This window comes from Burkholderiaceae bacterium, assembly GCA_024235995.1.
Lineage (GTDB): Bacteria > Pseudomonadota > Gammaproteobacteria > Burkholderiales > Burkholderiaceae_C > Ottowia.
In genome coordinates this window covers 276,826-500,055 of sequence record JACKLI010000001.1, presented here as the reverse complement: position 1 = coordinate 500,055, position 223,230 = coordinate 276,826, and the positions used below count along the sequence as shown (strand labels likewise).

The window sequence follows — 223,230 nt, the reverse complement described above, 5'->3', positions numbered from 1 at the left end:
GAGCAGGCGGCGGTGGTGGTCAACGACATCGGCACCGGTCTCTCGGGCGAGGGCCGTGACGCCACGCCGGGCCAGCAGGTGGTGGATGCCATTTGCGCCGCGGGCGGGCGGGCCATGCTCAGCACCGACAGCGTGGCCGAGGCCGCCGGTGCCGAGCGTATCGTGCAGTCCGCGGTCGATGCCTTCGGGCGCATCGACGCCGTGGTCAACAATGCCGGCATCCTGCGCGACGCCATCTTTCACAAGCTCAGCGTGGCCGACTGGGAGGCCGTGATCCAGGTGCACCTGCACGGCAGTTTCTACATGAGCCGCGCGGCGGCGGGCTTCTTCAAGGAGCAGCAGTCCGGCGCCCTGGTGCACATGACTTCCACTTCCGGCCTCATCGGCAACCTGGGGCAGGCCAACTACTCGGCGGCCAAGCTGGGCATCGTGGCGCTGTCCAAGTCCATCGCGCTGGACATGGCGCGCTTCAACGTGCGCTCCAACTGCATCTCGCCCTTTGCCTGGAGCCGCATGACCAGCTCGGTTCCCACCGATACGCCCGAGAAGGCTGCGCGCGTCGAGCGCAACAAGCAGATGACGCCCGAGAAGATCGCGCCGGTGGCCGTGTACCTGGCCAGCGACGCCGCACAGCACGTCAACGCGCAGGTGTTTGCTGTGCGCAACAACGAGATTTTCCTCATGAGCCAGCCGCGCCCGCTGCGCTCGGTGCACAGCGGCGAGGGCTGGACGCCGCAGTCCGTGGCCGAGCACGCCATGCCCGCGTTGCGCGGCAGTTTTGTCGGCCTGGAGCGCTCCAGCGACGTGTTCAGCTGGGACCCGATATGAACAACGTCCACGCCATGCCAGCGGTCGACTTGAGCTGCCTGATGGCGCCCGGCAGCGTGGCCGTGGTCGGCGCCTCCAGCGACCCGCGCCGCATCGGCGGGCGACCCATCGACTGGATGCGCCGTGGTGGCTTTCGGGGCGCGATCTACCCCGTCAACCCCACGCGCGCCGAGGTGCAGGGTCTGCCGGCGTTTGCTTCCGTCGAGGCACTGCCGCACACGCCGCAGGCCGCCATCGTTGCCGTGCCCGCGCCGCAGGTGCTGGAGACGGTGCAGGCGTTGGGCGCGCGCGGCGTACGCGCGGCGGTGGTGTTCAGTTCCGGTTTCGCCGAGGTGGCGGGCGCGGGCGCCGCGCTGCAGGTGCAGGTGGCGGCTGCGGCGCGGTGCCATGGCATGCGCCTGCTGGGGCCCAATTGCCTGGGTCTGTTCAACGCCGCCATCGGCTGGTATCCCACTTTCACCTCCGCGTTCGAGGGCGGCTGGCCCCTGCCCGGGCGCATCGGCGTGGTCAGTCAGTCGGGCGCCTTCGGCTCTCACCTGATCACGCTGGCGCGCGCGCGCGGCATTGGCACGCCGCAGTGCGTCACCACCGGCAACCAGGCCGACGTGACGGTGGGAGAGATCATCCACTGGTATGCCGACGACCCCGAGGTGGACGTGATTGCCGCCTACGTCGAGGGTGTGACGCGCGCCGAGGTGTTCGTCGATGCCTTGGCCGCCGCGCAGCGGGCGCGCAAGCCCGTCATCCTGCTCAAGGTGGGGCGCAGCGCCGTGGGCCACCATGCGGCGCAGTCGCATACTGCCTCGCTGGCGGGCGACGATGCCGTGACCGACGCCGTGCTGCGCGAGTTCGGCGTGCTGCGCGCGCGCTCGGCTGAGGAACTGCTGGACTTCGCCTACGTCGCCACGCGCAAGATCTATCCGGCCACCAACACACTGGGCGTAGTCACCGTCAGTGGCGGCGTGGGCGTGCTGATCAGCGACATCGCCGAGGACGAGGACCTGGCCATGCCGCCCATGCCCGAGGCTGCCCAGCAGCGCCTGCGCGCATTGCTGCCCTATGCGTCGCCCGTCAACCCGGTGGATTGCACAGCCCAGGCCGTCAACGACGACACCCTGGTGCGCCGCTTCACCGAGATCATGGTGGCAGAAGGCGGCTACACCTCGGTGCTGAGCTTTTATGCCCAGCTGGCCGATGCGCCCGGCGCGGCCGAGCGCCTGCTGGCCGACCTCGCTGCGGTCAGGCGCCAGTATCCCGATCGTCTCTTTGCGCTCTCGGCCACCATGTCCGCCGAGCGCCAGCGCGCCTACGACGATGCTGGCCTGGTGGTGCTGGAAGACGCCGCCCGTGCCACCCGCGCCCTGGCTGCCATGGGTCGGCTGGGCGCCGGCTTTGCGCAGGCGCGTGCGCCTTTCAACCCACCGGGCGCGGTCATCATGCTGCCGCCAGGGCCCCTGTCCGAGGCCCAGGCCAAGGCCGTGCTGGTGCAGCACGGTATCGCCATCGCGCCTGAGCACCTGTGTCCGGATGCGGATGCTGCCGTGCAGGCGGCGCGGGCGCTGGGCTGGCCGGTGGTGCTCAAGATCGTCTCGCCCGACATTGCGCACAAGACCGAGATCGGCGGCGTGCTGCTGGGCGTGCAGGATGAGGGTGCCGTGCGCGCCGGCTTCCGCGAGCTGCTGGCGCGCGCGGCCCACCACGCCCCGGCCGCGCGCATCGATGGTGTGCTGGTGGCGCGCCAGCTTCAGGGTGGCGTCGAATGCATCCTGGGCGTGCAGCGCGACCCGGTGTTTGGCCCCGTGGCGCTGTTTGGCCTGGGCGGCATTTTTGTCGAGGCCATGCGCGACGTGGTCATGCGCCGCTGCCCGTTTGACGAAGCCGAGGCCGAGTGCCTGATCCGCTCGATCCGCGGCGCCGCGGTGCTCACTGGCCTGCGCAATCGGCCGCCCGCCGACATCGCGGCGCTGGCGCGCATGCTTTCATGCCTGTCGGTGTTTGCGCATCAGGCGCAGGCCAGCCTGCAAAGCATTGACCTCAACCCGGTGCTGGCCCTGCCCGAGGGCCAGGGCGCGTTTGCACTGGACGCCCTGGTGCAGACCCGCGCCGCCGAAAGCGAGGAGAGCGAGGCATGACGGCGCGCCACGACTTCCACGGCCGCACGGTGTTTGTCTCGGGCGGCACCAGTGGCATCAACCTGGGCATCGCGGATGCCTACGCCGCCGCCGGCGCGCGCGTAGCCGTGATGAGCCGCAACGCCGAGCGCGTGGCCACGGCGCGGGCGCAATTGGCGCGCCACGGGGGAGCCGTGCTCGGCCTGGTGGGCGACGTGCGCGACGCGGCACGAGTGAAGCAGGTGCTCACCGAGGTGCATGCGCAGTGGGGCGTCATCGACGTGCTGGTGTCCGGCGCGGCGGGCAACTTTCTGGCGCGCGCACTGGATCTGTCGCCCAACGGCTTCAAGGCGGTGGTGGACATCGACTTGGTGGGCACCTTCCACGTGTTGCGCGCAGCGCATCCCTTTTTGCGCCAGCCGGGTGCGTCCATCATCAACATCTCGGCGCCGCAGTCCTACAACCCGGCGCCCATGCAGGTGCACGCCTGCGCCGCCAAGGCTGGCATGGACCAGGTGATGCGCGTGCTGGCCATGGAGTGGGGCGCGCAGGGCATTCGCGTCAATTCCATCGTGCCGGGACCGATCGAGGGCACCACCGGGCTGGCCAAGCTGGCCTCGGACGCAGCACGCGCGCGCATGGCCCAGCGCGTGCCGCTGGGGCGCCTGGGGCGGATGCAGGACATTGCCGTCATGGCCTTGTTTCTGGGCTCGGACGAGGCCAGCTACATCACCGGCGCGCTGTTGCCGGTGGACGGCGGCATCTCGCTGCTGGGTGCACGCAACCACGCGCTGGAGGAGGACACGCCATGACCCCGGAGATCCTGCAAGCGAGCGTGGAGAGCGGCGTACTGGTGCTGCAAATGTGCTGCCCCGAGATGCGCAACGCGCTCAGCGCTGAGATGAAGCAGGCCCTGCACGCCCAGGCGCGCCGATTCGTGGACGACGACAGCCTGCGCTGCCTGCTGCTGACCGGGTGCGAGCAGGTGTTTTGCGCCGGCGGCGACTTGCGCACCATGCAAAGCGACCGCAGCACCGTGGGCGTGCGCCGGCGCATGGCGCTCACGCACGCCAGCATCCGCTTGCTGGCCGAGTGCGAAAAGCCCGTCGTCACCGCGGTCAACGGCGCGGCCGTAGGCGCGGGCCTGTCGCTGGCGTTGATGGGCGACGTGGTGCTGGCCGCCGAGGATGCGTACTTCATGGCTGGCTTTGCCAACGTTGGCGTGCTGCCCGACATGGGCCTGTTGTATCACCTGCCGCGCACCGTGGGCCGCGTGGTGGCCAGCGATCTGCTGCTCACCAACCGCCGCGTCGATGCGCCCGAGGCCCTGGCCCTGGGCTTGGTCAGCCGGGTGCTTCCGCAGGCCGATTTCGCGGCCCAGGCCCTGGCGCTGGCGCAGCGCATTGCCGCCGGCCCGGGCGTGTCCTTCGGTCTGGCGCGCGCCCTGATGGCCGGTTCGTACAAGGACAGCTTTGGCGAGTTCCTGCTCAAGGAAAGCCTGGGGCAGGTCGTGGTGTTCGGCACCGAGGACTTTGCCGAGGGCGTGAACGCCTTTCTTGGCAAGCGCAAGCCGCGTTTTTCCAGTCGATAGATCCTCGTTGATGAGTTCCCATTTCAAAGGAGACAACATGCCCATCGTGAAGAAGATCATCCGTGCCGCCGTCGCCTGCTCCGGCGCGTTGCTTCTGGCCGGCGCTGCGCTGGCTTACCCCGACAAACCGATCAGGCTCATCGTGCCCTACGCGCCCGGTGGCATCACCGACAGCCTGGGTCGTGCCCTGGCCGAGGGCGTGTCGCGCGAGCTCAAGCAACCCATCGTCGTCGAAAACAAGGCCGGTGCCAGCGCCATGATTGGCACCGGCATGGTGGCCAACGCACCGGCCGACGGCTACACGCTGCTGATGGCCTCCAACGGCAACATGACGGTGACGCCGCTGGTGATGAAGAACTTGACCTATGACCCGATCAAGGCGCTCCGTGTCATCGCTATCGTTGGCGAAATTCCCACCGTGGCGGTCACCAACCTGCAGACGCCGGTGACCGATCTGCGCGCATTTGCAGCGTACGCCAAGGCCAACGACGGCAAGCTCAACTACGCCTCGCTGGGGCAAGGCAACGTGCTTTATCTGACTGTTCGCAAACTTGAGAGCGAGTTGGGCATCCGAATGACCGAAGTACCTTACAAAGGCAGTGCTCCATCGCTCACGGCCCTGATGGCCAACGATGTTCAATTCTATGTTGACGTACTCCCGGGCGCCCTGCCATTCATCCAGAGCGGAAAACTCAGAGCGTTGGCTGTTCCTGGTGACAAGCGTATTCCCTGGTTGCCCGATGTCCCGACGCTGCAGGAAGCAGGCTACAACAAATTTCACGCCGCCAGTTGGTTGGGCTGGGCCGTGCCCGCGGCCACGCCAGGGGATGTCGTGGTCAAACTGCAGGAGGCGATCGCGCGCTTTGCGAAGGACGAAAACTTCCGCGCCACCTTCACCAAAGCTGGCATGCTGATGCTGCCGCCAATGACGCCCACCCAGGTGGATGAATACCTCAAGGCCGACCGCGAGCGCTGGGGTTCGCTGATTCGCGAGCACAACATCTCCATCGACCAATAGTCATGCACCGCCACGAGTTGGATTCCGAGCGTGCCTTGCGCACCGAGGTGCGAGGGTTTCTGCGCGAGGCACTGCCTGCGCAGCTGCGCGCCAAGGTGTTAGCCCACGAGTCCCTGGGCAAAGCCGACTACGTGGCTTGGCAAAACATCCTGAACGCCCGCGGCTGGCTGGCACCAGCGTGGCCTGTCGAGCGTGGTGGTACCGGCTGGACACCGCGCCAGATCTACGTGTTTGAAGAGGAATGCTGGATGGCTGGCGCGCCCGAGGTGTTTGCCTTTGGCCCCAAGATGCTGGCGCCGGTGCTGATGCAGCATGGAACCAAAGCGCAGCAGGATGAATGCCTGCCGCGCATTCTCAGCAGCGCCGACTGGTGGTGCCAGGGCTATTCCGAGCCAGGTTCCGGCTCCGACCTGGCCGCGCTGCGAACGCGCGCGCGCATCGAGGGCGAGTACCTGGTGATCGACGGCCAGAAGACCTGGACCACCTACGCGCACTGGGCCAACCGCATGTTCTGCCTGGTGCGCACTGACACGCAGGCCAAGCCACAGGAGGGCATCTCCTTCGTGCTGCTGAACATGGACACGCCCGGCATCACGGTGCGCCCGCTCATCCTGCTGGACGGCGTGCATGAGGTCAACGAGGTGTTCTTCGAGCAGGTGCGGGTGCCGCTGGCTAACGTGGTGGGACGGCTCAACCAGGGCTGGACCTGCGCCAAGGCGCTGCTGGGCCACGAACGCTTCAACGCCGGCAAGATCGGCCGCTCGCTGCGCGAGTTGGCGCTGCTCAAGCGTCTGGCCTCGGAGCCCGACGCGCTGGGCCGCCGCCTGCTGAACGACGTGCGCTTTGCCGAACGCATCGCTGCCGTCGAGGTGGATCTGCTGGCGCTGGAGCAGACGACGCTGCGCCTGATGGCCGCCGCGCAGGCTGGCACCAGCATGGGTGTGGAGCCATCCATCCTGAAGATTCGCGGCACCGAGATCGCGCAGCAGCTTTCCCTGCTGCTGGTCGAGGTGCTGGGGCCAGGCCCCGGCGCGATCGATGGCGCCCTGCCCGCAGCCTTGGTGCGCCAGTACCTCAACTGGCGCAAGCTGTCGATCTACGGCGGTTCCAACGAAGTGCAGCGCAACATCATCGCCAAGTTTGCCCTCGGGCTGTGAACCTCGCCATGTCCACGCACCCTACTTCCTCCGAGCACCAGGCGCTGCACGACAGCGCCACGCGCTTTCTGGCCGGACTGGCCGACTTCGCGCGCCAGCGACAGCGACAGCAGACCGGCGATTGGCGCCTTGACCGCGCGCTGTGGCACCAGTTCGGTCACCTGGGCTGGCTGGGCGTCATGATGCCCGAGGCCTACGGTGGCCTAGGCCTGCCGGCGGGCGACGCGCTGACCATCATGCAGGCCATGGGCGCGCACTTCGTGCCCGAGCCCTACGCCGCCAGTCTGGCCGCGGCCCAGTTGCTGCAGGATCTGGGCAGCACCGCGCAGCAGGCGCGCTGGTTGCCTCGCGTGTGCACCGGGACGGCCCTGCTGCTGCCGGCGCACGCCGAGCCTGGCGCTGGCTACGCGTTGGCCTGCGTGCAAACGCACGCGCAGTCGGTGGGCGATGGCTTTCGCCTGGAAGGGCGTAAGTCGGCCCTGCCCTGGGGGCCGAACGCCGATGGCTGGTTGGTTTCGGCGCGCAGCGCCGGCGCCGTGGGCGATGCCGTAGGCATCAGCCTGTTCGTGCTGGAGCGCGGCACGCCGGGTCTGCGCTGGGAGCAGCCTGCCACCGGCATCGCCGGCGAACCCGTGGCCGACTTGATTCTGGAGGGCGTCCAGGTTCCCGCGGACGCCTTGCTGGGCGAGTTGGGCCGGGCCTGGGCCGCCCTGGAGGCTGCGCACGAACTGCTGCTGGCCGCCGCCTGCGCCGAGGCCGTGGGCACGCTGCAGGCCGTCTTGGACGCCAGCTGCGAATACGCCAGGACACGTCGGCAATTCGGCGTTGCCTTGTCGAGTTTTCAGGTCATCGCGCACCGGCTGGTGGACATGTTCACCCAGGTGCAGCTGGCGCATTCTATGGCCGATCTGGCCGCTGCTACGCTGGCCCAGGCCGGCCCCCAGCGGCACCTGCGCCTGGCCGCCTGCAAGGCGCAGATCAGCGCGGCCTGTCGCTTTGTGGGTGAGCAGGCGGTGCAGATCCACGGCGGCATCGGCATGACGGACGAACTGGCGCTGTCGCACCAGGTGCGGCGCCTGTTGGCCATAGACCGGCGCCTGGGCGACCGCTTTCATCATCTGGGCGTGTTGGCTGCCAGCGTGCAGGGCGGTGCAGGCCTGTACGGCGTGCAGGAGCTGGCTGCATGAGCGCGCCGGGCAGCTCCCAAGCGCGAATCCCGCAGCGCATGGCGCGGAGGATGGTTCGGTGAACGTCATGAGTCCCTTGCACGGCACGCGCATCATCGACATGACCTCGGTGCTCATGGGCCCGTTTGCCTCGCAAACCTTGGCCGATATGGGTGCCGATGTGATCAAGATCGAGGCCCCGGTCGGCGACGTGGTGCGCCAGATCGGGCCGGCGCGCCACGCCGGCATGGGGCCGATCTTTCTCAATACCAACCGCAACAAGCGCAGTGTGGTGCTCGACCTCAAGCACCCCGAGGGCGTAGCGGCCCTGAAACGCCTGCTGGTGGATGCCGACGTGCTGATGTACAACGTGCGTCCCCAGGCGATGGCGCGCTTGGGGCTGGATTACGACAGCGTGCGTGCGATTAACCCGTGCCTGGTGTACGCGGGCCTGTTCGGTTTTGGGCAGGATGGGCCCTACGCCGCGCGCCCGGCCTATGACGACCTGATCCAGGGCGCCGCCACCCTGCCACACCTCATGGCGCGCGCCAGTGGCGACATCCCGCGTTACGTGCCCACGGCCATGGCCGACCGCATCGTCGGCCAGACGGCGGTGGGCGCCATCCTGGCCAGTCTGCTGGCGCGGGGGCGCACGGGCCAGGGTGACCGTGTGGACATTCCGATGTTTGAGACCATGGTGGGCTTTGTGCTGGGGGACCACCTGGGTGGCCTCACTTTTGATCCGCCGCTGGATGAGGGCGGCTACGCGCGGCAGCTCTCGCCCGAGCGGCGCCCCTACCGCACGCAGGATGGCTACATCTGCGCCCTGGTCTACAACGACAAGCAGTGGGCCGGCTTTCTGGCCGGCATCGGTCAGTGCGACTTGCCGCAGCGCGATGCGCGCTTTGCCAGCTTTGCCAGCCGCGCCCAGCATATTGACCACGTCTATGCCTGGCTGGCGCAGGTGTTCGAAGAGCGCCCCACGGCCGAGTGGTTTGCCCTGCTGGAGGCGGCTGACGTGCCCTTCATGCCCATGCACGACCTGCACAGCGTGCTGCACGACCCGCACCTGCAGGCCACCGGTTACTTTGAAGCCGTGCAGCACCCCAGCGAAGGGGCGCTGCGCAGCATGCGCATGGCGCCGCGTTGGTACACCCTACAAACGCCGGCGCCCCGTCCCGCCCCGCGGCTGGGCGAGCACACCCTGGAGGTGCTGCGCGAGGCTGGTTTCAGCGCCGCTGAGGTGGCGCAGTTGCTGGCCACGGGCGCCGCAGTGGGCCAGTCCGGCGTGGAGGACGCGGCATGAAGCCCACGGGCCCCTTGGCCGGCCTGCGCGTGGTCGAATTTGCCGGCATCGGTCCCGGGCCGCTGTGCGGCATGCTGCTGGCTGACCTGGGTGCGCAGGTGATCCGGCTCGACCGCCCGGAGCCCAGCGGCCTGGGTATCGAGCGGCCGCCTCGGTTCGACCTGCTGCTGCGCGGCAAGCGTACGTTCAAGCTCGACCTGAAGACCGAGGAGGGCGTGACCTTCGCGCGCGCACTGGTGCGTTGCGCCGACGCGCTGATTGAGGGCTTTCGTCCCGGCACCATGGAGCGCATGGGCCTGGGACCCGAGGTATGCCTGGGCGACAACCCCCGGCTGGCCTATGGGCGCGTGACGGGGTTTGGCCAGCAGGGGCCGCTGGCCCACGCGGCGGGGCACGACCTGAACTACATCGCCCTCACCGGGGCGCTGGATGCCATCGGCCGGCAAGGCCAGCCACCGACGCCGCCACTGAACCTGCTGGGCGATTACGCCGGTGGCTCGCTGTTCCTGGCCATGGGCCTGCTGGCGGCCATTCTGCAGGCGCGCGCAAGTGAAACGGGCCAGGTGGTCGATGCCGCGATGATCGATGGCGTGGGCGCGCTGATGACGCCATTCTTCGGTCTGCATGCGGCGGGTTTGCACGGCGGCGCGCGCGGCACCAACCTGCTGGATTCGGGCGCGCCCTTTTATGACGTGTACCGTTGCGCTGACGGCGAATACGTGTCCATCGCGGCCATCGAGAAGAAATTTCGCGCTGTGCTGATCGAACGCCTGCGCGCCGCCGGCGCCGATGTGGACGGCCTGCCGGATTTCGACGATCGCGCTCGCTGGCCCGAGTTGCGTGCACGCCTGACCGCCATTTTTGCCACCCGGTCCCGCGCCCACTGGTGCACTGCCCTGGAGGGCACGGACGCCTGCTTCGCCCCTGTGCTGGCGCCGCAGGCCACCCCAGCACACCCGCATCACCAAGCGCGCGGCGGTTTCATTCGGGTGGATGGCATTACCCAGCCTGCCCCCGCGCCGCGGTTCAGCGCCACGCCCAGCGGCATGCCCGCTGCGCCGGGCCAGACGGGCGATGCCCGCGAATGGGCACTGGCCTGGGGCGTGCCGGCAGAGGCGCTGGCTCTCATGGATTGAGAAAGGCAAGTCAATGGCAGGACTGTATTTCGAGGAATTTCACGCCGGGCAGAAATTCGTGCATCCCTGGTCACGCACCGTGACCGAGATGGACAACACGCTGTTCTCGTTGCTCACCATGAATCCGCAGCCGCTGCACTTGGACGCGCATTTTGCGGCGCAAACCGAGTGGGGCCAACGCCTGTTCAACAGCCTGTACACGCTGGGCATCCTGGTGGGCATGACGGTGAACGACACCACACTCGGCACCACCGTGGCCAACCTGGGCATGAGCGACGTGCGTTTTCCTCGGCCGGTGTTTCACGGCGACACGCTGCGCGCGCGCACCCAGGTCGTTTCCGTTCGCGCCAGCGCATCGCACCCAGAGTCGGGCCTCGTCGAGTTCGAACACACGGGGCTGAACCAGCGCGACGAGGTGGTGGCCGTATGCCGCCGCACGGCGCTGATGAGACGGAAGCCCGCCGCATGACCGAATCCCTTGCACGGGCCCCGGCTACCGAGGTGCCACCCTGGTACCAGGCGCTGCGCCGCTGGGTCAATGCCATCGATGGGGTGCTGATCGGCATCGGCTGCATCCTGCTGTTCGCTCTGATGTGCCTGGTGGTGGCCGACGTCGGGCGTCGCTACCTTTTCAACGCGCCCATTGCCTGGTCCTACGAGGTGATCAACCACTACCTCATGCCGGGAGTGTTCTTCTACACTGTCTCGCACACGCTCAAGGCGCACTCCCACGTGGCGGTCGACATCCTGCACAACTACGTCGGCACTCGGGTGCGCTATGGTTTCGAGGCGGCGAGCACCATGCTGGCCGTGCCGGTGTTCGCCCTTGCCACCTGGCTGGCCGCCGGCGTAACGCTGGAACAGTACCGGGCGGGTGCCCAGGCCAGCAGTGGCCTGGGCGTGCCGTCGTGGACCATCAGCATGGTGTTGCCGGTCGGCTTCGGCATGCTGACGCTGCGCTTGGCACTCAATGCGATCGGCTACGTGGCAACCCTGCTGACCGGCCGCCAGATCACGCCCCTGCCGCCGATCTCCGGCACCGAGGAAGGTGCCGAATGAGCGCAGCCCTGATCACCATCCTGCTGTTCGCACTGCTGGCCATCGGCATGCCGGTGGCCTTCGCGCTGGTGTTCACCGGTGCGCTCGGCCTGTACTGGGTCGGCGGCTGGGAGGCCATGTCGGGTGTGCTGTCCACGGCACCGCTGTCCACCGCCGAGTCCTACGAAATGATCTCGGTGCCGCTGTTCATTCTGATGGCGGAATTCGTGATCATGAGCGGCGTGGCCGACAAGCTGTTCGCCGCGGCCGCCACCTGGGTCGGGCGGGTGCCGGGAGGATTGGCCATGGCCACCGCTTTGGCCGGCGCCGGCTTTGGTGCCATCTCCGGCTCCAGCACCGCGTCGGCGGCAACCTTGTCGTCCACGACCTTGCCGGCGATGCTCAAGCAAGGCTACGATCCACGCCTGAGCGGCGGCGTGGTGGCGATCTCCGGCACGCTCGCGATGCTGATTCCACCCTCGATCGCGCTCATCCTGTACGGCATCATCGCCGACGTGAGCATCAGCGCCCTGCTGATTGGCGGCGTGATTCCAGGCCTCCTGGTCACACTGGTGATCATCGGCACGGTGCGGGTACTGGTGTGGATCGACCCCAAGGCGGCGCCGCGCGGGCGCGCCTACACGCTGGGCGAGAAGCTCGCATCGCTGCGCGTGGTCGGACCGATGGTGTTCCTGTTCATGGCCGTCACCGGAGTGATCTACACCGGCATTGCCACCCCCACCGAGGCTTCGGGTCTCGGCGCCTTCGGCGCTTTTCTCATCGTGCTGTGGGAACGCAAGTTCACACGCCCAGCGCTGGCCAAGGCGCTGATGCAGGCAGCCCATGCCAGTTGCATGATCATCATGATCGTCGTCTGCGCCAAGGTGTTCGGCTATTTCTTCACCTTGACGCAGAGCACGCAGATGCTGGTGGCCTGGGTGAGCGGACTGGACGTGTCGCGCTGGGTCGTCCTGGCGCTGATCCTTCTGGGCTATCTCATCCTGGGCTGCCTGATGGACCAGGTGGCAATCCTGATCCTCACCGTTCCCATCATCCTGCCGGTGATCAAGGCACTGGGCTTCGATCCGGTGTGGTTCGGCGTGATCGTCATCGTCATGGCCGAGGTTGGCCTGGTCACCCCGCCAGTGGGCCTGAACGTGTTCGTGGTGGCGCGCTACGCCAAGCGGCCACTGGCCGAGATCTTCGGTGGCGTCTGGCCGCACGTCTTCAGCCACCTGCTGCTGGTGGCTGCGCTGGCGGTGTTCCCGCAGATCATTTTGTGGCTGCCCTCGAAGATGGGCGGATGAGCTTTCAACCCTGAAGGAGACACGACATGACTCGACTGCTTGCAACCGCCCTGGCCGCGGCCGCTCTGTGCGCCGCGGGCGCCGCCACGGCCCAGACCAAGATCAAGATCGCCGATTCGTTTCCGGTCGGCCACTACCTGCCCAAGTACTTCACCACGCCGATGATGGAACGGCTCAAGGCCGATCCGGCGGCCAAGGGCATTGAGTTCGAGTACTACCCGGCGGAGCAGCTCGGCAAGGCCAAGGACCTGCTCTCGCTCACGCAGTCCGGCCTGGTCGATATCGCCTATGTCGGCCCGGGTTTTGTCTCGGACAAGATGCCCCTGTCCGTGGTGCCCGAGCTGCCGCTTCCCTACACCGGCTCGTGTCAGGCGACGATGGCCTACTGGAATCTGGCCAAGCACGGCGGGCTGCTCGACAAGAAGGACTTCGCCCCCAACGGCGTGCGCCTGCTGTTCACCATCGTATTGCCGCCCTACCAGGTCATCACGCGCAAGCCCTTTGCCAGCCTGAGCGACCTGGATGGCATGAAGATCCGTGCGTCCGGTTCGGCCAAGGAACTGCTGCTGAAGAAACTCAAGGCCGTGCCGGTGTTGATGCCCACACCCGAGGTCTACGAGTCGCTCTCGCGCGGCACCATCGACGGCGTTCTGTTCCCATTCAACAGCCTGGCGCCTTACGGACTCGACAAACTGTCCAAGACCGGCACCATCGGCTCCAACTTCGGCTCCTTCGTCGCCAACTGGGTCATCAGCGAGAAACGCTTCCAGTCCTTGCCGCCAGCGGTACAGAAGGATTTGACCACCATGGGAGAAGAGCTGGTCCAGCGCGTCTGCAAGCAGGTCGAGCAGGACGAGGCCGCCGACATCGAGAAGACCCGGGCCGCGGGCGTCGAGTTGACGCCCTTGTCGAAGGCCGACGAACAAGCCTTGCAGCGTGTTGCTGCCGAAGTCGCCACCGAGTGGGCGCAAAACCTCGACCGGCGCGGCAAGGGCGGTACCGAGGTGCTCAACGCCTTCAGGGCCGGCTTGGGGTTGAAATGAGTCGAGCGAGTCGCCTCCAGGACCGGCGCACGTGATGCAAGCCTTGCAGCTGCAGGAACCGGCACCCGAGGCCGAGGCACTGCGCGCGCCGGTGCGCGTATTCCTCGACGAAGCCCTGGTCGACATGCCTGCCGACCGGCGCGCCCGTTCCTGGCTGGGTTTCGACGCTGCGTTCAGCCATGAGCTTGGCCGGCGCGGCTGGATCGGCTTGGCGCTGCCCGCCGAATACGGCGGCGCCGGACAGGATGCGCTGGCGCGCTTTGTCGTGGCCGAGGAGTTGCTCGCGCGCGGCGCGCCGGTGTCGGCGCACTGGATCGCCGAACGCCAAAGCGCGCCCATGATCCTGCGCTACGGATCGGAGGCACAGAAGCGCCTCCACATTCCACGCATCTGCCGTGGCGAATCGTTTTTCGCCATCGGCATGAGCGAACCTCAGGCGGGTTCCGACCTGGCGGCGGTCCGCACACGCGCCACGCACAGCGCCAGCGGCTGGCGGCTGAGCGGTCAGAAGATTTGGACCACCAACGCCCAGCACGCGCACCACATGATCGCGCTGGTGCGCACCTCGGGACAACCGCAGGACCGCCAGCAAGGGCTGTCGCAGCTGCTGTTCGATCTGAGCACCCCCGGCATCACGATCCGGCCGATCGAAGATCTGGCCGGCGACCGGCACTTCTGCGAAGTGTTCTTCGACGATGTGGAACTGCCGGACGATGCACTTATCGGCGAGGAAGGTGCCGGTTGGGGGCAGGTCACAGCCGAGCTGGCCTACGAGCGCAGCGGGCCCGAGCGGATCTACTCGAGCATGGTGCTGCTCGATGCCTGGCTGGCTCACCTGCGCGCCAGCGGGCCGCCAGACGATGCAGCCACCGCTTTGGCAGGCCGCCTGATGGCGCATCTGGCCACGCTGCGTTCGATGTCGCTGGCGGTGACGGCCCGACTCGCCGCAGGGGACAACCCGATGACCGAGGCAGTGCTGGTCAAAGATCTGGGAACCGAGTTCGAGCAGCTCGTGCCGAGCGCCATTGCCGCTGTACTGGCCGCCGGCACGGCGCCGGTGCCGGCCGAGCTGCAGCGCACTCTGGACTACATCACACAGTTTGCCCCCACCTTTTCCCTGCGCGGCGGCACGCGCGAGGTGTTGCGGGGTCTGATCGCGCGGGGGCTGGGGTTGCGATGAATGATCTGGCCGAATCCCTGGATCGTCTGCTGTTCGGGCAATGCCCTCCTCGGCGTGTGCGCGAAATCGAGCGCGGCGCTTCGTCCGCACTGCTGTGGCAGCAGTTGGAGCAATCCGGTTTCCTGGATGCGCTGGTGCCGGCCGAGCGCGGCGGTTCCGGGCTCTGCCTGGCGCAGGCGTTTGAACTGCTGGCACTGCACGGGCGCTATGCCCTGCCGGTGCCGATGGCGTCCACCATGGTGCTGCGTGCGCTGGGTTGCGACGCGTTGCCACGCGAGCTGGGGGCCGTCGTCACCGCCGCGCAGATCGTCGGCGCGCTCGAACGCGTGCTGGAGATGACCGTGGCCTTTGCCAACCAGCGGGAGCAGTTCGGTCGACCGATCGGCAAGTTCCAGGCCGTCCAGCATCAGCTCGCGGTCATGGCCGAGCAGGTGGCCGCCGCCCGCATGGCAGCCCAGATTGGCTGCGCCGCCGACGGCCTGCAGCCCGATCGCCTGCGGGCGGCGGTGGCCAAATCGCGCGCCAGCGAGGCCGCCGCCGTGGTAGCACCGATGGCGCACGCCATCCATGGCGCCATTGGCATCACGGCGGAATTCGACCTGCAACTCTACACCCGCCGCCTGCACCAGTGGCGCGCCGATTTCGGCAGCGAACTGGCCTGGAGCCGCGTGCTGGGCCAGGCTCTGCTGGAGGAAGGCGAGCGCGCGCTGGACTTCATGAGGCAATCACTTCTCCCCGCTTGATCTCGACCCATGAGCAACTTCCTCCTGTACCAGCAAGAAGGCGGCGTCGTTACCTTGACCATGAATTCGCCCGCCACGCGCAACGTGCTCACCGGCAACAGCGCACCGCACGAATTCAGCGAGGCCTGCGCACGCATCAACACCAACACATCGGTGCGCGTCGTCATCCTTACCGGCGCCGGGCCGGCGTTTTCCGCGGGCGGCAACCTGAAAGACATGCAAGCCATGTTCGATCTGACGCCCGCGCAGCTGCGCGAGTGGTACCGCCACGGCGTGCAGCGCCTAGCCCTGGCCGTGTACGGGCTGGAGGTGCCGGTGATCTGCGCCGTCAATGGTCCCGCCATCGGCGCAGGCTGCGATTTGACCACCATGTGCGACATCCGCATCGCTTCCGACCAAGCCACGTTTGCCGAGAGCTTCATCAAGGTCGGCTTGATCCCGGGCGATGGCGGCGCCTGGCTGCTGCCGCGCGTGGTAGGCAAGAGCATGGCTGCCGAACTGACCTTCACCGGCCGCACGCTGGATGCCCACGAGGCACTGCGTATTGGCCTGGTCTCGCGCGTGGTGCCACCAGAGCAGCTGTTGCCGCAGGCGCGGGCGCTGGCCGGGCAAATTGCCGAGCAGCCGGGCGCCGCCCTGCGCATGGCCAAGAAATTGTTGCGCGAAAGTGAGCGGCTGGACTTCGGCCCGTTGCTGGAGCTCTCGGCCGGCCTGCAGGCGCTGGCCCACAAGACGCCACAGCACGTCGAGGCCGTCAATGCTTTTGTTGAAAAACGCAAGCCCGATTTCTCTGGATTTCAAGATTGAGGAAGCAAGCGCCGTGATGATTCGATCCCTTTTCTTTGCGCCCGCCAACCGGCCCGATCTGGTCGTCAAGTTCCCCCGGTTTGGCGCCGACTGTTGCGTCATCGACCTGGAAGACGGAACGCCTCCAGGCGAAAAGATCCGTGCACGGGAGATGCTTGCCAGCACCGTTGCCCAAGTGCGCACAGCCGGTTTGAAAAGCCTGCTCATGGTGCGCGTGAACGTGCCTGATTCGATGCATTACCTGGCCGATCTGGAGGCCGCTTTCATGGCCGACGTCGATGGTGTCGTGATCCCCAAGCTGGAGGCACCCGAGCAAGCCTTTCCAGCGCAGCACTGGATCACGAGACGTGACGCCGAGGCACCGCGCGCGCAACCGCGCAGCATCGTCGGCGGCATCGAATCGGTGCGTGGCGTCTTGAACGCCGCGGCCCTGTGCCAGGGCGTTGAATCGATGGGTTCGGTGTTCTTTGGCGCCGAGGACTTCGCCGCCGACATCGGCGGGCGCCGCACGCCGCGCGGCGACGAGGTCTACACGGCGCGCTCCATGGTGGTCATGGCAGCCAGGGCGGCCGGCCTGATCGCCATCGACCAGGCGGTGATCGACATCCGCAACGACGCGCTCTTCCTGGAGGACGCGGCGCGCGGCCGCGACCTGGGCTACGAGGGCAAGATCTGCGTCACGCCCGGCCAGGTGAAGCTCGCGCACCGCGCCTTCTCACCCATGGCCGAGGAGCGCGACTATGCCCAGCGCCTGGTCGATACCTACGAGTCCGCCATGGCACGTGGTCTGGGCACCATCGACTTCGAGGGCCGCATGATCGACGGGCCGACGCTGAAACGCGCGCAGCAGGTACTGGCTCTGCCGGTAGAGGGCACCTGATGCGCACCGAAGTCCTCGACCATCTCGACCTGGCGCGCTACATCCGCCCGGGCGATGGAGTGATCTTTCAGCAAGGCTGCGGCGAAGCCCTGGACCTGAGCGAAAAATTCGTCGCGCAGCGCGCCGCCTACAGCGGCGCTCACGTGTTTTTCGGCTCGGGCTTTTCGCGCAGCTTCCGGCCCGAGCATGCCGATCACCTGCGCTTTTCCGGCATTGGCGGCATTGGCACGCTGCGCAAGCTGACCAGTTGCGGCGCGCTCGACCCCATCCCTTGCCACATCTCGGCCGTCGAGGGTTTGCTGCGCGAGCGCATCATCCGTGCCGACGTGGTGATGCTGCAGGTGAGCGAGCCCAACGAGCGTGGCGAGTACAGCTTCGGCTTGGTCAACGACTATGTCCGTGCCGCCATGCAGCAGGCGCGCGTGGTCATTGCCGAGGTGAATCGGCAAATCCCCTGGGCGCACTGCGACCGGCCGCTCACCGCAAGCGAGATCACCGTCGCGCTACCCGCCGACCGCGCCCCGTTGGAGCTGCCTTCTGCCCCATTTGGCGAACTGGAGCGGCGCATCGCGCATCACCTGGGCGACCTGATTGACGACCGCGCCACGCTGCAGGTGGGTATCGGCGCCGTACCCGAAGCCATCATGGGCATGCTGCTGGACCGGCGTGAGCTCGGCATCCACTCGGGAATGATCGGCGACTCGGTGGTGGAACTGATGGAGCGCGGCGTTGTCACCAACGCGCACAAGGGCATCGACCCGGGCGTGACCGTGAGCGGCGTGCTGTTCGGCACCCAGCGGCTGTACCACTTCGCGCATCGCAACCCGCAGATTCGCCTGTGTCCGACGAGCTACACGCACCACATCGGCACACTGTCGCGACTGGAGAAATTCGTCTCGATCAACTCGGCGCTGGAAGTGGACTTGACCGGCCAGGTGAATGCCGAGGCCATCGGCAGCGACTATATCGGCGCCGTAGGCGGACAGGTTGACTACGTACGCGCGGCGGCCCAGTCCGAGGGTGGCGTGTCCATCGTCGCCCTGCCCGCCAGCGGCAAGCAGGGCGACTCGAAGATCGTCAGCCGCCTGTCGGGGCCGGTAACCACCGCGCGCAGCGACGTGGACGTGGTGGCCACCGAGCACGGCATCGCCCGCCTGCGCGGACGCAGCCTGCGCGAGCGCATCCGCGCGCTGGTGGCCATCGCGCCGCCCGAGCACCGCGACCGCCTGCTGCGCGAGGCGCGCCAGACCTGGGGAGAAAACGTATGAACCTGACCGAGGAAATCCGCTTCGACGTCGAGGACGGCGGCATTGCCGTCGTCACCATCGACCGCCCCCAGGCCCGCAACGCCATCAACACCGGCGTCATCGAGGGCCTGCGCCTGGCCTGGCAGCGCTTCGCGCACGACGACGCGCTGCGCGTGGCCATCCTCACCGGCAGCGGCGACAAGGCCTTCTGCGCCGGCATGGACCTCAAGCAGGCGGCAGCCACCGGGCTGCGCATACCGCCGCGCGACATGTTCCCGGTGCTGGGCGACACCGTGCGCATCGACAAGCCGGTGATCGCCGCCGTCAACGGCGTGGCCTATGCCGGTGGCTTCCTGTTCGCGCAGATGTGCGACCTGTGCGTGGCCAGCGACAACGCGCTCTTCGGCATTACCGAGGCCAAGGTGGGCCGCGGCATGCCCTGGGCAGCGCCGCTGGCCCGCATGCTGCCGCAGCGCGTGATGATGGAGCTGCTGCTGACGGGCGCGCCCATGTCGGCGCAGCGCGCGCACGCGCTGGGCTACGTCAACGCCATGGTACCGCTGGCCGAGCTGCGCAATGCCGCGCTGGCCATGGCGCGCACCATTGCCGGCAACGCACCGCTCACCGTACGGGCCGCACGCGAGCTGGTGTATCTGTCCAGCGAGATGGGGCGCTCCGCCGCACTGCGCGCAGCGTACCCGCTGTTCGACAGCGTCTATCTGAGCGAGGACGCGCAGGAAGGCCCGCGCGCCTTCGCGGAAAAGCGCGCGCCGCGCTGGCTTGGACGATGAAGAAGCGAGGAGGTGAAAAGATGAACAACCAACTGTGCGAGATGTTCGGCATCGAGATGCCGATCTTTGCTTTTTCGCATTGCCGCGACGTGGTGGTCGAGGTATCCAAGGCCGGCGGCCTGGGTGTCCTGGGCATGGCGCGCGCTCACGCCGACCGTGTGGAGGAGGACCTGCGCTGGATCGACGCGCACATCGGCGGGCGCCCCTACGGGGTGGATATCCTGATGCCCTCCACCTACGAGGATGTGGCGCAGGTGGACATCGACGCCCTGCCGGCCGAGCACGTCGCCTTCGTGCAAAAGCTGCTCGACGACGCCGGCATTCCGCGCCTGCCGCCGGAGCAAGCCGCCCACGCCGCCCGCGAGCTGCTCAGCGGATTGCACATGACGCCGCGCGAGAGCCTGCAGATGCTGGAGATCTGCCTGCGTCACCCGATCAAGCTCATCGTCAACGCCCTGGGCAGCCCGCCCAAGGCGCTGGTCGAGCGCGCGCACGCGCAGGGCATCAAGGTCGGCGCGCTGGCCGGGCGCGTCAAGCACGCTCAGCGCCACCGCGACGTTGGCTGTGATCTGGTGGTTGCCGTCGGCACCGAGGCCGCCGGTCACACCGGCGACATCAGTTCCATGGTGTTGTGGCCGCGCATCGTCGATGCCGTGGCGCCGCTGCCGGTGCTAGGCGGCGGGGGCGTCGGACGCGGCCGCCAGGTGGCGGCGGCACTGGCGCTGGGCTGTGAGGGCGTGTGGTGCGGCTCGATCTGGCTGAAGACCGTGCAAAGCGAGCTCACGCCCGAGATCCGCGCCAAGATCTATCGGGCTGGTGAAGGCGATGCCGTGCTCACGCGCACCGTCACCGGCAAGTCTTGTCGCACGCTACGAAATGCCTTCACCGCGGCCTACGAGCGCCCCGACGCGCCCGAGCCGCTGCCAGCGCCGCTGCAGAATATGCTGTGGTGGGCCTACGGCCGAACGCGCGTTGAGCGCGCGCACGCCGAGCCGTTCCTCACCTACCCGGTCGGCCAACTGGTGGGCGACATGAACGAGCAGACTTCGGTGCGCGAAGTGGTGCAGGACATGCTGCTGGAACTGGCCGAGGCGCGCGAACGGCTCGATGCCATGCTGGGCTGAGAAGCTGTGAACGAACCTCTCATGCCTGCCTTGGCCGCCAAAACCCGCACGCTTTTCATTCGCACCTTCTGAGCCGGCAGTTGACGGACCTCAGTTCCCGCCTTCGAACACGATCACCCCGCGCGCATTGCGTCCGGCCTGCAGGTCGGCGAAGGCCTGCGGCGCCTCGGCGATCGGGTAGGTGCGGGTGATGAGCTCGTCCAGCTTGAGCTTGCCGGCCTGGTACAGCCCCAGGATGCGCGGCGCGTCGACGCGCGGGCGGGCCGAGCCGAAGTAGCTGCCGGCGATGCTCTTTTCCTCGAACGTGAGGCTGGCGGTGCGCAGGGTGGTGGTGTCCTTGGGCCGCGCCACGCCGACCACCACCGCCTGCCCGCCCTTGCGCAGCACGCTGTAGGCGGTGGCGGCCAGCTCGCCCGAGCCCACGCATTCGAAGGCGTAGTCGGCGCCGCCGCCGGTCAGCTTGCGCAGGGTCTTGACGATGGCCTCGTCGCCCTTGGAGTTGACCGTGTGCGTGGCGCCCAGGGTCTTGGCCAGGCCGAGCTTGAAGTCGTCGATGTCGACCGCCACCACCATGCGCGCGCCCGCCACCGCCGCGCCCTGGATGGCCGACAGGCCCACGCCGCCGGTGCCCAGCACCACCACCACCGAGCCCGGCGCCACGCGCGCGGTGTTGGTGACGGCGCAAAAGCCCGTCATCACGCCGCAGCCGACCAGCGCGGCCGAGCGCAGCGGCGCGTCGCCGGCGATCTTGATCAGGCTGCGGGTGTCGAGCGTGGCGTACTCGGCCATCACGCCGCAGCCCGAGAACACGCTCAGCGGCCGGCCCTGGGCGTCGCTGGTGCGCAGCGCGCCGCTGGGCAGGGTGGTCAGGGTGCGGGCGCCCAGCTCGCACAGCGCCGGCCGGCCGATGGTGCAGTAGTGGCACATGCCGCACATGGTGACGAAGGACGACAGCACGTGGTCGCCGACGACGAAGTCGGTCACGCCGGGGCCCACCTCGACCACCACGCCGGCGCCTTCGTGGCCCAGGATCAGCGGCGGGCTGAAGGCGATGGTGCCGTTGGTGGCCGACAGGTCGCTGTGGCACACGCCGCAGGCCGCCAGCTTGATCATCACCTCGCCGGCCTGCGGCGGCGCGACCTCGATCGTCTCGACCACGACCGGCTGGTTCAGTTCGCGGCAAATCACGGCTTGGGCTTTCATGGGTGGGGATCTCCTGGCAAGGCTTGAAGGGTTCGGAAACGGGAGGCTGCGAACGCCGTCCGGTTGCACGGCGTTCGCCAATAGGGAGGCAGTCAGTGGCCGGCGAAATCCACCAGCGTGAACAGCGCCAGGCCGGCCTCGCGCAGACGCTGCGAGCCGCCCAGCTCGGGCAGGTCAACGATGGCGGCGCCTTCGGTCACGGTGGCGCCCAGCTTCTCCAGCAGCTTCTTGCCGGCCATCATGGTGCCGCCGGTGGCGATCAAGTCGTCGATCAGCAGCACGTGCTGGCCGGGGGTCACGGCGTCGGTGTGCAGCTCGACGGTGGCGCTGCCGTATTCCAGCTCGAAGGTTTCCTGCACCGTGGCGTAGGGCAGCTTGCCTTTCTTGCGGATCGGCACGAAGCCCACGCCCAGCTTGTAGGCGATGACCGAGCCGATGATGAAGCCGCGCGCGTCCAGCCCGGCCACCACCTCGGGGCGCAGCTCGGGCGCCATGTAGCGGTGCACGAAGGCGTCGATCAGCACGCGGAACACGCGCGGGTCCTGCAAGAGCGGCGTGATGTCGCGAAACTGCACGCCTGGCGCCGGCCAGTCGGGCACGGTGCGGATGTGCTGGCGCAGGTAGTCGGTGATGGCGAGCGGTGCGGTCATGGGCGGGGTGGGTCTGCGGGCCGGTTGAAGGGCCATTGTGCCGCGCGGAGGGCCCGATGGGGCAGCTCAACGGGCCAATGCCTGCTCCGCGCGCGACAGCGCCTCGGCCTTGCCCGACAGCACCAGGGTCTCGCCGCCTTCCAGCGTGAAGGCCTCGTGCGCGGCCACGGGCGTGCCCAGGCGGCTGCGCAGGCGCACCACGCGCAGCGCAGCGCCGCCTTCGCCCGCCACCTGGCCCAGCACCTCGGCCAGGCGCCGCCCGGCCGCCGTGGGCGGCACCGTCAGCGTGGCCAGGCGCTCGGCCTCCAGCTCGTCCTCGTGGCTGTCGGCGGCGCCATGGAAGAAGCCGCGCAGCAGGCCGTAGCGCTGCTCGCGGTACTGCTGCACGATGTGGATCACGCGCCGCATGGGCACGCCCACCAGCGCCAGCGCGTGGCCGCCCAGCATCAGCGCGCCCTCCTGCGCCTCGGGCACCACCTCGGTGGCGCCGGCGGCGCGCAGGCGCTCCAGGTCGCGGTCGGTCTGGGTGCGCACGATCACCGGCGTGTGCGGCGCCAGGGCGCGGATGGTGGCCAGGGTCTTGAACACGGTTGGGGTGTCCAGATAGGTCAGCACGACGGCGCTGGCGCGCGCCAGGCCGGCGGCCGTCAGGGCCGGCGCCTTGGTGGCGTCGCCATAGGCCACGGCCTGGCCGGCGGCGCGCGCCTGCTGCACGTGGTCGGGGTCCAGGTCCAGCGCCATGGTGGCGATGCCCTCGTGCTCCAGCATGCGGGCCATGGCCTGGCCGCTGCGGCCGAAGCCGAGGATCAGCACGTGGCCGCTGGTGTTGATCGATTCCACCGCGATGTGCGTCATCTGCAGCGACTGCTGCAGCCATTCGCTGGCCACCAGGCGCAGCACGATGCGGTTGCTGGCCATGATGATGAAGGGCGTGGCCAGCATCGACAGCACCATCGCCGCCAGGACGGGCTGGAACAGCTCGGGCGCCACCAGGCCCTCGCGGCGGCTGAGCGTCAGCAGCACGAAGCCGAACTCGCCCGCCTGCGCCAGGTACAGGCCGGTGCGCAGCGCCGTGCCGGCGCTGGCGCCCAGCGCGCGCGCCAGCGCGGCCACCAGCAGCAGCTTGAAGGCCACCGGCACCAGCAGCAGCACCAGCACCAGCGGCCAGCGCAGCAGCACCTGGTGCACGTCCAGCAGCATGCCGATGGTGATGAAGAACAGGCCCAGCAGCACGTCGTGGAAGGGCCGGATCTCGGAGGCCACCTGCACGCGGAACTCGGTCTCCGAGATCAGCACGCCGCAGATGAACGCCCCCAGCGCCAGCGACAGCCCCGCCTGCTGCGTCAGCCAGGCCAGGCCCAGCGTGAGCAGCAGCAGGTTGAGCATGAACAGCTCCGGGCTGCGCCGGCGCGCCACGACGGTCAGCCAGCCGTGCATCAGGTGCTGGCCGCCCCACAGCAGCAGCGCGATCAGGATGGCCGCCTTCAGCGCCGCCAGGCCCAGCTCGGCCAGCAGCTGCTCCGGCGGCGAGCCCAGCGCCGGGATCAGCACCAGCAGGGGCACCACCGCCAGGTCCTGCAGCAGCAGCACGCCCATCACGCGCTGGCCGTGCTCGGACTCCAGCTCCAGCCGGTCGGCCATCATCTTGACCACGATGGCGGTGCTGCTCATGGCCATGGCGCCAGCCAGCACCAGGGCGGTCTGCCAGCTCATGTGCCACAGCGAGGGCAGCAGCCAGGCCAGCGCCATCGAGCCGCTGGTGGCCAGCGCCAGCGTGCACAGCACCTGCGCCAGCCCCAGCCCGAACACGTGGCGGCGCATGGCGCGCAGCTTGGGCAGGTTGAACTCCAGCCCGATGACGAACATCAGGAACACCACGCCGTACTCCGCCAGCTGGCGGATGCCCTCGGCGTCCTGGCCCACGGCCAGGCCCAGCGTGTGCGGCTCCATCAGCACCCCGGCCAGCAGGTAGCCCAGGATGGGCGGCAGCCGCGCCCAGCGGCACGCCGACACGCCCAGCACGGCGGCCAGCAGGTACAGCAGCGTCAGCTCCAGCGAACTCATGCCCCATGGTAGTGCACCGATCGGGGCGCCCGATAGAATTTGGCGCATGAACGTCAACCCCGAGCAGGCCCTTCGGCTGGCGCGCGAGGCGCTGGCCATCGAGGCCGACGCCGTGCGCGCGCTCGCGCAGCGCCTGGGCGACGGCTTCGTGCGGGCGGTGCAGCTGATGCTGGACGTGCGCGGCCGCGTGGTCGTCATGGGCATCGGCAAGAGCGGGCACGTGGGCCGCAAGATCGCCGCCACGCTGGCCTCCACCGGCACCCCGGCCATGTTCGTGCACCCGGCCGAGGCCAGCCACGGCGACCTGGGCATGATCAAGCCGGTGGACGTGGTGCTGGCCATTTCCAACAGCGGCGAGAGCGAGGAGCTCAACGTCGTGGTGCCGCTGGTGCGGCGCCTGGGCGCGCCGCTGGTGGCCATGACGGGGCACGCCGGCTCCACCCTGGCGCGCCACGCCGACGTGGTGCTTGACAGCGGCGTCGAGAAGGAGGCTTGCCCGCTCAACCTGGCGCCCACCGCCAGCACCACCGCGCAGCTCGCCCTGGGCGACGCGCTGGCCGTGGCGCTGCTGGACGCGCGCGGCTTCAAGGCCGAGGACTTCGCCCGCTCGCACCCCGGCGGCGCTTTAGGGCGTCGCCTGCTCACGCGCGTGCTCGACCTCATGCGCGCGGGCGAGGACGTGCCCCGCGTCGGGCCCGAAGCGGCCTTTGGCGATCTGATGCGCGAGATGACGCGCAAGGGCCTGGGCGCCTCGGCCATCGTCGACGCCCATGGCCGCGTGCTGGGCATCTTCACCGACGGCGACCTGCGCCGCCTGGTCGAGACCGGGCGCGACCTGCGCCAGCTGACCGCCGGCCAGGTCATGCACGCCTCGCCGCGCACCATCAACCAAAGCGCGCTGGCCGCCACGGCCGCCGAGCAGATGGAGCGCCACCGCATCACGGTGCTGCTGGTGACCGATGACGCGGACCAACTGGTGGGCGCCCTCAACACCAACGATTTGATGCGGGCGAAAGTGATCTGATGGGCGCCGCGCAAACCTGGCCCCCCGAGCTGCTGCTGCGCGCGCAGGGCATGCGCCTGCTGCTGCTCGACGTCGATGGCGTGCTGACCGACGGCGGCCTGTACTACGGCGAGGGCGGCGAGGTCCTCAAGCGCTTTCACACGCTGGACGGCCATGGCCTGAAGCTGCTGGCGCGCGCGGGCATCCAGGTGGGCGTCATCTCGGGGCGCGACTCGCCGGCGCTGCGCCAGCGCCTGGCGGCCCTGGGCATCCAGCACGCCCGGCTGGGCACCGAGGACAAGCTGCCCGCCGCGCAGGCCCTGTTGCGGCAGCTGGCCGTCGGCTGGCCGCAGACCGCCGTCATGGGCGACGACTGGCCCGACCTGCCCCTGCTGCGCCACGCCGGTTTTGCCTGCGCGCCGGCCAACGCCCACACCGAGGCGCGCGCGCTGGCCGCCCACGTCACCGCGCTGGCCGGCGGCGCGGGCGCGGTGCGCGAGCTGTGCGACCTGCTGCTGGCGGCCGGCGGCCACTATCGGCGCCTGCTCGAGCAGCACCTGGGGCCCATGCCATGAACAGCGCCCGCCTGTGGCGCCACGGCAAGGAGCAGTTCTTTGCCTGGCTGCCGGCGCTGATGATGGCGCTGTTTGCCCTGGGCACCGCCTGGCTGGTGCGCCACACGCCCGACTTCGCCGCCGCCAGCGGCCCGCCGCGCCCGCTGGCGCACGAGCCCGACTACCAGATGCGCTCGTTCGCGGTGCGCAGCTTCGACGCCGCCGGGCGCATGACCTCCGAGCTGCGCGGCGTCGAAGGCCACCACTATCCCGACACCGACACGCTGGAGGTCAGCCAGCCGCGCGTGCGCTCGTTCGATCCGAAGAACCAGCTCACCGTGGGCCGCGCCGATCGCGGCGTGTCCAATGGCGACGGCTCCGAGATCCAGCTCTACGGCCAGGCGCAGGTGGCGCGCGAGGCCAGCGTCGGCCCGGGCGGCCGGGCCACGCCGCGGCTGGAGTTTCGCGGCGAATACCTGCACGCCTGGGTCAAGGCCGAGCGCGTCAGCTCCGACCAGCCGGTCGAGCTGCTGCGCGGCGCCGACCGCTTTACCGGCGAGCGCTTCGACTACGACAACCAAAGCGGCGTGGCCAACCTGGTCGGCCAGGTGCGCGGCGTGATCCAGCCGGCGCGGCGCTGAAGGTCGTCCAGTGAGTGCGGCGCCTGGACTGGTCTTCATCACCGGCGCTTCCAGCGGCATCGGCCAGGCGCTGGCCCGGCGCTATGCGCAGGACGGCTGGCGCCTGGCCCTGGTGGCGCGCCGCGCGGCCGACTTGAGCGCCTGGGCCCAGGCCCAGGGCTGGGCCAGCGAGCGCTGGCGCGTGTACGGGGCCGACGTGGCGCAGGTGGATTCCATCGTCGCGGCCGCCCAGGCCTGCCTGGCGCAGCAGGGCGTGCCCGACGTGGTGATCGCCAACGCCGGCATCAGCATCGGGGTGGATACCGCCGTGCGCGGCGACCTTCAAGTCATGGCGCGCATCTTCGCCACCAACAACCTGGGCCTGGCCGCCAGCTTCCAGCCCTTCATCGAGCCCATGCGCCAGCGTGGCAGCGGCACCCTGGTGGGCATCGCCAGCGTGGCCGGCATCCGCGGCCTGCCGGGCCACGGCGCCTACTGCGCCAGCAAGGCGGCCGTCATCAGCTACTGCGAAAGCCTGCGCGGCGAGCTGCGTGGCAGCGGCGTGCGCGTGGTCACCCTGCTGCCCGGCTACGTCGACACGCCGCTCACGCGCGGCAACCGCTACCCCATGCCCTTTCTGATGGCGCCCGAGGCCTTTGCCCGGCGGGCCCAGCGTGTCATCGCGGCGGGCGCCAGCTACCGCGTCATCCCCTGGCCCATGGGCGTGGCGGCCAGGCTGCTGCGCCTGCTGCCCAACGCGCTGTTCGACCGCTTGCTGGCGGGGCGCCCGCGCAAGGCGCGGCAGGCGGGGCAATGAAAAAGGGCTCCCGAAGGAGCCCTTGGCACGATCTACGGCGCTGCCGGATCAATAGTCGTCGCGACCGCCACCGCCTTCACGGCGGCCACCGCCGCGCGGGCCGCTGCCGTAGGGGCTGCGAAAGCCGCCGTCATGGCCGCCGCCGCCTTCGCGGCGACCGCCGCCGTAGCCGCCTTCACGCGGGGCACCGCCGCCGCCGTAGCCACCTTCGCGGCGACCGCCGCCGTAGCCACCGCCGCCGCCACCACCATAGCCACCGCCGCCGTAGCCGCCACCACCGCTGCGCGGGGGGCGCGGCTCCATCGGGCGCGCTTCGTTCACCACCACGTTGCGGCCGCCCAGGGGCTGGCCGTTCATGCCGTTGATGGCGGCCTGAGCTTCGTCGTCGCTGCCCATCTCGACAAAACCAAAGCCCTTGGAGCGGCCGGTGTCGCGCTCCATCATGACTTTGGCGCTGGTGACGGCACCGAACTGGCCAAAGGCCTGCTCGAGATCCTGGTCACGCACGGAATACGGCAGGTTGCCGACGTAAAGTTTGTTGCCCATCGAACTGGGACTCCTCAAGAACAATAAAAAAGCGATGGAGTCCGCAAAACGCCTTCGACGAAGCTGCTCAAGGCTGAGAGCGAAGGGAAACTGACTGCTTTCACCGCAGGATCAAACAAGGGTTGAATGTTTGAGAATGTGTGCAGGGTGCACACCCGCGCGATTATGCGTCAGAAATCCCGTCGTCAAGCATGAAAAAATCAACCTTTTTATTCAGTCGGGTATTCGGTTGGACGGCCGGCTAGGGGGCAGCGCCCATGGCGCCGGCCTTCTGTCGGGGTGCGGAGCCGTTGCTTGTGCGCAACACCGGCCATGCCAGCGGCGCCGGGCGGGATCATCGCCTCACCCGGTATCCGGGCAAGGTGGGCGGCGCTATACTGGCCTTTCCCAGCGCCGATTTGCTTCCTGCTTGCGGGCGCTTTTACAAATGCAGCTAAAGACGGACAAGCGCAAACCCCGGCTTTCCGCCTCTTTGGCGAGCCGGGTTTTTTTATGTCATTCATCGTCCAGCCGCACAGCCTGCGCTTCGAGGCCCCGCTGCCGCTGCAAAGCGGCGCCTCGATCCGCGGCTACGACCTCAGCTACGAGACCTACGGCCGGCTCAACGCCGCGCGCGACAACGCGGTGCTGATCTGCCACGCGCTCAACGCCTCGCACCACGTGGCCGGCCGCTACGCCGGACAGGACAGGAGCGAAGGCTGGTGGGACAACATGATCGGCCCCGGCAAGCCGGTGGACACCGAGCGCTTCTTCGTCATCGGCATCAACAACCTGGGCTCGTGCTTCGGCTCCACCGGGCCCATGCACGTCAACCCCGACACCGGGCGCGTGTACGGCGCGGACTTTCCGGTCATGACGGTGGAAGACTGGGTCGACGCGCAGGCGCGGCTGCTGGACGAACTGGGCGTGCACCAGCTGGCGGCCGTGATGGGCGGCAGCCTGGGCGGCATGCAGGCGCTCAGCTGGACGCTGCAATACCCCGAGCGCGTGCGCCACGCCGTGGTGGTGGCCAGCGCGCCCAACCTGAGCGCCGAGAACATCGCCTTCAACGAGGTGGCGCGCCGCGCCATCGTGACCGACCCGGACTTTCACGGCGGCCACTTCTACGAGCACGGCGTGCTGCCCCGGCGCGGCCTGCGCATCGCCCGCATGATCGGCCACATCACCTATCTTTCAGACGATGTGATGAACGAGAAGTTTGGACGAGAGCTGCGGCAGGCCGTGCTCGACAACACCAGCGGCTACCGATACAGCACGCAGGACGTGGAGTTCCAGATCGAGAGCTACCTGCGCTACCAGGGCGACAAGTTCAGCGAATACTTCGACGCCAACACCTACCTGCTGATCACGCGCGCGCTGGACTACTTCGACCCCGCGCGCGCCTTTGGCGGCGACCTGACGCGGGCGCTGGCGCGAGCCGCCTGCAAGTTTTTGCTGGTGAGCTTTTCCACCGACTGGCGCTTTGCCCCCGCGCGCTCGCGCGAGATCGTCAAGGCGCTGCTGGAAAACCGCCGCGCCGTCAGCTACGCGGAGATCGACGCGCCCCATGGGCACGATGCCTTTTTGCTCGATGACCCGCGCTACATGGGCGTCGTCCGCTCTTATTTTGAAAGCATTTCGGGAGCACGGGCGTGAGCGACCTGCAACTGCTGAACACCATCGCCCAGCTGGTGCCCCAGGGCAGCCACGTGCTCGACCTGGGCTGCGGCGACGGCGCGCTGCTGCAGCAGCTGACGCGCGACAAGGGCTGCACCGGCTACGGTATCGACATCGACGACGCCAACGTGCTGGCCTGCGTGCGCCGCGGCGTCAACGTGCTGCAGGTCAACCTGCACCAGGGCCTGGCGTCCTTTGCCGACCAGAGCTTCGACGTGGTGCTGCAGATCAACACCCTGCAGCACCTGCGCAACGCCGAGGTCATGCTGCGCGAGACCGTGCGCGTGGGCCGCGTGGGCATCGTCGCCTTTCCCAACTTCGCGCACTGGGCCAACCGCCTGTCGGTGCTGCGCGGGCGCATGCCGGTGACCGCGCGCCTGCCCTACGAGTGGTACGACACGCCCAACATCCGCGTCGGCACCTTCAAGGATTTCGAGGTGCTGGCCGGCAAGAACGGCCTGACGGTGCTGGACGCCTTTGGCCTGGACGAGCAGCGCGTGGTGCGCCGCTGGCCCAACCTGCTGGCCGGCACGGCGGTGTTCAAGCTGCAGCGCTAGGCCAGCGCGCCAGCGAGGGTCTGGCTGGACCGGATTTCAAGATAAATAGGCCTCTAGCCCGCATGCAACAAGCGCAAAAAGCTATCAAAAAATGACCAATCTGCCCACCCTCGAACAACTCGCCGCCGACCTGGCCGCCGGCCGCACCAGCGCGCAGGCCCTGACCGAGGCCGCGCTGGCGCGCGCACAGGACGCCGCCGGCGAAGGCCCGCGCGTGTTCACCCGCCTGAGCGCCGAGCGCGCGCTGGCCATCGCCCGCGCCAGCGACCTGCTGCGCGCCGCCGGCATGGTGCGCTCGCCGCTGGAGGGCATCCCGGTCTCCATCAAGGACCTGTTCGACGTGGCGGGCGAAGTCACCACCGCCGGCTCCAAAGTGTTGCAGGATGCCGCACCTGCCACGTGCAACGCCCCGGTCATCGACCGCCTGATCGCCGCCGGCGCGGTGATCGTCGGGCGCACCAACATGAGCGAGTTCGCTTTCTCGGGCGTGGGCATCAACCCGCACCACGGCACGCCGGCCAACCCGTGGGATCGCGCCACGCGGCGCATTCCGGGCGGCTCCAGCAGCGGCGCGGCGGTGTCGGTGACCGACGGCATGGCAGCGGTGGCCATCGGCAGCGACACCGGCGGCTCGGTGCGCATCCCCTCCGCGCTGTGCGGCCTGACGGGCTTCAAGCCGACGCAGCGGCGCGTGCCCACCGACGGGGCGCTGCCGCTGTCCACCTCGCTCGACTCGGTCGGCCCGCTGGGCGCCAGCGTGCGCTGCTGCGCCATCACCGACGCCATCCTGGCTGGCCAGGCCGTGCCCGCGCCCGCCCGGCGCGAGGTGGCTGGCCTGCGCCTGGCCGTGCCCGAAACCGTGGTGCTCGATGGCCTGGATGCCACGGTGGCCGCCGCCTTCGAGCGCGCGCTGGCCCGCCTGTCCGCCGCCGGCGCGCGCATCACCCGCCTGGCCGTGCCCGAGTTTGCCGAACTGGCGGCCCTGAACGCGCGCGGCACCTTGTCCGCCGCCGAGGCCTGGGCCTGGCACCGCGCGCTGCTGAACGCGCACGAGGCCGACTACGACCCGCGCGTGGCCCTGCGCATCCGCGGCGGCGAGAACATGAATGTGGCCGACTACATCGACCTGCTGGCCGCGCGCCCGCGCTGGATCGCGCAGGTGGAGCGGCGCATCGCCGGCCATGACGCGCTGCTGCTGCCCACCGTGCCCATCGCCGCGCCGCGCATCGCCGATCTGCAGGCCAGCGACGCGGCTTTTTTTGCCACCAACGGTCAGCTGCTGCGCAACTGCGCGCTGATCAACTTCCTGGACGGCTGCGCGCTGTCGCTGCCCTGCCATGCCGAAGGCGAGGCGCCGGTGGGCCTGATGCTGGCGGCCGCCGGCGGGCGCGACCACGAGGTGCTGGCGCTGGGCGAGGCGCTGGAGCGCGTGCTCGTCACCACGCGCTGAGCCCGAAGACCGGCTTCGCTCAGCGCGCGCCCTCCCGCGCCACGTCGGCCAGAAAGTCGCTGTTCGCGCCCGCGCCCTGCATCCAGGCGCCGTAGACCTGGTGGAAGTCGGCGGTGATGCGCTCCAGCGGCAGGTCGTCGAAGGCGCCGCGCTGGTTGACGTATTCCATGTGCCGCTGGCCGCTGGCGTCGAAGGCGTGGTAGATCGAGTCGTGCACGCCGTCGAAGTCCAGCGGCAGCAGGCCGAACTTCTGGCACAGCTCGATGTTGAACGCCGGCGTGGCCTTGCGCCAGGCGCCATCCAGCCACAGCTCGGTGTAGCCGTGCCAGATGAACAGATCGGTCTTCATCGTTTGCCGCATGCGCTCGGTCGACAGGTGGTTGCGCACGTCGGCAAAGCCCAGCCGCGCCGGGATGCCGGCCGCGCGCGCCACCGCCGCCAGCAGCACCGCCTTGGGCACGCACCAGCCGTAGCCGTTGGCCAGCACCGTGCTGGCGCGCATGCCGTGGGGCGAGAGGTCGATGCGGTAGGGGTCGTAGCGAAAGCCGTCGCGCACCGCGTGCACCAGGGCCACGGCGCGCTCGCGCTCGGTGCTGCCCTGCGCATGCTCGCGGGCAAAGGCCTGCACGGCGGGATGCTGGCTGTCGATGGCGGCGGTGGGCGCCAGGTGCGCGGGGGTGGGCTGATCGGGCATGGGGCCGATCGTATCGCGTGAGCGTGCGTTCAGCGCCGCCAGAACGCCGGCGTCAGCAGCACCAGCATGGACAGCAGCTCCAGCCGGCCCAGCACCATGGCCAGCGAGCACAGGGCCAGCTGAAAATCGGTGAACGAGGCGTAGTTGCCGGCCGGCCCGATGCGGCCCATGCCGGGGCCGATGTTGTTCAGGCAGGCGATGATGGCCGAGAAGGCGGTCACCACGTCCAGCCCCGAGGCCAGCATCAGCATCGTCAGGCTCACCATCACGCCGCCGTAGATCAGCATGAAGGCCATCACGGTGGACACCACGTCGTTGGGCACGCGCATGCCGCTGAGGGCCACGGGGTGCACCACGCGCGGGTGGATGATGCGCAGCAGCTCGCGCTGCGCCAGGCGCACCAGCACCAGCATGCGCACCATCTTGATGCCCCCGCCGGTGGAGCCGGCGCACGACACGAAGCAGCCCAGAAACAGCAGCAGCACCGGCACGAAGGTGGGCCACATCACGTAGTCGGTGGTGGAAAACCCCGTGGTGGTGGCCACCGACACCACCTGGAACGCGGCTTGCCGCACCGCGCTGGAGGCGTCGGGGTAAACGCCGTGCAGCAGCAGCATGGCCGACACCACCGCGATCGCGATACCCAGCACCAGGGTGTAGGCGCGCACCTCGGTGTCGCGCGTGACGGGCGTCAGCGAGCGCAGCTGCCACAGCAAAAAGTAGCGCACGAAGCTGATGCCCGCCAGCAGCATGAACAGCACCGCCGTCCACTCCAGCTGTGGCGAGTTCCAGTAGCCGAAGCTCTGGTCGTGCGAGGACAGCCCGCCCAGCCCCACCGTGGTGCACATGTGCATGAAGGCGTCGGCCCAGCTCATGCCGCCCCAGCGGTAGGCCAGCAGGCAGGCGCTGGACAGCACGAAGTACACGCCCCACAGCCCGCGCGCGGTCTCGGCGATGCGCGGGGTCAGGCGCGAATCCTTCATCGGGCCCGGCATCTCAGCCTTGAAGATCTGCAGCCCGCCCAGGCCCAGGAAGGGCAGCACCGCCAGCGCCAGCAGCATGATGCCCAGCCCGCCGATCAGCTGCAGAAAGCAGCGCCACACGTTGACCGAGGTGGCCAGCAGGTCCAGCCCCGCCAGCGAGGTGGCGCCGGTGGCCGTCAGCCCGCTCATGGCCTCGAAGTAGGCCTGCACCGGGCCGATGCCCTGCACCGTCAGCAGCAGCGGCAGCGCGGCATACACCGGCAGCACCAGCCACACCAGGTTGACCAGCAGAAAGCCGTCGCGCACCGTCAGTTCGGCGTCGGTGCGCCGGGTGCGCCACCACAGCCACAGGCCGGTCAAGAAGGTCAGGCCGAAGCAGCCGGCCCAGATGCTCCCGTTGCGCCCGCCCTCGCCCCACCAGTCCCAGGCCATGGGCACCCAGAAGGCGAAGGCAAAGCCCATGATGACCCACGAGAAGACGCGGAAGGCAGGTGCAAAACGGGTTGTCATGGTGCCCCCACGCTTCGCTGCTGCGCATGCTGCGCTGCCCCCCGAGGGGGCGCTCGCCGCCTTGGGGCGGCCCGGCGGCGGCTCGGGTTTGTCGCGCGTGACGGCATTGCTCCCTCCCCCTCTGGGGGAAGGCGGGGGTGGGGGCCGGCGGCGGTGGAGGGGCAGGCGTCGCTCGCCCCCATCCCTGCCTTCCCCCAAAGGGGGAAGGAGTCAGGCGCACAGACCGTCCAGTGGGCGCGCATGTCAGAAGAACGTGGCGCGGACTTCAAACAGCTTCTCCGCCTCGCGCACCAGGCGCTTGTTCGGCAGGAAGATGATCACGTGGTCGCCGGTCTCGATCACCGTGTCGTGGCGCGGCACCAGGGTGTGGGCCTGCTCGCCCTCGCCGCGCACGATGGCGCCCACGCGCGCGCCGGCGGGCAGCTTGAGCTGCTCGATGCGCCGGCCCACCAGGTGCGAGGTCCTGGCGTCGCCGCGCGCAATGCCCTCCAGCGCCTCGGCCATGCCGCGGCGCAGGCTGTGCACCGCCGCCACCGCGCCGCGGCGCACGTGCAGCAGCAGCTCGCCAATGACGGCCTGCGCGGGCGAGATGGCGATGTCGATCGCGCTGCCCTGCAGCATTTCGGCGTAGGCGCGGCGGTTGACCAGCGCGATCACGCGGCGCGCGCCCATGCGCTTGGCCAGCATCGAGGCCAGGATGTTGTCCTCGTCGTCGCTGGTCATGGCGATGAACAGGTCGGTCTCGCCCACGCCCTCGGAGTGCAGCAGTTCCTCGTCGGCGCCGTCGCCCTCCAGCACCAGCATGTCCGGCGGCAGCTCGCCGGCCAGGTAGTCGCAGCGCTTGCGGTCGGCCTCGAAGATCTTGACGCTGCAGCGGCCCACCAGCTCGCGCGCCAGGCGCAGGCCCACGCGCCCGCCGCCGGCCATCATCACGCGGCGCACGCGGCGGTCGGGGTTGCCGATGGCGCCCAGCGCGGCGCGCAGGCTTTCGCGGCCCGTCAGCACGAAGATCTCGTCGCCCGCCTGCACGCGCGTGTCGGCCTCGCACGCCAGCTCGGCGTCGTTGCGGTAGACGGCGACGATGCGCATGGGCAGGTCGGGGTGCTGCTCGCGGAACTCGGCGATGCTGTGGCCGGCCAGGGCGCTGTCGGTGGCCACCCGCACCACCGCCAGGTGCGCCTGCCCTTGCGAAAAGCGCACCACCTGCAGCGCGCCGGGGTAGTCGATCAGCAGCTGGATGTAGCGCGTGACCGACTCCTCGGGGCAGATCACGCGGTCGACCGCAAAGCCTTCCTTGCCCAGCAGCTCGCCGTCGCCAAACTCCGACGAGCGCAGCCGCGCGATGGTGCTGGGAATGCCGAACACGCCGTGCGCCACCTTGCAGGCCACCAGGTTGGTGGCATCGTGGCCGGTGGCGGCGATGAACAGGTCGCAGTCGTCGGCGCCCGCGCCGCGCAGCACCGAGGGCAGCGTGCCGTTGCCGGGCACACCGCGCAGCTCCAGGCGCTCTTCCAGCTTGCGCAGGTGGGCTGGGTCGGTGTCGATCAGGGTGATGTCGTTGGCCTCGGACACCAGGGTCTCGGCCACGCTCTCGCCCACGCGGCCGGCGCCGAGAATCAGGATGCGCATGGGCGTCGCACCGGGTTGGAGTTAACTATCATTGTTGTAGCTGTTGGCGATTGATGGACGCCGGCTGCAAGGCAAAATCATTCTAAAACAAGACGCCATCCACGTAAAACCAGCGCCACGCGCCGGCCACGCGCTCGCGCACGAAACGGCTGCGCTCGTGCAGGCGCTGCGCGGCACCGCCGCCCACGCGCGAGCGGGCGACGAACTCGACCTCGGCATGGGTGCCGTCCACCACGCGGTGCGCGCGCACGTCCAGCCCCAGCCAGTGCACGTCCGGCTCCAGCGCCAGCGCCGCCGGGCGCGTGCTGGCGTGCCAGCTGGCTTGCAGATAGGCGGTGTCGCCGCGCGCGAAGGCGCTGTAGCGCGAGCGCATCAGCGCCTCGGCGTCGGGCGCGGGGGTGGTGCCGAAGTGCTCGATGTAGCTGCCGCAGCAGGCGGCATACGGCGCGCCGGCGGGGCGGCCGCCGCAGGGGCAGGCGGCGTGGCGAGAGGCGCGCGCCATGAGGCGTCAGAGCGCCCGCGTGATGATGATCTTCTGCACGTCGCTGGTGCCCTCGTAGATCTGGCACACGCGCACGTCGCGGTAGATGCGCTCCAGCGGAAAGTCGCTCACGTAGCCGTAGCCGCCCAGGGTCTGGATGGCGGCGCTGCACACGGCCTCGGCCGTTTCGGTGGCCAGCAGCTTGGCCATGGCGGCTTCCTTCAGGCAGGGCCGGCCGGCGTCGCGCAGGCTGGCGGCGTGCCAGATCAATTGACGCGCCGCCTCCAGCCGGGTGGCGCAGTCGGCCAGGCGAAAAGCCACGGCCTGGTGGTGGATGATGGCGGTGCCGAAGCTTTCGCGCTCCTTGGCGTAGGCGATGGCCACCTCCAGCGCGCTGCGCGCCATGCCCACGCTTTGCGCGGCAATGCCGATGCGTCCGCCCTCCAGCGCCGACAGGGCGATCTTGTAGCCCTCGCCCTCCTCGCCGATCAGGTTGGCAGCCGGCACGCGGCAGTCCACCAGGTTGATCTGCGCCGTGTCGCTGCTGTGCTGGCCCAGCTTGTCTTCCAGCCGCGCCACCTGCCAGCCGGGGTTGCCCAGCTGGTGCGTGGGCACGACGAAGGCGCTCATGCCGCGCTTGCCCGCGCCCTTGTCGGTCACCGCGATCACGATGGCCGCGTGGCCGTTGGCGCCGCTGGTGATGAACTGCTTGACGCCGTTGATCACGTACTCATCGCCCTGCTTCACGGCGGTGGTGCGCAGCGCCGAGGCATCGCTGCCCACATGAGGCTCGGTCAGCGCGAAGGCGCCCAGCATCTGGCCGCGCGCGGCCGGGGCCAGCCACTGCTGCTTCTGCGCCTGGTTGCCGTAGCGCATCAGGATGGCGTTGTAGGGGCAGTTGGTCACGCTGATGGGCGTGCTGGTGCCGCCGTCGCCGGCGGCAATTTCTTCCAGCACCAGCGCCAGCGTGAGGTAGTCCAGGCCGGCGCCGCCGTATTCCTCGGGCACGCAGATGCCGTAGGCGCCCAGCTCGGCCAGGCCCTGGTGCGCCTGGGCCGGAAAGGTGTGCTCCTTGTCCCAGCGCGGCGCGTGGGGCCACAGCTCCTGCTGGGCAAAGGCGCGCACGGCGTCGCGGATCATTTCCTGGTCTTGGGTCAGCAGCATGGGGGGCTTTCAAAAAAGCGTTGTACGCGAGAGGATCAAGTGCTGGCGGTGGGCTTTCGTGAGCCACGCTGGCTACCGGACCGCGGTGAGTCCGCCGCCACATAGGCGCCCGATGCAAACAGCTCCGTCTCGATGGCCTTGAGCTGGGCTAGGGAGGCTTCGTCGGCTTGGGCCGCCAGCAGCGCCAGCAGCGCTTCGAGCACGGCTGACGCACCCAGCGTGGATGGAAAAAACGAGGGCGAGCGGGTGCTGAACAGCAGCACCGTATCGGCATGCAAGGCCAGAGGCGAGGCCGTGCTGTCCGTGAGGGCGATCAGGCGTGCCTTGACCTGGCGTGCGTGGCGCGCCACCGCAACGGCTTCGCGCGAATAGGGTGCGAAGCTGATTGCCAGCACCGCATCGCCCGGTGCGATTGCGTGACGTTGCGCTTCCAGCCGGCCGCCCAGGCTGTCCATGAGCCGAACCCCCGCACGCATCAGGCTGTACACGTAGACGAAGGATGCGGCCGGCCCGAAGCAGGATCGATATCCCGCCACGTGTACGGCCTTGGCGCGCTGCAATTGCCGTGCTGCCTGGTCCAGCGCCTGCATGCTTTGTCCGGCGGCAGTCCGAACGTTTTCTTGCTGGGTGTCGAACACCTCATCGGCCAGCGTCCGTTCGGCCTTGCGCTCACGTAGCGCGCTGGCCCGCTGCATGTACGGCTGGTGGATCAGGCCCATCTCGGTTGCCAGCGCCTGCTTGAGCGCGGGCCACCCCGCAAAGCCAAGGTGTTGGGCGAAGCGGACCAAGGCGCTCGGCGCCATGCCAGCACGGGCGGCGACGGTGCGCATCGAGTCGGTCACCACGAAGCCAGGCTCATCCAGCACCAAGCGCCCTACCGAGCGCAGCCCCGCCGGAAGCTCGCTCCATTGCAGGCGCAGTTGGTCTCGCAAAGTCATTCGTCAGACTTTAGCGCAGCCCTGGAGAGGATCTACGGGAAAGCATGGATATATAGAACGAATGTTCTGAAAATAAAATACACAGAACAAATGATCGATTCCCTTGCCATGACTGCATCCACCCACGTCTTTCACCGTTCCTTGCGCCAGACCCCCGCTGTGGCTGTGGGGGGGCAGGGATTGATGCTGCGCGACGCGCAGGGCAGGCAATACCTGGATGCTTCGGGTGGCGCGGCGGTGTCCTGCCTGGGCCACGGCCATCCCGAGGTTCGCGCCGCGATGCACGCGCAAATCGATCAATTGGCCTACGCGCACACCAGCTTTTTCACCACCGAGGTTGCTGAAGTGCTGGCCGATGAATTGGTCGCCCATGCGCCATCGGGCATGAGTCGAGCCTACTTTGTGAGTGGGGGTTCCGAGGCGGTCGAGGCAGCCTTGAAGCTGGCACGCCAGTACTTCCTGGAAATCGGGCAGCCCGAACGAACGCACTTCATCGCTCGCCGCCAGAGCTATCACGGCAACACGCTGGGTGCGCTGGCGGTTGGCGGCAACGAATGGCGGCGCCGGCAGTTCGCGCCACTGCTGATCGACGTGGCACACGTAGCGCCGTGCTACCCCTACCGTGACCAGCGCGAGGATGAAACGCCCGAGCAATATGGCCAGCGCCTGGCACGCGAGCTGGAGCAAGCCATCGAACGCCTGGGTTCGAATCGTGTGATTGCCTTCGTGGCAGAGACGGTGGGTGGCGCCACGGCGGGCGTGCTCGCGCCCGTGCCCGGTTACTTCAAGGCGGTGCGCGAGGTCTGCGACCGCCACGGCGTGCTGCTGATCCTGGACGAGGTGATGTGCGGCATGGGGCGTACTGGCACCCTGCATGCCTGCGAGCAGGAGGAAGTGACGCCCGACCTGATGACCATTGCCAAGGGGCTTGGCGGCGGTTACCAGCCCATCGGCGCGGTGCTGGCGCAGGGCTGCATTGTCGAGGCGATTGCCAAGGGTAGCGGCTTCTTTCAACATGGCCACACCTACCTCGGCCATTCCGTCGCCTGCGCGGCCGCACTCGCAGTGCAGCGGGTTATTCGGCGCGACGGCCTGCTGGCCAAGGTGGAGGCGGAGGGGGCGGCTTTCGGGCAGATGCTGCGCGATGCGCTGGCGGAGCACTGGGCCGTGGGCGACATCCGCGGGCGCGGCTTCTTTTGGGGTATCGAGCTGGTGCGTGATCGTCCAAGCCGGCAGCCCTTCGACCCGTCGATTCGTTTGCACGCCCTCATCAAGAGCGAAGCCATGGCGCGCGGCCTGCTGTGCTACCCCATGGGCGGCACGGTCGATGGCCAGCGGGGCGACCACGTACTGCTGGCGCCGCCCTTCATTGCCACCCGTGCCGAGCTGCACCAGATCACCGAGCGCCTGACTGCGGCCATCGAAGCGGCCACGGCCACCTGTCGGCCGTGAGCGCCACGGCCATTCCTGAAACCCGACAAGGGAGACATTACGTGAAACCCCATCGCCTTCGTACCCGCAGCGCCGCTTGCGCCGTCGTCCTGGTGACCAGCCTGCTCAGCATCCCATCCGCGCGCGCCCAGGATATCGGACCCACCTTGCAGAAAATCAAGGACACCGGGGCCATCACCCTGGGCTACCGGGAGTCGTCCATCGGCTTCTCGTATCTGGACGGCACCAAGCCTGTGGGCTACAGCCTGGACATCTGCTATCAGATCCTGGCCGACATCAAGCAAACGCTCAAGCTGCCCAAGCTGGAGGTCAAATACCAGGCCGTGACCTCGGCCAATCGCATGCCGCTGGTCTCCAACGGCACGGTTGATCTGGAATGCGGCACCACCACCAACCTCATCGAGCGCCAGTCCCAGGTCGCCTTCTCGCCCGACATCTTCCGCTACAACGTCCGCATGGTGGTCAAGGCCAGCTCAGGTATCAAGAGCCTGTCCGACCTGAACGGAAGATCCGTCGCCACCACCACCGGCACCACGTCCATGCGCCTGCTGCGCCAGGCCGATCGGGGCAAGAACCTCAACATCAACGAACTGGCGGGCAAGGACCACTCCGACTCTTTCCTGATGGTCGAGACGGGCAAGGCGGATGCTTTCGTCATGGACGACATCCTGCTGGCGGGCCTGGTGGCCAACAGCAAGCATCCCAAGGACTTTGCCATCGTGGGCGAGCCGCTGCGCACCGAGAATCAGTCCCTGATGTTCCGCAAGGACGACGCGCCCTTCAAAGCCCTGGTTGACCGCGTGGTGGTCAACCTGATGAAATCCGGTGAGATGGAAAAACTCTACAACAAGTGGTTCATGTCGCCCATCCCGCCCAAGGGCATGGTCATCAACTACCCCTTGAATGCCGAGACGCGTGACGCCTTCGAGCACCCCAGTTCCAAGGGCATCTGATGCGCGTCGACGGCCTGGCCCCGCGCATCGCGCTGATTCATGCGTTGGCCCACTCAGTGGCGCCCATCAACCACGCTTTCGCGCGCGACTGGCCGCAAGCAGGGCGCATGAACCTGTTGGACGACAGCCTGTCGGCCGACTTGGCCGCCGGCGGGCACGGGTTGGACGATGCCATGCATCAACGTTTTCAGGTGCTGGCGCGCTACGCGGTCGATAACGGAGCGCAGGCAATCTTGTTTACCTGCTCGGCGTTTGGCCCATGCATCGAGCAAGTGGCGGCGCGGCTGGCGCCGCTGCCGGTACTCAAGCCCAATGAGGCGATGATTGCCGATGCCCTGGCCCTGGGGGCGCGGCGCATTGGCCTGGTGGCCAGCTTTGCGCCCACGCTCGAATCGATGCCGGCGGAGTTTCCTGTCGGTACGCCGCTGGTGACGGCCCTGGCCGACGGTGCGCTGGCGGCGCTGGAGGCTGGTGACGGCATGCAGCACGATGAGCGGGTGGCCGAGCAGGCGCGTTGTTTGGCGCGGCGCGGTTGCGACCTGATTGTCCTGGCGCAGTTCAGTATGGCGCGCGCCCAAGCAGCGTGCGAGGCTGCTACCGATTTGCCGGTGCTCACCACGGTGGATAGCGCGGTGCGTGCGCTGCGCCAGCGGCTGGCGGCTGGCGCGTGGTCGCCACGAACCTGAACGTTGCTTGCTGGAACCTTGGTCTTGCCACGGGCGCGGCACCCAGCTCGCGATTGGCTTGAGTGGTGTCAGTGGCTCAGATGAGTTCGAGCGCCACCGCCGTCGCCTCGCCGCCGCCGATGCACAGCGTGGCCAGGCCTTTCTTCAGCCCGCGCGCCTTCAAGGCGTGGATCAGCGTGACCATGATGCGCGCCCCGCTGCAGCCGATGGGGTGGCCCAGGGCGCAGGCGCCGCCGTTGACGTTGACCTTGTCGTGCGGCACCTTCAAATCGTGCATCAGCGCCATCGGCACCACGGCAAAGGCCTCGTTCACTTCCCACAGGTCGACGTCGCCCACCTGCCAGCCGGCCTTGGCCAGCGCCTTCTCGGTCGCGCCGATGGGCGCGGTGCTGAACCACTCGGGCTCCTGCGCGTGCGTGGCGTGGCTGACGATCTTGGCCAGCGGCTTGCAGCCCAGCTTCTTGGCCGTGCTCTCGCGCATCAGCACCATGGCGGCGGCGCCGTCGTTGATGCTGGAGCTGCTGGCCGCCGTCACCGTGCCGTCCTTCTTGAAGGCGGGCTTGAGCGTGGGGATCTTGTCGAGCTTGACCTTGCCCGGGCCTTCGTCGGTGTCCACCACGCGCTCGCCCTTGCGGTCCTTGACGGTCACGGGGGCGATCTCGGCCTTGAATGCTCCTGATTGAATAGCTGCCTGCGCCCGCTGCACGCTGGCGATGGCGAAGTTGTCCTGCTGTTCGCGGGTGAAGTGGTACTTGGCCGCGCAGTCCTCACCGAAGGTGCCCATGCTGCGGCCGGGCTCGTAGGCGTCTTCCAGGCCGTCGAGCATCATGTGGTCGAAGATGCGGTCGTGCCCCATGCGGTAGCCGCCGCGGCCTTTTTGCAGCAGGTAGGGCGCGCCGGTCATGCTCTCCATGCCGCCGGCCACCAGCACATCATGGCTGCCGGCCACCAGCATGTCGTGCGCGAACATGGCCGCGCGCATGCCCGAGCCGCACATCTTGCTCAGCGTGACGGCGCCCGCGCTCTTGGGCAGCCCGCCCTTGAAGGCGGCCTGCCGCGCCGGCGCCTGGCCCTGGCCGGCCATCAGGCAGTTGCCAAACAGCACTTCGGTGACGAGTTCCGGTTTGATGCCGGCGCGCTCGACGGCAGCCTTGATGGCCACGCCGCCCAGGTCGTGCGCGGCCAAGCCGGTGAAGTCGCCCTGAAAGCTGCCCATGGGCGTGCGGGCGGCGGAAACGATGACGATGGGGTCGAGCATGAGGGTTCTCCTTGAGTCAGTGAAAGGATGATCGCGCAAAGTGCGGTCGAAAGCCGGCGCCGCGCGTCAATCCGCTGGCTCCGTCGGGGGGATCGGCGCCAGCGCATCGGGCCGGTCGGCGGGCGTCTCCACGCTCGCCGCCGCCGGGTCGGGCCACTCGGGCATGCCGCGGATGCCGCCGTTGACGTCGAAGCGCCGGTGCACGCCGTAGGGATAAAAATCGATCAGCTCGCCGCGCTGGATGCGCTCCTTGTTCTGCTGCCAGAACTCGGGCGTCAGCAAATCGGCGTGGTGGCGCATGAAGGCGGCGCGCACGCGCGGGTTGCCCAGCAGGAAGGGGCCGAAGGTCTCGGGGAACACGTCGCCCCTGGCCACCGAATACCAGACCTCGCCGCTCAGCTCGTCCTCCTCGGTGCGCGGCGGCGGCACGCGGCGGAAGTTGCAGTCGGTCAGGTACTCGATCTCGTCGTAGTCGTAGAACACCACCTTGCCGTGGCGCGTGACGCCGAAGTTCTTCCACAGCATGTCGCCCGGAAAGATGTTGGCGGCCACCAGGTCCTTGATGGCGTTGCCGTATTCGATCACGGCGTGCTCCAGCCGGGCGTTGGCCGCCAGGTCCTGCTCGCCGGCGTCGAAGGCCTCCTGCAGATAGAGGTTGAGCGGGATCATGCGCCGCTCGATGTAGGCGTGCGCGATGATCACCTCGGTCTGGCCGTCGCCGTCGCGATCCGATATTTCGAGCTGGCTGGGCGCGTGCTGCTCGATCTCGGCGATCAGCTCGTCGGTGAAGCGCTCGCGCGGAAAGGCCAGCAGCGAGAACTCCATGGTGTCGGCCATGCGGCCCACGCGGTCGTGGTGCTTGACCAGGTGGTACTTGGCGCGCACCTGGGCGGGCGTGGTCTCCTTGGGCGGGGCAAAGCGGTCGCGGATGATCTTGAAGACGTAGGGAAAGCTGGGCAGGTCGAACACCAGCATCACCATGCCCTTGATGCCGGGCGCGATGCGAAAGCGGTCGCTGGAGTGCCGCAGGTGCCACAGCAGGTCGCGGTAGAACAAATTTTTGCCCTGCTTGGCCAGGCCCAGCGCGTTGTACAGCTCGGCGCGCGGCTTGCGCGGCATCAGGCTGCGCAGAAACTGCACGTAGGCCGAGGGAATCTCCATGTCCACCATGAAGTAGGCGCGCGAGAACGAGAACAGGATCAGCAGATCCTCCTCGCCGAACAGCGCCGCGTCCACGTACACCGTGCCGGGCGTGCGGTGCAGCAGGGGCAGGGCAAACGGCAGCTCGCGAAAGCCGTTGATGATCTTGCCCACCAGGTACGCGCCCTTGTTGCGGTAGAACAGGCTGGTCAGCACCTGGACCTGGAAGTTGGGGCGCGGCTTGTCGCCGGCCAGCTCGCGCTGCATGGCGCGGGCCACGTAGCCGACGTCGCGCTCCAGGTCCTCGAAGCGGCAGCGCAGGCCGAACGACAGCAGCACGGTGCGCACGACATCCTGCAGCGGGCCGGCGGCGGGGTAGAAGGCGCGGTAGGTGGGCGGCGCGCGCGGGTCTTCGGTCTCCATGTACTCGGTGCTGACGGCCGGGCGCACGAAGATGAAGTCGTTCTGGAAATAGCTGCGGTGCAGGATCTTGGTGCTGACCGAGTTGAAGAAGGTCTCGGCCAGCTCGGGCTGCTGGTGGCGCACCAGCATGCCGATGTACAGCAGCTTGGCCTGCTGCCACACGTCGGTGGGCTGCTCGCCGGCCTTGAACTCGCGCTCCAGCCGGCGCACGCACTCCAGCACGCGCAGGTCGTAGAACTCGATGCGCTCGCGCTGGGCGCGCTGCTGGCCGTGCCAGTCGGCCGTTTCAAAGCGGTGCTTGCCGCGCGCCGACTCGGTGCGAAACAGGCGGTAGTGGCGGTTGAAGCCGTCGATCATCGCCTGGGCCAGCGCCTGCGCCAGCGCGGCTTGCTCGGCGGTCAGCGGCATGGCCTATGCGGTGGGGTTGAGCGGCTGGCGCGGATAGCGCTTGATGGCCTCTGTGTACACCGGCACCACCTGCTGCGGGCTGGACATGGTCACGCCCAGGTTCTTGACCAGGCCGTCCTTCAGGCCGTAGCACCAGCCGTGCACCGACAGCGTCTGGCCGCGCGCCCAGGCGTCCTGCACCACGGTGGTCTCGGCCACGTGGCCCACCTGCTCGATCACGTTCATCTCGCACAGCGTGCTTTCCTGATCGGCCGTGCACAGATGCATCCAGCGGCTGCGGTGGCGCTGCTTGACGTCGTGCACGTGGCGCAGCCAGTTGTCGCCCAGGCCGATGCGCTGCCCGCGCAGCACCGCCATCACGCCGCCGCAGCCGTAGTGGCCCACCACCATGATGTGCTCGACCTTGAGCACGTCCACCGCGAACTGGATGACCGACAGCGCGTTCAGGTCGGAGCTGACCACCACGTTGGCCACGTTGCGGTGCACGAAGACCTCGCCCGGCGCCAGGCCGATGACCTGGTTGGCCGGCACGCGGCTGTCGGAGCAGCCGATCCACATGTACTTGGGCGTCTGCTGTTGCGCCAGCGACTCGAAAAACCCGGGTTGCTGGCGTTCCACGCGCTCGGCCCAGGCGCGGTTGTTGTCGATCAGGTGTTGCAGTGAGGAAGACATGACGGAATGGTACCGCCACTTCATGAGGTACCGGGTCCTGGTGTTGCCGGCCGGTAGCGAGCGTGAGCGGCGTCGATCTCCCGCGCGATCTTCTCGCGCAGATGGCCGGGCCCAAGAACCTCGATGCCGGCCCCCTGGCTGAGGATCCACCAGCCCAGCTGCCAGGTGTCGCGCACGGTTGCGTTGCAGTAGGCGGCAGCGGGGTATCGTGGGGTTTTCCGACTCCAGCCCGGGCAGGGAAGGCGTCAACAGCTATCAAATCGAGAGTACCATGCCGGTGACTGCAAGGAGCTTCGATGAGCACGGCCCTGACCACCCTGCGCCTGGAGGCGCGCATTCTGACGCTGCGCAGCCAGCGAGTGATGATCGATGCCGACTTGGCCGAGCTGTATGGGGTGCCCACGCGGCGCCTGAATGAGCAGGTCAAGCGCAACGCGGGGCGATTTCCGCCTGACTTCATGTTCCAGCTCACGGACGGCGAAAAGGCCGAGGTGATCGCAAATTGCGATCACCTCCGGAAGCTGAAATTTTCCAAGTCAATGCCGTTCGCGTTCACCGAGCATGGAGCGATCCAGGCGGCCAACGTGCTGGCCAGCGGCCAGGCGGTGGAGATGGGCATCTACGTGGTGCGGGCCTTCGTGCAGATGCGCCAGGCCAGCGCGCTGCATGCCGACCTGGCCAGGCGCCTGATGGAGTTGGAGGAGCGCACCGGCCGGCTGGAAACGGAGCACGGCATGTTCAGCGCCCACACACGCGGACAGCTCCGGCAGCTGCTGGATGCCGTGCGCGAGCTGATGTCGCCACCCGCCGCGCCGAAGCGGCCCATCGGATTCGTGGCGCCGCAGGAAAAGCAAGGCAAACCCGGAAGCCGCAGGGGCTGACGAGCGATTCACCCCGCCCTTTTGCCGGCGGGACGCCGGCGCTCCCATCACACCGTCTCGGCAAACAGCTCGCGCCCGATCAGCATGCGGCGGATTTCGCTGGTGCCGGCGCCGATCTCGTACAGCTTGGCGTCGCGCCACAGGCGCTCGACCGGGAAGTCCTTGGTGTAGCCCACGCCGCCCAGGGCCTGGATGGCTTCGCCGGCCATCCAGGTGGCTTTTTCGGCCGAGTAGAGGATGGCGCCCGCCGCGTCCTTGCGGAAGCTGCGCGCATGGGCGGCATGGTCGGCGGCGCGGCCCACGGCGTAGACGTAGGCGCGCGTGGCCTGCCAGGTGCTGTACATGTCGGCCACCTTGCCTTGCATGAGCTGGAACTCGCCGATGGCCTGGCCGAACTGCTGGCGCTCGTGCACGTAGGGCAGCACCGCGTCCATGCACGCGGCCATGATGCCCAGCGGCCCGCCGGAGAGCACGGCGCGCTCGTAGTCCAGCCCGCTCATCAGCACCTTGGCGCCGTTGCCTTCGCCGCCCATCACGTTTTCCTCGGGCACCTCGCAGTTGTCGAAGAACAGCGGGTAGGTGTTGCTGCCGCGCATGCCCAGCTTGTCCAGCTTGGTGCCGGCCGAAAAGCCCTTGAAGCCCTTCTCGACGATGAAGGCCGTCATGCCGCGCGCGCCCATTTCGGGCTCGGTCTTGGCGTAGATCACCAGGGTGTCGGCGTCGCCGCCGTTGGTGATCCACATCTTGCCGCCGTTGAGCACGTAGTAGCCGTCCTTCTTGTCGGCGCGCAGCTTCATGCTCACCACGTCGCTGCCGGCGCCCGGCTCGCTCATGGCCAGCGCGCCCACGTGCTGGCCGTTGACCAGCTTGGGCAGGTACTTGGCTTTTTGCGCCGCGCTGCCGTTGCGGTGGATCTGGTTGACGCACAGGTTGGAGTGCGCGCCGTAGGACAGGCCCACCGAGGCCGAGGCGCGCGAGACTTCCTCCATCGCCACGATGTGGGCCAGGTAGCCCAGCTCGGTGCCGCCGTACTCGGCCTTGACGGTCATGCCGTGCAGGCCCATCTCGCCCAGCTTGGCCCACAGGTCGTGCGGAAACAGGTTGTCGCGGTCGACCTGGGCGGCCAGCGGCGCGATCTCCTCGACGGCGAAGGCGCGCACCGCCTCGCGCAGGGCGTCGATGTCTTCACCCAGGTGAAAGTTCAGGCCGGGCAGTTGGCTCATGGGAAGGCTCCTCGTTGGATGGGTCGGTATGGACCGGATTTTGATTGACGTTTACGTCAACGTCAATTGAATTCCGCACGGCGCGGCGCGCCGCCCTTGCGGGGCAGGCGCTCCAGCAGGGCGCGGGCGTCCTTCTCGTGCTGGCCGACTTCGCGCAGCGTGGCCTGCAGCTCGGCCAGTTGCGCCTCCAGCTGCAGGCGGTGCTGGCCCAGCACGCGCAAAAACTGCTCCAGCTGCGCCTCGGTGTCGCGCGGGCTGTCGTACATGTCGATCAGCGCCTTGGCCTCCACCAGCGACAGGCCCAGGCGCTTGGCGCGCAGGGTGAGCTTCAGGCGCGTGCGGTCGCGGTTGCTGTACACGCGCTGGCGCCCGCCGGGGCCGCGCCGCTCGGGCTGCAGCAGGCCCATGTCCTCGTAAAAGCGCATGGCGCGCGGCGTGAGGTCGAACTCGCGCGCCAGGTCGCTGATGGTGTAGGTGGTGGCCATGGGCGGGCGTGCTGTCGCGCGGGTGCTGGGCAGGAAATGCGCCGGGTTCCTAAAATGATCGGCTTGGTTGACGTTTACGTCAACTGCACCGCCATCCTACCCGAGACCTCCGGTCCTCCCCCTCATGTCCCTTTCCGCCGAACTCGAACGCGCCCTGCACTACCCGCTGGGCGACGAACTGCCCGCGCCCGGCCGCGCCATCAGCCTGGCGCCCGGTGTCAAGTGGGTGCGCATGCCGCTGCCTTTTGCGCTGGACCACATCAACCTGTGGCTGCTGCGCGACCGCTTTCAGGGCCGCGAGGGCTGGACGGTGGTGGACTGCTGCATCGACCGGCCCGAGTCGCGCGCGCTGTGGGAGCAGGTGTTCGAGCACGAGCTGGAGGGCCTGCCCGTGGTGCGCGTCGTCGTCACCCACATGCACCCCGACCACATCGGCCTGGCGCACTGGCTGTGCGAGCGCTGGCAGGCGCCGCTGTGGATCAGCGGCACCGACTTCCAGGCCGCGCGCTACGCCTGCGAGGTGGTCAACAGCTTCGGCGGCGACCGCTTGGCGGCGTACTTCCGCAGCCACGGCATGCTCGACGAAGGCGACCTGGAGCAGGTCCGCAACCGCAAGAACTACTACAGCGGCCTGGTGCCCGCCGTGCCGCCCAGCTACGCGCGCCTGATCGACGGCATGCAGCTGACCATCGGCGGCCAGGCCTGGCGCTGCGTGGCCGGCTACGGCCACGCGCCCGAGCACATGGCGCTGTACCGTGAAGGCTCGCCTGCGGCGACGGGCGAAGGCGCGCCCACGGCGGCGGGCGAGGCGCCGAACATCCTGATCAGCGGCGACATGGTGCTGCCGCGCATCTCCACCAACGTCAGCGTGTACGAGATGGAGCCCGAGGCCGATTCGCTGACGCTGTTCCTGGACTCCATCGACCGCTTCAAGCCGCTGCCCGAAAACACCCTGGTGCTGCCCTCGCACGGCAGGCCGTTCAAGGGTCTGCACACCCGCATCCAGCAACTGCACGACCACCACCGCGACCGCCTGGCCGAGGTGGTGCAGGCCGCCCACGCCAGGCCGGTGAGCGCCTACGACATGCTGCCGGTGCTGTTCAAGCGCCCGCTCGATCTGCACCAGACCACCTTCGCGTTGGGCGAGTCGGTGGCGCACCTGCACCGCCTGTGGCATGGCGGCCAGCTGGCGCGCACGCGCGACGCCGCCGGCATCTGGCGCTTTGCGCCGGTCTGACGCAGCATGGATATCGTCTGCCAGCGCGTCGGCGGCCTCTTCGAGATCGCCCTGAACCGGCCCGCTCGCCTGAACGCGCTCACGCCGCAGTCGGCGCAGGCCCTGCTGGACGCGGTGCGCCAGGGCCAGGACGACCCTGCGGTGCGGCTGCTGCTGATCCGCGGCGAGGGCCGGGCGTTTTGCGCCGGCAAGGACCGCGACGCGCCCGCCAGCGCCGCCTTCGTCGCCACGCTGCAGCAGGTGGCCGCCGCGCTGGTGGAGCACGGCAAGCCTTCGATCGCGGCGGTGCAGGGCTGGGCGGTGGGCGCCGGCCTGGAGCTGGCGCTCAACTGCGACGTGGTCTTTGCCAGCGAGGACGCGCGCTTTGCCCTGCCCGAGGCGCAGCTCGGCCTGCCCGGCACCGGCGGCATCCACGCCCTGCTGCCGCGCCTGATCGGCCTGGGCCGCGCCAAGGCGCTGCTGTGGTCCGGCCAGGCCTTCACCGCGCGGCAGGCGCACGACTGGGGGCTGGTGTGGCAAGTCACGCCGGCCCACGCGCTGCTGGACGAGGCGCGCGCCTTTGGCCGGCTGCTGGAGCAGGCCGAGCCGGGCGCCCTCGCGCGCGTGAAAACGCTGCTGCACGACGCGGCGCTGCGCGGGTTCGGCGCGACGCTGGATGCCGAAGGCCATTGAACTTCACAAGACGAGAGGAACCGATCGTGGACATCGACCAATTGTTTTCGCTGCGCGGCCGCACGGCGCTGGTCACCGGCGGCTCGCGCGGCATCGGCCGCATGATCGCCGAGGGCTTTTTGCGCGCCGGCGCGCGCGTGTACATCTCGGCGCGCAAGGCCGAGGCCTGCGACGCCACCGCGCGCGAGCTCTCGAGCCTCGGCCCCTGCGTGTCGCTGCCGGCCGACGTCTCCACGCTGGCGGGCATCCAGGCGCTGGCGGCCGCCCTGCGGCAGCACGAAAAGAGCTTGGACATCCTGGTCAACAACGCCGGCGCGGCCTGGGGCGCGCCGTACGACGCGTTTCCCGAAAGCGGCTGGGACAAGGTGGCCGACCTGAACATGAAGGCGCCGTTCTTCCTCACGCAGGCGCTCACGCCCATGCTCGAGGCCGCCGCCACCGACCACCTGGCCAAGGTCATCCACATCGCCAGCATCGACGGCATCAGCGTCAACCCGTGGGAGACCTATTCGTACGCCGCCAGCAAGGCCGGGCTGATCCACCTGACCAAGCGCATGGCCATGACGCTGGCGCCCCGGCGCATCGTCGTCAGCGCCATCGCGCCGGGCCCGTTCGCGTCCGACATGAACCAGACTGCGCGCGACCACGCCGACGAGGTGGCCCGGCGCACGCCGGCCGGCCGCATCGGCACGCCCGAGGACATGGCCGGCGCCGCCATCTACCTGGCCTCGCGCGCGGGGGACTACGTGGTGGGCTCGACACTGGTGGTGGACGGCGGCGTGGCCTGGGCGCGGTAGCTGCTTTGGGGGGATGAGCGGCTTGCTATCCTATCCGGATGGCGCACCACCTTGAGGCGAACGCTCCACGCCCGACCCTGATCGGCGAGCACCCCAGCATCGTCGAGCTGCGGCGCCTCATCGAGCGCGTCGCCCTCAGCAACGCCCGCACGGTGCTGATCTACGGCGAAACCGGCACCGGCAAGGGCTTGGTCGCCCGCGCGCTGCACGCCGCGTCCAGGCGCAGCCAGGCGCCGTTCGTCGACATCAACTGCGCCGCCATTCCCAGCGCGCTGCTCGAATCCGAACTGTTCGGCCACGAGAAGGGCGCCTTCACCGGTGCCGTGTCCCACAAGCCCGGGCTGATCGAGGCCGCCGATGGCGGCTCGGTGTTCCTGGACGAGATCCGCGAGCTGGACGCCGTGATGCAGGCCAAGCTGCTCACCCTGCTGGACGCCCGGCGCTTCCGCCGCGTGGGCGCCGTGCGCCCCATCGAGGTGGACGTCCGCTTCATCGCGGCCACCAACCGCATCCTGCTGGGCGAGGTCAAGGCCGGCGTGTTCCGCGACGACCTGTACTACCGGCTGCAGGTGGTCGCGCTCAACCTGCCGCCGCTGCGCGAGCGCGGCGACGACGTCTTCCTGCTCGCGCAGCACCACCTGGCGGCTTGCAACCTCCAGTACGGCAGCCGCATGCAGACGATCGATCCGGACGTGGCCGACATATTCCGGCGCTACCCGTGGCCGGGCAACGTGCGCGAGCTCGAGAACCTGCTCGAACGCATCTGCCTGCTGGAGGACGGCGAGCGCGTCCGCCTGGCGCACCTGCCCGATCGGATCGTGCGCGCGGTGCGCTCCCCACGCACGCCCCCCATCACGGCCGGTGCCGCGCCGGCCAGCTACCACGAGGCCACGGCCGCCTATCAGCGCCAGCTGATCGAACAGGCGCTGCAGCAAGCCGGTGGCAACCTGGGCCATGCGGCGGCGGCGCTTGGACTGACGCGCCATGCCCTGCGCCACCAAATGCTCAAGCTGAAACTGCAGCTGAGCTGAGCCCTGCGTGAAATACACGCAAACACGTAAATTTCCACGCATCAAGCCGTTGGCGGCGCCGATGCTTTGGCGCAACCCATTGAATTTGATGGGTGTTTGAAAGGCGCCGGCGCCTGGCATGCAAGTTGCAAGGAAGGGGTGTCGTGAACACACTTCCCAAAGACTTGGCATGGAATCACTGAAAATCATCTGCCCGAATGGGCACCTGGGCTTTGCTCCGCTGCGCACCGAGAGTTTCGAGCTGGGCGTCCAGGCCGGCCCCGACTGCATCGCCGCCGACTCCGGAAGCGACGACGTGGGGCCGGTGCCGCTGGGCTCCGACACCTCGACCAGCCCCAAGGCCTGGCAGCGCCATGACCTGGAGCACATGCTGCTGGCCGCGCGCCGGTTGGGCGTGCCGATGATCATCGGCTCGGCCGGCGACACCGGCAGCAACAGCCGCGTGGACATGTACGTGGAGATGATCCGCGACATCGCCCGCCAGCACGGCCTGCCGAAATTCAAGCTGGGCTACTTCCATTCCGAGGTCAGTACGGCCGCGCTGCGCCAGCGCATGCAGCAGGGCGCCGTGGTGCGCGGCCTCGACGGCTTTGCCGACCTGAGCCTGTCGGAGCTGGACGCGACCGACCGCATCGTGGCGATGGCCGGCGTGCACCCGTACATCCACCTGCTGCGGCAGGGCGCGGACGTGATCATCGGCGGCCGCAGCTCGGACGCCGCGGTGTTCGCCGCGCCGGCGCTGCACCACGGATTTCCCGCCGACCGGGCCTATTACCTGGGCAAGGTGCTGGAGTGCGCGTCGTTCTGCGCCGAACCCTATGGCGGCAAGGAGACCGTGCTGGGCGAGATTCGCCAGGACGACGTGCGCGTGACCGCCATGCACCCGCAGCAGCGCTGCACCATCGCGTCGGTCTCGGGCCACGCGATGTACGAGCGCTCCAACCCGTACGAGGAGTTTTTTGCCGGCGGCCGGCTCGACATGACGCACTGCCACTACGAACAGCTGACCGAGCGCACGACCCGCATCACGGGCTCGCGCTTCGTGCCGGACCCGCGCGTGCGCGTCAAGCTGGAAGGCGCGGGCAAGGTGGGCGAGCGCTGCGTCGGCCTGTGCGGCATCCGCGATCCCTACACCATCGCCCACGTGGACGCCGTCATCGGCTGGGCGCGCGAGCAGGTGCGCGCACGCTTTGGCGACACGGGCTATGAGCTGCACTACAACGTCTACGGCCGCGATGGCGTGATGGGCGCGCTGGAGCCGCTGCGCGAGCAGCCCGGCCACGAGCTGTGCGTGATGGTGCAGGGCGTGGCGCCCACCCGGGAGATGGCGGAAGAGGTCACCATGATCGGCCTGCGCCAGATGTTCTACGCCCGCCTGCCCGACGTGAAAGGCACGGCCGGCTCGGTCGCCTTCCCGCTGGACGAGGTGCTGCACGCCAGCGCCGCCTACCGCTGGACGCTCAACCACACCCTGGAAGTCGACGACCCGATGGAACTGTTCCCCACCCGGCTGGTGGAAGCCGGCATTTGACCTGGAGACCTTCATGAGCGCGTCCACTACCCCCCTGAGCCAGCTGGCCAAGACCATCCGCAGCAAGAACGCCGGCGTCAACAAGATCACCTTCGACATCATCTTCCGCGACGTCGCCGACTTCGAGCGCGTGCGCCGCTCCGGCGCGATCAGCCGCCAGTCGATGGCCGCCCTGTACCGCATCGCGCCCGAGCGCATCAGCGATTTCGTCGAGTACGTGCCCGGGCTGGCGATCAAGTTCACCGTCTACCGCGAGCGCCCCAGCGGCAGCGCGGGCGACGGCGACATCTTCGGCGCGCAGCAGTACGCGCCTCTGCTGGAGCTGGCCATCCCGGCCTGAGGCCGCGCCGGCTTGCACCCATTTCAATAAGGAGAGACAACCATGCCGAATGCCTTGACCCGCCGCGCCCTGCTCGCGGCCGCCGCCCTGGTGCCCGCCCTCGGGTGGGCGCAGGCCGACGCCGGACCGAAGCTGCCGCCCCTGATGAAGATCGTGGTGCCGTTCTCGGCCGGCGCCAGCAACGACGCGATCGCGCGGGCGATGGCGCCCCTGCTGGCGCAACGCCTGGGCAACACCGTGATCGTCGAGAACCACCCTGGCGCGGCCGGCGTCATCGGCTCGGACTACGTCGCCAAGAGCCCGCCCGACGGGTCGGTGCTTCTGCTCACGTCGTCCACCTTCCTGACGGCGGCGGTCACGCAGGCCAGGCTGCCCTACGACCCGGTCAGCGCGTTCGTCCCGGTGTCGCTGATCGGCAATGGGCCGATGCTGCTGGCCGTGAGCGCGGCCACGCCCATCAAGTCGACGGCCGAGCTGGTCGCCGCGGCCAAGGCCGCGCCAGGCAAGCTGAGCTATGGCACGGCAGGCATCGGCTCCGTCGCGCACCTGTCCAGCGAGATGCTGTCGGACGCGGCGCACATCCGGATGATGCACGTGCCCTACAAGGGCGCGGCCAATGCGCTGATGGACCTGGCCGGCGGGCAGATCGACATGATGATCTCCAACTACACCTCCATCGCGCCGCAGATCAAGTCGGGCAAGGTGCGCGCGCTGGCGGTGACATCGGCGCAGCCCAGCCCCGTGTTCCCGCAGCTGCCCACGGTGGCCAGCGCGGTGCCCGGCTTCGCGGCCGACATCTGGGTCACCGTGTTCGCCCCGGCTGGCACGCCGGCGCCGGTGGTGGCGCGCCTGAACCGCGAGCTGAACCAGATCGCGTCGACGCCCGAGGTGATGGCGCTGCTGGCGCCCGATGGCGCCACGCCCCTGGCCCTGTCGCCCGCCGAGCTGGCCGAGCGCGTCAAGGACGATCTGGCCGTGTGGCGCAAGATCGCCACCGACAAGAAGATCGTGGCCGAGTAGGCCCCATCTCAGTTATCCATGGCGCTGCGCGCCACCCGCAGCACATGAAACACCAAGAGCCCAAGGGCCGCGGAGCAGGCCATGTGCGTAAGCCCCTGGCCGGGGTTTCCCCGGCCAGAGGGCGTGCCCCCTGCAAGGGGGAAGGCGAAACATCGCGCAGCGAGTGGAGACTGGGGGTGTTTCATTTCAGGAGCGCTCGCGCCCCAGCAGCTGCGCCTTGCGCTCCACCCCCCAGCGGTAGCCCGACAGCGCGCCGTCGCTGCGCACCACGCGGTGGCAGGGGATGGCCACCGCCAGGGTGTTGGCGGCGCAGGCCCGGGCGACGGCGCGCGTGGCGCGCGGCTGGCCGATGCGCCGGGCGATGTCGGCGTAGCTGACGGTGCTGCCGGCCGGCACTTGGCGCAGCGCCTGCCACACGCGCTGCTGAAAGGCGGTGCCGCGCACGTCCAGCGGCAGCTCGAGCCCGATGCGGGGCTGCTCGACAAAGCCGATCACCTGCGCCACGTGGCGCTCGAAGGCGGCATCGCCACCCACCAGCTGCGCCTGCGGGAACTGGTCCTGCAGCTGGCGCACCAGCGGCTCGGGCTCGTCGCCCAGCGCGATGGCGCACAGGCCGCGCGCGCTTTCGGCCACCAGGATGGCGCCCAAAGCGCATTGCGCGACGGCAAAGCGGATGCGCTGGCCGCGCCCGCCGGCGCGGAAGGCGCCCGGCGCCATGCCCAGCGCGGCGTCGGCCTGGGCGTAGAAGCGGCTGGCGGCGCCGAAGCCGGCGTCGTACACGGCGTCGGTCACGCGCGCGCTGCGCGGCAGCGCCTGGCGCAGGGCGGCGGGCGCGCGCGCGCAGGCCCAGGCGGCGGGCGTCTGGCCGGTGGCGGCCTTGAAGACGCGGTGAAAGTGAAATGGGCTCAGGCCCGCGGCATCGGCCAGCGCGTGCAGGCCGGGCGCGGGCTCGCCGGCCTGCACGCAGGCTTCGATGCGCGCGCAGGCGGCGGCGACGCGGGCGGCGTGCTCGCCGTCCGGCGCGGTGCGGCGGCTGGGGCGGTAGCCGGCGGCCTCGGCGGCGGCGGGGCTGTCGAAGAACTCGACGTTGTCCGGCCGCGGGCGGCGCGTGGGGCTGCTGGGGTGGCACCACACGCCGGTGGTGCGCACGCCGTAGACGAAGCGGCCGTCGGCACGCGCATCGCGCGCCAGCACGGCGGCCCAGCGCGGGTCGGTGGCGGATGGGGGCAAGGCAGCTGAGGTCATGACGCCACTGTAGGGTGGGTGGCGGTGGCCTGCATCCCGCGGCTTGCGGTTGAATTCGCGAGATCCGGATTCAGGCCAGGGTATTCCATGACTTGTCATTAATTTAAGGTTAAACGATCATGGACGCATTGCAATAATGAAAGCCAGACCGATGACAAAAAATTTCACCCGATGGACCATCATGGCCCTGGGTAGCGCGGTGCTGCTCAGCGCCTGTGGCGGCCGCATGGGCGCATCGCTGGTGGCCCCATCGGCCTCGGCCGGTGGACAGGAAAACGGCACCTCCAAGGTCACGATCCGGCGCGACACCTACGGCACCCCCCACGTTTACGCAAGCAGCCCCTTCGATCTGTTTTACGGATTTGGCTACGCCGTCGCGCAGGACCGTCTCTATCAACTGGAAATGGCCAAGCGCTCGGGCAATGGCACCGTGGCCGCCGTTCTCGGGCCGCAATATGCCGCGACGGACATCGCCACCCGCTCCGGCATTGATCCGGCATCGATCCGGCGGCAACTGGATGCCTTGCCGGCGGACGACCGGGCGATGTTCGACGGCTACGCCCAGGGCGTCAACGCCCGCATCCAGGAGGTGCTGGCGAACAAGGCCCAGCTTTTGCCACGCGAGTTCATGGACGCGGGTTTCGAGCCCAGCGCCTGGCGTTCGGAGGATGTGGCCTTGATCTGGATCGGCCTGATCCTGAACCGCTTCTTCGGCGGCAGCGCCGAGGTGGCCAACCTGGCCCTTCTGAATCAGCTCAAGGCGGACAAAGGCGCGGTCGTGGGCCAGCAGATTTACGATCAGATGCGATGGCTGGAAGACCCCAAGGCTCCCACCATCATTCCCCGGCCGGCCCAGGTTGCGGCGCGCCAGGCGATGCCCGACATGCACTCGGCATTGAAACCGATCTCACAGGCGGCGGCCGACGCACACCGGGCGCTGCAAATTGCCCGGCTGGGGCTGGCAGCCACCGAGAACATGCCCACGGCCAGCAACGCCTGGGTGTTGGGGCCATCGAGGACGAGCGGTGGCGTGCCCATCCTCTACAACGGCCCTCAGCAGGGGTTCAACAACCCGGCCTTCGTGACGGCCATCGGGCTGCATGGCGCGGGCTATGACCTGACGGGGATGACCGGCATCGGCTTGCTGCCCATCCTCTTCGGCACCAATGGCACGGTGGCCTGGGGCTCCACGGTCGGCTCGCTGGACACCAACGACATCTATCAGGAGCAATTGAACCCGGACAACCGTCACGAGTACAAGTTCAACGGGCGCTTCGTTCCGATGCAAAAGCGCACCGAATCCATCCGGGTGAAGGGCGAGCCCGACCGCACGTTCGACATCTACTCGACCGTCCATGGTTTCGTGCAGACGTGGGATATGGCCAGGCACACGGCTTACAGCATGAAGCGGTCGTGGGAGGGTTTTGAAGTCGAAACCATGCTGGGCTGGGCCAAGGCCGCGCAAGCCAAAAACTGGGATCAATTCATGGCGCAGGCGGCGCGCGTGAGCGCTTCCATCACCTGGTTCTACGCGGACGTCGACGGCAACATCGGCGCGGCAGGGCTGGGGGCATTGCCGGCGCGACCCGCGCAGCAGAACATCCAGTTGCCCGCGCTGGGCGATGGCAGCATGGAGTGGCAAGGGCGCCTGCCGTTCAGCGCCAATCCGAAATCCTTCAATCCGGCGCAAGGCTATTTCGCGAGCTGGAACAACCAGATCGCCGCCGGCCTGCGCGCCGACGGCGCCAATTTCTCGGCCGTGGACCGCGTGAACGAGATCGGCGCGCAACTGGCCAGCCAAAAAACGTTCACCCCCGAGCAAGCGTGGAACGTGGCCAACAACGCCGCTTCGGCGGATCTGAATGCCCGCTACTTCGTGCCGTTCATCCGGTCGGCCGCTGCGTCGCTGCCGGCTTCGGACCCCGTCCGGCAGGCCGCGGACGCCGTCGCCGCCTGGGACATGCATCTGAAGGACGCCAACCACGACGGCCGCTACGACGGCCCGGGTGTCACCATTCTCCAGGCCTGGCTGAAAGCCATGACCACCGCGGTGTTCAAGGATGAGCTGCCGGCCGGCGTGCTGGCATCGCTGACCGATCTGGGATACGCCCCGCTCACGGGGGGCGCGCCGGGCAGCCTGCAGCCGGCGCGGGTATCCAAGCTGTTGTTCAACGCGCTTCAAGGGGTCTCTTCGGGCGTCCCGCAACGCCACGACTTTCTGAAAGGCCAGGCACCGGACACCGTCGTTCGCGCCGCGCTGGCCAGCGCCGTGGCGGATTTGACCCGCCAGCACGGCGCCGACATGTCTCAATGGCTGACGCCGGCGCCCAAACACCGGTTTTCCAAGACCAACGCCATTGGCGTGCCATGGGCCACGCAGGACCAGGAGGCGGCGCTGTATCAAAACCGGGGAACGGCGGGATTCCGGGTGGTCTTGCGCAAGAACGCGGTGGAGATGTGTTCGCTGATGGCGCCAGGCCAGAGTGGCTTCGTCAGTCCGGAGCTGAAAAAAACCAGGCACTACGACGACCAGTTGCGCCTGTTTGAAGCCGGGGCATGCAAGCCGGACGTGGTGGGCGCCCAGTCCGTGGATGCCCGGCTGGAGTCCAGCCAGACCTTGACCATCAAGCGTTGAAAAGGCGCCCGGGCCGGAGCGTGGGTTGGCCGCCTATTCCTGCGGCACGCGCTCGGCCTTGAGCGTGCCGCGCCGCTGGGCGTAGTCGGGCAGCACCTCGCCCACGTGCTGCCAGAAGCGCGGGCTGTGGTTCATCTCGCGCAGGTGGGCCAGTTCGTGCACCACCACGTAGTCGATCAGCGCCTCGCTCAGGTGGATCAGGCGCCAGTTCAGGCGGATCGAGCCGTCCGCGCTGGCGCTGCCCCAGCGGGTGCGGGCGGCCGTCAGCGTCAGGCGCTGCCAGCGCACCGCCAGCTGCGGGGCGTAGTGGTCGAGCCGGGCGGTGAACAGGCGGCGCGCCTGGCCGATCAGCCAGGCCTGCGCGGTGTCGCGCAGGCGCTCGGCGGCGGCGTCTTGCGGCAGCCCCAGCCATAGCGTGCTGCCCTCGAGCACCGCGCCGGCCGAGCCGTGGCGCTGGCGCGGGTCAAGCCGCAGCGTGAGGGGCTGACCCAGATAAGGCACGGGGGCGCCTTCGCGCCAGTCGATGCGCACCAGAGTCTGGGCCTGGCTGTGCTCGCGCGCCTGCATGAGCTTGTCCAGCACCCAGCGGCTTTTCTGGCGCAGCAGGGCCTCGACCTCGGCCAGCGGCGTCCAGCGCGGCGCGCTGACCGACAGGCCCTCGGCACCCACCGTGAGGCCGATGGTGCGCCGCCGCCCGCGCCGGAACGCGTAGGCCACCTGGGCGTCGCCCAGCACGATGTGGCGGTTGGCCTGCGGGTGGCTGAAGGCGGCCGGGGGCAGGGCCTGCCGCAGCTCGAGCGCGGGCGCGCTGCCATTGACTATCGAATCGGTAGCTGGTGGCGCTTGACTGATGCGGGTTGGAGGCCGATTCGGCTCGATATCCTCGGTGGCGCTGCCGGCGCCGAACAGATCGAGCAGCAACTGGCGCATGGCCGGCATGGGTGTCGTCAGGCGCTGGGCCGCACCGTGGAGCGCGGCGTTTCGGGCGTGGGGTAGGCCTCGGGGTCCAGGCGGCGCATCTCGGTCTCGATCCAGGCCTCGGCCTCGCGCGTCACCTCGTGCGCCTTGCGGCCGGCGGTGGCGATCGGCGGGCCGATGGAGATGTCGACGACACCGGGCTTCTTGACGAAGGCCTTGCGCGGCCAGCAGCGCGCCGAGGTGACGGCGATCGGGACCACCGGCACGCCGCAGTCGATGGCCAGGCGCGCGCCGCTGCTCTGGTAGGCGCCCTTTTCGCCGCGCGGGATGCGCGTGCCCTCCGGAAACATGATGACCCACACGCCCTGGCCCAGCAGGCGCCGGCCCTGCTCGGTGACCTTGCGCAGCGCCTCGGTGCGGTGCTCGCGGTCGATGTGGATCATGTCCAGCCGGCCGATGGCCCAGCCGAAGAAGGGGATGCGCAGCAGTTCGCGCTTGAACACGTAGGCCAGCGGGTGCGGCATCAGCGGCGGCATGCAGAAGGTCTCCCAGGCCGACTGGTGCTTGACCAGCAGCACCGCGCCGTCGCCGGCGCCGGCGGGCAGGTTCTGCATGCCGCTGACGCGGTTGCGGATGCCCAGGATCCAGCGGCCGGCGTGCATGGTCAGCCCCAGCCAGGCGCGGCAGATGCGGTACAGGCGCTCCTTGGAGGTGAAGGGCGCGATCAGCACCACCACCGTGGCCCAGGGGATGACGGTGACCGCCATCCACAACAGGTGCAGCGCGGAGCGAAGGGCGTTCATGCGGGCGAGGATTGGGGCTCGGGGTGGGCGGCTTCGTCGGCCGCGATCAGGGCCGTGGCGAAGGCCGCCAGGTCGGCGTGCACCTGGGTGCCGGCCGGAAACTCGGGCGGCAGCGGGTCGGTGCGCGCCGGCGCGCCGCGGCCCGTCAGCACCAGGTGCACCCGGCAGCCGGCCGCCTGCGCGGCCTGCGCGTCGCTGGCGCTGTTGCCCACGGCGTGCACGCGCGCCAGGTCGATCTTGTAGCGCTCGCCGATCTGGCGCAGCAGGCCCGGCTGCGGCTTGCGGCAGGTGCAGCCTTCGTCCGGCGCGTGGGGGCAAAAGTAGATCGCCTCGATGCGTCCGCCGGCCGCCGCCAGCTGCTTGTTCATGCGCGCGTGGATGGCGTTGACGGTGGCCATGTCCACCTGCCCGCGCCCCAGGCCGGGCCAGTTGGCGGCAATCACCACCTGAAAGCCCGCGTGGTTGAGCCGCGCGATCGCATCCAGCGCGCCCGGCAGCGCCTGCCAGTCGTCGGGCGACTGCAAGAAGCCTTCGCGCTCGACGTTGAGGGTGCCGTCGCGGTCGACGATGACCAGTTTCATGCGCGCGATTATCCGCCGGCCGGCGGCGCCAGGCGCCCCCAGCGGCCCCACCAGCGGCCGGCCTCGGCGTGCAGGCGGGCCTGGCTGCCGATGGGAAACGCGCCGATCGGCTGCGCCTCGGCCAGCAGGCGCTGGGGCGCGGGCGCATCGGGCGCCTCGAAGTAGACCTCGGTGCCGCCCACGCCGCGCTCGCTGGCCGGCACCTCGCGCGCCAGCAGCACGCGCACGGTCTGCTCGGGCAGCGGCTGGCGCGCGCCGCGGTTCAGGTGGTCGGCCAGCAGCCAGGCGCCGCCCAGCAGCCAGGCCAGCACCCACAGCGCCACCGCCCAGGGCCGCACGCGCGGCCAGCCGTGGCGGCGCAGCGCCGCGCGCAGGGCCCAGCGCAGCAGCAGCACGGCGGCAAGCAGGCCCAGGGCGGTGAACACGAAGGGGCGCGCCGCCGCCCACATCGCCTGGTACGGGTCGGCCACCAGGGTGGCGGCGCGCAGGGGCTGCAGGCCGCTGGCGTCGTTCTCGCCCTGCGCCTGCAGGCCGGCGCGCAGCAGCAGCACCGCCAGCGGCGCGGCCAGCAGCTCGGCCCAGGCGCGCCAGGGGGCGGCGGGCATTCAGGCCGCCAGGCGCGAGAGGTCGGCCACCCGGTTCATCGCCCGGTGCAGTTGCTGCAGCAGGCACAGGCGGTTGGCCTTGAGGGCCGGGTCGTCGGCGTTGACCATCACGCCGTCGAAGAAGGCATCGACCGGGCTCTTGAGCGCGGCCAGCCGCTGCAGGCTGGCGGTGTAGTCGCCCTGCTCGAAGGCGGCGTCGGCCTGCGGGGCCACGGTTTGCAGGGCGTCGTACAGGGCCTTTTCGGCGGCTTCGCGCAGCAGCTCGGGCTGGACCGCGCCGCCGGCTTCGCCCTCGGCCTTCTTCAGGATGTTGCCGACGCGCTTGTTGGCCGCGGCCAGGGCGGGCGCCTCGGGCAGCTGGGCGAAGGCGCGCACGGCGGCCAGGGCCTGCGGCAGCTGGCTGGCGCGCAGCGGCGCGGCGATGACGGCGTCGGCCTCCTGCGTGCTGGCGCCCAGCTCGCGCAGGTAGCCGGCCATGCGCTCGTGGATGAAGGCCAGCAGCTGCGCGTTGCTTTGCACCGGGTTGGCCAGCAGCGCGCCAAAGGGCCGGGCGGCGGCATCCAGCAGGGCCGGCAGGTCGAGCGGCAATTGCTTTTCGGCCAGCATGCGGATCACGCCCAGCGCGTGGCGGCGCAGGGCGAAGGGGTCGCGGTCGCCGGTGGGCAGGCTGCCGATGCCGAACAGGCCGACCAGCGTCTCCAGCTTGTCGGCCAGCGCCACCACCGTGCCCACCGGCCCGCGCGGCAGGCTGTCGCCGGCAAAGCGGGGCTTGTAGTGGTCTTCGATGGCGTCGGCCACCTCGGGCGGCAGGCCGTCGTGCAGCGCGTAGTAGCGGCCCATCGTGCCCTGCAGCTCCGGAAACTCGCCCACCATGTCGCTCACCAGGTCGGCCTTGGCCAGGTGCGCGGCCTGGCTGGCCTGCGCCGCCAGCGTGGCGCCGCCCAGCTGCTCGCCGATCGCGCGGGCTATCACGCGCACGCGCTCGCTGCGCTCGCCCTGCGTGCCCAGCCTGTTGTGGTAGACCACCTTGGCCAGCTGCGGCACGCGGCTTTCCAGCGTCTTCTTGCGGTCCTGGTCGAAGAAGAACCGGGCGTCCTGCAGGCGCGGGCGCACCACGCGCTCGTTGCCCTCGATCACCGCGCTGGCATCGTCGGGGCTGATGTTGCTGACCACCAGGAACCGGTGCGTCAGCCGGCCGGCGCCGTCCAGCAGCGGAAAGTACTTCTGGTTGGCCTTCATGGTCAGGATCAGGCACTCCTGCGGCACTTCGAGGAAGGCCGGATCGAACTGGCACACCAGCACCTTGGGGCGTTCGACCAGGGCCGTCACCTCGTCCAGCAATGCTTCGTCTTCGATAGCGTGCAGCGCTGGCCCCGCGCCGGTTGCAGCCGTTTTGATCTGCGATTGAATGAGGGCGCGGCGCTCCCCGAAGGAGGCGATCACGGCACCCTGCCCGCGCAGCGTGTCGGCGTACTGGTCGGCGTGGGCGATCTCGATCGGGTCGCGCGCGGCCTCGAAGCGGTGGCCGTGCGTGACGCGGCCGGCGCTCAATCCCAGTGCGGTCACCGGCACCACCTCGGCGCCGTGCAGCGCCAGCAGGCCGTGCGCCGGGCGCACGAACTGCACGCTGTCCCAGCCGGGCAGCGGCGTGCCGTGCTGCAGCTGGTAGGTCATCACCTTGGGGATGGGCAGGTGCGCGATGGCCTCGTGCAGCGCCTTTTGCAGCGCCGCCTGCAGCGTGGCGCCGGGGGCCACGCTGTCGTGGAACAGCGCCTCGGCCTTGCCGTCCACCGCGCGCTGCAGGGATGGCACGGCGGCCGCGTCCAGGCCCAGGGCCTGCAGTTTCTTCAGCAGCGCCGGCGTGGGCTGGCCCTGCGCATCCAGGCCCACGCTCACGGGCATCAGCTTGTGGCGCACCGGCTTGTCGGCCGCCTTGGCCGCCACCTGCGTGATGTGCGCGGCCAGCCGGCGCGGGCTGGCGTAGGGCGTGACCTGGCTGTCCGCCGTGATTTGGCCCTGGGCCGCGAGCTGCTCGAACAGCCGGGCGGCAAAGGCCTCGCCCAGTTTCTTCAGCGCCTTGGGGGGGAGTTCTTCGACGAAGAGTTCGACGAGCAGGTTGTTGGCGGTCATGGCAAAAAATCAAAAGGCGGTCGTGTGCGTGCCAACGTGTCCATGGGCGAATCAGTACCTCGCCTGATCGCGCAGGGCACGGATGACTGACTCGGAAGGCGGCATGGCGGCCAGATGGGCCTTCGCTTGCGCACGCCAGAGGGCTTTGTCGAACGGCTTGCGCGGCAACTGCGGTGCATGAGACGGGAGAAGCAGCCCATGCCAAGCAGGCCGATCGCCCTCTCCCAGAGGGAGAGGGGGCGAATATCGGGGCCCGGTGCTCGGCTTCATCTCAAGCCGCCTTCGGCTCGATCTGCGCCACCCACTCGCGCGGCGCCAGCGGAAAGCCCAGGCGCTCGCGGCTGTCGTAGTAGCTGGCGGCCACGGCGCGCGCCAGGTTGCGGATGCGGCCGATGTAGGCGGCGCGCTCGGTCACGCTGATGGCGCCGCGCGCGTCCAGCAGGTTGAAGCTGTGCGCGGCCTTGAGCACCTGCTCGTACGCGGGCAGGGCCAGCTGCACGTCCACCAGGTGTTTGGCCTGCTTCTCGTGCGCGTCGAAGGCGGTGAACAGAAAGTCCACGTCCGAATGCTCGAAGTTGTAGGTGGACTGCTCGACCTCGTTCTGGTGGAACACATCGCCGTAAGTCAGCTTGCGGCCATCGGCATCCACCGTCCACAGCAGCTCGAACATGTTCTCCACGCCCTGCAGGTACATGGCCAGGCGCTCCAGGCCGTAGGTGATCTCGCCGGTGGCGGGCCGGCAGTCGATGCCGCCCACCTGCTGGAAGTAGGTGAACTGGGTCACCTCCATGCCGTTGAGCCACACCTCCCAGCCCAGGCCCCAGGCGCCCAGCGTGGGGTTCTCCCAGTCGTCTTCGACGAAGCGGATGTCGTTCTTCTTCAGGTCGAACCCCAGCGCCTGCAGGCTGCCCAGGTACAGCTCCAGGATGTTGTCGGGCGCGGGCTTGAGCACGACCTGGTACTGGTAGTAGTGCTGGCCGCGGTTGGGGTTGTCGCCGTAGCGGCCGTCCTTGGGGCGGCGGCTGGGCTGCACGTAGGCGGCCTTCCAGGGCTCGGGGCCGATGGCGCGCAGGAAGGTGGCGGTGTGCGAGGTGCCGGCGCCCACCTCCATGTCGTAGGGCTGCAGCAGCGCGCAGCCCTGCGCGTCCCAGTATTGCTGGAGCTGGAGAATGATCTGCTGGAAGGTGAGCATGGCAGGGGAAGACCGGGTCGAGACCAACCCGGTATTTTAGCGATGAGGGTCAAACAGGCCTCCGGCGCCTGCCGATCAAGCGCGGGAAGCTATCAATTTTGAACTGATCAGCCCCAGTGCCGCAGCACCAGGCAGGCGTTGGTGCCGCCAAAGCCGAAGCTGTTGGACAGCACCTGGCGCAGCGTGGCCTCGCGCGCGCGGGTGACCAGCGGCATGTCGCCCACGGCCGGGTCGGGCGTCTCGACGTTGGCCGAGCCGGCGATGAAGCCCTTCATCAGCATGATCAGGCTGAAGATGGCCTCCTGCACGCCGGTGGCGCCCTGCGAGTGGCCGGCCAGCGACTTGGTGCTGGAAAACGGCGGGATGCGGTCGCCGAACACCTTGCGGATGGCGTGCAGCTCGGGCACGTCGCCCACCGGGGTGGAGGTGCCGTGGGTGTTGATGTAGTCGATCGGCTCGGCCAGGCCCTCGATGGCCTGGCGCATGCAGGCCACCGCGCCCTCGCCGGACGGGGCCACCATGTCCTCGCCGTCGGACGAGATGCCGAAGCCCGCCACCTCGGCCAGGATGGTGGCGCCGCGCGCCTGCGCATGCTCCAGGCTCTCCAGCACCACGGCGCCGCCGCCGCCGGCGATGACGAAGCCGTCGCGGTTGGCGTCGTAGGGGCGCGAGGCCTTCTCGGGCGTGGCGTTGTACTTGCTGGACATGGCGCCCATGCCGTCGAACAGCAGCGCCAGGCCCCAGGACAGCTCCTCGCCGCCGCCGGCGAACATCACGTCCTGCGTGCCCCAGGCGATCTGCTGCGCGGCCGCGCCGATGCAGTGCGCCGAGGTCGAGCAGGCGGAGGTGATGGAGTAGTTGATGCCCTTGATGCGGAAATTGGTCGCCAGGTTGGCCGACACCGTGGAGCCCATGCAGCGCGTGACCTGGTAGGGCCCGACGCGGCGGATGCCCTTGCTGCGCAGGGTGTCGGCGGCCTCGATCTGGTTGGCCGGCGAGCCGCCGCCCGAGCCCATGATCAGGCCGGTGCGCGGGTGGCTCACCTGCCCGGGCGCCAGGCCCGCCTGCTGGATCGCGTCTTCCAGCGCGATCTGCGCGTAGGCCGCCGCGTCGCCCATGAAGCGCAGCTGCTTGCGGTCGATGCGCGACTCCAGGTCGATCTCGGGCGCGCCGGCCACCTGGCTGCGCAGGCCCAGCTCGGCGAACTGGGGCGCCGCCTTGATGCCCGAGCGGCCCTGGCGCAGCGAGGCCTCGACCGCCGCCAGATCGTTGCCGATGCACGAGACGATGCCCGCGCCCGTGATGACTACGCGCCGTTTGTTCATGGCGTTTCCTTGCTGTCGCCCTCGCGTAAAAAGAGGCCCACGCGCAAGTCATTGGCGACGTAGATTTCCTTGCCGTCGGCCAGCAGGCGCGCGTCGCCGATGGCCATGTTCAGCTTGCGGCGCACCACGCGCTTGATGTCGATTTCGTAGGTCACGAGCTTCACGTCGGGGCCCACCTCGCCGGTGAACTTGACCTCGCCCGCGCCCAGCGCGCGCCCGCGGCCGGGCAGGCGCAGCCAGGTCAGGAAAAAGCCGATCAGCTGCCACATGGCGTCCAGCCCCAGGCAGCCGGGCATCACCGGGTCGCCCTGGAAGTGGCAGGCGAAAAACCACAGCTCGGGCTTGACGTCCAGCTCGGCCACGATCTTGCCCAGGCCGTGCGCGCCGCCGCTGTCGTCGATGTGCGTGATGCGGTCGAACATCAGCATGGGCGGCAGGGGCAGGCGCCCCGCCTCGGGCCCGAACAGACGGCCCTCGCCGGAGGCGATCAACTGCTCGTAGGAAAAGGATTCAGCCATAGAGCGTCCATTGTGCCTGAGCGTTGTGCACACCCTGACGGCAGCGCGCCGTCAATCCCCGCGCCGCCCGGCCGCCGCCGCGGCCAGCACGATCAGCGCCGCCGCGCCCCACAGCGGCGCCAGGCCCCAGCGCGCCGCCCACGCCGCGTAGGGCGTGATGCCGGTGCCGCCCTGGAAGGTGCCGCGCAGCACGCCGCGCGTCAGGCGCGGCAGCTGCTGCGTGACGCGGCCTTGCGCGTCGACGATGGCCGTGGCGCCGGTGTTGGTGGCGCGCAGCACCGGGCGCTCGAACTCCAGCGCGCGCATGCGGCTGATGGCCAGGTGCTGGTCGATGGCCACCGTGTCGCCGAACCAGGCGATGTTGCTCAGGTTGACGAAGGCCGTGGGGGCGGTGGCCGGGTCGGCAAAGCGCGCCGCCAGCTCCTCGCCGAACAGGTCCTCGTAGCAGATGTTGGGCGCCAGGCGCTGGCCCTGCCACGCAAAGGACGGCTGGTTGATGGCGCCCGGCGTGAAGTCGCCCAGCGGGATGTTCATCAGCTGCACGAACCAGCGAAACAGCGGCGGGATGAATTCGCCGAACGGCACCAGGTGGTGCTTGTCGTAGCGGTAGGGCGCAGCTTGCCCTGGCGCCAGGCCGACGGCCGAGTTGGTGTAGCCGGTATCCAGATCGCCCAGCGGCATGCCCAGCAGCGCCGCCTGGCCCGGCCGGGCGTAGCGCGCCTGCAGCGCCGCCCAGTAGCCCTCGGGCAGCTGGCGCGGCAGCAGCGGCAGGGCGGTTTCGGGCGCCAGCACCAGCGGGGCGGTGTTGGCCTGCAGCTGCTCGCCGTACCAGCGCAGCGAATCGACCACGCCGGTGCCGGGGATGAACTTCTCGTCCTGCGCGATGTTGCCCTGCAGCAGCGCCACCTCCAGCCGCGGGCCCGCGGGCGTGGGCGGCGTGGGCAGCCAGGGCCGGGCCAGCCCCCAGCCCAGCAGCAGCGCGGCCAGCAGCCCCGCAACGGCCAGGCCGCGCGCCGGCTGCGCCTGGGGCCCTGCGCGCCGGCCCAGGGCCAGCGCCAGCAGCGCCGCCAGCCAGGCCGCCGCCAAGCCGATGCCGTACACGCCCACCCAGCGGGCGAGGGCGGCCAGCGCGCCGTCCACGTGCGCATAGCCGCCGGCGCCCCAGGGAAAGCCGGTGAACCAGCGCCCGCGCGCCAGCTCGGCCAGCGTCCATAGCGCGGCAAACAGCAGCGCCGCCGTCGCCGGCCGCTCGCGCCGCGCCCAGTGCACGAACAGGGCGCCCGCCACGCCGTAATACAAGGCCAGCAGGCCCGCCAGCGCCAGCACCGCCGCCACGGCCAGCGCCGCGCTCAGGCCGCCGTAGACGTGCATCGAGATGAACAGCCACCAGAAGGTGCCCGCCAGCCAGGCCAGCGCGAACAGCCAGGCCAGCGTCAGCCCGCGCCGCCAGCGCGGGCGCCCGGCGTGCGGCGCGGGCATCAGCAAGGCCACCAGCAGCACCAGGCTGAGCCCCTGCAGCCAGCCGTGGGCCTGGCCGGTCCAGGGGTCGGCCAGCGCCAGCGCGTGCAGCGCGCCGGCGGCCAGCGCGATCAGGGCGGCGATCACGCGGCGCCCGTCGGCGTGCGCGAGACCTTGTACCAGCGCACCGCGCCGCCCTTGGTGTGCAGCACCACGAAGTCCAGCCCGCCCAGGCTGAAGCGCTCGCCCCGGCTGGGCACGTGGCCCATCTCGTGGGCGATCAGCCCGCCGATGGTGTCGAACTCGACGTCCAGGTCGCCGTCCGGGTCCGCGCCCAGGTGCACGCCGAAGGACTCGTTGAAGCGCTCCAGGGGCGTGTCGCCGGCCACGCGCCAGCTGTTGTCGGGCAGGGCGAAGATGTCGCCGGCGTCGCCCTCGATGTCGAACTCGTCCTCGATCTCGCCGACGATCTCCTCCAGCACGTCCTCGATGGTCACCAGCCCGGCCGTGCGGCCGAACTCGTCGACCACGATGGCCAGGTGGTTGCGGTTGGCGCGGAACTCGCGCAGCAGGTCGTTCAGGCCCTTGCTCTCGGGGATGAACACCGGCGGGCGCAGCAGGGTGCGCAGGTTCAGCTGGGGCGCGCGCTGCAGCTTGAGCAGGTCCTTGGCCAGCAGGATGCCGATGATGTTCTCGCGCTCGCCCTGGTAGACCGGAAAGCGCGAGTGCGCGGTGGTGATGACCTGGCGCAGCAGCTCGTCGTAGGGCGCCTCGATGTCCAGCAGGTCCATGCGCGGGGCGGCCACCATCACGTCGCCCGCGCTCTGGTCGGACAGGCGCAGCACGCCCTCCAGCATGATGCGGCTCTCGGCGTCGATCAGCGACTTGTCCTCGGCCTCGGCCAGGGCCTCGATCAGCTCGTCGGTGGAGTCGGGCCCCGGGCGGATGAACTCGATCAGCTTGCGCAGCAGGCTGCGCTTGTCTTCGCGCTCATGGGGGCGCGCAGGGTGGGGGTCGGGCAAGGTGGCGGGGTGCAGGACGTGCGGTGGTCTCGGAGACGCAAGGATAGCGGATGCGCGATGGCGCCGGCGCCATCCGCCGTCAGCTGCCGCTCTTGTGCCGCCCTTCGCGCACGCTCTCGCGCACCTCCTGCATGGTGGCCAGCACGCTGCGCAGGGCCGCCGCTTCGCTCTTGATCCAGTAGTCCACCTCGCCCACCTGGTCGGCCAGCAGCTGGTCCAGGCGGCTCTTGAAGGTGGCTTCGGGCAGGCGCAGGTAGCACTCGCTCTCGCTGCCGGCGCGCTCGATCACGGCGCCGGCGTTGCGCGCGATCTTCAGCATGGCGGTGTTTTCGCTCAGCGCGTGGATGTACAGCGTGTCCACCCCGTGGTTGACGGCGTGGATGGCGGTGCGCTCGAACAGCAGGCGGCCGTAGCCGCGGCCGCGCGCGTGCCTGGCGACCGAGACGCCGAATTCGGCAAAGTTGGCCTTGCTCATGTCGCCGGGGTAGGCCAGGTGGGCCATCGCGATCATCCGCAGGCGGCGGTTGAAGATGCCGAACACCTGGTCGCGCTCGAAGTTCAGGCCGTCCACGTAGTGGCGGATCTGCTCGTCGCTGGCCGCGTAGCCGAAGCGCAGGTAGCGGTCGTGCTCGTCCAGGTCGAGCAGGTGGCGCGCGATGCGCGCGCGGTAGCGCACGCCGATCTCGCGGATCGGCACGATGGCGCTGGCCTGGGCGTAGGGCGCGCGAGGCGTGGCCGGGGCGACCGTGGGGCTCACGGCCGGCGCAGCGTCTGCGGGGCGGGAGAGGTCGAAGGTTTGCATGGGCACCATCTTAGGGTTTTCCCTTAGAGTTACCACTCCAAAGAGCCGGGAACTTGCCCTGTATCTCCCCAAAGCGTGACCGATGGCCGCTTCCAGGTCAAATCGGCAGCGCGGTGGTGGACTTGACCCGGTCCATCACGAAGCTGGTCTTGCAGTCCTGCACCGCCGGGTGGCGCAGCAGCGTGTCCATCATGAAGCGCGAATACGCCCCCATGTCCTGCACCACCAGCCGCAGCAAGAAATCCATCTCGCCGGTCAGCGCGGCGCATTCGACCACCTCGGGCCAGCCCTGCACGCTGGCGCGGAACTCGTCCATGGGGTTGCGCTTGGCGCCGCCCTGGTGCTTTTCCAGCCGCACGTTGACGTAGGCCACCAGGCCCAGGCCCACGGCCTCGGGCCGCAGCAGGGCCACCGTGCGCTCGATCACGCCGCTGTCCTCCAGCCGCTTGACGCGCCGCAGCACGGCGCTGGCCGACAGGCCCACCTGCTCGCCGATGGCCTCGCAGGGCGCGCGCCCGTCCGCCTGCAGGCGCAGCAAGATGGCCCGGTCGAGCTTGTCGAGTGCGCTGGACGTCATGGTGGCGCAATTTTACGGCTTGCTGGGCCCATCGACCGGGCTCGATCGGGCATGGATCGGGGCGCGGTGCAAAAATCGTGCTTCGAGCGGCCGATCGAATCGGGTTCTGTGCACCGGGGCGTTCTTGAGGCGCGTCAAACGCTGGAAATCCGCCCCCCGCCCGGCCTACAGTGAGGGATTGGCCGCCCCGGCCCGCATCCCCTGGAGACACCCCATGACCGCAGCGCAAGCATCCACCCCCGCCACCTGGGACAACCCGATGGGCACCGACGGCTTCGAGTTCATCGAATACGCCGCGCCCGACCCCAAGGCCATGGGCGAGCTGTTCGAGCGCATGGGCTTCACCGCCGTGGCCCGGCACCGCCGCAAGAACGTCACGCTGTACCGCCAGGGCGAGATCAACTTCATCATCAACGCCGAGCCCGACAGCTTTGCCCAGCGCTTCGCGCGCCTGCACGGGCCCAGCATCTGCGCCATCGCCTTTCGCGTGGCCGACGCCAAGGCCGCCTACGAGCGCGCCATCGGCCTGGGCGCCTGGGGCTACGCCGGCCACGCCGGGCCGGGCGAGCTGAACATCCCGGCCATCAAGGGCATTGGTGACTCCATCATCTACTTCATCGACCGCTGGCGCGGCAAGGGCGGCGCTTCGGCCGGCGAGATCGGCAACATCGGCTTCTACGACGTCGACTTCGAGCCGCTGCCGGGCGTGCACGGCGCCGCCGCCATCAACCCCGAGGGCTATGGCCTGACGGTCATCGACCACCTGACGCACAACGTGCACAAGGGCCGCATGGACGAGTGGGCGGGCTTCTACGAGCGCCTGTTCAACTTCCGCGAGGTGCGCTACTTCGACATCGAGGGTCAGGCCACCGGCGTCAAGAGCAAGGCCATGACCAGCCCCTGCGGCAAGATTCGCATCCCGATCAACGAAGAGGGCAACGAGAAGAAGGGCCAGATCCAGGAGTACCTGGACATGTACCACGGCGAGGGCGTGCAGCACATCGCGCTGGCCAGCAAGGACATCTACCACGCGGTGGACCAGCTGGGCCTGGCGGGCGTCAAGCTGCTGGACACCAGCGACACCTACTACGAGCTGCTGCCCAAGCGCATCCCCGGCCTGCAAGAGCCCATCGGCGAGCTGCAGTCGCGCAACATCCTGGTCGACGGCCGGCAGGGCGAGCTGCTGCTGCAGATCTTCAGCGAGAACCAGCTGGGCCCGATCTTCTTCGAGTTCATCCAGCGCAAGGGCAACGAAGGCTTCGGCGAGGGCAACTTCAAGGCCCTGTTCGAGACCATGGAGCTGGACCAGATTCGCCGCGGCACCTTGAAGACCGGGGCCTGAGCGTTTGCCGGTTGCGCCCTCGTTGCTCCTGTTGATGTAGCTGCCGGGGCTTGTTTCACCTGGGCTGGCGGCCGATTCGATGCTGAATCAGGCGGTGGGCACCCGGCGCGGTAGCCCGAACGCCAGCGCCCCCAGCGCGCCCTGCGCCAGGCCGTACAGGCCATAGATCACGCCCACGCCCACGGCCGCCGGCGCCGCCACGCCGAACGGCGCCAGCGCGGCCACGGCCGCCGCCTCGCGCGTGCCCCAGCCGCCCACGCTCACGGGCAGCGCCGCCAGCAGGAACACCGGAGCGATGGCCCAGGCCCACGCGGCCGCCGGCTGCACCACGCCCAGCGCCAGCCCGCCGCAGGCCAGCGCCGCGGCCGACAGCCCCTGCACCGCCGCCGAGGCCACGGGCCTGCCAGGCCCACTGGCGCGCAAAGTCCGGCCGCCGCCGCACCGCCGCGCGCAGCGGCGCCAGAGCGCCGCCCGCCGCCTGGCCGCGGCGCAGCAGCCATGGCAGGCCCCAGGGCAGGGCCAGCCACAGCGCCGTGCCCGCCAGCAGCAGCGCGGCGAAGGCGCCGGCCGGCAGCCGCAGCCAAGGCGCCAGCACCTCGGCGCAGGCGGCGGCCCCCAGGCCGCCGATGGCGCACAGCATCCACAGGCCGCTGGCGCGGTCCAGCACCACCGACCAGCCGGCGGCGGCGCTGGCCTGCCCGGCGCGGCGCAGCACCACGGCGCGGTACACGTCGCCGCCCAGCACGGCGCCCGGCAGCAGCGCATTGAGCCCCATGGCCTGGAAGTACCAGCGGCAGGCGTCGCGCGCGCCCACCTCGGCGCCCAGCCAGCGCGCCAGCGCGCGCCAGCGCAGGGCCGACACCGCGTTGGAGGCGATGGCCGCCAGCAGCCCCGCCGCCAGCCAAAGCGGCCGCGCCCGGCCCAGCTGCGCCGCCACCCGGGCCGGGTCGGCCAGCGCCAGCACGGCGGCCAGCAGCGCCAGGCCCAGCAGGCCCCGCAGCACGGCCTTGGGCATGCGCGTCACGCTATGGCTTGAGGAGCTGCCTGCGCTGCATCGGCGGGGGCTGCAGGCGGGTCGGGTTCATGAACGTGCTCCTGCGCATGAAACTGCGGCGCGCCGCCGGCCTCGTGGTAGATGCGCATCAGCAGCTCGCCGATCAGCCCCGCCGCGATCAGCTGCACGCCCATCAGCACCAGCATCACGCCGGCCAGCAGCAGCGGGCGCCCGCCGATGGCGTGGCCCATCAGCTTGTCCAGCAGCAGCCACAGCAGGATCAGCACGCCCGGCGTGGCCAGCCACAGCCCCAGCCCGCCGAAGGCGTGCAGCGGGCGCTGGCGGTAGCGCATGAAGAACACCACCAGGATCAGATCGAGGATGACGCGGAAGGTGCGGTCGATGCCGTACTTGGACACGCCGCGCGTGCGCGCGTGGTGGCGCACCGGCACCTCGGCGATGCGCGCGCCCGCCTCGCGCGCCAGCGAGGGGATGAAGCGGTGCAGCTCGCCATACAGCCGGATGCGGTCGATGATGGGGCGGCGGTAGGCCTTCAGCGCGCAGCCGTAGTCGTGCAGGTGCACGCCGGTGGCGCGCGAGATCAGCCGGTTGGCGATGCGCGAGGGCAACTTGCGCGACAGCTCGGCGTCCTGCCGGTCCTTGCGCCAGCCGCTCACCATGTCGACGTCGGGGTCGCTCTCCAGGCGCTGCAGCAGCAGCGGGATGTCGCCCGGCTCGTTCTGCAGGTCGGCGTCCAGCGTCACCACGTAGCGCCCGCGCACGCGGTCGAACCCCGCCTGCAGCGCGCTCGACTGGCCGTAGTTGCGCGCCAGGAACACCGGGCGCAGCCAGGGGCGGCCGGCGGCCAGCTCGCGCAGCCGGGCGCGGCTACCGTCGCTGGAGCCGTCGTCCACCGCCAGCAGCTCGAAGCTCAGGGGCTGGCCCGCCATCGCCTGCGCGATGCGCGCCACGAGCTCGGGCAGGTTGTCGACCTCGTTGTAGATCGGCACCACGATGGAGACGTCGGGCGAGGGGGCTGGGGCCGCAGGCATGGGGGCGAATCGTGCACGGATAATCCAGCGGTCATTGTGCCTGCCCGGCCTTGCGGCGGCGCACCGGTCCGAGAATGTCTTTGCTGTCCACCGCCTCGCCCCCGCCTGCGCCCGCGGCCGCCGGCGCGCTGCCGGCCCTCATGCGCCGGCCGCTGCCGTGGCTGCTGGCCTGGGCGGCGGCGCACGTGGCGCTGCGGCTGGCGCTGTCGCCCGCGCTGCGCTGGGACGAGGCCGAGCAGACGCTGTGGTCGCAGCACCTGGCCTGGGGCTACGGCATGCAGCCGCCGCTCTACACCTGGCTGCAGTGGGGGTTCAACGCCGTGCTGGGGCCCAGCGTGCTGTCGCTGGCCGTGCTCAAGCACGTGCTGCTGGCGCTGACCTACCTGTTCATGGGCCTGGCCGCGCGCGCCCTGCTGCCGCCGCGCACGGTGTGGTGGGCCGCCGCCAGCATGGTGATGCTGCCGCCGCTGGGCTGGTCCTCGCTGCACGACCAGACGCACACGGTGCTGGTCACCGCCGTCACCGCCGGCACCTGGTGGGTGCTGGTGGGCCTGGTGCGCTCGCCGCGCCCGGCGCGCTACGCGCTGCTGGGGCTGATGCTGGCGCTGGGCATGCTGTCCAAGTACAACTTCGCGCTGTTCGCCGCCGCGCTGGGCCTGGCGGCGCTGGGCGTGCCGGCGGTGCGCCAGGTGCTGCTGGCGCGCGGGCTGTGGATCACGGCGGCGGTGGCGCTGGTGCTGGTGGTGCCGCATGCGCTGTGGCTGGCCGGCCACTGGCACGAGACGGCGCGCGCCATCACCGCCAAGATGGAGCTGCAGCCCCGGGGCGGCTTGCTCGGCGGCCTGGACGAGCTGGCGCTGACCCTGCTGGAGACCCTGCTGCCGTGGGCTCTGCTGGCGGCCTGGGCGTTTCGCGGCGCCTGGCTGCGGCGGCCGCCGGCTGGCGCGCTGGCCGCGGTGCCCTGGGCCTGGCCGCTGCTGGCGCGCTACTTGGCGCTGGTGCTGGCGGCGTTCGTCGGCATGGTGGTGCTGGGCGGCGTGACCGAGTTCAAGGAGCACTGGATGCAGCCGGTGTTCTGCGTGCTGCCGCTGGCCGCCTTCGTGGCGCGGCCGCAGCTCGAGTCGGCGCCCGGCGGCGCGCGCTTCACGGGCGCGGTGCTGGGGGTGGCGCTGCTGTTCTTTCTGGCCACCGCCGCCTACCCCTGGGTGGCCGGCTGGCGCGGCCGCCCGGGCGAGCTGAACCAGCCCATCCGCGCGCTCGTGCAGCAGCTGCGCGCGGCCGGCTACGACGGCCGCGGCCCGATCGTCGCCGCCGACCACATGCTGGCTGGCGCGCTGCGCACGCGCTTTCCCGCCGCGCCGGCCGCCGACTGCGACGGCAACCTGCAGCCGGTGGCCGCCTGCGTGGCCGAGCAGCGGGCCGGCGCGCGCGCCGCCGGCACGGGCTGGCTGCTGATCTCGCGCGACGACCGCCTGCCGGAGGGCTGGTGGGACCAGGCGCAGACCGTGCTGCCCGCCGGCAGCGTGCCGCGCGTGCTGGCGCTGCCCCGCCGCCATGTGCCCGCCGGCAGCCCGCCCGAGATCTACCGCTTCATCTGGTTCCCGAGGGAGGGGACATCGCCATGATCCTGCTGACCGGCTGCGCCGGCTTCATCGGCATGCATTGCGCGCAGGCCCTGCTGGCGCGGGGCGAGCGCGTGCTCGGCGTCGACAACCTGAACGCCTACTACGACGTGGCCCTCAAGCAGGCGCGCCTGCAGCGGCTGCTGCAACACCCGGGCTTCGCCTTCGAGCGCCTGGACGTGGCCGACCGCGGCGCCCTGCGCGCGCTGTTCACGCGCGTGCGCCCCACGCGCGTGCTGCACCTGGCGGCGCAGGCCGGCGTGCGCCACTCCATCGACGCGCCGGACGACTACACCGACGCCAACCTGCTGGGCTTTGCCAACGTGCTGCAGGGCTGCCGCACGCAGCAGGTGGCGCACCTGGTGTTCGCCAGCTCGTCCAGCGTCTACGGCGGCAACGCCAGCTTGCCTTACCGCGAGCGCGACGCGGTGGACCACCCCGTCAGCTACTACGCCGCCACCAAGAAGGCCAACGAGGTGATGGCGCACAGCTACGCCCACCTGTACCGCATGCCGGTCACGGGCCTGCGCTTTTTCACCGTCTACGGCCCCTGGGGCCGGCCGGACATGGCGCTGTTCAGGTTCACGCGCGCCATGCTGGCGGGCGAGCCCATCGACGTGTACGGCAACGGCCAGCTGGTGCGCGACTTCACCTACATCGACGACGTCGTGCAAGGCGTGCTGCGCGTGCTGGACAAGCCCGCCACACCCGACCCCGGCCACGACCCGCAGGCCCCCAGCCCCGGCACCGGCACGGCCCCCTACCGCATCTTCAACCTCGGCAACGGCGCGCCCACGCTGCTGATGGACTACATCGCCGCGCTGGAATCGGCGCTGGGCACCACGGCGCGCAAGCGCATGCTGCCGATCCAGCCCGGCGACATGCACAGCACGGCGGCCGACACGTCGGCGCTGGCGGCCTGGGTCGGCTTTGCGCCGTCCACGCCGGTGCCAGACGGCGTGGCACGCTTCGTCGATTGGTATCGGGGGTTCTACAAACCATGAAAGTCACGATCTTCGGCACCGGCTACGTCGGTTTGGTGCAGGGCGCGGTGCTGGCCGACGTGGGCCACGACGTGCTGTGCGTGGACGTCGATGTGGCCAAGGTCGCCGCGCTGCAGGCGGGCCGCATTCCCATCCACGAGCCTGGCCTGCAGCCCATGGTGCAGGCCAACCAGGCCGCCGGGCGGCTGCGCTTCACCACCGACGCGGCGGCAGGCGTGGCACATGGCGCGCTGCTGTTTCTGGCCGTGGGCACGCCGCCCGACGAGGACGGCAGCGCCGACCTGCAGCACGTGCTGGCGGTGGCGCGCAGCATCGGCCTGCACATGGCCGAGCCCAAGCTCATCGTCAACAAGTCCACCGTGCCGGTGGGCTCGGCCGACCGGGTGGCCGATACGGTGCGCGCGGCGCTGGCCGGGCGGGGCGCCGAGCTGGCCTTCGACGTCGTCTCCAACCCCGAGTTCCTGAAGGAAGGCGCGGCCGTGGCCGACTGCCAGCGGCCCGACCGCATCGTCATCGGCACCGCCAGCCGCGCCGCCGAGGCCACGCTGCGCGAGCTGTACGCGCCCTTCAACCGCAACCACGACCGCATCGTGGTGATGGACGTGCGAAGCGCCGAGCTGACCAAGTACGCCGCCAACGCCCTGCTGGCCACCCGGATCAGCTTCATGAACGAGATCGCCGGCCTGGCCGAGCGCCTGGGCGCCGACATCGAGGCGGTGCGCCGCGGCATCGGCAGCGACCCGCGCATCGGCCATCACTTCCTGTACGCCGGCGCCGGCTACGGCGGCAGCTGCTTTCCCAAGGACGTGAAGGCGCTGATCCACAGCGCGCGGCAGGCCGGCGTCGAGCCGCTGCTGCTGGCCGCCACCCAGCAGCGCAACGACGCCCAGCGCCGCGTGCTGGGCGAGCGCATCGTGGCGCACTACGGCGGCCAGCTGCGCGGCAAGACCCTCGCCGTGTGGGGCCTGGCCTTCAAGCCCGACACCGACGACCTGCGCGAGGCCCCCAGCCGCACCCTGCTGGCCCAGCTGTGGGCCGCCGGCGCGCGCGTGCAGGCGCACGACCCGGCGGCCATGGGCGAGGCGCGCCGCCTGTGGGGCGAGCGCGCCGACCTGCGGCTGTGCGACACGCCCGCCGCCGCCCTGCGCGGCGCCGACGCGCTGGCCATCGTCACCGAATGGAAGGCCTACCGGGTGCCCGACCTGGCCCTGCTGGCGGCCGAGCTGGCGGACCGCATGGTGTTCGACGGGCGCAACCTGTACGAGCCGGCCCTGCTGGCGCGCCACGGCCTGGGCTACGCCAGCATCGGCCGGCCGGGCGTGCCGCCGCCGGACCAGGCCTGAACCGGCGCCCGGGGTGGCAGACACCGATTCTTACAACAAAACAACCCTCTGGCCCCTGTCTGATCTGCGTCAACAGCTATCAAAACAATAGACACCGTGAGGCTGCCGCACACCGCGTAACATCGGCCCTTGGGCCGGATGCGGCGCGCGCCCGCGCGTGACCGCCAGCCAAAAGCCGGCCGGCCCCACTCGACCCCATCCCGATCCGAGACACAGGAGTTTTCGCGCATGAGCACGCCGTCCACCATCATCTACACCCTGACCGACGAGGCGCCGGCGCTGGCCACGGCCTCGCTGCTGCCCATCGTGCGCACCTTCGCCAAGGCGGCCGGGATCGACGTGCAGACCAGCGACATCTCGGTGGCCGCGCGCATCCTGGGGCAGTTTCCCGAGCGGCTCAAGCCCGAGCAGCGCGTGAACGACAACCTGGCCGAGCTGGGCAAGCTGACCCTGCGGCCCGAGGCCAACATCATCAAGCTGCCCAACATCAGCGCCTCGGTGGCGCAGCTCAAGGCCGCCATCAAGGAGCTGCAGGCGGACGGCTACGCGGTACCCGACTTTCCCGAGAGCCCGGCCACCGACGAGGAAAAGGACATCCGCGCGCGCTACAACAAGTGCATCGGCAGTGCCGTCAACCCGGTGCTGCGCGAGGGCAACTCCGACCGCCGCGCGCCGCGCGCCGTCAAGGAATACGCGCGCAAGCACCCGCACAGCATGGCCGAGTGGAGCCCCGCCTCGCGCACCCACGTCTCGCACATGTTCGACGGCGACTTCTACAGCGGCGAGAAGTCGATGACGCTGGACAAGGCGCGCGACGTGAAGATGGAGCTGATCACCAAGAGCGGCAAGGCCATCGTGCTCAAGCCCAAGATCAGCCTGCTGGACCGCGAGGTGATCGACAGCATGTTCATGAGCAAGAAGAAGCTGCTCGACTTTTATGAAAAGCAGATCGAGGACGCGCGCAAGACCGGCGTGATGTTCTCGCTGCACGTCAAGGCCACCATGATGAAGGTCTCGCACCCCATCGTGTTCGGCCACTGCGTGCGCATCTTCTACAAGGAGGCGTTCGCCAAGCACGCCAAGGTGCTCAGCGAGCTGGGCGTCAACGTCAACAACGGCATGGTCGATCTGTACAACAAGATCGCCAGCCTGCCCAAGAGCCTGCAGGACGAGATCAAGGCCGACATCCACGCCTGCCACGAGCACCGCCCCGAGCTGGCCATGGTCGACTCGGCCAAGGGCATCACCAACTTCCACTCGCCCAACGACATCATCGTGGACGCCTCCATGCCCGCCATGATCCGCAACGGCGGCAAGATGTGGGGCGCCGACGGCCGCCTGAAGGACGTCAAGGCCGTGATGCCCGAGAGCACCTTCGCCCGCATCTACCAGGAGATGATCAACTTCTGCAAGTGGCACGGCGCGTTCGACCCCAAGACCATGGGCACCGTGCCCAACGTCGGCCTGATGGCCCAGCAGGCCGAGGAATACGGCAGCCACGACAAGACCTTCGAGATCCCCGAGGACGGCGTGGCCAACATCACCGACCTGGCCACCGGCGAGGTGCTGATGAGCGAGAACGTGGAGCAGGGCGACATCTGGCGCATGTGCCAGGTCAAGGACGCGCCCATCCGCGACTGGGTCAAGCTGGCCGTCACGCGCGCGCGCCAGTCGGGCATGCCGGTCGTCTTCTGGCTCGACCCGTACCGCCCGCACGAGGCGCAGCTCATCACCAAGGTCAAGATGTACCTGCACGAGCACGACACCACCGGCCTGCACATCGAGATCATGAGCCAGGTGCGCGCCATGCGCTACACGCTCGAGCGCGTGGTGCGCGGGCTGGACACCATCAGCGCCACCGGCAACATCCTGCGCGACTACCTGACCGACCTGTTCCCCATCATGGAGCTGGGCACCAGCGCCAAGATGCTGTCCGTGGTGCCGCTGATGGCCGGCGGCGGCATGTACGAAACGGGCGCCGGCGGCTCGGCGCCCAAGCACGTGGAGCAGCTGATCGAGGAAAACCACCTGCGCTGGGATTCGCTGGGCGAGTTCCTGGCCCTGGCCGTCAGCCTGGAGGACATGGGCATCAAGAACCACAACCCCAAGGCCAAGGTGCTGGCCCAGACCCTGGACGCCGCCACCGGCAAGCTGCTGGACGAGGACAAGAGCCCCAGCCGCAAGACCGGCCAGCTCGACAACCGCGGCAGCCACTTCTACCTGGCGCTGTACTGGGCGCAGGCCCTGGCCGCGCAGACCGAGGACAAGGAGCTGGCCGCGCACTTCAAGCCGCTGGCCGACGCGCTGGCCGCCAACGAGAAAAAGATCGTGGACGAGCTGGCCGCGGTGCAGGGCCACGCGGTGGACATCGGCGGCTACTACAAGGCCGACCCGGCCAAAGTCGAGGCCGTCATGCGCCCCAGCAAGACTTTGAACGACGCGCTGGCGGCCGTGGCCTGAGCCCGCGCCATAGGCCCACGGCACGGCAACCCAGGATACAGGCATGCCCAACACCCATCTGCTCATCGGCAGCGGCGCGCACAAGGTCATCGCGCTGCACGGCTGGTTCGGCCACGCCCACGGCTGGGGGCCGTTCACCCAGCACCTGAACGGCCGCGACTTCGGCTACGCCTTCATGGACCAGCGCGGCTACGGCGGCATGCGCGGCTCGGGCGGGCCCTACACGATGGAGCAGATCGCGCAGGACGCGCTGGCGCTGGCCGACCACCTGGGCTGGCGGCGCTTTTCGCTTATCGGCCACTCGATGGGCGGCAGCGCCATCCAGCAGGTGCTGGCGGCCTCGCCCGAGCGCGTGCGCGCGCTGGTCGGCGTCACACCCGTGTCGGCTGCGGGCGTGCCCTTCGACGAGCAGGGCTGGGGCCTGTTCACCGCCGCCGGCCACGACGCGCAGGCGCGCCGCACCATCATCGACTTCACCACCGGCAGCCGCCTGACCGGCACCTGGCTGGACGCCATGGCCGCCAGCACGCAAAAGCATTCGGACGACGAGGCCGTGGCCGGCTACCTGACGTCCTGGGCGAAGACCGCCTTCGTCGAAAAAATCCAGGGCCAGCGCCTGCCCGTGCTGGTGCTGCCCGGCGAGTACGACCCCGCCCTGGGCGAGGCCGCCTGCCGCGCCACCTGGATGCAGCACTACCCCAACGCGCAGCTGCAGGTGCTGGCCAACGCCGGGCACTACCCGATGGACGAGACGCCCATCATCCTGGCGACGCGGGTCGAGCAGTTTCTTGCCGGCGTGCCTGCGTGAGTCAACCGTCCTCTGGCCCCTGACTGCCGCACGATCGTGCCCGCCTTTCCGGCGCTGACGCGCCGCCACTGCCACCGCCTGCTCGGCGCGGCCGCGCTGGGCGGCCTGCTTCCGGCGCTCGGCGCCTGCGCCGCCGGCAGCGGCGGTGGCGCACCCGGCTACACCGTGTCGCGGCAGCGGCTGAACGAGTGGCTGGCGCGCAGCTTTCCCGTCACGCGCGGCCTGCTCGGCGGGCTGGCCGAGCTGACGCTGGCCTCACCCCGCCTGAACCTGCTGCCCGCCTCCAACCGCATCGCCACCGCGCTCGATCTGGTGCTGGTCGAGCGCCTGTCCGGCACGCGCCACACCGGCGGGCTGGACCTGGACTGCGGCTTGCGCCTGGACCTGCCCGAAGGCGTGGTGCGCATGGCCGACGTGCAGGTCAACCGCCTGAGCATCGACCGGCTGCCGCCCGCGCAGCAGGCGCTGGTGTCGCAGGTCGCGCCCGGCATCGCCGAGCAGCTGCTGCAAAACCTGGTGCTGTACCGCGTGCCCGCCGAACAGCTGGCGCTGGCGCGCAGCCTGGGCTGGACCCACACGGCTCTGCGCGTGCTGCCAGACGGCCTGCGCATCGAGCCCGGGCCGGCGGTGGCGCGCTGACGGTTACGCCGGCATTTTTAGATCGAATCAGCCGATGGCCGGCGCGGAACATGCGCAAACAGCTATTCAAATGATAGTCCTGTGGAAGGCTGGGTAGGGTTCTTCAACCTAGCCATGGCGCTTGCGGCAACGGCGGCGGGTGTTCAGCGCGTGACCCGCACCTTGCCCACCATGCCCGCCTCCAGGTGCCCCGGCTCGGTGCAGGCGAAGTCCACCTGTCCCGGCTGATCGAAGCGCCACACCAGCGTGCCGCGCTGGCCGGGGGCGAGGTTCACCTGGTTGGGCTCGGCGTGCACCATGCCCGGATGGGCGCGCATCTGCTCGGCGTGCGCCTTCAGCTCATCGAGCGAGCCGATCACCATCTCGTGCCGGACCTGGCCGGCGTTGCGGATGCGAAAGCGCACCGTCTGGCCGGCCTTGACCTCGACGGTGGCCGGCGCAAAGCGCATGTCGTCGCCGAGCACCATGTCGATGGTGCGCGCGACCTTGGCGGCGTCGCCGGGGCGGCCCACCGGGGCCGCGGCGTGGTGTGTGTGCGTGGCCGATTCGCCATGGTCGCCGGCATGCGTGCCGGCAGCCCGCGCGGCGGCTGGGGTCAGGGCAAGCGCGAGGGCCGCGCTCAGGAAGGCCAAGTGGTTTTTGTTCATGGGATGGAGGGTGCTCAAGGGCAAGGCTTGAATGACCGATGACGCTGGGTGCGGATGCCTCAGGCCTGCGGCATCTTCAACCCCCGCTGCACCGCCGGCCGGGCCAGAAAGGCGTCCAGCACGCGCCGCACCTCGGCAAAGCGCTCGAAGCCGACCAGCTCGCCCGCCTCGTACCAGCCGACCAGGTTGCGCACCCACGGAAAGATGGCGATGTCGGCGATGGTGTATTCGTCGCCCAGCATCCAGGCGCGGCCCTTCAGGTGGCCGTCCAGCACACCCAGCAGGCGCGCGCTCTCATTCACATAGCGGCCCAGCGGGCGCTTGTCCTCGTACTCGCGCCCGGCGTATTTGTGAAAGAAGCCGACCTGGCCGAACATGGGGCCGACGCCGCCCATCTGCCACATCAGCCATTGCAGCGCGTGGTAGCGCGCGGCCGGGTCCCTGGGCAGCAGCTGGCCGGTCTTGTCGGCCAGGTAGATCAGGATGGCGCCCGACTCGAACAGCGCCAGCGGCTGGCCGCCCGGGCCGTCGGGGTCGAGGATGGCCGGGATCTTGTTGTTGGGGTTGAGCGAGAGGAACTCGGGCGACAGCTGGTCCTGCGTGTCGAAGCTGACGCGGTGCGCCTCGTAGGGCAGGCCGGTTTCCTCCAGCGCGATCGAGGCCTTGACGCCGTTGGGCGTGGCCAGCGTATACAGCTGCAGGCGCTCGGGGTGGCGCGCGGGCCACTTGCGGGTGATGGGGAAGGTGTTCAGGCTTGAGGTCATCGCGCCAATATAGCCGGCAGGCCGAGCGCGCGCCGGGCCGCTCCGAAATCCCATCGACGGGGGCTCCGTTTCGCGGCCCTAGGGTAATTCCCAATCCACGCCGATCAACCGACTTCTACAATATCGTTTCATTACGGAGACGATGATCCATATGCGAAACATTCAACGACGCAAACTGGGGCGGTGGGTTGCGGGTCTGGCCTTCGGGGTCGGCGCGCTGGGTGCCGGCCTGACGCCAGCCATGGCCCAGGCCTGGCCCTCCAAGCCCATCACCATCGTGGTGGCCTATCCGGCCGGTGGCGACACCGACGCCGTGGCGCGCCTGCTGGGCGAAAAGCTCTCCAGCCGCCTGGGCCAGCCGGTCATCGTCGACAACAAGCCCGGCGCCAGCGGCATCATCGGCACCAGCTTCGTCAACAAGGCGCCGCCGGACGGCTACACCCTGTTGATGGCGCCCAGCACCGTCACCATGGCCCAGCTGGTGCTCAAGCCCAGCCCGGCGACGGCCTACGACATGCGCGCGCTCACGCCGATCTTCCAAGTCGGCGCGCAGCCGCTGTTCCTGGCCGCCGGCCCGGGCGGCAAGTTCAACACGCTGGCCGACGCCGTCCAGGCCAGCAAGACGGCCGCGCTCAGCTACGCCAGCCCGGGCACCGGCTCGCCCATGCACGTGCTGGGCGAGATGTTCAACCGCGCGGCGGGCGCCCAGTTCTCCCACGTGCCTTACAAGGGCATCGCGCCGGGGCTCAACGACGTGGTCGGCGGCCACCTGCCGCTGACCTGGGTCACCTACGGTCCGGTCGAGCCCTACCTGAAGGACGGCAGGATCAGGCTGCTGGCCGTGGCGCAGGACCAGCGCTCGCCGCTGGCGCCCAACGTGCCCACGCTGGCCGAGTTGGGCGTCAAGGGCGTCGAGGTGGTGGCCTGGAACGGCCTGTTCGGCCCCAAGGGCTTGCCTGCCGAGGTGGTCGGCAGGCTCAACACCGAGCTGAACGCCCTCATCAAGGACCCGGACCTGGCGCAGCGCCTGCGCGTGCTGGGCATGCTGCCGGTAGGCGGCTCGCCCGAGGTCCTGCGCAAGGTGGCGCTGACCGACCTGGACCGCTTCACCCGCATCGTGGGCGAGCTGGGCATCAAGGCCGAATAAGACGGCCCGGGCCTGCAACACCCGGCCCGGCGCCAACCCCCATTCATCCCGCCCCGGGCGCATGGCACGCGCCGGGGCCAAGGAGATCGACCCATGACAAGCGTCCCATTGCAGGCCAGCCCCGCCAGCGCCAGCGACGAAGAACTCACGCCCCAGGCCCGGCGGGCCGTGTGGGGCGCCTTCGTCGGCTTTTTCGTCGACAACTACGACATCTTCCTGCCGGTGATCGCCCTGGCGCCGGCGATGATCTACTTCATCCCCAAGGGCGAGCTCTCGCCCACCATGGCCGCCATCGTCTCGGCCATGATCTTCGCCACCACGCTGATCGGCCGGCCGCTGGGTGCCATCATCTTCGGCCACTACGCCGACACCATCGGCCGCAAGCGCGTGACCGTGCTGTGCGTGCTGGGCTTCGGCGTGGTCACGCTGCTGATCGCCGCGCTGCCGGGCTACCAGCACTGGGGCGAGTCGGTGCTGTGGGTGTTCATCGTGCTGCGCCTGATCGACGGCATCTTCCTGGGGGGCGAATACACCTCGGCCAACCCGCTGGCGATGGAATACAGCCCCAAGGCCAAGCGCGGCTTCTATGGCGCGCTCATCCAAAGCGCGGCCTCGCTGGGCACGGCCTTCATCTCGCTGGTGACGCTGGCGGTCCTCTACTTCCTGCCCGGCGGCAGCCTGGACTCGCCCTACGTGCAGTGGGGCTGGCGCATTCCCTTCGTCTTCGGCGCCCTCATGGCCTTCGCGCTGGCGTACTACTACCACACCTCGGTGGAGGAGTCCGAGGTCTGGGCCAAGGCCGGCAAGGCCGAGCGCACCGAGTCGCCGCTGAAGGCGCTGTTTCGCGGCGAGAACCTGCGCAGCTTCCTGCAGGTGTTCGTGGTGATGACGGGCTTCTGGCTCTCGCTCAATGCCGCCCTGGCCATCATGCCGGGCATCCTGGTCAAGCGCCTGCACATCACTGGCACGCACCTGACCTTCATGCTGGTCGTGGCCTACGTGATCCTGGCCGGCTCCTACATCCTGGGCGGCATCATCAGTCAGCGCATCGGCCGGCGCACCTACCTCATGGCCAGCAGCGCCGTCAGCGCCGTGCTGGGCACCTTCTTCTACTACCAGCTGCTGAACGCCCAGCCGGGCGACATCGTCACCGTCGGCGTGCTGGCCACCATCACCACGGTGCTGGTGGTGTCGCCCGGGGCCCTGGGCACGGTCTACATCAACGAGCGCTTCCAGACCGGCGTGCGCGCCTCGGGCTTCGGCCTGGGCTACAGCCTGGCCATCGTGCTGCCGGCGTTCTACGTGTTCTACCAGGCCGGCCTGGCCAACTTCATGCCCTTCGACTACACCGTGCTGGTGCTGGGCGTGGTGGGCGCGCTGCTGATTTTCATCGGCGCGGCGGTGGGCCCGGAGACCAAAGACGTGGACTTTCATCCCAAGGCCGCTTGAGCTGGAGTGCAAGCCGTGACTGACGTGAACGCGGGTGCCGCCCAACTCCTTGCAGGCCGCCGCATCCTGGTGACCGGTGGGGCGCGCGGCCTGGGACTGGCCTTTGCCCGGCACTTCTGCGAGGCCGGCGCGGCGGTGGCCATCGCCGACATCCGGGCGGAGCTGGTGGAGTCCGCTGCAGTGGGTTTGCGTGCTTCGGGTTTCACGGCCCATGCCCTGGTGGCCGACCTGTCCGAGCCGGCCTCGATCGAGCGCTGCGCCGGTGAGGCGCTGGCCCTGCTGGGCGGGCTCGACGGCTTGGTCAACAACGCCGCCGTCACCGACTCGGGCGGCAAGCCGGGTGACGACATCGACGTCGAAACCTGGGACCGTGTGATGAACGTCAACGTGCGCGGCACCTGGCTGATGTCGCGCGCCTGCCATGCGGCGCTGGCGGCCAGCGGGCGCGGCGCCATCGTCAACCTGGCGTCCGACACCGCGCTGTGGGGCGCGCCCAGGCTGATGGCCTACGTGGCCAGCAAGGGCGCGGTCATCTCGCTGACGCGGGCCCTGGCGCGCGAGTACGGCGCCGACGGCATCACCGTCAACGCCATCGCGCCCGGCCTGGTGCTGGTGGAGGCGACCGAGTACGTGCCCGAGAGCCGGCACCGGCTCTACATCGAGCAGCGCGCGCTGCAGCGCGAGCAGCTGCCCGCCGACGTGAGCGGCGTGGCGCTGTTCGCGCTCTCCGATCTGGCGCGTTTCGTGACCGGGCAGCTGCTGCCGGTCAATGGTGGTTTCGTGTTCAACTGAAAAGTGAGGTCAATCATGTCCGACAAGCCCAAGCGCTCCTGGGACCGCCCCGAAGGCGCCACCCTCAAGCAATGGATGGATTCCCGCGTGGCGCATCGCGCGACGCGCACCTACGACTGGAACGCGCTGAAATTCCAGACCGAGGTCGATCCCAAGTACGGCCGCGCGCAGATGCGCTACATCGGCACCGGCGGCACCGGCGTCGCGGGCGACACCAACTCGGTGCCGGCCGAGCACTTCACCTTCTCGACCATGATCCTGCCCGCCGGCCACGAGGGCCCGCTGCACATCCACTACGACGTCGAGGAAGTCTTCTTCGTGCTGCGCGGCAAGGTCAAGATGATCGCCGAGTCGGCCGATGGCAAGGAAAAGTGGGAAGCCATCGTCGGCGAGCGCGACCTGATCTCCTGGCCGCCCGGCGTGTACCGCGGCGAGATCAACATCGGCGACGAAGAGGCGCTGATGCTGGTGATGCTGGGCGCGGCCAAGCCCGAGACGCCCACCTACCGCCCGAACGACCCGCTGTCGAAGATCAAGCGCCCGGCCAAGTCCGCCGAGGCTGCCTGACACCGCAGCAGCGCCATGGCCGAGCTTGCCTTGCCCCCGCTGGCAGCCGATCAGCTCGATCGGCTGGAGCAGCGCTTTGCCGCACGCCCGGTCGTGCTGGCGGCGGGCGGGCAGGTGTCGGTGCGCGAGTGCGGCTCGGCGCGGGACGGCGCGTTGCCGCTGGTGTGCCTGCACGGCATCGGCTCGGGCTCGGCCTCGTGGCTGGAGGCGGCGCTCCTGCTGTCCGGGCGCACGCGCGTCATCGCCTGGGACGCGCCGGGCTACGGCGCGTCCACCCCGCTGTCCATGGAGGCCCCGCGAGGGGGCGACTACGCCCGGCGCCTGCATGCGCTGCTGGACGCCATGGGCATCCGGCGCTGCGTGCTGGTCGGGCATTCGCTGGGCGCCCTGATGGCGGCGCCGGCGGTGCGGCAAGACGCCGAACGCTTTGCCGCACTGGCCTTGATCAGCCCGGCGCGCGGCTACGGCGCCGCGGCGCGCGCGGCCGACGGCGCCCGCGTGCGCGCCCAGCGCCTGCAAACCCTGGCCGAGCTGGGCATCGCCGGCATGGCCGCGCAGCGCTCGGCGCGCCTGGTGTCCGGGCACGCCTCGCCCGTGGCGCGCGCCTGGGTGCAATGGAACATGGCCCGCCTGCACGAGCGCGGCTACCGCCAGGCGGTCGAGCTGCTGTGCGGCAGCGACCTGCTGGCGGATCTGCCTGCTCCGGTGCCGGTGCAGGTGGCCTGCGGCGCGCTGGACGTGGTCACGCCGCCGCCCGCCTGTGCCGAGGTGGCACGGGCGGCGGGCGTGGCGCTGCACGCGATCGCGGATGCCGGCCACGCCAGCTACGTCGAGCAGCCCGCCGCCGTGGCCCAATGGCTGGGTGGCGTGCTGGATGTCGCGATGGGCGCGGCGCCTGCACGCCGACCGGAAAGGCCTTGACCATGAATTCCACCGAACAAGCATTGCCCGACGGCGACGAAAGCGGCGACCGCTACAACGTGCCCGCGCTGGAGCGCGGCCTGCGCGTGCTGGGCGAGTTCAGCCGCGACACGCGCACGCTGACCGCGCCCGAGCTGGCACGGCGCTTCAAGCTGCCGCGCTCCACCGTGTTTCGCCTGCTGGCCACGCTGGAGAGCCTGGGCTTCGTCGAGCGCGACGCCGGCGCGCGCGAGTACCGCCTGGGCCTGGCCGTGCTGCGCCTGGGCTTCGAATACCTGGCCTCGCTGCCGCTCAACGAACTGGGCCACCCGCTGCTCGAGCGCCTGAGCAAGGACACGGGTCACGCCTGTAATCTGATCGTGCGCGACGGCCGCTCCATCGTCTACGTGTCCCGCGTGTCGCCGCCCTCGCCCTTCGTCAGCGCGGTCAGCGTGGGCACGCGCCTGCCGGCCCACGCCACCGTGCTGGGGCGCGTGCTGATGGCCGACCTGACGCTGCCCGAGCTGCGCGCGCTGTACCCCGAAAGCCAGCTCGAGTCGTTCTCGCCCAGCACCCCGCGCACGGTGACCGAGCTGTTCGACCTGGCGCAGGCCGATCGCCAGCGCGGCTACGCGGTGAGCGAGGGCTTTTTCGAGGCCAACATCTCCACCATCGCCGCGCCGGTGCGCGACCACAGCGCCCGCGTGGTGGCCGCGCTGGGCATGACCCTGAACGCCAGCCGGATCGAGGCCGACCAGATGCAAACCCTGGTGGCGCAGGTGTGCGCCGCGGCCGATCGCCTGTCCGGCCTGCTCAACTACGCACCCCGCCAGGGTGGCGCCAACCTGGTGGCGCTGCACCCCGAGAGGCAAGCCCGATGAGCGCCAGCACCTTCCTCGCGCCCGACGCGCTGGCCGGCCGCACGGCCGTTGTCACCGGCGGCTCCTCGGGCATCGGCCTGGCCACGGTCGAGGTGCTGCTGGCCGCCGGCGCCGCCGTGGCCCTGTGCGGCCGCAATGCCGAGCGCCTGGACGGCGCCGTGGCGCGGCTGCGCGTGCAGTTTCCAGGCGCCAGGCTGTTCGCCCAGGCGTGCGACGTGCTGGACGGCGAATCCGTCAAGGCCTTTGCCGCCGCCAGCCAGGCCGCGCTGGGCCCGGCCGCCATGCTGGTCAACAACGCCGGCCAGGGCCGCGTGTCCACCTTCGCCGACACCGACGACCAGGCCTGGATGGACGAGCTCAAGCTCAAGTTCTTTTCCATCATCCATCCCACCCGCGCCTTCCTGCCGCAGCTCGCGGCCGAACGCCAGCGGCTGGGCGACGCAGCCATCGCCTGCGCCAACTCGCTGCTGGCGCGCCAGCCCGAGCCGCACATGGTCGCCACCTCGGCCGCGCGCGCCGGCATCCTGAACCTGGTGCGCTCGCTGGCCACCGAGTTCGCGCCGCAGGGCGTGCGCGTCAACGGCATCCTGATCGGCCTGGTCGAGTCCGGCCAGTGGCGCCGCCGCTTCGAGGCGCGCGCCGACAAATCGCAGGACTGGGCCGCCTGGAGCCACGCGCTGGCCCTGCAAAAACACATCCCGCTGGGGCGCTTGGGACTTCCTCATGAGGCCGCGCGCGCCCTGGCCTTTCTCGTCTCGCCGTTTGCCTCCTACACGAGCGGCAGCCACATCGACATCTCCGGAGGCCACAGCCGCCATGCCTGAATCCACATCTTCTTCCCAGCGTCCCCAAGTCACCGTGGGGGCCGTCGTGGCCGCCTTCCTGGAGCAGTGCGGCGTCAAGGCGGCATTCGGCGTGATCTCGATCCACAACATGCCGATCCTGGACGCCTTTGCCCAGCGCGGGCAGATTCGCTTCGTGATGGCGCGCGGCGAGGCCGGCGCCGGCAACATGGCCGACGCCTACGCGCGCTCCACCTCCAGCCTGGGCGTGTGCATCACCAGCACCGGGCCGGCGGCGGGCAACATCGCCGGCTCGCTGGTCGAGGCCTACACCGCCGGCACGCCGCTGCTGCACCTGACCGGCCAGATCGAGACGCCCTACCTGGACAAGAACCTGTCCTACATCCACGAGGCGCCCGACCAGCTCACCATGCTGGACGCGGTGTCCAAGGCCGCCTTTCGCGTGCGCAGCGCCGAGACCGCCTTGTCCACGCTCAAGAAGGCCGTGCAGGTGGCCACGACGGCGCCCACCGGTCCGGTGAGCGTCGAGATTCCGATCGACATCCAGCAGACGCTGGTGGCCATGCCGCAGGACCTGGCGCCGCCGCCGACGGCCGCGCAGCAAGCGCCCAAAGCCGCCATCGACGCGCTGGCCGCGGGCCTGGCCGCCGCCCGGCGTCCGCTGCTGTGGCTGGGCGGCGGCGCGCGCCACGCCGGCGCCGCCGTGCAGCGCCTGAAGGCGCTGGGTTTCGGCATCGTCACGACGGTGCAGGGCCGCGGCATCGTGGCCGAGGACGACCCGGCCTCGCTGGGCGCCTACAACATCCACAAGCCGGTGGAGGCGTTCTACCAGAGCTGCGACGCCATGCTGGCGGTGGGCACGCGCCTGCGCAGCAACGAGACGCTCAAGTACGAACTCAAGCTGCCGCGCCCGCTCTACCGGGTGGATGCCGACGCCGCCCAGCAGGGGCGCTGCTATGCCGACGACGGCTTCGTCTGCGGCGACGCGGCGCGGGTGCTCGCCGGCCTGGCCGATCGCCTGGAGGCGCGCGGCTACCGGGCCGACCCGCAACTGCTGGCCGACCTGCGCCAGGCGCACGACGCGGCGGTGCACGCGCTGCACGACGGCCTGGGCCCCTACGGCGCGCTGGTGCAGCAGCTGCAGCAGGCCGCGGGCCGGCGGTTCAATTGGGTGCGCGACGTCACCGTGTCCAACAGCACCTGGGGCAACCGCGAGCTGCGCGTGTTCGAGCCCAACGCCGGCGTGCACGCCACCGGCGGCGGCATCGGCCAGGGCCTGCCCATGGCCATCGGCGCGGCGGTGGGCGCGCAGACCACCGGCTCGGGCCGCAAGACGCTGTGCCTGGCCGGCGACGGCGGCTTCATCCTGAACCTGGGCGAGCTCGCCACGCTGGTACAGGAGCAGTGCGACTGCCTGATAGTGCTGATGAACGACAAGGGCTACGGCGTCATCAAGAACATCCAGGACGCCCAGTACGGCGGCCGCCGCGCCTACGTCGAGCTGTACACGCCCGACTACGCGCAGCTGTGCGCCTCGCTGGCGCTGCCGCATGCGCGGGTGTCCGACCTGGCGGCGCTGCCAGGGCAGCTGCAGGCGGCGCTGAAGGCCAAGGGCCCTTTCATGCTCGAGATCGACATGCTGTCCATCGGCCGCTTCAAGACCACGTTTGCTGGCCCGCCGGTCAACAAGCTCAACCAGATCCCGGCGCTCGACCCCACGGTGGCGTCGAGCGCGGCCTGAGGACATGGCCATGCGAGTTGCCCTGATCGGTTGCGGCGCCATCGGCACCGCCTTGCTGGAGCTGGTGAAGGACGATGCGGGCCTGGACATCGCGGCCATCGTCGTCCCGGCCGACTTCGGCGACGCGGCCAGCGAGGTGGCCCGGCGCCTGGCTCCTGCCGCCCTCGTGGTGCCGGCCGTTCCCGGGCAGGGCATCGACCTGGTCGTCGAATGCGCGGGCCACGCCGCCATCGAGCAGCACGTGCTGCCGGCGCTGCGGCGCGGCGTGCCCGCCATCGTGGCCTCGGTCGGCGCGCTGTCGGCCGAAGGCCTGCCCGAGCAGCTGGAAGCCGCCGCGCGCGCAGGCCGCACGCAGGCGCAGCTGATCGCGGGTGCCATCGGCGGCATCGACGCGCTGGCGGCGGCGCGCATCGGCGGGCTGGACGCCGTGCGCTACACCGGACGCAAGCCGCCGCGGGCCTGGACCGGCACCCCCGCCGACGCCGCGCACGACCTGGCGGCGCTGAAGCACGAGACCGTGATCTTCGAAGGCTCGGCGCGCGAGGCGGCCCGCCAGTACCCCAAGAACGCCAACGTGGCGGCCACCGTGTCGCTGGCCGGCCTGGGGCTGGACCGGACCGCCGTGCGCCTCATCGCCGATCCGGCGGTCGTCGAGAACGTGCACCACGTCGAGGCCGAAGGCGCCTTCGGCCGCTTCGAGCTGACCCTGCGCAACCAGCCGCTCGCCGCCAACCCCAAGACCTCGGCGCTCACCGTCTACAGCGCGGTGCGCGCGCTGCGCGGCCGTGTCGCGCCGCTGGTGATCTGAAATGAAGGCTGCCATGTCCAAGCTTCCCCTGCTTCCCATCAACGTCGCCGGCCAGTGGCTGCCTGGCAGCGGCGAGGTGTATGAAAGCCTGTACCCCGCCACCGGCGAGCCGATCGCGCGCCTGAACGCCGCCGGTCTGCAGGACGTCAATGAAGCCATTGCCGGCGCCGACCATGCCTTTCGCACCAGCGGCTGGGCGCAGATGCTGCCGCATGTGCGCGCGGCGGTGCTGCACCGCGTGGCGGGCCTGATCCGCGAGCGCGCCGAAGACCTGGCGCAAAAGCAGCGCCTGGACAACGGCAAGCCCATCAGCGAAACGCGCGCCCTCGTGGCCAGCGCCGCGGGCACCTTCCAGTTCTTCGCCGCCGCGCTGGAGACGCTGGAAGACACCATCACCCCCTCGCGCGGCGCCTACGTGACCATGAGCGTGCACGAGCCCATGGGTGTGGTGGCGGCCATCACGCCCTGGAACTCGCCCATTGCCAGCGAGGCGCAGAAGATGGCGCCGGCGCTGGCGGCGGGCAACGCCGTGGTCGTCAAGCCGGCCGAGGTGACGCCGCTGATGGCGCTGGAGCTGGCCAGGATCTGCGAAGAGGCCGGGGTGCCCAAGGGCATGATCAGTGTGCTGCCGGGCAAGGGCTCGGTCATTGGCGACGCGATCACCAAGCACCCGCTGGTCAAGCGCGTGTCCTTCACCGGCGGCACCGCCACCGGCAAGCACATCGCCCACATCGCGGCCGACAAGATGATGCCGGTGTCGCTGGAGCTGGGCGGCAAGTCGGCCACCATGGTGCTGGAGGACGCCGACCTCGACCACGCCGTCAAGGGCGTGCTCTACGGCATCTTCAGCAGCTCGGGCGAATCGTGCATCGCCGGCTCGCGCCTGTTCGTCGCGCGCGGCATCTACGACGAGTTCGTGGCGCGCCTGGCGGACGCGGCCAAGAACCTGCGCGTGGGCAACCCGGCCAGCGAGCGCACGCAGATGGGTCCGCTGATCACCGCCAAGCACCGCGAAAGCATCGAGCGCTACGTGGCGCTGGGCGTGAGCGAGGGCGGCAGCATCCGCACCGGCGGCGTGCGCCCGCAGGGCGCCGACTTCGACCAGGGCTACTTCTACACGCCCACCATCCTCGAAGGCCTGAACAACCAGGCGCGCATCGCGCAGGAGGAAATCTTCGGCCCGGTGCTGGTGGCCATGCCCTTCGACACCGAGGACGAGCTGATCGCGCAGGCCAACGACAGCCTCTACGCGCTGGCGGCCGGCGTGTGGAGCCGCGACTTCAAGCGCGCCTGGCGCGTGGGCCGCGCGGTGCAGGCGGGCACCGTGTGGGTCAACACCTACAAGCAGTTTTCCGTCTCCACGCCCTTTGGCGGCTGGCGCGACTCGGGCCTGGGCCGCGAGAAGGGACGCGAGGGCATCTTCCAGTACATGGAGCAAAAGAGCATGTACTGGGGCACCAGCGAGCAGCCCATCGGCTGGGCCGATTGACCACCGGAGTGAACATCATGAGCGTGCTGGGCATCGACCAGATCACCTATTGCAGCGAAGACCTGGCGCTCGCGCGCCGCTTCTTCCAGGACTGGGGCCTGGCCCTGAAGCAGGAGAGCGCCGACGAACTGATCTTCGAATGCCTGAACGGCTGCCGCGTGGTGGTGGCCGCCATGGACAAGGCGGGCCTGCCGCCCGCCATCGAGGACGGCCCCACGCTGCGCGAGGTGGTGTGGGGCGTGGAAAGCGAGGCCGACCTGGCACGCTGCGCCGACGCCATCTGCGGCGACGCTGGCTTTGTCGATGCCGTGGTCGATGGCGCGCGCCGCATCGGCTGCACCGACCCCAACGGCCTGGCGGTGCGCTTGCAGGTGAGCCGCAAGCACGCGGTCAGTGTCGATTGCGCCGCCATGAACACCTGGTGCGAGCAGCCGCGCGTCAACCAGCGCGCGCCGATCTACGAGCGCGCCACGCCGATCGAGGTCGGCCACGTGGTGTTCTTCGTGGCCGACGTGAAGGACTGCGAGGCGTTCTACGCCAGCCGCTTCGGCTTCGTCGCGTCCGACCGCTACCCCGATCGCGGCGCCTTCATGCGCTGCGCGCCCGAGGGCGGCCATCATGACCTGTTCCTGCTGCAGCTGCCCTCGGGCAAGCGCGGCATCAACCACGTGGCCTTCACGGTGCGCGACATCCACGAGGTGTTCGGCGGCGGCCTGCACTTCTCGCGCTGCGGCTGGAAGACCCAGCTCGGCCCGGGCCGGCACCCCGTCTCCTCGGCCTATTTCTGGTACTTCGAGAACCCGGCCGGCGGCCTGGTCGAGTACTACGCCGACGAGGACCACCTGACGGCGGACTGGCAGGCGCGCGAGTTCGAGCCTGGCCCGACGGTGTTCGCCGAATGGGCCGTCACCGGCGGCCTGGACGGCCACACGCGCCGGCAAAAGGGCATGGAAGCGGGCGGCAAATTCCTGACCGAACGCAACGGCTGAACCAGCAGGAGACCATACATGACAGCATTGAACATCGGCATCGTGGGCGGTGGCGTGGGCGGCCTGGCCGCCGCCATTGCCCTGCACAAGGCGGGCCATCGGGTCACCGTTTTCGAGCAGGCCTCGCGCTACGGCCGCGTGGGCGCCGACATCAACCTCACGCCCAACGCCGTCAAGGTGTGCGACGGCCTGGGCATCGGCCAGGCGCTGCGCGAGCACGGCGCGCAGCCCACCCACCGCATCAGCCGCACCTGGGACACCGGCGAGGAAACCTCGCGCCTGGAGATGGCCGAGGCGGCGGTGCGCAACTACAACGCGCCGCAGATCACCATCCATCGCGCCGACTTGCTGGAGGCTCTCACCAGCCGCTTGCCCGCAGGCGTGCTGACGCTGGAAAAGCGCGTCGCCACGGTGGAGCGGCAAGCGCAGGGCGCCTGCGTCCGGTTCGCCGACGGCACGCAGCAGGCGTTCGACCTAGTCATCGGCGCCGATGGCATCCATTCGGTGGTGCGCGCGGCCCTGTTCGGGCAGGACCACCCGGAATTCACCGGCCTGGTCTCGTTTCGCGCCACCATCGCGCGCGAGAAGGTGGCGCAGCTGCCCAACATCGACGCCTTCACCAAGTGGTGGGGGCCGCAGCCCTCGATCCAGATCGTCACCTTCCCGCTCAACCGTGGGCGCGAGCAGTTCATCTTCGCCACCACGGCGCAGGACGGCTGGCGCGACGAGTCGTGGACGCTGCCGGGCGACGTGCACGAGCTGCGCCGCATCTACCAGGACTTCCATCCCGAGGCACGCGCGCTGCTCGACGCCTGCACCGAGGTGACCAAGTCCGCGCTGTACGTGCGCGAGCCCATGCCGCAATGGTCCCAGGGCGCGGTCACGCTGCTGGGCGATGCCTGCCACCCGATGGTGCCCTTCATGGCCCAGGGCGCCTGCATGGCGCTGGAGGACGCGGTGGTGCTGGCGCGTGCCCTGCAGGGCGTGGACCAGCCGGGCGTGGCGGCGGCGCTGGCCCGTTATGAAAACACCCGCAAGGAGCGCACCGCCAGGGTGCAGCGCGGCTCGCGCGGCAACGAATGGCTCAAGCAGGGCGGCAACGCCGACTGGGTCTACGGTTACGACGCCTGGCAGGTGGCATTGGCCGATTGAAGACGGTGTGAAGGAATGAACCCGATGAAACGAATCTGCTGGATCGGCATGGCGATGGCCGCCCTGGCCACGGCATTGCCCGCCGCGGCGCAGGGTGCGGCCGACGTCGGCAAGGCCCTGTCGTCCGAGCGCTTCACCCTGGTGTCGCCCTTTCCGCCCGGCGGCCCCACCGACACGCTGGCGCGCGTGCTGGCCGAGGGCCTGAGCGCGCGCTACAAGACCCCCGCCGTGGTCGAGAACGCCACCGGCGCGGCCGGCAACATCGGCATGGAGAAGGTCAAGCGCGCCAAGGGCGACGGCCACACGCTGCTCGTCATTCCAGCGGGCAACCTCACCATCAACCCGACGCTGATGCCGAACTTTCCCTTCGACATCCGCAAGGACTTCGTGCCCGTCACCATGCTGGCCGCCGCGCCCAACGTCATCGTGACGGGCAAGGCCAGCGGCATCCGGTCGATTGCCGATCTGATCGCGCGCGCCAAGGCCAAGCCCGGCACGCTGTCGTATGCCTCGCCCGGCGTGGGCAGCGGCCTGCACCTGGCCGGCGAGCTGTTCAAGGAGCGCACCGGCATCGACATGCTGCACGTGGCCTACAAGGGCACGCCGCCGGCGCTCAACGACGTGATGGGCGGCGTGGTGCCGCTCATGTTCACCAACCTGCCGGCGGCACTGCCCTTCATCCAGGACGGCAAGCTGCTGGCCCTGGCCACCACCCAGGCCAAACGCATCCCGGCCGCGCCCGAGATTCCCACGCTGGCCGAGCAAGGCGTCAAGGGCGTGGACGTGACCTCGTGGTACGGCTTGCTGGCGCCGGCCGGCACGCCGGCCGAGGTGGCCGGGCAACTCGCCAGGGACGCCGCCGCGATCCTGGCCGAGCCCGAGGTCAAGCAGCGCCTGACGGCCCAGGGCATGAGCCAGGCCACCATGAGCCCGGCGGCCTTCGACCAGGCCATCCGGGACGAAACCGCCGTCTGGGCCGGCGTGCTCAAGAGCCGCCACATCCAGGCGCAATGACCCCCATTCCTTTCATTCAGCACCCCAGGAGACCGCGATGTCCGAAGGCACCATCCAGATGATCAAGATCATCGACAACACGCAACCGGCGGCCAGCGAGGCGCACGACCGCTACCTGCAGCCGCGCCAGGCGCAGAAGCGCCCGCCCACCAGCTACGAAAGCCTGCTGGGCGACGCCATCGAGCGCGCCTTCGGCGCCGGTGTCTACGACCTGCCGGGCCTGGTGGCCCACCTCAACAGCCAGAACTCGACCACGCCCGACAACCAGCCCTGGACCGAGGCCAACTACGCCGCCGTCATGAAGACGCTGGGGTACTGAAAACCGCATCAAGACAGGAGATCCACCATGAGCCCAACGCAACAGGACGCCGTCGCCAAGCGGCTGGAAGAAGGCCTGAAGGACCGCTGGTACGCGCTGTGCCCGGCATCCTTCATCAAGGAAAAACCCGTGTCGCTGCAGCGCCTGGGCACCACGCTGGCGGTGTGGCGCGGCACCGACGGCAAGGCGCACGCACTGGAAGACCGCTGTCCGCACCGCGGCGCCAAGCTGTCGCAGGGCGCCATCCTGAACGACACCCTCAAGTGCCCCTACCACGGCGTGGAAGTGCGCTGCGACGGCGTGGCCACCTCGGTGCCCGCCAGCCCCGGCTGCAAGCTGGAGGGCGCGCGCGCCACCTTCAACTACCACGTGGCCGAGGTGGCCGACACGCTGTTCGTCTACAACGCGAGCAAGCCGGTGGACACGCCGCCGCCGCTGGTGCTGCCGCCCGAGCTGGCCGACGACGCGCAGTTCTCGCGCTTCCTGTGCTACGTGGAGTGGAAGTGCGACTACCGCTACGTGCTGGACAACGTGCTCGACCCGATGCACGGCACCTTCCTGCACAAGCAGTCGCACGCCATGTCGCAGGGCGCCACGCAGATGAAGTTCGGCATCGAGGCGACCGAAACCGGCTTCCTGTTTGCCAAGGAGGGCCAGCGTGACGTCAACTTCGACTGGTCCGAGTTTGCCGACACCGGCATCCAGACGGTGAAGCTGGAGATCCCCTACCCCAAGACCGGCGGCCCCGGCGGCGGCTTCATCATCATCGGCATGGTCACGCCGATTGCGCCCAACCTGTGCGGCGTGTATTTCTGGCGCGTGCGCAAGGTGGCGCCGGGCTGGGCGCGCGACACCTGGCGCTTCCTGTACCGCGACCGGCTCGAGGCGCGCCACTGGCACGTGCTGGAGCAGGACCGCGTGCTGCTGGAAGACCTGGCGCCCAACGCCAACGAGCACGAGCACCTGTACGACCACGACATGGGCGTGGTGCGGCTGCGCCGCGTCATGCGCAGCGCGGCGCAGGAGCAGATCGAGGCCGAAAAGGCCCGCGCCTGACGCGCTGCAGGAGCCGCCACCCATGTCCAGCCCCACGCTTTCGGCCCTGGTTTACGCGATTCGTTGGGAAGCCAGCGAGGTCGTCAGCGTGGAGCTGCGCCCGGCCACCGGCGAGGTCGAGTTCCCGCCCTTCGAGGCCGGCTCGCACATCAACCTGCACCTGCCCAACGGCCTGTCGCGCAGCTACTCGCTGTGCAACTCCGACGCCGAGCGCGGGCGCTACGTCGTCGGCGTGGCGCGCGACCGCAACAGCCGCGGCGGCTCGCTGTACGTGCACCAGCAGTTGCGCGTGGGCAGCACGGTGCCGATCGATCCGCCGCGCAACAACTTCAAGCTGGACGACGCGGCCCCGCGCAGCATCCTGGTGGCCGGCGGCATCGGCGTCACGCCCATGTTCGGCATGCTGCAGCACCTGGTGGCGCAGGGCCGGCCGGTGGAGTTCATCTACTGCGCGCGCAGCCGCAAGGACGCCGCCTTCGTCGACGCCATCGAGGCGCTGGCGCGCGCGCACGCCGTGCCGCTGACCCTGCACTTCGACGACGAGCAGAGCGGACCGCCCTACCTGCACGAGCTGCTGGCCGGCAAGGGTGCCGACAGCCACTACTACTGCTGCGGCCCCACGCCTATGCTCAACGCCTTCGAGGAGGCCTGCGCGCAGCTGGGCTGGGCCAACACCCACATCGAGCGCTTCACGGCCGCGCCGGCACCCGCCGCGGCGCCCGGCAGCGGCTTCGACGTGGTGTGCGCCAAGAGCGGCAAGACGGTGCCGGTGCCGGCCGGCAAGTCGATTCTGGACGCGCTGACCGACGCCGGCCTGAGCCCCGACTGCAGCTGCATGGAGGGCGTGTGCGGCACCTGCGAGACGGCCGTCATCGAATGCGATGGCGAGCTGGAGCACCACGACAGCGTGTTGACCAAGAGCGAGAAGCAGGCCGGCAAGACCATGATGATCTGCGTGTCGCGCTGCAAGGGCCAGCGCCTGGTGCTGGACATCTGAAGCCGGAACGATTTTTTTAGACCAGGGCCGAACCCAGCGGCCCGATACACGAGAAAGAGGAGCGATTCATGAAAACCCACGCACTTGCCGCGGCCCTGGTTCTGGGCACCGTCGGCGCGACGCCGGCCTGGGCGCAAGCCAGCCAGGCGACGATCTTCGGCACGGTGGACCTGGCGGCCACGCACCTGAGCAACGGTGGCGGCAGCACCACCGGCATGTCGCACAGCGGCGGCAACATCTCGCGCATCGGCCTGCGCGGCACGGAAGACCTGGGCAGCGGCTACGGCGCGGGCTTCTGGTTCGAGTCGGGCCTGAACGCCAAGGACGGCAGCGCCGGCGGCCCCGCGGGCAACTTCTGGAACCGGCGCGCCACCGTCAGCCTGACGGGCCCGTTTGGCGAACTGCGCCTGGGCCGTGACGACTCGGCCACCTTCCTGAACACGCTGATCTTCGACCCCTTCCTGACCAACGGCGTGGCGGGCACCCAGAGCTTCGTCATGAACGGCGCGCCGATCCAGATCAGCAACGCGGTCAGCTACTTCCTGCCCAAGAACCTGGGCGGCTTCTATGGCCAGCTGCAGTACGCCTGGGGGCCGGCCTCGATACCCACCAGCAAGACCTACCGCGGTTTTCGCGGGGGCTATGCCAACGGCCCGCTGAACCTCTCGCTGGCGGCGGCGCAACTGGACTTCAGCGGCGCCGGCAAGCTCAAGATCGCCAACGTGGGCGCCAGCTACGACTTCGGCACCATCAAGCCGGCCCTGATCTGGACGCAGGAGCGGCGCGACGGCGGCTCCTCGGTGCGCGCCATCCAGATCGGCGCCACGGCCCAATTCGGCGTCCACCAGGTGCGCGCCAGCATCGGCGACTACCGCACCAGCGGCGGCGCGGCCGACGCCAACTGGCGCAAGCTGGGGCTGGGCTATGCCTACAACTTCTCCAGGCGCACCATGCTGTACGTCAGCGCCGGCTTCGTCAGCAACAGCGACGGCGCCAACCGCGCCGTGTCGGCGCAGGGCATGGCGGTTCCGGTCAACACCCTGGGCCACTCCGCCTCCGGCTACGAAATCGGCGTGCGGCACTTTTTCTGAACGGGCGCGGTGTGGTGGGCGAGGCGCCGCGTCTTGACGTAGAGTGAGGGGATCGTCGTCCTGTCGGAGATCCCCACCATGAACGCCCCCCACGCACCCGAACTCGCCGCCGTCATGGATGCCGCCGCCGCGCGGCGCCAGATCGATGCGCAGTGGGACGGCGACATCGTGCGCCAGCTCACCGACTACATCGCCATCCCGGCCAAGTCGCTGGCCTTCGATCCGTCCTGGGCCCAGCACGGCTTCATCGACACCGTGGTGCGCAACGCCGCACAGTGGGTCGAGGCGCAGAAGGTGCCCGGCCTCAAGCTGGAGGTGGTGCGCATCGACGGGCGCACGCCGGTGATCTTTTTCGAGATCGAGGGCACCAAGGCTGGGGCCACCCAAACGGCGCTCATGTATGGCCACCTGGACAAGCAGCCCGAGTTCAGCGGCTGGCGCGCCGACCTGGGGCCGTGGACGCCCCGGCTGGAAGACGGCAAGCTCTACGGCCGCGGCGGCGCCGACGACGGCTATGCGGTGTACGCAGCCATCGCCGCCGTGCAGGCCCTGAAGGCGCAAAAGCTGCCGCACCCGCGCATCGTCGGCCTGATCGAGACCAGCGAGGAAAGCGGCTCGCCCGACCTGCTGCCCTACATCGACGCCCTGCGCCCGCGCCTGGGCGACGTGGGCCTGGTGGTGTGCCTGGACTCGGGCGCCGGCAACTACGACCAGCTGTGGCTGACCACCAGCCTGCGCGGCATGGCGGCGGGCACGCTCAAGGTCGAGGTGCTGACCGAAGGCGTGCACTCGGGCGATGCCTCGGGCCTGGTGCCCAGCAGCTTCCGCATCCTGCGCCAGGTGCTCGACCGGCTGGAAGACTCGGCCACCGGTCGCCTGCTGCCCGCCAGCTTTCACTGCGACATCCCGGCCGAGCGCATCGAGCAGGCCCAGGCCACGGCGCGCATCCTGGGCGACGACCTGTTCAAGCGCTACCCCTGGGTGCATTACGACTGCGGCGGCAAGGATCAATCCGTGCTGCCCATGTCGGGCGACCCGGTCGAGGCCCTGCTGGCGCGCACCTGGCGGCCCACGCTCAGCGTGACCGGCGCCGAGGGCCTGCCCGCGCTGCAGGACGCCGGCAACGTGCTGCGCCCCTACACCGCCTTTAAGCTCAGCCTGCGCCTGCCGCCGCTGGTGGACGCCGCGCAGGCGGTGCAGCAGATGAAGCGCCTGCTGGAAGACAACGCGCCGTATCAGGCCAAGGTCACGTTCGACAGCGCGGGCGGCGCCGCCACCGGCTGGAACGCCCCCGCCTCGGCGCCCTGGTTCGCGCAGGCGCTGGATGCCGCGTCCCTCGCCCACTTCGGCGCGCCCTGCGGCTACATCGGCCAGGGCGGCACCATTCCGCTGATGAGCCAGTTGAGCGAAGGCTTTCCCACCTCGCAGATGATGGTCTGCGGCGTGCTGGGCCCCAAGAGCAACGCCCACGGACCCAACGAGTTCCTGCACCTGGCCTACGCCAAGCGCCTGACCGCTGCCGTGGCCGAAGTCATCGCCCGCATGCCCTGATGGTGGCGGGCATCTCCAGCCAACTGCGGCCGCCGCACGGCGACGCGCTGGCGCTGCGCGACTGGCCCCTGCCCGCCGGCCAGCCGGTGCGCGGCGTGGTGCTGCTGGTGCACGGGTTGGGCGAGCACATCGGCCGCTACCAGGAGCTGGCCGACCAGCTGAACGCATGGGGTTTTGCCGTGCGCGGCTACGACCAGCACGGGCACGGCCACTCGGCCGGCGCGCGCGGCGCGCTGCCCGAGGACGACCGCCTGCTGACCGACCTGGCGGCCGTCATCGACGACACGCACCGGCGCATGGACGGGCGGCTGCCGCTGATCGTGCTGGGCCATTCGATGGGCGGCCTGGTGGCGGCGCGCGGGGTGTCGCTGGCGCTGCGCCGCGTGGACGCGCTGGTGCTGTCCTCGCCCGCGCTCGACGTGGGCAAGGGGGCGCCGCTGCGGGCCCTGGTGCGGGTGCTGGCCCGCGTGGCGCCCGGCTTACGGCTGGGCAACGGCATCGATGCGCGCCGGCTCTCGCACGACGCGGCGGTGGTGCAGGCCTATCAGGCCGACCCGCTGGTGCACGACCGCATCAGCGTGCGGCTGGCGCATTTCATGTTCGGCGCCGGACCGGCCGTCATCGCCTGCGCGCCGCGCTGGCCGGTGCCCACCTTGCTGCTGTACGCCGGCCAGGACGCCGCCGTGCGCCCCGCCGGCAGCGCGGCCTTTGCCCGCGCCGCGCCGCCTGCGCAGGTGACGGCGCAGGCGTTTCCCGCGCACTTCCACGAGATCTTCAACGAGCAGGACCGGGCCCCCGTGTTCAGCGCCCTGCATGACTGGCTCATTGCGCGCTTTGCCGGCGTCGATCAAGCGCAATCAGCTATCAAATAAATAGTATCCGGGTTCAAATCCAGCGCCGCACGCGCGCCGCGTAGCGCTTGAAGTCCTCGCCAAAGCGCTCGGCCAGGATGCGCTCCTCCGGCCTGATCTGCAGCACCGTCAGCAGCGCCACCGACAGCGGCAGGCCCAGCCACGCGGCGGCGTTGCCCAGCCACACGGCCCAGCCGGCCAGCACGATCAACATGCCCAGGTACATGGGGTTGCGCGTGACGCGGTAGATGTCGCTCGTCACCAAGGCACTGGCGCGCTGCGGCGCCAGCGGGTTGACGGTGGTGTGCGCGCGTCGAAACGCCAGCACCCCCGCCAGCGCCACCCCGCCGCCCAGCGCGGCCAGGGCCAGCGCCGCGCCCGTGACCCACACGCTGCCACTTGACCACTGCGCTTGTGGAAAAGCACGGGCCAGCGCCCACATCACCCCTGCGCAGACCGCGTCGATCAGGGGCGGGGGAATGCGGTGTTCCAGCCAGCGCGGCATGGCGGGTTCAAGCGGCCAATGCGGCACGCTGGCGCAGCCCCAGCCAGCCCAGCGCCAGCGCCACCACCGCCAGCGGCACCAGCGAGCCGACGTTGAGCAAGGCCCAGCCTTGCGTGGTGACCAGCGCGCCGGAGGCGAACGAGGTCAGCGACATCGTGGCGAACACGCAGAAGTTGATGGCCGCCTGCGCGCGGTCCTTTTCCTCCGGCCGGTACGCGGCCAGCGCCAGCGTGGTGCTGCCGGTGAACAGAAAATTCCAGCCCACGCCCAGCAGCAGCAGCGCGCTGACGAAGTGCATCAGCTCCACCCCCGACAGCGCGATGCCCACGCACGCCAGGTTCAGCACCACGCCCGCGCCCATCACGGGCAGCACGCCAAAACGCTTGATCAGCGAGCCGGTGACGAAGCCCGGCGCGTACATGCCGATCACGTGCCACTGCAGCACCATGGCGGTGGCGCCGAACTCGAAGCCGCACACCTGCATGGCCAGCGGCGTGGCGGCCATCAGCAGGTTCATCACGCCGTAGGACATGGCCGCGCCCAGCGTGGCCACCACGAACACCGGCTGGCGCATGATCTGCCCCAGCGGCCGGCCCTGCGGCGCGTGCGCGGCGGGGGCCTGCACGGCCGGAAACTCGATCAGCGCCATCACCCCCATGGCCAGCAGCGCCACCACCGCCAGCGCCAGGTAGGCGCCGACGAAGGGCGTGGGCAGCAGCGCGCGCGTCCACGCCGCCAGGTTGGGGCCGACGATGCCGCCCAGCAGGCCGCCGGCCAGCACCAGCGAGACGGCTTTCTCGCGCCAGCCGGGCGCCACCAGCTCGGCCGCGGCAAAGCGGTACAGCTGGCCGTTGGCGTTGTAGTAGCCGGCAATCACGGTGGCCGCCATCAGCAGCCAGAAGTGGCGGCCGGCCGCGGCGTAGGCCGCCAGCAGCGCCGAGCCCAGCGCGACGATGAGCCCGATCTGGAACGAGCCGCGCCGCCCGAAGCGCGTTTGCGTGCGCGCCACCAGCGGCGCGGCCAGCGCGCCGCCCACCACGTAGCCCATCACCGGCAGCGTCGCCATCCAGGCGTGCGGCGCCAGTTGCAAACCCACCAGCCCGTTGATGGCGATGAAGGTGACGTTGTTGATCAGAAACAGGCCCTGGGCCAGGGTCAGCAGCAGCAGTTTGCGGTTCATGGGAGTGGGGTGTGGGGGGTGTTCAGGACGCGGTCAGCAGGGCCAGCGCCGCCAGCGGCGCGGTTTCGGCGCGCAGCACGCGCGGGCCCAGGCTGTGAGGGGCAAAGCCGGCGGCGCGGGCGGCGGCTTCTTCGTCGGGGGCCAGCCCGCCTTCGGGGCCGGACAGCAGGGTGATCGGCGCGGTCGCGGCCAAGTCGCCCGCACGCGCGCGCAGGCCGGGCGCCGAGGCATCCAGCGACAGCAGCCAGCGCGCGCCTTCGGTCGCATCGCTCAGATACTCTTGAAATGAGAGCGCCTGGCGTACATCCAGCAGGCGGTTGCGGCCGCTTTGCTCGCAAGCGGCCACGGCCACGGCCTGCCAGTGGGCGCATTTTTTGGTGGCGCGCTCGCCGGTCAGGCGCAGGCTGCTGCGCGACGTCAGCACGGGCGTCAGGCTGGCGGCGCCCAGCTCGGTGGCCTTTTCCACCAGCCAGTCCATGCGCTCGGCGGCCATCAGGCCCACGGCCAGGTGCACGGCGCGCGCCGCCTCGCGCTCCACCGCGTGGTGCGCGCCCACCTCCACCTCCACGTCGCTGCGGCCCATGCGCGCGATGGTGGCGTCCCATTCGCCGCCGCGGCCGTCGAACAGGGTCACCGCCATGCCCGGCTGCAGGCGCAGCACCTGCACGTGGCGCGCCGCGCCGGCGGGCAGGGCCAGCCGGGCGTGGGCGGCGAGTGGCAGCGGGACGTGGAAGCGGGGCATGGTCGGTCGGGGCGGCGCACGGGTCTTGCGCGCGCCGCGTTCACACCTGGACAGGGAGCCTGCGATGGTACGCTGTCACGCCATGACCGATGCTCCCGCTCCGCTCGATCCGGCCCTGGCCTGCCCCTCGTGCCGCGCGCCCATGAGCCGCCGCGCCGTGGCGTCGAATCTGGGCCTCACGATCACGCTGGACGTGTGCCACGCCTGCCGCGGCCTGTGGTTCGACCACGGCGAGAGCCTGCGCCTGGCGCCGCAGGGCGTGGTGGAGCTGTTTCGCGAGCTGCACATGCACAAGGACGATGCGCAGACCCCGCTGGCGCGGCCGCTGGATTGCCCGCGCTGCCGGCGCACGCTGGACGAGGGGGTGGACGTGGTGCGCTCGGGCCGCTACGTCACCTGGCGCTGCGCCAGCCGCCACGGCCGCTTTGCCACCTTTGCCTCCTTCATGATCGAAAAGGGCTTCGTGCGCCAGCTCACCCAGCCCGAGATCGCCGACCTGGCCGCGCGCGTGCGCGTCATCCACTGCGCCTGCTGCGGCGCGCCGATCGACCTGCGCCAGCACGACGCCTGCCCCTACTGCCATGCTGCGCTGTCCCTGCTCGACCCCCAGGCCGTGCAGCAGGCCCTGGCCGACTACGACCGCCGCGCGCGCGCCGCCACCGAGGGCCCGCGCGCGCCCGACCTGGCCGATGCGCTGATCCGGCTGGAGCAGGACCGCGAACGTGCCAAGCGTGAGGAGCGGCAGGGTGGCCACTCCGTGGCCGAGGAGTTCGACACCTGGGCGCTGGGTGTGGAGCGGGTTTGGGATTGGCTGCAACGGCGCTGACCGGTACGCCGGGTGACGCGACGTCGATCCGGGCGCGCCGTGGTCATCAAACCCGTAGGTTTTCTCGCGCGACCCCACGGGCACGAAAGGCTGGGAGACCCAGCGTGACAAGGACGAATACGGCCGTGGCCAGCTTCAGGTCCCCCGGCTTCAGCCCGATCGAGAGACCGAGCGATACCAGTTGGTAGTAGATGATGCTTCCAACCACGGGCGCCATCAGTTGCCGCGTGACCGTGCTGCGCCCCATGATGGCTTCACCGATGACCAGAGACGCCAGGCCATTGATCAAGACGCCCAGGCCCATGCCCACGTCGGCATAGCCCTGCAACTGCACGATCAGGGCACCGCCCAGGCCGGTCAGTCCATTGGCCAGTGCAAGCCCGGCCATGGTGTAGGCCCAGACGCTGATGCCCAGCGAGGGAGCCAGATCGGTGTTGACCCCGATGACGCGCAGCGCAGCGCCCGATTCGGTGCCCAGGTACCAGCGCAAGGCGCCGCCGAGGATCAGGACGAGCAGGGCAAAGAACGCCACCTGCATGCCCACGGACTGGCTCAAATCCGGGTGGATCAGCTGAAACAGGCTTTGGGTGTCGAACAGCGCCACGTTGGATTGGCCCAGGATGCGCAGGTTGATGCTGTACAGCCCCGTGAAGACGACGATGCCGGCCAGCAGGGGACTGAGCCCGAATCGCAGGTTGACCAGCGCAGTGACCGTGCCCGCCAGCATGCCCGCGACCACACCGGCCAGGGTGGCGGCCACAGGGTGCCAACCCAGCAGCAGCAGGGCGGCGCAGGTGCACCCCCCGAGCGGGAAGGAGCCTTCGCAGGTGAGGTCTGGAAAACCGACCAGTCGGAACGGCACCATGATGCCCGTCACCAGCAGCGCGTAGACCAGGCTTTGCGCGAACGTGACCGGCACGAGATTGAAAAAGGCCAGAAGAATGTCCATGACGGAGTCAGTGCTTGAGAAGCATGCGGTCGTTGTCGATCTGAAAGCGCTCGACCAGCGCTTCCGGCGTCAGGGCGCTCTTTTCCTCGTCACGCACGTCATAGCAGATGCGGCCCGCGTCCATCATGATCAGGCGGTTGCCCGTGGCGATGGCCTGGCTCATGTTGTGCGTCACCATCAAGGTGGTCAACTGGCGTTCGGTCACCGCGCGCAAGGTGGCTTGCATCACCCGGTCGGCCGTTCGCGGATCGAGCGCGGCGGTGTGCTCGTCAAGCAGCAGCAGCGTGGGTTGGGATATGACGGCCATCAGCAGCGACAAGGCTTGGCGCTGTCCGCCCGACAGCAGGGCCACCGAGGTGCCCAGGCGGCTCTCGAGTCCCAGTCCGAGCTCCTCCAGCCAGGCACGGTATTGCGCCCGGCGCTTGTCGGTCAGCAGCGGGCGCGCACGGTGCGCGCGGCCGCGCCGCTCGGCGATGGCGAGGTTTTCCTCGATCGTCATGGCCGCGGCCGTGCCGATCATGGGGTCTTGAAAAACCCGTGTGACCAGGCCCGCGCGCTTGTGCGGTGCCAGCCGGGTGATGTCGCGTCCGGCGATGGCCAGGCTGCCTTGATCGGGCGTCACGGCGCCGGCGATGGTGTTGAGCAGGGTCGATTTGCCGGCCCCGTTGCCACCGATCAGGACCACGAAATCGCCGGGTTCGACGCGAAGTTCGATCCGGTCAAGGGCGGGCCTGGACTCGGGCAGCTCCTTGTTGAACGTCTTGCTCAGGCCCCGGCACAGGAGCGTCGGATCGGCAGCGCTCACTTGATGATCCAGGGGCTGTTGGCCAGCTCCGGCGGCACCGACAGGCCAACCGCCTGGAGGCCTTGCGGGCTGATGTAGGAGTCAAAGTCGGCGGGCTTGGGCACATAGGGTGCAATGTCGGCGGGCTTCTCGCCCTTCAGAATCCGATCCGCGATGTCGGCGGCGTGCTCGCCGTTTTTCAGATAGGAAACGGCGTGAAAGCCCGCCAGTTGATCCTTGAGTTTTTCGGAGTAAACCGAATTGAACAAGGGTACCCGGATGCGTCGGGCGACCTGGGCCAGAACCGGAATCGACGTCTGGACGATGTTGGACTGGATTTGATAGATCGCGTCCACCTTCCCCGCAAAACTCTGTGCGCGCTGCGGGATGTCGTTGGCGTTGTCCACCGGCACGGCGACCACTTCCAGGCCGAGCTTGCGGGCGGCCTTCTGGTAGAGATCCATGTTGGTCTTGTCGTTGTCTTCGCCCGGGTTGTAGAGCGTGCCGATGCGCTTGACACTGGGGACGACCTGCTTGACGAAGGCCAGCGAAGGTTCAAAGTTCTGCAACAGCGAAGCGCCGCTGCTCCAGGTGGAGCCGTGCTGCCAGTCGGGAACCAGGCCTGCCGCCACCGGGTCGACCACGGAGGCAAACACGATCGGGATGGATTTGTCCTTGATGCCGCGCACCGCGGCCTGGTTGAGCGGCGTCGTGAGGCCCAGGATCAGTGCCGGCTTCTTGGCCTCGGCGCGTTGCAGGATCTGGGGCACCAGACTGCGGTCGAAGTTGGCGTGCATGAAGTCGTAAGTCACCTGGCGGCCATCGTGGTAGCCCAGTTGATCCATGCGTGCCTTGAAGCCGTCGGTGATCTGGGTGAATGCCGGGTGTTCTCCGAAGCTGACGATGGCGATGAGTTTGGGTGCCGGTGTTTGGGCCCAGACAGTACTGGCCAGAGCGAATGCGGCAGCGCCCAGAAGGTGTTTGATTCTCATGAAGGCTCTCCAGTTGTGGGTGGGATCAGTCGCCGCTGGCGTCGAGCCAATTTTCGGCAGCAACGCGCAGGAAGTTCTCGCCGAGTACGCCAAGGATGTCGTCGTCGCTGTAGCCGAGACGCACAAGGGCTTCCACCAGCTCGGGCAACTCCTCGGGCTTCACGTCCGCCCACGGTGGGCGCGGGTAGCCGCGTTGCGCCATCATGGGGCTGGCGTCGTAGAGCTGTGTCATGAAGGCTTGATAGAAAACCACGTCCAGGCCCAGTCCCACGTGTCGCGCGCCGACGCGTTGTGCCACGTGGTCGATGTGACGCACCAGAGCCGGCACGCCAGAACGGTTGTCGTTGGCCACGAATGCACCGATCGAGTTGACGCCCATCACGCCCCCGCGTGCAGCCAGCGCGCGGATTTGCTCATCGGTGATGTTGCGCTCGTGGTCCTTGATGGCGCGTGCGTTGGAGTGCGAGAAGATCACGGGCTTGCTGGAATGCTCGATGATGTCCAGCGAGGTCCTGATGCCTGCATGACTCGCATCCAGCATCATGCCGACGCGATTGGCTTGCGTCACGAAAGCGCGACCCAGCACCGAGAGTCCGGCATCGGATGGTTCGTGGCAGCCGTCGCCCAGCGGGTTGCGCGTGTTGTAGGCAGGAATGATCCAGCGCACGCCCAGGCGATACCAGGTGGCGAGCAGCGCGGGGTCGTGGCCCAGCGGCCCCGCACCCTGCAGGTGAAAGCCCACACCCAGCCGGCCGTCGGTTTTTGCGCGGCGGATGTCGGCCACGCTTTCCACCACGCTCAGGTGGGCTTGCGATTCGAGCCAGCGGCGCTGCTGAGCGAAATGCCGCAGCGTCGGCTCGGGCCGGTCCCAGTCGGCGCCGATGGTCAGCGAAACAAAGGAAAAGCCGCTGGCCAGGAAGCGTTCGAGCATCTGCGGGCCTTCGGCCAGGCATTCAGGCGTCCAGCCGACGGCGCTTTCCCACACCAGGGCTCGCTCCAGCAGCGCCACTGGGAGACGAGAGTTTGACAGGGGGGAGTTCATTGCAGCGGTCTGAGTCAGCTGGGTGAAGGTTTGATTTTGTTGATGTCGCTTCGAAATACCAGGACTTCATGTGCTGACCAGGCCGTGGGCCCTGCCATCAACTTGTCTGCTGCCGACAGCCTGTTGAATGGGTTCAACATGGGGCCGTACAGCCGTGATCGTGCATGGGTGTGTACCGATGTGCTATCCGAAAACCGTCTTTCGCCATCCGAAAGTCGAAAGGCGTGCTGGGTTGGCAAGCTTCAGAGGTCAAGGGTTCTGACGCGATCGGCGGATGGGAGCAAACGATTCCCAATGGCACCGTCCATCCTTGTTTGCTTCCAGTCGCGCGCACGGATGGACGCGGGCCGAGCGTTACTTCCTCACTGTGGCGCAGCCCGGCGAGCGGAAGGTTCTGGATGAGGGAGTCAGCCGGAGGCGTTGGTCGCGGCCAACCAGCTGCGTGGAGCGGGGTCGCGGGTGTGATGGAGCAGGGGTGCAATGGAATTGATAGCTACCTTCGATTTGTGGATGCGGGCTACAGGCTGATTTGGCTTGAATTTCAGCGTGGCAGCAGAGCGTCGTCGAAGATCGCCACCGCGCGCGTCCAGCCGGCGGAGGCGCCGCGGATCTTGTGCGGGAAGCAGCTGATGTAAAAACCATCGGCCGGCAGCGCCTCCAGCTTGTGCAGCTTTTCCAGGTGGCAGTAGCCGATGTCGCGCCCGGCCTTGTGGCCTTCCCAGATCAGGCTGGCGTCGTGCGTCTGGGCGTACTTCTGCGCGGTGTGCACGAAGGGCGCGTCCCAGCTCCAGGCGTCGGTGCCGGTCAGGCGCACGCCACGCTCCAGCAGATACATCGTCGCCTCGTAGCCCATGCCGCAGCCGGCGCTGACGTAGTCGCTCTGGCCGTAGCGGCTGCCGGCGCGGGTGTTGACGACCACGATCTCCAGCGGCTGCAGGGTGTGGCCGATGCGCGCCAGCTCGGCCTCGACGTCCTGCGCGGTGACGACGTAGCCGTCGCCGAAGTGGCGGAAGTCCAGCTTCACGCCGGGCTGGAAGCACCACTCCAGCGGTACCTCGTCGATGGTCCAGGCTTTTTTCTTTTCGCCCAGCGCCTTGTCCATGGTGCTGTGGAAGTGATAGGGCGCATCCAGGTGCGTGCCGTTGTGGGTCGACAGCTGCACCATCTCCACCGCCCAGACCTCGCCGTCGGGCAGGTCTTGCTGCTTGAGGCCCGGGAAGAACGGCGCCATCTGCTCGAACGAGTTCTGGTGGTTGAAGTACTGGATCTTGGGCGCGAAGGCCGGCGGGTCGGAGATGACGTCGTTTTCCAGGTAGATCGACAGGTCGATGAATTGGCGTGCCATGACAGAGGCTCCTTTATTTCCAGTGGACCATGGGCAGCCCGGCCACCGGGCTGCGGAAGTAGGGGATGGTGCTGCCCATCAGGCTGCCGAGGTAGACAGTGCGCAAATCCGGCCCGCCGAAGGTGATGCTGGCCAGCCACGGCGCGAGGTTGCCGCGCGCGGCCAGCATGTCTTCGCTGGTCACCGTGCCGGCGGCCATGTGCTCCAGCAGCCGCCTGGACGCGGCCGGCTCGCCGTCGTCGAGCAGCAGCAGCCTGTCGCCCTGCGGCGTGAGCGCGATGAGCTGGTCCACCATCACCAGCGTGCACCACAGGTTGCCGAACGTGTCGAAGGCGATGCCGTCCGGAAAGCCGCCCAGGTGCGTGGGGCCGAAGACCTCGCGGTCCCGCAGCTCGACGCCCTGCGCGCCTTCGTGCAGGCGCATGCGCGTGATGTGCGGGCCGGTGGTCTCGACGATGTACAGCCACTCCTCCCTGGCATCCAGCCGGATCTCGTTGGTGAAGAAAAAGCCGTCGGCCACCACGCGCAGGCCGCGCTCGTCCACCACCGCGACGTAGCCGTCTTGCACGCGCGAGCTGGCCGCCTGCGTCCACGGGTTGACGCGGGTGGAGACGGTGATCCAGATGCGGTCCTTGCGGTCGCGCAGCACGAAGTTGACCTTGCCGATGGGTTGGCCGTCGATCCGGTCGTACAGCACGCGCGTCTCGCCCTCGCGGGTCATGCGCTCCAGGCAGTCGGTGCCGAAGTTGCTGATCAGCAGGTCGCCATTGGCGGCAAAGGCCAGGCCGTTGGGCAGGGTGCCGGTGGTGTACTTGTGCTCCAGCTCCGCGCTGCTGGCGGCCGCCGCGCTCTCGAAGCGCGCGTCGGCGCGCTGGCCGATGAAGCGCTGCGTGGCGTCCGGCGCGATGCGCGTCACGCCGCCGCGCGCGTCGGCGGCCCACAGCGTGCCGTCGCGCTCGGCCAGGATGCACTCGGGGCGCTGCAGGTCGTGGCCTATGGCGTGGACCTGCGCGCGATCGACGGTGAAGCCTTGCAGGGGGTTGTTGGGCATCGTTTCAGCCTCCGACAGGTTTGAGCAGCACCAGGCTCAGCTGCGGCACGAAGATCAAGAGCAGCAGCACCAGGAACATCATCACGGTGAACGGCGCCGTGCCGCGGAAGATGTCGCCCAGCGTGATGCGCTGGTCCTGCAGCGTGCTCTTGATGACGAACACCGACAGGCCGAACGGCGGCGTGAGCAGCCCGATCTCCACCGCCACCACGGTGACCACGCCGAACCAGATCAGGTTCAGGCCCAGCTGCTCGGCGATCGGCAGCATCAGCGGCAGCATGATGAGCAGGATGGAGGACGAGTCGATGATGGTGCCCAGCCCGATCGCGAAGCCGACGTAGATGAACAGAAAGCCCGTCGGCCCCAGGCCCAGCTGCGTCATCCACTCCACCAGGAACTGCGGCAGCCCCGACATCGCCAGCATGCGTGTGTAGATGGTGGCGCAGATGATGAGAAAGCTCACCGACACCGTCACGTGCCCGGTCTCCACCAGCACGCTCCACAGCGACTGGAGCGTGAGCCTGCGCCGCGCGAAGGCGATGGCCAGCGCCACCGCCGCGCCGGTGGCGCCGGCCTCGGTGGCGGTGAAGAAGCCCGCGTACAGGCCGCCCAGCACCGCGGCGATCAGCAGCACGCTGGGCAGCAGCTTCAGCAGCAGCGTGCCGGCGGGCATCAGCGCCTCGTGCGCCACGGGTTGCGGCACGCCGTTGTCGTACACCGAGCGCGGCCACAGCGTGGCCATGAGCACGATGCCCACCGAGTAGGCCAGCGCCAGCACCAGGCCGGGCACGATGCCGGCGGTGAACAGATCGCCCACCGACTGGTTGGCCAGGAAGCCGTACAGGATCATCAGCAGGCTGGGCGGAATCAGCATGCCCAGAACCGACGAGCTCGCCACCACGCCCACGGCAAAGCGCGGGTGGTAACCGAAGCGCAGCATCTCGGGCACCGCCACGCGCGTGAACACCGCGGCCGAGGCGATCGAGATGCCGGTGATGGCCGCGAACACCGCGTTCGACGCCACGGTGGCGATGCCCAGCCCGCCGCGCAGGCGGCGCAGCACCTGGTTGGCGACCTCGAACGCGTCCTTGCCGACGTCGGCGATCGCCACCAGAAAGCCCGTCAGCACGAACAGCGGCACCACGCCAAAGATGTGGCTGGCGATGGCGTCCTGGCTGGCCTGCGCCAGCAGGTTGGCCGCCACCTCCCAGTCGCCGCGGATCAGCCACACGCCGGCGAACGAGACCACCGCCAGCACCACGGCCACGTGCATGCCGGCCCAGATCAGGCCCAGCATGGCCAGCAGCGACAGGCCGGCGACGACGGTGGGACTCATAACGTCCTCCGCAGCGCCTGCATGCGCCGCACATCCAGCCACGCCAGCAGCACGAAGGTGAGCAGCGTGGCCACCATGCCCACCAGCATGATCAGGCGCACCGGCCACACCGGCGCGGTGAAGTCGCCCAGCGCGCCGACGTATTCCTGGATGCGGATGGATTCGACCAGCGGCTCCCACGCGGCCCACAGGATCACGCCCATCAGCAGCGCGCCGACGAGGTGGTAGAGCGCCTGCAGCGCCGCCGCCAGCCAGGGCGTGGTGCGCTTGAGCCGGTCCAGCAGCACGTCGGCGCGCGTCATGCGGCCGCTGGCCAGGGTGTCGGCCAGCTGCAGGAAGACGATGCCGACGATGGACAGCGACACCAGCTCGGTCACGCCGCGCACCGGCGCGCCGAGCAGCTCGCGCCCCAGCACGTCGCTGTTGATCAGCAGCATCAGCGCCACGATCCACAGCGTGCCGATGGCGTTGAGCAGCCGCGTCAGGCGCTGAAAGCCCCCGGGCAGCGGCAGGCCGTAGGAGTCGGGCGGCGTGGACACAGCAGGCGTGGCCATGGCGCGCGTTTTACTTGACAGCCCAGTCGCGCGCGGGGTGCGCGCCGGCCTTCTTCAGCCCGTCCATGAAGCCGTGCAGCACCTGGTCGCCCGGCAGGCCCTTGGCCTGCAGGTCGGCGGCCCAGGTCTTGGCGATCGGCGGCAGCGTGTCGGCCCAGCGCGTGCGCTCGGCGGCGGGCAGCTCGCTCACCTTGGCGCCGGCTTCCTCCATCTTCTTGAGCAGGCCCGCGGCGGCGGCGGCCTGCGCGGTGGCGAAGCGCTGGCTGTACTCGGCGCCCACCTCGCGCAGCACCTTCTGCACCTCGGGCGGCAGCTTGTCGAAGCGCTTCTTGTTGATCGCCAGGCCGCCGGCGTACTGCGCGCCGAAGTTGACCTTGGTGATGTAGGGCGCCACCTCGTGCACCTTGGCGCCCCAGGCGCCGGTGGCGAAGGTGATGACGCCGTTGGACACGCCGGACTTGATGTCCTCGTAATAGGTGTTCAGGTTGCCCGCCACGGCCACCGCGCCGGTGTCCTTGATCCAGTTGGCCGCCGGGCCGGGCGCGGTGATCTTCTTGCCCTTGAGGTCGTCCACCGAATGGATCGGGAAATTGGTCCAGATGTGGTAGGCGTCCAGCGCCGCGCCGCCCAGGTAGGTCAGGTTGTTCTTGCTCCAGGCCTGGCCCATCGCGGGGATGCGGTCCTGCATGCCGTTGACCACCTGCGTCACCACGCCGATGTCGTCGGTGCCGAAGGGCGCGTAGTAGCTCACGTTCTGGCTGGGGAACCGCGCCGCCTCGAAGATGGTGCTGACGAAGCCCAGGTCGGCCACGCCGTCGGCGATGCCCTTGGACTCGGCGCCCAGCTTGATCAGCGTGCCGCCCCAGGCCTTGGTCCATTCGACCTTGTACTGGTTGCCCGCGGCGGCCAGGCGCTTGTCCACCTCGGGGATGAAGAACTCGTCCACCAGCTTGACCCACAGGAACACCGGCGGGTGGCCGGCGGCGGCCGTCAGGCGGATGGTCTGCTGGGCGTGCGCGGGGGCGCTCAGGCCGGCGGCGGCCAGCAGGGCGGCGGCGGCGATCAGGCGGCGGGTCATCATGGTCGGGTCTCCTCGGGGTCAGGGCGATGGCAGGGCGGCTTCGATGCCGGCGGTGATGAAATCGATCAGCAGCGGCGCGGCGGCCGCATCGTTGGGCGGGTTCTTGCCGTGGGACAGGCGCTCGATGCGGTAGTCCGTCAGGTGGTGCAGCAGCGCGCCCATGGCGAACTGGTAGGCCCAGGCCGCGCGTGCGCGCGGCTGGCGCGGACGCAGCTGGTGCAGCGCGTCGATGAAGGCGTGCGCCATCGGGTCGAACATCTCGGCCAGCACGCGGTCGGTGCCGGGCGTGCGGTACTGCAGCTCGCGCGCCACCAGCATGGCGTAGTACTCGCCCTCGGGGCTGGCGCGCAGGGCCAGCACGGGCTCGACGAAGGCCTGCGTCACGCGGCGCAGCGTGGGCGGCTCGGCGCCGTTCATCACCGCGCCCAGCAGCGCCAGGCGCTGGTCGATGGTGGGCTGCCAGTGCGCGAAGATGGCGTGGAACAGCTCGTGCTTGGCGCCGTGGTAATAACCCACCAGGGCCAGGGGCACGCCGGCCTCGGCGGCGATCTGGCGGATCGAGACCGCGTGGTAGCCGTGCTGGGCAAACAGCCTTTCGGCGGCCAGCAGGATGGCCGCCTTGCGGTCGGGGCGCGCCGCGACGGCGGGAGCGTTTGCGCCGCCGGCAGGGCGGGCCACGGGGGTGAGCATGAGGTGGTATTGAACAGTTGTTCAATTCACTTGAACAATCGTACAAACCCTGATCCAAATGCCGCCTGCGAACGTTCCGGCGCGCGCCCGGCAGGTCAATAATTCCGGCATGACTCTGCCGACCCCTGCCACCCCCGCGGGCCTCGCGCCCAACGTGCCCCAGATCCGCCTGTACCAGGACTGGCTGCGTGAGCAGCGCGGCCTGTCGTTTGCCGACTACCACGCGCTGTGGCGCTGGTCCACCACCGAGCTGGATGCGTTCTGGCAAAGCATCTGGGACTACTTCGAGCTGCGCTCGCCCACCCCGCACACGGCGGTGCTGGGCCGCAACGTCATGCCGGGCGCCCAGTGGTTTCCGGGCGCGCAGGCCAACTACGCGCACCAGGTGTTTCGCCACGTCGATGCGGCGCACGCCGCCGGCCTGCCGGCCATCGTCAGCGACGACGAGAAGGGCCAGGCGCGCGAGCTGAGCTGGCCCGAGCTGCGGCGCCAGGTGGCGTCGCTGGCGCTGCACCTGAAGGCGCAGGGCGTGCGGCCGGGCGACCGCGTGGCGGCCTACCTGCCCAACGTGCCCGAGACCATCGTCGCCTTCCTTGCCGTCGTCAGCATCGGCGCGGTGTGGAGCGTGTGCGCGCCCGACATGGGCACCAACGCCGTGCTCGACCGCTTCAGCCAGATCGAGCCGGCGGTGCTGATCGCCGCCGACGGCGTCAGCTGGGCCGGCCGCGACATCGACCGCAGCGCGGTGGTGCAGGAGCTGCGCGCCAAGCTGCCCAGCGTGCGGCACCTGGTCGTGCTGCATCATCCGGCCGCTTCCGAATCGATAGCTGACGGCGCAGATTGGATGCGGGCTACGGCCCTGAACGATGCCGAAACTGCGGCCTTCGAGCCGCTGTGGCTGCCGTTCGACCATCCGCTGTGGATCGTCTACTCCAGCGGCACCACCGGCCTGCCCAAGCCCATCGTGCACTCGCACGGCGGCATCGTGCTGGTGGCCATGGCCAGCGGGCTGCACATGGACGTCGGGTGCAGCTATCGCCCCAACAACTTCGGCGAGCGTTTCCACTGGTACAGCTCCACCGGCTGGATCATGTGGAACTCGCAGACCTCCGGGCTGCTCTCGGGCACCACCTGCGTCATCTTCAACGGTAGCCCGGGCGGGCCGCGCGACGCGCCCGACTGGACCACGCTGTGGCGCTTTGCCGCGCGCCACGGCGTCACGTACCTGGGCTCGGGCGCGGCGTTCTATGCCGGCTGCGCCAAGGCCGGGGTCGACCTGGCGCAATGCGGCGACCTGTCGCGCATCCGCGCCCTGGGCACCACCGGCTCGCCCCTGTCGCCCGAGGTGCAGCAGTGGGGCACCGACCAGTTCAAGCGCATCGCCGAAATCAAGAGCGGCAACCCGCCGCCGGGCCGTCCCAAGGCGGGTTGGGCCCCCTTGGGGGCCAGCGCAGCAGACGCAGTCGCGCAGCGTGGGGGCGAAATCTGGTGGATGAACATCTCCGGCGGCACCGACTTTGCCGGCGGTTTCATCGGCGGCACGCCCGAGCTGCCGCAGCAGCCCGGCGTGATGCAGTGCCGCATGCTGGGCGCGGCGGTCGAAGCCTGGAACGAGGCGGGCGAGCCCGTCGTCGGCCAGGTCGGCGAGCTGGTCTGCACCCAGCCCATCCCGTCCATGCCGCTGTATTTCTGGAACGACCCCGGCAACGCCCGCTACCTGGCCAGTTACTTCGAGATGTACCCGCCCGGCCACGGCCGCAAGCCCGGCGGCGGCGACCTGGACGCCAGCGCCGGCAGCGTGTGGCGCCACGGCGACTGGCTGCGCGTGGGCGACGAGCGCGGCCAGGGCGAATGGTGCGTCATCTTCGGCCGCTCGGACGCCACCATCAACCGCCAGGGCCTGCGCATGGGCACCAGTGAGATCTACAGTGCCGTCGAAGCCCTGCCCGAGGTGCTCGACTCCATGGTGGTCGACCTGGAATACCTGGGCCGTGAAAGCTACATGCCCCTGTTCGTCGTGCTGCGCCCCGGCGTGGCGCTGGACGATGGCCTCAAGAAGCGCATCAACGACGCCATCCGGCAGGCGCTCAGCCCGCGCTTCGTGCCCAATGCCATCTTCCAGGTGCCCGAGATCCCGCGCACCCTGTCGGGCAAGAAGCAGGAGCTGCCCATCAAGAAGCTGCTGCTGGGCCAGCCCATCGACAAGGTGGTCAACCGGGAGGCGATGGCCAATCCGGGTTCGCTGGCCTGGTACGTCGACTTCGCCCGCCGGCGGCAGGACGGCCAGGTCGCCTGAATGGGTAGCCCTCCCATCGAAGCCCAGAGGTGCTTGGTCGACCCGCGCCAGCGCGCTGTGGCATAATCCGCCCTTCGCTCTTTCGAGCACCGCCTCAGGGCAGCGCAGGAAGGTCAATAACCACAGGTGTTGACAGGTTATTGAAGATCGAGTGATAATTCAAGGCTTCGCTGATCGCAGCGGAGTTTGCGCAAGATGAAGAATTTTGCGAGTGATCTTTAACAAGATACAGCCGATAAGCGTGGGCGTTTGAAGGCGACTTGCCAAGTTCTGTTCAGGACTAAAACAAACGCTCATGAAGATAGAAGTGAAGTTCACTTCAATTCCGTTTAAATGAGTGACTCGAGAGAGTATAAATTTAACAAGATCGAACTGTAGAGTTTGATCCTGGCTCAGATTGAACGCTGGCGGAATGCTTTACACATGCAAGTCGAGCGGCAGCGCGGGGCAACCTGGCGGCGAGCGGCGAACGGGTGAGTAACACATCGGAACGTGCCCAGACGTGGGGGATAGCCCGGCGAAAGCCGGATTAATACCGCATGTGATCTGAGGATGAAAGTGGGGGACCGCAAGGCCTCACGCGTTTGGAGCGGCCGATGGCAGATTAGGTAGTTGGTGGGGTAAAGGCTTACCAAGCCTGCGATCTGTAGCTGGTCTGAGAGGATGATCAGCCACACTGGGACTGAGACACGGCCCAGACTCCTACGGGAGGCAGCAGTGGGGAATTTTGGACAATGGGCGCAAGCCTGATCCAGCCATTCCGCGTGCAGGACGAAGGCCTTCGGGTTGTAAACTGCTTTTGTACGGAACGAAAGGGCTCTCTCTAATACAGGGGGCATATGACGGTACCGTAAGAATAAGCACCGGCTAACTACGTGCCAGCAGCCGCGGTAATACGTAGGGTGCAAGCGTTAATCGGAATTACTGGGCGTAAAGCGTGCGCAGGCGGTTTTGTAAGACAGAGGTGAAATCCCCGGGCTCAACCTGGGAACGGCCTTTGTGACTGCAAAGCTGGAGTGCGGCAGAGGGGGATGGAATTCCGCGTGTAGCAGTGAAATGCGTAGATATGCGGAGGAACACCGATGGCGAAGGCAATCCCCTGGGCCTGCACTGACGCTCATGCACGAAAGCGTGGGGAGCAAACAGGATTAGATACCCTGGTAGTCCACGCCCTAAACGATGTCAACTGGTTGTTGGGTCTTCACTGACTCAGTAACGAAGCTAACGCGTGAAGTTGACCGCCTGGGGAGTACGGCCGCAAGGTTAAAACTCAAAGGAATTGACGGGGACCCGCACAAGCGGTGGATGATGTGGTTTAATTCGATGCAACGCGAAAAACCTTACCCACCTTTGACATGTACGGAATCCTGCAGAGACGCAGGAGTGCTCGAAAGAGAGCCGTAACACAGGTGCTGCATGGCTGTCGTCAGCTCGTGTCGTGAGATGTTGGGTTAAGTCCCGCAACGAGCGCAACCCTTGCCATTAGTTGCTACGAAAGGGCACTCTAATGGGACTGCCGGTGACAAACCGGAGGAAGGTGGGGATGACGTCAAGTCCTCATGGCCCTTATAGGTGGGGCTACACACGTCATACAATGGCTGGTACAAAGGGTTGCCAACCCGCGAGGGGGAGCCAATCCCATAAAGCCAGTCGTAGTCCGGATCGCAGTCTGCAACTCGACTGCGTGAAGTCGGAATCGCTAGTAATCGTGGATCAGCATGTCACGGTGAATACGTTCCCGGGTCTTGTACACACCGCCCGTCACACCATGGGAGCGGGTTCTGCCAGAAGTAGTTAGCCTAACCGCAAGGGGGGCGATTACCACGGCAGGGTTCGTGACTGGGGTGAAGTCGTAACAAGGTAGCCGTATCGGAAGGTGCGGCTGGATCACCTCCTTTCTGGAAGAAAAGCAAGACAAGCTCAAACGTCCACACTTATCGGTTGTTGGAAGGTGTCGCCAGCGGTCCGGGCAAGAACAAGGCCCGCGGTTGACCGACTTGGGTCTGTAGCTCAGTTGGTTAGAGCACCGTCTTGATAAGGCGGGGGTCGTTGGTTCGAGACCAACCAGACCCACCATTTCCTCCAGCAGAGATCGGAGGGGGATTAGCTCAGCTGGGAGAGCACCTGCTTTGCAAGCAGGGGGTCGTCGGTTCGATCCCGTCATCCTCCACCAAGATTTCAATATCAAAGCATCAGGAAACGGGTGCTTTGATATTGGCATTTGCCAATAGATGAGGCCGCAAGGTCTCCGGCTGTTCTTTAACAATTCATAGAGTCGAATCAGCGTTGTCGACGGAAAGGGCGCAATCGTCAAGATTGAGTCCACCGTGCCGTCGGCAACAATTTTTGATTGCGTCACAAACGAATTCAACGCGAGTTGTATTCGAGTAATCCGAGCGAAAGCTCGATTACGGCATAACGCGTCAGGTGAAAGACCTGGCAAGTCCTTGATAGGCTTTGGTTTCGTGAGAAACGTCAAAGTTATAGGGTCAAGTGACTAAGAGCATGTGGTGGATGCCTTGGCGATGATAGGCGACGAAGGACGTGATAGCCTGCGAAAAGCTTCGGGGAGCTGGCAAATGAGCTTTGATCCGGAGATATCCGAATGGGGAAACCCACCGAAAGGTATCCTGCAGTGAATACATAGCTGCAGGAGGCGAACCGGGTGAACTGAAACATCTCAGTAGCTCGAGGAAAAGACATCAACCGAGATTCCGAAAGTAGTGGCGAGCGAAATCGGAGAAGCCTTCTAGTGATAGCACGACCGTTAGCAAAACAAGCTGGAAAGCTTGACCACAGCAGGTGATAGTCCTGTATGCGAAAGCGGACGTGTGGTACCAGGCTAGAGACAAGTAGGGCGGGACACGTGTAATCCTGTCTGAACATGGGGGGACCATCCTCCAAGGCTAAATACTCATCATCGACCGATAGTGAACTAGTACCGTGAGGGAAAGGCGAAAAGAACCCCGGGAGGGGAGTGAAATAGATCCTGAAACCGCATGCTTACAAAAAGTCGGAGCCTCGCAAGGGGTGACGGCGTACCTTTTGTATAATGGGTCAGCGACTTACATTCAGTGGCAAGGTTAACCGAATAGGGAAGCCGAAGAGAAATCGAGTCCGAATAGGGCGTTCAGTCGCTGGGTGTAGACCCGAAACCAAGTGATCTATCCATGGCCAGGATGAAGGTGCCGTAACAGGTACTGGAGGTCCGAACCCACTGGTGTTGCAAAACCAGGGGATGAGCTGTGGATAGGGGTGAAAGGCTAAACAAACTTGGAAATAGCTGGTTCTCTCCGAAAACTATTTAGGTAGTGCCTCAAGTATTACCTGCGGGGGTAGAGCACTGTTTTGGCTAGGGGGTCATGGCGACTTACCAAACCAAGGCAAACTCCGAATACCGCAGAGTACAGCTTGGGAGACAGTGCACCGGGTGCTAACGTCCGGACACAAGAGGGAAACAACCCAGACCGCCAGCTAAGGTCCCTAAAATTGGCTAAGTGGGAAACGAAGTGGGAAGGCTAAAACAGTCAGGATGTTGGCTTAGAAGCAGCCATCATTTAAAGAAAGCGTAATAGCTCACTGATCGAGTCGTCCTGCGCGGAAGATGTAACGGGGCTAAGCCAGTTACCGAAGCTGCGGATGCACAGTAATGTGCGTGGTAGGAGAGCGTTCTGTAAGCCTGTGAAGGTGGCTTGTAAAGGCTGCTGGAGGTATCAGAAGTGCGAATGCTGACATGAGTAGCGTTAAAGGGGGTGAAAAGCCTCCTCGCCGTAAGCGCAAGGTTTTCTACGCAACGTTCATCGGCGTAGAGTGAGTCGGCCCCTAAGGTGAGGCAGAGATGCGTAGCTGATGGGAAACAGGTCAATATTCCTGTACCGATGTGCAGTGCGATGTGGGGACGGATCCTAATAGGTCATCCAGTTATTGGATTCTGGTTTGGGCAGATGTAGGCGGCGCGTAGGCAAATCCGCGCGCCATATACCGAGGCTGCCCATCGAGCGAGCTTGCTCGTGAAGTGACTGAACGGGGTTCCAGGAAAAGCCACTAAGCTTCAGCTGTACACGACCGTACCGCAAACCGACACTGGTGCGCGAGATGAGTATTCTAAGGCGCTTGAGAGAACTCTGGAGAAGGAACTCGGCAAATTGACACCGTAACTTCGGAAGAAGGTGTGCCCAAGTAGTGTGATGAGAACATCTGAGCATGAAAGGGTTGCAATAAATAGGTGGCTGCGACTGTTTATCAAAAACACAGCACTCTGCAAACACGAAAGTGGACGTATAGGGTGTGACGCCTGCCCGGTGCTGGAAGATTAATTGATGGGGTGCAAGCTCTTGATCGAAGTCCCAGTAAACGGCGGCCGTAACTATAACGGTCCTAAGGTAGCGAAATTCCTTGTCGGGTAAGTTCCGACCTGCACGAATGGCGTAACGATGGCCACGCTGTCTCCTCCAGAGACTCAGCGAAGTTGAAATGTTTGTGATGATGCAATCTCCCCGCGGAAAGACGGAAAGACCCCATGAACCTTTACTGTAGCTTTGTATTGGACTTTGAACGGATCTGTGTAGGATAGGTGGGAGGCTTTGAAGTGCGGTCGCTAGATCGCATGGAGCCAACGTTGAAATACCACCCTGGTGCGTTTGAGGTTCTAACCTGGGTCCCTTATCGGGATCGGGGACAGTGCATGGTAGGCAGTTTGACTGGGGCGGTCTCCTCCCAAAGCGTAACGGAGGAGTTCGAAGGTACGCTAGTTACGGTCGGACATCGTGACGATAGTGCAATGGCATAAGCGTGCTTAACTGCGAGACTGACAAGTCGAGCAGATGCGAAAGCAGGACATAGTGATCCGGTGGTTCTGTATGGAAGGGCCATCGCTCAACGGATAAAAGGTACTCTGGGGATAACAGGCTGATACCGCCCAAGAGTTCATATCGACGGCGGTGTTTGGCACCTCGATGTCGGCTCATCTCATCCTGGGGCTGTAGTCGGTCCCAAGGGTATGGCTGTTCGCCATTTAAAGAGGTACGTGAGCTGGGTTCAAAACGTCGTGAGACAGTTTGGTCCCTATCTTCCGTGGGCGCTGCAGATTTGAGAAAGCCTGCTCCTAGTACGAGAGGACCGGAGTGGACGCACCCCTGGTGTACCTGTTGTCACGCCCGTGGCATCGCAGGGTAGCTAAGTGCGGAAGAGATAACCGCTGAAAGCATCTAAGCGGGAAACTCGTTTCAAGATGAGATCTGCCGGGGCCTTGAGCCCCCTCAAGAGTCGTTCTAGACCAGGACGTTGATAGGCTGGGTGTGCAAGGGCAGCAATGCTCTGAGCTAACCAGTACTAATTGCTCGTGCGGCTTGACCCTATAATTTTGATCGGCCCGATCAAAACTGTTGTGCCATGTGACGCAAAACAAAAACCGATTCGACCTCTATGAATTCGCCGTCCAGCCCCAAAAGCTGTCCGGCAACCCGTTATGCCTGATGACCATAGCAAGGTGGTACCACTCCTTCCCATCCCGAACAGGACCGTGAAACGCCTTAGCGCCAATGATAGTGCGGACTCCCGTGTGAAAGTAGGACATCGTCAGGCTTCTACAGCCAAAAACGCCCCACCCGATGAAGGTGGGGCGTTTTTTTTGGGCCGTTCAGAAGCTGAGTGGCAGCGGCGGCGGTACAGTGGTGGGGTTAAACGTTTTTTTAAGAGCTTCGGCATGGCATTCGACACTTGGCTCATCTACCTGCTGGCCTCCATCGGCTTGTCGCTTTCGCCCGGGCCGAACGGGCTGTTGGCGCTCACGCACGGGGCCATGCACGGCCGGCGCAAGACCTTGTTCACCATCGCCGGCGGGGTGTTGGGATTCGTGGCCGTGATCGCGCTGTCGATGTTCGGCATCGGTGCGCTGATTCGCTCGTCGGTCGTGTGGTTGACGGTGCTCAAGTGGGTGGGTGGCGCCTATCTGGTGTGGCTGGGCATTCAGGTGTGGCGCTCGCCGCCAGTGACGATGGCCGCGGGAACGGCGCCGGTGCAGGCCCGCGGCGGGGCTCTGTTCCGACAGGGGGTGTTGTCGGCGGCCACCAACCCCAAGGCGCTGCTGTTCTTTACCGCCTTCCTGCCGCAGTTCATCGACGCGCAACACAGCCTGCTGCTGCAGTTTGCGGTGCTGGCAGGCACCTTTGCCGCCACCGAGCTTGCAACCGAGTTCGCCCTGGCCAGCGCGGCGCACCGCATCAGTCCCTGGCTGACCCGTGTGGGGCGGCGCTTCAACCGCGTGTGCGGCGGCATCTTCGTGCTCATCGGCACGGCCTTGCCGCTGCGCACCTGAACGTGCCGCCGAAAGGAAAGCCCATGAGCCAAGCCTATGTGGTCGGTCACATCACCGTCAAGGACGCCGACAAGTGGCAGCAGTACCAGGCGCGGGTGCCGGCCACGCTGGCGCCCTGGGGCGCCGAGCTGGTGTTTCGCGGCCAGAACGTGGCGGTGTTCTCGGGTCAGATGCCCTACACCGACATCGTGGTGATCCGTTTTGCCGATGTGGCCACGGCCGAGCGATGGTTTCGCTCCGACGCGTACCAGGCGCTGCTGCCGCTGCGCGCGCAGGCCGCCGACGTGGTGCTGACCTCGTACCTGGCCTAGCCAGCCATGCGCCATGCCGGGTGTGTATCGCCCCGGTAAAGCCCGTCCGCGCGCGGGTGGGTTGCTTCGTTGAAAGAAGGTGCGAGGGGCCCGCACGGGCCTGCGCATGAAAGGACCAGACCATGAAACGCATTTCGATGACGGCGCTGGCGGCGGGCCTCCTGGCCCTGGCCGCACCGGGCGCCTGGGCCCAGCCGATGGCCAACGCCCGAGTGGTGTCGGCCACGCCCATGGTCGAATCGGTGCCGGTCACCCAGTGTGCGCCAGCCTACGGTCAGCCGACGGGCGGCGGCGCGGCGGTGGGGGCGCTGGTGGGCGGCCTGGTGGGCAGCCAGCTCGGCCAGGGCTCCGGCCAGATCGCGGGCGCCATCCTGGGCACGCTGGGCGGCGCCTTCGCGGGCAATGCGATCGAGGCGCAGCAGGCCGGCTACGACCGCTGCCAGACGACGTACCAGCAGCAAGTGACGGGCTACGACGTGCGCTACGAATGGGGCGGGCGCATTCATCGCACGCAGATGGCGCAGGCCCCGGGGGTGTGGATCCAGGTGCCCGTGGCCAGCGGCTACGGCCAGCCGCAGCCGCCCGACGCGGCCTGGGACGGCGGCGTGGTGCAGAGCTACCCGGTGGCGCCGCCGCCGGTGGCGGCCTATCCGCTGCCGGCCGAGCCGCCGCAGGGTGTGGTCACGGCGCCCCCGTCCTACGCACCGGCGTATCCGCCACCCGCCTATGCCGCCGGCCCCTACGCACCCTACACGCAGCCCGTGGGCACGCCCGTCGTCGTGCGGCCGGCGGTGCCGGTGTTCGTCGCCCCGGTGGGCGTGAGCCTGTCCGTCGGCGGCGGCTGGGGCCACCATCGGCATGGTGGCGGCTGGGGCATCAGCGTGGGCAATGCGTGGTGATACCGGTTCGATAAAACTATCGATTCGATAGCTTATGGCGCTTGATTGATGGGGGCTGCAGGTTGATTTGATCTAAAAATCACCCAACTGCCGCCGCAGCCGCGCCACTTCTTCCATCAGGTCGGCGGCGAGGGCGGCCAGTTGCGGATCGGCGTCGTAGGTCTGCTCCAGCTGCACGATGCGACGCGCCCGCAGCAGGGTGGTGCTGGCAAAACGCCAGTCGGTCGCGGTCTGGCCGTGTTGGGGTGTCAGCACGCCGGCTTCCACGTGGGTGAGCACCCACTCGGGCGTGACGCGGCAGCACTGCGCCAGCTCGTGCAGGCTCAGCGCGTCGTCCAGCAGTTCGATCAGCTCGGCGGGGACGGTGAGGGTCGAAGAAGCGCTCATGTCGGTCGTCTCCAGGGGCATCAGGCGGCGCGCGGGTCGAAACCGGGGTAGGCCTTGGCCAGGGCCTGCCAGGCCGCCTTCTGCTCGGAGGTGACGGCGCCGGGCACCGCTGTTTCCAGCAGCAGATACAAATCGCCCGCCGCGTGGCTGGTGCTGGCGGCGGGAATGCCGCGCCCCTTCAGCCGCAGCTTGCGCCCGGTGCCCGAGCCGGCGGGCACCGTCACCTCCACCGCCGCGCCCTCGGGCGTGGTGACCGGCACCTGGGCGCCCAGCGCCGCCTCCCAAGGCGTCACGCGCAGGCGCTGGGTGACGTCGCGCCCGTCGACCTGCCAGCGCGCGTCGGGCGCGAAGTGTACCTCCAGCAGCAGGTCGCCGGCGGCGCCGCCGTTGAAACCAGGGCTGCCCTGGCCCGCCAGGCGGATCAGCTGGCCTTCCTTGACGCCCTTGGGAATCTTCACCTGCAGCGTGCGCTCCTCGGGCACGACCTGGCCGCTGGCGTCCAGCCGCGCGCTGCGCAGGCTGAGCTGGCGCTCGGCGCCGCGGTAGGCGTCGATCAGCTCCAGCTCGATGCGCGCGTGCTGGTCCTCGCCGCGCATGGCCGCGTGCGCGCCGCCCTGGGCACGCGCGCGCGCCCCGCCATGCGCGCGGCCGAACATCTGCTCGAAGAACTCGCTGAACTCGGCCTCGTTGCCGCTGAAGCGCGCGCCGGCGCCGGCCGGCCGGCCATCGGTGTACTCGTAGCCTGCGTTCCAGCCCGGCGGTGGCCGCACGTCGTCGCCCGAGCGCGCGCCCTGCGCCCAGGCCTGCGCGCCCACCGTGTCGTAGGCGGCGCGCTTTTCGGGGTCGCCCAGCACGGCGTAGGCCTCGTTGACCTCGGCCATGCGCTTTTCGGCGTCCGCCGCCTTGCTCACGTCCGGGTGGTACTGGCGCGCCAGCTTGCGGTAGGCCTTCTTGACCGCGTCGGCGCTGGCCGACTTGGCCACGCCCAGGATGTCGTAGTAGTCCTTGAATTCCATCGTCCGAAGGCCTTTCCGGCAGCATGCCTCAAGTTCAGAGCATGGGGGCGGCGCGCCGCCTTTGCAAGCGGGCTCTTAAGCGCGCCCCGCCGCCGGCTGGCGGCGGTTGACCAGCACGATGCCCGCGGCCACCAGCGCCAGCGCCAGCACCAGGCTGGGCGTGATCGGCTCGCGCAGCCACAGGGCGCCGAACACCAGCGCGAAGATGGGCGTGAGAAACACGAAGGCCGAGACCTTGGTGGCCGGGTAGTGCACCAGCAGCCACATCCAGGCCAGGTAGCTGGCGAAGGCGCCCACCAGGGTCTGCAGCAGCAGCGAGCCGGTGGCGAACGCGCTCCAGTGCCACGCCCAGGTCTCGCCCAAGGCCAGCGACAGCAGCGGCAGCGCCACCGCGCTGACGCTGACCTGGTAGAACAGCGCCTTCTCGGCCACGATGCGCGCCACCGCGCTGGCGCGGATGGTCACCGTGGTCAGGCCCCACAGGGCGCCGGCCAGCAGGGCCAGCAGGTCGCCGCGGGCGCTCACGCCCGGCTCGGGGTGCAAAAAGCCCTCGCGCAGCGCGAAGGCCACGGCCGCAAAGGCGCAGGCCAGGCCCAGCCACTGCGTGCCGCGCAGGCGCTCGGCCGGCACGAACAGCGGCAGCAGCAGCGCCACCCAGAACGGCGAGGTGTACAGAAAGGTCGTCAGGCGCGAGGCCGTGGTGTGCTGCAGGCCCAGGTACAGGGCGGCGAATTCGCCCGCAAACAGCAGCCCCACCAGCAGGCCCGGCCACAGCGAGCCGTCGCGCTTGAACAAGGGCACGCCGCGCCAGCGGCACCAGCCCCACAAGATGAATGTGGCGCCCACGAAGCGCACGCCGGCCTGGAACACCGGCGGCAGCTCGGGCAGCGTGGCCTTGACCAGCACCTGCTGAAAACCCCAGAACAGGCAGCAGGCCAGCAGGATGGCGCTGGCCGTCCCGTCCAGGTGTTCGCGGCGCTCCATGGTCAGGTTTCGCCCCTGCGCCCGCGCACTTCGTGCTCGGTGTAGTAGCGCCCGCCGTGAAACAGCAGCGGCACGGCGCCCGGACGATGGTTGCAGTGCTCCACCTGGCCGACGAAGATCACGTGGTCGCCCTCGACGTAGCGGCTGCGGTTGAGGCATTCGAAGCACGCCGCCGCCCCCTCGATCAGCGGCGCGCCGCCGTGGCCGTGCCGCCAGCGCACGCCCGCCCAGCGGTCGCGTGCCGGCGCGGCAAAGCGCTGCGCCATCTCCAGCTGGTCGGCCGCCAGCACGTTGATGGCGTAGTGCGTGCCGGCGCGAAACACCGCCAGCGAGCTCGAGCGCCCGCTCAGGCTCCACAGCACCAGCGGCGGATCGAGCGAGACCGAGTTGAAGGAATTGGCCGTCAGCCCCACCAGCTGGCCGTTGCTGGCGCGCGCCGTGACCACCGTCACGCCGGTGGCGAACATGCCCAGCGCGGCGCGAAACGAGGTGGGCGAGAGGCGGGCCGCGACGGCTGCGGGAGTCGATGTCATGGGCTGCGGCCATGATAGCAAGCGGGTCGCCAGCGTGCTGGCGTGGCGCTGGCGTACCATGGCCGCATGCCTTTGCCGACCTTCGCCGCGCTGGGCTCGGGCCCGCTGGTGTTGCTGCTGCACGGCTCGGGCGGCGGCTTTCGCTCCTTCGCGCCGCAGGTCGAGACCCTGGCCAGCCTGGGCTGGCGCGCCGTGGCCTGGGACATGCCCGGCTACGGCTACAGCGCGCCGATCGAGCCCTACACCTTCAAGGGCCTGGCCGAGCGCTGCATCGCGCTGATCGAGGCGCTGGCTCCCGCCCGCGGCGCGGCCGCCGTGGTGGGGCAGGGTATGGGCGGCCTGCTGGCCCAGGAACTTGCGCTGCGCCGACCCGACCTGGTGGGCCGGCTGGTGCTGGCCGCCACGGCGGCGGCGGTCGAGCCGGGCGACGCCTACGCGCGCCACATCGCCCAGTGCCAGGAGGCCCTGGCCGCCGGCACCGACCTGGAGCGCATCGCGCAGGACCGCGTGGCCGGCCTGAGCGGCCCCCAGGCCCTGCCCGAAGGCCTGCAGCTGGCGCGCTTTTGCCAGGCCCAGGTGCGCGCGGCCACGTGGCGGCGCGCACTGGCCGCCATGCAGGCGTTCGACCGGCGCGCCGCGCTGGCGCACATCGGCGTGCCGGCCCTGCTGGTGGCGGGCGAGCACGACCCCGTCACGCCGCCGGCGGTGCTGCGGGCGATGGCGGCGGCGATCCGCGGCAGCGCCCTGGTCGAGTTGCCCGGCGTGGGCCACTGGCCGCACCTGGAGGCGCCCGATGCCTTCGACCAGGCTCTGCTGGAGTTTCTGCGCGGGACGCAGCCGGTGCGCGTGCACTGAGCGTGAGCTATCGAATGAATAGCTGATTGTGCTTGTCTGGAGCCGGCTTCAAGGCATTTTGATGCTCATGACCCAGCCGGCGCCTGCCTTGCAGGCCTCAGCGCACCAGCAGCACCGGCACCTTGCAGCGCGCCAGCACCCGGGTGGCCACCGAGCCCATTACCAGGTTGCTCAGGGCGCTCTGGCCGTGCGAGCCCATGATGATCAGGTCGAACTTGCCGGCCTCGGCGAACTTGGCGATGGTCTCGCCGGCGGGGCCGACCTTCCAGGCCGTCTTGGGCTTGAGGTTCTGGCGGCTCAGGTACTTGACCACCGGGTCCAGCACCTTGGCCGCCTCGTCGGCGTGGTAGCTGTCCACCACCTCCTTGCCCAGCGTGGCGCGGGCGCGCGGCGGCAGCATCGGCTGCACCGTGAGGGCTGTGATGGAGCTCACGTCGGCCAGGAACTCGGGGTGCGCGGCCAGATAGGCCAGCATCTTCTTGGTGTAGGCGCTGCCGTCGACGGCCAACAGGATTCTCATGGGGTCCTCGCAAGGGGGCGGGTGGGATCGGTTCGACTTTAACCCGGCTTGGGGCAGGGTCGCTTGACGGCCGTCAATGGCCCGTGCCCGGCACCTCGATGCTCAGCGTGGGCCGGAACCCGGCCTGCTCGCCCTTGTGGGCATAGCCCAGCGGATTGGCCACCACGCGGCAGCGGCCGGCCTGGTAGTCGTGCGGGCAGTGCAGGTGGCCGTGCAGCCACAGGTCGGCCTGCTCCAGCAGCGCGTCCAGCGCGTTGCAAAAACCGGCCGTGCCGGGCGTCAGGCCGTAGCGTGCGTCGCTGCTGCGCAGGCTGGGCGCGAAGTGGGTGATCACCACCGTCGGGCCGTCGAAGGGCTCGGCCAGGGCCGCGCGCAGCCAGGCCTGGCAGGCCAGCGCCTGCTCGCGGACCGACTCGGCCAGCCACGGCTGGCCGCCGCGCAGGGCGCCGGCCTGGCGCAAATGGTGGTTGGCGGCGCGAAAGGCCTTGCCGCGCGCCAGCGCCTGCTGCTCGGGCGTGGCCGAGGGCCCGCGTGGCACCAGCGCCTCGAAGTCGCTCCACAGCGTGGTGCCCAGCAGGCGCACGCCCTGCAGTACCCAGCGCTCGCGCTCCAGCCAGTGGATGCCCAGCCGCTCGCAGGTGCTGCGCAGGCGGGCGTGGGTGGCGTCCACGTCCAGGCCGTCGTATTCGTGGTTGCCGGGCACGTACAGCACCGGCACCGGCCAGCCGGCGCCGCGCGGCAGGGGCGAAAAGCGTGCCAGCCCGAAGTCGCCGTCGCCACGCGCTGGCAACTGCGAGCCGCGCTGGTAGGAGCCGATGTCGCCCGCCAGCACCAGCAGATCGGCGTCGGACGCCGGCTGGGGCTGGAAGCCGGGGTTTTGCTCCAGGTGCAGGTCGGACAGCAGTTGGATCTTCATCGGCGCGACGGTTGGGACGGCCTCAGATCGTAAACACGCTCTCAGTGTGGCATGGGTGGCGGCGGCGGCTGGGTTTAGAGGGCGTGCACTAGGGTTAACCCTAGGAAATAGGTACAATCCCTAGTATTCATTCCGAGTTCGTTTCCGAGGCACCCACCGAGACCCGGTCGGCGCAACGACATGCAAAGCAACGTGATCCAGTATTTGAAGGCCCTTTTCATGGACAGCCACAGCGTGACTCAGCGTCGCGTCGGCTTGGCCAGCACCTTGCTGGAGCGCGCCGAAGGCTGCGCCGGGCGCGACCCGCAGCGTGCCGAGGAGTTGCGCGCCGCGGCCATGGTCTACCTCAGCGTCGTGCGCTGAACAGGCCTGCATCGGTCGTCATCGGATCTCTTCATCAGGACAAGCATCATGACTGCAAGCACCCTTTCTTTTGCCCCCACCGCCTTGCGTGCCCCCCGCGTGGGCAGCGCCCGCATGGACCACTGGTTCAAGCCGCAGGCCCGGCCGCTCGAGCGGCCGGCGCAGGCCGAGACCGGCACGGCGCGCATCGACCATTGGTTCCGTGACCAGGCGCGCGCCGGCCAGTGGTCGGTGCAGGCCGCCGGCAGCGCCGCGGCACCGGTGGTGCCAGGCGCCGAGCCGTCCGCCCTGCGGGCCTGGTGGATGGCGCGGCGCGAGCGCCGGGCGCTGGCCCGGGCCGACGCCGAAATGTGCGCCCTGGCCATCGCCGACCCGCGCATGGCGCGCGACCTGCAGATCGCACGCGACGTGGCCGAGTGGAAGCCGCAGGCCTGACGGCCCGCCGCGCCTGAAACCACGCCAAGCCGCCTTCGGGCGGCTTTTGTTTGCACGCCTGCTCCCGCAAACGGGTCACCCCGGCGTGAAAAAGCCGCTCCCGGGGAGCGGCTTGGGGCTGGCAAGGGCCGGCGCGCGGGTCAGGCGACGGCGGAAAAGCGCTGCTCGAGCGCGCGGCGCGTCTCGCTCAGCGCCTTGGGCAGGCGATCGGCCAGGCGGGCGAACAGCTCGTCGTGCAGCTTGAACTCGTCACGCCAGGCCGCGCCATCCAGGTGCGTGACGGTGGCGAACTGCGCTGGCGTGAAGGCCAGGCCCTGCCAGTTGATCTCTTCGTAGCGCGGCGTCACGCCGAAGGCCGTGGCCTGGCCGGCCGCGCGGCCCTCGATGCGGTCGATGATCCAGCCCAGCACGCGCATGTTGTCGCCGTAGCCCGGCCACACGAAGCGGCCCTCGGCGTCCTTGCGGAACCAGTTGACGCAGTAGATGGCGGGCAGGCGGGCGCCGCGCGCCTGCAGCGCCGCGCCCAGCTGGAGCCAGTGGCCGAAGTAGTCGGCCATGTGGTAGCCGCAAAACGGCAGCATGGCGAAGGGGTCGCGCCGCACCACGCCCTGCGCGCCGAAGGCGGCGGCGGTGGTCTCGCTGCCCATGGTGGCGCCCATGTACACGCCCTCGGTCCAGTCGCGCGCCTCGGTCACCAGCGGCACCGTGGTGGAGCGGCGCCCGCCGACGATGAAGGCGTCGATCGGCACGCCCGCCGGGTCGTCCCAGGCCGCGTCCAGCGCCGGGTTGTTGGTGGCCGCCACGGTGAAGCGCGCGTTGGGGTGCGCCGCCTTGCGGCCGGCCTTGCCGTCCTCGGGCGTCCAGTCCTTGCCGGTCCAGTCGATCAGGTGCGCGGGCAGCTGGCCGCCGTGGTCCTTTTCCATGCCCTCCCACCACACGTCGCCGTCGTCGGTCAGCGCGACGTTGGTGAAGATCACGTCGCGGTCCAGGCTATGCATGCAGTTGGGGTTGGTGTGCAGGTTGGTGCCCGGCGCCACGCCGAAGTAGCCCGCCTCGGGGTTGATGGCGCGCAGGCGGCCGGCGGCGTCGGGCTTGATCCAGGCGATGTCGTCGCCGATGGTGGTGACCGTCCAGCCCTCGAAGCCCTTGGGCGGCACCAGCATCGAGAAGTTGGTCTTGCCGCAGGCGCTGGGAAAGGCCGCCGCCACGTGGTACTTCTTGCCCTGTGGATTGGTCACGCCCAGGATCAGCATGTGCTCGGCCAGCCAGCCCTGGTCCTTGCCCATCTTCGAGGCGATGCGCAGCGCCAGGCATTTCTTGCCCAGCAGGGCGTTGCCGCCGTAGCCCGAGCCGTAGGACCAGATCTCGCGCGTCTCGGGGTAGTGCACGATGTACTTCACGCCGGGGTTGCAGGGCCAGCTGGTCGCGTCCTTCTGGCCGGCGGCCAGGGGGGCGCCCACGGTGTGCACGCAGGGCACGAACGTGCCGTCGCTGCCCAGCACCTCGACGGCGCCGCGGCCCATGCGCGTCATCAGCTTCATGTTGACGGCCACGTAGGCGCTGTCCGACAGCTCGACGCCGATGTGCGCGATGGGGCTGCCCAGCGGGCCCATGCTGAACGGGATGACGTACATGGTGCGCCCGCGCATGCAGCCGTCGAACAGCGGCGCCAGCGTGGCGCGCATCTCGGCCGGGGCCATCCAGTTGTTGGTGGGGCCGGCGTCGCCCTGCTGCTCGGAGCAGATGAAGGTGCGGTCCTCGACCCGCGCCACGTCGGACGGGTCGGAGCAGGCCAGGTAGGAGCCCGGGCGCCTGGCCGGGTTGAGCTTCTTGAAGGTGCCGGCGTCGACCAGCTGCTGGCACAGGCGCTCGTACTCGGCCTGGCTGCCGTCACACCAGTGGATGGCGTCGGGCTTGCACAGCGCCGCCATGCGGGCGACCCACTCGATCAGCCGGGTGTTCTTGACGTAGTCCGGGGTGTTCAGCTGCTGCATCTGGCCGGCTTCAACGGGTGCGTTCATCGCAAGGCTCCTGAAAAGAAAATCGTCTTTCCGAAGGCGCGGCAGCCTTGGGAAAGAGGACTTGGGGGAGCGGGGCGGAATGCGTGCCGACGGTGGCCAGGCGCTGCCGAATACTATTGTTTGTGTAGCTGATGGCGCCCGTTCGACGGGCGCTGCAAGGCAGAAAGACCCAAAAATCAGGCCATCGTGACGGCGATCATGGCCAGCAGGAAGATCATCACGGCGCCGAACAGCGGAATCGCCCACGGGATCTTGTGGGTGGCCGCCTCGATCGGGTCGACGGGTTCGTGGTCGGTGTTCGCGGGTGCGGACATGGCTGTGCCTCTTGTTGGTATGGATGGAATGGAAGCGGTGATTTTACCGGCGGACGCCGGACGCCGGCCCGGCCCGCCCGGGGCCTGCCGCTACAGCAACGCGTAGGTGGTGCTGGCGCGGCACGCGCTCTTGCCGTCGCGGGCGCCCGCGATCTCGATCTCGCCGAAGGCCAGGGCCTTGCCGGCGCGCAGCACGCGCGCATGCACCGCGGCGTCTTGCGCCGACAGCGGGCGCAGGAAGCTGCTGCTGAGCTGCACCGTGGTGCAGGGGCGGAACTGGCCGAAATGCTGCATCAGCGCCAGCACCATGGCGGTGTCGGCCGCGGCCATCATGGCCTGGCCGCACAGCACGCCGCCCTCGCGCACCAGCGCGGGGGTGAGCGGCAGGCGCAGGCGCACGCCGTCGGCGCCGGCCGCCTCCACCCGCAGGTCGAGCGCCTGCACCCAGGGGGCGAACAGCTCGCCCAGCGCGCGCTGCAGGGCGGCGCCATCCATCGCCGGCGGCGCCATCAGGCCTGGGGCCCGGCGGCGGGCGGCTCGTGGGCGGGCGGGGCTGCATCGGCGGCCGGCGCGGCGTCCGCCGGCTCGGCCTCGCGGCACAGCCGGTCGGCCCAGCGCGAAGCCAGGCGGCCCGCCGCCTCGCGCCCGCCCAGGCCGAAGGCCAGCGCCACCGCCACCGCCACGGCGCCCAGCGTCAGGCCGAAGGCCAGGTTGACGATGTCGTCGGCGATGCCCATGGCGCGCAGGCCCATGGCCAGCACGATGCCCAGGATGGCCAGCCGCGCCACGCGCGCCAGCACCACGTTGGCGCTGTTGGTGCGCACGATGGCGGCGTAGGCCAGGTTGGCCAGCATGAAGCCGATGATCAGGATCACCGAGCCCAGCAGCACGTCGCCGGCAAACTCGATGAAGGTGGTGATGACGTCGGAAAAGCGCCCAAAGCCCAGCTGGTTGCCGGCCTCGACGGTGGCGAACAGCATGGCGAACACCAGCGCGATGCGTCCCACCAGGGTGGAGGGCGCGGTGCTGCGAAAGGCGTGCTGCAACTCCAGCCGCGCCGGCAGCGTGTCCAGCCCCACGCTGGCCAGCAGGTTGGCCAGCAGGCGCGCGGCGAACGAGGCCACCATCCAGGTCACCACCAGGATCAGCCCGGCGCCGACGATGCGCGGCACCGCGTCCAGCAGCATGGCCAGCATCTCGGTGGCCGGCTGCGAGATGGCGTTGATCTTGAGCGCGTCCAGCGCCGCGATCAGCGCCGGCACGAACACCACGATGAACACCAGCAGGCCCGCCAGCCGGGAGATCTGCACCGTCTCGGCCAGCCCCGCCTTGGTGCCCACCTGGTCGGCGCCAACCGAGCGCAGCAGGTTGCTGACCAGGTTGCGCAGCACCATGGCCACCACCCAGCCGACGCCGCCAATGACCAGCGCCGCCACCAGGTTGGGCAGGATGTCCAGCGCCTTGGTGGTCATCTCGCGCAGCGGGGCCAGCAGCCCCTCCATCTGCAGCGCGCCCAGGATGGCCGGCACGAACAGCAGCACCACCAGCCAGAACAGCGCGCTCGACAGGCTCTCGCTGATGGGCGAGATGTTGGCGTGCTCGGACAGCTTTTCGTCCAGCGTGGTGCGGTCCAGCACCTTCTGCGTCAGCCCGCGCACGGCGGTGGCCACCAGCCAGGCCAGCAGCGCCAGCAGCGCGGCGCCCAGCACGCGCGGCGCGTACTCGAACAGCTGGTTGGTCAGCGCCGCGAACGAGCCCGACACCGCCGGCAGGTTGAGCGCGTTGAACATGGCGCCCAGCGTCAGCAGGATCACCACCCAGAACAGCGCCAGCGCCACCACGCCCTCGATGTCGGCCTTTTGCCCGGTGCTGCCGGCAAAGCGCGCGTTGATGCGCAGCGCGCCCAGCGCCTTGCGCACCCCGGCCTTGACCAGCGCGGCGACGAACCAGCCGACGATGACGATGGCCAGCGCGCCCAGCAGCTGGGCCAGGTTGGCGCCCAATGCGCCCTGCAACGCGTCCCACAGGGGTCTCAAACGATCCATTCTTAGGGCCTCCTTGCCTGTTTTTCCGGATGGGTCGCGGGCCATCATGACGGGCCCGTATCCCCACGTCAACCTTGGGGTTGACCCGCGCATTGAGTCCTTTCCCCCGCGGAACGCCGCTTGTGCGATGCAAGCCACAGCGGCGCGCGGGCGGGCCGGCGCGGTGCTTGCGCCGAGCCGGATTTGCGTTATGGTGAAGCTTGTGCGCCCGCGGTCGGGGGCGCGGACTGGAGCAGGAGACTGACATGGTCAAACGGTCGGTTGTGGTGCAGGACAAGTCGGGCATGCTGGCGTCCCCCGGGCTGGCCAGCGCGCCCGTGCTGGACCTGATGTGCTCGCACTTCGTGCTCACGCTGGCCGCGCAGCCCGGCGGCAAGTTCAACGTGCGCCGCGACATCAACGGCCTGATGTCGCTGGCCGGCCGCCACCTGATCTGGCCGCCCGCCGTGCTGGCGCGCCTGCGCGAGTTCCTGGCGCGCCGCTGCAAGGACAACGAGCTGTGGCGCGGCCACGAGCAGCTGGCCGACGCCGAGTTCCTGGAGCGCCACGGCCTGTGGCGCGGCCCCTACGAGGAAGGCACGCTGTTCTTCTACCTGGACGAATACGCCAAGGACGCGCCCAAGGACCTGCTGGCCCTGCTGGCGGCCACCGGCCAGTGGCTCAGGGACGCACTCAAGAAGCACTCCACCCTGGTCGAGAAGAACATCGACTCGCTATCGAATCTGTTGCAGCTGAACAAGGCCGAGCGCGCGCTGCTGCTGTACGGCACCCTGGCGCGCTACCAGCGCGACCTGCGCAGCCTGCTGGTCGAGTTCAAGGTCAACAACGCGCCCGAGGCCTACGCCGCCATCGCCGAGCTGGCCGGCGTGAGCGCCACCGAGGTGGGTGAGGCGCTGCGCGCCGGCGGCCGGCTGGAGCGCATCGGCCTGGTCGAGAACCTGATTTCCGAGCACAGCATCACCGACCTGGCCGACCTGATGAAGGTCAGCGAGAAGCTGCCGCCGGTGCTGATGCGCGAATACCGCGACCGCGCCGAGCTGATGGCCGTGTTCACCCGCCCCGCCGCCGCCAGCGACCTGAAGCTGGCCGACTTCGCCTTTGTCGGCGAGGACGTGCCGGTGCTGGTCAACCTGCTGCGCAAGGCGCAGGCCACGCACGCGCAGGGCGTCAACGTGCTGCTGTACGGCCCGCCCGGCACCGGCAAGACCGAGCTGGCCAAGGTGGTGGCGCGCGAGGCCGGGCTGGCGCTGTTCGAGGTCGAATACGCCGACCGCGACGGCAACAGCCTGTCGGGGCGCGACCGCTACCGCTCGATGCAGATCGCGCAGGTGTTCCTCAAGGGCTCGCAGGAGGCGGCGCTGCTGTTCGACGAGGTGGAGGACGTGTTTCCGCACATCAGCGTCGACGCCGCCGGCCTGATGGCGCGCGCCGAGCAGCAGGCCATGCAAAGCGCCGTCGGCCACAGCGTCAACGGCAAGGCCTGGGTCAACCAGATCCTCGAATCCAACCCCGTGCCCACCATCTGGGTGACCAACGGCATCGAGCAGATCGACCCGGCGTTTCGCCGCCGCTTCGCCTACCACCTGGAGCTCAAGTCGCCCCCGCCCGGCGCGCGCGAGCAGCTGGTGCGCCGCGCGCTCGACGGCGCCGCCGTCAGCGACGGCCTGCTGGCGCGCCTGACCGAGCGCAAGGGCCTGACGCCGGCGCAGATCCGCACCGCGGTGCGCTTTGCCGAGCTGGCCCACCCCGGCGACGAGCGCGGCGGCGAGGCCTTCGAGGCGCTGATCGAGCGGCAGCTGAAGAACTCCGACGCCGCGCTGGGCCGCGCGCCGGACGACGCGGCCCAGCGCGGCCGGCGCAGCGTGACCACCTACGACCTGGGCATGCTCAACGTCGAAAGCCGCTTCGAGATCCCGCGCATCGTCGAAGCCCTGAAGGCGCGCGGCCACGGCGCGCTGTGCTTCTACGGCGCGCCCGGCACCGGCAAGACGGCGCTGGGCGAATACATCGCGCAGGAGCTGGGCAAGCCGCTGATCGTCAAGCAGGCGAGCGACCTGGTCAGCAAGTTCGTCGGCGAGACCGAGCAGAACATGGCCGCCATGTTCCGCGAGGCCCGCGAGGAAAAGGCCGTGCTGCTGCTGGACGAGGCCGACAGCTTCCTGCTGGACCGCCGCGGCGCGCAGCGCAGCTACGAGGTGACCGAAGTCAACGAGATGCTGCAGCAGATGGAGCGCCACGACGGCGTGTTCGTCTGCACCACCAACCTGCTCGACCGCATCGACCAGGCGGCGCTGCGCCGCTTCACCTTCAAGATCAGGTTCAAGCCCCTCACCGCCGAGCAGCGCGAGCGCATGTTCGTCACCGAGGCCCTGGGCGGGAAACCCGAGCGGCTCACGCCCGACGTGCGCCGGCGGCTATCGAAACTGGAGCAGCTGTGCCCCGGCGACTTCGCCGCGGTCAAGCGCCAAGTCGACATCCTGGCCACCGAATTCGCGCCCGACGAGTTCCTCGATCAGCTCGAGGCCGAGCACCGCATCAAGCCCGAGGTGCGCGAGCAGCGGGGGATGGGGTTTGTGCAGTAGCGGGGCCGATGGCGTGAAGCCTGTCCTTCAAGCGGCGAGGGATGCCCCGAGCAGGCTTCCCTCTCGCCCGCCCGCCTAGGGCCGGCGCCGCTTCAAGCCCAGTCCAGCGGCTGCCGCCGCCAAGGCGAGCAGCGCGCCCAGGCCGATCTGGCCCCATTCCGTCAGCGTGGGCACCGCCGTCACCGGCGCCACCGGCGTGGCGGTGAACTGCAGCAGGATCGAGCCGGCAGCGCCATCCATGTACGGCGCGCCCCCAAGGCCGGCGCCGCTGGACACGGCGCTGAACACCACGCTGAACGGGCCGAAGCTGCTGCCGCCGCCGCCACCGCCGCCGGAGCCAAGGCCACTCAATCCAGCGCCGCCGCCGCCGCCGCCATAGCCGCCGCCGCCGCCGCCGCCGTCGAAACCACCCTGGCCGCCGCCGCCGGCGCTCCCCGCGAAACCACCGTCCGCCCCCCCGCCGGGGCCTGGGCCGGCCGCGCCCACACCGGCACCGCCGCCACCGCCGGAATCCACCCCGTTGGCGCCGGCGGTGCTGCCGGTGCTTCCGCCAGCACCGCCCGCGCCGCTGCCTGCGCCGCCGCTGCCTCCAGCTCCCGACAGCGCACCGCCGCCGCCGCCGCCCTGGTCACCGTCAGCCTGCCCGGGGCTGCCGGCCCCACCGCCGGTGCCGACCCCGGCATCACCTCCGCGTCCGCCTGAATTCACGAACAATCCGCCGCCGCCACCGCCGCCGGCCACGACCAGCACGGCGCCGGCCGTCGAATCGACGATGCTGCTGCTGCCGCCGCCGCCGCCGCCGGTGGGATCAGTGTCGATTGCTCCGCTCACCCCACCGCCGCCTACGGCCAGGTTCAACACATGGCCCGCCGTCACGGCCAGGGTGCCGGTGCCGGAGGCGGCGTTGCCTCCGGCAGGCAAAAATCCGGAGCCGCCGCCACCGCCAATGACCGTGACCGTCATCGAATTCATCCCGGCGGGCACCGTGCAGACGGCAGCCGCGGTGTAGGCGGTGCCGCTCACGCAATCGGCCGCCAGGGCTGGCCCGGCCAGGCCGCCGAGCAGCAGCGCGGCAAGCAAGGCGTTTCTTCTGGGGGCGCCGCGCCTGGGCGCGTGGCGGTCGATCGGTCGCATGGAGGCTGCTTGCATGGGGTGCCCTCGTCAAAGTTCCACGGTGATCGAAGTCGATGCGTAACCAACGTCATCATAGGCTGTGGTTACTCCGTTGTGAACCAATGCATTCAGGGGCCCCTGGGAATGTTGCTTTCGCACCGACTCGACGGCCAGCACCGGGGAAGACGAAAAGTGTTCATCCGCCCCACTCATTGGCATCACCGGAGCGCTGGGCGAAAAAGCGGATCTGCCCACGCCCGACGTGCGCCGGTTGCTGTCAAATCCAGTGCGCATGGCATGCCATGCAAAGCATCGCATTCACGGCATGCCCCGTGCCGCCAACCCCGCCTCCAGCACCGGCTTGGCCCAGTCGGGCGTGCGGGCCAGCTGCGCGGCGTCATGGGCCGCCGGCCACACCAGCCGGCCCCTTTGAATGACGGCCACGGGCCGTGGGTCGGGCACGGGCTGGCCCGGCGCCACGCTGGCGCTGTTGTCGAACAGGCGCACCTCGGCCAGGTGCGGCAGCAGGGCGATCAGGTTGGCGATGGCGCCGTGCCAGCGCTCGCGGATCTTGGCTTGGGGGATGTCGTGGCCGCCGGCGGCCACGCGCTGGCGCACGCGCGCCAGGTGCAGCTCGGGCGAAGCGAGCCCGCAGAACCACACCAGCACCTCGTGCGTGCGGCTGGCCGCCCGCAGGCGCGCGGGCACGCTGCGGCCGCCCAGGGTGGTTTCGAAGGCAAAGCTCTGCCGTGCCTGCACGGCCGCGTCCAGCCGGCGCATGCCCTCGGTCCAGGCGGCGGCGTTGGCGGCGGTCGGATCGCAGCCGGTGGCGGCCCTCAGCTCGCGGGCGAAGCTGTCGGGGTTGAACCAGGGCAGGCCGGCCCGGGTGAGCAGATGGCCGCCGACCGAGCTTTTGCCGGCGCCGTTGACGCCGGCCAGCACGTAGAGGACGGGGTGGGACATTCGAGCCGAATCAGCCTGCAGCCCGCGCAGAACAAGTGCGGATAGCTATCAATATTGCAGCAATCCGGTGCCGGTCAGTGCGTCTGGCCGGCCTTGACCTGCCCGTCCAGCGTGGCCGGCTGGGCGAACGCCGCGAGCAGGCGGGCGCCGGCGTCGTCGGCGGCCAGCGCGGCCAGGCGCTCGTCGAAGCGCTGGCGCAGCGCCTGCAGGGCGTCCTGCTGGCGCGCCTGGGCGCTTTCGGCGGCCTGCACCAGGCGCTGGTATTCGTCGGGGGACAGGATGACGGCCTCGGGCTGGTCGTGGTTGGTGACCAGCACGCGGCCTTCGCGCCCCACGGCGCGCATCACGCCGCGCCAGCCCAGCTTCTTGACGTCGGACGCGGGCGTGCGCGGCAGGGCCTGCACGGCGGACGGGGATGCGGCCAAGGCGGTGGTCATGACAAGCTCCAGGAGACCCAATAAAGGCCAATATACCCTATGGGCCCATTTTGGCCCATGCCATTCGGCCTGTGGGCAGGCGGGGTGTCCGAACCGGCGCGTCAGCCCGGCAGGCGCTCAGGGCGCCGATTGGCACACGCGCAGGACCTCTGCGCCGTGGCGCTGCAGGCGGGTGGCGCCCATGCCGCTGATGCCGGTGAGGTCGTCCAGGCCCTGCGGCGCGCGCTCCGCGATGGCCGCCAGGGTGGCGTCGGGAAAGATCACGTAGGCGGGCACGTTGTGCTCGCGCGCGACCTCGGCGCGCCAGGCCTTGAGCGCGGCAAAGCGCTGCTGGGCGCTGGCGTCCAGCCCCACGGCGGCGGCGGGTGCGCGGGCGGGAGCGCCGCCATGTGCCTTGCCGCGGCGGCGTTCGCGGGCGGGCGCAGCCGCATGGGCGCGCAGGCGCACGGGCTGCTCGCCGCGCAGAATGGGGCGGGCGGCGGGCAGCAGCTGCACGGTGTTGAAGTGCTCGGCGTCCACGCGCAGCGCGCCGACGGCGATCAGCTGGCGCAGCACGCCGCGCAGCTGGGCCTCGCTGAACTCGGCGCCCAGTCCGAAGGTGCTGATCTTGTCGTGGCCGAACTGGCGCATCTTGTCGCTGGCCTTGCCGCGCAGGATGTCCATCAGGTGGCCGGCGCCAAAGCCGATGCCGCTCATCTCGCGCACGCGGTAGACGGTGGACAGCAGCTTGCGCGCGCAGTCGGTGGCGTCCCACACCTCGGGTGGATGCCGGCAGTTGTCGCAATGGCCGCAGTGGCCCGGGCGGTAGCGCAGGCGTGCGGATTCGGGGTCGATTGGGCCTTTGGCCGGCACCAAACAAGTGCCATCAGCTATCGAATCAGGAGTATCGGCCATGCGCTCGCCAAAATAGGCCAGCAGGCGCTCGCGCCGGCAGTCGGTGGCTTCGGCCAGGGCCAGCAGGGCGTCCAGCTTGCCGCGCATCACCTGCTTGAACGCCTCGTCGGCCGGGCTGTCGTCGATCATGCGGCGCTGGTTGACGACGTCCTGCAGGCCATAGGCCATCCAGGCGTCGGCCGGCAACCCGTCGCGCCCGGCGCGGCCGGTCTCCTGGTAGTAGCCCTCGATGTTCTTGGGCAGGTCCACGTGGGCGACGAAGCGCACGTCGGGCTTGTCGATGCCCATGCCGAAGGCGATGGTGGCCACCATCACCACGCCGTCCTCGCGCAGAAAGCGGTCCTGGTTGTGCCGGCGCTCGTCGGCCGGCAGGCCGGCGTGGTAGGGCAGCGCGTCCAGCCCCTGGGTGCACAGCAGCGCGGCCAGCTCGTCCACGCGCCGGCGCGACTGGCAGTAGACGATGCCCGCCTCGCCCGGATGCTCGTCCTCGATGAACCGCAGCAGCTGCCGCGCCGGGTCCTTCTTGTCGACGATGGTGTAGGCGATGTTGGGCCGGTCGAAGCTGCTGACGAAGGGCGCCGCGTCCTGCAGCTGCAGGCGCTCGACGATGTCGGCGCGGGTGGTGGCGTCGGCCGTGGCCGTCAGCGCGATGCGCGGCACGCCGGGCCAGCGCTCGTGCAGCACCGTCAGCTGGCGGTATTCGGGCCTAAAGTCGTGGCCCCACTGGCTGACGCAATGCGCCTCGTCGATGGCGAACAGGCTGAGCTGCCCGTGCGCGTGCAGCGTGTCCAGCAGGCCCAGAAAGCGCGGCGTGCCCACGCGCTCGGGCGCGGCGTACAGCAGCGTGATCTGCCCGGCCAGCAGGCGCCGCTCGATGTCCTCGGTCTGCGCCCAGTCCAGCGTGGAGTTGAGAAAGGCCGCCGCCACCCCCGCCTCGTGCAGCGCGCCCACCTGGTCGTGCATCAGCGCGATCAGCGGCGAGATCACCAGCGTAACGCCCTGCCCGGCCCGCTGGCGCGCGATGGCCGGGATCTGATAGCACAGCGACTTGCCGCCGCCCGTGGGCATCAGCACCAGCGCGTCGCCGCCGGCCGTGACGTGCTGGGTGATGGCGGCCTGCTGGCCGCGAAAGTGCTCGTAGCCGAACACCTCGCGCAGGATGGCGAGCGGGGCGGTGCTGGGGATGGGTATGGCAGGCACGGGGGCGATTGTGCGGCAGTGCCGCGGGCGTCCGTGCGACAAAAATCCCCGCGCACCGGCCGGCACGCGGGGATGGGGTGCGCGCCGCGCGCGCAGAATTTCAGCTCGCGTGGATCTTGAACTCGTCGACGATCCTGGCGTAGCGCCGGTAGTCGTCGGCCACTAGGCGCCCCATGGAAGCGGCGTCGCCGCCGGCCGGCACCACGAACATCGCGGTCATGCGCTCGCGGATCGACGGCATTTGCAGGATCTCGTTGAAATGCCTGTTGAGCTCGCGCACCAACGCATCGGGCAGCCCGGCCGGCCCCATCATCGCCTGCCAGGCGCCGACCTCGGCGCCCTTGTAGCCCAGTTCGGTCAGCGTCGGCACGTCGGGGCGCAGCGGCGAGCGCTTCGGGTCGGCCACCGCCAGCACGCGCAGCTTGCCCTCGCGGAGGAAGCCGTCCACCGGGCCGAGCGTGGTGAACATCATCGGCACCTGGCCGCCGACCAGCGCCGGCACCGCCGGTGCGCTGCCCTGGAAGGGCACCTGCGTGAGCTGCACACCGGCGGACTTGGCGAACAGCTCGGCCAGGATGTGCATGGGCGTGCCGTAGCCCGGGCTGGCGTACGACTGGATGCGACCGGCCTTGGCCGCGGCGACGAGCTCGTCCACGCTGCGCACGCCCGTCTGCGCATTGACCACGACGAACAGGGACTGGCTGCCGAGCTGGATGATGGGCGCGAGGTCGGACACCGGGTTGTACATGGCGCCGCTGGCGTTCTTCAGCACCAGCGGGGTGATGGCCACGGTGTTGGGCGCCAGCAGCAGCGTGTAGCCGTCGGGTGGGGCGTGCGCGACCAGGGAGGTCCCGATCATGCCGCTCGCGCCGGTGCGGTTTTCGACCAGGACGGGCTGGTGGATGCGTGCCGAGAGCTCCTTGCCGAACACGCGGGCGAGCACGTCGGTGTCACCACCGGCGGAGTAGGCCACGATGATCTTGATCGGCTTGTCCGGCCAGCCCGTCTGGGCGCGCGCGGTGCCGGCAAACGATGCGGTGAAGGCGGCCGCGCCGAGCGCGAGCAGGTGGCGGCGGGTGGGGTGGGTCGAGTGCATGGAGGTTCCTTTCACAGTCCGAGGCTGCCGAGCGATTTGCCCCCGTCGACGAAGAGGGTCTGGCCGGTGATGAAGGTGGTGTGGGGGGAGGCCAGGAAGGCGATGGCGTGCGCGATCTGCGCCGGGTCGGCCGGCGCGCCGCCGATGCCCGAGCCGCCGCCGGTGACAAAGGCGATGGGCTGCGTCATCGCGCAGGGCCCAGGTGTTGCAAGGGGTTTCGTCGGTTCATGGGGGGCGTCCTTCGCGTGGGGGAGAAATCGTCCATCCGGCAGGGTCAAGCCGGCTCGTCGGCAATCAGCTCTTGCGTGATGTGAAAGAGCCGCCCCGTGAACAGGGGCAGGATTTCCTTCATCCGCGCCTTCAGTTCCTGCCGCACCGGGAAGCCGAAGGCGTGGTTCATCGCCTCCACCGAGTCGTAGACCGACTCGAACGTCATGTGCAGCAGCGGGCCGTCGTCCTCCACGCTCAGCGCACGCATCACGCGCACCGAACGCACGCCGGGAAAGCGCTTCATCACCGGCACGATCTCGCGCGCGATGAAGTCGTCGAACCGAGCCAGGTTTGCCGCCTCGACGCGGCCCTCCAGATAGGCGCAGCGCACGATCATGGCCGTGCCTCCCCGATGGTCACGGCGAGCGCGCCGATGCGCTCGATGCGCGCCTCGACCCGGTCGCCCGGCTTGAGGAAGGTGCGCTTGGGAAAGCCGACGCCGGCGGGCGTGCCGGTCAGCACCACGTCGCCCGGGTCGAGCGTCATGATGTTGGACAGCGTGACGAGCTGCTCGCGGATGTCGAACACCATGCCCGAGGTGCGTGCGTCCTGCTTCAGCTCGCCGTTGACGCTCAGTTGCAGCGCCAGGTCGTGCGGGTCGCCGATGAAGGCCGCGGGGACCAGGCGCGGGCCGAGCGGGCAGCAGCGGTCCTGCGCCTTGCCGGCCACCCAGTCGAGCTTGTAGAAGGTGTCGGGCGCCTGGTTGAGGTCGCGCGCCGACAGGTCGATGGCCACCGTGTACGCGGCCACGGCATCGAGCGCGTTGTCCAGCGTCAGACGCCTGCTGCGCCGGCCGATCACCAGGGCCAGCTCGACCTCCCAGTCGAACATCCGGGTGCCCAGCGGCATGTCGACCTCGGCCTCCGGCCCCACCAGGGCGTTGCGTGGCGGCTTGAAGAAGAAGAACAGCCGTTGCGCCTGCTTGCGCAGGTCCGGCACGCCCATCTCCGCCAGGTGGTCGTAGTAGTTGGCGCCCGCGCACAGCACCTTGCCCGGAAACTGCAGCGGGGTCGAAAGCCGGACCTCCGACGCCGCCCAGCCGCCCGTCACGCACCGCTGGGCGTAGCGCGCCAGCCGGTCGCTGGCCGTGGGCCACTGCGCCATGACGGCCATCAGATCGGGCGGCAGCGCCAGGTCGGCGGGCGCATCGGCCAATGCGTGGTAGCGGCCCTCGACCTCGATGCAGGCGACCTGACGCCCTGCGTGCTCTACGGTGACCAGTGCAAACGACATCGGCGTTCCTTTATTGATTTGATTGAAATTTATAAATTTCATCCGATTTTGTCATTGGTGATTCCCCCAATGGGTGGCGATGCGAGACAATGGCGGCCTGATGAGACTTGGGGATATGTCGAACAGCGTGCCCGCAGCCGATCGAACGGTGGCCGAGACGGCCTACCGGCACCTGCGCGGCGACCTGATCGCCGGGCGCTTCAAGCCCGGCGCGCGGCTGCGCATGAACGAGCTGCAAGCGTGCTACGGACTGGGGCTGAGCCCGCTGCGCGAAGCCTTGCTGCGCCTGGCCAGCGAAGGCTTCGTGATCTCGGAGGGGCAGCGCGGCTTTTCGGTCACGCCGGTTTCGCTGGGCGAGCTGAAAGACCTCACAAGCATGCGCCAGCGGATCGAGGCGATGGCTCTCACCGACGCCATCGCCAACGGCGACGCCGACTGGGAAGCGGCCATCATGGCGGCCTACCACCGTCTGGCTCGCGAGCCATTGCCCACGGATTCACGCGACACCGAGGCGACGCTGGGCTGGGAGCTCAAGCACCGCGCATTTCACGACGCGCTGGTGGCCGCCTGCGGCTCGCCCTGGCTGTTGCGCCTGCGCACCCAGCTGGCCGATCACTCCGAGCGCTATCTCGGTGCCCGCCTGTTCGATCGCCGGCCCGGCTCGGCGGCCCTGCCACCACGCCGGCGCGCGGCCGATGAGCATGGTGCGCTGATGCAGGCCGTCCTGGCGCACGATACCGCCAAAGCCCTGTCCCTGATGGATCAGCACATCGGCCGCACCGCGCAGGCGGCCGGGCAATGGCTGCAAGCGCCGCCCGCGCCATCCGCACCGGCTCGAAAGCGCGTGGCTTCTCACCGGCCCAGGGCGCACGCAACAAATTGAGCCTTTCTGGAACTGTCGATGAATTTACCCGCCTACACCCGCGCCCAGTCCTTGCCCGCCATCCTCCAGCAACGCCTGATCATTCTGGATGGCGCCATGGGCACCATGATCCAGCGCCTGAAGCTGACCGAGGCGCAGTACCGGGGCGAGCGCTTCAAGGACTTTCACAAGGACGTCAAGGGCAACAACGAGCTGCTGAGCCTGACGCAGCCGCAGTTCATCCGCGACATCCACGAGAAATACCTGGCTGCCGGCGCCGACCTGATCGAGACCAACACCTTCGGCGCCACCACCGTGGCGCAGGCCGACTACGACATGGCCCACCTGGCGCGCGAGATGAACGTGGCCTCGGCCCGGCTGGCGCGCGCGGCTTGCGACAAATACAGCACGCCCGACAAGCCGCGCTTCGTCGCCGGCGCTTTAGGCCCCACGCCCAAGACGGCCAGCATCAGCCCCGACGTGAACGACCCCGGCGCGCGCAACGTGGACTTCGAGACGCTGCGCGCCGCGTACTACGAGCAGGTGGAGGGACTGGTGGAGGGCGGCGCCGACGTGTTGCTGGTCGAGACCATCTTCGACACGCTCAACGCCAAGGCCGCGCTGTTTGCCATCGACGAGTTCTTCGAGAAGAGCGGCGAGCGCCTGCCGATCCTCATCAGCGGCACGGTGACCGATGCCTCGGGCCGCGTGCTGTCAGGCCAGACGGTGACCGCCTTCTGGTACAGCGTGCGCCACGCCCAGCCGCTGGCCGTGGGGCTGAACTGCGCCCTGGGCGCCGCGCTGATGCGCCCCTACATCCAGGAGCTGGCGCGCGCCGCGCCCGACACCTTCATCAGCTGCTACCCCAACGCCGGCCTGCCCAACCCCATGAGCGACACCGGCTTCGACGAAACGCCCGAAGTCACCAGCCGCCTGCTGCACGAGTTTGCCGCCGAGGGCCTGGTCAACATCGTGGGCGGCTGCTGCGGCACCACGCCCGATCACATCGGCGCCATCGCCCGCGAAGTGGGGCCGCTGGCGCCGCGCGGCGTGCAGGCGGCGGGGTTCTACAAAGAGGCGGCCTGATTCGGATTTAAGCGAAAACAGGATGCAGCCCGCACCGTTAAAGAGCAAGCAGCTATCGTTTCAGGAATTCGCGCTGCGCACCGCAGGCCGCAGCAGCACCGCGCCAATGGCCACCACCACGCAGGCCATGGCGGCCAGGTCCTGCCAGCTGGGCCATTCGCCCACGATCAGCGGGCTGCTCAGCACGCCCACCATGGGCACGGCCATCACGCTCATGGCGCTGGTGGATGAAGGCAGGGCGCGCGCCAGCGCAAACCAGATGGCCTGCGCCGCGCCGTAGTTGATCAGTACCGACCACACCAGGCTGGCCCACACCGGCGCGCTGAACTGCCAGCGCTGCGCCGGCTCCAGCAGCAGCGCCAGCGCCTCGATGACCACGGACGACAGCGCCATCATCCACACCACCAGGGTCTCGGCCGGCAGCGTCAGGTGCGCGCGGCGCATCCAGATGGTGCCCAGCGCCCAGCAGAAGGCGGCGGCCTGCATCCACACGATGCCGGCCGGGTTGCCCGTCAGGTGGCCCAGCTCGTTCCACAGCAGCAGCGTGATGCCGGCCAACACGGCGCCCACCGCCAGCGCCAGCCGCGCGGTAAAGCGCTCGCCATAGAACAGCACGCCCAGCAGCACCGCCCACACCGGCATGGTGAAGCCCAGGATCGCCGCGCGGCCCGCCGGCAGGTGCGCCACGCCGATGATGGCCAGCGCGTGCCAGCCCAGGATGTTGGGCGCGCCCAGCACCACCACGGCGCGCCATTCGGCCGCGCCGCGCGGCAGCAGGCGCAGCCCGCGCCAGCCGAACCAGGCCGCCAGCACCAGCGCCCCGCCGGCCATGGTGGCGGCGCGAAAGTGCAGCGGCGACATCTCGCGCAGCGAGATTTTCATGATGGGCCAGTTCAGGCCCCACATCAGCGTGAGCAGCAGCAGGCCGACGAGCTGGCGGCGCGACAGGGTGGGCATGCGGCGAGCTTAACGGGCATCAAAAGTCCACCAGGCTCAACCCGATCGAGAACACCGTGCGGCGGAAGTTGTAGTCCAGCAGGCTGTCGCCGTAGCCGTTGAAGACGGCCGCGTACAGGCGCAGGCCCGAGAAGCTGTTGCCCCAGCCGTTGCCCAGCGAGCGCGTCCATTCCAGCCGCCCCGAGCCGTAGCGGTTCAGCGCTCCGGTGTAGGTGGCGCGCAGGGTGTTCTGGGCGTTCACGTTCCAGGCCAGCGTCAGGTCGCCCCGGCCGATGTAGCGGCTGATGTCGGGGTTGTTGTCCTGCGCGCCGTGCTCGGGCAGGCGCTGCCACAGCCGCACCTGCGCGTTGAAGCGCTCGCCTTTTTCAAAGCCCGCCATCAGGTAGGCCCGGTTCCAGCTGCGCGACAGCGGGTCGCTCTGGCCGTTGGACTGGTGCGCCAGGCCCAGCCCCGAGTAACGCCACAGCCAGCCGGCGGGCAGCTGCAGCGTGGTGGGGTAGACGTAGATCAGCTCCGGCAGGTGGTCGGTGCTGCGAAACGGCCGCGACAGCCCGCTGTTGAACACCTGCCAGTACGACTGCTGGGTGTAGGCCGCCCACAGCGAATCGCGCAGCGTGCCGCCTGCGGGCGTGAACAGGCCGGAGGCCAGCTTGGTGCGCACCGACAGGGACAGGCGCATTTCGCGCCGCTGGTAGTCGAAGGGCGTGGTGACGCTGTTGATCGGGTTGGCCGACTGCGGCTGGCGATCGACGCGGTCGCCCACCGCCACCGAGGCGGTGGTGGGGTGAAACGAGCGCAGGCCGAAGGTCGGGCAGCTCGAGCCGGACTCCAGCTCCCAGAAGCGCGACAGCTCGGAAAACTGGCGGTCGCGGCAGCCCTGCTCCAGCCCCACGCCGACGATGCCGGCCGAGCCCGACACCGTGGCGCCCTCGGCGCGCTCGGGCTGGGTGGTGGCCAGGGCCTCGGCCACCTGGCCGCGCACGGCGGCTGCCGGCGCGCTGGGGGCCACGTTGCGCGTGGGCGAGGCCTGCACGGAGCGCTTCTTGTCCTCGATGGCCTGGACGAGTTCCTGCTGCGCGCGCGCCCAATCGTCGAAGCAGGCCAGGCGCGTCGCGTCGGGCTGGTCCAGGCAGGCCTGCCAGGCCAGGGCCGGTGCCAGCGAGGCCGGCACCGGCGGCGCCGCGGGAGCGGCGGGGGATTGCGCGCCACACAGGGCGGGGCAGGCGATGGACAGCAGGAAAGCGAGCTGCGTCGGGCGAAAACGGTGCATGCGAAAGACGGAGGGATCGAGCGGGCGCAGGCCGATGCGGCCCGGAGAAAAACGGAGTCGAAGGCCCGCCGCGCGCGGGCCATGGGCGCATTGTGGATGCTGCTGGCCGCGCCGCGCCGCCGCACTTGCATCCGCATGTGACGGCGCCCGCCGGGCCTGCGTCCGTGGCCCGCGGCCGAAAACCGCGCAACGCGGGGGTGCGGGCGCTTCGCTACAGTCAGGCCCCATGTCGGCTTCTCCTTCTCCCCTGCTGTTTCCGCTTCAGGGCCCGCGGCGGCGCGTGGCCTTCGTGACGATCTATGAGCTGATCGCCATTGTCGTGACCACCCTGGGCTTCATGGGGTTCACCGACTCGGGCGTTGCGCACTCGGGCGTGATCTCCGCCGTGTCATCGGCCATCGCCGTGGCCTGGAACGTCGGTTTCAACGCCCTGTTCGAGCGCTGGGAAAGCCGCCAGGCCCGGCGCGGGCGCAACCTGGCGCGGCGCGTGGCGCACGCCATTGGCTTCGAGGGCGGGCTGGCGCTGTTGTTGGTGCCGCTGTTTGCCTGGTGGTTCGACGTTGGCCTGTGGCAGGCGCTGGTGATGGACCTGGGGCTGATGCTGTTTTTCCTGGTCTACACCTTCGTTTTTAACTGGGGGTTCGACCACGTGTTCGGGCTGCCGGCGTCGGCGGTTTAGCGGCCTGCCCGCTTGCGCGCACAATCGCGCCATGCTGAGCTTGGCCGACATTCAACAAGCCGCCGCGCGGGTGCGCGGGCAGGTGCTGGAAACCCCTTGCGTGGAATCGCGCACGCTGTCCGAGCTGACGGGCGCGCAGGTGTTCCTCAAGTTCGAGAACCTGCAGTTCACCGCCAGCTTCAAGGAGCGCGGCGCCTGCAACAAGCTGGTGCAGCTGACGCCGGCCGAGCGCGCGCGCGGCGTGATCGCCATGAGCGCGGGTAACCACGCCCAGGGCGTGGCCTACCACGCGCAGCGCCTGGGCATCCCGGCCACCATCGTCATGCCCAGCTTCACGCCCGGCGTCAAGGTGGCGCGCACGCGCGGCTTCGGCGCGCAGGTGATCCTGCACGGCGCCACGCTGGAAGAGGCTTACACGCATGCCCGGCAGCTGGCCGACGCCCGGAACCTGGTGTTCGTGCACCCCTACAACGACGCCGCCATCATGGCCGGCCAGGGCACGGCCGCGCTGGAGATGCTGGCGCAGCAACCCGAACTGGATGCGCTGGTGGTGCCCGTCGGCGGCGGCGGGCTGATCGCCGGCATGGCCACCGCCGCCAAGGCCATCAAGCCCGGCATCACCGTGGTGGGGGTGCAGACGCGGCGCTTTCCGGCCATGGCCAACCTGATGCAGGGCACGCAGCTGGAGCAGGGCGTGAGCACCATTGCCGAGGGCATCGCCGTGGGCGCGCCGGGCCCCGAGTGCGTCGAGCTGATCCGTCGCCACGTGGACGACTTTTTGCTGGTGGACGAGGGCGACATCGAGCAGGCCATCGTGCTGCTGCTGGAGATCGAGAAAACCCTGGTCGAGGGGGCGGGCGCGGCCGCGCTGGCGGCCCTGCTCAAGCACCCGCAGCGCCTGGCGGGCAAGAAGGTGGGCATGGTGCTGTCGGGCGGCAACATCGACCCCATGCTGCTGGCCGCCATCATCGAGCGCGGCATGGTGCGCTCGGGCCGGCTGGTGCGCATCGTCGTCAGCACGCGCGACGTGCCCGGTTCGCTGGCGCGCATCACCGCCCTGGTGGCCGAGTGCGGCGCCAACGTGGACGAGGTGCACCACCAGCGCGCCTTCACCCTGCTGGCGGCGCAGAACGTCGAGATCGAGATGGTGCTGCAGACACGCGGGCACGAGCACGTGAAGGAGTTGCTGGAGCGCCTGCGCGGCGCCGGCCTGGAAGTGCGCCTGGTGCAGTGACCCCGCGGCGGCGCGCCGGTTGCGCTGCGCCTTAAAATCCAGGGCTTCGCTGCCAAGGAGCGTTGCAGCGGGCCCGCCAAGGTGAGACTTGGCGCGCGGCCCGTCAGGCTTGGCGGCCCGCTTGTGACTTGCAACGACGCTCACCTGAACGCGCCCTGCCGCAGGTGAGACCATGACTGCCCCCACACCCGAAGTCCCCCCGATGAAGCTGTCCGGCCTGGAGCCGGTGACCATTGGCGCGGGCAGCCTGTTCGTCAACATCGGCGAGCGCACCAACGTCACCGGCTCCAAGGCCTTTGCCCGCATGGTGCTGGCCGGCCAGTTCGAGGACGCGCTGGCGGTGGCGCGCCAGCAGGTCGAGAACGGCGCGCAGGTCATCGACGTCAACATGGACGAGGCCATGCTCGACAGCCAGGCGGCCATGGTGCGCTTTTTGAACCTGATCGGCTCCGAGCCCGACATCGCCAAGGTGCCGGTGATGGTGGACAGCTCCAAGTGGAGTGTGATCGAGGCCGGCCTGCGCTGCCTGCAGGGCAAGGGCATCGTCAACTCCATCAGCATGAAGGAGGGCGTCGATGAATTCAAACGCCAGGCCCGGCTGGTGCGCCGCTACGGCGCCGCCGCCGTGGTGATGGCCTTCGACGAGCAGGGCCAGGCCGACACCTTCGAGCGCAAGACCACCATCTGCGAGCGCGCCTACCGCGTGCTGGTGGACGAGGTGGGCTTTGCGCCCGAGGACATCATCTTCGACCCCAACATCTTCGCCATCGCCACCGGCATCGAGGAACACGCCAACTACGCGGTGGACTTCATCGAGGCCACGCGCTGGATCAAGCAGCACCTGCCTGGCGCCAAGGTGTCGGGGGGGGTCAGCAACGTGTCCTTCAGCTTTCGCGGCAACGACCCGGTGCGCGAGGCCATCCACACCGTGTTCCTCTACCACGCCATCCGGGCGGGCATGGACATGGGCATCGTCAACGCCGGCATGGTGGGCGTGTACGACGAGCTGGAGCCCGAGCTGCGCGAGCGCGTGGAGGACGTGGTGCTCAACCGCCGCCCCGACGCGGCCGAGCGCCTGCTGGAGATTGCCGAGCAGGCCAAGGGCAATGCCAAGGACGACAGCAAGAAGCTGGAGTGGCGCAGCGGCACCGTGCAGGAGCGCCTGTCGCACGCGCTGGTGCACGGCATCACCGACTTCGTGGTGGCCGACACCGAGGAGTGCTATCAGCAGATCGCCGCCGCCGGCGGGCGCCCGCTGCAGGTCATCGAAGGCCCGCTGATGGACGGCATGAACGTGGTGGGCGATCTGTTTGGCGCCGGCAAGATGTTTTTGCCGCAGGTGGTCAAGAGCGCGCGCGTGATGAAGCAGGCCGTGGCCCACCTGCTGCCCTACATCGAGGCCGAGAAGGCCGCCCTGCAGGCCGCCGGCAGCGACGTGCGCAGCAAAGGCAAGCTGGTGGTGGCTACCGTCAAGGGCGACGTGCATGACATCGGCAAGAACATTGTCACCGTGGTCTTGCAGTGCAACAACTTCGAGGTGACCAACATGGGCGTGATGGTGCCCTGCCACGAGCTGCTGGCCAAGGCCAAGGAGGTGGGCGCCGACATGGTGGGCGTGAGCGGCTTGATCACCCCTAGCCTGGAAGAGATGCAGTACGTGGCCGCCGAGATGCAGAAGGACGAATACTTCCGCAGCCGCAACATTCCGTTGCTGATCGGCGGCGCCACCACCAGCCGCGTGCACACCGCCGTCAAGATCGCGCCGCACTACGACGGCCCCGTGGTCTACGTGCCCGACGCCTCGCGCAGCGTGGGCGTGGCGCAAAGCCTGCTGGGCGATGGCGCCCAGAAGTTCATCGACGAGTTGCGCGCCGACTACGCCCACGTGCGCGACCTGCACGCCCGCAAGAAGAAGCAACCGCTGTGGCCGCTGGCCAAGGCCCGCGCCAACAAGACGGCCATCGACTGGGCGCACTACACGCCGCCCGTGCCCAAGTTCATCGGCCGGCGCGTGTTCATGAACATCGACCTGGCTGAGTTGGTGCGCTTCATGGACTGGACGCCGTTCTTCCAGACCTGGGACCTGGCCGGCAAATTCCCCGCCATCCTCAGCGACGACGTGGTGGGCGCCGAGGCCACCCGCGTCTACAACGACGCGCAGGCCATGCTGAAAAACATCGTCGAGCACCGCTGGCTCACGGCCAACGCCGTCATCGGCCTGTGGCCCGCCAACAGCGTGCGCGACGACGACATCGAGCTGTACGCCGACGAATCGCGGCAAGGCGTGGTGCTGACCTGGCATGGCCTGCGCCAGCAGACCGAAAAGCAGGAAGACGCCGACGGCCGGCTGCGCCCCAGCCGCTGCCTGGCCGATTTCATTGCCCCAAGCCAGAGCGGCGTGCGCGACTACATCGGCGCCTTCGCCTGCACGGCCGGCATCGGCGCGCGCGAGAAGATCGCCGAGTTCATCGCCGCGCACGACGACTACAGCGCCATCACCTTCGAGGCCCTGGCCGACCGCCTGGCCGAGGCCTGCGCCGAATGGCTGCACCACCGCGTGCGCACCGACCTGTGGGGCTTCGTGCCCGACGAGCGCTTCTCGAAAGAAGAGATGATCGACGAGAAGTACCAGGGCATCCGCCCCGCCCCCGGCTACCCCGCCTGCCCCGACCACCGTATCAAGCAGCCGCTGTTTGCGCTGCTGGGCGCCGCCGACGTCGGCATGCAGGTCACCGAAAGCTTTGCCATGCAGCCGGGCGCCAGCGTCAGCGGCTTTTACTTCAGCCACCCGGCCAGCACCTACTTCAACGTCGGCCCCATCGACGACAGCCAGGCCGAGGACATGGCGGCGCGCAGCGGGGTGGATGCGGCGGCGGTCAAGCGGGCGCTGGGGCCGAATCTGGGCTTGTAGCAGCCCGGCGGCCTTTCGGGGGCACCGACCTCTTCAGGCCTGCCAGACGCCGAATCCCGCCGAGCGCAGATCGATCCCGATCTCGACCTCGCGCTCCACCGCTTCGGCGTAGCTCATGGGGTTGAAGCCTTCGTACAGGTCGGGCAGCAAACGCAAACCGTATTGCTGCACGAAGCGGTTGGCCTGAATGCCGGCCTTGTGCTTGTCGAAACGCAGGTCGGGGTTCAGGCCCGTCATGCCGACATACACGCAGGGTTTGCCGTCCACATAGCCCGGGTTGTTCTTGCGAAAACGCGGCTCCTGCAGCACGGCCCTGGACAGCTCGACGACATAGACGTGGTGGTGCGGGCGGCGGGGCATGGGGCGATGATGGTGCCTGAGCTCTGGGCGCCCTGTCCATTCCCGGGCACCCTCACTTCCTGGCGTTGGCGCCTTGCCTGAGCACCACGAAGGCTTCGTCGCCCTGGCGGTCGTGGTGGAAGATGAAAGGCTGGCCCTTGAAAACCATGACCGCCGGAAAGCGTGTCGGTGCCCGGCCACCTGTCGCCCGCGCGATGACCTGCAGCGCCTGCTCAGGGCTTGCCATCCGCCGCGTATTTTGGTGAGCGGGGACCATACAGCAGCCCGTACGGTTGACCCGCCGTCAACAGCTGCGCATTGGCTCTGGCCGCCACATCCACGCTGCGATCGGTGGCCGTGGCCACGATTTGATTGATCACCGCGCCCAGCAGCAGGCCCGCCACGCCACCCCCGGCATTGCTGCTTTGCCTGTCGAGTGCCACGGCATGGCCGCTCCACAGCTTGTCACCCGTGCGCAAATCGATCAGGCGGGCATTCAACTCCACCTTGGTGTCGTTCTGGACCACGGCATAGACCGTTCCGTATTGCTGCACTTCGAGATACAGGGCGGCATCGGCCCCGAAGATGGAGCGCAGCTTTTCCACCGGCAGATCCTGGGCATCGTGGGCGGTGTGAATGCCGTTTTGCCGGAACATTTCGTCCGTCACGGCCACAGGCAGCACGTAGTAGCCCGATTCGGCCAATGGCTGCGTGGCGCTGGCCAGCACGCCGGCCGGGGCTGTGACTTCGGGCGTGGGGTTCAAGGGCGGCAGGATCAGAATCGATGCAGGCTTGGCGGCGCGCAAGGCGGTGTAGTCATACGAAGATGCCGGCTTGGTCGCACACCCCACCATCAGCGCGGCAACCATCAGGCTGCCCAGCCAGGCCATGCCTCGTTGAGTTGAGCGAGTCGTCATGGTTTGGCTTTTCCTTTGAAAGTGCGCAGAAGGAAGTCCATGAATGACGTGGACTCCGGGAAGCTGGCCTTTTCAGCGGCCATGTTTTCAGCGCTTTGGTCGGGTTGCCCCGCCTTCGCGTACAGCATGCCCAGATGGGCGCGATAGCCCGGTGGCAGCGCCTTGCCTTCGAGCTCCATCTTCTGCCGCGCCGTCTCGAGCTTGGCAATTTGCTCGGCCGGATCGAGCTCGCCCTGGCTCTTGAGGTAGGCATAGACCTGTGGCTGGTAGTCATTCCAGCCGCCATACATCGGCTGGGTTCCGGCGCAACCGACCATCAGCGCAAGCGCGCAAACACCCGCGCCCCAGCGGGCTGTGATTGCAAGGATGCGGTTCATTGCACCGCTCCCCATTGACCCGACTCCAGGCCTTCGGCCAGCCGGTCCACGGCCTCGCGGATGGCCAGGTCGAGCACCTTCCCGTTCAGGGTGGAGTCATAGCCCGCGTGGGTGCCAAAGCCGACAATCTCGCGGCTGGACAGGCTGTATTCGCCAGCACCCTGCGCGGCATACGCAACTTCGCCGGTTTGCACGCGCACCACGTTGACGCTGACCTTGGCGTAGGCCACCAGCTCCTTGCCCCGACCCAGCACGCCAAACAACTGGCGGTCACCCACTTCCTTGCGGCCAAACTCGCTGATGTCGCCTGTAATCACGAACGGGGCGCCCTTGAGTGTCTGCGTCTGGTTCAAAAGCGCAGCCTCCTGCTTGGTCTCCGTCAGGTTGGTGCGATCCAGCACGTTGAAACGGCCGCTTTGGCGCAACTGCGTGACCAAGATGGTCTGGGCCTGCCCGCCCAGACGGTCGACGCCGTCCGTGAAAATCCCCCGCAAGAAGCTGGATTGGTTGGCAAATTTGCCCACCGAGACCGGCATGCGCGGGCCTTGGTAGGCCCGCGTGGATGCGACGGGCTTGGGCGTGTCGAGCGCGCGCGACTGCTCGGTCGTCACGCACCCGGTGGTGGCCGATGCGATGGCGACGATGACAGCCATCGTGCGAAAAATGGAACGGTTCATGTGCTTTGACGAAAAAATTCAATCCTTACAAAATATACAAGGAGAAAAATCGCGTCCTGCGAGGGCTCGGCGGCATGGACCGAAATACCAGGGCTTCGTGAATTTTTCCTCGGCATGCGCGGCCTCCGGTTCATGGGTGGCCCGCCAGGGTGGCCGCAAGAAGAGACGGTGCTGGCATATATTGCGCACACCCCAGTCAATCCAGGAGAAAGCCATGTCCCTCGCCGACCTGTTGCAGCAAATCGTGGGTGGTGCCGGCCAGCCCAGCGCCAGCCAGCTCGACCAGATCACGCAGACCGCCAGCAAGGGCGACCTGCAAGGCGGCGTGAGCGCGGCGCTGCGCTCGGACCAGACGCCCGATCTGTCGCAGATCGTCTCGCAGATGTTCGGCCAGGCCAGCCCCGAACAGCAGGCCGCCATCCTCAACACCATCACCGAAAAGCTGGGCCCCGGCGCGCTGGCCGGCGTGGCCGGCGGCGTGCTGTCGGGCCACGAGGGCACGGACACCCCGCAGGTGTCCGTCGCCAAGGCCGGCACCGTCACGCCCGACCAGGTGCGCGACGTGGTGGTGTCGGCACAAAAGCAGGAGCCCGGCCTGCTCGACCGCATCGGCGGCATCTATGCCGAGCACCCCGATCTGATCAAGACCCTGGGCGCCGGCGCGCTGGCCATTGCGCTGGCGCACATGAAGAACAACATCGGGCGCCGCTGACGGTTCAATCGCTCTTGTAATACGCGTCGGCAGAGCGTATTATGAGCGGCATGAACACGCTGACGATCAAGATTCCGCCCGATCTGCTGATGGCCCTGGACGCCGTAGCGGCGCGTGCGCATCAGACGCGCTCGGACGTGGTGCGCCAGGCCTTGCACGCACTGGTGCAGCAGGAAGAAGCGACAGCGCCTGCCAACAAGCTGCTGGGCGCCCTGCCCGATCTGGTGGGCTGCTTTGGCGGCGGGCCCAGGGATCTGTCCAGCAACCCGGCGCATCTGGCCGAGTTCGGCAAACACTGATCCGCCGCACCCATGCATGTGCTGCTGGACACGGGCCCGTGGGTGGCCCTGCTGTGCCGCGACGACGGTTACCACGCCTGGAGCCGTGCGCAGTGGGCCCTGCTCGATCAGCCGGTGCTGACCTGCGAGGCGGTGGTGGCCGAAACCTGCTTTTTGCTGGCCCGCCACGGCTTTGACCCGGCCGCCGCGCTCAAGATGCTGGAGCGGGGAGTGGTTCGCATCGGCTTCGACGTGCAGGAGCAGATGGCCTCGGTGCGGGCGCTGTTCGAGCGCTACGACAACGTACCCGCCTCGCTGGCCGATGCCTGCCTGCTTCGCATGAGCGAGCTGCACGAGCCGAGCAAGGTGTTCACCCTCGATCGAGATTTTCAAATCTACCGCCGGCATGGCCGGCGCACCGTTCCCGTCATCAGCCCCTGGGCTTGAGACAAAAGCCAGCGACAATCCAGGTTTTCGTCTGCGCCGCGCTGGCGGCACCTGCATCGCCCACTTGCCCATGTCCAACACCATCCTCCAAACGCTCCCCGCCGGCCAGAAGGTCGGCATCGCCTTCTCGGGCGGCCTGGACACCAGCGCCGCCCTGCTGTGGATGCGCCAGAAGGGCGCCGTGCCCTACGCCTACACCGCCAACCTGGGCCAGCCCGACGAGGACGACTACGACGCCATCCCGCGCAAGGCCCTGGCTTACGGCGCCGAGCAGGCCCGCCTGGTCGACTGTCGCGCCCAGCTGGCGCATGAAGGCATTGCCGCCCTGCAGTGCGGGGCCTTTCATGTGCAGACCGCCGGCGCCACCTACTTCAACACCACGCCGCTGGGCCGCGCCGTGACCGGCACCATGCTGGTCAATGCGATGAAGGACGATGACGTCAACATCTGGGGCGATGGCAGCACGTTCAAGGGCAATGACATCGAGCGCTTTTACCGCTACGGCCTGCTGGCCAACCCGGCGCTGAAGATCTACAAGCCCTGGCTGGACCAGCGCTTCATCGACGAGCTGGGCGGCCGCAAGGAAATGTCCGAATTCATGCAGAAGTCGGGTTTTGACTACAAGATGTCGGCAGAAAAGGCCTATTCGACCGACTCCAACATGCTGGGCGCCACCCACGAGGCCAAGGACCTGGAGTTCCTGAACAGCGGCATCCGCATCGTCAAGCCCATCATGGGCGTGGCCTTCTGGAAGCCCGAGGTGGAGGTCAAGGCCGAGGAAGTGCGCGTGCGTTTTGCCGAAGGCCAGCCCGTGGCCCTGAACGGCCGCGAATTCGCCGACCCGGTCGAGCTGATGCTGGAGGCCAACCGAATCGGCGGGCGCCACGGCCTGGGCATGAGCGACCAGATCGAAAACCGCATCATCGAGGCCAAGAGCCGCGGCATCTACGAAGCCCCCGGCATGGCCCTGCTGCACATCGCCTACGAGCGGCTGATCAGCGGCATCCACAACGAGGACACCATCGAGCAGTACCGCATCAACGGCCTCAAGCTGGGCCGCTTGCTGTACCAGGGCCGCTGGTTCGACCCGCAGGCCATCATGCTGCGCGAATCGGCCCAGCGCTGGGTGGCGCGCGCCGTCACCGGCGAGGTCACGCTGGAGCTGCGCCGCGGCAACGACTACAGCCTGCTCAACACCGAATCGCCCAACCTGACCTACGCGCCCGAGCGCCTGTCGATGGAAAAGGTGGAGGACGCGCCGTTCAGCCCGCTCGACCGCATCGGCCAACTCACCATGCGCAACCTGGACATCACCGACACCCGCGGCAAGCTGGCGGTGTATGCCCGAAGCGGCTTGCTGGAGCTGGGCGCCGGCTCCATGCTGCCGCAGATCGGACACGAAAAACGCTGATCTGAATGCTTAACGTTTCATTTATGACTTGGCCATCTCGCCATCAGAAATGAACCCAGGCCTTGAATTCGGGCAAGTCCCGATGGTCAAGGCCTTGCGGCATCGATAAAGTCACAGGTTATCGGTGCTGCCGCCCCCCGGGCCTGGCACCACGAGGGGCCGAGGAGACAAACCGACCTCCAACAACAGCAACAAGATCAGCCGACAGACCGAGCGACAGTTCAAACCGGTCTGCATTTTTTTCCAGGGCGCCCCAGGGCGCCCTTTGTTTTGGGCCGACGGCTGCCGGCCCATGGCCAATCGCGGACAATCGGGGCCTTGGCCTGCGCCGGTGGCGCACCGTTTTCCAGCGCGGGCTCGATCTCTTTTCTGACCCCCCTTTCCCCATGGACTTGCTGATCGTCGCGGCCGCATCGCTGCTGGCCGGGCTGGTGGACTCGATCGTCGGTGGCGGCGGCCTGATCCTGATCCCGGCCCTGTTCGCCACCTACCCCGGCGCCGCGCCCGCCACGCTGTTCGGCACCAACAAGAGCGCCTCGGTCTGGGGCACCAGCATCGCCACCGTGCAGTACGCGCGCCGCGTGCAGATGCGCTGGCGGGTGATGGGGCCGGCGGCGGGGGCGGCCTTCGTCGGCTCGTTCGTGGGCGCCTGGGTGGTGACGGTGATCGACCCGGCCTTCCTGCGCAAGCTGCTGCCGGTGATCCTGCTGGCCGTGCTGCTCTACACCCTGGCCAAGAAGGACCTGGGCCGCGTGCACGCGCCGCGCCACGACGTGCGCCGCGAAACCCTGCTGGCTTGCGGCATCGGGCTGGTCCTGGGCTGGTACGACGGCTTTTTCGGCCCCGGCACCGGCAGCTTCTTCATCTTTCTGTTCGTGCGTCTGCTGGGCTATGACTTCATTAACGCCTCGGCCTCGGCCAAGCTGCTGAACGTGGCCACCAACATCGCCGCCATTGCCCTGTTTGCGTCCAAGGGCCACATCTGGTGGCAGGTGGGCGCCGTGCTGGCCGTGGCCAACGTGGCCGGCAGCCTGATCGGCACGCGCCTGGCGCTCAAGCACGGCGCGGGCTTCGTGCGCGGGGTGTTCATCGTGGTGGTGGGGGTACTGATCCTGAAAACGGGGTACGACGCGTTTTTGCGCTGATTGCCGTCATCAGTCCACCGTCACCGGCACCCGCAGCGCCAGCGCGCACATCAGCTCGTAGCCGATGGTGCCGGCGGCCTGCGCCACCTCGTCGATGGGCAACACGGCGCCGTGGCTTGAACGGCCCCACAGCGTGACCTCGCTGCCCGGCCCGGCCTGCGGTACGGGGCTCAGGTCGACTGCCAGCATGTCCATGCTGACTCGGCCCAGGGTGCGGGTGCGCACGCCGTCCACCAGCACCGGCGTGCCGGTGCCGGCGTGGCGCGGGTAGCCGTCGGCGTAGCCGCAGGCCACGGTGCCGACGCGCATGGGCGCGGGGGCGGTGAAGCTGGAGCCGTAGCCCACGGTGTCGCCGGCGGCCAGTTGCTGCACCGCCAGCAAGCGGGCGTTCAGGCTCATGGCCGGCTGCAGGCCCCAGTGCTCGGCACTGTGCACGGGGTGGTCGGGCGAGCCGCCGTAGGCCGCGATGCCGGGGCGCACCCAGTCGGCGCGCACGGCGGTCTCGTGGCCGTGGCGCAGGGTGGCGGCGCTGTTGCACACGCTGCGCTCGCCGGGCAGGCCGTCGGTGACGCGCTCGAACACGGCCCACTGCGCGGTGATGTCCCTGGCGTCGTCCGCGTCGGCAAAGTGCGTCATCAGTGCGATCTCGTCGACCTGGGGCAGCGCCGACAGGCGGGCGTGGGCGGCGCGAAAGCGCTCGGGCGTGAAGCCCAGGCGGTTCATGCCCGAGTTGAGCTTGAGGAACACGCGGTGCGGTGCGTGCGTCTTGTGCATGGCCAGCCAGTCGATCTGCGCGTCGCAGTGCACGGTGTGCCACAGGTTCAGGCGTGAACACAGCTCGAGATCGCGCGGCTCGAACACGCCTTCCAGCAGCAGGATGGGCCCGCGCCAGCCCAGCGCGCGCACGCGCTCGGCCTCGGCCAGGTCGATCAGGGCAAAGCCGTCGGCGCCGCGCAGGCCTTCGTAGGCGCGCTCGATGCCGTGGCCGTAGGCGTTGGCCTTGACGACGGCCCATAGGCGCGCGCCCGGGGCGGCGGCGCGCAGGCGCGCCAGGTTGTGGCGCAGCGCGCCGGTGTGGATGGTGGCCTGGATGGGGCGGGGCATGGCGGCGGGTGGACAATGGCGGATGGCCGCCGATTTTGGCACCCGCCCGCGTGCGTGTGGGCCCGCATCATGCGCGCGAGGGCGCGTGCTATAACCCGCCACCTTGCCAGGTTACGAATTGTTGTCGTCCCGTCTCACTCCCGCTCTCCCACCCCCATCCCGATGAAGCGCGGCTTCTACACCATCATGGCCGCGCAGTTCTTCAGCTCGCTGGCCGACAACGCGCTGTTCGTCGCGGCAGTCGAGATGCTGCGCCGCAGCGGCGCCACCGACTGGCAGCAGGCCGCGCTGGTGCCCATGTTCGCGCTGTTCTACGTGCTGCTGGCGCCCTGGGTGGGGGCGTTTGCCGACTCGCGGCCCAAGGGCTGGGTGATGTTTCTCAGCAATGCCATCAAGATCGTCGGCTGCGTGCTGATGCTGTTCGGCGGCCACCCGCTGCTGGCCTACGCCGTCGTCGGCCTGGGCGCGGCGGCGTATTCGCCGGCCAAGTACGGCATCCTGACCGAGCTGCTGCCGCCCTCGCAACTGATCAAAGCCAACGGCTGGATCGAGGGGCTGACCATTGCCTCCATTATCCTGGGCGTGGTGCTGGGCGGCCAGCTGGTCAGCCCGCGCCTGTCGGACTGGCTGCTCAGCTTCGACGTGCCCTGGATCGACACCGGTATCGACAAGCCCGCCGAGGCGGCCATTGCCGGCCTGGTGTTCGTCTACGCCATCGCCGCCGCCATCAACCTGTGGATTCCGCGCACCGGCGTGAAGATGCGGCGCCTGCCGCGGCGCGCCATGTGGCTGCTGCTGCCCGACTTCTGGCGCTGCAACCGCCGCCTGTGGCACGACCGCCTGGGGCAGATCGCGCTGGCCACCACCACCCTGTTCTGGGGCGTGTCGGGCAACATGCGCTACATCGTGCTGGCCTGGGCCGCCGTGGCGCTGGGCTACGGCACCACCGCGGCGTCCAACCTGGTGGGCGTGGTGGCCCTGGGCACGGCGGCGGGCGCGGTGGCGGCGTCGATGTGGGTGCGGCTGGACCGCGCCACCGCCGTGCTGCCGCTGGGCCTGCTGATGGGGGCGCTGGTGGCGGCCATGGTGCTGGTGCGGCACCTGGGCGTGGCGGTGCCCTTTCTGGTTTTGCTGGGCGCGCTGGGCGGCTACATCGTGGTGCCCATGAACGCGCTGCTGCAGCACCGCGGCCACAACCTGATGGGGTCGGGGCGCTCCATCGCGGTGCAGAACTTCAACGAGCAGGCGGCCATCCTGGTGCTGGGCGCCTTCTACAGCGCGGCCACCGGTCTGGGCCTGCCGGCCTTCGGCGCCATCGTGCTGTTCGGCGCCGTGGTGGTGGTCATGATGGCGCTGATTCGCCACTGGCACCACCACAACCAGCGCCACCACACGGCCGAGCTGGAGCGCCTTTTGGATTTGGCGCGCAGCGACCGGCTGCATCACTGATGGCAACGCCGACCGGCACCCTGGGCCCGGCGCTGGCCCTGCTGCTGAACGCCTCGGTCTGGGGCCTGGCCTGGCTGCCGTTCAAGGCGCTGCAGGCGCGCGGCCTGCACCCGGTGTGGGCCACGGCTTTCGTCTACGTGCTGGCGCTGGCGGCGCTGCTCGCGTGGCGCCCGCAGGGCGCGCGGGCGCTGGCGCAAAACCCGCGCCTGTGGGGCCTGGCGGCGGCGGCGGGGCTGACCAACGTGTGCTTCAACTGGGCCATCACGGCGGGGGACGTGGTGCGCGTCACGCTGCTGTTCTACCTGATGCCGGTGTGGTCCATCGGCCTGGCCTGGCTGCTGGTGGGCGAGCGGCCCACGCGCGCCGCGCTGGGGCGCCTGCTGCTGGCGCTGGCGGGCGTGGCCCTGGTGCTGTGGCGCCCCGGATCGGCCTGGCCGCTGCCCCAGGGTGGCGCCGACTGGCTGGCGCTGGCGGGCGGCTTTTGCTTTGCGCTGACCAACGCGCTGGTGCGCCGCTGGCGCGACACGCCGGAGGACGGGCGCGCGCTGGCCATGTTCTGCGGCGGCCTGGCCATGGCCGGCGGCCTGGCGCTGGGCGGCGTCGCGGGCGGGCCGCTGCCGGCGCCGTCGGCCAGCTGGCTGCCCTGGATCGGGGTGCTGGCCGCGGGCTTTCTGGGCGGCAACCTGGCGCTGCAGTACGGCGCGGCGTGCCTGAAGGCGCAGGTGACGGCGCTGCTGATGCTGTCGGAGGTGGTGATTGCCACCGGCTCGTCCTTCGTGCTGGGCGCGGCGCACCCCACGCCCATGGTGTGGCTGGGCGGCGCGCTGATCATGCTGACCGCGCTGCTGGCGGTGCGGCACTGAGGTTTCGAATCAAATCGGGCTCTAGCCCGCATGCAATGAGCGTGAGCAGCTACTGTTTTGATAGAGCCTCGTCCAGCACCTCGATCCAGTGGCGCACCGGCACGTCGGTGCCGGCCTGCAGGTGCGTGATGCAGCCGATGTTGGCCGACAGGATGGCCGCCGGGCGCTCGGCTGCCGTCTCGCCCAGCAGGTGGCCCAGCTTGCGCTCGCGCAGCTGCAGCGACAGCGCGGGCTGCAGCACCGAGTAGGTGCCGGCCGAGCCGCAGCACAGGTGCGCCTCCTGCGCGGCGGGGCGCAGCGCAAAGCCCAAGGCGCCCAGGTGCTGCTCGACCCCGCCGCGCAGCTGCTGGCCGTGCTGCAGCGTGCAGGGCGCGTGCCAGGCCAGCACGCCGCCTGGCACGCGCACGCGGCCAGCCAGGGCGGCGGCGATGTCGGGCAGCAGCTCGCTCACGTCGCGCGCCAGCGCCGACACGCGCGCGGCCTTTTCGGCATAACGCGCATCGCCGCGCAGCAGATGGCCGTAGTCCTTGACCAGCACGCCGCAACCCGAGGCGTTGCTGACGATGGCCTCGACGCCGCCGCGCTCGACGTGCGGCCACCAGGCGTCGATGTTGGCGCGCATCTGCGCCAGCCCGCCGGCGTCATCGGCCAGGTGGAACTTGACCGCGCCGCAGCAGCCCTGCCCGCGTGGGCGGATGCACTGGATGCCTGCCGCATCCAGCACGCGCGCGGTGGCGGTGTTGATGTTGGGCGCCATCGCCGGCTGCACGCAGCCTTCCAGCAGCAGCACCTGGCGCGCGTGCGTGCCGCGCGGCCAGGCGCCGGCGCCGCGCCGCTCGGGCACCTTGGCCTTGATCGATGCGGGCAGCCAGCCGCGCACCGCCTGGCCCAGGCGCATGGCGGGGCCGAACAGCGGTGAGGTGAGGCCCGTGCGCAGCAGCGCGCGCTGGCGCGCCTGGGCCGGTGGGCGCTCGACCTTGCGCTCCACCACCTGGCGGCCGATGTCCACCAGGTGGCCGTATTCGACGCCGCTGGGGCAGGTGCTTTCGCAGTTCAGGCAGGTCAGGCAGCGGTCCAGGTGCAGCTGCGTCTCGCGCGTGGGCGCCTGGCCTTCCAGCACCTGCTTGATCTGGTAGATGCGCCCGCGCGGGCTGTCCAGCTCGTCGCCCAGCAGCTGGTAGGTGGGGCAGGTGGCCAGGCAAAAGCCGCAGTGCACGCACTTGCGCAAAATGGCCTCGGCCTCCTGGCCTTCGGGGGTGCCGGCAAATTCAGGCGCGAGATGGGTTTGCATCGAATCAGAAGGCGTGAATGAATCCGGCGTGTCCGAGCAGACCGCGAAAACGCGGCCGATCAAGGCGCAAAGCGCAGCCATAGCGGGGGCTATGGCGAGCATTTGCAACGCCGAGCGGGCGCGTTTTGGCGGGATGAGCGGGCATGACGGATTCGTTTACGCCTTCTCAGAAATCGAGCGACAGGCGGCCGGGGTTGAGGATGCCCGCCGGATCGAAGGCCTGCTTGAGCTGCGCGTGAATGCGCGCCAGCGGCGCGGGCATGGGGGTGAACACCGGCACGCGCCCGTCGCCACCGCGAAACAGCGTGGCATGGCCGCCGGCGCGGGCCGCCGCCGCGCGCACCTGGGGCGCGGCCGCCGGCGGCAGGCGCAGCCAGCGCAGCGCGCCGTGCCATTCCAGCAAAGTGGGGCCCAGGTTGAGCGGGGCGGCGGTGTCAGGCACGCTGACGCGCCACAGCGCCTGGCCGGCGTCCAGCCGGAAGAACGGCAGGCGCTGGTCGCGCAGCGCGCACCATTGGCGGCTGGCCCGCTCGGCGTCCAGCAGCTCGCCGCCCATGGCGCGCCGCGCCGCGTCGATGGCCGCGCGCGCGCCGCGCAGGCGCACGGCCAGCAGCCCGCCGGCCCAGCAACTGGCGTTCAGCGGCAGCGGCTGGCCGCCCCAGCGGTTGAGCTGCTGGCGCGCGCTGGTCTCGGACAGCTCGAACACCAGGGTGCATTCGGCCGGCGGCAGCGGCAGCACCTTGAGGCTGACCTCGACGATCACGCCCAGCGTGCCCAGCGCGCCGGCCATCAGGCGGCTGACGTCGTAGCCGGCCACGTTCTTCATCACCTGGCCGCCGAACCTGAGCAGCTCGCCCTTGCCGTTGAGCATCTGCACGCCCAGCACGTGCTCGCGCACGCCGCCCGCGCTGGCGCGCGCCGGTCCGGCCAGGCCGGCGGCCACCATGCCGCCCACGGTGCCGGTGCGGCCGAACTGCGGCGGCTCGAAGGGCAGGTGTTGCTGGCGCTCGGCCAGCAGGGCGTGTACGTCGGCCAGGGGCGTACCGGCGCCCACGGTGACCACCAGCTCGCTGGGCTCGTAGGCCGTCACGCCGGCCAGCGGCCGCGTGTCCAGCACGTCGCCGTGCAGCAGCTGGCCGTAGAAGTCCTTGGTGCCGCCGCCGCGGATGCGCAGCGGCCGGCCCAGCTCGATGGCCTTGCGCAGCTTGTCGGTCAGGGCGTCGAGTGCGGCTTGCATGGCCGGCAATGGTAAACCCTTGTGGGCTCCAGACCGGGCGCCATGGCAGTCCGTTACTCTATTTTTGATAGCTTGCGCCGAGGGTTGGCACGCCGCCATGCCCCGGCCAGTCGCCGGCATGCACCGCCACGCCCAGCGGCGCCAGCGCGCGGCCCAGCTCGATCACCGCCCGGTCCTTGCTGAACAGGGCGGCGCGCCAGGCGACGGCCAGGTCGACGAAGCCCTGGTCGTCCGCGTCGCGGCAGCGCACGCCCGCGGGCGGCGCGGCGAGCGCGGGGTGGCTCCATTGGTCAAAGGCGGCCAGCACCTGCGCGGCCGGGCGACGGCGGCGCTCCAGTTGGGCCAGCACCGCCGGATAGCCCAGCACGCGCGCCAGCTCGCCGCGCATGGCGGTGGTGGCCCGCCAGCGCAGCGCGCCGGTGGCGATCGCGTGCCGCAGCGCGGCCATCTGCGGCTCGTCGAACAGCCACAGGTCGAGCACCCGGTTGGTGTCGATGACGACAAAGGCTTGGCTCAACTGGTCTCGATCTTCAGGCTGCGCACGAACGGCACCCAGCGCTCGCGCTCCTTGCGGCCAAAGGCGTCGGCCTGCGCGGGCGTGGAGGGGCCCAGCGGCTCCGAGCCGCCCTGGGCCAGGCGCTGCTGGACGGCAGGCTGTGCCAGCGCGGCGTTGAGCGCCTGGTTGATGCGCGCGATGTCGGCATCGGGCGTGGCGGCGGGCGCGAACAGGCAGTTCCAGGTGTAGGCGTCGTAGTCGCGCAGGCCCAGCTCGGCAAAGGTCGGCACCTGCGGGATCTCGGGGCTGCGCTGCGCGCCGCCATAGGCCAGGATGCGCACGCGCCCCTGCCGGGCCATGGGGCCCGAGCTGATGATGCCGTCGAACACCAGGTCGACGTGGCCGCCGGCCAGGTCGGCCATGGCGGCGGCGTTGCCTTTGTAGGGGATGTGGTTGAGCCGGATGCCGGCGGCGCGGGCAAAGGCCTCGCCCACGATGTGGCTGATGGAGCCGGTGCCGCCCGAGCCGTAGGTGATCTGCCCGGGGTTGGCCCTGGCCTGGGCGATCAGCTCCTTCAGGGTCCTGGCGCCCGAGGCCTTGCCGGCCAGCAGCATGGGGGTGCGGCTGATCAGGCCGACCACGCGCAGGTCCTTCTCGACGTCGAAAGGCAGGTGGCGGTAGAGCCCGACGTTCATCACCAGTTGCGAGCTGGTGCCCAGGCCGAGCGTGAGGCCGTCGGGGGCGGCCTTGGCCACCACGTCGGTGCCGACGGAGCCGCCCGCGCCGGGGCGGTTCTCCACGATGACGGGGTGCTTGAGGCTGGCGCCCATGAAGGGGGCCAGCTCGCGCGCGATGATGTCGTTGCCGCTGCCGGGCCCGAAGGCGACGACGATGCGCATTGGGCGCTCGCCGGTTAGCTGGGCCCAGGCCGATGGGGCGGCGATGGCGCCGGCGCAGGCGGCCAGCGCGGCGCGGCGGGTGCAGTGGGGTGGGCGGGGATGGGTCATGGTGGGTCTCCTTAAAGTGACCAGGCCTTGGGCACCCGCACTGGCATGGCCAGCAGGATCTGCCCCATGCCCTTGCCCAGCGGGTCGTTGCGCAGCGAGGCCATGCCGCCGCCGCCCAGCGCCTGCTCGCAGACGAAGTTGAAGGCATGGATGCCGGGCACTTCATGGCGCGTGACCGGCCCCTTGACCAGGTGCGCCAGGTGCTCGGCCACGCGCGCCTCGGTCAGTTGCGCGCGCAGCAGGGGCAGCCATTCGGGGCGGCGCGCGATGACGCCGATGTTGGAGGTGTCGCCCTTGTCGCCCGAGCGCGCCCAGGCCAGGCGGATCAAGGGGACTTCGAGTGTGTCGGCGGGGTTTGCTATTGAATTGGTAGCTGTTTGCGCTGAATGGATGCTGGCTACATGCTCATTTTGTTCATGATTCGCGTTTTCTGTTGCAGGCCGCGTGCCCTCACCCCTGCCCTCTCCCAGAGGGAGAGGGAGCAAGACTGGGGCGCCATCCAGCGTGATGGCGGGCGTCACGCGCTCCTTGCCCAGCAGGAAGGCGTATTGCCGGATCAGCGGCGAGACCGAGGCGCGCCCGCCGGCGCCGGTGGTGCCGGGCGCGAACGAGGTGCCGGCGGGAGCGATCTCGCGCGCCAGCAGCTCCAGCGCGGCCTTGTCGCGGTGGCGCGCGGAAAGGCGCAGGATGGCCTCGCGTGTTTGCGCGACCTCCGGCTGGGCCAGCGGGCCGTAGCAGGACTCGGCCCCCAGCACCTCGAGATGCGTGGCGCTGAAAGGGGGCAGCCCTTGCGCGGCCAGCAGCTCGCCCACGCGCTGCAGGATGGCCTCGCCCGTGCGCCGCGCCTTGGCGGCGGCGTCGAAGCCGATGATGGTCAGCTGCGCCGAGGTCTTGAAGCCGTCCAGGTAGGTCGCGCTGACCTTGTACGAATCCGTCGGCGCGCGGCCGCGCGCGCCGCTCACGTGCACGCGCTCGGGGCCGGTCTGCTGCATGCGGACCTGGGTGAAGTCGCACACCACGTCGGGCAGCAGGTAGGCCGCGGGGTCGTGGATCTCGTACAGCATCTGCTCGGCCACGCATGGCGGGGCGACCAGCCCGCCCGTGCCCGCGGGCTTGGTGACGATGAAGCTGCCATCCGCCGCGCATTCGACGATGGGATAGCCGATGTGCGCCCAGTCGGGCACGTCTTGCCAGTCGGTATGCAGCCCGCCCGTGCCCTGGCAGCCGCATTCGATGATGTGGCCGGCCAGGCTGCCGCCGGCGAGTGGGTCGAAGTCGCCCGCCTGCCAGCCGAACTCGTGCATCAGCACACCCAGCGTGACGGCCGAGTCCACGCAGCGACCGGTGACGACGATCTGCGCGCCGGCATCCAGCGCGGCCCGGATCGGCGCGGCGCCCAGGTAGGCGTTGGCCGTCAGCACCTTGGCCGGCAGCGGCGCGCCGCTTTGCAGCTCGGCCACCGGGGGCTGACCGTTGCGCAGCTCGGGCATCAGCGGCATCACGTCGTCGCCACTGACGACGGCGATCTTCACCGCCACGCCCTGCTCGCGCGCCAGGGTGCGCAGGGCTTCGGCGCAGCCTTGGGGGTTGACGCCGCCCGCATTGCTGACCACGCGGATGCCCTTGGCCACCACGTCCTTCAGCACGCCCTTCATGGCCACGCTAACGAAGTCGGTGGCGTAGCCCAGCTCGGGCTTCTTCAGGCGCGCGGCGGCCAGGATGGACATAGTGAGTTCGGCCAGATAGTCGAACACCAGGTAGTCGATCTGCCCGCTTTGCACCAACTGCGGCGCGCCCACGCTGGAGTCGCCCCAGAAGCCCGAGGCACCGCCGATGCGAATGACTTTTTTCTCGTTCATCGCCCGCTCCAATTCGGTTTGCGTTTTTCGCGGAAGGCCGCCTGGCCTTCTGCAGCATCCTCGGTCAGCGCGAACAGCGCGATCTGGCTTTCGGTGAAGGCCATCGACTCCTCGAACGACATCGCGCCGATGCGCTTCATCAGGTACAGCCCACGGCGGATGGCGGCGGGGGACTTGTCCAGAAAGCGATCGAGCAGCGCCTGCACGCCGGCGTCCAGGTCTTCGCTGACGTGGTTGATCAGGCCCAGCGCCAGTGCTTCTTTAGCCGTGATCGGCTCGCCGGTGATGCACAGCTCGGCCAGCGCCCGCGCGCCGATCAGCCCATTCAACACGCTCAGCACCTGGGCCGGGAACACGCCCACCTTCACCTCGGGCAGCCCGAAGACGGCGTGCGGTGCGGCGACGACCATGTCGCACATGGCCATCAGGCCCATGCCGCCGGCCATGCAGGCGCCGTTGACGCGCGCGATCAGCGGCACGTTGAGCTGGCGCGTCAGGCGAAACAGATTGGCAAAGCCCTGCGTGGGCTCGGAGTAGTCGAACTTGAAGGACTGGCCGCTCTGCAAGTCGGCCCCGGCGCAAAAGGCCTTCTCGCCCGCGCCGGTCAGCACGATGGCGCGCACGCCGCGGTCGGCGTTGGCGGCCGTGAGCGCTTCGCTCAGGCCCTTGAGAACGGCCGGGCTGATGGCGTTGCGGCGCGCCTCGCGCTGGATGGTGAGCCGCAGCACGCCGCCGTGCTGGCGGACGTCGAGCTCGGGGGTGTCGTCGGTCATGGTGTCGCTCTCTTCGGTGGTTGGGGGATGGCGGCGCGCGCGGCGCCCTGGTCGATCAGCGCCTGGATCTCGGCGTCCGCAAAGCCCGCCTCGCGCAGCACCTCGGCGGTGTGTTCGCCCAGGCGCGGCACGGGCGTGCGCCGCGTGGGCGGCGTGCCCGACCATTCGCTGGGCACGGCGGTCTCCAGGATCTTGCCCACCACCGGATGCTCGGTGTGCTCGAAGAACCCCGTGGCTTGCAGGTGCTCGTCGCGCAGCAGCGAGTCGAAGGTGTGCATGGGAAAGACCGGAATCTCCGCCTCGGGCAGCAGCGCGCGCCATTCGGCCGTGCTGCGCTGCGCCAGCTCGTCGGCCACCAGCTGGTAGAGCGAGTCGATGGCCTGCGTGCGGGTGCGGATGTCGACAAAGCGCGGGTCGGTCTTCAGCCACTCACCCTTGCCGATGGCGTTCAAGAAAATCTCCCAGTGCCGGTCGGTGTAGATCAGGCAGCAGACGTAGCCGTCGCGCGTCCTGTAGGGCCGGCGCTGGGGCGAGAGCAGACGCGGGTAGCCGAAGCCGCCCTGGGGCGGATCGAAGGTGTGGCCGTACAGGTGGTCGCCCAGCACGTAGGGGATCATGGTCTCGAACATGGGGATGTCCACGCTCTGGCCGCGCCCGGTGCGCTCGCGCGCGTACAGCGCGGCGCTGATCACGCCGAAGGCGTACAGCCCCACCGAGCGGTCGGCGATGGTGATGGGCAGGTAGCGCGGCTCGCCACCCGCGCCCTGGCCCACGGCCGCGGCCAGGCCGGTGGCGGCCTGGATCAGGTCGTCGAACGCGGCCTTGCCGGCATACGGCCCGCGCTGCGAAAAGCCCACCATGCTGGCGTAGATCAGGCGCGGGTTGGCGGCGGCCAGGGCCTCGTAGCCCAGGCCCAGGCGCCGCATGGCCGCTGGCCGCACGTTGGTGGCCAGCACGTCGGCATCGCGGGCCAGGCGCAGCAGCGCGGCCACGCCCGCAGGCTGCTTGAGGTCGAGCACCAGGCTGCGCTTGTTGCGGTTCAGGCCCATGAACAGCGGGCCCAGGCCGATGTCGCCGCAGGGCCCGATGCTGCGCGTGGAGTCGCCCCCCGGCGCCTCGACCTTGATCACGTCGGCGCCCAGGTCGGCCAGGTGCTGGGTGGCCGAGGGGCCCATGAAGACGGTGGTCAAATCGAGCACGCGCACGCCGTGCAGCGGGCCGGCCATGGCGCTGGATGCCGGGTTCATTGCGGCTCGATGCCGGCGGCGCGGATCACCTCGCCCCACTTCTTCGATTCGGCGGCCTGGAACTGCGCCAGCCCCTCGGGCGTGCTCAGCGCCACCTCGCCGCTGGTGCGCGCCAGGGTGGCCTTGACCTCCTCGGTCTGGGTGGCCTTGGCAAACATCCGGTTGAGCTTGTCGACGATGGGCTTGGGCGTGCCGGCCGGTGCGTAGGCGGCAAACCAGTAGCCCATGTCGTAGCCCTTGACGCCGGCCTCGGCCACCGTGGGCACCTCGGGCAGGGACGCCAGGCGCTTGCTGCTGCTGGCCGCCAGCGCGCGCAGCTTGCCGCCCTGCACCTGCGGCAAGGCCGTGGGCGCGTCGGCGAACATGAAGGTGAAGCGCCCGCCGATCAGGTCGGTGATGGCCTGCGGATTGCTCTTGTAGGGCACGTTGACCATGTCCACGTGCGCCATCTGCTGCAGCAGGAAGCCGGCCACCTGGCTGGACGAGGAGCCGCTGCCGAAGTCCAGCTTGCCGGGCGCTTTGCGGGCGGCGGCCAGCAGATCGGCCACGCTCTTGTAGGGCGAGTCGGGCGGCACCAGCAGCAGCATCTGCCCGGTGGACAGCAGGCCGATGGGCGCGAAGTCCTTGACCGGGTCGTAGGGCAGCTTCTTGAACAAGTGCTCGTTGGCCGCGTGCGTGGTGTTGGTGGTCATCATCAGCGTGTAGCCGTCGGGCGCGGCCTTGGCCACGTACTGCGCGGCGATGAAGCCGCTGGCGCCGCCCTTGTTCTCCACCACGATGGGCACCTTGGCCTCGTCGCCCAGCGCCTTGGCGTACAGGCGCGCCATCTGGTCGGTGCCGCTGCCCGGGCCAAAGGGCACGACCAGGGTGATGGGTTTGCTGGGGTAGTCCTGCGCGGCGGCCGGGCCGGCCAGCCAGGTCGAGGCCGCAACGGCCAGCGCCATCAGCGCGTGAATCGGTTGGGGTGTCATGACGTCTCCTTCTTGGATGCGGGATCGGAAAGCAGCGCCGGCACACCGTGCGCCGCATTGTGCTGGCCCAGACCAGGCGCTGCCGCGCGCGGCAGCGGGCGCTGGCCGTCGATGGTGAGCGGCAGCGCGGTGAGTGCGAAGTCCTGGCCCGGCACCGCAGCCAGGATGCCCAGCGCCTGCACCTGCGGGTGCGCCAGCGCCTCGGGCACGCTGTGGATGGGCGCGCAGGGCACGCCCGCGGCCTCCAGGCGCGCCAGCCATTCGGCGCGCGGGCGCGTGCGCAGCAGGGGCGCCAGCTGCTCCAGCAGCGCCGCCTTGTGCGCCAGGCGGGCGCGGTTGGTGGCCAAGCGCTCGTCCGCCAGCCAGTCGGGCCGGCCCAGCGCGGCGGCCAGCTTGGCGAACAGGCGGTCGTTGCCGCAGCAGATGAGCAGCGGTGCGTCCTGCGTGTCGAAGGCCTCGTAGGGCACGAAGCCGGGGTGGCCCGAGCGGTCGCGCACCGGCAGGCGCCCTTCGTTGACGTAGGCGTCGGCCTTCTGGCCGTTCCAGACCAGGGCGGTCTCCAGCAGCGAGGTGCTGAGGATGCCGCCGCGCCCCGTTTGCGCGCGCCGGTGCAGCAGGGCCAGCGCGCCGATCACCACCCACATGCCGCTGCCCTGGTCGCACAGCGAGGCGGCCGAGCGCATGGGCGGGTCATCCGGCCCGCCGTTGGTGCTGGACAGCCCGCTGAAGGCCTGCACCAGCGGCTCGTAGCCGGGTTGCCGCGCCATCGGTCCCAGGTGGCCGAAGGCCGAGATTTCGCCGTAGATCAGGCGCGGGTGGCGCGCGCACAGGGCCGGGCCGTCGATGCCCAGCTTGGCGGGCACGCCCGGGCGCAGGTTGTGGATGAAGATGTCCGCCTCGCCCGCCAGCCGCTCGAAGGCGGCTCGGCCCTCGGCGCTTTTCAGGTCCAGCGCCACCGATTGCTTGCCGCGGTTGAAGATGTGGAAGTTGAGCGCGTCGCCGTGCCGGAAGTCGGGCCCCATGCGGCGCGCGTCGTCGCCGCCTTCCACGCGCTCGATCTTCACCACCTCGGCGCCCAGGTCGGCCAGGATGGCGCCGGCGAACGGGCCGGCCAGCACCTGGCCCAGCTCCAGCACGCGCACACCCTCAAGCACACCGGCCATGTTCATGCCCCATCGGGTTGTCTCCTGTATTCCGGCATCAGTCTAGACAGGGGGTGGTGATATGGGAAGCGCTACATTTCTATTTCTGTGATATCAAAACAGGATCAACACCATGCGGATCGACTTGAGCCTGCGGCAGCTGGAAGCCTTCGTGCAGGTGGCCACCAGCGGCAGCTTTCGGCGCGCCGCCGCCGAGCTGGGGCAGGCGCAGCCGGTGGTGAGCCGCCTGATCGGCCAGGCCGAGCAGACGCTGGGCACGCGCTTGTTCGACCGCGACACGCGGCGCGTGGAGATCACCGCCGCCGGGCGCGAGCTGCTGCCGGTGGCCCAGCGCATCCTGCGCGACTTCGACAGCGCGCTGAGCGAGCTGGGCGAGTTCATGCAGGGGCGCAGCGGCCGTGTCACGGTGGCGGCGCTGCCTTCGGCCGGCACCGCGCTGGTGCCGCAGGCCATGGTGGCGCTGCGGCGCACGCACCCGGCGGTCGAGTTCTCGCTGATCGAGGCGCCCGCCGAGGCCCTGCTGGCCGCCGTGGAGGAAGGCCGCGCCGACCTGGGCCTGAGCGTGCGCCCGGCGCCGCAGCAGCGCCTGCAGTACCGCCATCTGCTGGACGACCCGATGGTGCTGCTGTGCCGCGCGGACGATCCGCTGGCCGCGCGCCCCGCGGTGCCCTGGTCGGTGTTTGCGCAGCAGCCCTTCATCGCCAGCGCGCCGCGCAGCAGCATCCGGCCGATCACCGATGCCGTGTTGATGCAAAAGCGCCTGGCGCTGCACTCGGCGCTGGAATACCCCAGCGTGACGGCCTGCGGCGCGCTGGTGGCCGCTGGCCTGGGCATCACCGCGTTGCCGCGCCTGGCGCTGGGGCTGGTCAGCATGCAGGGCCTGGCGGCGGTGCCGCTGGTGCGCCCGCAGGCCAGCCGGGCGATCGGCATCGTCACGCGCATCGGGCGCACGCTGCCGCCGGTGGGCCGCGCCTTCGTGGCGACGCTGCTGGAGCAGCACGGGCCGGCGCGGCGCTGATTTACGCGGCAGGCGGGTCCTGGCGCGGTGCGCGTGCCGTCAGGTCGAACCTGAACAGCCGGCACTCGATCGGCCCGTTCCACAGCGGCACGCGGCGCGACTCCTTCAGGCGCAGGCGGCCGGGCAGCTTGAGGTCGGGGGTGAGTAGCCAGGCGCTCCAGCCGGCGTAGTGGCTCTTCCAGTGCGCGGCCAGGCGGGCAAAGAATTCGTCGCCGGCGTTGACCTCGCCCGGGCCGGCTCCTTCGGCGCGCTGCTGCGCCAGCGTGCCGCTTTGAAAGGCCTCGCGCCCGCGGCCCCGGCCGGCCACGCCGGCCGCCGCGATGCGCTCGCCATAGGGCGGGTTCATCAGCAGCACGCCGGGCTGCGCGCAGGGCGGCTGGCGCTGCAGCGCGTCGCCGCCGCGCAGCTCGACGGCGGCGGCCACGCCGGCGCGCGCGGCGTTGCGCTGGGCGAAGTCGACCATGCGGTGGGCCACGTCGCTGCCGAACACCCGGGGCGTGGACGATTCGGAGTCTTTCAGGCCGCTGGCCCGGACGGGATCTGCCCAAGCAGCTTCATTTTTAATAGCATTCCACTGCGCGGCATCGAAGCGCTTGAGCCGCTCGAAGGCAAAGCGCCGCTGCCCGCCCGGCGGCAGGCCCAGGGCCAGTTGCGCCGCCTCGATGACGATGGTGCCCGAGCCGCAGCAGGGGTCGTACAGCGGCGCGGGCGAGACGCTGCGCGTGGCCGGCTGCCACCAGCCGCTGGCGGCCAGCATGGCGGCGGCCAGGGTTTCCTTCAGCGGCGCCTCGCCCTTGTCTTGGCGCCAGCCGCGCTTGAACAGCGGCTCACCGCTGGTGTCGATGTACAGCGTGGCGTGCGTGGCCGTCAGGTGCGCCTGCACGCGCACGTCGGGGCGCTGGGTGTCGATGCTGGGACGCACGCCGCCGGCCTGCTGGCGAAAGCGGTCGGCCACCGCGTCCTTGATGCGCAGGGTGGCGAAGTTCAGGCTCTTGAGCGGGCTGGCCTGCGCGGTCACGTCCACCCGAAAGCTCTGGCGCGGGGCAAACCAGTCTTCCCACGCCACGCTGGCGGTCAGCGCGTACAGCTCGTCCTCGCTTTGGTAGGGGCCGTGCGCCAGTTCGACCAGCACGCGCTGGGCCAGGCGGCTCATCAGGTTCAGGCGCAGGGCCAGCGCCCAGTCGCCGCGCACGCGCACGCCGCCGCGCAGGGTCAGCAGGTCTTGCCCGGCCAGGCCGGTGAGGCCGTGCACCTCGTCGGCCAGAAAGTCCTCCACGCCGCTGGCGCAGGGCAGGAACAGGGTCAGCATCCGCGTGGGCATGGGGCGACCTTCGGCCTGGTGGCCTGCGGTGCGAGCACCTTGGGGCGGCCCGGCGGTGCTCATGCGGGCTCACCATCGGCCTGGGCGCTGCGCTGCAGCGCGGCCAGCACGCCGGCCGGGATCGGGGTGACGCGGCGCGTGCCGGGGTCGATGAAGACGATGCCGGTCTTGCCGCGCGCCACTTCGCGTTGCTGCGTCACTTCGGTCATGCAGAACACCAGGTCGAACCCGTAGCGGTTGAAGTCGGCTGGCTGCATCTGCACGCGCAGGGTCTCGCCATGAAAGGCCTCGGACTTGTACTGCGCCAGCATGTCGCCGACCACGATGGCGGCGCCGTCGACGTGGCCCTCGCGGTAGCCCAGCGACTGGAAGAAGCGCAGCCGCGCCTCGGACACCAGGCTGAGCAGCTGGGCGTTGTCCAGGTGCCCGTCCTGGTTGACGTGGCTGATGTAGATCTGCAGCTCGGTCGCAAAGCCGAAGCGCGCCGGGAGGTCGAAGACGATGCGGGCCATGGTGGCAAAAAAGGGTCTAGAGCTGCTTGCGCAGCGGGGTGGGGGCGATCTTGAGTGCCTCGCGGTACTTGGCCACGGTGCGGCGCGCGCAGTCGATGCCTTGCTCCTTCAGCATCTCGGCCAGCCGCTGGTCGGACAGCGGCCGGCATGGGTCCTCGGCGGCGACGAACTGCCGGATGAGCGCGCGCACGGCAGTGCTGCTGGCGTTGCCGCCGGCCTCGGTGCCCAGGGCCGAGCCGAAGAAATACTTCAGCTCGAAGGTGCCGCGCGGCGTGGCCATGTACTTGGCGGTGGTCACGCGCGAGATGGTCGATTCGTGTACGCCCAGCGCGTCGGCCAGCTCGCGCTGCACCAGCGGGCGCATGGCCAGCTCGCCGTGGGTGAAGAAGCTGCGCTGGCGCTGCACGATGGCCTCGGCCACGCGCAGGATGGTGTCGAAGCGCTGCTGGATGTTGCGGATGAACCAGCGCGCTTCCTGCAGCTGCTGGCCGAGCGCCGCGTGGCCGCCGCCCTCCTTGCCGCCGCGCAGCGCGCGCGCGTACAGCTCGTGCACGCGCAGGCGCGGCAGCACCTCGGGGTTGAGCTGCACGCGCAGACGCTGTGCCGCGCCGCTGCCGCTGGCCGAGACGATGACGTCGGGCACGATGACGTTGTGCTCGACGTCGGCAAAGCGCCGGCCGGGCTTGGGCTCCAGCGTGGCGATCAGGGTCATGGCGGCGCGCACCGCGGCTTCGTCCTGGCCGCTGGCCTGCGCCAGGCGGCGCACGTCGCGCCGGGCCAGCGCGTCCAGCGCCTGGGGCTGGGCCAGCAGGGCCAGCGCGGCGCGGGCGCTGGCCTGGGCGGCAGGCGCCAGCGTGGCGTCGGCCAGGCGCGCCCTGAGCTGCAGCGACAGGCATTCGGGCAGGTCGCGCGCGCCCACGCCGGCGGGCTCCATCGACTGCAGCAGCTTCAGCGCGAAGTTGAAGCGGTGCACCAGGGTGTCCAGCGCGTCCAGCTCGTCGCCGTCGTCCACCAGGGTGGCGGCCAGCTGCGCTAGCGAATCCTCCAGGTAGCCGTCCTCGTTCAGCGACTCGATCAGGAAGCGCAGCACCGCCACATCCTCGGGCGCCAGGCGCAGCGCCAGCGCCTGGCCGTGCAGGTGGGCGGCCAGCGACTCGCGCGGGGCGCCGCGCTCGCCGGGGTCGTGCTCGTCGCCGGGCGGGCTGGCCACCGCGCCATCGCCCCATTCGCGGTCGCTGGGGGCGTCGGCGCCATCGCCCTCCCAGTCGTCCAGCCAGTCCTGTTTGGATTCGAATTCGGCTTCGGCCCCCGTCGATTCTGCGTCAACAGCTTCTGAATCGATAGCATTCCGGGTGTCGGCGGCCTCGCGCTCCCGCGGCTCGTGCACGGGCTCGGCGTGCCCGGCGTCGGCGTGCTCGTCCTCGCGCTCGAGGAAAGGGTTGTCCAGCAGCATCTGCTCCACCTCGCCGGCCAGCTCCAGCGTGGACAGCTGCAGCAGGCGGATCGACTGCTGCAGCTGCGGAGTGAGCGCCAGGTGCTGCGAGGTGCGCAGCGAGAGGCCGGGTTTCATGGCCGATGCCGGATCAGCCCGATGCAGGCACCCTCTCGCCGCCGCCGGGCCGCCCCAAGGCGGCGAGGGCCCCCTCGGGGGGCAGCGGACCATGCGCAGCAGGGGAGCGTGGGGGCCAAATTCATAGTCTGAAGTGCTCGCCGAGGTACACGCGGCGCACGTCCGGGTTGGCCACGATGTCGGTCGGCGTGCCGGTGGCCAGCACGCGGCCCTCGGTGATGATGACCGCGTGGTCGCAGATGCCCAGCGTCTCGCGCACGTTGTGGTCGGTGATCAGCACGCCGATGCCGCGCGACTTGAGGAAGGCGATGATGCGCTGGATCTCGATCACGGCGATTGGGTCGATGCCGGCAAAGGGCTCGTCCAGCAGGATGAAGCGCGGCTGCGTGGCCAGCGCGCGCGCGATCTCCACGCGTCGGCGCTCGCCGCCCGACAGCGCCGGCGCGGGCGAGTCGCGCAGCTCCTGCACGTGCAGCTGCTCCAGCAGCTCGGTCAGGCGCTGCTCGATCTCGTCACGCGCCAGCGGCTTGCCGTGTTCGTCGTGCTGCAGCTCCAGCACGGCGCGCACGTTCTCGGCCACCGTCAGCTTGCGGAAGATCGAGGCCTCCTGCGGCAGGTAGGACAGGCCCAGGCGCGAGCGCCGGTGGATCGGCATGTGCTCGACCGCCTGCCCGTCGATGCGGATGCTGCCGGCGTCGGCGCGCACCAGCCCGACGATCATGTAGAACGAGGTGGTCTTGCCCGCGCCGTTGGGGCCCAGCAGGCCCACCACCTCGCCGCTGGTCACGTCCAGCGACACGTCGTGCACCACGCGGCGCGCGCCGTAGTTCTTGCGCAGCCCGCGCACCTGCATGCGGCTGCGGGCGCCGTCGGCCGGGGCGCTGCGGGTGGCCAGCTTCACTGCGCGGCCCCGGTGGACGGCAGGCCTTGCGCGGGCTGCAGCGGCAGGGCCGCCGGCGCCGGCTGGCTGGCCGCGTTGCGCGGCGCCAGCACCGCGCGCACGCGGCCGTTGCCGGCGGGTGCGCCGGCCTCGTGGGGCGCGCCGTCGACGGTGTAGACCTCGGTGCGGTTGTTGTAGACGATGACGTCGCCCGTCACCTGGTCCTGCAGCGTGGTGCCGGCCAGGCGGCGCATCTCGGCGCGCCGCACGAAGCGCACGATGTCGCTCTTGCCGTCGTAGGTGATGGAGTCGGCCTCGCCCTCGATGAACTCGTTGACGCCCTCGCGCTTCTGGCGAAAGAAGGCGCGCTTGCCCGGCGCGCCGAACATCACGCCGCTCTGGTTGCCCGCGCCGTCCTGGCGCACCTCCAGGCGCGCGCCGCGCATCACGATGGTGCCCTTGGTCACCACCACGTTGCCGGTGAAGGTGGACAGCTGCTGCTTGTCCTCGTAGCGCAGCGCGTCGGCCTCGATGTTCATCGGCTGGTCGCGGTCGGCCCGCTCGGCCAGCGCCGGCACGGCGGCCAGGGCCAGCAGGGCGCCCGCAGCCAGGCGGCGCCAGGCCGGCGCGGCAAACGAAAGGCGATCATCCATGTGAGGCACGGTTTTTGCTTGGGTTCAGCCGACGATTGTACGGGCGGCCTCGCGGCCCGTGGCGCGCCGCCGGCGTGAAAAAGCCCGCCGAAGCGGGCTGCGGATGCGGGCGCTCAGCGTTGCCTCAAGCGCTCTTGCGCACCTGCTCGATCAACTGGTTGGCGAGCTTGACCATGCCCTCGAAGCCGCCGGCCATGGAGCCGTCGGTGTAGAAGCGCCCGCCGATGCCCAGCGCCGGCGTGCCTTCGACCTTGTAGGCGTCCTGCATCTGCACCGCCTTGCGCAACTGCGTGGCCACGCCAAAGGAGTTGTAGGTGCTCTCGAACTTGGCGCGATCCAGGCCCTGCTCGGCGGCCCAGGCAAACAGCACGTCGGGCTTGTCCAGGCGCTTGTGGTCGACCTGCAGGGTCTTGAATATCTTCTCCTGCATGGCGCCGTCGACCTTGCCCATGGCCTCCAGCGTGTAGTAGATTTTTTGCAGCGGCGCGAAATTGCTCTGGAAGCCCACGTGCACCCGGCGGAAGGCCACGTCCTTGGGCAGGGTCTTGACCCAGGCGTCCATGATGGGCTCGAAATGCATGCAGTGGATGCAGCCGTAGGAGAAAAACTCCAGCACCTCGATCTGGCCCTTGGGGGCGTCCACCGGCGCGCGCTGTGCCAGCTCGGCATAGCCCTTGCCGGACTGGGCGTGCGCGGGCAGGCTCAGCAGCCCGGGGACGGCCGCGACGGCGGCGGCCAGGGTGAATTCACGTCGTTTCATGGGGAGGTTCTCCGGTTCTTGTCGGCCCTATTGAGCCCGGTCGCCGCTGGCAAGTTCCCGTGCGGGTGTTCACAGCTTCTCAGCGCTGCACGCGTACCAGCGCGGCTTCCATGCCATTGTCGTCCAGCCGCGCCTTCACGCGGTCGGCGGCGTCGCGGTTCTGGAACGGGCCCACGCGCACCCGGTAGACGGTGCGGCCGGCCTGCTCGCGCTCGCTCACGCGCGCCTCCACGCCCATCAGCGACAGGCGCGCGCGCTGGGCGTCGGCGTCGGCCTGCGCGCGGAAGGCGCCGGCCTGCACGAAATAGGTGAAGGGATCGGCGCTGGCGGCCGCACCCGTGCCGGCGCCGATGCCGGCGCGGGCCGCGGCCAGCTCGCCCAGCGGGTCGGCCGAAGGCGCCGCGCGCGCGGTGGGGGGCAGGGGCGGGCGGCTTGGCGGCGGCGGCCGGGGGCTCGGCGGGCGCTGTGCGCGCCACCGGGCCGCCCAGCACGGCCGGCGCCGGAATGGGCGCGGCGTCGGGCGCGGGTGCCACGGTGCCGCCGGCGGTGGTGCCCGCAGGTGGGGTGGCCGGCGCAGCCGGCGCGCTGTCGTCGCGGTTGCGCAGCGTGGCGTTGGGGTCCCAGTCGCGGTTCTTGCTGGCCTCGGCCGCGTCCTGGCTGCTGGTGCGCGCCGCGCCCTTGTTGGCAAAGGGCACCGGCACTTTGGCCACGTAGATGGCCACGCCCAGCGCCACCGCCAGGCCGATCACCGCGCCCAGGATCAGACCCAGAAAGGTGCCGCCATGTTGTCTGGATTTCGTCATGCTTGAAGGATGGAGGTCACATGCGTGCCGGCGCGCTCACGCCCAGCAGCGACAGGCCATTGTGCAGGACTTGCGCGGTGGCGGCGACCAGCGCCAGGCGGGCATTTTTGACGGTTTCGTCGTCCACCAGGATGCGCTCGGCGTCGTAGTAGCTGTGGTAGCTGGCGGCCAGCTCGCGCAGGTAGAACACCACGTCGTGCGGCGCCAGGTCCTGCGCCGCGCCGGCCAGCACGTCGGGAAAGCGCGCCAGCTGCAGCATCAGCGCCTGGGCGGCGGGGGTGTCCAGCGGCGCCAGTTCGGCCTGGGCCAGCGCGGCCGCATCGCCGCCCCAGGCCTGCAGCACCGAGCAGATGCGGGCGTGCGCGTACTGCACGTAGTACACCGGGTTGTCGTTGTTCTGCTGCACCGCCAGGTCGACGTCGAAGGTGTATTCGGTGTCGGGCTTGCGCGAGAGCAGGAAGAAGCGCACCGCGTCGGCGCTGGTCCACTCGATCAGGTCGCGCAGCGTGACGTAGCTGCCCGCGCGCTTGCTGATCTTGACCTCCTCGCCGCCGCGCACCACGCGCACCATGGTGTGCAGCACGTAGTCGGGGTAGCCTTCGGGAATGCCCAGGCCCAGCGCCTGCAGGCCGGCGCGCACGCGCGCGATGGTGCCGTGGTGGTCGGTGCCCTGGATGTTGATGGCCTTGCGGTAGCCGCGCTCCCACTTGGTGGTGTGGTAGGCCACGTCGGGCACGAAGTAGGTGTAGCCGCCCTCCGACTTGCGCATCACCCGGTCCTTGTCGTCGCCGTAGTCGGTGGTGCGCAGCCACAACGCGCCGTCCTTCTCGTAGGTCTTGCCGGCGTCGATCAGCTTTTGCACGGTGGCGGCCACCCGGCCCGACGAATACAGGCTGGACTCCAGGTAGTACTCGTCGAACCGGAGGCGGAAGGCCTGCAGGTCCTTGTCCTGCTCGTGGCGCAGGTAGGCCACGGCGAACTGGCGGATACCGTCCCAGTCGCCGACGTCGCCGCTGGCGGTGAACCGGCGATCGTCGGCCTGCACCGTTTTTTGGGCCAGAAAGTCGTTGGCGATGTCCTGGATGTAGTCGCCGTTGTAGGCCGCCTCGGGCCAGCCGGCGTCGCCCGGCTTGAGGCCCTGGGCGCGCAGCTGCACCGAGCGCGTCAGCGTCTCGATCTGCACGCCCGCGTCGTTGTAGTAGAACTCGCGGTGCACCCGCCAGCCCTGGGTGGCGAACAGGTTGCACAGCGCGTCGCCCAGCGCCGCCTGGCGGCCATGGCCCACGTGCAGCGGGCCGGTGGGGTTGGCGCTGACGAACTCGACGATCATCGATTCGCCGCGTGCCGGCTGCCAGCCGTAGCGCTCGTGCTGCGCCAGCACCTCGCGCACCCCCTGCTGCTTGGCGGCGGGCTTGAGCCGGATGTTCAGAAAGCCGGGCCCGGCGATCTCGATGGCGTCCACCCACTGGCCGAACGCCGGCGTGGCCAGCAGGGCCGACTTCAGCCGCTCGGCCAGCTGACGCGGGTTGGCCTTCAGCGGCTTGGCCAGCTGCATCGCGGCCGTGCACGCCCAGTCCCCGTGCGCCGCCTGGCGCGGCGACTCGAAGGCCGCCGCCACGGGCGTGCCCGGCGCCAGGGCGTCGAGTTCGGCGGCCAGGGCCGCGAGCAAGTGTTGTTTGACCGACTGCATCGGCCAATTTTACGGGGCGCCGGCCCGCGGCCCCGCCGCCCGGCCCGCCGGTGTGCGCCAGGGCGGCGCGTCATCCGATCGGGGCGGCCAGGCGTTGTAGGCGGCAGGCCGGCGTGCCAAGATGCCGGCTGGTTGTTCCCGTTGCAACCCAACCCGAAGCAAAAGGAGATCGTTCATGAGCAAGCTGCTGTCCCTGATCGCCGCCGCCGGCCTGGCCCTGTCCCTGGGCGCGGCGCCCACCCTGGCCAGCGCCAAGACGGCGCAACAGGAAAAAATGAGCACCTGCAACGCCCAGGCCGCCGGCAAGAAGGGCGACGAGCGCAAGGCCTTCATGAAGGGTTGCCTGAGCGCCAAGCCCGCCGCCGCCCCGGCCACCCAGCAGGAAAAAATGAAGGTCTGCAACAAGGAGGCTGCCGGCAAGAAGGGCGACGAGCGCAAGGCCTTCATGAGCGACTGCCTGAAAAAATAAACACGCCGCAAGTTCGCCCCAGACCCTGCCTCCCGATGGAGGCAGGGTTTTCTTTTGGCATGATTCGTTCATGAGCGAGCGCGCCGCCCGAATCCCGTCCATCTCCTGCGTCATGCCGGCCTACAACGAGGCCGCCGCGCTGCCGGAGGTGCTGGGGCAGGTGCTGGCCGCGCTGCGCGCGCTGTCGCCCCGGGTCGAGGTGGTGGTGGTCGACGACGGCAGCCGCGACGACACGGTGGCCGTCGTGCGCGGCCTGTGCCAGCGCGAGCCGGCCCTGCGCCTGCTGCAGCTGTCGCGCAACTTCGGCAAGGAGGCGGCGCTCACCGCCGGCCTGGCCGCCGCGCGCGGCGAGGTGGTGGTGTTGATGGACGCCGACGGCCAGCACCCCACGGCCCTGCTGGCCGACATGCTGCGCCACTGGCAGGCGGGCGCCGATGTGGTGTATGCCATGCGCAGCACGCGCGCCGACCAGTCGGCCCTGCACCGGCGCATGGTGGGGGCCTTCTACGGCATCGTCAACTGGCGCAGCCGGGTGCGCATCCCGCGCGACGCGGGCGACTTCCGGCTGCTGGACCGGCGCGTGGTGGACGCGCTGCTGGCCCTGCCCGAGCGCCACCGCTTCATGAAGGGCCTGTACGCCTGGGTGGGCTTTCCCAGCGTGGCGCTGGACTACGAGCCGCTGCCGCGGCGCGCGGGCGCAAGCCACTTCGGCCTGAGCGGCGCGCTGGGCCTGGGCACCACGGGCCTCCTGGCCTTCACCGCCGCGCCGCTGCGCGTGCTGGCCCTGCTGGGCCTGACCCTGTCGCTGGCGGCGCTGGGCTACGGCGTCTGGGTGGTGATCGAGTACTTCTGGCTGGGCAACCCGGTGCGCGGCTATCCCACGCTGGCGGCGGGCATGATGTTCCTGAGCGGGGTGCAGCTGATGTCGGTGGGTCTGCTGGCCGAGTACGTGGCGCGCATCTACGACGAGGTCAAGCAGCGCCCGCTGTACCTGGTGGCCGACGAGGTGGGCGAGGGTCTGCCGGGGCGCGCGCAGCCGTGAGCCTGGCGCGCACGGGGTTCTGGTTTGCCGCCGTGGGCGCGGCCGCGGCGGCCACGCACGCGGCGGTGTTCGGCCTGGCCAAATCCTGGTTGTGGCCCGAGCTGGCCAATGCCCTGGGTTTTGTCGTCGCCTTCGGCGTCAGCTTCGTGGGCCACCGCTGGCTCAGCTTTCGCGGCGCCGGCACCGGCGTGGGCCAGAGCCTGCGGCGCTTTGCCGTCACCGCCGTGGCCGGCTTTGCGGTGAACGAGGCGGTGTTCAGCCTGCTGCTGCGCGGCGCCGGCTGGCCCTCATGGCTGGCGCTGTTTGCCGCCATGGGCGTGGCAGCCGGGCAGACCTTCGTGCTGGGACGTTTCTGGGCCTTCCGCCGCTGAAGCGGCGGAGCGGTACAGCGCCCAGGCCTGGCCTTCGGACACCGGCTGCCAGCCGGCCAGCAGCGGGCGCTGGTCGGGCGGCAGGTCGCGCGGGGCCAGCAGCCAGGCATGGGGCTGCCGCGCGGCCTGCGCCAGCACCTCGGGCTGCAGCAGGATCCGCCGGGCGGTGGCCGGCTCGAAGTCGCCCGCCTCGAACAGCTCGCGCGCCCAGGTGTCGCCGGCCTCGGCGCGCGTGCGCGCCCAGTCCTGCACCAGGCGCAGGGGCTGCTGGGTCTGGGCGGTGAAGGGCAGGTCCATCGGGTAGCCGCCCAGCGCATAGATGGGGTCGCCGGGCGCGGCGCGGCAGGCCAGCTCGGCGGCCACGTCGCGGCTGAGCTTGCCGCCCTCGATGCGCGGCGCGGCCAGCGTGATGGCCACCGGCAGCGCGGCGGCCAGCAGCCAGGCGGCGGCAAACCAGCGCCCGGCGCGCGGGCGCGCCGCCAGCGCCCGCTGCCAGCCCAGCGCGGCCAGCAGCGCGAGCGGCGGCAGCACAGGCAGGATGTAGCCGATCAGCTTGGAGCGCGGGATGGAGAAGAACAGCACGATGGCGCCCAGCCAGATCCAGCACAGCACGGCCAGCCGGCGGGTCGGGTCATCCGGCGCCGCCGGGGCCTTGCCGCGCCAGCGGGCCACGCCCTCGTAGACGGCCAAAAACGCCCACGGAAACAGCAGCAGCAGGCAGCCCGCCAGGTAGAACCACCAGGGCTGGACGTTGTTGAAGCCGCTGCTGGTGTAGCGGCTGAACTGCTGCACGCCAAACAGGTAGCTCCACAGGCCCGGGTAGCGCTCGCCGGCCCGCCAGAACCAGGGCAGGGCGATGGCGACGAACAGCGCCAGGCCGCTGACCCAGGGCAGGTGGATGATCTTGCGCCACTGGCGCGTGGCCAGCAGCCAGCTGCCGATGACCAAGCCGGGCAGCGCCACGCCGATCAGGCCCTTGGTCAGCAGGCCCAGGGCGCAGGCCGCAAAGCCGGCGCGCGCCCAGCCGGCGTGCGGGCGCTCGCCGTCCCACAGCGCCAGCACGAAGCACCAGATGGCGCTGGCGATCCAGGCCGCCACGCCGATGTCGTGGTTGACGTACTGCCCGCCGATCAGAAAGCCCCCGCTGGCGCCCAGCATCAGCGCGGCGCGCCGGGCCAGCGGCTCGCCTGCCAGGCGGCGGCCGGCGGCGTACACGCCGGCCAGCATCAGGCAGGCCAGCAGCACGCCCGGCAGGCGCGCGGCCCAGGGCGTGACGCCGAACACCGCCAGGCTGGCGGCCTGCAGCCAGTGCGTGAGCGGCGGCTTGTGAAAGAACGGCAGGCCGTCCAGGCGCGGCACCAGCCAGTCGCCCGACACCAGCATCCAGCGGCTGATGTCGGCATAGCGCCCCTCGTCGGGCACGGCCAGCGGGCGCAGCGCGGCCAGTAGCGCCAGCAACACGCCGGGGGCAAGGACGGTGAGCCAGCCGGAGCGCGGCCTCGGGGGCGTTGAGGTCATGGGAAAAGCGTGGGAGGAAAAAAATCAGGCGCGGTGCGGGTAGAGCGCGCTGCCGCGCACCAGTTCCACGCCGGCCGCGGCGCACTGCGCGGCAAAGGCCGGGCTGGCCAGGTGGGCCCATTCCCAGACGCGCGCCGGGGCGATGGGGTCGGGCGTGTCGGCCGCATCGGGCGCGGTGCCCGGGTGGCACATCAGCACCGTGCCGGCGGGCGAGCCGGCCAGCCAGTCGGCCATGCGGCTGGCGTAGCCCGACTCGCCGTCGGTGAAGTCATAAATGCCTGACAGGGCGCTGGCGCAGGGGACATGCGCGCGAGCAGCTATTGATTCGATAGTATTGGCGCCCAACGCAGCGATCACCCGGCTCTTGAGCGTGCGCTGGCCGGCCGGCGCGCGCGACACGCGCAGCCAGGGCGGGCGCGGGCCGTAGCGCCGCGCCAGCACCTGCACCAGCGGCTGGCGGATGCCGGCGAACTGCTGCACGTGCTGGTGGCCGTCCACGTGGTCGGGCGGGGCGCCCCAGGCGGCCTCGAAGGCGTCCAGCTGGCGCTCGATCACGCCGCGCGCGGCCTCGGCGTCGAAGCCGCCCAGCAGCGCCCGGCGCATGGCCGTGCCCAGGCTCAGCCCATGGCCGGCGGCGATGGCGAAGTCGCTGGTGAAGTCCAGGTGCAGGCCCACGTCCAGCCGCGCGCGCAGCTCGCGCAGCGGCGCCGCGTCCGCCCGCCAGCGCGGCGACAGCACCATGGCGCTGGTTGCGCTCAATCGCCCCTGCCGCGCCAGCGCCAGCACGGCCTGCGTCACGCCCGCGTGCTGCGCGTAGTCGTCGGCGCACAGCACCAGGGGCTTGCGCTCATCGCCCACCGCTCACCACCATCCACTCCAACCCCGCGCCAGGAACACGGCGGGCAGCGGAATCAGGGCCACCAGGTGGGTGCCCAGCATGATGGGCTTGCGCGCGCGGTTGATTTCGGCCTCGTCCGGCAGCGCGCCGCCGGCATCCAGCGCGCTTTGCCAGCGGCGATAGGCCCGCGTGGGGCCGATCTGCAGCCACGCGGCGGCCATGAACAGGATGAACTTGGCCCACAGCAGCGGGTTGCTCCAGTACCAGGCAAAGCCTTTGGCGCCCAGCCAGGTCCGCGCCAGGCCGGTCAGCAGCACGAAGGCGGTGGCGATCCACAGAATCTTGTCCAGCCGTACCAGGCGCGGCACGCTGGCGGCGTTGAACCAGGCGGCGCGGCAGATGGCCGATTGCGCGGTGGCAAACACGATCCAGCCGATGAAGGCGCTGATGTGCAGAAAGGCGAGGATGGGCTCCAGCATGGCGCGATGTTACGGGCTGGGGGCGCGCGTCCAGAAACCCGGATCGCCGTAGTGGTGCTTGAGCCAGTCCACCCACAGGCGCACGCGCAGCGGCAGGTGGCGCGTGGCGTGCGGCAGCAGGGCGTAGATGCCGTTGGGCGGTGCGGCGTAGGCCTGCAGCAGGGGCACCAGCGCGCCGGCGGCGATCTCGGCCTCGACCTCCCAGGTCGAGCGCCAGGCGATGCCGTGGCCGGCCAGGCACCAGGCGTGCAGCACCTGGCCGTCGCTGCAGTCCAGCGGGCCGTTGGGGCGCAGGTGCATGGGCTGGCCGTCGATGGTGAAAGCCCAGCCGCGCGACTGCGAGGCGTCGCTGGACAGAACCAGGCAGTCGTGGCGCGCCAGGTCGTGCGGGTGGCGCGGCACGCCGCGGCGGCGCAGGTAGGCCGGCGTGGCCACCGCCAGGCGGTGGTTGTCGGCCAGCCGGATGCTGACCAGCGAGGAGTCGGGCAAGTCGCCCACGCGCACCGCGCAGTCGTAGCCCTCGGCCGCCAGGTCGACGATGCGGTCGGCCAGGTTGAGCGAGATGCGCAGCCGCGGGTGCGCCTCGTGAAAGGGCGGCACCAGCGGCGCCACGTGTCGGCGGCCGAAGCCCGCCGGCGCGGTGATGCGCAGCTGGCCGCTGGCCTGCACGCCGCCGGCCGACACGCTGGCCTCGGCGCCGGCCACCTCGGCCAGGATGCGCTGGCAGTCGTCCAGAAAGGCCGCGCCCTCGTGCGTGAGCGCGATGCGCCGCGTGCTGCGCACCAGCAGCTTGACGCCCAGCTGCGCTTCCAGCGCGTCCAGCCGCCGCCCGATGACGGCCGGCGCCACGCCCTCGGCCCGCGCGGCCGCGCTCAGGCTGCCGCGGGCGGCCACCGAGGCAAAGGTCTCGAAGGCCTTGAGCTTGTCCATGGGCGTGGATTATCGGCAGCGCGCTGGCAGGCCGCTGCGGGTGTGCCATGATCCCGGCAACCCGTTGCCGCCCACCGCCGTGACTTCGACCGCCCCGCCCGAGCGCTCCGCGCCGCCCACCGCGCCCGACGTGCGCACCCTCAGCCTGGCCCAGCTGCACCGGCTGGCCGAGGGCGGCAGCCGCCGCGCCCGCGCCGAGCTGGAGCGGCGCATGCGCGAGCCCGGCCCCGCGGCCGCCGGGCCGGCGCCGCACGCGCCTTCGGTGGCCGCAGCCACGCCCGGCAGCGCCCGCCCCGCGTCGGCGCCCAGGGCCGCCGCCGCACCCGATGGCGGCGACGCGCGCATCGACTCCTGGGTGCTGATCGAGCGCCAGCAGCTCGAGCGCGCGCGCCAGGACGGCCCGCCGCGCCTGGTGGGCCTGGTGCTGCTCGCCTGGGGCGCGCTGCTGGGCCTGGGTGGGCTGGCGCTGCTGGCGCGCGGCGGCGGCGCCTATTACCTGCTGTGCGGCCTGGCCTGCGCTGGAGTGGGCGCCTTGCTGATGCGCTGCAGCCGCTGGGCGATGGCGCTGCAGGCGCTGGCCGTGCTGCTGGCGCTGGCCTGGGCCTGGCGCGGCGCCGGCATGGTGCTGGCCGTGCTGCAGGCGGCGCCGGTGTGGCTGGCGGCGCTGTGGGCGGCGGTGCCGGCGGTGCGCGAGCCCTTGCACTGAGCGCACCGGCGCGGCCGGTTCATTTGTGCAAAAAAGTCAATGGTTTTGCAATCCAGAGTTTCTTTTTTGCCTATAACGGTTGAAATATAGTGAGGCTTCGATGGTCACCCGCACCGGGGGCCAGTTTTTTCTTCTGAAGCTTCACTGCCATGACTGAACGCATCCAGGTCGGCGCCCTGCGGGTGGCCTCCGAGCTCTACGACTTCATCAACCGCGAGGTGCTGCCCGACGTGGGCGTGGACCAGGGCCGTTTCTGGAAGGGCTTTTCGTCCATCGTCACCGAGCTGGCGCCCAAGAACGCCGCCCTGCTGGCCGAGCGCGAGCGCCTGCAGGCCGAGCTGGACACCTGGCACCAGGCCAACCCCGGCCCGATCAAGGACATGCGCGCCTACCGCGCCTTCCTGGAAGGCATCGGCTACCTGGTGCCGGTGCCGGCCAAGGTCAAGGTCACGACCAGGAAGGTGGACGCCGAGCTGGCCGTGCAGGCTGGCCCGCAGCTGGTGGTGCCGATTTTGAACGCGCGCTACGCGCTGAACGCCGCCAACGCGCGCTGGGGCAGCCTGTACGACGCGCTGTACGGCACCGACGTGATCGCCGAAACCCGCGGCCTGGAAAAGGGCAAGGGCTACAACGCGCGGCGCGGCGCCAAGGTGATCGAGTGGGCGCGCCACATGCTGGACCGCACGGCCCCGCTCAAAAAGGGCTCGCACGTCGATTCGGTGGGCTACCAGATCAAGGACGGCAAGCTCGTCGTCAAGCTGGCCGGCGGCAAGCGCAGCACGCTGCTGGAGCCGGCGCAGCTGGTGGGCTACCAGGGCGACGCCAAGGCGCCGTCGTCGGTGCTGCTGGTGCACAACGGCCTGCACCTGGACATCCGCATCGACCGCGCCTCGCCCATCGGCAAGACCGACCCGGCAGGCGTGGCCGACGTGGTGGTGGAGGCCGCGGTGTCCACCATCCTCGACCTGGAGGACTCGATCGCCGCGGTGGACGCCGAGGACAAGGTGCTGGGCTACCGCAACTGGCTGGGCATCCTGCGCGGCACGTTGACCGAGAGCTTCGACAAGGGCGGCCACACCGTCACGCGCGGCCTCAATGCCGACCGCATCTACGTCAAGCCCGCCGGCAAGGGCACGGTGCGGCTGCACGGGCGCTCGCTGATGTTCGTGCGCAACGTCGGCCACCTGATGACCAACCCAGCCGTCCTGTACAAGGCCGCCGACGGCAGCGAAAAGGAAATCCCCGAAGGCATCCTGGACGCGGTGGTCACCACCGCCATCGCCCTGCACGATCTGCAGGGCAAGGGCGCCGGCGGCATCCGCAACTCGCGCACCGGCAGCGTCTACATCGTCAAGCCCAAGATGCACGGCCCGGCCGAGGTGGGCTTTGCCAGCGAGCTGTTCGGCCGTGTGGAGGAGCTGCTGGGCTTGCCCGACAGCACCGTCAAGCTGGGCATCATGGACGAGGAGCGCCGCACCAGCGTCAACCTCAAGGCCTGCATCGCCGCCGCCAAGTCGCGCGTGGCCTTCATCAACACCGGCTTTCTGGACCGCACCGGCGACGAGATGCACAGCTGCATGCGCGCCGGCCCGGTGTACCGCAAGGGCGACATGAAGACCAGCGCCTGGATCCAGGCCTATGAGCGCAGCAACGTGCTGGTGGGCCTGGCCTGCGGCCTGCGCGGCAAGGCGCAGATCGGCAAGGGCATGTGGGCCATGCCCGACCTGATGGCCGCCATGCTGCAGCAGAAGATCGGCCACCCCAAGGCCGGCGCCAGCACCGCCTGGGTGCCCAGCCCCACCGGCGCCACGCTGCATGCCATGCACTACCACCAGGTGCTGGTGAGCGAGGTGCAAAAACAGATGGAAGCCGAGCTGGCGCAGGCCGACATCACCGCGCTGCGCGACGAACTGCTGGTCGGCCTGCTGAGCATCCCGGTGGTGCCCGAGGCCAAATGGAGCGCCGCCGAGCGCCAGCAGGAGCTGGACAACAACTGCCAAGGCATCCTGGGCTACGTGGTGCGCTGGGTGGACCAGGGCGTGGGCTGCTCCAAGGTGCCCGACATCCACGGCGTGGGCCTGATGGAAGACCGCGCCACGCTGCGCATCAGCAGCCAGCACATCGCCAACTGGCTGCTGCACGGCGTGGTCAGCGAAGGCCAGGTGCGCGCCACGCTGCAGCGTATGGCCGCGCTGGTGGACCAGCAGAACGCGGGCGACCCGCTGTACCGCAACATGCACGGCAACTTCGACCAGTCCGCCGCCTTCCAGGCCGCCAGCGACCTGATCTTCAAGGGCCTGACCCAGCCCAGCGGCTACACCGAGCCGCTGCTGCACGCCTGGCGGCAAAAGGTGAAGGCAGGGGCTTGAAGGCCCTTGTTCCCTCTCCCCCTGGGAGCGGGAACATCCTGCAGAAAACTATACAAAGAATAGCTGCTGGGGCTTGATTGGTGCGCGCTACAGCCTGTTTTGCCCATCAATGACAGCCGCTTGGCCGGGCGCCCGGTTCAGCCGCGCGCGCCTTGCTTCTGCTCCCAGCGCGACTTGCAGGCCACGCAGTGCAGGGTCATGGGCTCCACCTTCAGACGCTCGAAGGCGATCGGCTGGCCGCATTCCGCGCACAGGCCGTAGCTGTCCTCGGCCATGCGCTCCAGCGCGCGGTCGATGCGCGCCAGCTCGTCGGCGTCCAGCGAGGTGAGCGCGGCGTCCACCTCGCGCGTCTGGTTGGTCAGGCGGCCGTTCTCGTCCTGCGACACGCTGCCGGCCGTGTTCTCGGCCGGCGTCAGGTTGCTGCGGTTTTGCCGCATCTGCGCCTGCAGGTCGTGGCGGCGCGCCAGCAGCAGGGCTTTCAGTTCTTGCCGCTGGGCGGCGGTCAGGGCGGCGTTCATGCTCGGATTCTCCAAAAAGCTGCGGGCGATGTCCTGCACTGCAGAATAGCATCCCCATGCCCCCCGAGCCGCCGCCGCCCGACCCCGCCCGCTGCCCCCTGTGCGGCGGCCCCAACGGCTGCGCGATGGAAGCGGCGCGCGCCGGCGGCCAGCCCCAGCCGCCGTGCTGGTGCACGCAGGCCACGTTCGCACCCGCCCTGCTGGCGCGGGTGCCCGAGGACGCCCGCCGCCGCGCCTGCATCTGCGCTGCCTGCGCCCGTTCGGCCGCCGAATGACCCTGTTGTTGGAATGAACCGACACCACGGGCTGGACACCGGTGGCACCCTCGCTCGCTTTCAATGAACGAATGAAGGACCACCCCATGCCCAAGACCCTGATCGAGCCCTTCCGCATCAAGAGCGTGGAGCCCATCCGCGTGACCACGCGCGCCGAGCGCGAGAAGCTGCTGCAGGCCGCGCGCCTGAACGTCTTCCTGCTGCGTGCCGAGGACGTGCTGATCGACTGGCTCACCGACTCGGGCACGGGCGCCATGTCCGCGCGCCAGTGGGGCGCCATCATGGAAGGCGACGAGAGCTACGCCGGCGCGCGCAGCTTCTTCCGCCTGGAGAAGGTGATCCAGGACCTCACCGGCATGCCGCACTTCGTGCCCACGCACCAGGGCCGCGCGGCCGAGAAGGTGCTGTTCACGGCGGTGTGCAAGAAGGGCGACCTGGTGCCCAACAACTGCCACTTCGACACCACGCGCGGCAACCTCGAATACATGGGCGTGGAGGCGCTGGACCTCGTGGTGCCGGAAGGCCTGCAGCCGGCGACGATCGCGCCCTTCAAGGGCAACATCGACCTGGCGCGCGCCGAGGACGTGCTGAAGAAGGAGGGCCACCGCATCCCGTTCGGCATGCTCACCGTCACCAACAACACCGGCGGCGGCCAGCCCGTGTCCATGGCCAACATCCGCGCCTACAGCGCCCTGCTGAAGAAATACGGCAAGCCCTTCATCATGGACGTGTGCCGCTTTGCCGAGAACGCCATGTTCATCAAGATGCGCGAGCCGGGCTACGAGCACACCTCCGTGCGCGCCATCGCGCAGGAGATGTTCGGCTACGCCGACGGCGCCACCATGAGCGCCAAGAAGGACGGCATGGTCAACATCGGCGGCTTCATCGTGCTGCGCTCGGACGAATGGCTGGACGAGGTGCGCAGCGACCTGATCATGATGGAGGGCTTTCCCACCTACGGCGGCATGGCCGGGCGCGACCTGGAGGCGCTGGCCGTGGGCCTGGAGGAGGGCCTGCAGGAGGACTACCTGCGCTACCGCCTGCGCACCGCCGAATACCTGGGCGAGCGCCTGGAGGCCGCGGGCGTCGGCTTCGTCAAGCCCACGGGCGGCCATGCCGTCTACATCGACGCGCGCACCGTGCTGCCCGACATGCCCATCGCGCACTACCCCGCCTGGGCGCTGTGCAACGCGCTGTACCTGGAGGGCGGCATCCGCGGCGTCGAGATCGGCTCGGTCATGTTCGGCAAGCGCCTGGAGGACGGCACCGAGACCTACCACGGCATGGAGCTGGTGCGCCTGGCCTTTCCGCGCCGCATGTACACGCAAAGCCACTTCGACTACGCGGCCGAGGTGATCGCCGAGGTCAAGCAAAAGGCCGCCAGCATCCGCGGCGTGAAGATCACCCGGCAGCCCAAGTTCCTGCGCCACTTCACGGCCGAATTCGACTGGGTCTGAAGGGCTCGGCCGGGGCGGGCAGGGCATACTCGGATGCATGAACCCGCCGGCCCCGATCCGCTGCAACGTGCCCGCCGGCGTGGCTTTCAGCCTGGCGGGCCCACCGTGAGCACGGCCAACCCGCCTCCGCACGATCCCGGCTCCGGCGAGGCCTTGCGCGCCCGGCACGGCCCCCGCTACCGCTGGTGGCTGCTGCTGGCCGTGATGGTGGGCACCATGGCGTCGATCATGTCCTCCACCGTGGTCAACGTGGCCATTCCGGGCCTGTCGCACCAGTTCGCGCTGGGCCAGGCGCGCGCGCAGTGGGTCAGCAGCGGCTTCATGGTGGCGATGACGGTGTCGATGCTGACCACGCCCTGGCTGCTGGCGCGCTTCGGCTATCGCGCCACCTACAACGGCTGCATGCTTGTGCTGCTGGCCGGCGGCGCGCTGGGCGGGTTCGCGCAGAACTACGCCGTGGTGCTGTCGGCGCGCGTGCTGGAGGGCCTAGCCGCGGGCGCGGTGCAGCCGATTCCGGCCATCATCGTCATGCGCGCCTTCGAGCCGCACGAGCAGGGCCGCGCCAGCGGCATGTTCGGCATGGGCGTGGTGCTGGCGCCGGCGCTGGGCCCCTCGATCGGTGGCGTGCTGGTGGACTGGTTCGGCTGGCGCTCGATCTTCTTCATGGTGGCGCCGTTTTGCCTGGCCGCCCTGTGGCTGGCCCGGCGCTACGTGCCGGCGACGGCGCCGGGCGGCGCGGCGGCGCGCCGCGGCGAGGCGCTGGACATGGGGGGCCTGCTGCTGGGCAGCGCCGGCACGCTGGCCCTGCTCAATGGGCTGGTGGCGCTGCGCGGCGGCACCGCGGCCGAGGCCGGCGCGCTGCTGGGGCTGGCGCTGGCGTGTGGCGGGCTGTTCATCGGCTGGCAGCGCCGGCGCGCGCGCCGCGGCCAGGTGCCGCTGATGAACCTGCGCGTGTTCGCCTGGCGCCCGTTCGCCATGGGCACGCTGGTGGCGCTGATCTACGGCACGGCGCTGTTCGGCTCCACCTACCTGCTGCCGGTGTACATGCAGATGGGGCTGGGCATGTCCGCCTCCAGCGTGGGCAGCGTGCTGCTGCCCTCGGGGCTGGTGCTGGCGGGTGCCATTGCCGTGGTGGCGCGCTGGGCCGACCGCATGCCGGCCCGCGGCCTGGTCCAGATGGGTCTGGCCCTGCTGGCCCTGTCGTTCGCGGCGATGGTGACCATCGGGCTGCACAGCGGCCTGTGGCTGCTGATGGCGTGGAGCATCGTCGGGCGCATCGGCCTGGGTTTCATTCTGCCCTCGCTCAACCTCGGCGCCCTGCGCGGGCTCGACAAGGACTTGATCGCCCAGGGTTCCAGCACCATCAATTTCGTGCGCACGCTGGGCGGCGCGGCCGGCATCGGCCTGTGCGGCATCGCGCTGGAGTGGCGCCTGGCCGCGCACGGGGCGGTGCTGGGCGCGGGCCCGCCCAGCCCGGCCCGGCTGGCGGCCTTTGACGAGGTCTTCCTGATGCTGGCCGGCCTGTGCGTGCTGGCCATGCTGGCGGCGCGCCAGCTGGGCTCGCACACGCGCCTGACGGCCCGATAAACTGAAGCCATGTGCCAGCTGCTCGGGATGAACTGCAACACGCCGACCGACGTGACCTTCAGCTTTGCCGGCTTTGCCCAGCGCGGCGGGCGCACCGACCACCACGCCGACGGCTGGGGCATCGCGTTCTTCGAGGGCCGCGGCGCGCGTGTGTTCCTGGACCCCGGCGCGGCGGCCGACTCGCCCATCGCCGAGCTGATCCGGCGCTATCCCATCAAGAGCAAAAATGTCATTGCCCACATCCGCAAGGCCACGGTCGGGCCGGTGCTGCTGGAGAACTGCCACCCCTTCCAGCGCGAGCTGTGGGGCCGCACCTGGGTGTTTGCCCACAACGGCGACCTGAAGGACTACCACCCGCGCCTGCACGGGCACTTCCGCCCCGTGGGCGACACCGACAGCGAGCGCGCCTTCTGCTGGCTGATGCAGGAGCTGGCCAAGGCCCACGCCAGCGTGCCGCCGGTGGCCGAGCTGACGCGCACGTTGCGCGAACTGGTGCCGCGCATTGCCCGCCACGGCACCTTCAACATGCTGCTGTCCAACGGCCAGGCGCTGTGGGCGCATGCCTCCACCAGGCTGTGCTACGTCGTGCGCCAGCACCCCTTCGCCCGCGCGCGCCTGCAGGACGAGGACCTGGCCGTCAACTTCGCCGAGCACACCACGCCGCAGGACCGCGTGGCCGTGGTGGCCACCACGCCGCTGACCTGCGACGAGGCCTGGACGCCGTTTGCGCCGGGCGAGCTGATCGTGTTCGTGGACGGGGCGCCCGCGCGGGGTTGAGCGGAACGCCAGGATTGTTACGATGGCGCACCCATCGAAACAACTTGGAGGAGCAACATGAAGACCGCCATCCAATCCTTCGCCCGCGGCCTCGTCGTGCTGGCGCCGCTGTGGCTGAGCGCCTGCATCGACGTCACCAACGTCCAGCAGCCAGCCAGCGGCCAGGCCAACGTGCCGTTCGACGTGCAGGTCGACGTCAGTTCCACGTGGGCGTGCGAGGCGGGCAGCACCTGCACCCCCTACGTGTCGGTCAGCTTGCCCGCCGGCTGGGTCGTGGAGTCCTGCGCGTATGCGGGGGGCGTGTCCGGCACCTGTTCCGCCAGCGCCGCCTACACGCCCAGCGTGGGGCCGACGGCGCCCGCCAACGCGTGGCAGACGTTCGCGGGCGCGACCATCACGCCCGCCGCGGACCTGCCGGCGGGCACCACCGCCACGGTCACGCTGCGGATTCGTCCCAGCACACCGGGCGCCACCACACTGGATTACGTGCTGGGGGCCGACAAGACTGGATCCCAGTTCTGGGGCACGGCCTCGATGGACCACCCGATCACCATCCAGGCCGCCGCGGTCACGGCCGTGCCGACGCTGACGACCTACGGCTACGTCCTGATGGCGCTGGGCCTCGCGGCGGTGGCGCTGCGGCAGCGGCGCAAGTCGCAGGGCGGCTGAGAGACGCCGGTCGGCTGTTTCGGTGACCGGCCAAATCACTATCGAATCAAGAGCTACCTGCGCTTTCTGTACGCGGGCTACATCCTGATTCGACTTGATTTCCGGGCTTGTGGGCCCGTGCTCTCGCGGATCGCGGCTCAGGTCTTGAACAAGCCCGGTCCTTCGCCCGCTCCCCCGCGCACCGTGCTCTCGCGCAGCGCCCGCCGCACGCGCGGCGGCTCGGTGCCGATGTGAAACGCCAGCTTGCGCTCGCGCAGCGCCACGTCGGCGGCGGTGGTGCGCTCGAAGCGGCGCAGGTGCTCGGTCCAGGACGTGTCCTCGATCACCTCGATGAAGCGTCCCGGCTCGTTGATGTCCGACAGCAGGTCCCAACCCACGGCGCCCACGCGCAGGCGCGAGCGGCGGCTTTCCTCCATCAGGGCGCGAAAGGCGGGGGCCCGCCCCGGGTCGATCTGGTACTCGACCGTGACGATGACGCGGCCCTCGGGCGGCGGCGCGTCCACCTGGGGCAGGGGCCAGGGGCCGGCCGGCGTGGGGTCGTCGATCATGCCGCGGTCGGGCATGCGCCAGGTGGCGAGGGCCATCGTCAGGATGCCGCTGACCGCGCCGATGCCCAGCGTCAGGGGCACGCTGGTCCAGGTGGCCACCTGGCCCCACACCGCCGCGCCCGAGGCGGTGGCGCCCATGATGGCCATCTGGTACATCGACATGCCGCGCGCGCGCACCCAGTCGGGCAGGCTGATCTGCGCCGACACGCTGAGCGAGTTGGCCGTGGTCAGCCAGGCCGCGCCGCACAGCAGCATGGCGGGCACCGCCAGCCACAGGCTGCGCGTGACGGCCATCAGCGCCATCGTCAGCGCCTGCGTGATGGCGCCGGCCAGCACCAGCCGGTCGCGCGGAAAGGCCCGCCGCAGCTGCGGCAGCACGAAGGTGGAGGCGATGGCGCCCGCGCCCATGGCCGCCAGCAGCAGGGTGAAGGTGGCGGCGTTGCCGCCCTCGATCTCGCGCGCCACCAGCGGCAGCAGCGCGATCAGCGCGGTGGAGTGGAAGAAGAACAGCGCGATGCGCAGCAGCACCCCCTTCAGGTGGTACGACTGCATCACGTACTGCAGGCCCACCCGCATGGCGCCGCGCAGGCTTTCGCGCCCCAGCGGGTGCGGCGTGTGCGGGCGCCGCCAGCGCGAGATGACCACGGCCGCGCCCACCGACAGCACGGCGTTGAGCCCGAACACCCAGGCGCTGCCCAGGCTGGCGATCAGCGCGCCGGCGATCAGCGGGCCGACGATGCGCGCCGCGTTCATCGACGCGCCGTTGAGCGCCAGCGCCGCCGGCAGCTGCGGGCGCGGCACCAGCTCGGGCACGATGGCCGAGAACACCGGCCAGCGCAGCGCCAGCCCCACGCCGTTGCAAAACAGCAGCAGCAACAGCAGCGGCGGCGTGATGGCGTGGGCGAACGCCGCCAGCGCCAGCAGCGCGCCCACCACCGCCACCCACAGCTGCGTGAACAGCAGGAAGTGCTTGCGGTTCAGGATGTCGGCCAGCGCGCCCGAGGGCAGGCCCAGCAGAAAGACCGGCAGCGTGGCCGCCGTCTGCACCAGCGCCACCCAGTTGGGCCGCTCGGTCAGCGTGGTCATCAGCCAGGCGGCCGCCACGTCGTTCATCCACATGCACAGGTTGGCGATCAGCCAGGTGCTCCACAGCAGGCTGAACACGCGGTGGCGAAACGGCGCCAGCGCGCTCAGGTCCTCGTCGGCGATGGGAGCGGCGGGCGGGTGCGGCTGGGAGTCGGGCATGGCCCGCCGATCATAGTGGGGGCGGCCCGCGCGCGCCGCGAGGGGGTGCTGCGACAACTGCAAAATCGATAGCTTATGGGGCTTTGTCCGTGCCGGCCACGGCCCGATTCGGCTTGAAATCCAGCGCAAGGCTTCAATGCGCCGGCGCCGACATCGGCGGGTGCCGGCGCGCGGGCGCCGGGGCGCGGTCGCGCCAGCGCAGCGCCCAGCGCTCGATGCCGTGGTACGACAGCGCCGCCAGCGCCAGCGAGATGGCGCCGCCCAGCAGCACCACCCACGGCCAGGGCAGGTCGGCGCGCAGATAGCGCACCACCGGGTAGTGCCACAGGTACACGCCGTAGGACAGCTGCCCCAGCTTGACCAGCGCCGGCAGGCTCAGCATGCGGTAGACCATGCCGCGCTGGCGCTGCACGGCCACCAGCGCCACCACCGCCGCGCCCTCGACGGCGGGCATGCCCCAGGACAGCGCGTCGCGGCTGTCCCAGCCCAGGCCCATCAGCAGCGGCACCGCCAGCGGCAGCCACAGCGCGCCGGGCAGGTGGCGGCGCGCGCGGGTGATGAAGTCGGGCTGCTCGTGCAGCAGCGCCGCCAGCAGCGCGCCGGCCAGCAGGCCCGTGGCGCGCGTGTCGAAGCGGAAGAACACCTGGTAGAAGGGCTGATCCCACGCCACGCACAGCAGGCGCCACAGCGCGGCCAGCAGCCACAGCACCGCGATGGCGCGCCACACGTGGCCGCGCCGGCAGCGCGCCACCAGCAGGGCCAGCAGCGGCGGCCAGATGAGGTAGAAGTGCTCTTCCACCGACAGCGACCACATGTGCAGCAGCGATGCGGGCTGGTCGAAGAAGGCGATGCCGTAGTCGGCCAGGTACAGCACCGACACCAGCGCGTCGGTCGGCGCGTCGGTCTGCCCCGGCCACAGCAGCGGTGTCACCAGCACGTAGACGGCCAGAAACAGCAGCAGCGCCGGCATCAGGCGCAGCAGCCGGCGGCGGTAAAAGCGCCAGTAGTCCAGCCGGCCCTCGGTCTGCAGCTCGATCAGCAGCAGCGAGGTGATCAGAAAGCCGCTGAGCACGAAGAACACGTCGACGCCGAAGAACGCGCCGTCGAACAGCGGCACGTGCGCGTGCGACAGGATCACCAGCGCGATGGCCACGCCCCGCAACCCATCCAGCGCCGGGTTGTAGCGCAAGCCGATACTGCCAGCCTTCATCTTGAATTACCCCTGCTTGCCCGGCCCGCCGCGACAGGCGCGGGCCGGAAGGGCGCAGTATGAGGGATAACCCGCAGACGCGACGTTACAAGGCGTAGAGGGTGTGGCCCGGCGCCCAGCCTGCGTGGGGCGCTACAAATTTAAACAGCTCGGGGAAGAATCAGGCGGTGGTCACGCGCCGCTCCAGCGCGTCGACGAACAGCGCCGGCACGTCGCAGCCGGTCTGCTCGTGGATCTCCTGAAAGCAGGTCGGGCTGGTCACGTTGATCTCGGTGACGCGGGTGCCGATGATGTCCAGTCCGATCAGCAGCAGCCCGCGCGGCGCCAGCACCTGGCCGATGGCGCGCGCGGTGGCGCGGTCGCTGTCGGTGATGGGCTGGGCCACGCCCTTGCCACCGGCCGCCAGGTTGCCGCGCACCTCGCTGCCCTGCGGGATGCGCGCCAGCACGAAGGGCACGGGCTCGCCGTCGATGATCAGCACGCGCTTGTCGCCGGCGGCGATCTCGGGCAGAAAGCGCTGCACCATCACGGTTTGCGCGCCGCCCGCGTTCAGCGTCTCGATGATGGAGCCAAGATTCAGTGCATCGGCCTTGACGCGGAAGATGCCCATGCCGCCCATGCCGTCCAGGGGCTTGAGGATGATGTCCTGGTGCTCGGCGTGAAAGCGGCGGATTTCGTCCTCCGAGCGCGTGACCAGCGTGGGGCCGATGAACTGCGGCCACTCCATGATGGCGAGTTTTTCGGGGTGGTTGCGTAGCGCCGCCGGCTGGTTGACCACGCACGCGCCCTCGCGCTCGGCCTGCTCCAGCAGGTGGGTGGCGTAGATGTATTCGGCGTCGAAGGGCGGGTCCTTGCGCATCAGCACGGCGCCAAAGTCCTTCAGCGCGCGCTCCTGCGCCGGCTCCTCGGCAAACCAGTCGGGCGTGTGGCCCGTAAGCTGGATGGGGCGCACCCGGGCCTGCACCACGCCGCCCGAGCGCCAGTGCAGGTCCTGCGGCCCGCAGGCGGCGATGCGGTGGCCGCGCCGCTGCGCCTCGCGCATCATCGAGAAGGTGGTGTCCTTGTAGGTCTTGAAGTGCTCGAGCGGGTCGGCGATGAACAGCAGGTCCATGGGGGGCTCTTTCGTTGCGCGCATCTTGCCTCAAGGGCGCGCGCCTTGCCGGGCGTCGGGTTTTCGCCGCGCCTGGGTGACGAGCAGGGTTACCGCGCCGGCCACCACGCCCCAGAAGGCCGAGCCGATGCCGGCAATCGTCACGCCCGACAGCGTGACCAGGAAGGTGATGACCGCGGCCTCGCGGTGGGCGTCGTGCTCCAGCGCCGTCTTCAGGCCCGAGCCGATGGTGCCCAGCAGCGCCAGCCCGGCAATGGCCGCCACCAGCTCCTTGGGAAAGGCCGTCAGCAGCCCCGCCACCGCCGCGCCGAACAGGCCGATCAGCACGTACAGCACGCCGCAGCTGACGGCCGCGGTGTAGCGCCGCGCCGGGTCGGGGTGCGCCTCGGGGCCCATGCAGATGGCGGCGGTGATGGCGCTGAAGTTGAGCGCGTAGGCGCCAAAGGGCGCCAGCACCAGGGTGGCCAGCCCGGTCAGGCTGATCAGCCGGCTCACGGGCATCCGGTAGCCGGTGGCGCGCATCACCGCCACGCCCGGCAGGTTCTGCGAGGCCATGGTCACCACGAACAGCGGCAGCGCCAGGCTGACGGCCGCCTGCCAGGTGAACACCGGCGTGGTCCACACCGGCCGCGCCCAGTCCCAGCGCACCGCCGTCCAGGCGATCGAGCCCTGCCAGGCCGCGAACGCGATGGCCACGGCCAGCGTCAGCGGCACCGTGTAGCGCGGCCACCAGCGGCGCGCCAGCAGGTAGGCCGCCAGCATCACCAGCACCAGCGGCAGGGCGGTGCGCGCCGCGCCGAAGGCCGCCATGCCGAAGTGCGCCAGCACGCCCGCCAGCAGCGCCGAGGCCAGGGCCATGGGGATGCGGTTCATCACGCGTTCGAACCAGCCCGTCACGCCGCACAGCAGGATCAACAGCGCGCAGACGATGAAGGCGCCCGTCGCCTGCCCCAGGTCGAAGCCCAGCCCCGCGCTGGCCAGCACCGCCGCGCCGGGGGTGCTCCAGGCAATCATCACCGGCTGGCGCAGGATGAGCGACGGAATGGCCGTGGTCAGCCCCATGCCCAGCCCCAGCGCCCACATCCACGACGTGACGACCTGCTGCGACGCGCCAAACGCCTGCGCCGCCTGAAACACCAGCGCCACCGAGCTGGTAAAGCCCACCAGCACCGCCACGAAGCCCGCGATGGCGGCCGACAGGCTCAGGTCCTTGAAAAATCGCATCGGAGGATTGTGCGCGCGTGCTGCTTGCACCGACCGCGCGCGTCGATCAGGCTTGCGCCAATCGCCGCGCTTGCTGTTGCAGCCGCGCCTTGCGCGCCTCGTCAACGGGCAGCGCATCGATGCGGGCGGCCAGGGTGTCCGCCGAGATGATGCCGTGGCGCAGCATCGTCGCCACGAAAGGCCCGTCCTTGTCGCGACCGGCCACCAGCTTGGCAGCAGCCAAGTCATGCGGTTCCAGGCACCATCCCAGCTTCAAATCGGTTTGCTCGTTCTGCAACTTCACCAAGCGCTCTTGCCAGCCGTCCGGCAGCACCGCCGTCTCGGGCCCCACGCCTTGGGCGTAATACCCGAAGCGCTCATGAAACGGCGACAACTCGCCAATGGCGCCATCGATCAAATCCGCCAACTCGGGGTGCCGCATCGGGTAGCAGTCAGCCTCCATCGACTGCATCAGCTCAGGTGGCGGTGCTGGCACGCTGGCCAAAATGGACTGGCTGCCAATCACCACGATCTCGTATTCGTTGGTGACAGCCGCTGCCGCGCGAATCAGATGCTCCAACTCAGCGCGCCGCATCGCCCTGCCTCGCGCGCCAGGCCTTCAAAAACGCCAGGCGCTCGGCGTTGCTCAAAACGCCCGCAAAGGGCGATGCCTGGCGCAACGCGGCGGCACGTGGTGAATCTTCCTCGGCCACCGCCAGGCAGGCAGACATGCCCTGTTCGGCCAAGGCTTGCCATTCGTGCACATAGGGCTGCACCTGCGGGCAGGCGTTGTGCTGCCAGCGCGTCAGATTGGCCCGCACGTGCTCGAACAAGGCCGGATTGGCTCGCACGCGCGCGGCTGCCAGTCGGTGCAGGGCGCGGGTGCGTTCGTCAAGCTGGGTGTGTGTGGACATGCCTTGATTGTGCAGTCGATTTCAGGGCGCCGGCCGCGCGCCCGCATCGGCAGCCCCGGCCGCCACGCCCTGCAGCAGGCCCTGCAGCTGCTGCCGGGCGATCGGGTGGCCCAGCGCCGCCGCCTTGGCGATCCACATCACCGCCATCTGCCGGTCCTGCTCGCTGCCGCCCGCCGCCTGGGCCGTGCCCAGCCAGTGCATGGCCTCGGCGCTGCCCTGCTCGGCGGCGGCCTGCAGCCAGTACCGCGCGGCCGCGCCGCCGCCGCGCACTTGCAGCAGCGCGCCGATGTCGGCCTGCGCCTGCGCGTCGCCGGCATCGGCCTGCAGCAGTATGGCCACGTCCTCGGCGTCGAAGGGCACGCCCGTGCCGTCGCGAATCAGCCCCAGCACGTCCGCCAGCGCCAGCGTGGCACGCCCGCGCGCGTCCTTCTCGCCCTTGGCCAGGGCGCCGTCGGCCACCTTGCGCCACAGGGTGCTGCGGCCGATGCCGGTCAGGGCCGCCACGGCGTCCAGGCTGATCGAGTTCACGCGCTTGGTCCTTTCATTGCCGGCCCGATTCTAGAAGGCCAGGCCGTCCGGCCGGACATTCGCCTCCATCCCAAGCGCCTGAGCGGGACGCCCGTTGCCGTCCCGCCGGGGCGTGAGATGGCGTTCACCGTCCCGGTGACCTCGCCAATCTGTGCGGTTTGCCACGAATGCACGCCTGGCTGCGGCTTGGCACGCCCCCTGCATCACACAAGGCGTGCGGCGACGCACGTCAACGAGTGTCTCCCAAGGTCCCCTCCATTTTTCAACCGAAAGAGGAAATCGAAATGAAAAAACTCCAGCAAGGCTTCACCCTGATCGAATTGATGATCGTGGTGGCCATCATTGGTATCCTGGCGGCCGTGGCGCTGCCGGCGTATCAGGACTACACCAAGCGCGCTAAGGTGTCGGAAGTGGTGCTGGCAGCCTCGGCTTGCCGCACGACCATCACCGAGGTCTATCAAAGTGCAACCAGCGGTGCCACTGTCGGTGCAAACAACTGGGGCTGCGAGGCCAGCGGAGCCAATGGCTCGTCCAAATACGTCAAATCCATTGAGACCGATGACAAGGGTGTCGTGACGGTAACGGCTCAGAATGTCGGCGATACGCAAATCGACAGCAAGGCAATCACGCTGACGCCGTACAAAGATGATACAAACAAAATGGGTGGTTCCACCGATTTCGGGAAGTCCGTTTTCAAATGGGTATGTGGCCCTGCTAGTTCGGGCGGCATTGCCGGGAAGTTTCTGCCTGGTTCCTGCCGCGGCTAAGCGAGATTCAATGGCCTGAAAACGCTCCGCAAGGAGCGTTTTTTATTGATGCATGGCTTCCTCTTCTTGCTGGCCGCCGGGACCTCGCTCCTGAGCTGGCTGATGCCCAACCACACCCTGCCTTGGGCCAGCTGGCATTCGGAGGCGATGGCGTTTCTGGCCGTGCTCGTTTTTGCCTGGCTCGGGCTGGCGCGGTCGCGCCGTGTCGCCGACGTTAGCGATATCGCGTTTCCGCCGGCCACACTGCCGTTTGTCGCGCTTGCCCTGATCGCTGCAGCGCAGAAGGCGGGCGGTGAACTGCATTTTTTGGGTGACGTGCTGGTGTTTTGGTTGTACCTGGCCCTGTGCATCGTTGCCCTTGTCCTTGGCTATTCGGCGACGGCGCGCGAACGATTGGGCAGTGCACCTTCCGGCGCCGCCTTTTCCTTGCGCGGGCTGGCATTCATCCTGCTGGCCGCTGGGGTGATTTCCACCGTGATTGCCTATGCACAGCTCTTCGGGTTGTGGGAATCATCCGAATGGATCCTGCGCACCTGGGGGTGGCGTCGGCCCGGTGCCAACCTCGCGCAGCCCAATCATCTGGCCACCCTCCTGGTCATGGGCGTGGCCAGCGTGGTGTTTCTGTATCAGTCGCAGCGGCTCGGAGGCCTTGCCTGCAGCCTGCTGCTGCTGGTTCTCTACGCCGGGCTTGCTGTAGCCGAGTCACGCACCGGGATGCTGTCCCTGCTGCTGCTGCTCGGCTGGTGGCTGTTGAAGCGGCGCCGCATCGGCTGCGCGCCGCCGGTTTGGGTGGGCATTGGTTGTGCCGCTGTCGCGCTGGCGCTGTTTCTGGCTTGGCCACCGTTGCTGAACACGCTGTTGCTGGATGATGAGGCCACGCTCAACACCACCTCCAGCCTGCGCTTGGAACTTTGGTCGCAGTTGCTGGATGCGATCGCGATCAAGCCTTGGCTCGGCTGGGGCATCCATGCAACGGCGCAGGCGCACAACGCAGTGGCCGATCGCTATGCAGTCAGCGCGCCACTTACATACAGCCACAACCTGTTGCTGGATGCGGCCCTTTGGTGGGGCCTGCCACTGACCGCGCTGCTGGTGGCGCTGGTCGGCGTCTGGCTGTGGCGCCGAGTGCGTGCGACCAACGATCTGGTGCCGTGGTACGGTTTGGCGGTGGCTCTGCCCTTGGCGGTACATTCGATGCTGGAGTATCCCTTTGCCTATGCCTATTTCCTGGCACCAGCCATGTTCGCCATCGGGGCGACGGAAGCCGCGCTTGGGCTGCGGCCGCTGTGGCGGTTCCCGGCTGGGGCGGTTGTGGCGGCGCTGGCGCTGCTGACCGTGGTATTGAGTTGGTCAGCGGTCGAGTATCTGCAGATCGAGGAAGACTTCCGCATCGCGCGCTTCGAATCCTTGCGGATTGGCACAACACCGCCGAACCATCAGCGGCCACCGGTTGTCCTGTTCGATCAACTCGGTCTGCTGCTCGACGACGCCCGGATTGTGCCGACGCCACATATGTCGCCTGCGGATATGCGGGTCGTCAAAGCGGCGGCACTGCACTACCCATGGTCGGCTACCCAGTACCGCTATGCGTTGGCGCTGGCCTTAAACGGCGAGCAGCAAGAAGCAGCACGACAAATTCAGGTGATGCGACGCCAATGGGGAGAAAAGGCGTACGGTGAATTGAAGCAGCAAATTCGATTTGTCGCCGATCGCTATCCCGAATTGCATGCATTGCCTCTGCCTTAAGCACCGATAAAAGCAAGTATGAAGCGCGATGTCGCCATGGATGCGTTGCTCGATCTGAACGAATCGGTTTTCGGCGTATGCCACAAGCATCGGCACGCGTCGGACAAGAGCGCGCCCTGTGAGTTCAAGGGCGCCCAGCAATTGCTGGAAGATTTTTTCGCGGATGTGGATCGCGTTTTACTGGGGGGTCAGCAAGCCATGAAAACTGAAAAGCTCACCAAGGCCCAAGGGAAAATTGGGGTCAGATCACATTGAGCTGCGCTCCGGTGGACGGGTTTTGATTCAAGGCTGAACGGACCGGGGCCGTTTGATCACGGATGGCCCCGAGGTGCCGGATGCATGCGCCATGCGCTGGGTGTGCACCGGAAGCGACCGTCCCTACAATGAGCAGCATGTCCTTCGAGTTCGATGCCTTGCGTGGGCGCATCGCCGAATCGTGCCGACGCTATCGGGTGCGCCGACTTGACGTGTTCGGCTCCTCGGTGCGCGCGGATTTCGACCACCGGCGCAGCGACGTGGATTTTCTCGTCGAGTTTTCCGATGCCTCACCGGAGGGGGCTGCCGACCGGTACTTTGGCCTGCGCGACAGTCTGCAAGCGGTGGTGGGCCATCCAGTCGATCTGGTGATGCGCGGCGCGGTGCGCAATCCGTACTTTCTGCAGGCCATCGCCCGCGAGCAGCGCAACGTTTATGCGGCTTGATGCCCGTGCCTGGCTATTTGACGTGGTCGAGGCCGCGCAGCGGGTGCAGCGCTTTGTCGACGGACGAACCTACGCGGACTACCTGGCGGATGAACTGCTGCGTGCCGGTGTGGAGCGCCAGTTCGAGATCATGGGCGAGGCCCTGAGTCAATTGCCGCCAGGATGTGGCATTGGCGGAGAGTATCCGGGAGCATCGCAAGATCATCGGGTTTCGCAACCTGTTGATTCACGCCTATGCCACGGTGGATGACGGCATCGTATGGAACATCGTGACGGAAAAACTGGCGCCGGCGGACGCGCAGGAATTGCTGGTGCGATTGGACAGGCAAGCGCGAGGTGAAGGTGATTAGAGCGAAATCCTCCGTGCCCATGACCCATCGTTTGCGTTTTGCCGCGCGCTATGCGCTGCGGCACGTGGTTCTTTCCCTGCTGGTCGCGCTGGCCTCGGCCGGCGTGGTGTTCGGCCTGTGGTATGCCGCGCCCTACCGGCAGTTGCTGAACGTGGGCCACATCTACCTGCTGGTGCTGGCTGTCGATGTGGTGTGCGGCCCGCTGCTGACCTTGATCGTGGCCAGCCCCGGCAAGTCGCGGCGCGAGCGCTGGCTGGACTTTTCGCTCATCGGCCTGATCCAGCTGGCGGCGCTGGCCTATGGCATGCACAGCGTGTGGGTGGCGCGGCCGGTGGCGCTGGTGTTCGAGGTGGACCGGCTGTCGGTGGTAACGGCCAACGAGGTCTTGCAAGACCGGTTGCCCAAGGCATTGCCCGGCTTTAACCAGTTGCCCTTCGCTGGCGTCTTGAAGGCCGGCACGCGCAAGCCGGCCAACAGCGACGAGATGTTTCGCAGCGTGCAGCAGGGCCTGGCTGGCGTGCCGTTGGCGGCACAGCCCGACTGGTGGCAGCCCTGGGCCGATTCGCTGCCGGCCATGCGCGCGCGTGCCAAGCCATTGCCCGATCTGATCGCACGCAAGCCCCAGGCTGCGGCGGCGTTGCAGGATGCCGCCCGCGCCGCCGGCCACGCGGTGGCCGATCTGCGCTATCTGCCCCTGGTCAGCAGCAAGACGCTGGACTGGGTGGCGCTGCTGGACGACAAGCTGGACATGGTGGGCTGGGCGCCGGTGGATGGGTTTTGAGGCCGGAGGCCCGATGCAAGGGGCCGGCGACGCTTGACTCGAATGTGCCCCCAGCGATTGCAATGGGCATCGGATGGTCGTCGAGCATTTCTTCACCGACCGCCGGGTTGTACCGGATGAAGATGATCTCGGCCCGCTCGGGCACCCAGAGCGCGGACTTGCGCGTCGCCATGGGCAAACGCCTCCACGCCCACCGCGCCACCGGCCATGGCTTCGCCGCCGTGCTTCTTCGGATCGAAGGCCGCCAGCATCTGCTCCAGCGTCGGCTCGGTCTCGGTCTCGACGATGATGCGGCCAGGCTTGACCGTGACACGCACGGGCGATCCATCGGCCACGCCTGCGGTCTTGGCCATCGGCTTGGTGAGCCGCAGCGTAAGGCCGTTGCCCCACGCGCTGATCTGTGCTGCGGAAGTGCTCACGTGCCATCTCCAATTCGTTGACACGAATGCATCAACGTCGTGTCGTCGTGCCAACGTACATATCAGCATCGGGGCCTGCTCTGTCAGACGGCGTCTTCGCGCTGCTGTTCAGTGGGGCCGGATGCACAATGCCCGCATGAGCACCCGTCCAGCCACCCCCCTTGCCGGCCTGCGCGTGATCGAGATGGGCCAGCTGATCGCTGGCCCCTTTGCCGGCAAGACACTGGGCGACTTTGGTGCTGACGTCATCAAGATCGAACCGCCGGGCGCGGGCGACCCGCTGCGCAGCTGGCGGCTGCTGCAGCACGGCACCTCGGTGTGGTGGCAGGTGCAGTCGCGCAACAAGCGCTCGCTGGCGCTGGACCTGCGCGCGGCCGAGGGCCAGGACATCGCGCGCCGGCTGATCGCCGAGGCCGACGTGCTGATCGAGAACTTCCGCCCCGGCACGCTGGAGGGCTGGGGCATGGCGCCCGAGCAGCTGCACGCGCTCAACCCCGGGCTCATCATCCTGCGCATCTCCGGCTACGGCCAGAGCGGGCCGTACCGCGACCTGCCGGGCTTTGGCGTGGTGGGCGAGGCCATGGGCGGCCTGCGGCACCTGACGGCCGAGCCGGGCCGCGTGCCGGTGCGCGTGGGCGTGTCCATCGGCGACACGCTGGCGGCGCTGCACGGCGTCATCGGCGTGCTGCTGGCGCTGCACCACCGCACGGCGCACGGCGGCGCGGGGCAGGTGATCGACGTGGCGCTGCACGAGGCGGTGTTCAACTGCATGGAAAGCCTGATCCCCGAGTACAGCGCCTTCGGCGTGGTGCGCGAGCCCGGCGGCAGCGCGCTGCCCGGCATCGCGCCCAGCAACGCCTACCCGTGCCAGGACGGCTGGGTGCTGGTGGCGGGCAACGGCGACAGCATCTTCAAGCGGCTGATGGCCGCCATTGGCCGGCCCGATTTGGCCGACGCGCCCGACCTGGCCGGCAACGCCGGCCGCGTGGCGCGCGTGGCCGAGATCGACGCCGCCATCGGCGCCTGGACGCAGCCGCGCACGGTGCAGGCGGTGCTGGACGCGCTGGCCGCCGCGCGCGTGCCCGCCGGCAAGGTCTACACCGCGCGCGACATCGCCCAAGACCCGCACTACCAGGCGCGCGGCATGCTGCTGGCGCAGCGCACGCGCGACGGCGACACCGTGACGGTGCCCGGCATCGTGCCCAAGCTGTCGGCCACGCCGGGCGGCGTGCGCAGCAGCGCGCCGCACCTGGGCGAGGACAGCGATGCGGTGCTGCGCGAGATGGGCCTGACGGCGCCGCAGATCGCGCAGTTGCGCCAGCGCGGCATCGTCCAGTGACTGCCTGGCCAGCTTATTGCTATGAATTAAATAGCTGTTTGCGCAATGCCGATGCGGGCGACAGGCCGATTCGGCATCAAATCTCGATTTGTGTTCCGAGCTCCACCACCGAGTTGATCGGCAGATGCAGAAACTCGGCCATCGAGCTGGCGTTGAGCTGCAGGCGGGTGTAGAGCTTTTCGCGCCACACCGCCATGCCGCCGCCCGGCTGCGGCACGATGGTGGTGGCCGACAGGAAGTAGCTGGTCAGCATGGGGTCGATCGGCCCCACCTGGGCGGTGGCGCCGCGCAGCGCGGCGGGCAGGTCGATCGAGTCCTTGAAGCCGTAGTGCAGCGTGATGCGCCAGCAGTCGTGGCCCAGCGCGGCGATCTCCAGGCGCTGCCCGGGCGGCACCCAGGGCACCTCGTGGTTGCGCACGTTGACGAACAGGTTGCGCTGGTGCAGCACCTTGTAGTGCTTGAGGCTGTGCAGCAGCGCGTTGGGCGTGATGTCGGCCACCGAGCACAAAAAAACCCCGGTGCCGGCCACCCGCGCCGGCGGGTGCACGAAGACCGCGTCCAGGAACAGCGGCAGCTCCACCGCGTGGTCGCGGTTGTTGGCGCGGATCAGCTCGCGCCCGCGCCGCCAGGTGGTCATCACGGTGTAGACCAGCCCCGCGATCAGCAGTGGGTACCAGCCGCCGTCGGCGATTTTGAGCGCGTTGGAGCCGAAGAACACCAGGTCGACCGCCAGGAACACCCCGGTGGCCGCCAGCGCCAGCGGCAGGGGGTAGTGCCAGCCGTGGCGCACCACGAAGAAGGTCAGGCCCGTGGTGATGACCATCAGCAGGCTGACCGACACGCCATAGGCCGCGGCCATGGCCGACGAGCTGCGAAACACGCCCACGGTCAGCACCACGCCGCCCAGCAGCAGCCAGTTGACGGCGCGGATGTAGATCTGCCCGATCTCCTCGCTGGAGGTGTGGTCGATGCGCATGCGCGGCAGAAAGTCCAGCTGCATCGACTGCTTGGCGGCCGAGAACGCGCCCGAGATCAGCGCCTGCGAGGCGATCACCGTGGCGGCGGTGGCCAGCACCACCAGCCCCACCAGCGCCCAGGGCGGCGCCAGCAGGTAGAACGGGTTTTCGACCGCCTTGGGCTGCGCGAGCACCAGCGCGCCCTGGCCCAGGTAGTTGAGCATCAGTGCCGGCATCACCAGGATGAACCAGGCCAGCCGGATGGGCCGCTTGCCGAAGTGGCCCATGTCGGCGTACAGCGCCTCGGCGCCGGTCAGGCACAGGAACACCGCGCCCAGCGTGATGAAGGCCAGGTGCGGCTGCTCCCACACGAAGCGCAGCGCGTGGTGCGGCGAGACGGCCGCCAGCACCTGCGGATGGCGCAGCACCTGCGCCGCGCCCACGGCGCCCAGCACCAGGAACCACAGCACCATCACCGGGCCGAAGAAGCGCCCGATGTGCTCGGTGCCGTGGCGCTGCACCACGAACAGCAGGGCCAGCACCACCAGCGTGATCGGCAGCACGACGGCCTTGGCCGCGGGGGCGGCCACCTCCATGCCCTCGACGGCCGACAGCACCGAGATGGCGGGCGTGATCACGCCGTCGCCGAAGAACAGCGCCACGCCGAACGCGCCCACCGCCAGCATGCCGGCGCGCAGGCGGGGGCGCTCGCCCACCGAGCGCGAGGCCAGCGCCAGCAGCGCCATCATGCCGCCCTCGCCGTCGTTGTCGGCGCGCATGACCAGGGCCACGTACTTGAAGGCGACCACCACGATCAGCGCCCAGATGAACATCGAGGTGGCGCTCATCACGTGCTGCGGCGACAGCGGCACACGCCCGTCGGCAAACACCTCGCGAAAGGCGTACAGCGGGCTGGTGCCGATGTCGCCGAACACCACCCCCACGGCCCCCAGCATCAGCGCGCCCAGGCTGGAGCGGCTGATTGGGGCGGAGGCGGCGCTCATGTCAGATCTCGACTTTGCCGCCCAATTCCACGACTGCGTTGCTGGGCAGGTTCAGGTATTCGGATGCGTCCGTGGCGATGTGGTGCATGTAGGCGAACAGCTTCTCGCGCCAGGGCATCAGGCCGGCGCCGGGGGTGGGCGTGACGATGTGGCGCGACAGGAAGTAGCTGGTGCTCATGGGGTCCAGCTTGACGCCGCGCCCGGCCAGCAGGCCCAGCGCCTTGGGCAGGTCGGGGTCGTTCTTGAAGCCGTAGTGCAGCACGATCTGCCAGCAGTCGTGGCCCAGCGACTGCACCTCCAGGCGCTTGTCCAGGCCGATCCACGGGATCTCGTGCGGGCGCACGGTGACGAACAGGTTCTGCTCGTGCAGCACCTTGTTGTGCTTGAGGTTGTGCAGCAGCGCGTTGGGCACGACGCTGGGGTCGGGGGTCAGGAACACCGCCGTGCCGGCCACCCGCGAGGGCGGCGAGGCAAACAGCGCCTCCAGGAAGTCGGTGAGGTTCAGCGCCGTGTTCTGCAGCGCGCTGTGCAGCAGCGCGCGCCCGTCGCGCCAGGTCACCATCAGCAAAAAGATGGCGCCGGCGATGGCCAGCGGAAACCAGCCGCCATGCACCAGCTTGAGCAGGTTGGAGCTCCAGAACAGCAGGTCGACGGTGAGAAACACGCCGGTGGCCGCCAGCGTCAGGGCCAGCGAGAACTTCCAGGCGTAGCGCACCACGAAGAAGGTCAGCACCGTGGTGATCAGCATGTCGGTGGTCACGGCGATGCCGTAGGCGGCCGCCAGGTTGTTGGACGAGCGGAACATGCCGATGGCCAGCACGATCATCACGAACAGGCCCCAGTTGACCAGCGGCATGTAGATCTGCCCGGTGTCGCGCACGCTGGTGTGCTGGATCGTCAGGTGCGGCAGAAAGCCCAGCTGGATGACCTGCTTGGTGACGCTGTAGGCGCCCGAGATCAGCGCCTGCGAGGCGATCACGGCGGCGGCCGTGGCCAGCCCCACCAGCGGCAGCGTGGCCCAGTCGGGCGCCATGTGGAAGAACGGGTTCTTGACCGCCGCGCTGCCCTCGGCCAGCAGCAGCGCGCCCTGGCCGAAGTAGTTGAGCACCAGCGCCGGCATGGCGATGGTGAACCAGGCCAGGCGGATGGGGCGCTTGCCGAAGTGGCCCATGTCCGCGTACAGCGCCTCGCAGCCGGTGACGCACAGCACCACCGCGCCCAGGGTGATGAAGGTGACGCCCGGGTGCTGGGCCGCGAAGGCCAGCGCGTAGTGCGGCGACAGGGCCCACAGGATGCGGGGGTTGCGGGCGATCTGCAGCACGCCCAGCGCGGCGATGACGGCAAACCACAGCAGCATCACCGGCCCGAAGAAGCGGCCGATGCCGGCGGTGCCATGCTTTTGCACCAGGAACAGCGCGAACAGCACGACCAGCGTGAGCGGGATCACGTAATCGGCGAAGTTGGGCGAGACCACCTCCAGGCCCTCCATCGCGCCCAGCGTGGTGATGGCCGGCGTGATCACGCCGTCGCCATAGAACAGGCAGGTGCCGAAGATGCCCACCACCAGCATGCCGCGCCGCAGCACCGGCCGGTCGGCCACGGCGGTGGAGGCCAGCGTGAGCATGGCCACCAGGCCGCCCTCGCCGTTGTTGTCGGCGCGCAGCACCAGCACCACGTACTTGATGGAGACGATGATGGTGAGCGTCCAGAAGATCAGCGACAGCACGCCGTAGACGTTGTTGGACGTGAACTGCACGTGGCCGGCGCCGAAGACCTCCTTGACGGTGTACAGCACGCTGGTGCCGATGTCGCCGAACACCACGCCGATGGCGCCGACCATCAAGGTGGGCAGCGAGGTCTTGGATTCGGCCATGGATGGAAGGACAGAGGGGGGCGATTCGGGGTGCGCCGATCGCGGCGGCGCGCCGGGGGTGTCAGGCCGCGTCCAGCAACTCGGGGTCGGTGGCTTCCAGCTCGTAGCTGGCCGCCACCATGGCCAGGCGGGCGATCACGCCGTACATGTAGAAGCGGTTGGGCGCGCGCGCCTCGCCCTTGGCGCCGGGGCGCGGCAGGTGGGCGTTGCCGGCAAAGGGCAGGGGCACGAAGCGCGCGCCCGGCGCGTTCAGGTTGTCGTCGCCGCCGCGCTCGGCGTGGATGCGGTAGAAGCCCCCCACCACGTAGCGGTCGATCATGTAGACCACCGGCTCGGCCACTGCGTCGTGAATGCGCTCGCCGGTCAGCACGCCCTCCTGGATGATGACCTCGCCCGTGGGCATGGGCCCGCCGTCGGCCGGGAGCGCGGCCTTGGCGCCGATGTCGGCCAGGTCCTTCACGTCGCGCACCGTCATGATGCCCATGCCGCGCGGGCCGTGGTCGGCCTTGACGACGACGAAGGGCTTCTCGGGGATGCCGTACTCCTTGTACTTGCGCCGGATCTTGGTCAGCAGCGCGTCCACGTGGGTGCGCAGGCATTCGCCGCCGTAGGCCTCGTGGATGTCGATCTCGCCGCAGGTGGCGAACAGCGGGTTGATCAGCCAGGGGTCGATGCCCACCAGCTTGCCGAAGCGCTTGCTCACGTCCTCGTAGCACTGGAAGTGCCGGCTCTTGCGCCGCACCGTCCAGCCGGCCTGCAGCGGCGGCAGCAGGTACTGCTCGTGCAGGTCTTCCAGGATGCCCGGCGCGCCGTCGGGCAGGTCGTTGTTGAGCAGGATGGTGCAGGGGTCGAAGTGCTTCAGGCCCAGCCGAAAGCGCTGGCGCTGCGCCGGCTCCAGCGTCAGCTTCTGGCCGTCGGCCAGCGTCATGGTGGTGCTGCGCTTGAGCAGCGGATCGACCGAGCCCAGGCGCACGTTCAGCCCCGCCATGCCGAAGATCTCGGCCAGGCGCGCCAGGCTGGCCAGGTAAAAGCTCGACGGCTTGCCGCTCTCGGGCACGATCAGCAGGTTGTGCGCCTCGGGGCAGATCTTCTCGATCGCCGCCTGCGCCGCCTGCACCGCCAGCGGCAGCGTGTCGGGCGACAGGTTGTGCCAGCCGTCGGGGTACAGGTTGGTGTCCACCGGCGCCAGCTTGAAGCCGGCGTTGCGGATGTCCACCGAGCAGTACAGCGGCGGCGTGTGCTCCATCCATTCCAGGCGAAACCAGCGCTCGATCACCGGCGTGGCATCGAGCAGGCGCTGCTCCAGCTCGTTGATGGGGCCATTCAGGGCGGTGATGAGGTGGGGAACCATGGGCGCATCGTCACAGGAATTCCCGCAGTGTAAAGGGGCCGAGCTTTCAATTTCGGATTTCACCCTCGCCCAGCACCACCCATTTCAGCGAGGTCAGCCCCTCGAGGCCCACCGGCCCGCGGGCGTGGAACTTGTCGGTGCTGATGCCGATCTCGGCGCCCAGGCCGTACTCGAAGCCGTCGGCAAAGCGCGTGCTGGCGTTGACCATGACGCTGGCCGAATCCACCTCGCGCAGAAAGCGCTGGGCGTGGCGGTGGTCGGTGGTCAGGATGGCGTCGGTGTGGTGGCTGCCGTAGCGGTTGATGTGGGCGATGGCCTCGTCCAGGCCGGCCACCACCTTGATGCTGATGATGGGCGCCAGGTATTCCTCGAACCAGTCGGACTCCTGCGCCGGCTTCAAAAGTGCTTCGATATCGATAGCTGCTTGGGCTTTGTCGGCGCCGGCCAGCGGCCTCATTTGCTTGAGAATGGCCAGCGCCTCGGCGTCGCAGCGCATCTCCACGCCCTTGGCCGCGAACGCGGTGCCGATGCGCGGCAGGAAGGCCGGTGCCACGCCGCGCGCCACCAGCAGGCTTTCGGTGGCGTTGCAGGGGCTGTACTTCTGCGTCTTGGCGTTGTCCACCACCTTCACGGCCAGCTCCAGCTCGCACGGCTCGTCCACATAGGTGTGGCAGTTGCCGTCCAGGTGCTTGATGACGGGCACCTTGGCCTCGCGGCTGATGCGCTCGATCAGGCCCTTGCCGCCGCGCGGGATGATCACGTCGACGAACTCGGGCATGGCGATCAGCAGGCCGACGGCGGCGCGATCGGTGGTCGGCACCAGCTGCACCGCCGCGGGCGGCAGGCCGGCGGCCGCCAGCGCCTGCTGCACCAGGGCGGCCAGCGCGGTGTTGGACTCGATGGCCTCGCTGCCGCCGCGCAGGATGGCCGCGTTGGCGCTCTTGATCGACAGGCTGGCGGCCTCGATGGTGACGTTGGGGCGGCTCTCGTAGATCATGCCGAATACGCCGATGGGCACGCGCATCTGCCCCACGCGGATGCCGCTGGGCTGCTGCCTGAGGCCCACGATGTCGCCGATGAGGTCGGGCATGGCGGCCAGCTGCTCGCAGCTCTGGGCGCAGGTCTCGACGATGGGCGGCGTGAGCTTGAGGCGGTCGCGCATCGGCGCGCTCAGCTCGCCGGCGCGCGCCAGGTCGCGTGCGTTGGCAGCCTGCAGGGGCTCGACGTTGGCGCGCAGCAGGCGCGCCAGCTCGCGCAGCGCCTGGTTGCGCGCCGCCACCGGCGCGCGCGCCATGGCGCGCGAGGCGTCGCGGGCCTGGCGGCCCAGGGCTTGCATGGTGAGGGAGACATCGGGCGCGTTCATGCGCCCATTGTCCCAAAAGATCGTCCCGAACGCCGGCTTGAGCCGCCGCTCGCGGCGCTCCACCGCCGCCGGTCCTAGCCCAGCCAGGCAAGGCTGCGCGCCCACAACCCAGCGCTGGGGCATGACTCCGATCGATGACGTCGGGATTCATGCCGACGCTATCGGTCGGCGCTTGGATGGGGCCATCGCATGACGCGCCGGCTTGGCGGCCTCGGCCTGCCTGAAGGCCTGGGCGAATTCCTCCAGGTGCGCCAGCAGCGCGCGCAGCGCCGCGCTGTTGTGGCGCCGCTGCATGTAGACCACGTGCAGCCAGACGTCGGTGGGTGAGAACGCCTCCAGCGCGCTCTCCAGCTCGCCGCGCTCGAGGTGCGGCGCCAGCGCGCGGCGCGCACCCCAGATCACGCCCAGGCCCTGCATCGCCAGGGCGATCAGGGGGGTCTGGCTGGTGGCGGCAAAGCGCGGCTGCAGCGCCAGCTCCAGCGGCTTGCCCTGCACGCTGAACTGCCAGCGCGGCGCCTCGCCGTACAGGTTGTGGGCCAGCTGCGCGTGCGTGAGCAGATCGCGCGGATGGCTGGGCTTGCCGTGCGCGCGCCAGTACGCCGGCGCGGCGGCGGCCACGAAGTCGATCGGCACCAGGCGCCGCACGATCTGGTTGGCGTCGTCGATCGGACCGATGCGAAACGCCAGGTCGATTCCCTCCTCGACCAGATTGAGCACGCGGTCGGTCACGTGCAGGTCCAGGGTCACCTCGGGGTACTGCAGCATGAACTGGCCCAGCAGGGCCGGCAGGTCGGTCTGCATCAGCGCGTGCGGGGCCGTCAGCTGCAGCCGCCCGCTGGGGCGCGTGGCGCGCTGGTGCAGCTCGCCCTGGGTCAGGTCGATCAGCTCCAGCAGCGCGCCGCTGCGCTCGAACAGCAGCTGCCCGGCGTCGGTCAGCGACACCTTGCGCGTGGTGCGGTTGAACAGGCGCAGGCCGAAGCGCGCCTCCAGCTGCGCGATCGACTTGCTGACGCTGGCCGGCGACACGCCCTGCGCGCGCGCCGTGGCCGAGAAGCTGCCGCGCCGGGCGACTTCGCGGAAGGTCTGGATGAGGTCGAGGGAGTCCATGGCGACATTATTTCCGATATGGAACAAGTGAAATCGTTCCGAAGGGCTTTTTTAAACACCGCGATCGGCACAAACTACGTTCCATCGAAGGCCGCAACACACACCTTCGAGCCCCGCACGGCCGGTCGGCCGCGGGATCAACGTACCGATATGAAGGAATGCATCGTGAAAAAACTCAACGCCTCCATCGCCGCCGCCGTCCTGCTGCTGTCGGGCAGCGCCTTTGCCGGCTCGCTGCAGCCGGCCGCCGGTGAAGCGCCGTTTGCCGGCCAGGCCGTGGTGCTGAACAGCTCGCTGCAACGCCAGGACGTGCGCGCCGACGCCGCGCGCCAGCTGCCGGCCGCTGGCGAGATGAGCGCCCAGGCCACGCCCGAGCCCACCAGCACCGTGACGCGCGCCGAAGTGCGCGAGGCCACGCGCCAGGCGCTGGCCAACGGCTTTCACCTGGCCGTCGGCGAAGCCGCCTGATGCCGCACTCCGGCCTGCGGGCCGGAGATGCTGTTGCCCCAACCCCGCTGGCACGCCCGTGCCGGCGGGGTTTTTGACTTTCGGGCGCTCAGAGCCTGTTCACGATCTCAGCGCGCAGGCGCCGGTCAGACTTTGCGCCAGCCGGTGCAGCGCCTGCCAGGGGTCGGTGGGCCAGCCGGGGTGCTGCAGGCCCTTGACGATGCCGTCCACGCGCCAGGCGGCTTCCAGCAGGGCGTCCAGCTGACGCTCGGCCAGGCGCGGCAGCACGCGCTCGAACAGGCGCTCGCGCAGGCCCCACACGCGCTCGCTGCGCAGCGCCAGCGGCAGCGGCTTGCCGGCGGCCATGGCGTCCTGGATGCGCTTGAGCGCGCGGATGTCCTCGGCCAGCGCGTAGTGCACCAGCACGGGCGCCTCGCCCTCGGCCTGCAGGCCGTCGATCATGCGCTGCACGCGCTCGCGCCGGCCGGCCAGCACGGCCTCGGACAGCTTGAACACGTCGTAGCGCGCCACGTTGGCGACGGCGGCCTCCACCTGCTCCAGCGTCAGCTCGCCGGCGGGGTGCAGCAGGCCCAGCTTGCTGATCTCCTGGTGCGCGGCCAGCAGGTTGCCCTCCACCTGGTCGGCAAAGAACTGCAGCGTGCGCTGGCCCGCCTCGCCCGCCTGCACGCGCTGGCCCTGCGCGGCCAGGCGCTGGGCGATCCAGGCGGGCAGCTGCGCGCGCTCGACGGTGTCGATCTGGATCGCCACGCCAGCGCCCTCCAGCGCGGTGAACCAGGCCGACGTGCGCGTGGCCTTGTCCAGCCGCGGCAGCATGACGAGCGTCAGCACCGCGTCGTTGCCCGCCGCCTGCTGGGCGATCTGCTGCAGCGCGGTGCTGCCGTCCTTGCCCGGCTTGCCCGAGGGCACGCGGATCTCGACGATCTGCCGGTCGGCAAACAGGCTCAAGGAGCCGCCGGCCGCCAGCACGGCGCTCCAGTCGTAATTGGCGCCTGCCACGGTGAAGCTGCTGCGCTCGGTGTAGCCCTGGGCGCGCGCCGCCGCGCGGATGGCGTCGGCCGCCTCCTGCTGCAACAGCGCCTCGTCGCCGTGCAGCACGTACAGCGGGCGCAGGCCTTTTTGCAGCTGCGCCGGCAGTTGAGCGAGGGTTAGCTGCATGTCAGAGCTTGACCGTCGCCAGCCGCCGCATCACCTGTTGCACGATATCGCTTTGCATGTTCTGGTAGAGCATCAGCGCCTCCTGCTCCTTCGACAGCGCGGCCGATTCGCTGTAGCTCTGGTCGATCTCGCGCAGGATTTCGGCTTGCGGCAGCAGCTCGCGCCCGGCGGGGGTGAGCACCTTGAAGGCGAAGCGGATGCGCAGCTGGAATTCGCGCACCGCGCCGGTGGCCGTCAGGCTGACCACGGCGCGCTCGCGCTGCTCGCCCTTGCTCTCCAGCACCACGTCGGCGCGGGCTTTCTGCGCCGCGTCGGTGATGACCTGGATCTGCCCCGTGCCCTCGAGCTGGCGGCGCAGCTCCAGCCCCAGGCCGGCGCCGGCCGGCAGCGCCAGGTAGATGCTGTGAAAGCCGAACGTGGGCGCCTGGCGCAGCGCAAAGCCGCAGCTGGCCAGGGCCAGCGGGGCGGCCAGCAGCAGGGCGCGGCGTTGAGGCATGGCGTTAACAGACCCTAGCCGACGACGATGTTGACCAGCCGCCCGGGCACGATGACCACCTTGCGCACCGCGGCGCCGGCGCCGAACTTGGCGAAGGCCTCGCTGGCCAGCGCGGCCTGCTCGATGGTCTCGCGCGAGGCGCCGGCGGGCACGCGGATGGCGCCGCGCAGCTTGCCGCCGACCTGCAGCACCAGCTCGATCTCGTCCTGCTCCAGCGCCTGGGCATCGACCCGGGGCCAGGGCGCGTCCAGCACCTCGCCCTGCAGCGCGGCAAAGCCCAGCTGCTGCCACAGCTGGTGCGCGATGTGCGGGGTGACGGGGTAGAGCACGCGCAGCAGGATGGAAAAGCCCTCGGCCAGCGCGGCAGTGTCGCCGGGCGAGCCGTCGCCCTTGAAGCCCTCCAAGGCATTGAGCATCTTCATCGCGCCCGACACCACGGTGTTGTATTGCAGGCGCTGGTAGTCGTGCTCGACCTGGCCGAGCACGGTGTGGATCTCGTGGCGCAGCGCCTTGGCGGCCTTGCCCAGTTCAAGGCCTTTTTGGCCATTGGCCGCCATGGATTGCGCGCTGGCAGCTATGTTTTGAATAGCATTCAGCTTGACGCCGAAGTTCCACACCCGGCGCAGGAAGCGGTAGCTGCCCTCGACGGCGGCGTCGTTCCACTCCAGCGTCAGCTCGGGTGGCGAGGTGAACATGGTGTACAGGCGCGCGGTGTCGGCGCCGTACTTCTCGATCAGCGCCTGCGGGTCGACCCCGTTGTTCTTGGACTTGGACATGGTGCCCACGCCCTCGTAGTCGATGGACGTGCCCACGGGCAACAGGCCGTCGCCGCTGTCGGCCGGGTTCTTCAGCTGCGCGCCGACGATCTTGCCGCCCTCGTCCAGCACGTTTTCCACGTCCTGCGGCCAGAAGTAGTCCTTGCCGCCCTTGGCGGTGCGGCGGCTGTAGATGTGGTTGAGCACCATGCCCTGCGTGAGCAAGCGCGTGAAGGGCTCGTCGACCTGCACCAAGCCCAGGTCGCGCATCACCTTGGTCCAGAAGCGCGCGTACAGCAGGTGCAGGATGGCGTGCTCGATGCCGCCGATGTACTGGTCCATCGGCATCCAGTGGCGCGTGCCGCCGGCCACCATGGCCTGGCTGTTGGCCGGGTCGCAGTAGCGCATGAAGTACCACGAACTGTCCACGAAGGTGTCCATGGTGTCGGTCTCGCGCCGTGCCGGCTTGCCGCAGCAGGGGCAGTTGACCTTCAGGAAGGCTTCGCACTTGTTCAGGGGGTTGCCGCTGCCGTCGGGCACCAGGTCCTGCGGCAGCACCACGGGCAGGTCCTGCTCGGGCACGGGCACCGCCCCGCAATCGGCGCAGTGGATGATGGGAATGGGCGTGCCCCAGTAGCGCTGGCGCGAGATGCCCCAGTCGCGCAGGCGCCAGGTCACCTTCTTCTCGCCCAGGCCCTTTTGCTCCAGCGCCTCGGCCACGGCGTCGACCGCGTCCTGGTATTCAAGGCCGCTGAAGACGTCGGAGTTGATGGCGACGCCGCGCTGCTTGTCGGCGTACCAGTCCTGCCAGCGCGTGTCGTCAAACTCCTGCTCGTCCACGTCCACCACCTGCTGGATGGGCAGGCCGTACTTGAGCGCGAAGGCGAAGTCGCGCTCGTCGTGCGCGGGCACGCCCATCACGGCGCCGTCGCCGTAGCTCATCAGCACGTAGTTGCCCACCCACAGCGGCACCTCCTCGCCCGTCAGCGGGTGGGTCACCGTGAGGCCCGTGGGCAGGCCTTCCTTGTCCTTGGCGGCCAGCTCGGCCTCGGTGGTGCCGCCCTGCTTGCACTGCTCGATGAAGGCGGCCAGCCGCGGGTTGCCCTGGGCGGCGTGCGCGGCCAGCGGGTGTTCGGGCGCCACGGCGCAGAAGGTCACGCCCATGATGGTGTCGGCGCGCGTGGTGAACACGTACATGCGCCCGCCGCCGATGGGCTGGCCGTCCGCGCCGCGGATGCCGTGCGTGAAGGCAAAGCGCACGCCCTCGCTCTTGCCGATCCAGTTTTCCTGCATCAGGCGCACGCGGTCGGGCCAGCCGGTGAGCGTGGCCTTGGGGTTGCCGATCTGCACGTGGTCGAGCAGCTCCTGCGCGTAGTCGGTGATCTTGAGGTAGTAGCCCGGGATCTCGCGCTTTTCAACCACCGCGCCGGTGCGCCAGCCCTTGCCGTCGATGACCTGCTCGTTGGCCAGTACGGTCTGGTCCACCGGGTCCCAGTTGACGACCTGGGTCTTGCGGTAGGCGATGCCCTTTTCCAGCATCTTCAAAAACAGCCACTGGTTCCATTTGTAGTAGCTGGCGTCGCAGGTGGCCACCTCGCGGCTCCAGTCGATGGCCAGGCCCATGGCCTGCATCTGGCCCTTCATGTAGGCGATGTTGTCGTAGGTCCACTTGGCCGGCGGCACCTTGTTCTTCAGCGCGGCGTTCTCGGCCGGCAGGCCGAAGGCGTCCCAGCCCATGGGCATGAGCACGTTGTAGCCCTTCATGCGCAGCTGGCGCGTGAGCATGTCGTTGATGGTGTAGTTGCGCACGTGGCCCATGTGCAGCTTGCCGCTGGGGTAGGGCAGCATGGAGCAGGCGTAGTACTTGGGCTTGGCCGCGTCCTCGCCGACGCGGTAGGCGTCGGCCGCGCGCCACTGGGCCTGCGCGGCAGCCTCGACCTCCGAATGCGTGTAATGGTCTTGCATGGGGCAAATTGTAGGCGGCTCAGGACTGCCTGATAACTATCGAAAACATAGCTGCCAGCGCTTTTTGGATGCGGGCTGGAGCCTTGAAACTCTTAGAACCCGTGGCGGCGCGGGTCAGCGCGCCTGGGCAGGCGCCGGTGCGGCGGGCTGGGGCGCGGTGCCGGGCGCTTGCGCGGGCGCCTCGGCCACGAAGCCGATGCGGTTCAGGCCCGCCTTCTGCGCCTCGCCCATCACCTCGACCACGCGGCCGTAGGGCACGCCCTGGTCGGCGCGCAGCTGCACCTCGGTGTCGGGGTTGTCCAGTTTGGCCTGCTGCAGCGCCACCGACAGCTCGGCCGCGTTGACCGGCTTGTCGTTGAAGAAGGCCTGGCCCGCCTTGTCGACCGCGACGGTGACGAACTGCGGCGGATCGCCCGGCTTGGCGCCGTCGGTCTTGGGCAGGTCCAGCCGGATCGAGCTGGCCAGCAGCGGCGCGGTGAGGATGAAGATGACCACCAGCACCAGCATCACGTCCACCATGGGCGTGACGTTGATGTCGTAC

Annotated in this window: 214 protein-coding genes, 2 tRNA genes, 3 rRNA genes, 3 pseudogenes and 1 riboswitch (2 of these 223 cut by a window edge); of the genes and pseudogenes, 111 read left to right on the top strand and 111 right to left on the bottom strand. The window is 69.4% G+C overall.

Annotation, left to right across the window (positions count from 1 at the left end; genetic code table 11):
• The 20 genes from H6927_02505 to H6927_02410 form a co-directional block, all read left to right on the top strand.
• Window positions 1–828 carry the 3' portion of an SDR family oxidoreductase gene (locus H6927_02505; protein ID MCP5216969.1) on the top strand. 78 nt of this gene lie to the left of the window's left edge, so 828 of the gene's 906 nt are visible here — the last part of the coding sequence; its start codon lies off the left edge, out of view; the stop codon is at window positions 826–828.
• On the top strand, window positions 825–2,960 hold the full coding sequence (locus H6927_02500) for an acetate--CoA ligase family protein (protein MCP5216968.1): 2,136 nt from the start codon (window positions 825–827) through the stop codon (window positions 2,958–2,960). Before H6927_02505 ends, H6927_02500 begins: the two co-directional genes overlap by 4 nt.
• The gene (locus H6927_02495; GenBank protein MCP5216967.1) at window positions 2,957–3,751 is read left to right on the top strand and encodes an SDR family oxidoreductase; all 795 of its coding nucleotides are present in this window, start codon (window positions 2,957–2,959) and stop codon (window positions 3,749–3,751) included. Before H6927_02500 ends, H6927_02495 begins: the two co-directional genes overlap by 4 nt.
• Complete coding sequence (locus H6927_02490) at window positions 3,748–4,530, top strand: enoyl-CoA hydratase/isomerase family protein (GenBank protein ID MCP5216966.1); 783 nt, start codon at window positions 3,748–3,750, stop codon at window positions 4,528–4,530. The genes H6927_02495 and H6927_02490 overlap by 4 nt, the downstream gene beginning before the upstream one ends.
• 37 nt (window positions 4,531–4,567) lie before the next feature.
• Window positions 4,568–5,548, top strand: a complete 981-nt coding sequence (locus tag H6927_02485; protein MCP5216965.1) for a tripartite tricarboxylate transporter substrate binding protein — start codon at window positions 4,568–4,570, stop codon at window positions 5,546–5,548.
• A 2-nt stretch (window positions 5,549–5,550) separates the two neighbouring features.
• On the top strand, window positions 5,551–6,705 hold the full coding sequence (locus H6927_02480) for an acyl-CoA dehydrogenase family protein (GenBank protein MCP5216964.1): 1,155 nt from the start codon (window positions 5,551–5,553) through the stop codon (window positions 6,703–6,705).
• Window positions 6,706–6,713: 8 nt separating this feature from the next.
• Window positions 6,714–7,892 carry an acyl-CoA dehydrogenase family protein gene (locus tag H6927_02475; GenBank protein MCP5216963.1) on the top strand — a complete coding sequence of 393 codons (1,179 nt, stop codon included), beginning with the start codon at window positions 6,714–6,716 and terminating at the stop codon, window positions 7,890–7,892.
• 67 nt (window positions 7,893–7,959) lie between these two features.
• Entirely contained in the window at window positions 7,960–9,177 is a 1,218-nt protein-coding gene (locus H6927_02470; GenBank protein MCP5216962.1) for a CoA transferase, read from the top strand.
• Window positions 9,174–10,313 carry a CoA transferase gene (locus H6927_02465; protein MCP5216961.1) on the top strand — a complete coding sequence of 380 codons (1,140 nt, stop codon included), beginning with the start codon at window positions 9,174–9,176 and terminating at the stop codon, window positions 10,311–10,313. The genes H6927_02470 and H6927_02465 overlap by 4 nt, the downstream gene beginning before the upstream one ends.
• 13 nt (window positions 10,314–10,326) lie before the next feature.
• Entirely contained in the window at window positions 10,327–10,782 is a 456-nt protein-coding gene (locus tag H6927_02460) for a MaoC family dehydratase (protein MCP5216960.1), read from the top strand.
• Window positions 10,779–11,372, top strand: coding sequence for a TRAP transporter small permease subunit (locus H6927_02455; protein ID MCP5216959.1), 594 nt, complete (start codon window positions 10,779–10,781; stop codon window positions 11,370–11,372). The genes H6927_02460 and H6927_02455 overlap by 4 nt, the downstream gene beginning before the upstream one ends.
• Window positions 11,369–12,658: a TRAP transporter large permease gene (locus H6927_02450; GenBank protein ID MCP5216958.1), complete on the top strand. Its 1,290-nt coding sequence runs from the start codon at window positions 11,369–11,371 to the stop codon at window positions 12,656–12,658. Before H6927_02455 ends, H6927_02450 begins: the two co-directional genes overlap by 4 nt.
• Window positions 12,659–12,684: 26 nt before the next feature.
• Entirely contained in the window at window positions 12,685–13,701 is a 1,017-nt protein-coding gene (dctP, locus tag H6927_02445) for a TRAP transporter substrate-binding protein DctP (protein ID MCP5216957.1), read from the top strand.
• A gap of 34 nt (window positions 13,702–13,735) precedes the next feature.
• Window positions 13,736–14,881, top strand: a complete 1,146-nt coding sequence (locus H6927_02440; GenBank protein ID MCP5216956.1) for an acyl-CoA dehydrogenase family protein — start codon at window positions 13,736–13,738, stop codon at window positions 14,879–14,881.
• Window positions 14,878–15,624 carry a hypothetical protein gene (locus H6927_02435; protein MCP5216955.1) on the top strand — a complete coding sequence of 249 codons (747 nt, stop codon included), beginning with the start codon at window positions 14,878–14,880 and terminating at the stop codon, window positions 15,622–15,624. Before H6927_02440 ends, H6927_02435 begins: the two co-directional genes overlap by 4 nt.
• A 9-nt stretch (window positions 15,625–15,633) precedes the next feature.
• Window positions 15,634–16,431 (top strand): crotonase/enoyl-CoA hydratase family protein, encoded by a 798-nt coding sequence (locus H6927_02430; protein ID MCP5216954.1) that lies wholly within the window; start codon window positions 15,634–15,636, stop codon window positions 16,429–16,431.
• Window positions 16,432–16,447: 16 nt separating this feature from the next.
• Window positions 16,448–17,311, top strand: coding sequence for a CoA ester lyase (locus H6927_02425; protein MCP5216953.1), 864 nt, complete (start codon window positions 16,448–16,450; stop codon window positions 17,309–17,311).
• Entirely contained in the window at window positions 17,311–18,579 is a 1,269-nt protein-coding gene (locus tag H6927_02420) for an acetyl-CoA hydrolase/transferase family protein (GenBank protein MCP5216952.1), read from the top strand. The genes H6927_02425 and H6927_02420 overlap by 1 nt, the downstream gene beginning before the upstream one ends.
• Window positions 18,576–19,349, top strand: a complete 774-nt coding sequence (locus H6927_02415) for an enoyl-CoA hydratase/isomerase family protein (GenBank protein ID MCP5216951.1) — start codon at window positions 18,576–18,578, stop codon at window positions 19,347–19,349. The genes H6927_02420 and H6927_02415 overlap by 4 nt, the downstream gene beginning before the upstream one ends.
• 20 nt (window positions 19,350–19,369) lie before the next feature.
• On the top strand, window positions 19,370–20,473 hold the full coding sequence (locus H6927_02410; GenBank protein MCP5216950.1) for a nitronate monooxygenase: 1,104 nt from the start codon (window positions 19,370–19,372) through the stop codon (window positions 20,471–20,473).
• Window positions 20,474–20,563: 90 nt separating this feature from the next.
• Here the strand turns inward: H6927_02410 and H6927_02405 are convergent, their stop codons facing one another.
• The 3 genes from H6927_02405 to H6927_02395 form a co-directional block, all read right to left on the bottom strand.
• The gene (locus tag H6927_02405) at window positions 20,564–21,676 is read right to left on the bottom strand and encodes a zinc-binding dehydrogenase (GenBank protein ID MCP5216949.1); all 1,113 of its coding nucleotides are present in this window, start codon (window positions 21,674–21,676) and stop codon (window positions 20,564–20,566) included.
• Between the two features lie 92 nt (window positions 21,677–21,768).
• A complete protein-coding gene (locus H6927_02400) occupies window positions 21,769–22,326 on the bottom strand; it encodes an adenine phosphoribosyltransferase (protein MCP5216948.1) in 558 nt (185 codons plus the stop codon).
• A gap of 66 nt (window positions 22,327–22,392) precedes the next feature.
• Window positions 22,393–24,390, bottom strand: coding sequence for a cation:proton antiporter (locus tag H6927_02395; protein MCP5216947.1), 1,998 nt, complete (start codon window positions 24,388–24,390; stop codon window positions 22,393–22,395).
• Window positions 24,391–24,436: 46 nt separating this feature from the next.
• On the opposite strand from H6927_02395, the gene H6927_02390 reads away from it, so the two are divergent.
• Genes H6927_02390 through H6927_02375 form a run of 4 tightly spaced genes read left to right on the top strand, consistent with a single transcriptional unit; the run spans window position 24,437 to window position 27,384 of the window.
• Window positions 24,437–25,414, top strand: coding sequence for a KpsF/GutQ family sugar-phosphate isomerase (locus tag H6927_02390; protein MCP5216946.1), 978 nt, complete (start codon window positions 24,437–24,439; stop codon window positions 25,412–25,414).
• Window positions 25,414–25,968, top strand: a complete 555-nt coding sequence (locus H6927_02385; protein MCP5216945.1) for an HAD hydrolase family protein — start codon at window positions 25,414–25,416, stop codon at window positions 25,966–25,968. Before H6927_02390 ends, H6927_02385 begins: the two co-directional genes overlap by 1 nt.
• Entirely contained in the window at window positions 25,965–26,588 is a 624-nt protein-coding gene (lptC, locus tag H6927_02380; protein ID MCP5216944.1) for an LPS export ABC transporter periplasmic protein LptC, read from the top strand. The genes H6927_02385 and lptC overlap by 4 nt, the downstream gene beginning before the upstream one ends.
• A gap of 10 nt (window positions 26,589–26,598) precedes the next feature.
• Window positions 26,599–27,384 carry an SDR family oxidoreductase gene (locus H6927_02375; GenBank protein ID MCP5216943.1) on the top strand — a complete coding sequence of 262 codons (786 nt, stop codon included), beginning with the start codon at window positions 26,599–26,601 and terminating at the stop codon, window positions 27,382–27,384.
• 48 nt (window positions 27,385–27,432) lie between these two features.
• Here the strand turns inward: H6927_02375 and H6927_02370 are convergent, their stop codons facing one another.
• Window positions 27,433–27,930 (bottom strand): RNA-binding protein, encoded by a 498-nt coding sequence (locus H6927_02370; GenBank protein MCP5216942.1) that lies wholly within the window; start codon window positions 27,928–27,930, stop codon window positions 27,433–27,435.
• A gap of 492 nt (window positions 27,931–28,422) precedes the next feature.
• Between H6927_02370 and H6927_02365 the strand changes: the two genes are divergently transcribed.
• The 3 genes from H6927_02365 to H6927_02355 all read left to right on the top strand — a co-directional run bounded on the left by H6927_02365 (window position 28,423) and on the right by H6927_02355 (window position 31,593).
• Window positions 28,423–29,565, top strand: coding sequence for a homoserine O-acetyltransferase (locus H6927_02365; GenBank protein MCP5216941.1), 1,143 nt, complete (start codon window positions 28,423–28,425; stop codon window positions 29,563–29,565).
• On the top strand, window positions 29,562–30,143 hold the full coding sequence (metW, locus tag H6927_02360) for a methionine biosynthesis protein MetW (GenBank protein ID MCP5216940.1): 582 nt from the start codon (window positions 29,562–29,564) through the stop codon (window positions 30,141–30,143). Before H6927_02365 ends, metW begins: the two co-directional genes overlap by 4 nt.
• A 91-nt stretch (window positions 30,144–30,234) precedes the next feature.
• Window positions 30,235–31,593: an amidase gene (locus H6927_02355; GenBank protein ID MCP5216939.1), complete on the top strand. Its 1,359-nt coding sequence runs from the start codon at window positions 30,235–30,237 to the stop codon at window positions 31,591–31,593.
• A gap of 19 nt (window positions 31,594–31,612) precedes the next feature.
• On the opposite strand, the gene H6927_02350 is transcribed toward H6927_02355, so the two are convergent.
• The 6 genes from H6927_02350 to H6927_02325 all read right to left on the bottom strand — a co-directional run bounded on the left by H6927_02350 (window position 31,613) and on the right by H6927_02325 (window position 37,992).
• Window positions 31,613–32,287: a transglutaminase family protein gene (locus tag H6927_02350; protein ID MCP5216938.1), complete on the bottom strand. Its 675-nt coding sequence runs from the start codon at window positions 32,285–32,287 to the stop codon at window positions 31,613–31,615.
• Window positions 32,288–32,316: 29 nt separating this feature from the next.
• A complete protein-coding gene (locus H6927_02345) occupies window positions 32,317–33,780 on the bottom strand; it encodes a TrkH family potassium uptake protein (protein ID MCP5216937.1) in 1,464 nt (487 codons plus the stop codon).
• A gap of 243 nt (window positions 33,781–34,023) precedes the next feature.
• A complete protein-coding gene (gene trkA / locus H6927_02340; GenBank protein MCP5216936.1) occupies window positions 34,024–35,409 on the bottom strand; it encodes a Trk system potassium transporter TrkA in 1,386 nt (461 codons plus the stop codon).
• Between the two features lie 82 nt (window positions 35,410–35,491).
• Window positions 35,492–35,911 carry a hypothetical protein gene (locus tag H6927_02335; protein MCP5216935.1) on the bottom strand — a complete coding sequence of 140 codons (420 nt, stop codon included), beginning with the start codon at window positions 35,909–35,911 and terminating at the stop codon, window positions 35,492–35,494.
• A gap of 6 nt (window positions 35,912–35,917) precedes the next feature.
• Window positions 35,918–37,054 carry an acyl-CoA dehydrogenase family protein gene (locus tag H6927_02330; protein ID MCP5216934.1) on the bottom strand — a complete coding sequence of 379 codons (1,137 nt, stop codon included), beginning with the start codon at window positions 37,052–37,054 and terminating at the stop codon, window positions 35,918–35,920.
• Window positions 37,055–37,089: 35 nt separating this feature from the next.
• A complete protein-coding gene (locus tag H6927_02325) occupies window positions 37,090–37,992 on the bottom strand; it encodes a MurR/RpiR family transcriptional regulator (protein ID MCP5216933.1) in 903 nt (300 codons plus the stop codon).
• 108 nt (window positions 37,993–38,100) lie between these two features.
• On the opposite strand from H6927_02325, the gene H6927_02320 reads away from it, so the two are divergent.
• From H6927_02320 to H6927_02310, 3 genes are all read left to right on the top strand, one after another.
• Entirely contained in the window at window positions 38,101–39,444 is a 1,344-nt protein-coding gene (locus tag H6927_02320; GenBank protein ID MCP5216932.1) for an aspartate aminotransferase family protein, read from the top strand.
• Between the two features lie 146 nt (window positions 39,445–39,590).
• Window positions 39,591–40,397 carry an amino acid ABC transporter substrate-binding protein gene (locus tag H6927_02315; GenBank protein MCP5216931.1) on the top strand — a complete coding sequence of 269 codons (807 nt, stop codon included), beginning with the start codon at window positions 39,591–39,593 and terminating at the stop codon, window positions 40,395–40,397.
• Window positions 40,397–41,083 (top strand): arylsulfatase, encoded by a 687-nt coding sequence (locus H6927_02310; GenBank protein ID MCP5216930.1) that lies wholly within the window; start codon window positions 40,397–40,399, stop codon window positions 41,081–41,083. Before H6927_02315 ends, H6927_02310 begins: the two co-directional genes overlap by 1 nt.
• A 76-nt stretch (window positions 41,084–41,159) precedes the next feature.
• Here the strand turns inward: H6927_02310 and H6927_02305 are convergent, their stop codons facing one another.
• The 4 genes from H6927_02305 to H6927_02290 all read right to left on the bottom strand — a co-directional run bounded on the left by H6927_02305 (window position 41,160) and on the right by H6927_02290 (window position 45,160).
• Window positions 41,160–42,341: an acetyl-CoA C-acyltransferase gene (locus H6927_02305; protein ID MCP5216929.1), complete on the bottom strand. Its 1,182-nt coding sequence runs from the start codon at window positions 42,339–42,341 to the stop codon at window positions 41,160–41,162.
• Between the two features lie 66 nt (window positions 42,342–42,407).
• Window positions 42,408–44,312, bottom strand: a complete 1,905-nt coding sequence (gene aceK, locus H6927_02300; protein ID MCP5216928.1) for a bifunctional isocitrate dehydrogenase kinase/phosphatase — start codon at window positions 44,310–44,312, stop codon at window positions 42,408–42,410.
• A 3-nt stretch (window positions 44,313–44,315) separates the two neighbouring features.
• The gene (gene can / locus H6927_02295; GenBank protein ID MCP5216927.1) at window positions 44,316–44,984 is read right to left on the bottom strand and encodes a carbonate dehydratase; all 669 of its coding nucleotides are present in this window, start codon (window positions 44,982–44,984) and stop codon (window positions 44,316–44,318) included.
• A 20-nt stretch (window positions 44,985–45,004) separates the two neighbouring features.
• Complete coding sequence (locus tag H6927_02290; protein ID MCP5216926.1) at window positions 45,005–45,160, bottom strand: hypothetical protein; 156 nt, start codon at window positions 45,158–45,160, stop codon at window positions 45,005–45,007.
• Window positions 45,161–45,280: 120 nt separating this feature from the next.
• Between H6927_02290 and H6927_02285 the strand changes: the two genes are divergently transcribed.
• The gene (locus tag H6927_02285; GenBank protein MCP5216925.1) at window positions 45,281–45,865 is read left to right on the top strand and encodes an ORF6N domain-containing protein; all 585 of its coding nucleotides are present in this window, start codon (window positions 45,281–45,283) and stop codon (window positions 45,863–45,865) included.
• Window positions 45,866–45,912: 47 nt separating this feature from the next.
• Here H6927_02285 and H6927_02280 read toward each other — a convergent pair whose 3' ends face one another.
• Both H6927_02280 and H6927_02275 read right to left on the bottom strand, forming a co-directional pair.
• Complete coding sequence (locus H6927_02280; GenBank protein ID MCP5216924.1) at window positions 45,913–47,088, bottom strand: isovaleryl-CoA dehydrogenase; 1,176 nt, start codon at window positions 47,086–47,088, stop codon at window positions 45,913–45,915.
• 62 nt (window positions 47,089–47,150) lie between these two features.
• On the bottom strand, window positions 47,151–47,573 hold the full coding sequence (locus H6927_02275; protein MCP5216923.1) for a MerR family DNA-binding transcriptional regulator: 423 nt from the start codon (window positions 47,571–47,573) through the stop codon (window positions 47,151–47,153).
• A 124-nt stretch (window positions 47,574–47,697) separates the two neighbouring features.
• On the opposite strand from H6927_02275, the gene H6927_02270 reads away from it, so the two are divergent.
• The 7 genes from H6927_02270 to H6927_02240 all read left to right on the top strand — a co-directional run bounded on the left by H6927_02270 (window position 47,698) and on the right by H6927_02240 (window position 54,201).
• Complete coding sequence (locus tag H6927_02270) at window positions 47,698–48,810, top strand: MBL fold metallo-hydrolase (GenBank protein ID MCP5216922.1); 1,113 nt, start codon at window positions 47,698–47,700, stop codon at window positions 48,808–48,810.
• 6 nt (window positions 48,811–48,816) lie between these two features.
• Window positions 48,817–49,482 carry an enoyl-CoA hydratase/isomerase family protein gene (locus H6927_02265; protein MCP5216921.1) on the top strand — a complete coding sequence of 222 codons (666 nt, stop codon included), beginning with the start codon at window positions 48,817–48,819 and terminating at the stop codon, window positions 49,480–49,482.
• A gap of 26 nt (window positions 49,483–49,508) precedes the next feature.
• Window positions 49,509–50,279 (top strand): SDR family oxidoreductase, encoded by a 771-nt coding sequence (locus tag H6927_02260; protein MCP5216920.1) that lies wholly within the window; start codon window positions 49,509–49,511, stop codon window positions 50,277–50,279.
• Window positions 50,280–50,317: 38 nt separating this feature from the next.
• Window positions 50,318–51,310, top strand: a complete 993-nt coding sequence (locus H6927_02255; protein MCP5216919.1) for a sigma-54-dependent Fis family transcriptional regulator — start codon at window positions 50,318–50,320, stop codon at window positions 51,308–51,310.
• Between the two features lie 169 nt (window positions 51,311–51,479).
• The gene (locus H6927_02250) at window positions 51,480–52,841 is read left to right on the top strand and encodes an acyclic terpene utilization AtuA family protein (GenBank protein MCP5216918.1); all 1,362 of its coding nucleotides are present in this window, start codon (window positions 51,480–51,482) and stop codon (window positions 52,839–52,841) included.
• A 13-nt stretch (window positions 52,842–52,854) separates the two neighbouring features.
• Complete coding sequence (locus tag H6927_02245; protein ID MCP5216917.1) at window positions 52,855–53,181, top strand: DUF4387 domain-containing protein; 327 nt, start codon at window positions 52,855–52,857, stop codon at window positions 53,179–53,181.
• A 42-nt stretch (window positions 53,182–53,223) separates the two neighbouring features.
• Window positions 53,224–54,201, top strand: coding sequence for a tripartite tricarboxylate transporter substrate binding protein (locus H6927_02240; GenBank protein MCP5216916.1), 978 nt, complete (start codon window positions 53,224–53,226; stop codon window positions 54,199–54,201).
• A gap of 186 nt (window positions 54,202–54,387) precedes the next feature.
• On the opposite strand, the gene ada is transcribed toward H6927_02240, so the two are convergent.
• Complete coding sequence (gene ada, locus H6927_02235; protein ID MCP5216915.1) at window positions 54,388–55,446, bottom strand: bifunctional DNA-binding transcriptional regulator/O6-methylguanine-DNA methyltransferase Ada; 1,059 nt, start codon at window positions 55,444–55,446, stop codon at window positions 54,388–54,390.
• 151 nt (window positions 55,447–55,597) lie between these two features.
• On the opposite strand from ada, the gene H6927_02230 reads away from it, so the two are divergent.
• Window positions 55,598–58,081 (top strand): penicillin acylase family protein, encoded by a 2,484-nt coding sequence (locus tag H6927_02230; protein MCP5216914.1) that lies wholly within the window; start codon window positions 55,598–55,600, stop codon window positions 58,079–58,081.
• A gap of 33 nt (window positions 58,082–58,114) precedes the next feature.
• Here H6927_02230 and H6927_02225 read toward each other — a convergent pair whose 3' ends face one another.
• The 12 genes from H6927_02225 to H6927_02170 form a co-directional block, all read right to left on the bottom strand.
• Entirely contained in the window at window positions 58,115–59,020 is a 906-nt protein-coding gene (locus H6927_02225; protein ID MCP5216913.1) for a M48 family metallopeptidase, read from the bottom strand.
• Between the two features lie 8 nt (window positions 59,021–59,028).
• Window positions 59,029–59,802: a 1-acyl-sn-glycerol-3-phosphate acyltransferase gene (locus tag H6927_02220; GenBank protein MCP5216912.1), complete on the bottom strand. Its 774-nt coding sequence runs from the start codon at window positions 59,800–59,802 to the stop codon at window positions 59,029–59,031.
• Window positions 59,799–60,383: a D-glycero-beta-D-manno-heptose 1,7-bisphosphate 7-phosphatase gene (gene gmhB, locus H6927_02215; protein MCP5216911.1), complete on the bottom strand. Its 585-nt coding sequence runs from the start codon at window positions 60,381–60,383 to the stop codon at window positions 59,799–59,801. The genes H6927_02220 and gmhB overlap by 4 nt, the downstream gene beginning before the upstream one ends.
• Window positions 60,384–60,391: 8 nt before the next feature.
• Window positions 60,392–60,988: a hypothetical protein gene (locus H6927_02210; GenBank protein ID MCP5216910.1), complete on the bottom strand. Its 597-nt coding sequence runs from the start codon at window positions 60,986–60,988 to the stop codon at window positions 60,392–60,394.
• Window positions 60,989–63,118, bottom strand: coding sequence for a glycine--tRNA ligase subunit beta (locus H6927_02205; protein ID MCP5216909.1), 2,130 nt, complete (start codon window positions 63,116–63,118; stop codon window positions 60,989–60,991).
• A gap of 271 nt (window positions 63,119–63,389) precedes the next feature.
• Window positions 63,390–64,310 (bottom strand): glycine--tRNA ligase subunit alpha, encoded by a 921-nt coding sequence (gene glyQ / locus H6927_02200; protein ID MCP5216908.1) that lies wholly within the window; start codon window positions 64,308–64,310, stop codon window positions 63,390–63,392.
• 107 nt (window positions 64,311–64,417) lie between these two features.
• Entirely contained in the window at window positions 64,418–65,635 is a 1,218-nt protein-coding gene (gene fabB / locus H6927_02195; GenBank protein ID MCP5216907.1) for a beta-ketoacyl-ACP synthase I, read from the bottom strand.
• A complete protein-coding gene (gene fabA / locus H6927_02190; GenBank protein MCP5216906.1) occupies window positions 65,632–66,153 on the bottom strand; it encodes a 3-hydroxyacyl-[acyl-carrier-protein] dehydratase FabA in 522 nt (173 codons plus the stop codon). Before fabA ends, fabB begins: the two co-directional genes overlap by 4 nt.
• Window positions 66,154–66,204: 51 nt before the next feature.
• Complete coding sequence (gene lnt, locus H6927_02185; protein ID MCP5216905.1) at window positions 66,205–67,794, bottom strand: apolipoprotein N-acyltransferase; 1,590 nt, start codon at window positions 67,792–67,794, stop codon at window positions 66,205–66,207.
• Window positions 67,755–68,633 (bottom strand): CBS domain-containing protein, encoded by an 879-nt coding sequence (locus H6927_02180; GenBank protein ID MCP5216904.1) that lies wholly within the window; start codon window positions 68,631–68,633, stop codon window positions 67,755–67,757. Before H6927_02180 ends, lnt begins: the two co-directional genes overlap by 40 nt.
• A 79-nt stretch (window positions 68,634–68,712) precedes the next feature.
• Window positions 68,713–69,435: a GNAT family N-acetyltransferase gene (locus tag H6927_02175; GenBank protein MCP5216903.1), complete on the bottom strand. Its 723-nt coding sequence runs from the start codon at window positions 69,433–69,435 to the stop codon at window positions 68,713–68,715.
• A gap of 97 nt (window positions 69,436–69,532) precedes the next feature.
• A complete protein-coding gene (locus H6927_02170) occupies window positions 69,533–70,012 on the bottom strand; it encodes an Lrp/AsnC family transcriptional regulator (protein MCP5216902.1) in 480 nt (159 codons plus the stop codon).
• 214 nt (window positions 70,013–70,226) lie between these two features.
• Between H6927_02170 and hppD the strand changes: the two genes are divergently transcribed.
• A complete protein-coding gene (hppD, locus tag H6927_02165) occupies window positions 70,227–71,354 on the top strand; it encodes a 4-hydroxyphenylpyruvate dioxygenase (protein ID MCP5216901.1) in 1,128 nt (375 codons plus the stop codon).
• Between the two features lie 87 nt (window positions 71,355–71,441).
• On the opposite strand, the pseudogene H6927_02160 reads toward hppD, so the two are convergent.
• Together H6927_02160 and H6927_02155 are read right to left on the bottom strand one after the other, a co-directional pair.
• Window positions 71,442–72,378: pseudogene (locus tag H6927_02160) on the bottom strand (flippase-like domain-containing protein).
• Entirely contained in the window at window positions 72,375–73,400 is a 1,026-nt protein-coding gene (locus H6927_02155) for a glycosyltransferase family 2 protein (GenBank protein ID MCP5216900.1), read from the bottom strand. The pseudogene H6927_02160 and the gene H6927_02155 overlap by 4 nt, the downstream one beginning before the upstream one ends.
• Window positions 73,401–73,540: 140 nt before the next feature.
• On the opposite strand from H6927_02155, the gene H6927_02150 reads away from it, so the two are divergent.
• From H6927_02150 to H6927_02125, 6 genes are all read left to right on the top strand, one after another.
• On the top strand, window positions 73,541–75,025 hold the full coding sequence (locus H6927_02150; protein ID MCP5216899.1) for a glycosyltransferase family 39 protein: 1,485 nt from the start codon (window positions 73,541–73,543) through the stop codon (window positions 75,023–75,025).
• Entirely contained in the window at window positions 75,016–76,026 is a 1,011-nt protein-coding gene (locus H6927_02145) for an NAD-dependent epimerase/dehydratase family protein (GenBank protein ID MCP5216898.1), read from the top strand. The genes H6927_02150 and H6927_02145 overlap by 10 nt, the downstream gene beginning before the upstream one ends.
• Window positions 76,023–77,369 (top strand): UDP-glucose/GDP-mannose dehydrogenase family protein, encoded by a 1,347-nt coding sequence (locus tag H6927_02140; GenBank protein MCP5216897.1) that lies wholly within the window; start codon window positions 76,023–76,025, stop codon window positions 77,367–77,369. Before H6927_02145 ends, H6927_02140 begins: the two co-directional genes overlap by 4 nt.
• Window positions 77,370–77,597: 228 nt before the next feature.
• Window positions 77,598–79,829, top strand: a complete 2,232-nt coding sequence (locus H6927_02135) for an NADP-dependent isocitrate dehydrogenase (protein ID MCP5216896.1) — start codon at window positions 77,598–77,600, stop codon at window positions 79,827–79,829.
• A 43-nt stretch (window positions 79,830–79,872) separates the two neighbouring features.
• Entirely contained in the window at window positions 79,873–80,637 is a 765-nt protein-coding gene (locus H6927_02130; GenBank protein ID MCP5216895.1) for an alpha/beta hydrolase, read from the top strand.
• A 36-nt stretch (window positions 80,638–80,673) separates the two neighbouring features.
• Window positions 80,674–81,276: a hypothetical protein gene (locus H6927_02125; protein MCP5216894.1), complete on the top strand. Its 603-nt coding sequence runs from the start codon at window positions 80,674–80,676 to the stop codon at window positions 81,274–81,276.
• Between the two features lie 143 nt (window positions 81,277–81,419).
• On the opposite strand, the gene H6927_02120 is transcribed toward H6927_02125, so the two are convergent.
• Window positions 81,420–81,923 (bottom strand): cupredoxin family protein, encoded by a 504-nt coding sequence (locus H6927_02120; GenBank protein MCP5216893.1) that lies wholly within the window; start codon window positions 81,921–81,923, stop codon window positions 81,420–81,422.
• Window positions 81,924–81,982: 59 nt separating this feature from the next.
• Window positions 81,983–82,687 (bottom strand): glutathione S-transferase N-terminal domain-containing protein, encoded by a 705-nt coding sequence (locus H6927_02115; protein ID MCP5216892.1) that lies wholly within the window; start codon window positions 82,685–82,687, stop codon window positions 81,983–81,985.
• A gap of 151 nt (window positions 82,688–82,838) precedes the next feature.
• On the opposite strand from H6927_02115, the gene H6927_02110 reads away from it, so the two are divergent.
• From H6927_02110 to H6927_02020, 19 genes are all read left to right on the top strand, one after another.
• Entirely contained in the window at window positions 82,839–83,834 is a 996-nt protein-coding gene (locus tag H6927_02110) for a tripartite tricarboxylate transporter substrate binding protein (protein MCP5216891.1), read from the top strand.
• Between the two features lie 93 nt (window positions 83,835–83,927).
• On the top strand, window positions 83,928–85,283 hold the full coding sequence (locus H6927_02105) for an MFS transporter (protein ID MCP5216890.1): 1,356 nt from the start codon (window positions 83,928–83,930) through the stop codon (window positions 85,281–85,283).
• A 15-nt stretch (window positions 85,284–85,298) separates the two neighbouring features.
• Complete coding sequence (locus tag H6927_02100) at window positions 85,299–86,075, top strand: SDR family oxidoreductase (protein MCP5216889.1); 777 nt, start codon at window positions 85,299–85,301, stop codon at window positions 86,073–86,075.
• Between the two features lie 15 nt (window positions 86,076–86,090).
• Entirely contained in the window at window positions 86,091–86,642 is a 552-nt protein-coding gene (locus H6927_02095; GenBank protein MCP5216888.1) for a cupin domain-containing protein, read from the top strand.
• A gap of 15 nt (window positions 86,643–86,657) precedes the next feature.
• Window positions 86,658–87,563, top strand: a complete 906-nt coding sequence (locus H6927_02090; GenBank protein ID MCP5216887.1) for an alpha/beta hydrolase — start codon at window positions 86,658–86,660, stop codon at window positions 87,561–87,563.
• 2 nt (window positions 87,564–87,565) lie between these two features.
• On the top strand, window positions 87,566–88,423 hold the full coding sequence (locus H6927_02085; protein ID MCP5216886.1) for an IclR family transcriptional regulator: 858 nt from the start codon (window positions 87,566–87,568) through the stop codon (window positions 88,421–88,423).
• Window positions 88,420–89,247 (top strand): SDR family oxidoreductase, encoded by an 828-nt coding sequence (locus H6927_02080; protein ID MCP5216885.1) that lies wholly within the window; start codon window positions 88,420–88,422, stop codon window positions 89,245–89,247. The genes H6927_02085 and H6927_02080 overlap by 4 nt, the downstream gene beginning before the upstream one ends.
• A complete protein-coding gene (locus H6927_02075; GenBank protein MCP5216884.1) occupies window positions 89,240–90,967 on the top strand; it encodes a thiamine pyrophosphate-binding protein in 1,728 nt (575 codons plus the stop codon). Before H6927_02080 ends, H6927_02075 begins: the two co-directional genes overlap by 8 nt.
• A 10-nt stretch (window positions 90,968–90,977) precedes the next feature.
• A complete protein-coding gene (locus tag H6927_02070; protein ID MCP5216883.1) occupies window positions 90,978–91,775 on the top strand; it encodes an aspartate dehydrogenase in 798 nt (265 codons plus the stop codon).
• 13 nt (window positions 91,776–91,788) lie between these two features.
• Complete coding sequence (locus H6927_02065) at window positions 91,789–93,264, top strand: aldehyde dehydrogenase (GenBank protein MCP5216882.1); 1,476 nt, start codon at window positions 91,789–91,791, stop codon at window positions 93,262–93,264.
• Between the two features lie 17 nt (window positions 93,265–93,281).
• Window positions 93,282–94,253: a VOC family protein gene (locus tag H6927_02060; GenBank protein ID MCP5216881.1), complete on the top strand. Its 972-nt coding sequence runs from the start codon at window positions 93,282–93,284 to the stop codon at window positions 94,251–94,253.
• Between the two features lie 18 nt (window positions 94,254–94,271).
• A complete protein-coding gene (locus tag H6927_02055) occupies window positions 94,272–95,405 on the top strand; it encodes an FAD-dependent monooxygenase (GenBank protein MCP5216880.1) in 1,134 nt (377 codons plus the stop codon).
• A gap of 24 nt (window positions 95,406–95,429) precedes the next feature.
• Entirely contained in the window at window positions 95,430–96,419 is a 990-nt protein-coding gene (locus tag H6927_02050; GenBank protein ID MCP5216879.1) for a tripartite tricarboxylate transporter substrate binding protein, read from the top strand.
• 58 nt (window positions 96,420–96,477) lie between these two features.
• Window positions 96,478–96,738, top strand: coding sequence for a hypothetical protein (locus H6927_02045; protein MCP5216878.1), 261 nt, complete (start codon window positions 96,478–96,480; stop codon window positions 96,736–96,738).
• Between the two features lie 27 nt (window positions 96,739–96,765).
• Window positions 96,766–97,794 carry an aromatic ring-hydroxylating dioxygenase subunit alpha gene (locus H6927_02040; GenBank protein MCP5216877.1) on the top strand — a complete coding sequence of 343 codons (1,029 nt, stop codon included), beginning with the start codon at window positions 96,766–96,768 and terminating at the stop codon, window positions 97,792–97,794.
• Window positions 97,795–97,816: 22 nt separating this feature from the next.
• Window positions 97,817–98,791, top strand: coding sequence for an oxidoreductase (locus tag H6927_02035; GenBank protein MCP5216876.1), 975 nt, complete (start codon window positions 97,817–97,819; stop codon window positions 98,789–98,791).
• A gap of 68 nt (window positions 98,792–98,859) precedes the next feature.
• Window positions 98,860–99,882: a porin gene (locus H6927_02030; protein ID MCP5216875.1), complete on the top strand. Its 1,023-nt coding sequence runs from the start codon at window positions 98,860–98,862 to the stop codon at window positions 99,880–99,882.
• A 78-nt stretch (window positions 99,883–99,960) separates the two neighbouring features.
• The gene (locus H6927_02025; GenBank protein ID MCP5216874.1) at window positions 99,961–101,433 is read left to right on the top strand and encodes a M20/M25/M40 family metallo-hydrolase; all 1,473 of its coding nucleotides are present in this window, start codon (window positions 99,961–99,963) and stop codon (window positions 101,431–101,433) included.
• A complete protein-coding gene (locus tag H6927_02020) occupies window positions 101,433–102,305 on the top strand; it encodes a lysophospholipase (protein MCP5216873.1) in 873 nt (290 codons plus the stop codon). The genes H6927_02025 and H6927_02020 overlap by 1 nt, the downstream gene beginning before the upstream one ends.
• 13 nt (window positions 102,306–102,318) lie before the next feature.
• Here the strand turns inward: H6927_02020 and H6927_02015 are convergent, their stop codons facing one another.
• From H6927_02015 to H6927_02005, 3 genes are read right to left on the bottom strand one after another with little or no spacing between them, the layout of a single operon-like run.
• Window positions 102,319–102,789: an isoprenylcysteine carboxylmethyltransferase family protein gene (locus tag H6927_02015; GenBank protein MCP5216872.1), complete on the bottom strand. Its 471-nt coding sequence runs from the start codon at window positions 102,787–102,789 to the stop codon at window positions 102,319–102,321.
• Window positions 102,790–102,796: 7 nt separating this feature from the next.
• Window positions 102,797–103,969, bottom strand: a complete 1,173-nt coding sequence (locus tag H6927_02010; protein ID MCP5216871.1) for an MFS transporter — start codon at window positions 103,967–103,969, stop codon at window positions 102,797–102,799.
• A gap of 22 nt (window positions 103,970–103,991) precedes the next feature.
• Window positions 103,992–104,711, bottom strand: coding sequence for a 16S rRNA (uracil(1498)-N(3))-methyltransferase (locus H6927_02005; protein MCP5216870.1), 720 nt, complete (start codon window positions 104,709–104,711; stop codon window positions 103,992–103,994).
• Between the two features lie 82 nt (window positions 104,712–104,793).
• On the opposite strand from H6927_02005, the gene H6927_02000 reads away from it, so the two are divergent.
• Window positions 104,794–105,537 (top strand): zf-TFIIB domain-containing protein, encoded by a 744-nt coding sequence (locus H6927_02000; GenBank protein MCP5216869.1) that lies wholly within the window; start codon window positions 104,794–104,796, stop codon window positions 105,535–105,537.
• Window positions 105,538–105,583: 46 nt separating this feature from the next.
• On the opposite strand, the gene H6927_01995 is transcribed toward H6927_02000, so the two are convergent.
• The 10 genes from H6927_01995 to H6927_01950 form a co-directional block, all read right to left on the bottom strand.
• Entirely contained in the window at window positions 105,584–106,486 is a 903-nt protein-coding gene (locus tag H6927_01995; GenBank protein ID MCP5216868.1) for an ABC transporter permease, read from the bottom strand.
• Between the two features lie 7 nt (window positions 106,487–106,493).
• Complete coding sequence (locus tag H6927_01990; protein ID MCP5216867.1) at window positions 106,494–107,291, bottom strand: ATP-binding cassette domain-containing protein; 798 nt, start codon at window positions 107,289–107,291, stop codon at window positions 106,494–106,496.
• Window positions 107,288–108,262 (bottom strand): ABC transporter substrate-binding protein, encoded by a 975-nt coding sequence (locus H6927_01985; protein ID MCP5216866.1) that lies wholly within the window; start codon window positions 108,260–108,262, stop codon window positions 107,288–107,290. Before H6927_01985 ends, H6927_01990 begins: the two co-directional genes overlap by 4 nt.
• Before the next feature lie 25 nt (window positions 108,263–108,287).
• On the bottom strand, window positions 108,288–109,271 hold the full coding sequence (locus tag H6927_01980) for a membrane dipeptidase (protein MCP5216865.1): 984 nt from the start codon (window positions 109,269–109,271) through the stop codon (window positions 108,288–108,290).
• Window positions 109,272–109,845: 574 nt separating this feature from the next.
• On the bottom strand, window positions 109,846–110,649 hold the full coding sequence (locus H6927_01975) for a cyclase family protein (GenBank protein ID MCP5216864.1): 804 nt from the start codon (window positions 110,647–110,649) through the stop codon (window positions 109,846–109,848).
• 13 nt (window positions 110,650–110,662) lie between these two features.
• On the bottom strand, window positions 110,663–111,700 hold the full coding sequence (locus tag H6927_01970) for an SMP-30/gluconolactonase/LRE family protein (GenBank protein ID MCP5216863.1): 1,038 nt from the start codon (window positions 111,698–111,700) through the stop codon (window positions 110,663–110,665).
• Between the two features lie 4 nt (window positions 111,701–111,704).
• A complete protein-coding gene (locus H6927_01965) occupies window positions 111,705–113,036 on the bottom strand; it encodes a TRAP transporter large permease subunit (protein ID MCP5216862.1) in 1,332 nt (443 codons plus the stop codon).
• Window positions 113,033–113,590, bottom strand: coding sequence for a TRAP transporter small permease (locus H6927_01960; protein MCP5216861.1), 558 nt, complete (start codon window positions 113,588–113,590; stop codon window positions 113,033–113,035). Before H6927_01960 ends, H6927_01965 begins: the two co-directional genes overlap by 4 nt.
• Before the next feature lie 10 nt (window positions 113,591–113,600).
• Window positions 113,601–114,671, bottom strand: a complete 1,071-nt coding sequence (locus H6927_01955) for a C4-dicarboxylate TRAP transporter substrate-binding protein (protein ID MCP5216860.1) — start codon at window positions 114,669–114,671, stop codon at window positions 113,601–113,603.
• Between the two features lie 18 nt (window positions 114,672–114,689).
• On the bottom strand, window positions 114,690–115,361 hold the full coding sequence (locus H6927_01950) for a TetR family transcriptional regulator (protein ID MCP5216859.1): 672 nt from the start codon (window positions 115,359–115,361) through the stop codon (window positions 114,690–114,692).
• Window positions 115,362–115,470: 109 nt separating this feature from the next.
• Between H6927_01950 and H6927_01945 the strand changes: the two genes are divergently transcribed.
• From H6927_01945 to H6927_01905, 9 genes are all read left to right on the top strand, one after another.
• Window positions 115,471–117,657 (top strand): acetoacetate--CoA ligase, encoded by a 2,187-nt coding sequence (locus tag H6927_01945; GenBank protein MCP5216858.1) that lies wholly within the window; start codon window positions 115,471–115,473, stop codon window positions 117,655–117,657.
• Between the two features lie 364 nt (window positions 117,658–118,021).
• Window positions 118,022–119,558 (top strand): 16S ribosomal RNA (locus tag H6927_01940).
• Between the two features lie 98 nt (window positions 119,559–119,656).
• Window positions 119,657–119,733: transfer RNA gene (locus H6927_01935), tRNA-Ile, on the top strand.
• Between the two features lie 21 nt (window positions 119,734–119,754).
• Window positions 119,755–119,830, top strand: a tRNA-Ala gene (locus H6927_01930).
• Between the two features lie 307 nt (window positions 119,831–120,137).
• A 23S ribosomal RNA gene (locus H6927_01925) occupies window positions 120,138–123,017 on the top strand.
• Window positions 123,018–123,127: 110 nt separating this feature from the next.
• A 5S ribosomal RNA gene (gene rrf / locus H6927_01920) occupies window positions 123,128–123,240 on the top strand.
• The 16S, 23S and 5S rRNA genes sit together here with 2 tRNA genes alongside, the layout of an rRNA operon.
• A gap of 121 nt (window positions 123,241–123,361) precedes the next feature.
• The gene (locus H6927_01915) at window positions 123,362–123,973 is read left to right on the top strand and encodes a LysE family transporter (GenBank protein MCP5216857.1); all 612 of its coding nucleotides are present in this window, start codon (window positions 123,362–123,364) and stop codon (window positions 123,971–123,973) included.
• A 23-nt stretch (window positions 123,974–123,996) separates the two neighbouring features.
• A complete protein-coding gene (locus H6927_01910; GenBank protein ID MCP5216856.1) occupies window positions 123,997–124,284 on the top strand; it encodes a DUF1330 domain-containing protein in 288 nt (95 codons plus the stop codon).
• A gap of 122 nt (window positions 124,285–124,406) precedes the next feature.
• Window positions 124,407–125,183 carry a glycine zipper 2TM domain-containing protein gene (locus tag H6927_01905; protein MCP5216855.1) on the top strand — a complete coding sequence of 259 codons (777 nt, stop codon included), beginning with the start codon at window positions 124,407–124,409 and terminating at the stop codon, window positions 125,181–125,183.
• A gap of 72 nt (window positions 125,184–125,255) precedes the next feature.
• Here H6927_01905 and H6927_01900 read toward each other — a convergent pair whose 3' ends face one another.
• The 4 genes from H6927_01900 to H6927_01885 form a co-directional block, all read right to left on the bottom strand.
• Entirely contained in the window at window positions 125,256–125,570 is a 315-nt protein-coding gene (locus H6927_01900) for a MerR family transcriptional regulator (GenBank protein MCP5216854.1), read from the bottom strand.
• Between the two features lie 20 nt (window positions 125,571–125,590).
• Window positions 125,591–126,586: a J domain-containing protein gene (locus H6927_01895; GenBank protein MCP5216853.1), complete on the bottom strand. Its 996-nt coding sequence runs from the start codon at window positions 126,584–126,586 to the stop codon at window positions 125,591–125,593.
• A gap of 75 nt (window positions 126,587–126,661) precedes the next feature.
• A complete protein-coding gene (locus H6927_01890; protein ID MCP5216852.1) occupies window positions 126,662–127,570 on the bottom strand; it encodes a DMT family transporter in 909 nt (302 codons plus the stop codon).
• Window positions 127,571–127,572: 2 nt separating this feature from the next.
• A complete protein-coding gene (locus tag H6927_01885) occupies window positions 127,573–128,103 on the bottom strand; it encodes a flavin reductase family protein (GenBank protein MCP5216851.1) in 531 nt (176 codons plus the stop codon).
• 66 nt (window positions 128,104–128,169) lie between these two features.
• Here H6927_01885 and H6927_01880 point away from each other — a divergent pair, with 66 nt between their 5' ends.
• Entirely contained in the window at window positions 128,170–128,958 is a 789-nt protein-coding gene (locus H6927_01880; protein MCP5216850.1) for an alpha/beta fold hydrolase, read from the top strand.
• 97 nt (window positions 128,959–129,055) lie between these two features.
• Here the strand turns inward: H6927_01880 and H6927_01875 are convergent, their stop codons facing one another.
• Window positions 129,056–129,478 carry a universal stress protein gene (locus H6927_01875; GenBank protein MCP5216849.1) on the bottom strand — a complete coding sequence of 141 codons (423 nt, stop codon included), beginning with the start codon at window positions 129,476–129,478 and terminating at the stop codon, window positions 129,056–129,058.
• Window positions 129,479–129,551: 73 nt separating this feature from the next.
• Window positions 129,552–130,394: a metallophosphoesterase gene (locus tag H6927_01870; protein ID MCP5216848.1), complete on the bottom strand. Its 843-nt coding sequence runs from the start codon at window positions 130,392–130,394 to the stop codon at window positions 129,552–129,554.
• Between the two features lie 180 nt (window positions 130,395–130,574).
• Here H6927_01870 and H6927_01865 point away from each other — a divergent pair, with 180 nt between their 5' ends.
• Window positions 130,575–130,757, top strand: a complete 183-nt coding sequence (locus H6927_01865) for a hypothetical protein (protein MCP5216847.1) — start codon at window positions 130,575–130,577, stop codon at window positions 130,755–130,757.
• A 48-nt stretch (window positions 130,758–130,805) separates the two neighbouring features.
• Complete coding sequence (locus tag H6927_01860) at window positions 130,806–131,192, top strand: hypothetical protein (GenBank protein MCP5216846.1); 387 nt, start codon at window positions 130,806–130,808, stop codon at window positions 131,190–131,192.
• A gap of 140 nt (window positions 131,193–131,332) precedes the next feature.
• Here the strand turns inward: H6927_01860 and H6927_01855 are convergent, their stop codons facing one another.
• The 4 genes from H6927_01855 to H6927_01840 form a co-directional block, all read right to left on the bottom strand.
• Window positions 131,333–133,213 carry a phosphoenolpyruvate carboxykinase (GTP) gene (locus H6927_01855; protein ID MCP5216845.1) on the bottom strand — a complete coding sequence of 627 codons (1,881 nt, stop codon included), beginning with the start codon at window positions 133,211–133,213 and terminating at the stop codon, window positions 131,333–131,335.
• Window positions 133,214–133,389: 176 nt separating this feature from the next.
• Window positions 133,390–133,527 carry a hypothetical protein gene (locus H6927_01850; protein MCP5216844.1) on the bottom strand — a complete coding sequence of 46 codons (138 nt, stop codon included), beginning with the start codon at window positions 133,525–133,527 and terminating at the stop codon, window positions 133,390–133,392.
• 90 nt (window positions 133,528–133,617) lie between these two features.
• Window positions 133,618–134,022 carry a PaaI family thioesterase gene (locus H6927_01845; protein MCP5216843.1) on the bottom strand — a complete coding sequence of 135 codons (405 nt, stop codon included), beginning with the start codon at window positions 134,020–134,022 and terminating at the stop codon, window positions 133,618–133,620.
• A 14-nt stretch (window positions 134,023–134,036) separates the two neighbouring features.
• Entirely contained in the window at window positions 134,037–135,572 is a 1,536-nt protein-coding gene (locus H6927_01840) for a mechanosensitive ion channel (protein MCP5216842.1), read from the bottom strand.
• Window positions 135,573–135,817: 245 nt separating this feature from the next.
• Here H6927_01840 and H6927_01835 point away from each other — a divergent pair, with 245 nt between their 5' ends.
• Entirely contained in the window at window positions 135,818–138,154 is a 2,337-nt protein-coding gene (locus H6927_01835; GenBank protein ID MCP5216841.1) for an AAA family ATPase, read from the top strand.
• A gap of 75 nt (window positions 138,155–138,229) precedes the next feature.
• On the opposite strand, the gene H6927_01830 is transcribed toward H6927_01835, so the two are convergent.
• Window positions 138,230–138,394 carry a hypothetical protein gene (locus tag H6927_01830; protein MCP5216840.1) on the bottom strand — a complete coding sequence of 55 codons (165 nt, stop codon included), beginning with the start codon at window positions 138,392–138,394 and terminating at the stop codon, window positions 138,230–138,232.
• Window positions 138,395–138,926: 532 nt separating this feature from the next.
• Between H6927_01830 and H6927_01825 the strand changes: the two genes are divergently transcribed.
• Window positions 138,927–139,163: a hypothetical protein gene (locus H6927_01825; GenBank protein ID MCP5216839.1), complete on the top strand. Its 237-nt coding sequence runs from the start codon at window positions 138,927–138,929 to the stop codon at window positions 139,161–139,163.
• Between the two features lie 422 nt (window positions 139,164–139,585).
• Here H6927_01825 and H6927_01820 read toward each other — a convergent pair whose 3' ends face one another.
• The 7 genes from H6927_01820 to H6927_01790 all read right to left on the bottom strand — a co-directional run bounded on the left by H6927_01820 (window position 139,586) and on the right by H6927_01790 (window position 145,360).
• A complete protein-coding gene (locus H6927_01820) occupies window positions 139,586–140,230 on the bottom strand; it encodes a hypothetical protein (protein MCP5216838.1) in 645 nt (214 codons plus the stop codon).
• A gap of 74 nt (window positions 140,231–140,304) precedes the next feature.
• Window positions 140,305–140,667: a type II toxin-antitoxin system Phd/YefM family antitoxin gene (locus H6927_01815; protein MCP5216837.1), complete on the bottom strand. Its 363-nt coding sequence runs from the start codon at window positions 140,665–140,667 to the stop codon at window positions 140,305–140,307.
• A 117-nt stretch (window positions 140,668–140,784) separates the two neighbouring features.
• Window positions 140,785–142,746, bottom strand: coding sequence for a RecQ family ATP-dependent DNA helicase (locus H6927_01810; protein MCP5216836.1), 1,962 nt, complete (start codon window positions 142,744–142,746; stop codon window positions 140,785–140,787).
• Window positions 142,747–142,861: 115 nt separating this feature from the next.
• Entirely contained in the window at window positions 142,862–143,857 is a 996-nt protein-coding gene (locus tag H6927_01805; protein ID MCP5216835.1) for a tripartite tricarboxylate transporter substrate binding protein, read from the bottom strand.
• Window positions 143,858–143,868: 11 nt separating this feature from the next.
• Window positions 143,869–144,045: an SDR family oxidoreductase gene (locus H6927_01800; GenBank protein MCP5216834.1), complete on the bottom strand. Its 177-nt coding sequence runs from the start codon at window positions 144,043–144,045 to the stop codon at window positions 143,869–143,871.
• Window positions 144,046–144,131: 86 nt separating this feature from the next.
• Window positions 144,132–144,464, bottom strand: coding sequence for a hypothetical protein (locus tag H6927_01795; protein MCP5216833.1), 333 nt, complete (start codon window positions 144,462–144,464; stop codon window positions 144,132–144,134).
• Entirely contained in the window at window positions 144,461–145,360 is a 900-nt protein-coding gene (locus tag H6927_01790) for a fumarylacetoacetate hydrolase family protein (protein ID MCP5216832.1), read from the bottom strand. Before H6927_01790 ends, H6927_01795 begins: the two co-directional genes overlap by 4 nt.
• Before the next feature lie 100 nt (window positions 145,361–145,460).
• Between H6927_01790 and H6927_01785 the strand changes: the two genes are divergently transcribed.
• Both H6927_01785 and H6927_01780 read left to right on the top strand, forming a co-directional pair.
• Window positions 145,461–146,243: an FCD domain-containing protein gene (locus H6927_01785; GenBank protein MCP5216831.1), complete on the top strand. Its 783-nt coding sequence runs from the start codon at window positions 145,461–145,463 to the stop codon at window positions 146,241–146,243.
• Window positions 146,244–146,261: 18 nt separating this feature from the next.
• A complete protein-coding gene (locus H6927_01780; protein ID MCP5216830.1) occupies window positions 146,262–147,308 on the top strand; it encodes a homocysteine S-methyltransferase family protein in 1,047 nt (348 codons plus the stop codon).
• 60 nt (window positions 147,309–147,368) lie between these two features.
• Here the strand turns inward: H6927_01780 and H6927_01775 are convergent, their stop codons facing one another.
• Both H6927_01775 and H6927_01770 read right to left on the bottom strand, forming a co-directional pair.
• Window positions 147,369–148,265, bottom strand: a complete 897-nt coding sequence (locus H6927_01775) for a DMT family transporter (GenBank protein ID MCP5216829.1) — start codon at window positions 148,263–148,265, stop codon at window positions 147,369–147,371.
• Window positions 148,266–148,284: 19 nt separating this feature from the next.
• Window positions 148,285–149,535, bottom strand: a complete 1,251-nt coding sequence (locus tag H6927_01770; protein MCP5216828.1) for a phospholipase A — start codon at window positions 149,533–149,535, stop codon at window positions 148,285–148,287.
• A gap of 226 nt (window positions 149,536–149,761) precedes the next feature.
• On the opposite strand from H6927_01770, the gene H6927_01765 reads away from it, so the two are divergent.
• From H6927_01765 to metH, 3 genes are all read left to right on the top strand, one after another.
• A complete protein-coding gene (locus tag H6927_01765) occupies window positions 149,762–150,214 on the top strand; it encodes a PACE efflux transporter (GenBank protein ID MCP5216827.1) in 453 nt (150 codons plus the stop codon).
• 31 nt (window positions 150,215–150,245) lie between these two features.
• Window positions 150,246–151,448 (top strand): threonine ammonia-lyase, encoded by a 1,203-nt coding sequence (locus H6927_01760; protein ID MCP5216826.1) that lies wholly within the window; start codon window positions 150,246–150,248, stop codon window positions 151,446–151,448.
• Between the two features lie 48 nt (window positions 151,449–151,496).
• A riboswitch (S-adenosyl-L-homocysteine riboswitch) is annotated at window positions 151,497–151,597 on the top strand.
• A 53-nt stretch (window positions 151,598–151,650) separates the two neighbouring features.
• Window positions 151,651–154,359, top strand: a complete 2,709-nt coding sequence (gene metH / locus H6927_01755) for a methionine synthase (GenBank protein ID MCP5216825.1) — start codon at window positions 151,651–151,653, stop codon at window positions 154,357–154,359.
• 33 nt (window positions 154,360–154,392) lie between these two features.
• On the opposite strand, the gene H6927_01750 is transcribed toward metH, so the two are convergent.
• The 5 genes from H6927_01750 to H6927_01730 are packed head-to-tail and all read right to left on the bottom strand — an operon-like array spanning window position 154,393 to window position 156,669.
• Window positions 154,393–154,719, bottom strand: a complete 327-nt coding sequence (locus H6927_01750; protein ID MCP5216824.1) for a hypothetical protein — start codon at window positions 154,717–154,719, stop codon at window positions 154,393–154,395.
• A 52-nt stretch (window positions 154,720–154,771) separates the two neighbouring features.
• A complete protein-coding gene (locus H6927_01745; GenBank protein ID MCP5216823.1) occupies window positions 154,772–154,945 on the bottom strand; it encodes a hypothetical protein in 174 nt (57 codons plus the stop codon).
• Window positions 154,932–155,615, bottom strand: a complete 684-nt coding sequence (locus H6927_01740; GenBank protein MCP5216822.1) for a DUF799 domain-containing protein — start codon at window positions 155,613–155,615, stop codon at window positions 154,932–154,934. Before H6927_01740 ends, H6927_01745 begins: the two co-directional genes overlap by 14 nt.
• On the bottom strand, window positions 155,612–155,992 hold the full coding sequence (locus H6927_01735) for a DUF4810 domain-containing protein (protein MCP5216821.1): 381 nt from the start codon (window positions 155,990–155,992) through the stop codon (window positions 155,612–155,614). Before H6927_01735 ends, H6927_01740 begins: the two co-directional genes overlap by 4 nt.
• Window positions 155,989–156,669 carry a CsgG/HfaB family protein gene (locus H6927_01730; GenBank protein MCP5216820.1) on the bottom strand — a complete coding sequence of 227 codons (681 nt, stop codon included), beginning with the start codon at window positions 156,667–156,669 and terminating at the stop codon, window positions 155,989–155,991. The genes H6927_01735 and H6927_01730 overlap by 4 nt, the downstream gene beginning before the upstream one ends.
• 214 nt (window positions 156,670–156,883) lie before the next feature.
• Between H6927_01730 and H6927_01725 the strand changes: the two genes are divergently transcribed.
• From H6927_01725 to H6927_01705, 5 genes are all read left to right on the top strand, one after another.
• The gene (locus tag H6927_01725; GenBank protein MCP5216819.1) at window positions 156,884–157,381 is read left to right on the top strand and encodes a hypothetical protein; all 498 of its coding nucleotides are present in this window, start codon (window positions 156,884–156,886) and stop codon (window positions 157,379–157,381) included.
• 50 nt (window positions 157,382–157,431) lie between these two features.
• Window positions 157,432–157,680, top strand: a complete 249-nt coding sequence (locus H6927_01720; protein ID MCP5216818.1) for a ribbon-helix-helix protein, CopG family — start codon at window positions 157,432–157,434, stop codon at window positions 157,678–157,680.
• A 12-nt stretch (window positions 157,681–157,692) separates the two neighbouring features.
• Window positions 157,693–158,106 carry a type II toxin-antitoxin system VapC family toxin gene (locus H6927_01715; protein ID MCP5216817.1) on the top strand — a complete coding sequence of 138 codons (414 nt, stop codon included), beginning with the start codon at window positions 157,693–157,695 and terminating at the stop codon, window positions 158,104–158,106.
• A gap of 64 nt (window positions 158,107–158,170) precedes the next feature.
• Complete coding sequence (gene argG / locus H6927_01710) at window positions 158,171–159,517, top strand: argininosuccinate synthase (GenBank protein ID MCP5216816.1); 1,347 nt, start codon at window positions 158,171–158,173, stop codon at window positions 159,515–159,517.
• A gap of 386 nt (window positions 159,518–159,903) precedes the next feature.
• Window positions 159,904–160,662: a TSUP family transporter gene (locus H6927_01705; GenBank protein ID MCP5216815.1), complete on the top strand. Its 759-nt coding sequence runs from the start codon at window positions 159,904–159,906 to the stop codon at window positions 160,660–160,662.
• A 9-nt stretch (window positions 160,663–160,671) separates the two neighbouring features.
• On the opposite strand, the gene alr is transcribed toward H6927_01705, so the two are convergent.
• Window positions 160,672–161,766: an alanine racemase gene (gene alr, locus H6927_01700; protein MCP5216814.1), complete on the bottom strand. Its 1,095-nt coding sequence runs from the start codon at window positions 161,764–161,766 to the stop codon at window positions 160,672–160,674.
• A gap of 162 nt (window positions 161,767–161,928) precedes the next feature.
• On the opposite strand from alr, the gene lplT reads away from it, so the two are divergent.
• Window positions 161,929–163,215 carry a lysophospholipid transporter LplT gene (lplT, locus tag H6927_01695; GenBank protein ID MCP5216813.1) on the top strand — a complete coding sequence of 429 codons (1,287 nt, stop codon included), beginning with the start codon at window positions 161,929–161,931 and terminating at the stop codon, window positions 163,213–163,215.
• Window positions 163,215–164,078 carry a DMT family transporter gene (locus tag H6927_01690; protein ID MCP5216812.1) on the top strand — a complete coding sequence of 288 codons (864 nt, stop codon included), beginning with the start codon at window positions 163,215–163,217 and terminating at the stop codon, window positions 164,076–164,078. Before lplT ends, H6927_01690 begins: the two co-directional genes overlap by 1 nt.
• A 49-nt stretch (window positions 164,079–164,127) precedes the next feature.
• Here the strand turns inward: H6927_01690 and glcF are convergent, their stop codons facing one another.
• From glcF to H6927_01645, 9 genes are all read right to left on the bottom strand, one after another.
• Entirely contained in the window at window positions 164,128–165,369 is a 1,242-nt protein-coding gene (glcF, locus tag H6927_01685) for a glycolate oxidase subunit GlcF (protein ID MCP5216811.1), read from the bottom strand.
• 166 nt (window positions 165,370–165,535) lie between these two features.
• Complete coding sequence (glcE, locus tag H6927_01680) at window positions 165,536–166,606, bottom strand: glycolate oxidase subunit GlcE (protein ID MCP5216810.1); 1,071 nt, start codon at window positions 166,604–166,606, stop codon at window positions 165,536–165,538.
• A 58-nt stretch (window positions 166,607–166,664) separates the two neighbouring features.
• Window positions 166,665–167,123: a PIN domain-containing protein gene (locus H6927_01675; protein ID MCP5216809.1), complete on the bottom strand. Its 459-nt coding sequence runs from the start codon at window positions 167,121–167,123 to the stop codon at window positions 166,665–166,667.
• Window positions 167,120–168,109 carry a tripartite tricarboxylate transporter substrate binding protein gene (locus tag H6927_01670; protein ID MCP5216808.1) on the bottom strand — a complete coding sequence of 330 codons (990 nt, stop codon included), beginning with the start codon at window positions 168,107–168,109 and terminating at the stop codon, window positions 167,120–167,122. Before H6927_01670 ends, H6927_01675 begins: the two co-directional genes overlap by 4 nt.
• Window positions 168,110–168,120: 11 nt before the next feature.
• Complete coding sequence (locus H6927_01665; protein MCP5216807.1) at window positions 168,121–169,968, bottom strand: DUF1446 domain-containing protein; 1,848 nt, start codon at window positions 169,966–169,968, stop codon at window positions 168,121–168,123.
• Window positions 169,965–170,741, bottom strand: a complete 777-nt coding sequence (locus H6927_01660; protein MCP5216806.1) for an enoyl-CoA hydratase/isomerase family protein — start codon at window positions 170,739–170,741, stop codon at window positions 169,965–169,967. Before H6927_01660 ends, H6927_01665 begins: the two co-directional genes overlap by 4 nt.
• Entirely contained in the window at window positions 170,738–171,967 is a 1,230-nt protein-coding gene (locus H6927_01655) for a CoA transferase (protein ID MCP5216805.1), read from the bottom strand. The genes H6927_01660 and H6927_01655 overlap by 4 nt, the downstream gene beginning before the upstream one ends.
• A 17-nt stretch (window positions 171,968–171,984) precedes the next feature.
• On the bottom strand, window positions 171,985–172,959 hold the full coding sequence (locus H6927_01650; protein ID MCP5216804.1) for a tripartite tricarboxylate transporter substrate binding protein: 975 nt from the start codon (window positions 172,957–172,959) through the stop codon (window positions 171,985–171,987).
• Entirely contained in the window at window positions 172,956–174,122 is a 1,167-nt protein-coding gene (locus H6927_01645) for a CoA transferase (protein ID MCP5216803.1), read from the bottom strand. Before H6927_01645 ends, H6927_01650 begins: the two co-directional genes overlap by 4 nt.
• 112 nt (window positions 174,123–174,234) lie before the next feature.
• On the opposite strand from H6927_01645, the gene H6927_01640 reads away from it, so the two are divergent.
• Window positions 174,235–175,140 (top strand): LysR family transcriptional regulator, encoded by a 906-nt coding sequence (locus H6927_01640; protein ID MCP5216802.1) that lies wholly within the window; start codon window positions 174,235–174,237, stop codon window positions 175,138–175,140.
• 1 nt (window position 175,141) lies between these two features.
• Here H6927_01640 and H6927_01635 read toward each other — a convergent pair whose 3' ends face one another.
• The 8 genes and pseudogenes from H6927_01635 to H6927_01600 all read right to left on the bottom strand — a co-directional run bounded on the left by H6927_01635 (window position 175,142) and on the right by H6927_01600 (window position 183,329).
• Window positions 175,142–176,449, bottom strand: coding sequence for a class I SAM-dependent RNA methyltransferase (locus H6927_01635; GenBank protein ID MCP5216801.1), 1,308 nt, complete (start codon window positions 176,447–176,449; stop codon window positions 175,142–175,144).
• 71 nt (window positions 176,450–176,520) lie between these two features.
• Complete coding sequence (locus tag H6927_01630) at window positions 176,521–176,973, bottom strand: thioesterase family protein (protein ID MCP5216800.1); 453 nt, start codon at window positions 176,971–176,973, stop codon at window positions 176,521–176,523.
• A 16-nt stretch (window positions 176,974–176,989) separates the two neighbouring features.
• Window positions 176,990–178,543: an RNA polymerase factor sigma-54 gene (rpoN, locus tag H6927_01625; GenBank protein ID MCP5216799.1), complete on the bottom strand. Its 1,554-nt coding sequence runs from the start codon at window positions 178,541–178,543 to the stop codon at window positions 176,990–176,992.
• Between the two features lie 121 nt (window positions 178,544–178,664).
• A complete protein-coding gene (gene lptB / locus H6927_01620) occupies window positions 178,665–179,396 on the bottom strand; it encodes an LPS export ABC transporter ATP-binding protein (protein ID MCP5216798.1) in 732 nt (243 codons plus the stop codon).
• A gap of 44 nt (window positions 179,397–179,440) precedes the next feature.
• Complete coding sequence (gene lptA, locus H6927_01615; GenBank protein ID MCP5216797.1) at window positions 179,441–180,076, bottom strand: lipopolysaccharide transport periplasmic protein LptA; 636 nt, start codon at window positions 180,074–180,076, stop codon at window positions 179,441–179,443.
• A 124-nt stretch (window positions 180,077–180,200) separates the two neighbouring features.
• Window positions 180,201–180,836 (bottom strand): thiol:disulfide interchange protein DsbA/DsbL, encoded by a 636-nt coding sequence (locus H6927_01610; protein MCP5216796.1) that lies wholly within the window; start codon window positions 180,834–180,836, stop codon window positions 180,201–180,203.
• Between the two features lie 79 nt (window positions 180,837–180,915).
• A pseudogene (locus tag H6927_01605) lies at window positions 180,916–181,639 on the bottom strand (SPOR domain-containing protein).
• Between the two features lie 16 nt (window positions 181,640–181,655).
• Entirely contained in the window at window positions 181,656–183,329 is a 1,674-nt protein-coding gene (locus tag H6927_01600; GenBank protein ID MCP5216795.1) for an arginine--tRNA ligase, read from the bottom strand.
• A gap of 175 nt (window positions 183,330–183,504) precedes the next feature.
• Between H6927_01600 and H6927_01595 the strand changes: the two genes are divergently transcribed.
• From H6927_01595 to H6927_01585, 3 genes are all read left to right on the top strand, one after another.
• Window positions 183,505–183,798: a phosphate starvation-inducible protein PsiF gene (locus H6927_01595; GenBank protein ID MCP5216794.1), complete on the top strand. Its 294-nt coding sequence runs from the start codon at window positions 183,505–183,507 to the stop codon at window positions 183,796–183,798.
• Window positions 183,799–183,868: 70 nt separating this feature from the next.
• Window positions 183,869–184,840, top strand: a complete 972-nt coding sequence (locus tag H6927_01590) for a glycosyltransferase family 2 protein (protein MCP5216793.1) — start codon at window positions 183,869–183,871, stop codon at window positions 184,838–184,840.
• A 2-nt stretch (window positions 184,841–184,842) separates the two neighbouring features.
• Entirely contained in the window at window positions 184,843–185,211 is a 369-nt protein-coding gene (locus H6927_01585; GenBank protein ID MCP5216792.1) for a GtrA family protein, read from the top strand.
• Here H6927_01585 and H6927_01580 read toward each other — a convergent pair.
• Genes H6927_01580 through H6927_01565 form a run of 4 tightly spaced genes read right to left on the bottom strand, consistent with a single transcriptional unit; the run spans window position 185,128 to window position 188,976 of the window.
• Window positions 185,128–186,729 (bottom strand): glycosyltransferase family 39 protein, encoded by a 1,602-nt coding sequence (locus H6927_01580; protein ID MCP5216791.1) that lies wholly within the window; start codon window positions 186,727–186,729, stop codon window positions 185,128–185,130. The two genes, H6927_01585 and H6927_01580, sit on opposite strands and share 84 nt — an antisense overlap.
• A 24-nt stretch (window positions 186,730–186,753) precedes the next feature.
• Complete coding sequence (locus tag H6927_01575; protein MCP5216790.1) at window positions 186,754–187,587, bottom strand: ChbG/HpnK family deacetylase; 834 nt, start codon at window positions 187,585–187,587, stop codon at window positions 186,754–186,756.
• A gap of 3 nt (window positions 187,588–187,590) precedes the next feature.
• Window positions 187,591–188,046: a DUF2214 family protein gene (locus H6927_01570; GenBank protein ID MCP5216789.1), complete on the bottom strand. Its 456-nt coding sequence runs from the start codon at window positions 188,044–188,046 to the stop codon at window positions 187,591–187,593.
• Between the two features lie 9 nt (window positions 188,047–188,055).
• The gene (locus H6927_01565; protein ID MCP5216788.1) at window positions 188,056–188,976 is read right to left on the bottom strand and encodes a LysR family transcriptional regulator; all 921 of its coding nucleotides are present in this window, start codon (window positions 188,974–188,976) and stop codon (window positions 188,056–188,058) included.
• A gap of 79 nt (window positions 188,977–189,055) precedes the next feature.
• On the opposite strand from H6927_01565, the gene H6927_01560 reads away from it, so the two are divergent.
• Both H6927_01560 and H6927_01555 read left to right on the top strand, forming a co-directional pair.
• On the top strand, window positions 189,056–189,682 hold the full coding sequence (locus tag H6927_01560) for a hypothetical protein (GenBank protein MCP5216787.1): 627 nt from the start codon (window positions 189,056–189,058) through the stop codon (window positions 189,680–189,682).
• 149 nt (window positions 189,683–189,831) lie between these two features.
• Entirely contained in the window at window positions 189,832–192,051 is a 2,220-nt protein-coding gene (locus H6927_01555) for a malate synthase G (GenBank protein MCP5216786.1), read from the top strand.
• Between the two features lie 137 nt (window positions 192,052–192,188).
• On the opposite strand, the gene H6927_01550 is transcribed toward H6927_01555, so the two are convergent.
• Window positions 192,189–192,569, bottom strand: a complete 381-nt coding sequence (locus tag H6927_01550) for a TraR/DksA C4-type zinc finger protein (GenBank protein MCP5216785.1) — start codon at window positions 192,567–192,569, stop codon at window positions 192,189–192,191.
• Between the two features lie 56 nt (window positions 192,570–192,625).
• On the opposite strand from H6927_01550, the gene H6927_01545 reads away from it, so the two are divergent.
• The 5 genes from H6927_01545 (at window position 192,626) to H6927_01525 (ending at window position 197,334) form a co-directional block, all read left to right on the top strand.
• The gene (locus H6927_01545; protein ID MCP5216784.1) at window positions 192,626–192,844 is read left to right on the top strand and encodes a cysteine-rich CWC family protein; all 219 of its coding nucleotides are present in this window, start codon (window positions 192,626–192,628) and stop codon (window positions 192,842–192,844) included.
• Window positions 192,845–192,930: 86 nt separating this feature from the next.
• Window positions 192,931–194,301, top strand: a complete 1,371-nt coding sequence (locus H6927_01540) for a tryptophanase (protein ID MCP5216783.1) — start codon at window positions 192,931–192,933, stop codon at window positions 194,299–194,301.
• A gap of 33 nt (window positions 194,302–194,334) precedes the next feature.
• Window positions 194,335–195,888 carry an MFS transporter gene (locus H6927_01535; GenBank protein MCP5216782.1) on the top strand — a complete coding sequence of 518 codons (1,554 nt, stop codon included), beginning with the start codon at window positions 194,335–194,337 and terminating at the stop codon, window positions 195,886–195,888.
• 9 nt (window positions 195,889–195,897) lie between these two features.
• The gene (locus H6927_01530) at window positions 195,898–196,665 is read left to right on the top strand and encodes a class II glutamine amidotransferase (GenBank protein MCP5216781.1); all 768 of its coding nucleotides are present in this window, start codon (window positions 195,898–195,900) and stop codon (window positions 196,663–196,665) included.
• A gap of 57 nt (window positions 196,666–196,722) precedes the next feature.
• Window positions 196,723–197,334, top strand: coding sequence for a hypothetical protein (locus tag H6927_01525; protein MCP5216780.1), 612 nt, complete (start codon window positions 196,723–196,725; stop codon window positions 197,332–197,334).
• A gap of 137 nt (window positions 197,335–197,471) precedes the next feature.
• Here H6927_01525 and H6927_01520 read toward each other — a convergent pair whose 3' ends face one another.
• The 7 genes from H6927_01520 to H6927_01490 form a co-directional block, all read right to left on the bottom strand.
• On the bottom strand, window positions 197,472–199,127 hold the full coding sequence (locus tag H6927_01520) for an MFS transporter (GenBank protein MCP5216779.1): 1,656 nt from the start codon (window positions 199,125–199,127) through the stop codon (window positions 197,472–197,474).
• 133 nt (window positions 199,128–199,260) lie between these two features.
• Window positions 199,261–200,337: an acyltransferase gene (locus tag H6927_01515; GenBank protein MCP5216778.1), complete on the bottom strand. Its 1,077-nt coding sequence runs from the start codon at window positions 200,335–200,337 to the stop codon at window positions 199,261–199,263.
• 160 nt (window positions 200,338–200,497) lie between these two features.
• A complete protein-coding gene (gene gshB, locus H6927_01510) occupies window positions 200,498–201,448 on the bottom strand; it encodes a glutathione synthase (GenBank protein ID MCP5216777.1) in 951 nt (316 codons plus the stop codon).
• Window positions 201,449–201,478: 30 nt separating this feature from the next.
• The gene (gene benE / locus H6927_01505; protein ID MCP5216776.1) at window positions 201,479–202,672 is read right to left on the bottom strand and encodes a benzoate/H(+) symporter BenE family transporter; all 1,194 of its coding nucleotides are present in this window, start codon (window positions 202,670–202,672) and stop codon (window positions 201,479–201,481) included.
• Window positions 202,673–202,718: 46 nt separating this feature from the next.
• Window positions 202,719–203,246, bottom strand: a complete 528-nt coding sequence (locus H6927_01500) for a hypothetical protein (protein MCP5216775.1) — start codon at window positions 203,244–203,246, stop codon at window positions 202,719–202,721.
• Window positions 203,233–203,565 (bottom strand): hypothetical protein, encoded by a 333-nt coding sequence (locus H6927_01495; protein MCP5216774.1) that lies wholly within the window; start codon window positions 203,563–203,565, stop codon window positions 203,233–203,235. Before H6927_01495 ends, H6927_01500 begins: the two co-directional genes overlap by 14 nt.
• Window positions 203,566–203,586: 21 nt before the next feature.
• Entirely contained in the window at window positions 203,587–204,093 is a 507-nt protein-coding gene (locus tag H6927_01490) for a hypothetical protein (protein MCP5216773.1), read from the bottom strand.
• A gap of 284 nt (window positions 204,094–204,377) precedes the next feature.
• Between H6927_01490 and H6927_01485 the strand changes: the two genes are divergently transcribed.
• The 6 genes and pseudogenes from H6927_01485 to H6927_01460 all read left to right on the top strand — a co-directional run bounded on the left by H6927_01485 (window position 204,378) and on the right by H6927_01460 (window position 208,438).
• Complete coding sequence (locus H6927_01485) at window positions 204,378–204,860, top strand: pilin (protein ID MCP5216772.1); 483 nt, start codon at window positions 204,378–204,380, stop codon at window positions 204,858–204,860.
• 48 nt (window positions 204,861–204,908) lie between these two features.
• Window positions 204,909–206,606: an O-antigen ligase C-terminal domain-containing protein gene (locus H6927_01480; protein ID MCP5216771.1), complete on the top strand. Its 1,698-nt coding sequence runs from the start codon at window positions 204,909–204,911 to the stop codon at window positions 206,604–206,606.
• Between the two features lie 18 nt (window positions 206,607–206,624).
• A complete protein-coding gene (locus H6927_01475) occupies window positions 206,625–206,861 on the top strand; it encodes a hypothetical protein (GenBank protein ID MCP5216770.1) in 237 nt (78 codons plus the stop codon).
• Window positions 206,862–206,998: 137 nt separating this feature from the next.
• Window positions 206,999–207,307: a nucleotidyltransferase domain-containing protein gene (locus H6927_01470; GenBank protein MCP5216769.1), complete on the top strand. Its 309-nt coding sequence runs from the start codon at window positions 206,999–207,001 to the stop codon at window positions 207,305–207,307.
• Window positions 207,297–207,657: pseudogene (locus H6927_01465) on the top strand (DUF86 domain-containing protein). The gene H6927_01470 and the pseudogene H6927_01465 overlap by 11 nt, the downstream one beginning before the upstream one ends.
• Window positions 207,658–207,676: 19 nt before the next feature.
• The gene (locus H6927_01460; protein MCP5216768.1) at window positions 207,677–208,438 is read left to right on the top strand and encodes a hypothetical protein; all 762 of its coding nucleotides are present in this window, start codon (window positions 207,677–207,679) and stop codon (window positions 208,436–208,438) included.
• Between the two features lie 92 nt (window positions 208,439–208,530).
• Here the strand turns inward: H6927_01460 and H6927_01455 are convergent, their stop codons facing one another.
• Complete coding sequence (locus H6927_01455; GenBank protein ID MCP5216767.1) at window positions 208,531–208,857, bottom strand: PbsX family transcriptional regulator; 327 nt, start codon at window positions 208,855–208,857, stop codon at window positions 208,531–208,533.
• Between the two features lie 121 nt (window positions 208,858–208,978).
• On the opposite strand from H6927_01455, the gene H6927_01450 reads away from it, so the two are divergent.
• Window positions 208,979–210,196 carry a CoA transferase gene (locus H6927_01450; GenBank protein ID MCP5216766.1) on the top strand — a complete coding sequence of 406 codons (1,218 nt, stop codon included), beginning with the start codon at window positions 208,979–208,981 and terminating at the stop codon, window positions 210,194–210,196.
• 76 nt (window positions 210,197–210,272) lie between these two features.
• On the opposite strand, the gene H6927_01445 is transcribed toward H6927_01450, so the two are convergent.
• From H6927_01445 to H6927_01425, 5 genes are all read right to left on the bottom strand, one after another.
• On the bottom strand, window positions 210,273–212,156 hold the full coding sequence (locus H6927_01445) for a potassium transporter Kup (protein MCP5216765.1): 1,884 nt from the start codon (window positions 212,154–212,156) through the stop codon (window positions 210,273–210,275).
• A 1-nt stretch (window position 212,157) separates the two neighbouring features.
• Window positions 212,158–214,029 (bottom strand): potassium transporter Kup, encoded by a 1,872-nt coding sequence (locus H6927_01440; protein ID MCP5216764.1) that lies wholly within the window; start codon window positions 214,027–214,029, stop codon window positions 212,158–212,160.
• Between the two features lie 61 nt (window positions 214,030–214,090).
• Window positions 214,091–215,380 carry a glutamate--cysteine ligase gene (gshA, locus tag H6927_01435; GenBank protein ID MCP5216763.1) on the bottom strand — a complete coding sequence of 430 codons (1,290 nt, stop codon included), beginning with the start codon at window positions 215,378–215,380 and terminating at the stop codon, window positions 214,091–214,093.
• Window positions 215,381–215,426: 46 nt separating this feature from the next.
• Window positions 215,427–216,866 carry a glutamate-5-semialdehyde dehydrogenase gene (locus H6927_01430; protein ID MCP5216762.1) on the bottom strand — a complete coding sequence of 480 codons (1,440 nt, stop codon included), beginning with the start codon at window positions 216,864–216,866 and terminating at the stop codon, window positions 215,427–215,429.
• A 24-nt stretch (window positions 216,867–216,890) separates the two neighbouring features.
• Complete coding sequence (locus tag H6927_01425) at window positions 216,891–217,850, bottom strand: LysR family transcriptional regulator (GenBank protein ID MCP5216761.1); 960 nt, start codon at window positions 217,848–217,850, stop codon at window positions 216,891–216,893.
• A gap of 165 nt (window positions 217,851–218,015) precedes the next feature.
• Here H6927_01425 and H6927_01420 point away from each other — a divergent pair, with 165 nt between their 5' ends.
• Entirely contained in the window at window positions 218,016–218,318 is a 303-nt protein-coding gene (locus H6927_01420) for a hypothetical protein (protein MCP5216760.1), read from the top strand.
• A 99-nt stretch (window positions 218,319–218,417) separates the two neighbouring features.
• Here the strand turns inward: H6927_01420 and H6927_01415 are convergent, their stop codons facing one another.
• The 4 genes from H6927_01415 to H6927_01400 all read right to left on the bottom strand — a co-directional run.
• On the bottom strand, window positions 218,418–219,473 hold the full coding sequence (locus H6927_01415; GenBank protein MCP5216759.1) for a DNA polymerase III subunit delta: 1,056 nt from the start codon (window positions 219,471–219,473) through the stop codon (window positions 218,418–218,420).
• A 1-nt stretch (window position 219,474) separates the two neighbouring features.
• Window positions 219,475–219,969, bottom strand: coding sequence for a hypothetical protein (locus H6927_01410; GenBank protein MCP5216758.1), 495 nt, complete (start codon window positions 219,967–219,969; stop codon window positions 219,475–219,477).
• A gap of 14 nt (window positions 219,970–219,983) precedes the next feature.
• Window positions 219,984–222,689: a leucine--tRNA ligase gene (locus H6927_01405; protein MCP5216757.1), complete on the bottom strand. Its 2,706-nt coding sequence runs from the start codon at window positions 222,687–222,689 to the stop codon at window positions 219,984–219,986.
• Window positions 222,690–222,803: 114 nt separating this feature from the next.
• Window positions 222,804–223,230 carry the 3' portion of a biopolymer transporter ExbD gene (locus tag H6927_01400; protein MCP5216756.1) on the bottom strand. 44 nt of this gene lie beyond the right edge of the window, so only the last 427 of its 471 coding nucleotides appear in the window; its start codon lies beyond the right edge, outside the window; it ends in the stop codon at window positions 222,804–222,806.

What these genes read in the sequence shown, in the direction of transcription:
- H6927_02020 (MCP5216873.1), top strand. Translation starts at nt 101,433, where the DNA reads ATGGTGGCGGGCATCTCCAGCCAACTGCGGCCGCCGCACGGCGACGCG.
- H6927_01895 (MCP5216853.1), bottom strand. Translation starts at nt 126,586, where the DNA reads ATGGAATTCAAGGACTACTACGACATCCTGGGCGTGGCCAAGTCGGCC.
- H6927_02255 (MCP5216919.1), top strand. Translation starts at nt 50,318, where the DNA reads ATGGCGCACCACCTTGAGGCGAACGCTCCACGCCCGACCCTGATCGGC.
- benE (MCP5216776.1), bottom strand. Translation starts at nt 202,672, where the DNA reads ATGCGATTTTTCAAGGACCTGAGCCTGTCGGCCGCCATCGCGGGCTTC.
- alr (MCP5216814.1), bottom strand. Translation starts at nt 161,766, where the DNA reads ATGCCCCGCCCCATCCAGGCCACCATCCACACCGGCGCGCTGCGCCAC.
- H6927_02345 (MCP5216937.1), bottom strand. Translation starts at nt 33,780, where the DNA reads ATGACAACCCGTTTTGCACCTGCCTTCCGCGTCTTCTCGTGGGTCATC.
- H6927_02085 (MCP5216886.1), top strand. Translation starts at nt 87,566, where the DNA reads ATGAATTCCACCGAACAAGCATTGCCCGACGGCGACGAAAGCGGCGAC.
- H6927_02310 (MCP5216930.1), top strand. Translation starts at nt 40,397, where the DNA reads ATGCGCGTCGACGGCCTGGCCCCGCGCATCGCGCTGATTCATGCGTTG.
- H6927_02460 (MCP5216960.1), top strand. Translation starts at nt 10,327, where the DNA reads ATGGCAGGACTGTATTTCGAGGAATTTCACGCCGGGCAGAAATTCGTG.
- can (MCP5216927.1), bottom strand. Translation starts at nt 44,984, where the DNA reads ATGTCTTCCTCACTGCAACACCTGATCGACAACAACCGCGCCTGGGCC.
- H6927_01815 (MCP5216837.1), bottom strand. Translation starts at nt 140,667, where the DNA reads ATGACCACCGCCTTGGCCGCATCCCCGTCCGCCGTGCAGGCCCTGCCG.
- H6927_01905 (MCP5216855.1), top strand. Translation starts at nt 124,407, where the DNA reads ATGAAACGCATTTCGATGACGGCGCTGGCGGCGGGCCTCCTGGCCCTG.
- H6927_01890 (MCP5216852.1), bottom strand. Translation starts at nt 127,570, where the DNA reads ATGGAGCGCCGCGAACACCTGGACGGGACGGCCAGCGCCATCCTGCTG.
- H6927_02335 (MCP5216935.1), bottom strand. Translation starts at nt 35,911, where the DNA reads ATGGCGCGCGCCTCTCGCCACGCCGCCTGCCCCTGCGGCGGCCGCCCC.
- glcF (MCP5216811.1), bottom strand. Translation starts at nt 165,369, where the DNA reads ATGCAAACCCATCTCGCGCCTGAATTTGCCGGCACCCCCGAAGGCCAG.
- H6927_02075 (MCP5216884.1), top strand. Translation starts at nt 89,240, where the DNA reads ATGCCTGAATCCACATCTTCTTCCCAGCGTCCCCAAGTCACCGTGGGG.
- H6927_02035 (MCP5216876.1), top strand. Translation starts at nt 97,817, where the DNA reads ATGTCCAGCCCCACGCTTTCGGCCCTGGTTTACGCGATTCGTTGGGAA.
- H6927_01970 (MCP5216863.1), bottom strand. Translation starts at nt 111,700, where the DNA reads ATGCCCAACAACCCCCTGCAAGGCTTCACCGTCGATCGCGCGCAGGTC.
- lptC (MCP5216944.1), top strand. Translation starts at nt 25,965, where the DNA reads ATGAACAGCGCCCGCCTGTGGCGCCACGGCAAGGAGCAGTTCTTTGCC.
- H6927_02450 (MCP5216958.1), top strand. Translation starts at nt 11,369, where the DNA reads ATGAGCGCAGCCCTGATCACCATCCTGCTGTTCGCACTGCTGGCCATC.
- H6927_01565 (MCP5216788.1), bottom strand. Translation starts at nt 188,976, where the DNA reads ATGGACAAGCTCAAGGCCTTCGAGACCTTTGCCTCGGTGGCCGCCCGC.
- H6927_01445 (MCP5216765.1), bottom strand. Translation starts at nt 212,156, where the DNA reads ATGAGCGCCGCCTCCGCCCCAATCAGCCGCTCCAGCCTGGGCGCGCTG.
- H6927_02210 (MCP5216910.1), bottom strand. Translation starts at nt 60,988, where the DNA reads ATGCCCGCCGCCCCCTGGCGCGCCTGGGCCGAGCTGCTGGCCGCGCCG.
- H6927_01635 (MCP5216801.1), bottom strand. Translation starts at nt 176,449, where the DNA reads ATGCTGACCCTGTTCCTGCCCTGCGCCAGCGGCGTGGAGGACTTTCTG.
- H6927_01880 (MCP5216850.1), top strand. Translation starts at nt 128,170, where the DNA reads ATGCCTTTGCCGACCTTCGCCGCGCTGGGCTCGGGCCCGCTGGTGTTG.
- H6927_02230 (MCP5216914.1), top strand. Translation starts at nt 55,598, where the DNA reads ATGACAAAAAATTTCACCCGATGGACCATCATGGCCCTGGGTAGCGCG.
- H6927_02205 (MCP5216909.1), bottom strand. Translation starts at nt 63,118, where the DNA reads ATGACCGCCAACAACCTGCTCGTCGAACTCTTCGTCGAAGAACTCCCC.
- H6927_01425 (MCP5216761.1), bottom strand. Translation starts at nt 217,850, where the DNA reads ATGGACTCCCTCGACCTCATCCAGACCTTCCGCGAAGTCGCCCGGCGC.
- H6927_02470 (MCP5216962.1), top strand. Translation starts at nt 7,960, where the DNA reads ATGAGTCCCTTGCACGGCACGCGCATCATCGACATGACCTCGGTGCTC.
- H6927_02110 (MCP5216891.1), top strand. Translation starts at nt 82,839, where the DNA reads ATGCGAAACATTCAACGACGCAAACTGGGGCGGTGGGTTGCGGGTCTG.
- metH (MCP5216825.1), top strand. Translation starts at nt 151,651, where the DNA reads ATGAAGCTGTCCGGCCTGGAGCCGGTGACCATTGGCGCGGGCAGCCTG.
- H6927_01720 (MCP5216818.1), top strand. Translation starts at nt 157,432, where the DNA reads ATGAACACGCTGACGATCAAGATTCCGCCCGATCTGCTGATGGCCCTG.
- H6927_02385 (MCP5216945.1), top strand. Translation starts at nt 25,414, where the DNA reads ATGGGCGCCGCGCAAACCTGGCCCCCCGAGCTGCTGCTGCGCGCGCAG.
- H6927_02410 (MCP5216950.1), top strand. Translation starts at nt 19,370, where the DNA reads ATGAACAACCAACTGTGCGAGATGTTCGGCATCGAGATGCCGATCTTT.
- H6927_01845 (MCP5216843.1), bottom strand. Translation starts at nt 134,022, where the DNA reads ATGGATGGCGCCGCCCTGCAGCGCGCGCTGGGCGAGCTGTTCGCCCCC.
- H6927_01715 (MCP5216817.1), top strand. Translation starts at nt 157,693, where the DNA reads ATGCATGTGCTGCTGGACACGGGCCCGTGGGTGGCCCTGCTGTGCCGC.
- H6927_01640 (MCP5216802.1), top strand. Translation starts at nt 174,235, where the DNA reads ATGCGGATCGACTTGAGCCTGCGGCAGCTGGAAGCCTTCGTGCAGGTG.
- H6927_01460 (MCP5216768.1), top strand. Translation starts at nt 207,677, where the DNA reads ATGACCCATCGTTTGCGTTTTGCCGCGCGCTATGCGCTGCGGCACGTG.
- H6927_01480 (MCP5216771.1), top strand. Translation starts at nt 204,909, where the DNA reads ATGCATGGCTTCCTCTTCTTGCTGGCCGCCGGGACCTCGCTCCTGAGC.
- H6927_02420 (MCP5216952.1), top strand. Translation starts at nt 17,311, where the DNA reads ATGCGCACCGAAGTCCTCGACCATCTCGACCTGGCGCGCTACATCCGC.
- H6927_01870 (MCP5216848.1), bottom strand. Translation starts at nt 130,394, where the DNA reads ATGAAGATCCAACTGCTGTCCGACCTGCACCTGGAGCAAAACCCCGGC.
- H6927_02090 (MCP5216887.1), top strand. Translation starts at nt 86,658, where the DNA reads ATGGCCGAGCTTGCCTTGCCCCCGCTGGCAGCCGATCAGCTCGATCGG.
- H6927_02080 (MCP5216885.1), top strand. Translation starts at nt 88,420, where the DNA reads ATGAGCGCCAGCACCTTCCTCGCGCCCGACGCGCTGGCCGGCCGCACG.
- H6927_02395 (MCP5216947.1), bottom strand. Translation starts at nt 24,390, where the DNA reads ATGAGTTCGCTGGAGCTGACGCTGCTGTACCTGCTGGCCGCCGTGCTG.
- H6927_01600 (MCP5216795.1), bottom strand. Translation starts at nt 183,329, where the DNA reads ATGCAGTCGGTCAAACAACACTTGCTCGCGGCCCTGGCCGCCGAACTC.
- lptB (MCP5216798.1), bottom strand. Translation starts at nt 179,396, where the DNA reads ATGCAGGTGCGCGGGCTGCGCAAGAACTACGGCGCGCGCCGCGTGGTG.
- H6927_02065 (MCP5216882.1), top strand. Translation starts at nt 91,789, where the DNA reads ATGTCCAAGCTTCCCCTGCTTCCCATCAACGTCGCCGGCCAGTGGCTG.
- H6927_01955 (MCP5216860.1), bottom strand. Translation starts at nt 114,671, where the DNA reads ATGATGACCCGCCGCCTGATCGCCGCCGCCGCCCTGCTGGCCGCCGCC.
- glyQ (MCP5216908.1), bottom strand. Translation starts at nt 64,310, where the DNA reads ATGCTCACCTTCCAGCAGATCATTCTCCAGCTCCAGCAATACTGGGAC.
- H6927_02150 (MCP5216899.1), top strand. Translation starts at nt 73,541, where the DNA reads ATGCGCCGGCCGCTGCCGTGGCTGCTGGCCTGGGCGGCGGCGCACGTG.
- H6927_01780 (MCP5216830.1), top strand. Translation starts at nt 146,262, where the DNA reads ATGAATTTACCCGCCTACACCCGCGCCCAGTCCTTGCCCGCCATCCTC.
- H6927_01865 (MCP5216847.1), top strand. Translation starts at nt 130,575, where the DNA reads ATGCAAAGCAACGTGATCCAGTATTTGAAGGCCCTTTTCATGGACAGC.
- H6927_02175 (MCP5216903.1), bottom strand. Translation starts at nt 69,435, where the DNA reads ATGCAAACCTTCGACCTCTCCCGCCCCGCAGACGCTGCGCCGGCCGTG.
- H6927_01525 (MCP5216780.1), top strand. Translation starts at nt 196,723, where the DNA reads ATGAAGACCGCCATCCAATCCTTCGCCCGCGGCCTCGTCGTGCTGGCG.
- H6927_01500 (MCP5216775.1), bottom strand. Translation starts at nt 203,246, where the DNA reads ATGCGGCGCGCTGAGTTGGAGCATCTGATTCGCGCGGCAGCGGCTGTC.
- H6927_01545 (MCP5216784.1), top strand. Translation starts at nt 192,626, where the DNA reads ATGCCCCCCGAGCCGCCGCCGCCCGACCCCGCCCGCTGCCCCCTGTGC.
- H6927_01580 (MCP5216791.1), bottom strand. Translation starts at nt 186,729, where the DNA reads ATGACCTCAACGCCCCCGAGGCCGCGCTCCGGCTGGCTCACCGTCCTT.
- aceK (MCP5216928.1), bottom strand. Translation starts at nt 44,312, where the DNA reads ATGCCGCTGACCGCCGAGCAAGCCGCGCTGGCGCAGGCGCTGGCCCAG.
- H6927_02060 (MCP5216881.1), top strand. Translation starts at nt 93,282, where the DNA reads ATGAGCGTGCTGGGCATCGACCAGATCACCTATTGCAGCGAAGACCTG.
- H6927_02015 (MCP5216872.1), bottom strand. Translation starts at nt 102,789, where the DNA reads ATGCCGCGCTGGCTGGAACACCGCATTCCCCCGCCCCTGATCGACGCG.
- H6927_01415 (MCP5216759.1), bottom strand. Translation starts at nt 219,473, where the DNA reads ATGCAGCTAACCCTCGCTCAACTGCCGGCGCAGCTGCAAAAAGGCCTG.
- ada (MCP5216915.1), bottom strand. Translation starts at nt 55,446, where the DNA reads ATGACCTCAGCTGCCTTGCCCCCATCCGCCACCGACCCGCGCTGGGCC.
- H6927_02245 (MCP5216917.1), top strand. Translation starts at nt 52,855, where the DNA reads ATGAGCGCGTCCACTACCCCCCTGAGCCAGCTGGCCAAGACCATCCGC.
- H6927_02435 (MCP5216955.1), top strand. Translation starts at nt 14,878, where the DNA reads ATGAATGATCTGGCCGAATCCCTGGATCGTCTGCTGTTCGGGCAATGC.
- H6927_01655 (MCP5216805.1), bottom strand. Translation starts at nt 171,967, where the DNA reads ATGGCCGGCCCGCTGCACGGCGTGCGCGTGCTCGATTTGACCACCGTC.
- H6927_01805 (MCP5216835.1), bottom strand. Translation starts at nt 143,857, where the DNA reads ATGCACTCGACCCACCCCACCCGCCGCCACCTGCTCGCGCTCGGCGCG.
- H6927_02225 (MCP5216913.1), bottom strand. Translation starts at nt 59,020, where the DNA reads ATGCCGGCCATGCGCCAGTTGCTGCTCGATCTGTTCGGCGCCGGCAGC.
- H6927_02240 (MCP5216916.1), top strand. Translation starts at nt 53,224, where the DNA reads ATGCCGAATGCCTTGACCCGCCGCGCCCTGCTCGCGGCCGCCGCCCTG.
- gmhB (MCP5216911.1), bottom strand. Translation starts at nt 60,383, where the DNA reads ATGAAACTGGTCATCGTCGACCGCGACGGCACCCTCAACGTCGAGCGC.
- H6927_02285 (MCP5216925.1), top strand. Translation starts at nt 45,281, where the DNA reads ATGAGCACGGCCCTGACCACCCTGCGCCTGGAGGCGCGCATTCTGACG.
- H6927_01900 (MCP5216854.1), bottom strand. Translation starts at nt 125,570, where the DNA reads ATGAGCGCTTCTTCGACCCTCACCGTCCCCGCCGAGCTGATCGAACTG.
- H6927_02365 (MCP5216941.1), top strand. Translation starts at nt 28,423, where the DNA reads ATGTCATTCATCGTCCAGCCGCACAGCCTGCGCTTCGAGGCCCCGCTG.
- H6927_01855 (MCP5216845.1), bottom strand. Translation starts at nt 133,213, where the DNA reads ATGAACGCACCCGTTGAAGCCGGCCAGATGCAGCAGCTGAACACCCCG.
- H6927_02040 (MCP5216877.1), top strand. Translation starts at nt 96,766, where the DNA reads ATGAGCCCAACGCAACAGGACGCCGTCGCCAAGCGGCTGGAAGAAGGC.
- H6927_01760 (MCP5216826.1), top strand. Translation starts at nt 150,246, where the DNA reads ATGCTGAGCTTGGCCGACATTCAACAAGCCGCCGCGCGGGTGCGCGGG.
- H6927_01595 (MCP5216794.1), top strand. Translation starts at nt 183,505, where the DNA reads ATGAGCAAGCTGCTGTCCCTGATCGCCGCCGCCGGCCTGGCCCTGTCC.
- H6927_01430 (MCP5216762.1), bottom strand. Translation starts at nt 216,866, where the DNA reads ATGCCCCAGCGCTGGGTTGTGGGCGCGCAGCCTTGCCTGGCTGGGCTA.
- H6927_02280 (MCP5216924.1), bottom strand. Translation starts at nt 47,088, where the DNA reads ATGAGCCAACTGCCCGGCCTGAACTTTCACCTGGGTGAAGACATCGAC.
- H6927_01515 (MCP5216778.1), bottom strand. Translation starts at nt 200,337, where the DNA reads ATGAAGGCTGGCAGTATCGGCTTGCGCTACAACCCGGCGCTGGATGGG.
- H6927_01555 (MCP5216786.1), top strand. Translation starts at nt 189,832, where the DNA reads ATGACTGAACGCATCCAGGTCGGCGCCCTGCGGGTGGCCTCCGAGCTC.
- H6927_02025 (MCP5216874.1), top strand. Translation starts at nt 99,961, where the DNA reads ATGAACGCCCCCCACGCACCCGAACTCGCCGCCGTCATGGATGCCGCC.
- H6927_01530 (MCP5216781.1), top strand. Translation starts at nt 195,898, where the DNA reads ATGTGCCAGCTGCTCGGGATGAACTGCAACACGCCGACCGACGTGACC.
- H6927_01820 (MCP5216838.1), bottom strand. Translation starts at nt 140,230, where the DNA reads ATGTCCCACCCCGTCCTCTACGTGCTGGCCGGCGTCAACGGCGCCGGC.
- fabB (MCP5216907.1), bottom strand. Translation starts at nt 65,635, where the DNA reads ATGAACAAACGGCGCGTAGTCATCACGGGCGCGGGCATCGTCTCGTGC.
- H6927_02475 (MCP5216963.1), top strand. Translation starts at nt 6,714, where the DNA reads ATGTCCACGCACCCTACTTCCTCCGAGCACCAGGCGCTGCACGACAGC.
- H6927_01645 (MCP5216803.1), bottom strand. Translation starts at nt 174,122, where the DNA reads ATGGCCGGTGTGCTTGAGGGTGTGCGCGTGCTGGAGCTGGGCCAGGTG.
- H6927_01730 (MCP5216820.1), bottom strand. Translation starts at nt 156,669, where the DNA reads ATGAACCGTTCCATTTTTCGCACGATGGCTGTCATCGTCGCCATCGCA.
- H6927_02130 (MCP5216895.1), top strand. Translation starts at nt 79,873, where the DNA reads ATGCCCAACACCCATCTGCTCATCGGCAGCGGCGCGCACAAGGTCATC.
- H6927_02320 (MCP5216932.1), top strand. Translation starts at nt 38,101, where the DNA reads ATGACTGCATCCACCCACGTCTTTCACCGTTCCTTGCGCCAGACCCCC.
- H6927_01800 (MCP5216834.1), bottom strand. Translation starts at nt 144,045, where the DNA reads ATGACGCAGCCCATCGCCTTTGTCACCGGCGGCGGCTCGGGCATCGGC.
- H6927_02115 (MCP5216892.1), bottom strand. Translation starts at nt 82,687, where the DNA reads ATGACCTCAAGCCTGAACACCTTCCCCATCACCCGCAAGTGGCCCGCG.
- H6927_01965 (MCP5216862.1), bottom strand. Translation starts at nt 113,036, where the DNA reads ATGAGTCCCACCGTCGTCGCCGGCCTGTCGCTGCTGGCCATGCTGGGC.
- H6927_01840 (MCP5216842.1), bottom strand. Translation starts at nt 135,572, where the DNA reads ATGGATCGTTTGAGACCCCTGTGGGACGCGTTGCAGGGCGCATTGGGC.
- H6927_02495 (MCP5216967.1), top strand. Translation starts at nt 2,957, where the DNA reads ATGACGGCGCGCCACGACTTCCACGGCCGCACGGTGTTTGTCTCGGGC.
- H6927_01885 (MCP5216851.1), bottom strand. Translation starts at nt 128,103, where the DNA reads ATGACATCGACTCCCGCAGCCGTCGCGGCCCGCCTCTCGCCCACCTCG.
- H6927_01520 (MCP5216779.1), bottom strand. Translation starts at nt 199,127, where the DNA reads ATGCCCGACTCCCAGCCGCACCCGCCCGCCGCTCCCATCGCCGACGAG.
- H6927_02500 (MCP5216968.1), top strand. Translation starts at nt 825, where the DNA reads ATGAACAACGTCCACGCCATGCCAGCGGTCGACTTGAGCTGCCTGATG.
- H6927_01570 (MCP5216789.1), bottom strand. Translation starts at nt 188,046, where the DNA reads ATGCTGGAGCCCATCCTCGCCTTTCTGCACATCAGCGCCTTCATCGGC.
- H6927_02005 (MCP5216870.1), bottom strand. Translation starts at nt 104,711, where the DNA reads ATGCCCCGCTTCCACGTCCCGCTGCCACTCGCCGCCCACGCCCGGCTG.
- H6927_01440 (MCP5216764.1), bottom strand. Translation starts at nt 214,029, where the DNA reads ATGGCCGAATCCAAGACCTCGCTGCCCACCTTGATGGTCGGCGCCATC.
- lplT (MCP5216813.1), top strand. Translation starts at nt 161,929, where the DNA reads ATGAAGCGCGGCTTCTACACCATCATGGCCGCGCAGTTCTTCAGCTCG.
- H6927_02490 (MCP5216966.1), top strand. Translation starts at nt 3,748, where the DNA reads ATGACCCCGGAGATCCTGCAAGCGAGCGTGGAGAGCGGCGTACTGGTG.
- H6927_02390 (MCP5216946.1), top strand. Translation starts at nt 24,437, where the DNA reads ATGAACGTCAACCCCGAGCAGGCCCTTCGGCTGGCGCGCGAGGCGCTG.
- H6927_02010 (MCP5216871.1), bottom strand. Translation starts at nt 103,969, where the DNA reads ATGAACCGCAAACTGCTGCTGCTGACCCTGGCCCAGGGCCTGTTTCTG.
- H6927_02000 (MCP5216869.1), top strand. Translation starts at nt 104,794, where the DNA reads ATGACCGATGCTCCCGCTCCGCTCGATCCGGCCCTGGCCTGCCCCTCG.
- H6927_02425 (MCP5216953.1), top strand. Translation starts at nt 16,448, where the DNA reads ATGATTCGATCCCTTTTCTTTGCGCCCGCCAACCGGCCCGATCTGGTC.
- H6927_01835 (MCP5216841.1), top strand. Translation starts at nt 135,818, where the DNA reads ATGGTCAAACGGTCGGTTGTGGTGCAGGACAAGTCGGGCATGCTGGCG.
- H6927_01485 (MCP5216772.1), top strand. Translation starts at nt 204,378, where the DNA reads ATGAAAAAACTCCAGCAAGGCTTCACCCTGATCGAATTGATGATCGTG.
- H6927_02050 (MCP5216879.1), top strand. Translation starts at nt 95,430, where the DNA reads ATGAAACGAATCTGCTGGATCGGCATGGCGATGGCCGCCCTGGCCACG.
- H6927_02415 (MCP5216951.1), top strand. Translation starts at nt 18,576, where the DNA reads ATGAACCTGACCGAGGAAATCCGCTTCGACGTCGAGGACGGCGGCATT.
- H6927_01535 (MCP5216782.1), top strand. Translation starts at nt 194,335, where the DNA reads ATGCATGAACCCGCCGGCCCCGATCCGCTGCAACGTGCCCGCCGGCGT.
- H6927_02355 (MCP5216939.1), top strand. Translation starts at nt 30,235, where the DNA reads ATGACCAATCTGCCCACCCTCGAACAACTCGCCGCCGACCTGGCCGCC.
- H6927_01950 (MCP5216859.1), bottom strand. Translation starts at nt 115,361, where the DNA reads ATGCTCACCCCCGTGGCCCGCCCTGCCGGCGGCGCAAACGCTCCCGCC.
- H6927_01745 (MCP5216823.1), bottom strand. Translation starts at nt 154,945, where the DNA reads ATGGCAAGCCCTGAGCAGGCGCTGCAGGTCATCGCGCGGGCGACAGGT.
- H6927_01470 (MCP5216769.1), top strand. Translation starts at nt 206,999, where the DNA reads ATGTCCTTCGAGTTCGATGCCTTGCGTGGGCGCATCGCCGAATCGTGC.
- H6927_01825 (MCP5216839.1), top strand. Translation starts at nt 138,927, where the DNA reads ATGCTGCTGCTGCCGCCGCCGCCGCCGCCGGTGGGATCAGTGTCGATT.
- H6927_01945 (MCP5216858.1), top strand. Translation starts at nt 115,471, where the DNA reads ATGACTCTGCCGACCCCTGCCACCCCCGCGGGCCTCGCGCCCAACGTG.
- H6927_01795 (MCP5216833.1), bottom strand. Translation starts at nt 144,464, where the DNA reads ATGATCGTGCGCTGCGCCTATCTGGAGGGCCGCGTCGAGGCGGCAAAC.
- H6927_02330 (MCP5216934.1), bottom strand. Translation starts at nt 37,054, where the DNA reads ATGCTGCTGACCCAAGACCAGGAAATGATCCGCGACGCCGTGCGCGCC.
- H6927_01915 (MCP5216857.1), top strand. Translation starts at nt 123,362, where the DNA reads ATGGCATTCGACACTTGGCTCATCTACCTGCTGGCCTCCATCGGCTTG.
- H6927_02030 (MCP5216875.1), top strand. Translation starts at nt 98,860, where the DNA reads ATGAAAACCCACGCACTTGCCGCGGCCCTGGTTCTGGGCACCGTCGGC.
- glcE (MCP5216810.1), bottom strand. Translation starts at nt 166,606, where the DNA reads ATGCAAGCCGCACTCGACGCCCTGACCGACAAGCTGCGCAAGGCCATC.
- H6927_02275 (MCP5216923.1), bottom strand. Translation starts at nt 47,573, where the DNA reads ATGGCCACCACCTACACCATCAGCGACCTGGCGCGCGAGTTCGACCTC.
- H6927_01960 (MCP5216861.1), bottom strand. Translation starts at nt 113,590, where the DNA reads ATGGCCACGCCTGCTGTGTCCACGCCGCCCGACTCCTACGGCCTGCCG.
- H6927_02070 (MCP5216883.1), top strand. Translation starts at nt 90,978, where the DNA reads ATGCGAGTTGCCCTGATCGGTTGCGGCGCCATCGGCACCGCCTTGCTG.
- H6927_02045 (MCP5216878.1), top strand. Translation starts at nt 96,478, where the DNA reads ATGATCAAGATCATCGACAACACGCAACCGGCGGCCAGCGAGGCGCAC.
- H6927_02325 (MCP5216933.1), bottom strand. Translation starts at nt 37,992, where the DNA reads ATGACTTTGCGAGACCAACTGCGCCTGCAATGGAGCGAGCTTCCGGCG.
- H6927_01705 (MCP5216815.1), top strand. Translation starts at nt 159,904, where the DNA reads ATGGACTTGCTGATCGTCGCGGCCGCATCGCTGCTGGCCGGGCTGGTG.
- H6927_02220 (MCP5216912.1), bottom strand. Translation starts at nt 59,802, where the DNA reads ATGAACGCCCTTCGCTCCGCGCTGCACCTGTTGTGGATGGCGGTCACC.
- H6927_02400 (MCP5216948.1), bottom strand. Translation starts at nt 22,326, where the DNA reads ATGACCGCACCGCTCGCCATCACCGACTACCTGCGCCAGCACATCCGC.
- fabA (MCP5216906.1), bottom strand. Translation starts at nt 66,153, where the DNA reads ATGGCTGAATCCTTTTCCTACGAGCAGTTGATCGCCTCCGGCGAGGGC.
- H6927_01910 (MCP5216856.1), top strand. Translation starts at nt 123,997, where the DNA reads ATGAGCCAAGCCTATGTGGTCGGTCACATCACCGTCAAGGACGCCGAC.
- gshB (MCP5216777.1), bottom strand. Translation starts at nt 201,448, where the DNA reads ATGGACCTGCTGTTCATCGCCGACCCGCTCGAGCACTTCAAGACCTAC.
- H6927_01765 (MCP5216827.1), top strand. Translation starts at nt 149,762, where the DNA reads ATGTCGGCTTCTCCTTCTCCCCTGCTGTTTCCGCTTCAGGGCCCGCGG.
- H6927_02305 (MCP5216929.1), bottom strand. Translation starts at nt 42,341, where the DNA reads ATGCTCGACCCCATCGTCATCGTTTCCGCCGCCCGCACGCCCATGGGC.
- H6927_01740 (MCP5216822.1), bottom strand. Translation starts at nt 155,615, where the DNA reads ATGACGACTCGCTCAACTCAACGAGGCATGGCCTGGCTGGGCAGCCTG.
- H6927_01665 (MCP5216807.1), bottom strand. Translation starts at nt 169,968, where the DNA reads ATGAACGAGAAAAAAGTCATTCGCATCGGCGGTGCCTCGGGCTTCTGG.
- H6927_02405 (MCP5216949.1), bottom strand. Translation starts at nt 21,676, where the DNA reads ATGAAAGCCCAAGCCGTGATTTGCCGCGAACTGAACCAGCCGGTCGTG.
- H6927_02135 (MCP5216896.1), top strand. Translation starts at nt 77,598, where the DNA reads ATGAGCACGCCGTCCACCATCATCTACACCCTGACCGACGAGGCGCCG.
- H6927_01750 (MCP5216824.1), bottom strand. Translation starts at nt 154,719, where the DNA reads ATGCCCCGCCGCCCGCACCACCACGTCTATGTCGTCGAGCTGTCCAGG.
- H6927_01850 (MCP5216844.1), bottom strand. Translation starts at nt 133,527, where the DNA reads ATGTCCGCACCCGCGAACACCGACCACGAACCCGTCGACCCGATCGAG.
- H6927_01975 (MCP5216864.1), bottom strand. Translation starts at nt 110,649, where the DNA reads ATGGCACGCCAATTCATCGACCTGTCGATCTACCTGGAAAACGACGTC.
- hppD (MCP5216901.1), top strand. Translation starts at nt 70,227, where the DNA reads ATGACCGCAGCGCAAGCATCCACCCCCGCCACCTGGGACAACCCGATG.
- H6927_01830 (MCP5216840.1), bottom strand. Translation starts at nt 138,394, where the DNA reads ATGGATGGCGCTGCCGGCTCGATCCTGCTGCAGTTCACCGCCACGCCG.
- trkA (MCP5216936.1), bottom strand. Translation starts at nt 35,409, where the DNA reads ATGCGCATCCTGATTCTCGGCGCCGGCCGCGTGGGCGAGAGCGTGGCC.
- H6927_01985 (MCP5216866.1), bottom strand. Translation starts at nt 108,262, where the DNA reads ATGAGAATCAAACACCTTCTGGGCGCTGCCGCATTCGCTCTGGCCAGT.
- H6927_02170 (MCP5216902.1), bottom strand. Translation starts at nt 70,012, where the DNA reads ATGACGTCCAGCGCACTCGACAAGCTCGACCGGGCCATCTTGCTGCGC.
- H6927_01475 (MCP5216770.1), top strand. Translation starts at nt 206,625, where the DNA reads ATGAAGCGCGATGTCGCCATGGATGCGTTGCTCGATCTGAACGAATCG.
- H6927_02370 (MCP5216942.1), bottom strand. Translation starts at nt 27,930, where the DNA reads ATGGGCAACAAACTTTACGTCGGCAACCTGCCGTATTCCGTGCGTGAC.
- H6927_02465 (MCP5216961.1), top strand. Translation starts at nt 9,174, where the DNA reads ATGAAGCCCACGGGCCCCTTGGCCGGCCTGCGCGTGGTCGAATTTGCC.
- H6927_02265 (MCP5216921.1), top strand. Translation starts at nt 48,817, where the DNA reads ATGGATATCGTCTGCCAGCGCGTCGGCGGCCTCTTCGAGATCGCCCTG.
- H6927_02095 (MCP5216888.1), top strand. Translation starts at nt 86,091, where the DNA reads ATGTCCGACAAGCCCAAGCGCTCCTGGGACCGCCCCGAAGGCGCCACC.
- H6927_02485 (MCP5216965.1), top strand. Translation starts at nt 4,568, where the DNA reads ATGCCCATCGTGAAGAAGATCATCCGTGCCGCCGTCGCCTGCTCCGGC.
- H6927_02440 (MCP5216956.1), top strand. Translation starts at nt 13,736, where the DNA reads ATGCAAGCCTTGCAGCTGCAGGAACCGGCACCCGAGGCCGAGGCACTG.
- H6927_01495 (MCP5216774.1), bottom strand. Translation starts at nt 203,565, where the DNA reads ATGTCCACACACACCCAGCTTGACGAACGCACCCGCGCCCTGCACCGA.
- H6927_01725 (MCP5216819.1), top strand. Translation starts at nt 156,884, where the DNA reads ATGTCCCTCGCCGACCTGTTGCAGCAAATCGTGGGTGGTGCCGGCCAG.
- H6927_01590 (MCP5216793.1), top strand. Translation starts at nt 183,869, where the DNA reads ATGAGCGAGCGCGCCGCCCGAATCCCGTCCATCTCCTGCGTCATGCCG.
- H6927_02055 (MCP5216880.1), top strand. Translation starts at nt 94,272, where the DNA reads ATGACAGCATTGAACATCGGCATCGTGGGCGGTGGCGTGGGCGGCCTG.
- H6927_02350 (MCP5216938.1), bottom strand. Translation starts at nt 32,287, where the DNA reads ATGCCCGATCAGCCCACCCCCGCGCACCTGGCGCCCACCGCCGCCATC.
- H6927_01405 (MCP5216757.1), bottom strand. Translation starts at nt 222,689, where the DNA reads ATGCAAGACCATTACACGCATTCGGAGGTCGAGGCTGCCGCGCAGGCC.
- H6927_01660 (MCP5216806.1), bottom strand. Translation starts at nt 170,741, where the DNA reads ATGACCGACGACACCCCCGAGCTCGACGTCCGCCAGCACGGCGGCGTG.
- H6927_02155 (MCP5216900.1), bottom strand. Translation starts at nt 73,400, where the DNA reads ATGCCTGCGGCCCCAGCCCCCTCGCCCGACGTCTCCATCGTGGTGCCG.
- H6927_01790 (MCP5216832.1), bottom strand. Translation starts at nt 145,360, where the DNA reads ATGTCGTTTGCACTGGTCACCGTAGAGCACGCAGGGCGTCAGGTCGCC.
- H6927_01450 (MCP5216766.1), top strand. Translation starts at nt 208,979, where the DNA reads ATGCACAATGCCCGCATGAGCACCCGTCCAGCCACCCCCCTTGCCGGC.
- H6927_01860 (MCP5216846.1), top strand. Translation starts at nt 130,806, where the DNA reads ATGACTGCAAGCACCCTTTCTTTTGCCCCCACCGCCTTGCGTGCCCCC.
- H6927_02480 (MCP5216964.1), top strand. Translation starts at nt 5,551, where the DNA reads ATGCACCGCCACGAGTTGGATTCCGAGCGTGCCTTGCGCACCGAGGTG.
- H6927_01875 (MCP5216849.1), bottom strand. Translation starts at nt 129,478, where the DNA reads ATGAGAATCCTGTTGGCCGTCGACGGCAGCGCCTACACCAAGAAGATG.
- H6927_01630 (MCP5216800.1), bottom strand. Translation starts at nt 176,973, where the DNA reads ATGGCCCGCATCGTCTTCGACCTCCCGGCGCGCTTCGGCTTTGCGACC.
- H6927_01550 (MCP5216785.1), bottom strand. Translation starts at nt 192,569, where the DNA reads ATGAACGCCGCCCTGACCGCCGCCCAGCGGCAAGAACTGAAAGCCCTG.
- H6927_02430 (MCP5216954.1), top strand. Translation starts at nt 15,634, where the DNA reads ATGAGCAACTTCCTCCTGTACCAGCAAGAAGGCGGCGTCGTTACCTTG.
- H6927_01670 (MCP5216808.1), bottom strand. Translation starts at nt 168,109, where the DNA reads ATGACCCATCCCCGCCCACCCCACTGCACCCGCCGCGCCGCGCTGGCC.
- H6927_02270 (MCP5216922.1), top strand. Translation starts at nt 47,698, where the DNA reads ATGTCCCTTTCCGCCGAACTCGAACGCGCCCTGCACTACCCGCTGGGC.
- H6927_02140 (MCP5216897.1), top strand. Translation starts at nt 76,023, where the DNA reads ATGAAAGTCACGATCTTCGGCACCGGCTACGTCGGTTTGGTGCAGGGC.
- H6927_01610 (MCP5216796.1), bottom strand. Translation starts at nt 180,836, where the DNA reads ATGAAACGACGTGAATTCACCCTGGCCGCCGCCGTCGCGGCCGTCCCC.
- H6927_01410 (MCP5216758.1), bottom strand. Translation starts at nt 219,969, where the DNA reads ATGCCTCAACGCCGCGCCCTGCTGCTGGCCGCCCCGCTGGCCCTGGCC.
- H6927_02120 (MCP5216893.1), bottom strand. Translation starts at nt 81,923, where the DNA reads ATGAACAAAAACCACTTGGCCTTCCTGAGCGCGGCCCTCGCGCTTGCC.
- dctP (MCP5216957.1), top strand. Translation starts at nt 12,685, where the DNA reads ATGACTCGACTGCTTGCAACCGCCCTGGCCGCGGCCGCTCTGTGCGCC.
- H6927_01775 (MCP5216829.1), bottom strand. Translation starts at nt 148,265, where the DNA reads ATGCCCACCCTGTCGCGCCGCCAGCTCGTCGGCCTGCTGCTGCTCACG.
- lptA (MCP5216797.1), bottom strand. Translation starts at nt 180,076, where the DNA reads ATGGATGATCGCCTTTCGTTTGCCGCGCCGGCCTGGCGCCGCCTGGCT.
- H6927_02250 (MCP5216918.1), top strand. Translation starts at nt 51,480, where the DNA reads ATGGAATCACTGAAAATCATCTGCCCGAATGGGCACCTGGGCTTTGCT.
- H6927_02455 (MCP5216959.1), top strand. Translation starts at nt 10,779, where the DNA reads ATGACCGAATCCCTTGCACGGGCCCCGGCTACCGAGGTGCCACCCTGG.
- H6927_02105 (MCP5216890.1), top strand. Translation starts at nt 83,928, where the DNA reads ATGACAAGCGTCCCATTGCAGGCCAGCCCCGCCAGCGCCAGCGACGAA.
- H6927_01770 (MCP5216828.1), bottom strand. Translation starts at nt 149,535, where the DNA reads ATGCACCGTTTTCGCCCGACGCAGCTCGCTTTCCTGCTGTCCATCGCC.
- rpoN (MCP5216799.1), bottom strand. Translation starts at nt 178,543, where the DNA reads ATGAAACCCGGCCTCTCGCTGCGCACCTCGCAGCACCTGGCGCTCACT.
- H6927_01785 (MCP5216831.1), top strand. Translation starts at nt 145,461, where the DNA reads ATGAGACTTGGGGATATGTCGAACAGCGTGCCCGCAGCCGATCGAACG.
- gshA (MCP5216763.1), bottom strand. Translation starts at nt 215,380, where the DNA reads ATGGTTCCCCACCTCATCACCGCCCTGAATGGCCCCATCAACGAGCTG.
- H6927_01690 (MCP5216812.1), top strand. Translation starts at nt 163,215, where the DNA reads ATGGCAACGCCGACCGGCACCCTGGGCCCGGCGCTGGCCCTGCTGCTG.
- H6927_01735 (MCP5216821.1), bottom strand. Translation starts at nt 155,992, where the DNA reads ATGAACCGCATCCTTGCAATCACAGCCCGCTGGGGCGCGGGTGTTTGC.
- H6927_01650 (MCP5216804.1), bottom strand. Translation starts at nt 172,959, where the DNA reads ATGACACCCCAACCGATTCACGCGCTGATGGCGCTGGCCGTTGCGGCC.
- H6927_01995 (MCP5216868.1), bottom strand. Translation starts at nt 106,486, where the DNA reads ATGGACATTCTTCTGGCCTTTTTCAATCTCGTGCCGGTCACGTTCGCG.
- H6927_01540 (MCP5216783.1), top strand. Translation starts at nt 192,931, where the DNA reads ATGCCCAAGACCCTGATCGAGCCCTTCCGCATCAAGAGCGTGGAGCCC.